At 74.1% G+C, this 224,399-nt stretch carries 227 protein-coding genes, 2 tRNA genes, 3 pseudogenes and 2 riboswitches (1 of these 234 running past the window's edge); of the genes and pseudogenes, 130 read left to right on the top strand and 102 right to left on the bottom strand.

The window, feature by feature from the left end; all coding sequences use genetic code 11:
* From KPF22_RS21210 to KPF22_RS21200, 3 genes are all read left to right on the top strand, one after another.
* Positions 1-216, top strand: partial view of a cytochrome P450 gene (locus KPF22_RS21210; RefSeq protein ID WP_208825180.1) — the 3' portion only. 999 nt of this gene lie to the left of the window's left edge; 216 of the gene's 1,215 nt are visible here — the last part of the coding sequence; its start codon lies off the left edge, out of view; its stop codon occupies positions 214-216.
* A 14-nt stretch (positions 217-230) separates the two neighbouring features.
* On the top strand, positions 231-428 hold the full coding sequence (locus KPF22_RS21205; protein ID WP_062404434.1) for a ferredoxin: 198 nt from the start codon (positions 231-233) through the stop codon (positions 426-428).
* Between the two features lie 76 nt (positions 429-504).
* Positions 505-1,056, top strand: coding sequence for a dihydrofolate reductase family protein (locus KPF22_RS21200; RefSeq protein WP_208825182.1), 552 nt, complete (start codon positions 505-507; stop codon positions 1,054-1,056).
* Here KPF22_RS21200 and KPF22_RS32270 read toward each other — a convergent pair.
* Both KPF22_RS32270 and KPF22_RS21195 read right to left on the bottom strand, forming a co-directional pair.
* Positions 1,041-1,166: a hypothetical protein gene (locus tag KPF22_RS32270; RefSeq protein WP_255625044.1), complete on the bottom strand. Its 126-nt coding sequence runs from the start codon at positions 1,164-1,166 to the stop codon at positions 1,041-1,043. The two genes, KPF22_RS21200 and KPF22_RS32270, sit on opposite strands and share 16 nt — an antisense overlap.
* Positions 1,167-1,245: 79 nt before the next feature.
* Entirely contained in the window at positions 1,246-1,875 is a 630-nt protein-coding gene (locus tag KPF22_RS21195) for a DedA family protein (RefSeq protein WP_208825184.1), read from the bottom strand.
* 63 nt (positions 1,876-1,938) lie between these two features.
* Here KPF22_RS21195 and KPF22_RS21190 point away from each other — a divergent pair, with 63 nt between their 5' ends.
* Entirely contained in the window at positions 1,939-2,676 is a 738-nt protein-coding gene (locus KPF22_RS21190) for a class I SAM-dependent methyltransferase (RefSeq protein ID WP_208825186.1), read from the top strand.
* On the opposite strand, the gene KPF22_RS21185 is transcribed toward KPF22_RS21190, so the two are convergent.
* On the bottom strand, positions 2,655-2,864 hold the full coding sequence (locus tag KPF22_RS21185) for a hypothetical protein (protein WP_208825188.1): 210 nt from the start codon (positions 2,862-2,864) through the stop codon (positions 2,655-2,657). The two genes, KPF22_RS21190 and KPF22_RS21185, sit on opposite strands and share 22 nt — an antisense overlap.
* A 146-nt stretch (positions 2,865-3,010) precedes the next feature.
* On the opposite strand from KPF22_RS21185, the gene KPF22_RS21180 reads away from it, so the two are divergent.
* From KPF22_RS21180 to KPF22_RS21170, 3 genes are all read left to right on the top strand, one after another.
* Positions 3,011-3,280 (top strand): hypothetical protein, encoded by a 270-nt coding sequence (locus tag KPF22_RS21180; protein ID WP_224403095.1) that lies wholly within the window; start codon positions 3,011-3,013, stop codon positions 3,278-3,280.
* A gap of 82 nt (positions 3,281-3,362) precedes the next feature.
* Positions 3,363-3,887, top strand: coding sequence for a GNAT family N-acetyltransferase (locus KPF22_RS21175; protein ID WP_208825192.1), 525 nt, complete (start codon positions 3,363-3,365; stop codon positions 3,885-3,887).
* Between the two features lie 49 nt (positions 3,888-3,936).
* Positions 3,937-4,617 carry a hypothetical protein gene (locus tag KPF22_RS21170; protein ID WP_224403094.1) on the top strand — a complete coding sequence of 227 codons (681 nt, stop codon included), beginning with the start codon at positions 3,937-3,939 and terminating at the stop codon, positions 4,615-4,617.
* Between the two features lie 4 nt (positions 4,618-4,621).
* Here the strand turns inward: KPF22_RS21170 and KPF22_RS21165 are convergent, their stop codons facing one another.
* A complete protein-coding gene (locus KPF22_RS21165; RefSeq protein ID WP_208825196.1) occupies positions 4,622-5,482 on the bottom strand; it encodes a MaoC family dehydratase in 861 nt (286 codons plus the stop codon).
* 126 nt (positions 5,483-5,608) lie between these two features.
* Between KPF22_RS21165 and rsfS the strand changes: the two genes are divergently transcribed.
* The 7 genes and pseudogenes from rsfS to KPF22_RS33705 all read left to right on the top strand — a co-directional run.
* Complete coding sequence (gene rsfS / locus KPF22_RS21160; protein WP_062401418.1) at positions 5,609-5,992, top strand: ribosome silencing factor; 384 nt, start codon at positions 5,609-5,611, stop codon at positions 5,990-5,992.
* Complete coding sequence (locus tag KPF22_RS21155; RefSeq protein WP_208825198.1) at positions 5,989-6,609, top strand: histidine phosphatase family protein; 621 nt, start codon at positions 5,989-5,991, stop codon at positions 6,607-6,609. The genes rsfS and KPF22_RS21155 overlap by 4 nt, the downstream gene beginning before the upstream one ends.
* Positions 6,602-7,333: a diglucosylglycerate octanoyltransferase gene (octT, locus tag KPF22_RS21150; RefSeq protein WP_062401422.1), complete on the top strand. Its 732-nt coding sequence runs from the start codon at positions 6,602-6,604 to the stop codon at positions 7,331-7,333. Before KPF22_RS21155 ends, octT begins: the two co-directional genes overlap by 8 nt.
* Positions 7,330-8,772, top strand: coding sequence for an FGGY-family carbohydrate kinase (locus KPF22_RS21145; RefSeq protein ID WP_208825200.1), 1,443 nt, complete (start codon positions 7,330-7,332; stop codon positions 8,770-8,772). The genes octT and KPF22_RS21145 overlap by 4 nt, the downstream gene beginning before the upstream one ends.
* 9 nt (positions 8,773-8,781) lie before the next feature.
* On the top strand, positions 8,782-9,636 hold the full coding sequence (locus tag KPF22_RS21140) for a DegV family protein (RefSeq protein ID WP_224403093.1): 855 nt from the start codon (positions 8,782-8,784) through the stop codon (positions 9,634-9,636).
* Positions 9,637-9,829: 193 nt separating this feature from the next.
* Positions 9,830-11,044, top strand: a complete 1,215-nt coding sequence (locus KPF22_RS21135) for a helix-hairpin-helix domain-containing protein (RefSeq protein ID WP_224403092.1) — start codon at positions 9,830-9,832, stop codon at positions 11,042-11,044.
* Between the two features lie 458 nt (positions 11,045-11,502).
* Positions 11,503-13,272: pseudogene (locus KPF22_RS33705) on the top strand (ComEC/Rec2 family competence protein); the annotation flags it as partial.
* Positions 13,273-13,512: 240 nt separating this feature from the next.
* Here the strand turns inward: KPF22_RS33705 and thrC are convergent.
* The gene (gene thrC / locus KPF22_RS21125; protein ID WP_208826866.1) at positions 13,513-14,781 is read right to left on the bottom strand and encodes a threonine synthase; all 1,269 of its coding nucleotides are present in this window, start codon (positions 14,779-14,781) and stop codon (positions 13,513-13,515) included.
* 6 nt (positions 14,782-14,787) lie between these two features.
* Positions 14,788-14,941, bottom strand: a riboswitch (SAM riboswitch).
* Positions 14,942-15,081: 140 nt separating this feature from the next.
* Between thrC and holA the strand changes: the two genes are divergently transcribed.
* Positions 15,082-16,050: a DNA polymerase III subunit delta gene (gene holA / locus KPF22_RS21120; protein ID WP_179760589.1), complete on the top strand. Its 969-nt coding sequence runs from the start codon at positions 15,082-15,084 to the stop codon at positions 16,048-16,050.
* 108 nt (positions 16,051-16,158) lie between these two features.
* On the opposite strand, the gene rpsT is transcribed toward holA, so the two are convergent.
* Positions 16,159-16,422, bottom strand: a complete 264-nt coding sequence (rpsT, locus tag KPF22_RS21115; protein WP_062401442.1) for a 30S ribosomal protein S20 — start codon at positions 16,420-16,422, stop codon at positions 16,159-16,161.
* A gap of 171 nt (positions 16,423-16,593) precedes the next feature.
* On the bottom strand, positions 16,594-17,058 hold the full coding sequence (cynS, locus tag KPF22_RS21110) for a cyanase (RefSeq protein ID WP_224400900.1): 465 nt from the start codon (positions 17,056-17,058) through the stop codon (positions 16,594-16,596).
* Positions 17,059-17,287: 229 nt separating this feature from the next.
* Between cynS and lepA the strand changes: the two genes are divergently transcribed.
* Entirely contained in the window at positions 17,288-19,150 is a 1,863-nt protein-coding gene (gene lepA, locus KPF22_RS21105) for a translation elongation factor 4 (protein WP_062401443.1), read from the top strand.
* Between the two features lie 85 nt (positions 19,151-19,235).
* On the opposite strand, the gene KPF22_RS21100 is transcribed toward lepA, so the two are convergent.
* A complete protein-coding gene (locus KPF22_RS21100; RefSeq protein WP_224400901.1) occupies positions 19,236-19,664 on the bottom strand; it encodes a MarR family winged helix-turn-helix transcriptional regulator in 429 nt (142 codons plus the stop codon).
* Between the two features lie 221 nt (positions 19,665-19,885).
* Entirely contained in the window at positions 19,886-20,851 is a 966-nt protein-coding gene (locus KPF22_RS21095; protein WP_208824788.1) for a zinc-binding dehydrogenase, read from the bottom strand.
* 44 nt (positions 20,852-20,895) lie between these two features.
* Here KPF22_RS21095 and KPF22_RS21090 point away from each other — a divergent pair, with 44 nt between their 5' ends.
* Positions 20,896-21,078, top strand: coding sequence for a hypothetical protein (locus KPF22_RS21090; RefSeq protein ID WP_208824786.1), 183 nt, complete (start codon positions 20,896-20,898; stop codon positions 21,076-21,078).
* Positions 21,079-21,082: 4 nt separating this feature from the next.
* On the opposite strand, the gene KPF22_RS21085 is transcribed toward KPF22_RS21090, so the two are convergent.
* The 4 genes from KPF22_RS21085 to KPF22_RS33700 form a co-directional block, all read right to left on the bottom strand.
* Entirely contained in the window at positions 21,083-21,928 is an 846-nt protein-coding gene (locus tag KPF22_RS21085) for an NAD-dependent protein deacetylase (protein ID WP_224403091.1), read from the bottom strand.
* A 159-nt stretch (positions 21,929-22,087) separates the two neighbouring features.
* A complete protein-coding gene (locus KPF22_RS21080; RefSeq protein ID WP_208824781.1) occupies positions 22,088-22,876 on the bottom strand; it encodes an enoyl-CoA hydratase-related protein in 789 nt (262 codons plus the stop codon).
* A 17-nt stretch (positions 22,877-22,893) separates the two neighbouring features.
* Positions 22,894-23,343 carry an OsmC family protein gene (locus KPF22_RS21075; RefSeq protein WP_208824779.1) on the bottom strand — a complete coding sequence of 150 codons (450 nt, stop codon included), beginning with the start codon at positions 23,341-23,343 and terminating at the stop codon, positions 22,894-22,896.
* 37 nt (positions 23,344-23,380) lie between these two features.
* On the bottom strand, positions 23,381-23,452 hold the full coding sequence (locus tag KPF22_RS33700) for a putative leader peptide (protein ID WP_368858478.1): 72 nt from the start codon (positions 23,450-23,452) through the stop codon (positions 23,381-23,383).
* 151 nt (positions 23,453-23,603) lie between these two features.
* Between KPF22_RS33700 and KPF22_RS21070 the strand changes: the two genes are divergently transcribed.
* A complete protein-coding gene (locus KPF22_RS21070; RefSeq protein WP_224403090.1) occupies positions 23,604-24,464 on the top strand; it encodes an LLM class F420-dependent oxidoreductase in 861 nt (286 codons plus the stop codon).
* 10 nt (positions 24,465-24,474) lie between these two features.
* Here KPF22_RS21070 and KPF22_RS21065 read toward each other — a convergent pair whose 3' ends face one another.
* Positions 24,475-24,717, bottom strand: coding sequence for a hypothetical protein (locus tag KPF22_RS21065; RefSeq protein WP_208824775.1), 243 nt, complete (start codon positions 24,715-24,717; stop codon positions 24,475-24,477).
* A 314-nt stretch (positions 24,718-25,031) separates the two neighbouring features.
* On the opposite strand from KPF22_RS21065, the gene KPF22_RS21060 reads away from it, so the two are divergent.
* From KPF22_RS21060 to KPF22_RS21050, 3 genes are all read left to right on the top strand, one after another.
* The gene (locus tag KPF22_RS21060; protein WP_224403089.1) at positions 25,032-25,499 is read left to right on the top strand and encodes a ribonuclease domain-containing protein; all 468 of its coding nucleotides are present in this window, start codon (positions 25,032-25,034) and stop codon (positions 25,497-25,499) included.
* Positions 25,496-25,867, top strand: a complete 372-nt coding sequence (locus tag KPF22_RS21055) for a barstar family protein (protein ID WP_208824770.1) — start codon at positions 25,496-25,498, stop codon at positions 25,865-25,867. The genes KPF22_RS21060 and KPF22_RS21055 overlap by 4 nt, the downstream gene beginning before the upstream one ends.
* 232 nt (positions 25,868-26,099) lie before the next feature.
* Positions 26,100-28,052, top strand: a complete 1,953-nt coding sequence (locus KPF22_RS21050; RefSeq protein WP_208824768.1) for an FAD/NAD(P)-binding protein — start codon at positions 26,100-26,102, stop codon at positions 28,050-28,052.
* A gap of 37 nt (positions 28,053-28,089) precedes the next feature.
* Here the strand turns inward: KPF22_RS21050 and KPF22_RS21045 are convergent, their stop codons facing one another.
* From KPF22_RS21045 to KPF22_RS21005, 10 genes are all read right to left on the bottom strand, one after another.
* The gene (locus KPF22_RS21045) at positions 28,090-29,262 is read right to left on the bottom strand and encodes a YeiH family protein (RefSeq protein WP_224403088.1); all 1,173 of its coding nucleotides are present in this window, start codon (positions 29,260-29,262) and stop codon (positions 28,090-28,092) included.
* Entirely contained in the window at positions 29,259-29,435 is a 177-nt protein-coding gene (locus tag KPF22_RS21040; RefSeq protein ID WP_208824766.1) for a hypothetical protein, read from the bottom strand. Before KPF22_RS21040 ends, KPF22_RS21045 begins: the two co-directional genes overlap by 4 nt.
* A 92-nt stretch (positions 29,436-29,527) precedes the next feature.
* Positions 29,528-29,656, bottom strand: a complete 129-nt coding sequence (locus KPF22_RS32265) for a hypothetical protein (protein ID WP_255625042.1) — start codon at positions 29,654-29,656, stop codon at positions 29,528-29,530.
* 96 nt (positions 29,657-29,752) lie between these two features.
* Entirely contained in the window at positions 29,753-30,667 is a 915-nt protein-coding gene (locus tag KPF22_RS21035; protein WP_208824764.1) for a sulfite exporter TauE/SafE family protein, read from the bottom strand.
* A 136-nt stretch (positions 30,668-30,803) separates the two neighbouring features.
* Entirely contained in the window at positions 30,804-30,956 is a 153-nt protein-coding gene (locus tag KPF22_RS21030) for a hypothetical protein (protein ID WP_208824762.1), read from the bottom strand.
* A gap of 370 nt (positions 30,957-31,326) precedes the next feature.
* Positions 31,327-32,658, bottom strand: coding sequence for a sulfate adenylyltransferase subunit 1 (locus tag KPF22_RS21025; protein ID WP_224403087.1), 1,332 nt, complete (start codon positions 32,656-32,658; stop codon positions 31,327-31,329).
* Positions 32,658-33,596 carry a sulfate adenylyltransferase subunit CysD gene (cysD, locus tag KPF22_RS21020; RefSeq protein WP_208824758.1) on the bottom strand — a complete coding sequence of 313 codons (939 nt, stop codon included), beginning with the start codon at positions 33,594-33,596 and terminating at the stop codon, positions 32,658-32,660. Before cysD ends, KPF22_RS21025 begins: the two co-directional genes overlap by 1 nt.
* Positions 33,593-34,297, bottom strand: a complete 705-nt coding sequence (locus tag KPF22_RS21015; RefSeq protein ID WP_224403086.1) for a phosphoadenylyl-sulfate reductase — start codon at positions 34,295-34,297, stop codon at positions 33,593-33,595. Before KPF22_RS21015 ends, cysD begins: the two co-directional genes overlap by 4 nt.
* Complete coding sequence (locus KPF22_RS21010; RefSeq protein WP_062401491.1) at positions 34,294-34,470, bottom strand: hypothetical protein; 177 nt, start codon at positions 34,468-34,470, stop codon at positions 34,294-34,296. The genes KPF22_RS21015 and KPF22_RS21010 overlap by 4 nt, the downstream gene beginning before the upstream one ends.
* Positions 34,467-36,134, bottom strand: coding sequence for a nitrite/sulfite reductase (locus KPF22_RS21005; RefSeq protein ID WP_224403085.1), 1,668 nt, complete (start codon positions 36,132-36,134; stop codon positions 34,467-34,469). The genes KPF22_RS21010 and KPF22_RS21005 overlap by 4 nt, the downstream gene beginning before the upstream one ends.
* Positions 36,135-36,587: 453 nt before the next feature.
* Here KPF22_RS21005 and hemW point away from each other — a divergent pair, with 453 nt between their 5' ends.
* Together hemW and KPF22_RS20995 are read left to right on the top strand one after the other, a co-directional pair.
* The gene (gene hemW, locus KPF22_RS21000) at positions 36,588-37,778 is read left to right on the top strand and encodes a radical SAM family heme chaperone HemW (RefSeq protein WP_224403084.1); all 1,191 of its coding nucleotides are present in this window, start codon (positions 36,588-36,590) and stop codon (positions 37,776-37,778) included.
* Positions 37,775-38,560: a triacylglycerol lipase gene (locus KPF22_RS20995; protein ID WP_224403083.1), complete on the top strand. Its 786-nt coding sequence runs from the start codon at positions 37,775-37,777 to the stop codon at positions 38,558-38,560. The genes hemW and KPF22_RS20995 overlap by 4 nt, the downstream gene beginning before the upstream one ends.
* A 22-nt stretch (positions 38,561-38,582) precedes the next feature.
* Here the strand turns inward: KPF22_RS20995 and KPF22_RS20990 are convergent, their stop codons facing one another.
* Genes KPF22_RS20990 through KPF22_RS20980 form a run of 3 tightly spaced genes read right to left on the bottom strand, consistent with a single transcriptional unit; the run spans position 38,583 to position 41,523 of the window.
* Complete coding sequence (locus KPF22_RS20990; RefSeq protein ID WP_062401494.1) at positions 38,583-39,440, bottom strand: ABC transporter permease; 858 nt, start codon at positions 39,438-39,440, stop codon at positions 38,583-38,585.
* Positions 39,437-40,387 carry an ABC transporter ATP-binding protein gene (locus KPF22_RS20985; protein WP_224403082.1) on the bottom strand — a complete coding sequence of 317 codons (951 nt, stop codon included), beginning with the start codon at positions 40,385-40,387 and terminating at the stop codon, positions 39,437-39,439. The genes KPF22_RS20990 and KPF22_RS20985 overlap by 4 nt, the downstream gene beginning before the upstream one ends.
* Positions 40,384-41,523 (bottom strand): hypothetical protein, encoded by a 1,140-nt coding sequence (locus KPF22_RS20980; protein ID WP_224403081.1) that lies wholly within the window; start codon positions 41,521-41,523, stop codon positions 40,384-40,386. Before KPF22_RS20980 ends, KPF22_RS20985 begins: the two co-directional genes overlap by 4 nt.
* A 92-nt stretch (positions 41,524-41,615) precedes the next feature.
* Between KPF22_RS20980 and hrcA the strand changes: the two genes are divergently transcribed.
* From hrcA to KPF22_RS20915, 13 genes are all read left to right on the top strand, one after another.
* Entirely contained in the window at positions 41,616-42,635 is a 1,020-nt protein-coding gene (gene hrcA, locus KPF22_RS20975) for a heat-inducible transcriptional repressor HrcA (RefSeq protein ID WP_208824747.1), read from the top strand.
* Between the two features lie 45 nt (positions 42,636-42,680).
* On the top strand, positions 42,681-43,847 hold the full coding sequence (dnaJ, locus tag KPF22_RS20970; protein WP_161151755.1) for a molecular chaperone DnaJ: 1,167 nt from the start codon (positions 42,681-42,683) through the stop codon (positions 43,845-43,847).
* A gap of 4 nt (positions 43,848-43,851) precedes the next feature.
* Positions 43,852-44,607, top strand: a complete 756-nt coding sequence (locus KPF22_RS20965) for a 16S rRNA (uracil(1498)-N(3))-methyltransferase (RefSeq protein ID WP_224403080.1) — start codon at positions 43,852-43,854, stop codon at positions 44,605-44,607.
* Between the two features lie 158 nt (positions 44,608-44,765).
* Positions 44,766-45,662: a S9 family peptidase gene (locus KPF22_RS20960; RefSeq protein WP_224403079.1), complete on the top strand. Its 897-nt coding sequence runs from the start codon at positions 44,766-44,768 to the stop codon at positions 45,660-45,662.
* 92 nt (positions 45,663-45,754) lie between these two features.
* Entirely contained in the window at positions 45,755-46,858 is a 1,104-nt protein-coding gene (locus KPF22_RS20955) for a PhoH family protein (protein WP_224403078.1), read from the top strand.
* 91 nt (positions 46,859-46,949) lie between these two features.
* The gene (gene ybeY, locus KPF22_RS20950; RefSeq protein ID WP_224403077.1) at positions 46,950-47,495 is read left to right on the top strand and encodes an rRNA maturation RNase YbeY; all 546 of its coding nucleotides are present in this window, start codon (positions 46,950-46,952) and stop codon (positions 47,493-47,495) included.
* Between the two features lie 37 nt (positions 47,496-47,532).
* Positions 47,533-48,957 (top strand): hemolysin family protein, encoded by a 1,425-nt coding sequence (locus KPF22_RS20945; protein ID WP_208824739.1) that lies wholly within the window; start codon positions 47,533-47,535, stop codon positions 48,955-48,957.
* A gap of 114 nt (positions 48,958-49,071) precedes the next feature.
* The gene (gene lhgO / locus KPF22_RS20940; RefSeq protein ID WP_208824737.1) at positions 49,072-50,304 is read left to right on the top strand and encodes an L-2-hydroxyglutarate oxidase; all 1,233 of its coding nucleotides are present in this window, start codon (positions 49,072-49,074) and stop codon (positions 50,302-50,304) included.
* Positions 50,301-51,203, top strand: a complete 903-nt coding sequence (gene era, locus KPF22_RS20935) for a GTPase Era (RefSeq protein ID WP_224403076.1) — start codon at positions 50,301-50,303, stop codon at positions 51,201-51,203. The genes lhgO and era overlap by 4 nt, the downstream gene beginning before the upstream one ends.
* A gap of 20 nt (positions 51,204-51,223) precedes the next feature.
* Positions 51,224-52,060: a DNA repair protein RecO gene (gene recO / locus KPF22_RS20930; protein WP_224403075.1), complete on the top strand. Its 837-nt coding sequence runs from the start codon at positions 51,224-51,226 to the stop codon at positions 52,058-52,060.
* A 223-nt stretch (positions 52,061-52,283) separates the two neighbouring features.
* Positions 52,284-52,646, top strand: coding sequence for a hypothetical protein (locus KPF22_RS20925; protein ID WP_062401510.1), 363 nt, complete (start codon positions 52,284-52,286; stop codon positions 52,644-52,646).
* A 34-nt stretch (positions 52,647-52,680) separates the two neighbouring features.
* A complete protein-coding gene (locus KPF22_RS20920) occupies positions 52,681-53,508 on the top strand; it encodes an isoprenyl transferase (RefSeq protein ID WP_208824733.1) in 828 nt (275 codons plus the stop codon).
* A 20-nt stretch (positions 53,509-53,528) separates the two neighbouring features.
* Positions 53,529-53,921 carry a hypothetical protein gene (locus tag KPF22_RS20915; protein WP_208824793.1) on the top strand — a complete coding sequence of 131 codons (393 nt, stop codon included), beginning with the start codon at positions 53,529-53,531 and terminating at the stop codon, positions 53,919-53,921.
* A gap of 39 nt (positions 53,922-53,960) precedes the next feature.
* Here KPF22_RS20915 and KPF22_RS20910 read toward each other — a convergent pair whose 3' ends face one another.
* Both KPF22_RS20910 and KPF22_RS20905 read right to left on the bottom strand, forming a co-directional pair.
* On the bottom strand, positions 53,961-54,170 hold the full coding sequence (locus tag KPF22_RS20910; RefSeq protein ID WP_208824731.1) for a DUF2795 domain-containing protein: 210 nt from the start codon (positions 54,168-54,170) through the stop codon (positions 53,961-53,963).
* Between the two features lie 76 nt (positions 54,171-54,246).
* A complete protein-coding gene (locus KPF22_RS20905) occupies positions 54,247-54,891 on the bottom strand; it encodes a hypothetical protein (RefSeq protein WP_224403074.1) in 645 nt (214 codons plus the stop codon).
* Between the two features lie 74 nt (positions 54,892-54,965).
* Positions 54,966-55,080: riboswitch (SAM riboswitch) on the top strand.
* 43 nt (positions 55,081-55,123) lie between these two features.
* Here KPF22_RS20905 and KPF22_RS20900 point away from each other — a divergent pair.
* Entirely contained in the window at positions 55,124-56,512 is a 1,389-nt protein-coding gene (locus KPF22_RS20900; RefSeq protein ID WP_224403073.1) for an aminotransferase class V-fold PLP-dependent enzyme, read from the top strand.
* Positions 56,513-56,522: 10 nt separating this feature from the next.
* Here the strand turns inward: KPF22_RS20900 and KPF22_RS20895 are convergent, their stop codons facing one another.
* Together KPF22_RS20895 and KPF22_RS20890 are read right to left on the bottom strand one after the other, a co-directional pair.
* Positions 56,523-56,975: a Fur family transcriptional regulator gene (locus KPF22_RS20895; RefSeq protein WP_374107514.1), complete on the bottom strand. Its 453-nt coding sequence runs from the start codon at positions 56,973-56,975 to the stop codon at positions 56,523-56,525.
* Positions 56,972-57,349 carry a helix-turn-helix transcriptional regulator gene (locus tag KPF22_RS20890; RefSeq protein WP_020624590.1) on the bottom strand — a complete coding sequence of 126 codons (378 nt, stop codon included), beginning with the start codon at positions 57,347-57,349 and terminating at the stop codon, positions 56,972-56,974. The genes KPF22_RS20895 and KPF22_RS20890 overlap by 4 nt, the downstream gene beginning before the upstream one ends.
* Positions 57,350-57,454: 105 nt before the next feature.
* Here KPF22_RS20890 and KPF22_RS20885 point away from each other — a divergent pair, with 105 nt between their 5' ends.
* The 3 genes from KPF22_RS20885 to KPF22_RS20875 all read left to right on the top strand — a co-directional run bounded on the left by KPF22_RS20885 (position 57,455) and on the right by KPF22_RS20875 (position 60,528).
* On the top strand, positions 57,455-57,784 hold the full coding sequence (locus tag KPF22_RS20885) for an antibiotic biosynthesis monooxygenase (protein WP_100880121.1): 330 nt from the start codon (positions 57,455-57,457) through the stop codon (positions 57,782-57,784).
* A gap of 193 nt (positions 57,785-57,977) precedes the next feature.
* On the top strand, positions 57,978-58,919 hold the full coding sequence (locus KPF22_RS20880; protein WP_224403072.1) for a hypothetical protein: 942 nt from the start codon (positions 57,978-57,980) through the stop codon (positions 58,917-58,919).
* Positions 58,920-59,121: 202 nt separating this feature from the next.
* Positions 59,122-60,528, top strand: coding sequence for a glycine--tRNA ligase (locus KPF22_RS20875; RefSeq protein WP_062401525.1), 1,407 nt, complete (start codon positions 59,122-59,124; stop codon positions 60,526-60,528).
* A gap of 64 nt (positions 60,529-60,592) precedes the next feature.
* Here KPF22_RS20875 and KPF22_RS20870 read toward each other — a convergent pair whose 3' ends face one another.
* The 4 genes from KPF22_RS20870 to KPF22_RS32260 form a co-directional block, all read right to left on the bottom strand.
* On the bottom strand, positions 60,593-60,793 hold the full coding sequence (locus KPF22_RS20870) for a hypothetical protein (RefSeq protein ID WP_073577983.1): 201 nt from the start codon (positions 60,791-60,793) through the stop codon (positions 60,593-60,595).
* A gap of 87 nt (positions 60,794-60,880) precedes the next feature.
* Positions 60,881-61,870, bottom strand: a complete 990-nt coding sequence (locus KPF22_RS20865) for a CNNM domain-containing protein (protein WP_208824226.1) — start codon at positions 61,868-61,870, stop codon at positions 60,881-60,883.
* Positions 61,867-63,288, bottom strand: a complete 1,422-nt coding sequence (locus tag KPF22_RS20860) for a hemolysin family protein (RefSeq protein WP_208824228.1) — start codon at positions 63,286-63,288, stop codon at positions 61,867-61,869. The genes KPF22_RS20865 and KPF22_RS20860 overlap by 4 nt, the downstream gene beginning before the upstream one ends.
* The gene (locus KPF22_RS32260) at positions 63,285-63,413 is read right to left on the bottom strand and encodes a hypothetical protein (protein ID WP_255625041.1); all 129 of its coding nucleotides are present in this window, start codon (positions 63,411-63,413) and stop codon (positions 63,285-63,287) included. The genes KPF22_RS20860 and KPF22_RS32260 overlap by 4 nt, the downstream gene beginning before the upstream one ends.
* A 154-nt stretch (positions 63,414-63,567) precedes the next feature.
* Here KPF22_RS32260 and KPF22_RS20855 point away from each other — a divergent pair, with 154 nt between their 5' ends.
* The 4 genes from KPF22_RS20855 to KPF22_RS20840 all read left to right on the top strand — a co-directional run bounded on the left by KPF22_RS20855 (position 63,568) and on the right by KPF22_RS20840 (position 67,776).
* Positions 63,568-64,647, top strand: coding sequence for a C4-dicarboxylate ABC transporter (locus KPF22_RS20855; protein WP_224403071.1), 1,080 nt, complete (start codon positions 63,568-63,570; stop codon positions 64,645-64,647).
* A gap of 80 nt (positions 64,648-64,727) precedes the next feature.
* Positions 64,728-65,774 (top strand): XdhC family protein, encoded by a 1,047-nt coding sequence (locus tag KPF22_RS20850; RefSeq protein ID WP_224403070.1) that lies wholly within the window; start codon positions 64,728-64,730, stop codon positions 65,772-65,774.
* Positions 65,775-65,863: 89 nt separating this feature from the next.
* The gene (locus tag KPF22_RS20845; RefSeq protein ID WP_062404469.1) at positions 65,864-66,481 is read left to right on the top strand and encodes a YdcF family protein; all 618 of its coding nucleotides are present in this window, start codon (positions 65,864-65,866) and stop codon (positions 66,479-66,481) included.
* Positions 66,478-67,776: a deoxyguanosinetriphosphate triphosphohydrolase gene (locus KPF22_RS20840; RefSeq protein ID WP_224403069.1), complete on the top strand. Its 1,299-nt coding sequence runs from the start codon at positions 66,478-66,480 to the stop codon at positions 67,774-67,776. The genes KPF22_RS20845 and KPF22_RS20840 overlap by 4 nt, the downstream gene beginning before the upstream one ends.
* 64 nt (positions 67,777-67,840) lie before the next feature.
* Here KPF22_RS20840 and KPF22_RS20835 read toward each other — a convergent pair whose 3' ends face one another.
* The 3 genes from KPF22_RS20835 to KPF22_RS20825 all read right to left on the bottom strand — a co-directional run bounded on the left by KPF22_RS20835 (position 67,841) and on the right by KPF22_RS20825 (position 69,831).
* Positions 67,841-68,623: an HNH endonuclease family protein gene (locus KPF22_RS20835; RefSeq protein ID WP_224403068.1), complete on the bottom strand. Its 783-nt coding sequence runs from the start codon at positions 68,621-68,623 to the stop codon at positions 67,841-67,843.
* Between the two features lie 266 nt (positions 68,624-68,889).
* Entirely contained in the window at positions 68,890-69,336 is a 447-nt protein-coding gene (locus KPF22_RS20830) for an Hsp20/alpha crystallin family protein (RefSeq protein WP_208824234.1), read from the bottom strand.
* A gap of 111 nt (positions 69,337-69,447) precedes the next feature.
* A complete protein-coding gene (locus tag KPF22_RS20825; protein WP_224403067.1) occupies positions 69,448-69,831 on the bottom strand; it encodes a helix-turn-helix domain-containing protein in 384 nt (127 codons plus the stop codon).
* 144 nt (positions 69,832-69,975) lie between these two features.
* On the opposite strand from KPF22_RS20825, the gene KPF22_RS20820 reads away from it, so the two are divergent.
* From KPF22_RS20820 to KPF22_RS20800, 5 genes are all read left to right on the top strand, one after another.
* Entirely contained in the window at positions 69,976-70,359 is a 384-nt protein-coding gene (locus tag KPF22_RS20820) for a hypothetical protein (protein ID WP_208824238.1), read from the top strand.
* Between the two features lie 69 nt (positions 70,360-70,428).
* Entirely contained in the window at positions 70,429-71,412 is a 984-nt protein-coding gene (locus KPF22_RS20815) for a DMT family transporter (RefSeq protein ID WP_224403066.1), read from the top strand.
* 10 nt (positions 71,413-71,422) lie between these two features.
* Positions 71,423-73,291, top strand: coding sequence for a DNA primase (gene dnaG, locus KPF22_RS20810; protein ID WP_208824242.1), 1,869 nt, complete (start codon positions 71,423-71,425; stop codon positions 73,289-73,291).
* On the top strand, positions 73,288-73,800 hold the full coding sequence (locus KPF22_RS20805; RefSeq protein WP_208824244.1) for a hypothetical protein: 513 nt from the start codon (positions 73,288-73,290) through the stop codon (positions 73,798-73,800). The genes dnaG and KPF22_RS20805 overlap by 4 nt, the downstream gene beginning before the upstream one ends.
* Complete coding sequence (locus KPF22_RS20800; RefSeq protein WP_224403065.1) at positions 73,797-74,570, top strand: trans-aconitate 2-methyltransferase; 774 nt, start codon at positions 73,797-73,799, stop codon at positions 74,568-74,570. Before KPF22_RS20805 ends, KPF22_RS20800 begins: the two co-directional genes overlap by 4 nt.
* A 48-nt stretch (positions 74,571-74,618) precedes the next feature.
* On the opposite strand, the gene KPF22_RS20795 is transcribed toward KPF22_RS20800, so the two are convergent.
* Positions 74,619-74,816: a hypothetical protein gene (locus KPF22_RS20795; RefSeq protein ID WP_073577971.1), complete on the bottom strand. Its 198-nt coding sequence runs from the start codon at positions 74,814-74,816 to the stop codon at positions 74,619-74,621.
* 174 nt (positions 74,817-74,990) lie between these two features.
* On the opposite strand from KPF22_RS20795, the gene KPF22_RS20790 reads away from it, so the two are divergent.
* Positions 74,991-75,062: transfer RNA gene (locus KPF22_RS20790), tRNA-Asn, on the top strand.
* Between the two features lie 64 nt (positions 75,063-75,126).
* On the opposite strand, the gene xerC is transcribed toward KPF22_RS20790, so the two are convergent.
* The 11 genes from xerC to KPF22_RS20735 form a co-directional block, all read right to left on the bottom strand.
* Complete coding sequence (xerC, locus tag KPF22_RS20785; RefSeq protein WP_224403064.1) at positions 75,127-76,302, bottom strand: tyrosine recombinase XerC; 1,176 nt, start codon at positions 76,300-76,302, stop codon at positions 75,127-75,129.
* Complete coding sequence (locus KPF22_RS20780; RefSeq protein WP_224403063.1) at positions 76,302-76,490, bottom strand: AlpA family transcriptional regulator; 189 nt, start codon at positions 76,488-76,490, stop codon at positions 76,302-76,304. Before KPF22_RS20780 ends, xerC begins: the two co-directional genes overlap by 1 nt.
* Positions 76,487-77,857, bottom strand: a complete 1,371-nt coding sequence (locus tag KPF22_RS20775) for a replication initiator (protein ID WP_224403124.1) — start codon at positions 77,855-77,857, stop codon at positions 76,487-76,489. The genes KPF22_RS20780 and KPF22_RS20775 overlap by 4 nt, the downstream gene beginning before the upstream one ends.
* A 103-nt stretch (positions 77,858-77,960) precedes the next feature.
* Positions 77,961-78,626: a hypothetical protein gene (locus KPF22_RS20770; RefSeq protein ID WP_224403062.1), complete on the bottom strand. Its 666-nt coding sequence runs from the start codon at positions 78,624-78,626 to the stop codon at positions 77,961-77,963.
* Positions 78,623-78,838 (bottom strand): hypothetical protein, encoded by a 216-nt coding sequence (locus KPF22_RS20765; RefSeq protein WP_224403061.1) that lies wholly within the window; start codon positions 78,836-78,838, stop codon positions 78,623-78,625. The genes KPF22_RS20770 and KPF22_RS20765 overlap by 4 nt, the downstream gene beginning before the upstream one ends.
* A complete protein-coding gene (locus tag KPF22_RS20760; RefSeq protein WP_224403060.1) occupies positions 78,838-80,262 on the bottom strand; it encodes an FtsK/SpoIIIE domain-containing protein in 1,425 nt (474 codons plus the stop codon). Before KPF22_RS20760 ends, KPF22_RS20765 begins: the two co-directional genes overlap by 1 nt.
* A 127-nt stretch (positions 80,263-80,389) precedes the next feature.
* Positions 80,390-80,578 (bottom strand): hypothetical protein, encoded by a 189-nt coding sequence (locus tag KPF22_RS20755; RefSeq protein WP_161152823.1) that lies wholly within the window; start codon positions 80,576-80,578, stop codon positions 80,390-80,392.
* Positions 80,578-80,916, bottom strand: coding sequence for a hypothetical protein (locus KPF22_RS20750; protein WP_224403059.1), 339 nt, complete (start codon positions 80,914-80,916; stop codon positions 80,578-80,580). The genes KPF22_RS20755 and KPF22_RS20750 overlap by 1 nt, the downstream gene beginning before the upstream one ends.
* A 3-nt stretch (positions 80,917-80,919) precedes the next feature.
* Complete coding sequence (locus KPF22_RS20745) at positions 80,920-81,108, bottom strand: hypothetical protein (protein WP_224403058.1); 189 nt, start codon at positions 81,106-81,108, stop codon at positions 80,920-80,922.
* Positions 81,109-81,436: 328 nt separating this feature from the next.
* Positions 81,437-81,838, bottom strand: coding sequence for a hypothetical protein (locus tag KPF22_RS20740; RefSeq protein ID WP_073575871.1), 402 nt, complete (start codon positions 81,836-81,838; stop codon positions 81,437-81,439).
* Positions 81,839-81,952: 114 nt separating this feature from the next.
* On the bottom strand, positions 81,953-82,747 hold the full coding sequence (locus tag KPF22_RS20735; protein WP_224403057.1) for a GntR family transcriptional regulator: 795 nt from the start codon (positions 82,745-82,747) through the stop codon (positions 81,953-81,955).
* A 73-nt stretch (positions 82,748-82,820) separates the two neighbouring features.
* On the opposite strand from KPF22_RS20735, the gene KPF22_RS20730 reads away from it, so the two are divergent.
* Positions 82,821-83,225 carry an NUDIX hydrolase gene (locus KPF22_RS20730; protein WP_238589899.1) on the top strand — a complete coding sequence of 135 codons (405 nt, stop codon included), beginning with the start codon at positions 82,821-82,823 and terminating at the stop codon, positions 83,223-83,225.
* Positions 83,226-83,374: 149 nt separating this feature from the next.
* Here KPF22_RS20730 and KPF22_RS20725 read toward each other — a convergent pair whose 3' ends face one another.
* Positions 83,375-84,817: a hypothetical protein gene (locus KPF22_RS20725; RefSeq protein WP_224403056.1), complete on the bottom strand. Its 1,443-nt coding sequence runs from the start codon at positions 84,815-84,817 to the stop codon at positions 83,375-83,377.
* Between the two features lie 409 nt (positions 84,818-85,226).
* Here KPF22_RS20725 and KPF22_RS20720 point away from each other — a divergent pair, with 409 nt between their 5' ends.
* Entirely contained in the window at positions 85,227-86,159 is a 933-nt protein-coding gene (locus tag KPF22_RS20720; RefSeq protein WP_224403055.1) for a hypothetical protein, read from the top strand.
* Between the two features lie 1,212 nt (positions 86,160-87,371).
* Here the strand turns inward: KPF22_RS20720 and KPF22_RS20715 are convergent.
* Complete coding sequence (locus KPF22_RS20715; protein ID WP_224403054.1) at positions 87,372-88,010, bottom strand: class I SAM-dependent methyltransferase; 639 nt, start codon at positions 88,008-88,010, stop codon at positions 87,372-87,374.
* A 301-nt stretch (positions 88,011-88,311) separates the two neighbouring features.
* Between KPF22_RS20715 and KPF22_RS20710 the strand changes: the two genes are divergently transcribed.
* From KPF22_RS20710 to KPF22_RS20695, 4 genes are all read left to right on the top strand, one after another.
* Positions 88,312-88,881, top strand: a complete 570-nt coding sequence (locus KPF22_RS20710) for a helix-turn-helix domain-containing protein (RefSeq protein ID WP_224403123.1) — start codon at positions 88,312-88,314, stop codon at positions 88,879-88,881.
* On the top strand, positions 88,878-89,519 hold the full coding sequence (locus KPF22_RS20705; protein WP_224403053.1) for an SRPBCC domain-containing protein: 642 nt from the start codon (positions 88,878-88,880) through the stop codon (positions 89,517-89,519). The genes KPF22_RS20710 and KPF22_RS20705 overlap by 4 nt, the downstream gene beginning before the upstream one ends.
* Positions 89,516-90,007 carry an SRPBCC family protein gene (locus KPF22_RS20700; RefSeq protein ID WP_224403052.1) on the top strand — a complete coding sequence of 164 codons (492 nt, stop codon included), beginning with the start codon at positions 89,516-89,518 and terminating at the stop codon, positions 90,005-90,007. Before KPF22_RS20705 ends, KPF22_RS20700 begins: the two co-directional genes overlap by 4 nt.
* 93 nt (positions 90,008-90,100) lie before the next feature.
* Positions 90,101-90,478 (top strand): hypothetical protein, encoded by a 378-nt coding sequence (locus KPF22_RS20695; RefSeq protein WP_224403051.1) that lies wholly within the window; start codon positions 90,101-90,103, stop codon positions 90,476-90,478.
* Here the strand turns inward: KPF22_RS20695 and KPF22_RS20690 are convergent.
* Positions 90,361-90,909, bottom strand: a complete 549-nt coding sequence (locus tag KPF22_RS20690) for a PPOX class F420-dependent oxidoreductase (RefSeq protein WP_224403050.1) — start codon at positions 90,907-90,909, stop codon at positions 90,361-90,363. The two genes, KPF22_RS20695 and KPF22_RS20690, sit on opposite strands and share 118 nt — an antisense overlap.
* 34 nt (positions 90,910-90,943) lie before the next feature.
* Positions 90,944-91,555: a TetR/AcrR family transcriptional regulator gene (locus tag KPF22_RS20685; RefSeq protein ID WP_208824256.1), complete on the bottom strand. Its 612-nt coding sequence runs from the start codon at positions 91,553-91,555 to the stop codon at positions 90,944-90,946.
* Positions 91,556-91,623: 68 nt separating this feature from the next.
* On the opposite strand from KPF22_RS20685, the gene KPF22_RS20680 reads away from it, so the two are divergent.
* Positions 91,624-92,835, top strand: coding sequence for a cytochrome P450 (locus KPF22_RS20680; RefSeq protein ID WP_073574056.1), 1,212 nt, complete (start codon positions 91,624-91,626; stop codon positions 92,833-92,835).
* 12 nt (positions 92,836-92,847) lie between these two features.
* Here KPF22_RS20680 and KPF22_RS20675 read toward each other — a convergent pair whose 3' ends face one another.
* The gene (locus KPF22_RS20675) at positions 92,848-93,690 is read right to left on the bottom strand and encodes a helix-turn-helix transcriptional regulator (RefSeq protein ID WP_224403049.1); all 843 of its coding nucleotides are present in this window, start codon (positions 93,688-93,690) and stop codon (positions 92,848-92,850) included.
* 101 nt (positions 93,691-93,791) lie between these two features.
* On the opposite strand from KPF22_RS20675, the gene KPF22_RS20670 reads away from it, so the two are divergent.
* The 6 genes from KPF22_RS20670 to KPF22_RS20645 all read left to right on the top strand — a co-directional run bounded on the left by KPF22_RS20670 (position 93,792) and on the right by KPF22_RS20645 (position 97,389).
* Positions 93,792-94,550, top strand: a complete 759-nt coding sequence (locus KPF22_RS20670; protein WP_073574054.1) for an SDR family oxidoreductase — start codon at positions 93,792-93,794, stop codon at positions 94,548-94,550.
* 44 nt (positions 94,551-94,594) lie between these two features.
* Positions 94,595-94,801, top strand: coding sequence for a 4-oxalocrotonate tautomerase family protein (locus KPF22_RS20665; RefSeq protein WP_062401599.1), 207 nt, complete (start codon positions 94,595-94,597; stop codon positions 94,799-94,801).
* Positions 94,802-94,902: 101 nt separating this feature from the next.
* On the top strand, positions 94,903-96,159 hold the full coding sequence (locus tag KPF22_RS20660) for an alpha-hydroxy-acid oxidizing protein (protein WP_208824262.1): 1,257 nt from the start codon (positions 94,903-94,905) through the stop codon (positions 96,157-96,159).
* A 57-nt stretch (positions 96,160-96,216) separates the two neighbouring features.
* Positions 96,217-96,624, top strand: a complete 408-nt coding sequence (locus KPF22_RS20655; protein WP_208824265.1) for a hypothetical protein — start codon at positions 96,217-96,219, stop codon at positions 96,622-96,624.
* A 42-nt stretch (positions 96,625-96,666) separates the two neighbouring features.
* Positions 96,667-97,038, top strand: coding sequence for a hypothetical protein (locus KPF22_RS20650; RefSeq protein ID WP_208824267.1), 372 nt, complete (start codon positions 96,667-96,669; stop codon positions 97,036-97,038).
* Positions 97,039-97,185: 147 nt separating this feature from the next.
* Positions 97,186-97,389 carry a cold-shock protein gene (locus KPF22_RS20645; RefSeq protein ID WP_020624259.1) on the top strand — a complete coding sequence of 68 codons (204 nt, stop codon included), beginning with the start codon at positions 97,186-97,188 and terminating at the stop codon, positions 97,387-97,389.
* A 67-nt stretch (positions 97,390-97,456) separates the two neighbouring features.
* On the opposite strand, the gene KPF22_RS20640 is transcribed toward KPF22_RS20645, so the two are convergent.
* From KPF22_RS20640 to KPF22_RS20630, 3 genes are all read right to left on the bottom strand, one after another.
* Positions 97,457-98,104: a TetR/AcrR family transcriptional regulator gene (locus KPF22_RS20640; protein ID WP_208824269.1), complete on the bottom strand. Its 648-nt coding sequence runs from the start codon at positions 98,102-98,104 to the stop codon at positions 97,457-97,459.
* 160 nt (positions 98,105-98,264) lie between these two features.
* Positions 98,265-99,881, bottom strand: a complete 1,617-nt coding sequence (locus KPF22_RS20635; RefSeq protein ID WP_224403048.1) for an alpha/beta hydrolase — start codon at positions 99,879-99,881, stop codon at positions 98,265-98,267.
* Positions 99,878-100,237 carry a hypothetical protein gene (locus KPF22_RS20630; RefSeq protein WP_224403047.1) on the bottom strand — a complete coding sequence of 120 codons (360 nt, stop codon included), beginning with the start codon at positions 100,235-100,237 and terminating at the stop codon, positions 99,878-99,880. Before KPF22_RS20630 ends, KPF22_RS20635 begins: the two co-directional genes overlap by 4 nt.
* Before the next feature lie 200 nt (positions 100,238-100,437).
* Between KPF22_RS20630 and KPF22_RS20625 the strand changes: the two genes are divergently transcribed.
* Positions 100,438-100,902 carry an SRPBCC family protein gene (locus tag KPF22_RS20625; RefSeq protein ID WP_073574048.1) on the top strand — a complete coding sequence of 155 codons (465 nt, stop codon included), beginning with the start codon at positions 100,438-100,440 and terminating at the stop codon, positions 100,900-100,902.
* Positions 100,903-100,911: 9 nt separating this feature from the next.
* Here the strand turns inward: KPF22_RS20625 and KPF22_RS20620 are convergent, their stop codons facing one another.
* Entirely contained in the window at positions 100,912-101,673 is a 762-nt protein-coding gene (locus KPF22_RS20620) for an IclR family transcriptional regulator (RefSeq protein ID WP_174525552.1), read from the bottom strand.
* Between the two features lie 127 nt (positions 101,674-101,800).
* Between KPF22_RS20620 and KPF22_RS20615 the strand changes: the two genes are divergently transcribed.
* From KPF22_RS20615 to KPF22_RS20605, 3 genes are read left to right on the top strand one after another with little or no spacing between them, the layout of a single operon-like run.
* Complete coding sequence (locus tag KPF22_RS20615; RefSeq protein WP_208824275.1) at positions 101,801-103,270, top strand: aldehyde dehydrogenase family protein; 1,470 nt, start codon at positions 101,801-101,803, stop codon at positions 103,268-103,270.
* 42 nt (positions 103,271-103,312) lie between these two features.
* Positions 103,313-104,869 (top strand): APC family permease, encoded by a 1,557-nt coding sequence (locus tag KPF22_RS20610; RefSeq protein ID WP_224403046.1) that lies wholly within the window; start codon positions 103,313-103,315, stop codon positions 104,867-104,869.
* Complete coding sequence (locus tag KPF22_RS20605) at positions 104,866-106,425, top strand: GMC family oxidoreductase (RefSeq protein WP_224403045.1); 1,560 nt, start codon at positions 104,866-104,868, stop codon at positions 106,423-106,425. Before KPF22_RS20610 ends, KPF22_RS20605 begins: the two co-directional genes overlap by 4 nt.
* 16 nt (positions 106,426-106,441) lie before the next feature.
* On the opposite strand, the gene KPF22_RS20600 is transcribed toward KPF22_RS20605, so the two are convergent.
* Genes KPF22_RS20600 through KPF22_RS20590 form a run of 3 tightly spaced genes read right to left on the bottom strand, consistent with a single transcriptional unit; the run spans position 106,442 to position 109,001 of the window.
* On the bottom strand, positions 106,442-107,023 hold the full coding sequence (locus KPF22_RS20600) for an AAA family ATPase (RefSeq protein WP_208824281.1): 582 nt from the start codon (positions 107,021-107,023) through the stop codon (positions 106,442-106,444).
* Complete coding sequence (locus KPF22_RS20595; protein WP_224403044.1) at positions 107,020-108,306, bottom strand: MFS transporter; 1,287 nt, start codon at positions 108,304-108,306, stop codon at positions 107,020-107,022. The genes KPF22_RS20600 and KPF22_RS20595 overlap by 4 nt, the downstream gene beginning before the upstream one ends.
* A 47-nt stretch (positions 108,307-108,353) precedes the next feature.
* The gene (locus tag KPF22_RS20590) at positions 108,354-109,001 is read right to left on the bottom strand and encodes a bifunctional 4-hydroxy-2-oxoglutarate aldolase/2-dehydro-3-deoxy-phosphogluconate aldolase (RefSeq protein WP_208824285.1); all 648 of its coding nucleotides are present in this window, start codon (positions 108,999-109,001) and stop codon (positions 108,354-108,356) included.
* Between the two features lie 96 nt (positions 109,002-109,097).
* Between KPF22_RS20590 and KPF22_RS20585 the strand changes: the two genes are divergently transcribed.
* Positions 109,098-109,892, top strand: a complete 795-nt coding sequence (locus tag KPF22_RS20585; RefSeq protein ID WP_224403043.1) for a DeoR/GlpR family DNA-binding transcription regulator — start codon at positions 109,098-109,100, stop codon at positions 109,890-109,892.
* Positions 109,893-109,896: 4 nt separating this feature from the next.
* Here KPF22_RS20585 and KPF22_RS20580 read toward each other — a convergent pair whose 3' ends face one another.
* The gene (locus KPF22_RS20580; RefSeq protein ID WP_224403042.1) at positions 109,897-112,335 is read right to left on the bottom strand and encodes a glycoside hydrolase family 3 C-terminal domain-containing protein; all 2,439 of its coding nucleotides are present in this window, start codon (positions 112,333-112,335) and stop codon (positions 109,897-109,899) included.
* Positions 112,336-112,395: 60 nt separating this feature from the next.
* Here KPF22_RS20580 and KPF22_RS20575 point away from each other — a divergent pair, with 60 nt between their 5' ends.
* On the top strand, positions 112,396-113,055 hold the full coding sequence (locus KPF22_RS20575) for a TetR/AcrR family transcriptional regulator (protein WP_224403041.1): 660 nt from the start codon (positions 112,396-112,398) through the stop codon (positions 113,053-113,055).
* Positions 113,056-113,072: 17 nt separating this feature from the next.
* On the opposite strand, the gene KPF22_RS20570 is transcribed toward KPF22_RS20575, so the two are convergent.
* Positions 113,073-113,840, bottom strand: coding sequence for a helical backbone metal receptor (locus KPF22_RS20570; protein WP_208824293.1), 768 nt, complete (start codon positions 113,838-113,840; stop codon positions 113,073-113,075).
* A gap of 81 nt (positions 113,841-113,921) precedes the next feature.
* On the bottom strand, positions 113,922-114,821 hold the full coding sequence (locus KPF22_RS20565) for a LysR family transcriptional regulator (RefSeq protein WP_224403040.1): 900 nt from the start codon (positions 114,819-114,821) through the stop codon (positions 113,922-113,924).
* A 67-nt stretch (positions 114,822-114,888) separates the two neighbouring features.
* On the opposite strand from KPF22_RS20565, the gene KPF22_RS20560 reads away from it, so the two are divergent.
* Positions 114,889-116,136, top strand: coding sequence for an MFS transporter (locus KPF22_RS20560; protein ID WP_224403039.1), 1,248 nt, complete (start codon positions 114,889-114,891; stop codon positions 116,134-116,136).
* 446 nt (positions 116,137-116,582) lie between these two features.
* Positions 116,583-117,998 carry an MFS transporter gene (locus KPF22_RS20555; RefSeq protein WP_208825966.1) on the top strand — a complete coding sequence of 472 codons (1,416 nt, stop codon included), beginning with the start codon at positions 116,583-116,585 and terminating at the stop codon, positions 117,996-117,998.
* A 36-nt stretch (positions 117,999-118,034) separates the two neighbouring features.
* Here KPF22_RS20555 and icmF read toward each other — a convergent pair whose 3' ends face one another.
* Together icmF and KPF22_RS20545 are read right to left on the bottom strand one after the other, a co-directional pair.
* Positions 118,035-121,274, bottom strand: coding sequence for a fused isobutyryl-CoA mutase/GTPase IcmF (icmF, locus tag KPF22_RS20550; RefSeq protein WP_208825967.1), 3,240 nt, complete (start codon positions 121,272-121,274; stop codon positions 118,035-118,037).
* Positions 121,275-121,388: 114 nt separating this feature from the next.
* The gene (locus KPF22_RS20545) at positions 121,389-121,772 is read right to left on the bottom strand and encodes a hypothetical protein (protein WP_208825968.1); all 384 of its coding nucleotides are present in this window, start codon (positions 121,770-121,772) and stop codon (positions 121,389-121,391) included.
* On the opposite strand from KPF22_RS20545, the gene KPF22_RS20540 reads away from it, so the two are divergent.
* Positions 121,771-122,640, top strand: a complete 870-nt coding sequence (locus KPF22_RS20540) for a maleylpyruvate isomerase family mycothiol-dependent enzyme (protein WP_224403038.1) — start codon at positions 121,771-121,773, stop codon at positions 122,638-122,640. The genes KPF22_RS20545 and KPF22_RS20540 overlap by 2 nt on opposite strands.
* Before the next feature lie 22 nt (positions 122,641-122,662).
* On the opposite strand, the gene KPF22_RS20535 is transcribed toward KPF22_RS20540, so the two are convergent.
* Both KPF22_RS20535 and KPF22_RS20530 read right to left on the bottom strand, forming a co-directional pair.
* Positions 122,663-124,384 (bottom strand): alkaline phosphatase D family protein, encoded by a 1,722-nt coding sequence (locus KPF22_RS20535; RefSeq protein WP_224403037.1) that lies wholly within the window; start codon positions 124,382-124,384, stop codon positions 122,663-122,665.
* Between the two features lie 43 nt (positions 124,385-124,427).
* Positions 124,428-125,390: an ROK family protein gene (locus tag KPF22_RS20530; protein WP_224403036.1), complete on the bottom strand. Its 963-nt coding sequence runs from the start codon at positions 125,388-125,390 to the stop codon at positions 124,428-124,430.
* Positions 125,391-125,480: 90 nt separating this feature from the next.
* On the opposite strand from KPF22_RS20530, the gene KPF22_RS20525 reads away from it, so the two are divergent.
* Complete coding sequence (locus tag KPF22_RS20525; protein ID WP_224403035.1) at positions 125,481-126,602, top strand: DoxX family protein; 1,122 nt, start codon at positions 125,481-125,483, stop codon at positions 126,600-126,602.
* Between the two features lie 73 nt (positions 126,603-126,675).
* Here KPF22_RS20525 and KPF22_RS20520 read toward each other — a convergent pair whose 3' ends face one another.
* Positions 126,676-127,872, bottom strand: a complete 1,197-nt coding sequence (locus KPF22_RS20520) for a hypothetical protein (RefSeq protein WP_208825974.1) — start codon at positions 127,870-127,872, stop codon at positions 126,676-126,678.
* Positions 127,873-127,999: 127 nt separating this feature from the next.
* Here KPF22_RS20520 and KPF22_RS20515 point away from each other — a divergent pair, with 127 nt between their 5' ends.
* From KPF22_RS20515 to KPF22_RS20500, 4 genes are read left to right on the top strand one after another with little or no spacing between them, the layout of a single operon-like run.
* Complete coding sequence (locus KPF22_RS20515) at positions 128,000-129,190, top strand: Tm-1-like ATP-binding domain-containing protein (RefSeq protein ID WP_208825975.1); 1,191 nt, start codon at positions 128,000-128,002, stop codon at positions 129,188-129,190.
* Positions 129,187-130,020 (top strand): phosphoenolpyruvate hydrolase family protein, encoded by an 834-nt coding sequence (locus KPF22_RS20510; protein ID WP_062401664.1) that lies wholly within the window; start codon positions 129,187-129,189, stop codon positions 130,018-130,020. The genes KPF22_RS20515 and KPF22_RS20510 overlap by 4 nt, the downstream gene beginning before the upstream one ends.
* Positions 130,020-130,775: a hypothetical protein gene (locus tag KPF22_RS20505; protein ID WP_208825976.1), complete on the top strand. Its 756-nt coding sequence runs from the start codon at positions 130,020-130,022 to the stop codon at positions 130,773-130,775. The genes KPF22_RS20510 and KPF22_RS20505 overlap by 1 nt, the downstream gene beginning before the upstream one ends.
* A 22-nt stretch (positions 130,776-130,797) precedes the next feature.
* A complete protein-coding gene (locus KPF22_RS20500) occupies positions 130,798-131,238 on the top strand; it encodes an SRPBCC family protein (RefSeq protein WP_208825978.1) in 441 nt (146 codons plus the stop codon).
* A gap of 3 nt (positions 131,239-131,241) precedes the next feature.
* Here the strand turns inward: KPF22_RS20500 and KPF22_RS20495 are convergent, their stop codons facing one another.
* Positions 131,242-132,252, bottom strand: a complete 1,011-nt coding sequence (locus tag KPF22_RS20495; RefSeq protein ID WP_208825980.1) for an alanine racemase — start codon at positions 132,250-132,252, stop codon at positions 131,242-131,244.
* Complete coding sequence (locus KPF22_RS20490; RefSeq protein WP_224403034.1) at positions 132,234-133,544, bottom strand: D-arabinono-1,4-lactone oxidase; 1,311 nt, start codon at positions 133,542-133,544, stop codon at positions 132,234-132,236. Before KPF22_RS20490 ends, KPF22_RS20495 begins: the two co-directional genes overlap by 19 nt.
* Before the next feature lie 117 nt (positions 133,545-133,661).
* On the opposite strand from KPF22_RS20490, the gene KPF22_RS20485 reads away from it, so the two are divergent.
* From KPF22_RS20485 to KPF22_RS20475, 3 genes are all read left to right on the top strand, one after another.
* Positions 133,662-134,201 carry a metal-dependent hydrolase gene (locus tag KPF22_RS20485; protein WP_224403033.1) on the top strand — a complete coding sequence of 180 codons (540 nt, stop codon included), beginning with the start codon at positions 133,662-133,664 and terminating at the stop codon, positions 134,199-134,201.
* Between the two features lie 69 nt (positions 134,202-134,270).
* Complete coding sequence (locus KPF22_RS20480; protein ID WP_224403032.1) at positions 134,271-135,026, top strand: SDR family oxidoreductase; 756 nt, start codon at positions 134,271-134,273, stop codon at positions 135,024-135,026.
* A gap of 85 nt (positions 135,027-135,111) precedes the next feature.
* Positions 135,112-135,813, top strand: a complete 702-nt coding sequence (locus KPF22_RS20475; protein ID WP_208825989.1) for a TetR/AcrR family transcriptional regulator — start codon at positions 135,112-135,114, stop codon at positions 135,811-135,813.
* A 191-nt stretch (positions 135,814-136,004) separates the two neighbouring features.
* On the opposite strand, the gene KPF22_RS20470 is transcribed toward KPF22_RS20475, so the two are convergent.
* Both KPF22_RS20470 and KPF22_RS33695 read right to left on the bottom strand, forming a co-directional pair.
* Entirely contained in the window at positions 136,005-136,472 is a 468-nt protein-coding gene (locus KPF22_RS20470; protein WP_224403128.1) for a hypothetical protein, read from the bottom strand.
* A gap of 89 nt (positions 136,473-136,561) precedes the next feature.
* Positions 136,562-136,879, bottom strand: a pseudogene (locus tag KPF22_RS33695) (LLM class flavin-dependent oxidoreductase); the annotation flags it as partial.
* A 96-nt stretch (positions 136,880-136,975) separates the two neighbouring features.
* Between KPF22_RS33695 and KPF22_RS20460 the strand changes: the two are divergent.
* A tRNA-Ile gene (locus KPF22_RS20460) sits at positions 136,976-137,050 on the top strand.
* 280 nt (positions 137,051-137,330) lie between these two features.
* Here the strand turns inward: KPF22_RS20460 and KPF22_RS20455 are convergent.
* The 5 genes and pseudogenes from KPF22_RS20455 to KPF22_RS33690 all read right to left on the bottom strand — a co-directional run.
* Entirely contained in the window at positions 137,331-137,897 is a 567-nt protein-coding gene (locus KPF22_RS20455; protein WP_224403031.1) for an ABC transporter transmembrane domain-containing protein, read from the bottom strand.
* Between the two features lie 31 nt (positions 137,898-137,928).
* On the bottom strand, positions 137,929-138,417 hold the full coding sequence (locus KPF22_RS20450) for a DUF2076 family protein (protein ID WP_255625033.1): 489 nt from the start codon (positions 138,415-138,417) through the stop codon (positions 137,929-137,931).
* Between the two features lie 124 nt (positions 138,418-138,541).
* Positions 138,542-139,027 (bottom strand): VOC family protein, encoded by a 486-nt coding sequence (locus KPF22_RS20445; protein WP_224403029.1) that lies wholly within the window; start codon positions 139,025-139,027, stop codon positions 138,542-138,544.
* Between the two features lie 173 nt (positions 139,028-139,200).
* Entirely contained in the window at positions 139,201-139,773 is a 573-nt protein-coding gene (locus KPF22_RS20440; protein ID WP_224403028.1) for a hypothetical protein, read from the bottom strand.
* A gap of 276 nt (positions 139,774-140,049) precedes the next feature.
* Positions 140,050-140,232, bottom strand: a pseudogene (locus tag KPF22_RS33690) (hypothetical protein); the annotation flags it as partial.
* 1,013 nt (positions 140,233-141,245) lie between these two features.
* On the opposite strand from KPF22_RS33690, the gene KPF22_RS33255 reads away from it, so the two are divergent.
* The 4 genes from KPF22_RS33255 (at position 141,246) to KPF22_RS20415 (ending at position 144,205) form a co-directional block, all read left to right on the top strand.
* Positions 141,246-141,563 carry a type II toxin-antitoxin system Phd/YefM family antitoxin gene (locus tag KPF22_RS33255; protein ID WP_224403027.1) on the top strand — a complete coding sequence of 106 codons (318 nt, stop codon included), beginning with the start codon at positions 141,246-141,248 and terminating at the stop codon, positions 141,561-141,563.
* Positions 141,560-142,177 carry a Fic family protein gene (locus KPF22_RS20425; protein ID WP_224403026.1) on the top strand — a complete coding sequence of 206 codons (618 nt, stop codon included), beginning with the start codon at positions 141,560-141,562 and terminating at the stop codon, positions 142,175-142,177. Before KPF22_RS33255 ends, KPF22_RS20425 begins: the two co-directional genes overlap by 4 nt.
* Positions 142,178-142,448: 271 nt before the next feature.
* Positions 142,449-143,813, top strand: a complete 1,365-nt coding sequence (locus KPF22_RS20420) for a hypothetical protein (RefSeq protein WP_224403025.1) — start codon at positions 142,449-142,451, stop codon at positions 143,811-143,813.
* Positions 143,814-144,034: 221 nt separating this feature from the next.
* Positions 144,035-144,205 (top strand): hypothetical protein, encoded by a 171-nt coding sequence (locus tag KPF22_RS20415; protein WP_208825858.1) that lies wholly within the window; start codon positions 144,035-144,037, stop codon positions 144,203-144,205.
* Between the two features lie 335 nt (positions 144,206-144,540).
* Here KPF22_RS20415 and KPF22_RS20410 read toward each other — a convergent pair whose 3' ends face one another.
* Genes KPF22_RS20410 through KPF22_RS33680 form a run of 3 tightly spaced genes read right to left on the bottom strand, consistent with a single transcriptional unit; the run spans position 144,541 to position 146,308 of the window.
* Positions 144,541-145,548 carry a CPBP family intramembrane glutamic endopeptidase gene (locus KPF22_RS20410; protein WP_224403121.1) on the bottom strand — a complete coding sequence of 336 codons (1,008 nt, stop codon included), beginning with the start codon at positions 145,546-145,548 and terminating at the stop codon, positions 144,541-144,543.
* 50 nt (positions 145,549-145,598) lie between these two features.
* Positions 145,599-145,838, bottom strand: coding sequence for a DUF418 domain-containing protein (locus KPF22_RS33685; protein ID WP_208825856.1), 240 nt, complete (start codon positions 145,836-145,838; stop codon positions 145,599-145,601).
* On the bottom strand, positions 145,835-146,308 hold the full coding sequence (locus KPF22_RS33680) for a DUF418 domain-containing protein (protein WP_208825854.1): 474 nt from the start codon (positions 146,306-146,308) through the stop codon (positions 145,835-145,837). Before KPF22_RS33680 ends, KPF22_RS33685 begins: the two co-directional genes overlap by 4 nt.
* A gap of 689 nt (positions 146,309-146,997) precedes the next feature.
* On the opposite strand from KPF22_RS33680, the gene KPF22_RS33675 reads away from it, so the two are divergent.
* Entirely contained in the window at positions 146,998-147,369 is a 372-nt protein-coding gene (locus tag KPF22_RS33675) for an MFS transporter (protein WP_224403024.1), read from the top strand.
* A 21-nt stretch (positions 147,370-147,390) separates the two neighbouring features.
* On the opposite strand, the gene KPF22_RS20395 is transcribed toward KPF22_RS33675, so the two are convergent.
* The 4 genes from KPF22_RS20395 to KPF22_RS20380 form a co-directional block, all read right to left on the bottom strand.
* A complete protein-coding gene (locus KPF22_RS20395) occupies positions 147,391-147,678 on the bottom strand; it encodes an AbrB/MazE/SpoVT family DNA-binding domain-containing protein (protein ID WP_208825852.1) in 288 nt (95 codons plus the stop codon).
* A 371-nt stretch (positions 147,679-148,049) separates the two neighbouring features.
* Positions 148,050-148,736, bottom strand: a complete 687-nt coding sequence (locus KPF22_RS20390; RefSeq protein WP_100877300.1) for a DUF4352 domain-containing protein — start codon at positions 148,734-148,736, stop codon at positions 148,050-148,052.
* Positions 148,737-149,935: 1,199 nt separating this feature from the next.
* Entirely contained in the window at positions 149,936-151,228 is a 1,293-nt protein-coding gene (locus tag KPF22_RS20385) for an SLC13 family permease (protein WP_208825846.1), read from the bottom strand.
* 73 nt (positions 151,229-151,301) lie between these two features.
* On the bottom strand, positions 151,302-152,402 hold the full coding sequence (locus tag KPF22_RS20380) for a PrpF domain-containing protein (RefSeq protein WP_208825844.1): 1,101 nt from the start codon (positions 152,400-152,402) through the stop codon (positions 151,302-151,304).
* A 274-nt stretch (positions 152,403-152,676) separates the two neighbouring features.
* Between KPF22_RS20380 and KPF22_RS20375 the strand changes: the two genes are divergently transcribed.
* The 6 genes from KPF22_RS20375 (at position 152,677) to KPF22_RS20350 (ending at position 160,138) form a co-directional block, all read left to right on the top strand.
* Entirely contained in the window at positions 152,677-153,588 is a 912-nt protein-coding gene (locus tag KPF22_RS20375) for a LysR family transcriptional regulator (RefSeq protein WP_179760449.1), read from the top strand.
* Between the two features lie 85 nt (positions 153,589-153,673).
* Positions 153,674-154,501, top strand: a complete 828-nt coding sequence (locus KPF22_RS33250) for a phosphatase PAP2 family protein (protein WP_208825842.1) — start codon at positions 153,674-153,676, stop codon at positions 154,499-154,501.
* Positions 154,502-154,979: 478 nt separating this feature from the next.
* Positions 154,980-155,399, top strand: a complete 420-nt coding sequence (locus tag KPF22_RS20365) for a PEP-utilizing enzyme (RefSeq protein WP_178375381.1) — start codon at positions 154,980-154,982, stop codon at positions 155,397-155,399.
* Between the two features lie 61 nt (positions 155,400-155,460).
* Entirely contained in the window at positions 155,461-156,891 is a 1,431-nt protein-coding gene (locus tag KPF22_RS20360; protein ID WP_208825840.1) for a hypothetical protein, read from the top strand.
* Between the two features lie 104 nt (positions 156,892-156,995).
* Positions 156,996-157,616, top strand: coding sequence for a hypothetical protein (locus KPF22_RS20355; protein ID WP_224403023.1), 621 nt, complete (start codon positions 156,996-156,998; stop codon positions 157,614-157,616).
* Between the two features lie 2 nt (positions 157,617-157,618).
* Positions 157,619-160,138 (top strand): pyruvate, phosphate dikinase, encoded by a 2,520-nt coding sequence (locus KPF22_RS20350; RefSeq protein WP_224403022.1) that lies wholly within the window; start codon positions 157,619-157,621, stop codon positions 160,136-160,138.
* An 85-nt stretch (positions 160,139-160,223) separates the two neighbouring features.
* On the opposite strand, the gene KPF22_RS20345 is transcribed toward KPF22_RS20350, so the two are convergent.
* From KPF22_RS20345 to KPF22_RS20335, 3 genes are read right to left on the bottom strand one after another with little or no spacing between them, the layout of a single operon-like run.
* Positions 160,224-160,961 carry a tyrosine-protein phosphatase gene (locus KPF22_RS20345; RefSeq protein ID WP_224403021.1) on the bottom strand — a complete coding sequence of 246 codons (738 nt, stop codon included), beginning with the start codon at positions 160,959-160,961 and terminating at the stop codon, positions 160,224-160,226.
* Positions 160,958-162,055, bottom strand: a complete 1,098-nt coding sequence (locus tag KPF22_RS20340) for an HAD family hydrolase (RefSeq protein ID WP_224403020.1) — start codon at positions 162,053-162,055, stop codon at positions 160,958-160,960. The genes KPF22_RS20345 and KPF22_RS20340 overlap by 4 nt, the downstream gene beginning before the upstream one ends.
* Before the next feature lie 10 nt (positions 162,056-162,065).
* Complete coding sequence (locus tag KPF22_RS20335; RefSeq protein ID WP_224403019.1) at positions 162,066-163,064, bottom strand: hypothetical protein; 999 nt, start codon at positions 163,062-163,064, stop codon at positions 162,066-162,068.
* Between the two features lie 229 nt (positions 163,065-163,293).
* Here KPF22_RS20335 and KPF22_RS20330 point away from each other — a divergent pair, with 229 nt between their 5' ends.
* The 8 genes from KPF22_RS20330 (at position 163,294) to KPF22_RS20295 (ending at position 171,650) form a co-directional block, all read left to right on the top strand.
* Positions 163,294-163,587, top strand: coding sequence for a EutN/CcmL family microcompartment protein (locus tag KPF22_RS20330; protein WP_208825829.1), 294 nt, complete (start codon positions 163,294-163,296; stop codon positions 163,585-163,587).
* Between the two features lie 53 nt (positions 163,588-163,640).
* Positions 163,641-163,964 carry a BMC domain-containing protein gene (locus tag KPF22_RS20325; protein ID WP_208825827.1) on the top strand — a complete coding sequence of 108 codons (324 nt, stop codon included), beginning with the start codon at positions 163,641-163,643 and terminating at the stop codon, positions 163,962-163,964.
* Between the two features lie 99 nt (positions 163,965-164,063).
* Positions 164,064-165,473: an aldehyde dehydrogenase family protein gene (locus KPF22_RS20320; protein WP_224403018.1), complete on the top strand. Its 1,410-nt coding sequence runs from the start codon at positions 164,064-164,066 to the stop codon at positions 165,471-165,473.
* Between the two features lie 2 nt (positions 165,474-165,475).
* Positions 165,476-166,405 carry an ethanolamine utilization protein EutJ gene (eutJ, locus tag KPF22_RS20315; RefSeq protein WP_224403017.1) on the top strand — a complete coding sequence of 310 codons (930 nt, stop codon included), beginning with the start codon at positions 165,476-165,478 and terminating at the stop codon, positions 166,403-166,405.
* Positions 166,402-167,037 (top strand): BMC domain-containing protein, encoded by a 636-nt coding sequence (locus KPF22_RS20310; RefSeq protein WP_208825822.1) that lies wholly within the window; start codon positions 166,402-166,404, stop codon positions 167,035-167,037. The genes eutJ and KPF22_RS20310 overlap by 4 nt, the downstream gene beginning before the upstream one ends.
* Positions 167,034-168,431, top strand: coding sequence for a malate dehydrogenase (locus KPF22_RS20305; protein ID WP_224403016.1), 1,398 nt, complete (start codon positions 167,034-167,036; stop codon positions 168,429-168,431). Before KPF22_RS20310 ends, KPF22_RS20305 begins: the two co-directional genes overlap by 4 nt.
* Positions 168,432-168,435: 4 nt before the next feature.
* A complete protein-coding gene (locus KPF22_RS33245) occupies positions 168,436-169,467 on the top strand; it encodes an alcohol dehydrogenase catalytic domain-containing protein (protein ID WP_224403015.1) in 1,032 nt (343 codons plus the stop codon).
* A gap of 14 nt (positions 169,468-169,481) precedes the next feature.
* On the top strand, positions 169,482-171,650 hold the full coding sequence (locus KPF22_RS20295) for a helix-turn-helix domain-containing protein (protein ID WP_224403014.1): 2,169 nt from the start codon (positions 169,482-169,484) through the stop codon (positions 171,648-171,650).
* Between the two features lie 27 nt (positions 171,651-171,677).
* Here the strand turns inward: KPF22_RS20295 and KPF22_RS20290 are convergent, their stop codons facing one another.
* From KPF22_RS20290 to KPF22_RS20280, 3 genes are all read right to left on the bottom strand, one after another.
* Entirely contained in the window at positions 171,678-171,989 is a 312-nt protein-coding gene (locus tag KPF22_RS20290) for a BMC domain-containing protein (RefSeq protein ID WP_224403013.1), read from the bottom strand.
* 284 nt (positions 171,990-172,273) lie between these two features.
* The gene (locus KPF22_RS20285; protein WP_208824875.1) at positions 172,274-173,626 is read right to left on the bottom strand and encodes an MFS transporter; all 1,353 of its coding nucleotides are present in this window, start codon (positions 173,624-173,626) and stop codon (positions 172,274-172,276) included.
* 154 nt (positions 173,627-173,780) lie between these two features.
* Entirely contained in the window at positions 173,781-174,398 is a 618-nt protein-coding gene (locus KPF22_RS20280) for a TetR/AcrR family transcriptional regulator (protein WP_224403012.1), read from the bottom strand.
* A gap of 150 nt (positions 174,399-174,548) precedes the next feature.
* On the opposite strand from KPF22_RS20280, the gene KPF22_RS20275 reads away from it, so the two are divergent.
* The 6 genes from KPF22_RS20275 to KPF22_RS20250 are packed head-to-tail and all read left to right on the top strand — an operon-like array spanning position 174,549 to position 181,065.
* Positions 174,549-175,445 (top strand): MaoC/PaaZ C-terminal domain-containing protein, encoded by an 897-nt coding sequence (locus KPF22_RS20275; protein WP_224403011.1) that lies wholly within the window; start codon positions 174,549-174,551, stop codon positions 175,443-175,445.
* The gene (locus KPF22_RS20270; protein WP_208824881.1) at positions 175,442-176,263 is read left to right on the top strand and encodes an alpha/beta fold hydrolase; all 822 of its coding nucleotides are present in this window, start codon (positions 175,442-175,444) and stop codon (positions 176,261-176,263) included. Before KPF22_RS20275 ends, KPF22_RS20270 begins: the two co-directional genes overlap by 4 nt.
* 8 nt (positions 176,264-176,271) lie before the next feature.
* Positions 176,272-177,903, top strand: coding sequence for an AMP-binding protein (locus KPF22_RS20265; RefSeq protein ID WP_224403010.1), 1,632 nt, complete (start codon positions 176,272-176,274; stop codon positions 177,901-177,903).
* The gene (locus tag KPF22_RS20260) at positions 177,900-179,120 is read left to right on the top strand and encodes an acetyl-CoA C-acetyltransferase (protein WP_224403009.1); all 1,221 of its coding nucleotides are present in this window, start codon (positions 177,900-177,902) and stop codon (positions 179,118-179,120) included. Before KPF22_RS20265 ends, KPF22_RS20260 begins: the two co-directional genes overlap by 4 nt.
* Entirely contained in the window at positions 179,117-179,911 is a 795-nt protein-coding gene (locus KPF22_RS20255; RefSeq protein ID WP_224403008.1) for an NAD(P)H-dependent oxidoreductase, read from the top strand. The genes KPF22_RS20260 and KPF22_RS20255 overlap by 4 nt, the downstream gene beginning before the upstream one ends.
* Positions 179,908-181,065, top strand: coding sequence for an acyl-CoA dehydrogenase family protein (locus KPF22_RS20250; RefSeq protein WP_224403007.1), 1,158 nt, complete (start codon positions 179,908-179,910; stop codon positions 181,063-181,065). Before KPF22_RS20255 ends, KPF22_RS20250 begins: the two co-directional genes overlap by 4 nt.
* A gap of 74 nt (positions 181,066-181,139) precedes the next feature.
* Here the strand turns inward: KPF22_RS20250 and KPF22_RS20245 are convergent, their stop codons facing one another.
* Complete coding sequence (locus KPF22_RS20245; RefSeq protein WP_224403006.1) at positions 181,140-182,429, bottom strand: ROK family transcriptional regulator; 1,290 nt, start codon at positions 182,427-182,429, stop codon at positions 181,140-181,142.
* A 130-nt stretch (positions 182,430-182,559) separates the two neighbouring features.
* Here KPF22_RS20245 and KPF22_RS20240 point away from each other — a divergent pair, with 130 nt between their 5' ends.
* The 14 genes from KPF22_RS20240 (at position 182,560) to KPF22_RS20175 (ending at position 196,221) form a co-directional block, all read left to right on the top strand.
* Positions 182,560-183,417, top strand: a complete 858-nt coding sequence (locus KPF22_RS20240; protein WP_224403005.1) for a sugar phosphate isomerase/epimerase — start codon at positions 182,560-182,562, stop codon at positions 183,415-183,417.
* 14 nt (positions 183,418-183,431) lie between these two features.
* Complete coding sequence (locus KPF22_RS20235) at positions 183,432-184,475, top strand: Gfo/Idh/MocA family protein (RefSeq protein WP_224403004.1); 1,044 nt, start codon at positions 183,432-183,434, stop codon at positions 184,473-184,475.
* The gene (locus KPF22_RS20230) at positions 184,472-185,392 is read left to right on the top strand and encodes a sugar phosphate isomerase/epimerase (RefSeq protein WP_208824899.1); all 921 of its coding nucleotides are present in this window, start codon (positions 184,472-184,474) and stop codon (positions 185,390-185,392) included. The genes KPF22_RS20235 and KPF22_RS20230 overlap by 4 nt, the downstream gene beginning before the upstream one ends.
* Before the next feature lie 129 nt (positions 185,393-185,521).
* Positions 185,522-187,099: a GMC family oxidoreductase gene (locus KPF22_RS20225; RefSeq protein ID WP_224403003.1), complete on the top strand. Its 1,578-nt coding sequence runs from the start codon at positions 185,522-185,524 to the stop codon at positions 187,097-187,099.
* Positions 187,096-187,515, top strand: coding sequence for an ATP-binding cassette domain-containing protein (locus tag KPF22_RS20220; protein WP_224403002.1), 420 nt, complete (start codon positions 187,096-187,098; stop codon positions 187,513-187,515). The genes KPF22_RS20225 and KPF22_RS20220 overlap by 4 nt, the downstream gene beginning before the upstream one ends.
* 75 nt (positions 187,516-187,590) lie before the next feature.
* Positions 187,591-188,604, top strand: coding sequence for a sugar ABC transporter ATP-binding protein (locus KPF22_RS20215; RefSeq protein ID WP_224403001.1), 1,014 nt, complete (start codon positions 187,591-187,593; stop codon positions 188,602-188,604).
* Positions 188,591-189,604, top strand: coding sequence for an ABC transporter permease (locus KPF22_RS20210; protein ID WP_208824903.1), 1,014 nt, complete (start codon positions 188,591-188,593; stop codon positions 189,602-189,604). The genes KPF22_RS20215 and KPF22_RS20210 overlap by 14 nt, the downstream gene beginning before the upstream one ends.
* Positions 189,601-190,632, top strand: a complete 1,032-nt coding sequence (locus KPF22_RS20205) for an ABC transporter permease (protein ID WP_224403000.1) — start codon at positions 189,601-189,603, stop codon at positions 190,630-190,632. The genes KPF22_RS20210 and KPF22_RS20205 overlap by 4 nt, the downstream gene beginning before the upstream one ends.
* A gap of 11 nt (positions 190,633-190,643) precedes the next feature.
* Positions 190,644-191,669: a rhamnose ABC transporter substrate-binding protein gene (locus tag KPF22_RS20200; RefSeq protein ID WP_224402999.1), complete on the top strand. Its 1,026-nt coding sequence runs from the start codon at positions 190,644-190,646 to the stop codon at positions 191,667-191,669.
* Between the two features lie 10 nt (positions 191,670-191,679).
* Complete coding sequence (locus KPF22_RS20195; RefSeq protein WP_224402998.1) at positions 191,680-192,522, top strand: sugar phosphate isomerase/epimerase family protein; 843 nt, start codon at positions 191,680-191,682, stop codon at positions 192,520-192,522.
* Positions 192,519-193,388: a sugar phosphate isomerase/epimerase family protein gene (locus tag KPF22_RS20190; protein WP_224402997.1), complete on the top strand. Its 870-nt coding sequence runs from the start codon at positions 192,519-192,521 to the stop codon at positions 193,386-193,388. Before KPF22_RS20195 ends, KPF22_RS20190 begins: the two co-directional genes overlap by 4 nt.
* Positions 193,389-193,431: 43 nt before the next feature.
* Positions 193,432-194,319: an alpha/beta fold hydrolase gene (locus tag KPF22_RS20185; RefSeq protein WP_073574096.1), complete on the top strand. Its 888-nt coding sequence runs from the start codon at positions 193,432-193,434 to the stop codon at positions 194,317-194,319.
* Positions 194,316-195,407 carry an agarase gene (locus KPF22_RS20180; RefSeq protein WP_224402996.1) on the top strand — a complete coding sequence of 364 codons (1,092 nt, stop codon included), beginning with the start codon at positions 194,316-194,318 and terminating at the stop codon, positions 195,405-195,407. The genes KPF22_RS20185 and KPF22_RS20180 overlap by 4 nt, the downstream gene beginning before the upstream one ends.
* Before the next feature lies 1 nt (position 195,408).
* Positions 195,409-196,221, top strand: coding sequence for a mycofactocin-coupled SDR family oxidoreductase (locus KPF22_RS20175; RefSeq protein WP_208824916.1), 813 nt, complete (start codon positions 195,409-195,411; stop codon positions 196,219-196,221).
* A 341-nt stretch (positions 196,222-196,562) separates the two neighbouring features.
* On the opposite strand, the gene KPF22_RS20170 is transcribed toward KPF22_RS20175, so the two are convergent.
* The 3 genes from KPF22_RS20170 to KPF22_RS20160 all read right to left on the bottom strand — a co-directional run bounded on the left by KPF22_RS20170 (position 196,563) and on the right by KPF22_RS20160 (position 198,210).
* Complete coding sequence (locus KPF22_RS20170; protein ID WP_224402995.1) at positions 196,563-196,799, bottom strand: hypothetical protein; 237 nt, start codon at positions 196,797-196,799, stop codon at positions 196,563-196,565.
* A 188-nt stretch (positions 196,800-196,987) separates the two neighbouring features.
* Positions 196,988-197,659, bottom strand: coding sequence for a DedA family protein (locus KPF22_RS20165; protein WP_224402994.1), 672 nt, complete (start codon positions 197,657-197,659; stop codon positions 196,988-196,990).
* A 149-nt stretch (positions 197,660-197,808) separates the two neighbouring features.
* Complete coding sequence (locus tag KPF22_RS20160) at positions 197,809-198,210, bottom strand: CBS domain-containing protein (RefSeq protein WP_224402993.1); 402 nt, start codon at positions 198,208-198,210, stop codon at positions 197,809-197,811.
* Between the two features lie 153 nt (positions 198,211-198,363).
* Here KPF22_RS20160 and KPF22_RS20155 point away from each other — a divergent pair, with 153 nt between their 5' ends.
* Positions 198,364-199,380 carry an LLM class flavin-dependent oxidoreductase gene (locus KPF22_RS20155; RefSeq protein WP_208824924.1) on the top strand — a complete coding sequence of 339 codons (1,017 nt, stop codon included), beginning with the start codon at positions 198,364-198,366 and terminating at the stop codon, positions 199,378-199,380.
* On the top strand, positions 199,377-200,315 hold the full coding sequence (locus KPF22_RS20150) for an NAD(P)/FAD-dependent oxidoreductase (protein WP_224400888.1): 939 nt from the start codon (positions 199,377-199,379) through the stop codon (positions 200,313-200,315). The genes KPF22_RS20155 and KPF22_RS20150 overlap by 4 nt, the downstream gene beginning before the upstream one ends.
* Before the next feature lie 39 nt (positions 200,316-200,354).
* On the opposite strand, the gene KPF22_RS20145 is transcribed toward KPF22_RS20150, so the two are convergent.
* Both KPF22_RS20145 and KPF22_RS20140 read right to left on the bottom strand, forming a co-directional pair.
* Positions 200,355-201,383: a saccharopine dehydrogenase NADP-binding domain-containing protein gene (locus KPF22_RS20145; RefSeq protein WP_224400889.1), complete on the bottom strand. Its 1,029-nt coding sequence runs from the start codon at positions 201,381-201,383 to the stop codon at positions 200,355-200,357.
* Positions 201,383-203,335 carry a phosphopantetheine-binding protein gene (locus KPF22_RS20140; RefSeq protein ID WP_224400890.1) on the bottom strand — a complete coding sequence of 651 codons (1,953 nt, stop codon included), beginning with the start codon at positions 203,333-203,335 and terminating at the stop codon, positions 201,383-201,385. Before KPF22_RS20140 ends, KPF22_RS20145 begins: the two co-directional genes overlap by 1 nt.
* A 131-nt stretch (positions 203,336-203,466) precedes the next feature.
* Here KPF22_RS20140 and KPF22_RS20135 point away from each other — a divergent pair, with 131 nt between their 5' ends.
* Genes KPF22_RS20135 through KPF22_RS20110 form a run of 6 tightly spaced genes read left to right on the top strand, consistent with a single transcriptional unit; the run spans position 203,467 to position 220,675 of the window.
* The gene (locus KPF22_RS20135; RefSeq protein WP_305080306.1) at positions 203,467-207,477 is read left to right on the top strand and encodes an amino acid adenylation domain-containing protein; all 4,011 of its coding nucleotides are present in this window, start codon (positions 203,467-203,469) and stop codon (positions 207,475-207,477) included.
* Positions 207,474-213,836 carry a type I polyketide synthase gene (locus tag KPF22_RS20130; RefSeq protein WP_224402992.1) on the top strand — a complete coding sequence of 2,121 codons (6,363 nt, stop codon included), beginning with the start codon at positions 207,474-207,476 and terminating at the stop codon, positions 213,834-213,836. Before KPF22_RS20135 ends, KPF22_RS20130 begins: the two co-directional genes overlap by 4 nt.
* Positions 213,833-215,335, top strand: a complete 1,503-nt coding sequence (locus KPF22_RS20125; RefSeq protein ID WP_224402991.1) for an ABC transporter substrate-binding protein — start codon at positions 213,833-213,835, stop codon at positions 215,333-215,335. The genes KPF22_RS20130 and KPF22_RS20125 overlap by 4 nt, the downstream gene beginning before the upstream one ends.
* Entirely contained in the window at positions 215,332-216,276 is a 945-nt protein-coding gene (locus tag KPF22_RS20120) for an ABC transporter permease subunit (RefSeq protein WP_224402990.1), read from the top strand. Before KPF22_RS20125 ends, KPF22_RS20120 begins: the two co-directional genes overlap by 4 nt.
* Complete coding sequence (locus KPF22_RS20115) at positions 216,273-218,498, top strand: ATP-binding cassette domain-containing protein (protein ID WP_208825640.1); 2,226 nt, start codon at positions 216,273-216,275, stop codon at positions 218,496-218,498. The genes KPF22_RS20120 and KPF22_RS20115 overlap by 4 nt, the downstream gene beginning before the upstream one ends.
* The gene (locus KPF22_RS20110; RefSeq protein WP_224400893.1) at positions 218,429-220,675 is read left to right on the top strand and encodes a methyltransferase; all 2,247 of its coding nucleotides are present in this window, start codon (positions 218,429-218,431) and stop codon (positions 220,673-220,675) included. The genes KPF22_RS20115 and KPF22_RS20110 overlap by 70 nt, the downstream gene beginning before the upstream one ends.
* 35 nt (positions 220,676-220,710) lie before the next feature.
* Here the strand turns inward: KPF22_RS20110 and KPF22_RS20105 are convergent, their stop codons facing one another.
* The 3 genes from KPF22_RS20105 to KPF22_RS33240 all read right to left on the bottom strand — a co-directional run bounded on the left by KPF22_RS20105 (position 220,711) and on the right by KPF22_RS33240 (position 222,501).
* Entirely contained in the window at positions 220,711-220,872 is a 162-nt protein-coding gene (locus tag KPF22_RS20105) for an RGCVC family protein (RefSeq protein ID WP_224400894.1), read from the bottom strand.
* Between the two features lie 50 nt (positions 220,873-220,922).
* Positions 220,923-221,981, bottom strand: coding sequence for an acyl-CoA desaturase (locus KPF22_RS20100; RefSeq protein WP_224400895.1), 1,059 nt, complete (start codon positions 221,979-221,981; stop codon positions 220,923-220,925).
* A gap of 244 nt (positions 221,982-222,225) precedes the next feature.
* Complete coding sequence (locus KPF22_RS33240; RefSeq protein ID WP_224400896.1) at positions 222,226-222,501, bottom strand: hypothetical protein; 276 nt, start codon at positions 222,499-222,501, stop codon at positions 222,226-222,228.
* On the opposite strand from KPF22_RS33240, the gene KPF22_RS20090 reads away from it, so the two are divergent.
* Positions 222,481-223,425: an alpha/beta hydrolase gene (locus KPF22_RS20090; RefSeq protein WP_224400897.1), complete on the top strand. Its 945-nt coding sequence runs from the start codon at positions 222,481-222,483 to the stop codon at positions 223,423-223,425. The genes KPF22_RS33240 and KPF22_RS20090 overlap by 21 nt on opposite strands.
* Before the next feature lie 49 nt (positions 223,426-223,474).
* Here the strand turns inward: KPF22_RS20090 and KPF22_RS20085 are convergent, their stop codons facing one another.
* On the bottom strand, positions 223,475-224,176 hold the full coding sequence (locus tag KPF22_RS20085; protein WP_224403120.1) for an ATP-binding protein: 702 nt from the start codon (positions 224,174-224,176) through the stop codon (positions 223,475-223,477).
* Between the two features lie 29 nt (positions 224,177-224,205).
* Here KPF22_RS20085 and KPF22_RS20080 point away from each other — a divergent pair.
* Positions 224,206-224,399, top strand: a 194-nt coding sequence (locus tag KPF22_RS20080; protein WP_224403127.1) for a hypothetical protein, incomplete at its 3' end; no start/stop codon positions are given.

Here is a 224,399-nt window from a genome sequence, read left to right as displayed (position 1 = left end):
TTCGACCCCGACCGCACCGAGCGCGGGCACGTCGGCTTCGGCCACGGGCCGCACTTCTGCATCGGCGCGAGCCTGGCCCGCACCGAGCTGCGCGCGGTGTTCGCGACGCTCGCCCGCCGGCTTCCCGGGCTGGACCTCGCCGTCGGCATGGACGAGCTCGACGTGCGCACCGACCACATCACCGGCGGCGTCCGCAGCCTGCCGGTCCGCTGGTGAGGGAGGGGACCGCGATGAAGGTCGAGGTCGACCAGCACGCGTGCGTCGGTTCCGGGCAGTGCCTGCTCACCGCCCCGGACGTGTTCGACCAGCGCGACTCCGACGCCGTCGTCGAGCTGCTCACCGACACCCCGCCGGACGGCCAGGAGCAGGCCGTGCGCAACGCGGCGCGCGGCTGCCCGGCGTCGGCGATCACCGTCGTCGACGGCTGAGCGGAGCGATGAGTCCGGGACGCCTCCGCGGTCGACCCCGGTGTACGCCGCACCGACGACCGTGGAGGCACCTCCCGTGCGCACCCTCGCGATCACCCAGAACATCACCCTCGACGGCGCCGTCGAGTTCCTCGGCGACTGGTTCGACCCGAGCGCCGAGGGCCAGGACGACATGCTGGCCGAGCTGCACCGCCAGGACTCCGCGTCCGACGCGACCCTGCTCGGCCGTCGCACGTTCTGCGACTTCCGCGGTTTCTGGCCCGCGCAGACCGACGACGCCACCGGCATCACCGACTACCTGAACCAGGTCGACAAGTACGTGGTGTCCTCCACGCTGACCGACCCGGAGTGGCAGAACTCGACGATCCTGTCCGGGGACCCGGTGGCCGAGGTGGCGGCGCTCAAGGAGCAGCCGGGCACCGACATCGTCCTGACCGGCAGCATCACGCTCTGCCACACGCTCATCGCCGCCGGGCTCGTCGACGAGTTCCGGCTCTTCCACCACCCCGTGGTCCAGGGTGCCGGGCGGCGGCTGTTCCCCGACGGCTGGAACGCCCAGGGGCTACGGCTCCTCGACGCCCGCTCGTTCGGCGGCGGGATCGTCTACACCGCTCACGCGCCGCGCTGAGCCGTCCGCGCTGCCAGCAGTTCCCGGCCCGGGCCGGACAGCTCCGCGACCGCGTCCGCCCGCCCCGCGGCGGCCATCAGCAGCGCCTCGGCGTGCCCGGCGACACCCACTGGCCGGGCGTGAGGGTGTCGAGCAGGCCGGCCAGGCCGGCGCGCTCCGCGGCGGCGAGGTCGTGCACCGGGCCGCGCCTCACTGCGCCGTCTCCTCCCGGGAGGCGGCCCGCTCGACGCGGTGCCGCACGTACCGCGACACCACCAGCCCGCCCACGACGGCGACGAGCAGCCCGATCCAGGAGAACCGCTTCAGCCAGGTCTCGGCGACGATGCCGAGCAGGTAGATGAGGGCGACCGTGCCGCCCGCCCACAGCACCGCCCCGGTGGCGTTCGCGGCGAGGAACGCGGGATAGCGCATCCGCATCGTCCCGGCCAGCGGCCCGGCCAGGATCCGCAGGATCGCCACGAACCGGCCGAACAGCACCGCCCACACCCCGTGCCGGTCGAAGATGCGGCGGGCGACGGTGAGGTGGGCCGGGCCGAGGTGCTTCGGGAAGCGACGGCCGAGCCGGTCGAGCAGGCCGGTGCCGTAGCGGCGCCCGACCGAGTAGCCGATCGAGTCACCGACGATCGCGCCCGCCGTCGCCGACGCCGCGACGGCGACCGGGTCGATCGGCGACCCCGGGCGCGCGGCCAGCAGCGCCGCGCCGACCAGCACGATCTCGCCGGGGAGCGGGACGCCGATGCTCTCCACCCCGACCACGCCCGCGCACAGGAAGTAGATCGCGAGCGGGGGGATCGCCATCAGGAGCATGTCGACGTGCACCACTCCATCATGCACACGTCTCGGTGGTGCGGTGACGGCCCGGTGCGGGCATCATGCGCGGGCGTGAGCACACCGCTGGAGCAGGTCTTCCTGGCCGCCCACGACGACCTGCCCCGTGAGGCGCCGGGGTCGGAGGAGACGACGGCGCTGCTGCTGCGGCTGGCCGGTGACCTGCCCGAGCGGCCGCGGATCGTCGACATCGGCTGCGGGACGGGCCCCTCGACGCTCCCGCTGGCCGCGGCGACCGGTGGTGAGGTCGTCGCCGTCGACCTGCACGAGCCCTTCCTCCACCGGCTGCGGACCCGCGCCGCGACGTCCGGGCTGGGGGAGCGGGTGCGTCCGCTCGTCGCGGCGATGGACGACCTCCCGCTGCCCGACGGCGAGGCCGACCTCGTCTGGTCCGAGGGAGCGGCCTACATCATGGGGTTCGACGCCGCGCTGGCCGGCTGGCGGCGGCTGCTCGCCCCGGGCGGTGTGCTGGTCCTCACCGAGGCCGAGTGGACGACCACCGAGCCGTCGCCCGGCGCGCGGGAGTTCTGGGACACGGGCTACCCGGGGATGCGGACGACCGCGGAGAACGTCGCCGCCGCGCAGCGCGCCGGGTACACGGTGCAGGCGGTCTACCTGCTCCCCGACTCCGACTGGGACGCCTACTACCGGCCGCTGGCCTGCCGGATCGCCACCCTGCGGGAGGACGGCGTCGACCCGGCGGCGCTGGACGAGGTGGGCGACGAGATCGCCGTGCGGGAACGGTTCGGCGCCGAGTACGGCTACACCGGCTACGTCCTGCGCCCGCGCTGACCCGACTCCCGCGCGCCCGTGAGCCGGCCGATCCGGTCGACCCCCGCGCACAGCAGCGCCGCGGCGACCGCGACCAGCACGTAGGTGAGGATGACCAGGGCGCGCACCAGGCGCCGCACCCCGTCGGTCCCGGACGGGGCCCGGTCGGCCAGCAGCTCGCGGTCGGCGGGATGGACCGGATCCACCACCCCGCAGTCCTACGTCGACGCGGGGCAGTTCCCCGGCGGCACGCTCCCCACGGGTGGCTCGCTCACCGAGGCCCAGGGCATGAACGCGCTCGCCCGGATCACGGAGAACCTGGGCCCGGGGCCTGCGCCCGGACGACGTCACCTCGATGCGGGTGTTCCTCGACAACGCCCCCGGCACGACCCGGGCGGACTACGCCGGCTGGAACCGGGCCTACCTCCAGTACTTCGCCGACACCGACCTGACCACGGGGGAGACGCTGGTCCCGACCGGGACCGCCGCGCCCGCCGCACCGCTGGTGCGCAACCCCGCCCGGCCCAGCCGCTTCGCGCTGGAGGTCGCGATCCTGCCGGTGCCCGGCTGGCTGGTCGAGGTGGAGGTCGACGCCGTCTACCCGGCCGGGGTGACCCTGCGCTGACCTGCCCCCCCGCCTGCCCGGCCGGCACCGGCGGTGGCGCCGATCCGTCCGCGGCACCGGGGTGCGGCGGTACGGTCGGGTCGTGAGCCCCGTCGTGCCGCCGGGCCTGCGCCCCCGCACCGATGAGGACCTGCCCGCCTGCGTCACGGTGCTGCGTGCCGTGCACGCCGCCGACCGTTACCCGTCGACCTGGCCGGCCGACCCGGCGGCGTTCCTGTCCCCGCCGGGACTGGCCACCGCGCTGGTCGTCACGGTGGGGGAGCGGGTCACCGGGCACGCCGCGCTCGTCGCCGACGACGTCGACGACGCGGGCGACCCCGGTGCGCTGCGGCTGACCCGGGTGTTCGTCGACCCGGCGGCCCGTCGTGCCGGACATGCCCGCGCCCTGCTGGCGGGCGTCGCCGCCGCGCTGGCGGCCCGCGGCCGCGACGGGGTTCTCGACGTCGTCGAGTCCGTCCCGGCCGAACGCCTCTACCGGGCGGCCGGCTGGGTCCGCACCGGGACCGCGCCCGCCGGGTGGCGGTTCCCGGACGGCCGCGAGCCGGTCGCCGCGCTCTACCGACTATCGGTCACGCAGCGCCGAAAGGGTGACGACACAGCGCGATAGTCGACCATCGGTCACGCTACGCTGCGCCGATCGGGCTACGGTGATCCTCGTGATCGAGGTCCCCACCCCGACGGTGGCCGGTCTGCTGCTCCGCGCGGTGCCGCAGCCCGTCCGCCGGGACGCCCACGCCGCGATGCACACCCTCGCCCCGTGGGGCGCGGTGTCGGCGCAGCTCGTGCAGGACTCCGGCGGCGGCGTCGCCGACCACGACGTGCACGTCGACGGCGACCCGGTCCACATCCCGTTCCGGACGTCGTTCCCCTGGCCGTCGTCGGCCGTGCTCGCCCGGATGGGCACGCGCCGCCGCGCCGTCGTCGCCGCCTGGATGTCGCGCAGCGAGAACGCCGGCCACCGCCAGCGCGCCGTGCGCGACCTGCTCGGCGTACACGAGGCGTGGGTGGTGCCGTTCGTGGTCGCCCCCTGCGGGGAGTACGTCCACGAGATCGGCGCCGACGTCGACCGGTTCGTCCGCACCGAGCTGGGCCGCCACCCCGCGCTCCGGTACGCCTACGCCCGCTTCGTGCGGGACAACCCGCGCTTCCTGGCCACCACGCGGCACCGCGCGGTGACCTTCCGCGACCTGGACCACCGGTGGCCGCACCGGGGCGACCCGGACCGGACCTACCCGCAGCTCGCGGCGCTCGACGCGCTGTCCGCCCTCGCCTATCGGGGAGGTCAGGACCACCCGGGGGACCCGGCACCGCCGCGGGTCGCCGCGGCGGCGTCCTGAGCGCTCAGGCGGACGGGGCCGCCGCCGTGACCTCCGCGGTGCCGCGGTCCAGCACCACCTCGCCGTCGACGGCGGTCCGGAACGCGACCGTGCCGTCGCCGGTGTCCCACACCGAGACGGTCAGGGACTGCCCGGGCACGACCGGGCGGGTGAACCGGGCGTCCATCGCGACGAGGCGACGGGCGTCGCCGTCACAGACGGTCGCGACCAGCGCACGCGTGGTGAACCCGTAGGTGCACATGCCGTGCAGGATCGGCCGGTCGAACCCGCCCTTCGCGGCGAACCGCGGGTCGCTGTGCAGCGGGTTGCGGTCCCCGGTCAGCCGGTACAACAGGGCCTGGCCGGGCGTGGTCCGGTAGGTCACCTCGTGGTCGGGCGCCCGGTCGGGGACGGGGCTCGGCGTGGTGTCACCGCGGGGGCCGCCGAAGCCGCCCTCGCCGCCGAGGAACAACGTCTTCGTGCTGGTCAGCACCGGCTCCCCGGTGCCGGCGTCGACGGCCTCGGCCTCGGTGCGCACCAGCGCCCCGGACCCCTTGTCGAGCACCTCGGTGACCGTCGCGGTCACCCGGACCCGCCCCTCCACCGGCAGCGGGCCGACCACCCGGAACGCCTGCTCGGCGTGCACGACGCGCGAGGCGTCCACGTCACCGAGGTCGACCTTCGCGCCCGCCGTGACGATCTCCGCGAACGACGGCAGCACCGCCGTCCGCACGCCCCCGGTGTTCTCCGTGGTCAGCGACAGCTCGGCGGTGGGGTCCTCACCCCCCGCGCCGACGGCGACCGCGTAGAGGAGCACGTCGTCCCGTGCCCACGCGAAGCTGACCGGTTCGCACTGCGTGCCCTCGAGATCGGGCGCCAGGGGCATGGGGAGTCTCCTTCGACGATCCACCGTGAGGCGGAAACCTATCCCGCCCGGTGCCCGCCGCCCAAGTCCCCGGTGCCCGGCTGACACACTGTCGAGGTCAATCGTGGTCGTGAAGGGAAGAGTGTGGTGACGGCATCACCGGAGGCGGTCGAGCTGGCGAAGGTGGCCGCGGCCGCCGCGGCCGACAAGAAGGCCGTCGACATCGTCGCGCTCGACGTGTCCGACCAGCTCGCGCTGACCGACTGCTTCGTGCTGGCGTCGGCGGCCAACGAGCGTCAGGTCCAGGCCATCGTCGACGAGGTCGAGGAGAAGCTGCGCGAGCGCGGCAGCAAGCCGACCCGGCGCGAGGGCGACAACGACAACGGCTGGGTCCTGCTGGACTTCAACGACATCGTCGTGCACGTCATGCACACCGAGCAGCGCGGCTTCTACGGCCTGGACCGGCTCTGGAAGGACTGCCCGGCGATCGAGGTGCCCGACCCCCAGGGCGCCCCGGACGGCACTGCATGACGCTGCGCCGGGTCACCCTGCTGCGGCACGGGCAGACCGAGTACAACTCCGTCGGCCGGATGCAGGGGCACCTGGACACCCGGCTGACCGACGCCGGGCGCGCGCAGGCCGCGGCCGTCGCGCCGCGGCTCGCGCAGGAACGGTTCGACCGGATCATCACCTCGGACCTGACCCGCGCCCACGACACCGCGACCGCCGTGGCCGAGGCCGTCGGGCTGCCGCTGTCGGTGGACAAGCGGCTGCGGGAGACCCACCTCGGGGACTGGCAGGGACGCACCATCGCCGAGATCGGTGCCGACGACCCGGGCGCGATCGCCGAGTGGCGGTCCGACCCGCGGTTCACCCCGCCCGGCGGGGAGTCCCGGGTCGACGTGGTCGTCCGGTCGCTGCCGGTCGTCGAGGAGCTGGACCTCGAGTACGCCTCCGACCCGGAGGAGCGCTCCGTGCTGCTCGTCGCGCACGGCGGCATGATCGCCGGGATGGTGTGCGGGCTGCTCGACCTGCCGCAGTCGTCCTGGCCGGTGATCGGCGGGCTGGGCAACACCCGCTGGGCCGTCGTCGCCCGTCGTGACGACCACCCCCGCTGGCGCCTGTCGGGGTACAACATCGGTGCCTGACCTGCTGGTCGTAGGGGACTCGCTGGCCTTCCACGGGCCCGAGCGGCCCTGCCCGGCCGACGAGCCGAGGCTGTGGCCCAACATCGCCGCCGCCCGGCTCGGGGGCCGCGCCGAGATCGTCGCGCGTGCCGGGTGGACCGCCCGGCACGCCTGGTCGGCGATCACCGGGGACCCGCGGGTGTGGGCGGCGCTGCCGCGGGTCGGAGCGGTCGTGCTCGGGGTGTCCGGGATGGACTCGCTGCCGTCCCCGCTGCCGACCGCGCTGCGCGAGCTGATCCCGGTGCTCCGGCCCGCCCCGCTGCGCCACGCGGCCCGCAGCGCCTACCGGCGCGCCCAGCCGCGGCTGGCCCCGGCACTGGCGCGGCTGCCCGGCGGGGGACCGGCGACCCTGCCGCCCCGCCTCACCGCCGCCTACCTGGAACGCTGCCGCGCCGGGGTGCACGCGCTGCGCCCCGGGCTGCCGGTGGTGGCGCTGGCACCGTCGGTGCACCGCGCCGCCGACTACGGCCTGGCCCACCCGCACCGCGCCGCCACCGACGCCGCGATCCACCGCTGGGCGGCCGGCGCCCCGGCGGTGACGGTGCTCGACGTGCCCGCCCTGGTCGGCGAACACGTCCTCGGTGGACACGGCAACCCCGACGGGTTGCACTGGGGCTGGGCGGGACACGCCGCCGTCGGGGAGGCACTGGCCGGGCTCCTCGCGGCCGCGGGGGACCGGCCGTGACCCTGCTCGGCATCGACCTCGGCACCACCTCGGTCAAGGCGGCGGTGTTCACCGGCGACGGCGTCCGGGTCGCCACGGCCCGGGCCGCCCACCCCACCGCGCGGCCCGCACCCGGGCACGCCGAGCAGGACCCGCACGACTGGTGGTCCGGGCTCACCGAGGTGGTCGGCGCGCTCGGCCCGGCACTGGCCGGGGTGACGGCGGTCGGGGTGTGCGCCCAGGTCAACACCCATCTGTTCGTCGACGACGACGGTGCCCCCGTGCAGCCGGCGATCACCTGGCAGGACGGCCGGTGCGGCCCGGTCGCGGCGACACTGACCGGGCGGCTCGCCCCCGCCGACCGGGCCCGGGTCCGGGGCGGGCTGGGCACCGTCGACGCCTCGCACGCGGCCGCCCGCGCCGCCTGGCTCGCCGCGCACCGGCCCGACGCGTGGGCCCGCGCACGGAGGCTGCTCGCCCCCAAGGACTGGCTGCTCGAGCGGCTCACCGGCACCGCCGTGGCCGATCCGTTGTCCTCGACCGGGCTCCTCGGCCCCGACGGCCGGTACCCGGACTGGCTCGACCTGCTCGTCCCCGGGCTGCGCGCGATGCCGGCGCCCCTGGCCGACCCGGCGTCGGTCGCGGGGGAGACCACCGGCGCGGGCGGGCTCCCGGCCGGGCTGCCCGTCGCGGTCGGGACGATGGACGCCTGGGCGGCGCTGCTCGGCGGCGGGATCGCCGCCCCCGGCGACGCGATCGACATCGCGGGGACCTCGGAGGTCCTGGCCCTCGCCGCGACGCCCGGCGGCGGCGCCCCGGGCATCGTCACGTTCCCGTCGTGGCGCGGGCTGCACGTGCACGCCGGGCCCACCCAGGCCGGCGGCGACGCCCTGACCTGGGCGTCCGCGGTGCTCGGCGTCGCACCGGGCGAGCTGCTGGACCGCGCCGCCTGCGCCGACCCGGGCCAGGTCCTGTTCCTGCCCCAGCTCGCCGGGGAACGGGCCCCGCTCTGGGACCCGGACCTGCGCGGGCACTGGCTCGGCGCGGGCTTCGCCACCGGGTCCGCCGAGCTGGGCCGCGCCGTGCTGGAGGGCGTCGCGCACGCCGCCCGGCACGTCCTGGGGCCGCTGGAGGCCGCCGCCGGACGTCGCGCCGACACGATCGCCGCCTGCGGCGGTGGTGCGGCGAGCGACCTCTGGTGCCAGATCAAGGCCGACGTGCTGGACCGGCCGCTGCGCCGCACCGCCGAGCGCGACGCCGGGGTGCTCGGTGCCGCGATGCTCGCCGCGCTCGCGACCGGCGACGCCGCCTCGGTCGGCGAGCTCGCCGGGCGCATGGTGCGGGTCGACCGGGAGTTCACCCCCGACCCGCGCACCCGCGGTCGCCTCGACGACGCGCACGGCCGCTACCTCGCCGCGCAGCGGGCACTGGCACCGCTGTTCCGCCCGACGGGTGGATAGGGTCCGGCCGTGCCCCCCTCGCCGGTCGCCGTGGTCACCGACTCCACCGCCCACCTGCCGCCCGGCGTCGCGGAACGGCGGGGCATCCACGTCGTCCCGCTGGAGGTGCGGCTCGGCGAGCGCACCGCCCGTGACGGTGTCGACGTGTCCGCCGCCGAGCTGATCACCGCCCTCGCCGACCGCAACCTGCTGGTGCAGACCTCGCGCCCGACGCCTGCCGCGTTCGCCGAGCGCTTCACCGCCCTGCTCGACGCCGGCGCCCCCGCCGTCGTGGCCGTGCACCTGTCCCGGGAGCTGTCCGGCACCTGGGACGCGGCCCGGCTCGCCGCACAGGAGGTCGCCCCGGACCGGATCCGGGTCGTCGACTCGGGCGCCATCGCGATGGGTCTGGGCTTCGCCGTGCTGGCCGCCGCCGACGTCGCCGGGGCAGGTGAGGCCCCCGAGGACGTCGAGGCCGTGGCCGGTGCCGTCGCCGCACGGGCACGGGTCCTGTTCGCCGTGCAGGACCTGGAACGGCTGCGCCGTGGCGGCCGGATCGGTGCCGCGTCCGCGCTGGTGGGCACGGCCCTGTCGGTCAAGCCGATCCTGCACCTGCGCGACGGCCGGATCGCGCCGCTGGAGAAGGTGCGGACGACCTCGCGCGCGACCGAACGGCTCGTCGCGCTCGCGGTCTCCGAGGCGGGTCCGGGGGCGCACGTCGCCGTGCACCACCTCGGTGCCGAGGACCGGGCCGAGGACGTCGCCGACCGGCTGCGCGAACGGCTGCCCGACGCCGCCGGGATGCACGTCTCCGAGGTCGGCGCGGTGATCGGGGCGCACGCGGGACCGGGGCTGGTGGGGGTCGTGGTGGTGCCGGCGGGCTGACCGCCTCCTCGAGGGTGCCCGGCTCCGGACGCCTGCCACGGGCCGGCGGGGCCCCGCCGGTGTGTAGCACGGACCGCCGACGGTCCGGCCCCGTGACGGCCCACGGGATGCCGTCGGTCCCCAATCGACGGATCCGTCCACAGGCCGGACATCGGCCGGTCGGAACGGGTGTGACGGACCTAGCGTCGGATGCGTGACCAGGACCGACGCCTCCCTCGACCCGGCCCGGCGGCTCGCCGGGATCGGGAGGCGCGGGCGCCCGGACACGGTCGCGGACCGGCTCGGACCCCCGACGGTCCCGTTGCCCGCGCTGCCGGTGCCTCCCGGCCCGGCCGGGTCGCGCCCCGGACGACCGCCCGCACCCGGGCCACTCCCGCCGCACGATGTCAGCGGTGCCGTTCCGCCGGGTCCGATCCCGCCCGCCTCCCGACGCGACACCCCGCACCGTGCGACACCCGTCCGGCCCGCCGACCCCGGCGCCTCGCACGGTGCGGCACCGGTGCGGCCCGCCGACCCCGCCGACCCGCAGGGCGCGCCGCCGGTGTGGACCGCCGACCCCGACGCCGGCCACCCCCTGGCCCTGCTGGCCCGGGACGACCCCGCCCCGCCCGAGGAGACCCTCGCCGACGACGGCCCGCACGGCGGGCGCCCCTCGTGGCTGCGCCGCCGGGCCCAGCGGTGGCTGCCGTCGTCGCTGGCCGGGGCGCGGGTCGACCCGGGCCGCCCCGGTGCGCTCGCTCTGGTGGCGGTGGTGCTCGTCGGTGCGCTCGTCGCCGGGGTGGGTGTGTGGCTCGACCGCCCCACCGTGCAGCCCGTCGGCGGTCTCCCCGAGGTGACGGCGGTGCCCGGCGAGGCGGCGGCCGGGGAGACGGACCGGTCGGCGGACGCGGGCGCACCGGCACCCGTCGCGGCGGCCCCGGTCACCGCGGGGCCGCTCGTCGTCAGCGTCGTCGGGCGGGTCGCCCGGCCGGGCCTCGTCCGGGTGCCCGACGGGTCGCGCGTCGCCGACGCCCTCGACGCCGCGGGGGGCCCGCTGCCCGAGGTCGACCTCAGCGTGCTCAACCTGGCGCGGCGGCTCGGGGACGGCGAGCAGATCGCGGTCGGCGTCCCACCGGCCGCCGACGCCGCCCCGGTGCTGCCCGCTCCGGGCTCCGAGCCCGCGTCGGGCACCGAACCGGGCGCGGCCGCCGCCCCCGCCCCGCCCGGCGCGTCCGGCGGGAAGATCGACCTGAACACCGCGACCGCGTCCGACCTCGACGCCCTGCCCGGCGTCGGCCCGGTCACCGCGAAGAAGATCATCGACTGGCGCAGCGCCAACGGGCGCTTCAGCCGGGTCGAGCAGCTGCGGGAGATCGACGGCATCGGCGAGCGCCGCTTCGCCCAGCTCCAGGAACTGGTGCGGGTGTGAGCCGCGCCGGAGCCCGCCGGGCGGACCCGGTCCACGGGGAGCACGACGACGAGCACGACGAGCACGACGACCAGGCCGAGCGTCCCGCCCCACCCGACCTGCGCCTGGTCCCCGCCGCGCTCGCCACGTGGGCCGCCGTCCTCGCCGGGCTGCTCGGCGGCACCACGGGTGGGATCACCGCCGCCGTCCTCGCGGCACTCGCCCTGCCGGTCGCCCTGTTCCGCGCCCGGACCAGCGCCCGTGCCGCGGCGCCGTCGTCGATCGTGCTCGCCGCGGCCGGGTGCGCCCTCGTCGCGGCCGTCCTGGTCACCGTCCACGCGGCCGCGCTGGCCTCGCACCCGCTGCGGGCACCCGCCGACCGCGGTGCCGCCGCCGAGGTCCGCGTCCGGCTCACCGACGACCCCCGGCTCCTGCGCAGCACCACCGGCGGCGGCGACGAGTCCGGCGCCGCCCGGGCGATGGCGCTGGTACCCACCGAGCTCGTCACGGCCACCGTCGGCGGGGACCGGGCGACCACCGGCGGGAAGCTCCTGCTCCTGGCCCCGGCGGCGAGCTGGACCGGGCTGTTCCCCGGCCAGGAGGTCTCCGCCGCCGGGCTGCTCATGCCCGCGCAGCGCCCCGACCTCACGGTCGCCGTGCTGAAGGTCCGGGGTGCGCCGCAGGACGTGACCGTGCCGCCCTGGTGGCAGACCGGTGCCGGGGCGCTGCGCGACGGCCTGCGCGACGCGGCGCTCTCCGCGCTGCCCGAGGCACCCGCGGGGCTGCTGCCCGGGCTCGCGATCGGGGACACCCGCGCCCAGCTCGCCGAGACCGAGCAGGACTTCCGCACCGCCGGGCTCGCGCATCTCACCGCCGTCTCCGGGGCCAACGTCGCGATCATCACCGGGGCGGTGCTGCTCCTCCTGCGCCTGTTCCGAACCGACCCGCGGATCGCGGCCGCGGCAGCGATGCTGGCCCTGGTCGGGTTCGTCGTGCTGGCCCGGCCGTCACCGTCGGTACTGCGGGCGGCGGTGATGGGCGGGGTGGTGCTGATCGCGTTCGCGGCCGGCCGCGCCCGGTCGGCGGTGCCCGCGCTGGCGGTGGCCGTGCTCGGCCTGCTGCTGGCCGCCCCCGCCCTGGCCGTCGACGCCGGGTTCGTGCTCTCCGTCGTCGCCACCGGTGCGCTGGTCCTGCTGGGCCCGGGCTGGACGGCGGCGTTGCGGCGGCGTGGGCTGCCGTCCGGACCGGCCGAGGCACTGGTCGTCCCGGTCGCCGCGGCCCTGGCCACCGCGCCGGTGATCGCCGGGCTCAACGGGGGAGTCGGGCTGGTCACCGTGGTGGCGAACCTGCTCGCGGCGCCCGCCGTCGCCCCCGCGACGGTGCTGGGCGTGCTCGGTGCGGTGCTGTCCGCGGTGAGCCCGGCCGCCGCGTGGTGCTGCGCCTGGCTGGCGGGACCGTTCGTGTGGTGGCTGGTGGTGGTCGGGGACCGGGCCGCCGCGGTGCCCGGTGCCACCGTGCCGTGGCCCGCGGGGGCGGGTGGCGCGCTGCTGCTCACCGGGGTGCTGGTCGTGCTGCTGGCGATGGGCCGGGTACCCCGGCTGCGGGCGCTGTTGCTGGCCCTGCTGGTGGGGCTGCTCGTCGTCCTCGTCCCGACCCGGTTCGCGCCGCCCGGATGGCCGCCCGCCGGGTGGCGGATGGTGGCCTGCGACGTCGGTCAGGGCGACGCGCTCGTCCTCGCCACCGGTACCCCCGGGCACGCCGTCCTGGTCGACACCGGGCCGACCGACGACGCCGTCGACACCTGCCTGGACCGGCTCGGCGTCCGGGTCCTGGAACTCGTGGTGATCACCCACTTCCACGCCGACCACGACGGGGGCCTCGCCGGCGCGCTGCGTGGCCGCGCCGCGGGCGGTATCGCCGTCGGTCCGGTACGGGAACCGGCGTCCGGGCTGCGCGACATCACCCGGCGTGCCGAGGAGGCCGGTGCCCCGGTGGTGGGGCTCGCGCGCGGTATGGAGCTGGGCTGGCCGGAGCTGCGCCTGCAGGTACTCGGTCCGGTCCACCCGCCCCTGACGGTCGACGGCAGCGACGGGACGGCGGTCAACGACATCTCGCTGCTGCTGCGCGCGACCACCCCGGCCGCGACGATCCTGCTGACCGGCGACGCCGAGCTGGTCGCCCAGGACGACCTGCTCGACTCCGGGGCCGACCTGCGGGCGGACGTGCTGAAGATGCCCCACCACGGGTCCCGCAAGGTGGTCCCGCGGCTGATCACGGCCGTCGCGCCGCGGGCGGCGGTGATCAGCGTCGGCAACGGCAACAGCTACCGGCACCCCAACGCGGAGCTGGTGGACCGGCTCGCCGGGGCGGGGATCGTCGTCGCACGCACCGACCGGTCCGGCGACCTGGCCCTGACCGGCGACGACCCGGCCGGGCTGACGGTGGTCGCGCGGGGCGACCCCCGTCCGGCGCCCGGCCGGCGGGGCCGGTCAGCCCCGGTTCGCCAGCGCCTCGCGGACCGCGGCGGACGTCGACGGCACGGTCGCCGTCGGGCCGACCTCGCCGGAGACGGCGTCGAGGGTCTTGAGGCCGTCTCCGGTGATCATGAGGACGGTCTCGGCGTCGGGGTCGAGCGCCCCGGCCTCGAGCAGCTTCTTGGTGGTCGCGATGGTGACCCCGCCCGCGGTCTCGGCGAACACGCCCTCGGTGCGGGCCAGGAGCCGGATGCCGGCGACGACCTCGGAGTCGGAGACGTGGCCGACCGAGCCGCCGGTGCGGCGCACCGAGTCGAGGACGTACGGGCCGTCGGCCGGGTTCCCGATCGCCAGCGAGCGCGCGATGGTGTCCGGCTTCTGCGGCTGGATCACGTCGTGGCCGGCCTCGAAGGCCCGCGCGACCGGCGAGCAGCCGGTGGCCTGGGCGCCGAACACGGTGTACGGGGTGGGCTCGACCAGACCCAGGGTGCCGAGCTCGGTGAACCCCTTGTCGATCTTGGTGAGCTGGGAGCCGGAGGCGACCGGGACGACGACCTGCTGCGGGAGCCGCCAGCCGAGCTGCTCGGCGACCTCGTAGCCCAGGGTCTTCGAGCCCTCGGCGTAGTACGGCCGGACGTTGACGTTCACGAACGCCCAGTCCTCGTGCTCGGCGGCCAGCTCGGTGGCGAGCCGGTTGACGTCGTCGTAGTTGCCGTCGACGGCGAGCAGGGTGCCGCCGTAGACGGCGGTGGTGACGATCTTCGCCTGCTCCAGCGAGGACGGGATCAGCACGACCGAGTCCCAGCCCGCGCGGGCGGCCGCGGCGGCGACGGCGTTGGCCAGGTTGCCCGTCGAGGGGCAGCACAGCACCGAGAAGCCGAGCTCACGGGCGGCGGCGAGCGCGACGGCGACGACGCGGTCCTTGAACGAGTGCGTCGGGTTGCCCGTGTCGTCCTTGATCCAGATCTTGCGGACGCCGAGCGCTCGGGCCAGGTTGTCGGCCTCGATCAGCCGGGTCAGGCCGGGCTCGGTGTTCGCGTGCTGCTCGACGGTCGACGGGACCGGCAGCAGGTCCTTGTAGCGCCAGATCGACTTCGGCCCGGCCTCGATGGAGGCGCGGGTGACCGTCGGGAACTCGTAGGCGACCTCGAGGGGGCCGAAACAGCGCGGACACGCGAACTCCGCGGCGAGCGGGATCTCGTGGCGGCACTCGCGGCACGCGAGAGCGCGCGCGGAACCGAGGTCGTAGGCGGAGGTGGTTTCGGGCGCAGCAGTGAGAGTCACGAGATCTCCTCATCTGTCCCGCCGGAGGTGGCGGGCCGGAATTGGCACCGTGTTCGTCGACGTCCTCGCCACGCGGAATGCGCAGGTCTGGGCGGATCGTCGTGCGACGCCGGTTGCCGGGGCTTCAACGGGCCGTTCCCTCTGCCCCTCTGGATGAGCCATATGCGGTTGTGGTGCTCCGGACGCCAGGCGCCGGAATCGACGACGACCGTACGCGAGCGGGCCGCCCCACCGCCAGACGACGTCCTCCGGTCGGGACGCGGCTCACCCGTTGTCGGAGGTGTGGGCCACCATGGGGGTGTGAGCAGCACGAGCGAACCGGGCCCGCTGCAGCTGGTCGTCGGGGACGAGGAGTTCCTGGCCGAGCGGGCGGTGTCCGACCTGGTCCGGCGCGCACGGCAGCGCGATCCGGAGACCGAGCTGCGCCGCTTCCGCACCTCCGAGGTGGCACCCGGCGAGCTCGCCGGGCACCTCAGCCCCTCGCTCTTCGCGGAGGGCAGGGTGATCGTGCTCACCCACGGTCAGGACGCGAACAAGGACATGACCGCCGCCATCGCCGACTACGTGAAGGACCCGGCCGACGGGATCGTGCTCGTGGTCCAGCACGCCGGGGGGGCGAAGGGCAAGGCGGTCCTGGACCTGATGCGCAAGGCCGGGGCGCACACCGTCACCTGCAACCGCATCACCCGCGCCGACGAGCGGTCGGACTTCGTGCGCGACGAGGTCCGCCGCCACGGCGGCACGATCACGCCCGGGGCGCTCGCGGTGCTGGTCGAGGCGGTCGGGTCGGACCTGCGGGAGCTGGCGGCCGCGGCCGGGCAGCTCGTCGCGGACACCGGCGGCGCCGTGGACGAGGCCGGGGTGCGGCGCTACCACCGCGGCCGAGCCGAGTCCTCGGGCTTCGCGGTGGCCGACGCGGCGGTCGCGGGGGATCGGCGGGCGGCGATGGAGGCGCTGCGGTGGGCGCTGGTGCTCGGTGTCCCGCACGTGCTGATCGCCGACGCGCTCGCGGACTCGGTGCGCACCCTGGCCAAGGTCGGCTCGGCCGGGCGGGGCGACCCGAACCGGCTGGCCGGGGAGCTGGGCATGCCGCCCTGGAAGATCCGCAAGGCCCAGCAGACGGTCCGGCAGTGGCGGCCGGAGCAGCTCGCCGTCGCCATCGCGGCGACGGCGCGGGTGAACGCCGACGTCAAGGGCGTCGCCGCGGACGCGGGATACGCGTTGGAGCGGGCCGTGCTGGCCGTCGTGTCCGCGCGCACCCCGCGCTGACCCGCTCAGCCTGGGGGACACCGGCCGCGCCGGGCCGCCCGGGGCCGGGAACACGACGACGGCGCCGCCCGGGTGGGGCGGCGCCGTCGTCGGAAGAACCGGGGTGGCTCAGGCCTGGACGTCGTTGAGACGCTTGGCCAGGGCCGACTTGCGGTTCGCCGCCTGGTTCCGGTGGATGACGCCCTTGCCGGCCGCCTTGTCGAGGGCCTTGGCCGCCTTGCGCTGCAGCTCCACGACGTTGTCGGCGCCGGAGTCGGCGGCCTCGCGGAAGTGGCGGATCGCGGTCTTGACCGACGACTTCACCGACTTGTTGCGCTGCCGGCGCTTCTCGTTGGTCTTCACTCGCTTGATCTGCGACTTGATGTTGGCCACGTCTGCCTCTGGTCTTCCTGCCTGCTGGTCGGCTGGTGAGTGTTCTCGTCCGGGTCCGCTCCGGCGGCACCGAACAGCATCACTGGAGAGAGGGTCCAGGCCGTTTCGGGCGAGCACGCCGAGCGCTCGACGCACAAGGTTACCAGCGGCGTCGTCGCGCCCTGTGCCGGGTCACCAGACGCGGTAGGGCAGGAACTTCCCGTTGAGGGTGATCACGGCCCGGTCGCCCTTGGGGTCGGGCACCCGCTGCAGGTCCAGCTCGAAGTCGATGGCCGAGACGATGCCGTCGCCGAACTCCTCGCGGACCAGCTCCGAGATCGTCGTTCCGTACACCTGGACCATCTCCGAGAGCCGGTAGACCAGTGGATCGGTGAGGTCCACCGCGGACGCGCCGCGGACCGGCGGGAGGGTGAGCGCGTCGACGACGTCGGGCTCCAGGTCGAGCAGCGAACCCGCGGTCTCGGCCTGCTCGCGGGTCAGCGTCTGCTGCCCGAGCAGGGCCGAGGTGGACCACTCGACCGGGTGCCCCAACGCCTGGGCGATCTTGTCCCAGGTGAGGCCCAGCTTCTTCTTGCGGGCCAGCACGACGCGGGCGGCGCCCAGTCGGTCCAGCGGGGGGACGGGGGTGACCGACACGGTGACTCCTCCGGGTGGGGGTGGCTGACCCGTTCGATCGTGCGCGATCGGTGGGCGGGCGGCAACGCCGGGACGCGCCGCGTGAACGGCGTGTGACGATCTGCGGTGCCACCACGGCGGTCGCCCGGCCCGACATGGGACGATGGGACCCAGTGCCCCGAGCCGCGAGTGCCCTGAGCACCCGAAGTGCCCGAAGCCCCACGCATGAGCGAAAGCCGAGTACAGCCGAGTGACGACGTACGCCGACCGCACGTTCACCCCGCCGGAGCGCATCCGGAACTTCTGCATCATCGCCCACATCGACCACGGGAAGTCCACCCTGGCCGACCGGATGCTGCAGGTCACCGGGGTGCTCAGCGCGCGTGACGCCCGGGCCCAGTACCTGGACCGGATGGACATCGAGCGCGAGCGCGGCATCACGATCAAGGCGCAGAACGTGCGGCTGCCGTGGACGGCGAAGAACGCCGACGGCGTCGAGACCGAGCACGTGCTGCACCTGATCGACACCCCGGGTCACGTCGACTTCACCTACGAGGTGTCCCGGGCGCTCGAGGCGTGCGAGGGCGCGATCCTGCTGGTCGACGCCGCGCAGGGGATCGAGGCGCAGACCCTGGCCAACCTGTACCTGGCCATGGAGAAGGACCTGCACATCATCCCGGTCCTCAACAAGATCGACCTGCCGGCGGCGGACCCGGAGCGCTACGCCGCGGAGATCGCGCACATCACCGGCTGCGAGCCGGAGGACGTGCTGCGGTGCAGCGCCAAGACCGGTGAGGGTGTGGAGGCGGTGCTGGACGCCGTCATCGCGCAGGTCCCCGCCCCGGTCGGCGACGCCGACGCCCCCGCCCGTGCGATGATCTTCGACTCGGTCTACGACACCTACCGCGGCGTCGTCACCTACATCCGGGTCGTCGACGGGAAGCTCTCGCCGCGCGAGAAGATCAAGATGATGTCCACCGGTGCCGAGCACGAGCTGCTCGAGATCGGGATCGTCTCCCCGGAGCCCAAGCCGTCCGACGGCCTCGGCGTCGGCGAGGTCGGCTACCTCATCACCGGGGTGAAGGACGTCCGCCAGTCCAAGGTCGGCGACACCGTCACGTCCAAGCGCAACGGGGCCACCGCGCCACTGACCGGCTACCGCGAGCCGCAGCCGATGGTCTACTCCGGGCTCTACCCGATCGACGGCTCGCAGTACCCCGACCTGCGTGAGGCGCTGGACAAGCTGCAGCTCAACGACGCCGCGCTCACCTACGAGCCGGAGACCTCGGCCGCGCTGGGCTTCGGCTTCCGCTGCGGCTTCCTCGGCCTGCTGCACCTGGAGATCACCCGCGAGCGGCTCGAGCGCGAGTTCGACCTCGACCTGATCTCCACCGCACCCAACGTCGTCTACCAGGTCACCACCGACGACGGCGAGGAGATCGAGGTGACCAACCCCAGCGACTGGCCGGTGGGCAAGGTCGCCGAGGTCCGCGAGCCGATCACCAAGATCACCATCCTGGCGCCGTCGGAGTTCGTCGGCACCATCATGGAGCTCTGCCAGAGCCGGCGCGGCCAGCTCGGCGGGATGGACTACCTGTCCGAGACCCGCGTCGAGCTGCGCTACACGATGCCGCTCGGCGAGATCATCTTCGACTTCTTCGACAACCTGAAGTCCCGCACGCGCGGCTACGCCAGCCTCGACTACGAGGAGGCCGGCGAGCAGGTGGCCGACCTGGTCAAGGTCGACATCCTGCTGCAGGGCGAGGCCGTCGACGCGTTCTCCGCGATCGTGCACAAGGAGTCGGCGTACTCCTACGGCACCTCGATGGCGACCAAGCTGCGCGAGCTCATCCCGCGCCAGCAGTTCGAGGTGCCGATCCAGGCCGCCGTCGGCGCCCGGATCATCGCCCGCGAGACGATCCGCGCGATCCGCAAGGACGTCCTCGCCAAGTGCTACGGCGGCGACATCTCCCGCAAGCGCAAGCTGCTGGAGAAGCAGAAGGAGGGCAAGAAGCGGATGAAGACGATCGGCCGCGTCGACGTCCCGCAGGAGGCCTTCGTCGCCGCGCTGTCCACCGGCGGCGGGACGGCCACCGAGAAGCCCAAGAAGTAGCTCCCGGACGCGAAGCGGGCCCGACTCCCGGCAGGGGGTCGGGCCCGACGTGTACGTGGTGGGGGCGGGGGAGCGCGCGGGCGGTCTACATGACCGAGCCCGCCCGGGGGCCGGGGATCGGCCCGTCGCACGGCGCGGGCCGGGCGGCGGGGGCACGGCGCGGCGACAGGATGCGCTGCACCCGCTGGCAGACGGACTCGACGACCGTCCGTCCCTCGGCCGACAGGTGCACCAGCACGCGGCGCCGGTCGAGCGGGTCGGCCGACCGGTAGGCCAGCTTCTTCTCGACGAGGCGGTCCACGATCCGGGTGGCCGTGGGGGCGGGCAGCGACGTGTATCCCGCGACCTCGCCCATGCTGCGGCCGGTGCCGCGGGCGAGCATCAACAGGACCCGCCAGCCGTCACGGCTGACGTCCGTCGAGGACGGGTTGGTGGACAGGGCTGTGGCCACGGCGTGGTCGACCCGGTCCAGGAACTCGACGACACCCGCGGCTCCAGGCGTCGGGGCAGCCATGGTGGCAGTCCCCGACGCCCGTCGACTGAAAGGCTCGGTCACGATGACGCACTGTACTTGCCGATCGGGCGAAATCCGACCCTGTCCTGGGCAAACGTCCCCCGAGCGCCGGGCGGTCGTCACGCAGCGATGACCGACAGGCCGACGACCAGCGATTACGTAGACCGCTTGACGTTCACCAACGACATCACGACTGCATCACACCCGGATCACGTAACGCCTCAGCGGGTCAGGACGATCTTCCCCGCCGTGCGCCCCGCGGACATCGCCTCGAACGCCTCCTTCGCGGAGTCCATCGGCAGTTCTGTCCCGATCTCCGGCGCGATCCCGGCTGTCGCCACGAAGTTCATGAGATCCGCGAGCTCCTGGCGCGTCCCCATGGTCGAGCCGACCACCTCGAGCTGGAGGAAGAACAGCCGCTGCAGGTCCGCGGGCGGGTTCGGGCCCGAGGTGGAGCCGCAGATGACGATGCGGCCACCGGGTCGCAGCGCCCGCATGGAGTGCTTCCAGGTGGCCTCGCCGACCGACTCCATGACGGCGTCGACCTTGCCCGGCAGCTTCGCCCCGGACTCGAACGTGGCGTGCGCGCCGAGCCGCTCGGCCAGTGCGCGCTTCTCCTCGTCGCGGCCGGTGACCCACACCTGGAAGCCCGCGGCGCGGCCCAGCTGGACCAGCGCCGTCGAGACGCCGCCGGAGGCGCCCTGGACGAGCACCGTCTGGCCCGGCTGCAGGCCCGACTTGGTGAACAGCATCCGGTAGGCGGTCAGCCAGGCGGTGCCCAGGACGGCGCCCTGGCCGGGGGTGAGGCCCTTCGGGGCGGGGACCGCGTTGCGCGCCGGGACGATCACCTTGTCGGCCATCGTGCCCTGGTGGCGCTCGGTGAGCAGGGTGCGCTTCGGGTCGAGCGTCTCGTCGCCGCGCCAGTCGGGGTCGCCGATGATCGGGTAGAGGACGACCTCGGTGCCGTCGTCGAGGGTCCCGGCGCCGTCGCAGCCGAGGATCATGGGGAACTGGTCGGGCTTGATGCCGACCCCGCGCAGCGTCCACAGGTCGTGCATGTTGAGGCTGGCGGCGGAGACGTTGACGGAGACCCAGCCGTCGGGGACCTCCGGGTCGGGCCGCTCGCCCACGACGAGGGAGTCGAGGGGAGCGTCGGCGTTGGGCTCCTGCGCGTAGACAGCGAACATGGCCCCGAACCTAATGCCTGGGCCCGGGGACTACCGTGTGGAGTGTGCGCACGATCATCGACGGCTGGGACGCGTTCGAGCTGTGGCTCACCGGCCTGCCGTTCGTGGCGCAGGTCGTGTTCGTGACGGTGGTGGTCCTGCCCGCGTGCGCGCTGGTCGCGATCGGTGCCGACCGCGCCACCCGGCGCTTCGACACTCCCCGCGGGCGTCGCGACGGCGGGGTCTGAGCGCTCAGACCGGCTGGGCCGCGAGTGCGGCCAGTGCCTCCGAGCAGCCCGCGTCGACGCGCAGGTCGGCGAGCTCGTCGCCCCGGGTCGCCCCGCGGTTGACGATCACGACCGGCACCTCAGCCCGGTGCGCGGCCCGGACGAACCGCAGCCCCGACATGACGGTGAGCGAGGACCCGGCGACGAGCAGCGCGCCGTCCTCGGGGGTCAGCGCGGCCACCATCGCGTAGCAGCGCGCCACCCGGTCCTTCGGCACGTTCTCCCCGAAGAAGACGACGTGCGGTTTGAGGACCCCGCGGCAGGACGCGCACGGCGCGATCCGGAAGCCGTCGGTGATCTCCACCGCGGCGTCGCCGTCGGGGGCCGTCTCGACCTGCGCGCTGTGCGCCTCGGTGAAGCCGGGGTTGAGCGCGGTGAGCCGGGCCTGCAGCGTGTCGCGCGGGGTGATGCGGCGGCAGCCCAGGCAGACGACCTCGTCGATGCGCCCGTGCAGGTCGACCACGCCGCGGCTGCCGGCCACGGAGTGCAGGCCGTCGACGTTCTGCGTGATCAGCCCGTCGACGACGCCCGCCGCCCCCAGTGCGGCCAGCGCGCGGTGTCCGGGGTTCGGGTCGGCGCGACGCATCCGGGCCCAGCCGACGTGGCTGCGCGCCCAGTACCGCCGCTGCGCGGGCTCCCCGGACACGAACTCGGAGTAGGTCATCGGGTTGCGCGGTCGTGAGCCCGGGCCGCGGTAGTCCGGGATGCCGGAGTCGGTGGACAGTCCGGCCCCGGTGAGGACGACGAGGCGCCGCCCGGCGAGCAGGTCCAGTGCCGCGCCCGGGTCGGTGCTGACGACGGGGACGCTCATGCCCTCCAGGGTAGGCGCGCCCGGTGGTTCCCCGCCCCTCGGCGGCCCCACCTCCGCACCTCGCCCCGCCGCCGCGGAGCCCCCTCCGCCGAGCCGCAGCAGGACCCTCGCCCGCAGTGGTCGCGGCACTCCCCAGCTCTCCGGGCCGGGGCGCGGGGCTCAGCCCTCCGGCACCCAGGACGGCGTCCGCTTCTCCCCGAAGGCCAGGATGCCCTCCTGCCCCTCCTCGGAGGCGAAGTACGAGGCGGACAGCGTGTTCATCGCGGCGAAGTCGTCGCTCATCGTCGCCGGGCGCTCGCGGCGCAGCATCGCCTTCGCCCCGGCCAGGGCGCCGGGCGCACCGAGGCGCAGCATGCCGGTGTAGCGGGCCACCTCGTCGTCGAGGGCCTCCGCCGGGACCGCGCTGTTGATCAGCCCGACGGCCGCCGCGCGCCGCGCGTCGAAGGTCTCCCCGGTGAGGAAGAGCTCGTGCGCGGCGCGGGCGGACAGCCGGGGAAGCACGGTCACCGAGATGACCGCGGGCACCACCCCGATCCGGACCTCGGAGAACGCGAAGGTGGCCGACTCGGCGGCGACGGCGATGTCGCACGCCGCCACGATCCCGACCCCACCGGCGCGGGCCGGGCCCGACAGCCGGGCGACGACCGGCTTGGGGGAGTCCCACAGCGTCGTCAGGATCCGCGGCACCTCGGTGACGCCCTGCTGCTCGGCGCCCGCGCCACGGGACTCCTTGAGGTCCATGCCCGCGCAGAACACCGTGCCGGTGTGGGTCAGCACGATGACCCGCACCGCGTCGTCGGCGATCGCCGCGTCGAGGTGCGCGATCAGCTCCCGGCGCAGCTGCGCCGAGAGTGCGTTGCGGTTGCGCGGGGAGTCCAGGGTGATCGTCGCGATCCCGGCCTCGACGGCCAGGTGGACGAGCTCGGGGGAGTCGACGGTGTCTGCCACCCCCGCAGACTAGGACCTCAGGCCTTCGTCCAGGTGCTGGTGATCGACACCCCGGCCAGGGCGAACAGCTGCGACACCGGGCAGCGGCGCTCGGTCTCCCGGGCCAGCTGCGCGACCTGCTCGTCGGTGCCGTCGGTGGTGATCACGGCGTCGATCCGCAGGTTCTGGAAGGTGGTCTCGCCGTCGCGGTGGGTGCCGGTGGTCATCGTCGTCGGGTTGAAGTCGGCGGCGACGTCGAAGCGCACGTGCTCGATCGTGATGCCGAGCTCCTTCGCGACGATCGAGCTGGTGACCTGGTTGCACGACGACAGGGACGCGAGCGTGTAGGCGAGCGGGCTGGGGTGCTCGTCCTTGCCGCCGAAGGCGGGGTAGGCGTCGGTCTCGATGACGTAGCCGGCGCCGTCGACCGCGACGGTCTGCGCGACGCCGGTGCCCTGACCGCTGACGGCGAAGGTGACGAGAGGCATGGGTGATCTCCTGTACGAGGGGCTGCGGGGGACGGGGTCAGGAGCGGGGACAGAGGGCCCCGGCCGTCCGGCCCAGGTCGATGTGCAGCCTCCGCACGAGCGCGATCATGGGATCAGTGAACCGCACCGAACGGTTGTGCGCGACGTGACGGAGCCGACCGAACCGGCGACGCCCGCGGTCCGATGGGCGCGGTGGCGCCGGTCGCGGGGAGCGGGCTAGGCTCGAAACGGAGTTGGCTCCGTTTACGAGAGGACATGCCGTGAGGATCGGACTGCACATCGCGGACTTCACCTACCCGGCCGGACCGGCGGGCCTGGCCGACGACCTGTCCCGGATCGCCGTCGCGGCCGAGGAGCAGGGCTTCTCCCGGGTGAGCGTCATGGACCACCTCTGGCAGATCCGGCCGGTCGGGCCGGTCGAGACGGACATGCTCGAGGCCTACACCGTGCTCGGCTACCTGGCCGCCCGCACCGAGAAGGTCGACCTGCTGGCGTGGGTGACGGCGGTGACCTACCGCGACCCCGCCCTGCTGGTGAAGGCCGTGACCACCCTGGACGTGCTGTCGAAGGGCCGCGCGATGCTGGGTGTCGGCGCCGCCTGGAACGACGAGGAGGCCACCGGGCTGGGGCTGTTCTTCCCGCCGACCGCGGAGCGGTTCGAACGGCTGGAGGAGACGCTGCGCATCGCCCGTCAGATGTGGAGCGACGACGACGGCCCCTTCGAGGGGGCCCACTACCGGCTCGGCGCCACGCTGAACACGCCGCAGCCGCTGCGCAGGCCGTATCCGCCGATCCTGATCGGCGGCGGTGGGGAGCGGAAGACCCTGCGCCTGGTCGCGCAGTACGCCGACGCGTGCAACCTGTTCGGCGGTCCCGAGCTGGAGCGCAAGCTGGACGTGCTGCGCACCCGCTGCGAGGAGGTCGGGCGCGACTACGACGAGATCGAGAAGACGGTCATGGCGCGGCTGGACCCGGCCGACCCGAAGGCCGCGGTCGAGGAGCTGCGCGGCTATGCGGCACTCGGTGTGCAGCACGTGCACACGGTGGTGCCGGACGTGGCGACGATCGAGCCGCTGCGGGTGTTCGGATCGGAGATCATCCCGGCGGCGGCCGAGCTCTGACCCGCGTGGGTCAGCTGCCGGGTTGGCGGGGCATCGTCCGCAGGATCGCCACCTGTTGGTCCAGCTCGGCCGCGATCAGCTCGGCGTGCAGGGCGGCGGAGGCGCCGTCGTGCGCGGCGAGCGCGCGGTGCCGGCGCACCAGGTCGTCGATCGAGTCCAGCAGCCGGTCCACGGTCGAGCGGCCGGTCTGGGGTGCCGGGAGCTCCACGGGTGCGGGAGCCTCGGGCAGGGGGTGAATCAGCTCTGCGGTCATGCGACGTTCTCCGTTGAACGTGTCGGGATCGGGGCGTGTCATGCGCAGTCGTTCCTGGTCTCTCGAGCTCCGTTGTACCCGCTTCAACGCGCTTTTACTGCGCGTAGAACACGGGTGCGACGCAGGACACGGTGACCGGATGCACCTACGCGGTGACCGGTCGTGATCATGGCCCGTCACCGGCCCGCCGATGCGGTCGGCGGGCGAGCGGAGGGTGGTCGTCGCGGCAGCCGTGGAAACAGCGGGTGACGGGACGGTGGCGGTTCGTCGCGACGTCTGTACTCGAACGGGTGACCCGGCCTAGCGTCCGGACCATGATCATTCGACCGGATGCGCGGCCCGGGACGCGCGCCCTGATCGTCGGGGCACTCGTCGCCGTTCTGGCCGCCCTCGGCCTCGCCCTGCCCGCCGCGGCCGCCGCCGCACCCGTTCCGGCCGTGCCGGCCGCCGTCGCCGCTCCCGTCGCCCCGGCCGCCGTGCCGGGGGAGCAGGAGTCCGGGCTGCCGGTGCGGGCGCTGTCGTCGCTGCCGTCCCAGGCCACCGACACCTACCGGCTGATCCGCTCCGGCGGGCCGTACCCGTACAGCCAGGACGGGACGACCTTCCAGAACCGGGAGGGGATCCTGCCCGCGAAGTCCTCGGGCTACTACAAGGAGTTCACCGTGCCGACCCCCGGCGCGAGCACCCGCGGCGCCCGGCGGATCGTCACCGGATCGGGCGGGGAGTACTACTACACGGCCGACCACTACGCCTCGTTCGTCGTGGTAGACGTCTCGAGGTGAGCACCCTTCCCCGTGAGAGCGCCGGAACCGCCCCCGCCGTCGACGCGGCCCGGGGGCGTGCCGGTGGCTCCGGTCTCGTCGCCGTCGTCGAGGGGGTCGCGGACCGCGCCGCGGTCCTGTCCGCCCTCGGCCGGGCGCTGAGCTTCCCCGAGTACTACGGCCACAACCTCGACGCGCTGGCGGACTGCCTGGGCGATCTGTCCTGGCTGCCCGCCGGACCCGTCGAGCTCGTCGTCGCCGACGGTCCGCTCGCCGCGGCCGACCCCGGCACCCACGCGACGGTCCTGGAGATCCTCGCCGAGGCGGTCGCCGCGACGGCGGGGACCGACCGGCCGCTGCACGTCACCCTGGCCGGCCCGGCCGCCTGACGACCGTGCCGCCACCGGCCCGCGCTGACGGACGGGGTGCGGAATCCCGGAGGCCCGGTGCGGTGTTGAGGCCGGTGGACCGACCGTGGCGGGTGGCCACGGCGAGGGAGGCGACCTACCGTGGCATCCATGGGTCTCCGGCTGGTGAGGCGCAGGCACGTCGACCTGTGCCGCCTGCGGTGGGCGCCGTGAGGGGTCGTCCCCCTCCGCCCGCCGACCCAGGAGCGCCCCGATGTCCCGTAGCCCGCACGCCCCGTCCGTCGTGATCGTCGGCGCCGGCCCCCGAGGGGCCGGCGTGCTGGAGCGCATGGTCGCGAGTGCGCCCGAGCTGCTGTCCGACGCCCTCGCCGGACCCGGCGTCGACGTCCACCTCGTCGACCCGTTCCCGGCCGGGGCGGGCCGCATCTGGCGGCACGCGCAGTCCCCGCTGCTCGCGATGAACTCGATGGCCGCCGACGTCACGATGTGGACCGACTCCTCGGTCGTCTGCGACGGCCCGGTGGCACCCGGCCCGTCGTTCTGGGACTGGGCGCAGGACCTGCGGGAGCACGGCGACCCGGGGGCCGAGCTCGGGCCGGAGCTCGCCGACGAGCTGGCGCAGGTCACGGCGTCGACGTTCCCGTCACGGCGGCTGCAGAGCCACTACCTCGCCGCGGTGCTGCGCGAGGTCGTGGGCCGGGCGCCGGCCGGGATGCGGGTGCACGTGCACCGCACCACCGCCGAGGCCCTCGACGAGACCGACGGCAGGCAGGTCGTGACCCTCGCCGACGGCACCGTCCTGCGCGGCGACGCCGTCGTGCTCGCCTCCGGGCACCTCGACGCCACCCCCACCGACGACGAGATCGCGCTCGCCGCCCGCGCCGACGAGCTCGGCCTGCGCTACCTGCCCCCGGAGCAGACCTCCGACTCCGACCTGTCGGTGATCGCGCCGGGCGAGACCGTGCTGGCCCGCGGGCTGGGGCTGGCGTTCGTCGACCTCGTGGTGTTGTTGTTCGAGGGGCGCGGCGGGCGCTTCGTCCCCGACCCGGACGACGCCGACCCGGGCCGGCTGCGGTACGAGCCGTGCGGGCGGGAGCCGGTGCTCGTCGGCGGGTCCCCGCGCGGCGCGACCTACCACTCCAAGACCCACTACCAGCTACGGGCCGGGCGTCCGCCGCTGCCGCGGTTCCTCGGCCCCGACGTCACCGACGACCTCATCGCCTCCGGCGGCCCGGTCGACGTCGCCACCCGGGTGTGGCCGTTGATGGCCAAGGAGATCGGCTGGGGCTGGTACCACGAGCTGTTCGTCGGCCACCCCGACCGCGTCCGCGCCGGGTGGGACGAGTTCGCCGGGCGGTTCTCCGCCGTCGCGCACGGCTCGCCCGAGGAGGCGGCGCTGATCGCCGAGCTGGTGCCCGACCCGCTCGACCGGCTCGACCTGACCGCGCTGGACCGTCCGCTCGACGGCGTGCACGCCCCGGACCTCGAGGCGCTGCAACCCCTGGTGCGCGAACGCATCGCCGAGGACCTGCGCCAGCACGTCGACGAGCGGCACACCCCGCACCTCGGCGCGTTCGTCGCGATGCTGTCGGTCTACACCGAGACCACCCGCCTGGCCGGGTCCGGGGTGCTCTCGCCGCGCTCGCGGGCGAGGGACATGCCGTGGTGGCAGTCGTTCTTCAACTCGGTCGCCTCCGGCCCACCCGGTTTCCGGGTCCGCCAGATGCTCGCCCTGTCCCGTGCCGGGTACCTGCGGTTCCTGGGCGCCGGGATGAGCGTCGACATCGACGCCGACGGCTTCCACGCCACCAGCACCACCCTGGCCGGGGCGGCGCCGGTGACGACCCGGGTCCTGGTCGACGCCCGGCTGCCCGACCCGAGCGTCTCGCGCACGGTGGACGGGCTGCTGGGCGGCCTGCTCGCCCGCGGCGAGGCCGTCGAGGAGGTCCTCCACGACGACGACGGCGCCCCGCTGCGCAACACCGGCCTGCTGTCGGTCCGTCCGGCCGACGGCGCGCTGCACACCGCGGACGGCGGGGTGCACGAGCGACGGTTCGCGGTCGGGCCGCACACGACGGTCAAGGTCGCCGGGGCGTTCACCCGGCCCGGGATGAACGCGCAGAGCCTGCGCTACAACGACGCCGTCGCCCGCGCCGTGCTGGGCGCCCTGCCCGGCGCTGCGTCCCGCGCCGTCCCGGCGGCCTGAGCCGTCCCGCCCGGCGTGCCCGGGCGGGACGGGGACCTCAGACGGTGAGCCCGGAGAACAGCAGGACCGCCAGTCCGAGGCCGACGGCCAGGTTGACGCCGGTCGCCGCGGCGAACACCCCGATCGGGCGCCATCCGGCCTCCCGCAGCGGTGCCACCCGGAACTCCAGGCCGATCGAGACGAAGGCCAGGATCAGGAACATCGTCCGGAAGGCGTTCACGTCGCCGATCAGCGGCTTCGCGACGTCGGACCCGGCGGTCGCGACGAACACCGTCGCGATCACCGAGGCGGCGAGGAACCCGAGCACGAACTTCGGGAAGCGCTCCCAGAACTCACGCAGCCCCGGCCTGCCCGCCGACCCGCTGCGTTCCACCTTCAGCGTGAACCAGGCCGTCAGTGCCACTGCGACGACGCCCAGCAGTGCGTTCTGGGTGGTCTTGACGATGGTCGCGATCTGCAGCGCCTCCTCGCCCACGATGGCCCCGGCCGCGCTGACCGCGGCGGTGGTGTCGATGTTGCCGCCGATCCACGCCCCGGCGACGGCCGGGGACAGGCCCAGCGCCCCGACCGCCGCGGGCAGCAGGAAGATCGACGGGAGGGCGAAGATGATCACGAGGCTGGCCGTGTAGGCGAGCTGCTCCTTCCTGGCCTGCACCGCGCCGGCGGCGGCGATCGCCGCGCTGACCCCGCAGATGGACACCGCGGACGCCAGCAGGGCGCGGAGCTTGTCGTCGACCCCGGCCCGCCCGGCGAGCCACCAGGTGAAGCCGAAGACCACGGTGATCAGGACGACCGCCTGCACCACGGCCGGTCCGGCGGCGCGGACGATGACCGAGAAGTCGATCGAGGCGCCGAGCAGGACCAGGCCGGTCTTGATGAAGAACTCGGTGCGGAACCCGCCCGAGAGCCGTTCGCGCAGCCCGGTCACGGTGAGCAGGACGTTGCCGAGCAGCCCGAGCGCGATCGCGTAGACCGGGTACTCGATCGCGTCGGCGATCCCGGACAGCGCGGTGCCCTCGGCGGCGTCCGGGACGGTCTGTTCGAGGAAGCGGACGAGTCCGCCGAGGACGAGGACGACCGCGACGCCCCCGAGCCCCCACAGGACGGGGGAGCGGGTCGGCGCCGGTGGCCCGGTGTCGGGCCCGGCCTGCGGTGCGGTCGGCGGCGTGGTGTGCGGCTCGGCCGGTCGGCCGGCGTGCTGGTCGGTCACGGGACCAGCCACCCCGGCCAGAGCCCGGACAGGATCAGGACGAGCAGCAGGAGGCCGACGACGGTCGCGGCCCAGTCCTCGTTCAGGGCGAGACGCCGCTGGGCGGGCACGTCCCCTGGCTCGCGGTCGGTCCCGGCGCGGGAGCCGGGTGGGGTGTCGGACGGGGTGCTCACGGGTGACCCCCGGAGGTGGTGCGGGACATGGGGTTCCTCACGACGGGTGGGTGCGGGCGCAGGACGGCGCGCGACCCGGCCCGGGGCGCGCGTCAGCGCCGCGGACAGAACTCGTCGTAGGCGTGCGGCCGCCGGGACGGCCAGAACTCCTCCCGGTGCCGCGCGAGGTGCGCGAGGACCGCGGGGTGCGTCGCGCAGCGACGGGACACCGGGGCGGTCATGGCCCGATCGTGCGCGGTCGGACCGAAGGGGACAAGGTGTCGCCCACGGGACGGACGGGATGTCCGTACATCCCGTCCGTCCGGCCCGTGGGGAGGTCAGCCGGTGGAGACCGGCTGCTCCGCCTCGGCCGGGGACGCCGCGCCCTCGGTCCGGCTGCGGCGCAGCCGGGTGACCGCTACACCGATCGCCAGCGCCCACAGCGCGAGGATGACGAGGTAGACGCCCGCGGTCACCGGACCGCTCGCGTCGGCGGCCCGCAGCAGCGTCCGGGCGTTGGTGAGGATGATGACGCCGCCGACCGCCGAGCCCAGTACCGGCGCCGGGATGCGGGTGACGAGCCAGGCCGCCAGCGGTGCGGCCAGCACCCCGCCGATCAGCAGCCCGCCGATGGTGGAGGGGTCGAGCACCTCGTGGCCGAGCCCGACGAGGAACCCGACGCTCGCGGCGAGCGCCACCAGGAACTCCGAGGCGCTGACCGAACCGACGACGGTGCGCGGTGCGGTCCGCCCGGCGCCGAGCAGCGCCGGGGTGGAGACCGGGCCCCACCCGCCGCCGCCGGACGCGTCGACGAAGCCGGCGACCAGCCCGAGCGGGGACAGGAACCGGGCGCCGTGCGGGGAGGTGCGGGCGGTGGCGACCCTCGGCGGCCGCACGCTGAAGCGCAGCAGGACGTAGACGCCGAGGGCGAGCAGGATCCCCGACATGTACGGGGCGGCGTTCTCGGTGGACAGGGCCGACAGCAGCGTCGCTCCCAGGAACGCGCCGACCGCACCGGGCACGCCCAGCTTGAGCACGAGCTTCCAGTCGACGTTGCCGAAGCGCCAGTGCGAGGCGCCGGAGGCGAGCGTGGTGCCGACCTCGGCCAGGTGCACCGAGGCACTCGCGGTGGCCGGGTTGATCCCGGCGAAGATCAGCAGCGAGGTCGAGGTGACGCCGTAGGCCATGCCGAGTGCGCCGTCGACCAGCTGGGCGGCGAGGCCGACGAGGGCGAAGACGATGAGTGTGGGCACGGACGATCCTTCCCGGGCTGCCGGTGGACGCGGTCCCGGGCCCCGGCACGTCCCGATGGGGACGCGGGGTGAGGGGCGGCCGCGGTCACGGTGACCGGTGGTGTGGTGGGGGTGGCGCTCGGCGCCGTGGGCCGGGTCAGCGAGCGCGACAGAACTCGTCGAACGCGTCGAGCCGGCGCGACGGCCAGAACCGCTCGAGGTGCGCGACGAGGTGCCAGGACACCGCCGGATCCGCCTGCGAGCGGCCGGGTGACAGGACCCGGTCGGTGGGCGTGGCGGTGGTGGTCACCGATCCATGGTGGAACGCGAGCGGGGTGTCGACAAGCCGACGTCCGCAGGTCGGGACCGCGGCGAAGATGTCCGGACAACGGCTGTGACCAGCTGGTGTCGGGATGGTTTCGGGGTCGGCCCGCTGTCGTGGGCTGCGGCTGTGACCCGATACACCGGGGCCGGTCCGGACACCGTGCGCCGTCGCGCCACCCGGTGATCGCCGGCAGTGAGGGGATCGGTGCCGGTTCGGGCACCGATCCCCTCACTCGTCGCGATCATCGCCGGATCGCGACGCCACGGGCCCGTCGGTCGCGGTCGTCGTCGCGGGGCCGGGGACGACCGCGGCCCCGCACCCGGAGCGGGTGCGGGGCCGTCGGGCGCGGTCACCGTCAGCCGGCGGCCGGCACCGCCGCGAGCGGGTCGCCCACCAGACCGGCGGCGAGCGTGTTGCCCGTCGGCGGGTCGATCAGCAGGAACCCGCCGGTGGTGCGGACCCGGGCGTAGGAGTCGACCGGCAGCGGGTCGGCGACGCGCAGCGACACCCGGCCGATGTCGTTGATCTCCAGCTTCTCCGGCGCGGCGGCGTAGGACACCGTCTCGGTGTCCAGCCGCGACCCCAGCGCCCCGACGATCACCTGGGTGGTGCGGGTGCCGTGCTTGAGCAGCAGCCGGGCGCCCGGGAGCAGCGGCTTCTCGGCCAGCCAGCACAGCGTCGCGTCGATCTCGGAGGTGACCTCCGGGACGTCGGACGCGGCCGCGATCAGGGCGCCGCGGGGCGCGTCGATGTCGTCGGCGAGCAGCACCGTCACGCTCAGGCCCGCCCCGGCGGCGGCCAGCGGGCCGTCGGCGGTCCGGACCTCGGAGACGGTGGTGCGGTGCCCCTCGGGCAGGACGACGACCTCGTCGCCCGGGCGGACGGTGCCCGAGGCGACCTGGCCGGCGTAGCCGCGGTAGTCGTGCAGGTCACCGAGCGAAGCGTCAGCGGAGCGAGACTCGGCACCGTTCCTGGGGCGGATCACGTACTGGACCGGCATCCGGAACGGGGCGTCGGCGTCGGGGCCGTCGACCGGGACCGACTCCAGGTGCTCCAGCAGCGTCGGCCCGGTGTACCAGGACGTGTTCCCGCTGCGGAACGCCACGTTGTCCCCGACCAGCGCGGACACCGGGATGACCTGGACGGCGTCGTCGGTGAAGCCCAGCGAGCGGGTCAGCTCGGTGAACTCGCGCTCGATGTCGGCGATCTTCGCCTGGTCGTACTCGATCAGGTCGATCTTGTTGATCGCCAGGACCAGGCGCGGGACGCGCAGCAGCGACAGCACCGCGGCGTGCCGGCGGGTCTGGGAGACCACGCCGTTGCGGGCGTCGACCAGCAGCACCGCCAGCTCGGCGGTGGACGCGCCGGTGACGGTGTTGCGGGTGTACTGGACGTGGCCCGGGGTGTCGGCGAGGACGAACTCCCGGGTCGGCGTGCCGAAGTAGCGGTAGGCGACGTCGATGGTGATGCCCTGCTCGCGCTCGGCGCGCAGGCCGTCGACGAGCAGCGACAGGTCCGGCGTCGACATCCCCTTGTCGACCGAGGCGCGCTCGACGGCCTCGATCTGGTCGGCCAGCACCGACTTGGTGTCGTAGAGCAGGCGCCCGACCAGGGTGGACTTGCCGTCGTCGACGGAGCCCGCCGTGGCGAAGCGCAGCAGGTCGCGCGGGGCAGTGGTGTCGACCATCAGAAGTAGCCCTCCTTCTTCCGGTCCTCCATCGCGGCCTCGGACAGCCGGTCGTCGGCCCGGGTCGCGCCACGCTCGGTGAGCCGCGACGCGGTGACCTCGGCGATGACCTCGTCGAGGGTGGTGGCGGTGGACTCGACCGCGCCGGTGCACGAGCCGTCGCCCACCGTGCGGTAGCGGATGGACCTGCGCTCCAGTCGCTCGCCGTCGCGCGCTCCGCCCCAGGGGCCCTCGGCGAGCCACATGCCGTCGCGCTGGAAGACCTCGCGCTCGTGCGCGTAGTAGATCGACGGCAGCTCGATGCCCTCGCGCCGGATGTAGCGCCAGACGTCGAGCTCGGTCCAGTTGGAGATGGGGAAGACGCGGACGTGCTCACCGGCGGCGTGCCGTCCGTTGTAGAGGTTCCACAGCTCCGGGCGCTGCTTGCGCGGGTCCCAGCGGCCGAACGCGTCGCGCAGGCTCATGATCCGCTCCTTGGCCCGCGCGCGTTCCTCGTCGCGCCGGCCGCCGCCGAACACGGCGTCGAAGCGGTGCTCGGCGATCGCGTCGAGCAGCGGCTGGGTCTGCAGCGGGTTGCGGGTGCCGTCGGCGCGCTCGACGAGCCGCCCGTCGGCGAGGTAGTCCTCGACGCGGGCGACCTCCAGGCGCAGCCCGTGCTGCGCGGCGACCCGGTCCCGGAACTCGATGACCTCCGGGTAGTTGTGCCCGGTGTCGACGTGCAGCAGGCCGAAGGGCACCTTCGCCGGCGCGAACGCCTTGATGGCCAGGTGCACCAGCAGCGTCGAGTCCTTGCCGCCGGAGAACAGGATCACCGGGCGGTCGAACTCACCGGCGACCTCGCGGAACACGTGGATCGCCTCGGACTCCAGCGCGTCGAGCGCGTCCAGGGCCGGGGTCGTGACGGCGGCGGTCACGGCGGTCTCCTCCAGGGTCGTCATGCGTGCAGCCCGCACTCGGTCTTGGCACGCCCGGCCCAGCGGCCGGAGCGGGGGTCCTCGCCGGGCTTCGGCTTCGCGGTGCAGGGCGCGCAGCCGATGCTCGGGTAGCCGGCGTCGACGAGCGGGTTCACCAGGATCCCGTGCTCGGCGATGTAGGCGTCCATGTCCTCGTCGGACCACGCGGCGATCGGGTTGATCTTCACCAGGCCGAACTTCTCGTCGTAGGTGACCAGCGGCGTGTTCGCCCGGGTCGGGGCCTCGACGCGGCGGACGCCGGTGACCCAGGCGTCGTAGCCGGACAGCGTCCGCTCCAGCGGGACGACCTTGCGCAGCGCGCAGCAGCGGTCCGGCTCGCGGGCGAACAGGTCCTTGCCGTACTCGGCGTCCTGCTCGGCGACCGTCTGGTCCGCCTGCGCGTCCACGATGCGCAGCCGCGGGTAGACGGCGTCGACCGCGTCGCGGGTGCCGATGGTCTCCGCGAAGTGGTAGCCGGTCTCCAGGAACAGCACGTCGACGTCCGGCCGGGCCCGCTGGGCCAGGTCGACGAGCACGGCGTCCTGCATGTTGGAGGCGACGATCAGCCGGTCGCCGAAGGTCTCCGCGGCCCAGGCGAGCAGCTGCTCGGCGGTCGCGTCCGGGCCCAGCTCGGCGGCACCGCGCTCGGCGGTGGCGCGCAGGTCGGTCTCCAGGGCAACACTCATGATTCCGCTCCCGAGGTCTCGGGGACGCCGATCCCCACGAAGGTCACGACGAAGGTGCGCAGGCAGCCCGCGCACCACCAGGCGGCGCCGGGGACCTTCTCGGACCGCTCGGCCGGGCGCAGGTCCTCCTCGCCGCAGTACGGACAGTGGAACGGCGTGACCCGCCCGCTCACTTCAGGTCCTCCTCGTCGGCCCGCAGGACCCACTGGGCGAACCGCTCGTCGCCGTCGCGCTGCTCGGCGAAGCGGCGCACGACGCGCTCGACGTAGTCGCCCAGCTCGGCGCTGGTGACCTTGAGCCCGCGCAGCTTGCGGCCGAAACCGGAGTCCAGCCCCAGCCCGCCTCCCAGGTGGACCTGGAAGCCCTCGACCTGGTTGCCTCCCGCGTCGGTGACGATCTGGCCCTTGAGGCCGATGTCGGCGACCTGGGTGCGGGCACAGGCGTTCGGGCAACCGTTGAGGTGCAGCGAGATCGGGACGTCCGGGACGACGTCGGCGAGGCGCTTCTCCAGGTCCTCGACCAGCCGGATCGCGCGTTCCTTTGTCTCGACGATCGCGAGCTTGCAGAACTCGATGCCGGTGCAGGCCATCGTGGAGCGGCGCCAGGTCGACGGCCGCGCGGGCAGGCCCAGCCTGTTGAGGTCCTCGATCAGTCCGTCGAGCTTGTCGTCGGCGACGTCCAGCACGACGATCTTCTGGTACGGGGTGAACCGGATCCGGTCCGACCCGGCGCGCTCGGCGGCGTCGGCGACGGCGAGCAGCGTCGTGCCCGACACGCGGCCCGACGGCGGGGCGACGCCGACGTAGTTGCGGCCGTCCTTCTGCTTGTGGACGCCGACGTGGTCGATGGGCCGCTCGGGGACCGCCGGGGCGGGGCCGTCGACGAGCTTCCGGCCCAGGTACTCGTCCTCCAGGATCTGGCGGAACTTCTCCGGGCCCCAGTCGGCGATGAGGAACTTGATGCGGGCGCGGTGGCGCAGGCGGCGGTAGCCGTAGTCGCGGAACACCTGGATGACGCCGTGCCACACGTCGGGGACCTCGTCGAGCGGGACCCAGGCGCCGAGCCGCTCGGCGATCCGCGGGTTGGTCGACAGCCCGCCGCCGACCCACAGGTCGAAGCCGGGGCCGTGCTCGGGGTGCTCGACGCCGACGAAGGAGATGTCGTTGATCTCGTGCGCGACGTCCTGCTGCCAGGAGATCGCGGACTTGAACTTGCGCGGCAGGTTCGACAGCTCGCGGTCGCCGATGAAGCGGCGCACGATCTCGTCGATGGCCGGGGTCGGGTCGACCACCTCGTCGGCCGAGACGCCGGCGACCGGGGACCCCATGACCACACGGGGGCAGTCGCCGCAGGCCTCGGTGGTCTGCATGCCCAGCGGCTCGATCAGCTTCCAGATCGCCGGGACGTCCTCGACGCGGATCCAGTGGTACTGGATGTTCTCCCGGTCGGTGACGTCGGCGGTGTCGCGGCCGTAGCGCTGCGAGACCTCACCGAGCGCACGCAGCTGGGCGACGTCCACCGACCCGCCGTCGAGGCGTACGCGCATCATGAAGTACTCGTCGTCGAGCTCCTCGGGCTCCAGCGCCGCGGTGCGGCCGCCGTCGATCCCGGGCCTGCGCTGGGTGTAGAGCCCCATCCAGCGGAACCGTCCGCGCAGGTCGGCGGGGTCGATCGAGTCGAAGCCGCGCCGGGCGTAGACGTTCTCGATCCGCGCGCGCACGTTCAGCGGATTGTCGTCGCGCTTGCTGCGCTCGTTGGGGTTCAGCGGTTCGCGGTGGCCGAGCTTCCACTGCCCCTGGCCCTTCGGGCGGCGGGGTGCGGTCTTCGAGGGCGCCATGTGGTGGGTGCTCCGATGTCGGGCGGACCGGGCACACCCCGGCCCGGGACAGGGCACGGAGCGGCCCGGGGCGGTTCGGGAGGGGCCGTCGGGTCAGCGACGACGACAGAGCGCGCTACGGGTCCGGTTCAGGTCCACGTGGCGACGCGCCACGAGGCGGAGACGGAGTGCGGGCACGGATACAGGGTGCCACGGTGTCCGGACCTGCCACAAAGTGATGTTCGCATCCTGGGAGGGGTGGGCGGATAGGTCCGGACGTTCACCGCGCGGTGTCCGGTCCGCCCGGAATCACCGGGGTCACGGGCCCGGTGGAACCCATGGTCCACCGCGGGGACTCCGGATGCCACCCCGTCGCGAACGGCCCGTCCCGTGCGCCCCGGACCTGCCGGGGAGCGGTCCGGGCCCGAGGTGCGCCCGGCACCGACCGGCCCGGCGGTGGCACACTCGCCGGACGTGACCCCCGTGCCGCCGGCCTTCGGGCTCTACGTCCACGTGCCGTTCTGCGCGACCCGCTGCGGCTACTGCGACTTCAACACCTACACCGCCTCCGAGCTCGCGGGCGACGCTGCGTCCCCGGACGGCTGGCTCGCCGCCGCCCGCGCCGAGATCGCGCTCGCCGCCCGCACCGTGGGGGACCGCACCGTGGAGACGGTGTTCGTCGGCGGCGGCACCCCGTCGCTGATCGGCGCCGACCGGCTCGTCGCGATGCTCGACGCGGTCCGCGAGCACCTCCCGCTCGCCGCCGACGCCGAGGTCACCACCGAGTCCAACCCCGAGTCGGTCTCGCCGCAGTTCTTCGACCGGCTCCGGGCCGGCGGGTTCACCCGCATCTCGCTGGGCATGCAGTCCGCCGCCCCGCACGTGCTCGCCGTACTGGACCGCACGCACACCCCGGGGCGCGCCGTCGCCGCCGCCCGGGAGGCCCGGGCCGCCGGGTTCGGCCACGTCAACCTGGACCTGATCTACGCCACCCCCGGCGAGACCGACGACGACCTGCGCGCCTCCGCCGACGCCGTCCTCGACGCGGGGGTGGACCACGTCTCGGCCTACGCGCTGATCGTCGAGGACGGCACCGCGCTGGCCCGCCGGGTCCGCCGCGGGGAGCTGCCCGCCCCCGACGACGACGTCGCCGCCACTCGCTACGAGCTGCTCGACGCGCGGCTGCGCGACGCCGGGCTGTCCTGGTACGAGGTGTCGAACTGGTCGCTGCCCGGCGCCGAGTGCCGGCACAACCTGGGCTACTGGCGCGACGGCGACTGGTGGGGGATCGGTCCCGGCGCCCACTCCCATCTGGCCGGGACGCGCTGGTGGAACGTCAAGCACCCGGCGCGCTGGGCGGGCGCGCTCGCCGCGGGGGAGACCCCCGAGGGCGGTCGCGAGGAGCTCACCGCGGACGAGCGGCACACCGAGCGGGTCATGCTGCGGCTGCGCCTCGCCGAGGGCATGGCCCTGACCCTGCTGCACGACGGCGGTCGCGCGGCCGCCGCCCGCGCCGTCACCGAGGGGCTGCTGGACCCGGCGGCGCACGCCGCGGGCCGCGCGGTGCTGACCGACCGCGGACGGCTGCTGGCCGACCGGGTCGTCACCGACCTGCTGATCGCCGACGACACCCCGGCCGCCGGCACCCCGGCGGGGGCCCGGTGAGCCCGCGCCGCCGGGCGCTGCTGGTCGTCGCCGCACTGCTGGTGGTGGTGGGTGTGGTGGCCGCCGTCGTCGCGGTCCTGCCCGAGGGGTCCCGCGGAGCCGGCGGGCCCGTCGCCCAGGACCGGCCGGGCCCGGTCCTGCTCGTCCCCGGCTACGGCGGCGACCGCACCGGCCTGGAGGTCCTCGCCGGGGCCCTGCGCACCCAGGGCCGCGATGCGCGCGTACTGGCCCTCGACGGCGACGGCACCGGCGACCTCGACCGGCAGGTGGAGGTGCTGGACCGGGCGGTCACCGTCGCGACCGACGCCGGGGCGCCGTCGGTCGACGTCGTCGGCTACTCCGCGGGCGGCGTCGTCGCGGGGCTGTGGGCGATCCGCGACGACGGCCCGGCCCGGGCCCGGCGGATCGTGTCGATCGGCTCCCCGCTGGCCGGGACGACGGTGGCCGGCTCCGCCGCGGCCGTGGCCCCGGAGGCGTGCCCGCGGGCGTGCCGTCAGCTCGCCCCGGGGTCGGCGCTGCTGGGGGAGCTCGCCGGGGCCGGGACGGTGGTGCCCTGGCTGTCGGTGTGGACCGACCGTGACCAGGTCGTCACCCCGCCGACCTCGGCCCGCCTCGACGGTGCGGTCAACGTGGAGCTGCAGCAGCTGTGCCCGGGCTCGACCGTGGACCACGGCGCCCTGCCCGCCGACGACGCCGTGATCGGCCTGGTCGTCCGTGCCCTGTCCACCGCACCGATCGACGAGGCCCCGGCCGCCTGCGGCACCCTGCGCGCCGCGGGCTGAGACGGGCCGGCGCGGCGGGCACTCAGCTCGCGATGTCCTTGGTCGCCAGGTTCGCCCACGCCGCCCCGACGGCGACGGCGACCCAGCCCGCCTGCACCCACGCCCCGGTGCGGGCGGCGTCGTAGAGGACCGGGTCGCGGTAGAGGTCGATCCAGGCCAGCCAGTGCGCCGTCGGCAGGAAGTCGACGAAGGCGGCCGAGGCGTCGAGGGCCTGCAGCGACGCGCTGGTCACCACGACCGCGAGCACCGCGAGCGCCGCCGCGAGCGGGGAGTCGGTCAGGGTGGAGAAGAAGATCCCCAGCGCGCCCAGGGTGAGCATGCACAGCGCCAGGTAGGCCACGGTCAGCCCGGTCCGGGTCGCCAGGTCCACCGGTTCGATCACCGTCCCGGACAGCGACGCGACCGAGCCGGGCCCGGCGTCGACCGGGGGCAGGGTGAGACCACCGGTGGCGGTGGTGGTGCCGGTGCCGAACACCGCGATCCCCACCGCGTAGGACGTCAGCACCACCAGCGTCACCGCGGTGACCACGAAGAACGCCACCGACACCAGCTTCGCCACCAGCAGCCGCAGCCGTCCGACCGGCCGGATCAGCAGGTAGCGCAGGGTCCCCGCGGCGGCCTCCCCGGCGACGGTGTCCCCGGCGACCACCGCCACGGTGATCGGCAGCAGGATCGGCAGCACCAGCGCCAGCGCGAACGCCGGGAAGATCTGCCCGTTCGTCGCGACCGCGGACAGGAACGCGGGCCCCTGCCCGGGCGGCGGGAGGATCCCGGTGGCCGACACGACCACCGCGACGAGCGCCGGCAGCGCGCACAGCAGCAGCCAGCACAGCCACACCCGGGTGCGGCGCAGCAGCAGCGCGAGCTCGACGAGGATCACCGCGCCACCCCCCGCCCGGCCGTGGCCACCCGGTCCGAGCCGTCACCGGTCCGTTCCAGCACCACCTGTTCCAGGGTGCGGCACTCCGGTTCCAGCGACGTCACCGGCACCCCGGCCCGCACCAGGTGCGCGTTGAGGTCGGCGGGGTCGACGGCGCGGACCACGAGCCGGTCGCCGTCGGCGGACTCCAGCGCCCGGCCGAGCACCCGCGCCGCGGCCGCCGGGGCCGGGGTGCGGACGACGACCCGGCCGGTCGGTGCCCGCAGCTCGTCGAGGTCCTGGGTGAGCACGAGGTGCCCGGCGTCCATCACCCCGACCCGGGTGCACAGCGTCTCCACCTCGGCGAGCAGGTGGCTGGACAGCACCACGGTCGTGCCCCGCTCGTTCAGCGCGGTCAGCAGGGCGCGCATCTCGCCGATGCCCCGCGGGTCCAGGCCGTTGGTCGGTTCGTCGAGCAGCAACAGCTCCGGGGCGCGCAGCAGCGCCGAGGCGATGCCCAGGCGCTGGCGCATCCCCAGCGAGTAGGCCCGCACCGGGCGGCGGTCGACGCCGCCCAGGCCGACCTGCTCCAGGGCCTCCTGCACGCGTCGTCGCCGGTCGGCGGGCCGGTGCAGCGGGCCGCCCACCGAGCCCGCCGCGTCGAGCAGGGTCAGGTTCGCCCGGCCCGACAGCGCCGGCCATGCGGCGGGGGACTCGACCAGCGCCCCGACCCGCGGCAGCACCGTGCGGGCGGCCCGCGGCATCGGCGAACCCAGCACCTCGATCGACCCCGAGGTGGCGTGCACCAGCCCGAGCAGCATCCGCACCAGCGTCGTCTTGCCGGAGCCGTTCGGGCCCAGCAGCCCGAACCGGGAGCCGGCGGGCACCGCCAGGTCGACGCCGTCGACGGCGGTGACCCGGCCGAACCGCTTGGTCACCGCGTGCGTCGCGACCACCGGGCCGTTCACCGGCGGGTCCCCATCAGCTCGACGGCGGCGGACTCCAGCACACCGGGCCGCACCGTCCCGGCCAGCAGCACCCCGCGCCGTCGCCGACGGGCGACGACCAGGCTGAGCAGGGGCGTCGCCACCCGGGCGGCCGAGCCGCCGGGCAGGCCCGCCACGTCCACCCCGCCCGCGGCGGCCGAGCCGCGCACGATCGCGTCGACGACCTCCGGCGCGGCCGGGACCAGCACGAACCGGCCGACCCCGGTGCCGTAGACACCGACCCCGGGCAGAAGCTCGGCGGCCGGGACGTCCCCGGACACCGGCAGCTCCACCCGGTCCCGGCCGGCGAGCCGGTCCGGCGGGGGCACCGCGCCGACCCCGCGCAGCGAGCCGGTCAGGTCGTCGGGACGGGCCCGCACCCGCTCCGCCGACGACGGCGGCGCCGGGACCAGCGCCGCGGCCGGCGGCGCGGCGGTGTCCACCGCCTCGAACGCCGTCTCCAGGAGCGGGCCCGCGCCGTCCCGGGCGGTGATCTCGACCGCGACCGGGAGGGCGCCGTCGCCGACGGGGACCGACCACACGTCGATCCGCCCGGCCAGGCTGTCCGGGTCGGCCGGGGTCACCCGCAGCCCGGCCGCGGCCCGCCCGGCGACCCGCCGTGCCGGCAGCGCCGTCACCGGGTCGTCGGGGGTCGCGCCGAGCAGCCGGCGGGCCAGGTCGGCCGGGGCGAGGTCCGAGGCCCGCGGGAAACGCACCGGGGCGAGCGGGGAGACAGTGGTCAACCGGTTCGCGCCGTAGTCCCAGATCCGCTCGACCTGTCCGTCGCGGTAGGTGTCGACCTCGCCGACCGGGGTCAGCTCGTCGACCCGCCAGCGGCCCGCGTCGGCGACCTGGACGCGGATCCGGGTGGTCGTGGACAGCAGCCGGGCCGCGGACCCGATCGGCGCGACGGTGGGCAGCCCGAGCCGGCCGGTCGCCGTCGCCAGGCCGGAGTGGGGGACGACACCCGCCAGGATCCGGGCCCGCAGCGCGGCCGGGTCCGGGGTCCCGGCGACGTCGCCGACGGGGAGCCATCGGTCGGTCGTGCCCACCGCGACCAGGGCGACGGCACCGGCACCGACGAGCAGGGAGCGCCGGCCGAAGCGGCGTGCGGACATCACCCCGCCCACCGTGCCACGCCGCGTGCCCCGGCCGCGCGGCCACGGCGGCGCCTAGAATGGACGGGGCACACCGGGGGAGGTGCGAGGAGATGAACGCCGACGAGCGGCGGTTCGCCGTGCTGCGGGCCATCGTGGCCGACTACGTGTCGACGCAGGAGCCCGTGGGGTCCAAGGCCATCGTCGACCGGCACAATCTCGGGGTGTCGAGCGCGACGGTGCGCAACGACATGGCCGTCCTCGAGGAGGACGGCCTGATCGCGCAGCCGCACACCAGCGCGGGCCGGATACCCACTGACAAGGGCTACCGGCAGTTCGTCGACCGGATCTCGCAGGTCAAGCCGCTGTCGTCGGCCGAGAAACGGGCCGTGCAGACGTTCCTGGACGGCGCCGTCGACCTCGACGACGTACTGCGCCGCTCGGTGCGGCTGCTCGCGCAGCTGACCCGCCAGGTCGCCGTCGTGCAGTACCCGACGCTCACCCGTTCCACGGTCCGCCACCTCGAGGTCGTGCAGCTGACCCCGGCCCGGCTGATGCTGGTGCTGATCACCGACTCCGGGCGCGTCGACCAGCGCGTCGTCGACCTGGGGGACGTGCTCGCCGACGCCGACGTCGCCCGGCTGCGCGAGATCCTCGGCAACGCCCTGGGCGGTCGCAAGCTCGCCGAGGCCTCCGCGGCCGTGGCCGAGCTGCCGGAGACGGCCCCGGAGGACCTGCGCACCCCGCTGCTGCACCTCGCGACGGTGCTCATCGAGACCCTCGTCGAGCACCCCGAGGAGCGGATGGTGCTGGGCGGCACGGCCAACCTGACCCGCAGCCACGCCGACTTCCCCGGCTCGCTGCGCCAGGTCCTGGAGGCCCTGGAGGAGCAGGTCGTGGTCATGCGGCTGCTCGCGGCCTCGCAGGACTCCGGGCTGGTGACGGTCCGGATCGGCGAGGAGAACGAGGCCGAGGACCTGCGCACCGCGTCCGTGGTCACGGTGGGGTACGGATCGGGTACCCCGCTGGGCGGGATGGGCGTCGTCGGACCGACCCGGATGGACTACCCGGGCACGATCTCGGCGGTGCATGCGGTCGCCCGGTACGTGGGTGAGATCCTGACCGGTCGGTAGACCTTTCATCGTCGTTGTACGTACTTCACTGAGGAAAAGAGCCAGGTGGCACGCGACTACTACGGGATCCTGGGCGTCGAGCGCGGCGCCGACGCCTCGGAGATCAAGCGGGCGTACCGCAAGCTCGCCCGTGAGCTGCACCCGGACGTCAACCCCGACCCCGCGGCACAGGAGCGGTTCCGGGAGGTCAGCGCCGCCTACGAGGTGCTGACCGACCCCGAGAAGCGCCGGGTCGTCGACCTCGGCGGCGACCCCCTCGACGCCCGCGGCGGGGGTGGTGGCGGCGGTGACCCGTTCGCCGGGTTCGGCGGGTTCAGCGACATCATGGACGCGTTCTTCGGCGGCACCGCCGGCGGCGGACGCGGGCGCGGCCCGCGCAGCCGGGTCCAGCCCGGCGCCGACGCGCTGATCCGGATGGAGCTGACGCTGGAGGACTGCGCCGCCGGTGTGCAGCGCGACCTCGCCGTCGACACCGCGGTCCTGTGCACCCAGTGCCAGGGCTCCGGCTGCGCCGAGGGCACCCACCCCACCGCCTGCGACACCTGCGGCGGCTCCGGGGAGATCCAGAGCGTGCAGCGCTCGTTCCTCGGGCAGGTCGTCACCGCACGGCCCTGCCCGACCTGCCGCGGGTTCGGCGAGGTCATCCCCGACCCCTGCCGCCAGTGCGCGGGCGACGGCCGGGTCCGGTCGCGGCGCACCGTCGCCGTCAAGATCCCGGCGGGCGTCGCGGAGGGCATGCGGGTGCGCCTGTCCGGCCAGGGCGAGGTCGGTTCCGGCGGCGGTCCCGCCGGTGACCTCTACGTCGAGGTGGAGGAGGCGCCGCACGAGCTGTTCACCCGCGACGGCGCCGACCTGCACTGCACGCTCCCGCTACCGATGACCGCGGCCGCGCTCGGCACCACGTTGCCGTTGCCGCTGCTCGACGGCTCGGTCGCCGAGATCGACGTCGAGGCGGGCACCCAGCACGGCACGGTCCGCACGCTGCGCGGCAAGGGCATGCCCCGGCTGCGCTCCACCGGGCGCATCGACGGCCACGGCGACCTCCTCGTGCACGTCGAGGTGGCGGTGCCGACCCGGCTGGACAAGGAGCAGACCGACCTGCTGCGCCGGCTCGCCGAGCTGCGCGGGGAGGAGCAGCCGGACCTGATCGGCGGCTCCCGCAACGGGCACGGCCTGTTCTCCAAGCTGCGCGACAGCTGGACCGGACGCTGACCCGGTGACGACGGCGCCGTTGTTCCTGGTCGACGACGTCGGGTCCCTCCCGGGCCCGGGCTCCGACACGGTGCTCGACGGCCCGGAGGGGCGCCACGCCGCGACCGTGCGACGGCTGCGCCCCGGCGAGGCGCTGGTGCTGTCCGACGGCCGGGGCGGGCTCGCCCGCGCCGAGGTCGTCGACGTCGCCGGGCGGGACGCGCTGACCGTGCGGCTGCACGAGGTGACCCGGGTGCCCGCACCCGCGGTCCGCGTCGTCGTCGCGCAGGCGCTGGTCAAGGGCGACCGCGGCGAGCTCGCCGTGGAGACCGCCACCGAGGCCGGCGCCGACGGGTTCGTCCCCTGGAGGGCGGCCCGCTGCGTCACCCGCTGGGACGACGGCCCGCGCGGCGCGAAGGCCCTCGAACGCTGGCGGTCCACCGTCCGCGAGGCCGCCAAGCAGGCCCGCCGCCCGTGGCAGCCCGAGGTCGCGGGCCCGGTGACCACCGCGCAGCTCGCCGCCCGGGTCGGTGCCGCCGACACCGCGCTGGTGCTGCACGAGTCCGCGGGCGAGGACCTCGCCTCGGTCGCGCTGCCCGCGGCGGGGGAGGTGCTGCTCGCCGTCGGACCGGAGGGCGGCGTCGACGACGCCGAGCTCGACCGCCTCGCCGAGGCCGGCGCCGTCCCGGTCCGGATGGGGCCGGAGGTGCTGCGGGCCTCCACCGCGGCCTGTGTCGCGCTCGGCGCGCTCGCGGTGCGCACCGGCCGCTGGGCCCGCTGAGCCCCCTCGCCGACCCGCCCCGGATGCCCCCAGGGGAACTTTCGGGGCGTAGAGCGCTACGAGGGTGACCCTGGGAGCAGGGCACGGAGGGACCGACGCGCGTCACGATCCGGCGAACCGGTCGTCGGGGACCGGGCGCGGGTGTCATCATCCGCCGCGTGAGTGACCACGCTCCCCGGATCGGACGCCGCGCGCTGCTGGCCGGCCTCGCCGTCACCCCGCTGCTCGGCGCCTGCGGCAACGACGCCCCCGCGGCCCCGCGGCGGCCCCCGCGCGACGAGACCGCCCCGCGGACCGAGCGGATCGCCTACGGCGGCCAGCCCGACCAGTTCGGCGAGCTGACCTTCCCGGCGAGCCGGGACCTGCCCCGCGGCACCGTGATCGTCGTGCACGGCGGATTCTGGCGGGCCGGCACCGACCTCACGATCATGCGCCCGGTCGTCGACGCGCTGGTGGCGGCGGACTTCGCGGTCTGGAACATCGAGTACCGGAAGGTGGGCGCCGGCGGCGGCTGGCCCTCCACCTTCGACGACGTCGCGATGGCCGCCGACCACCTCGCCACCCTGCGCTCCACCCGGCTCGACCTGCGCCGGCTCGTCGTGCTCGGGCACTCGGCGGGCGGGCACCTCGCGGGCTGGCTGGCGATGCGCGCGACGCTCGCCCCCGGCGACCCGGGCGCGACGCCCGTGGTCCGCCCGGCCGGGGTGGTCTCGCTGGCCGGGGTGCTCGACCTGGCCGGCGGGACGCTGCTCGGCGACGGCGCCGTCGCCGACCTCGTCGCGGCGACCCCGGGCGCCGACCCGGCCCGCTTCCGGGCGACCAGCCCGCTGGAGGCCGTCCCGCTCGGGGTGCCGTCGGTGTGTGTGCACGGCACCGCCGACGAGGTGGTCCCGCTCTCCCAGAGCGAGGACTTCGTCGCCGCCGCGACGGCCGCCGGTGACCGGTCGGAGCTCGTGCGGGTCGAGGGCGCGAACCACCTGCAGCTCATCGACGTCGCCCACCCCGGCTGGGCCGCCGCGCTGCAGGCCGTGGAACGGCTGAGCACCCCCGCCTGATCCGCGGGAGAATCCGCGGGTGCCGTCGGCGGTCCGACCGGTACGATCGGCGCAGTCCGGCGACCCGACGTACGAGGCAGGCGAACACACTCTTGACCGGCACCGAACCCGGCCCCACCCCTCGGACCGACGAGCGGTCCGACGCAGCACCGGGCGGGACCGTCCGGTCGAGGATGGCCGTGCCGGACACCGCCCTCCTGTCCCTGCTCGGCTCGCGTGACGAGAGCCTGCGCGCCGCCGAGGAGGAGCTGACCGCCGACGTCCACGTCCGCGGCAACGAGCTGACCCTGTCCGGGGACCCGGGCGACGTCGCGTTCGCCGAGCGGGTCTTCACCGAGCTGATCACCCTGGCCGAGCGCGGCCAGCTGGTCGGCGCGGACACCGTGCGCCGCACCGTGCAGATGCTCTCGGCGGAGAACACCGCCGACGAGCGCCTGGGCGAGTCCCCGGCCGAGGTGCTGAGCCTGGACATCCTGTCCCGGCGCGGGAAGACCATCCGGCCCAAGACGCTCAACCAGAAGCGCTACGTCGACGCCATCGACGCGTTCACCATCGTCTTCGGCATCGGCCCGGCCGGTACCGGCAAGACCTACCTGGCGATGGCCAAGGCCGTGCAGGCGCTGCAGGCCAAGCAGGTCAACCGGATCATCCTGACCCGGCCCGCGGTCGAGGCGGGGGAGCGGCTGGGCTACCTGCCCGGCACGCTGTTCGAGAAGATCGACCCGTACCTGCGCCCGCTCTACGACGCACTGCACGACATGATCGACCCCGAGTCCATCCCGAAGCTGATGGCGGCCGGGACGATCGAGGTCGCGCCGCTGGCCTACATGCGCGGCCGCACCCTCAACGACGCGTTCATCATCCTCGACGAGGCGCAGAACACCACGCCCGAGCAGATGAAGATGTTCCTCACCCGGCTCGGCTTCGGTTCGCGGATCGTGGTGACCGGCGACATCACCCAGGTCGACCTCCCGGGCAACGCCCGGTCCGGCCTGGCCGTCGTGCAGGACATCCTCGACGGCGTCGACGACGTGCACTTCTCCCGGCTCGAGAGCGCCGACGTGGTCCGGCACCGCCTGGTGTCCGACATCGTCGACGCCTACGCCCGGTTCGACGCGTCCGAGCACCGCGCGGCCGCCGTCGGCAACGGCGCACCCCGCAACGGCCCCGCGCGGCGTCCCGACCGGCGGCGGTGACCGGGGGGCGGGTGGCACCGGGACCGTCGGTACGGCCGTCTAGGCTGCCCCCTACATCCGTATCGGCGAGCAGGGGCAGGGCAGCGGCGGCGTGAGCATCGAGGTCGTCAACGAGTCCGGGATCACGGTCGACGAGGCGCAGATCGTGTCGGTCGCCCGGTACGCGCTGGACGCGATGAAGGTGAGCCCGTCCGCCGAGCTGGCGATCACCGCCGTCGGGCTGGACGCGATGGAGGAGCTGCACGTCCGCTGGATGGACGAGCCGGGCCCCACCGACGTCATGGCGTTCCCCATGGACTCCCTCTCCGAGGACACCCGGCGCCCCGACGCGCCGGACCTGGGCCCCGCCCTGCTCGGCGACGTCGTACTCTGCCCGGCCTTCGCCCGGGACCAGGCGCGCAAGGCCGGGCACACCCTGGCCGACGAGCTGCACCTGCTGACCGTGCACGGCATCCTGCACCTGCTGGGGTACGACCATCTCGAGCCCGAGGACGAGCGCGAGATGTTCGCACTGCAGAACCGGCTGCTGGTCCGCTGGCGGTCCGACCGGGCCCGCGAGCGCGCCCGGGACGCCCAGAAGCGCAGCGACGACCGCCTGCTCGGTGCCGCCGGCTTCGAGGACGAGTCCGGCCGGTGACCGGAAGACCCACGACCACGTTCTCCGAGGAGCAGAAGTGACCACCGTCTGGCTGATCGTCGCGACGGTCCTGCTCGTGCTGCTGGCCGGGGTGTTCGCCGCCGCGGACTCGGCCCTCATGTCGATCTCGCGGGCCCGGGTGGACGCCGTGGTGCGCGCCGGCCGCGCCGGCGCGAAGGCGCTCGCCGCCGTCGTCGCGGACCGGCCGCGGCACGTCAACCTGCTGATGCTGCTGCGGGTCACCTGCGAGACGGTCGCGATCATCCTGCTGGCCGTCGCGCTCGCGCCGCTGTTCTCCGCCACCTGGATCGGGCTGCTGCTCACCGGCGTTCTCATGGTGCTCGCCAGCTACGTGCTGGTCGGGGTCGGCCCGCGGACGCTGGGCCGCCAGCACCCGTACCGGATCGGGCTGCTGCTCGCGGGCCCGATCCGCGCGATCGGCGTCGTGCTGTCCCCGCTGGCGAAGCTGCTGATCCTGCTGGGCAACGCGATCACCCCGGGCCCCGGTTTCCGCGACGGCCCGTTCTCCACCGAGGTGGAGCTGCGCGAGCTCGTCGACATGGCCAGCAACCGCGGCGTGGTCGACGAGGGCGAGCGCAAGATGATCCACTCGGTGTTCGAGCTGGGGGAGACCCCGGTCCGCGACATCATGGTGCCGCGGCCCGACCTGATCTGGACCGAGCGCGACACCCCGGTGGAGAAGGTACTGCGCCTGGCGCTCAAGAGCGGCTACTCACGCATCCCGGTGCTCGGCGAGGGCGTGGACGACGTCATCGGCATCGCCTACCTCAAGGACCTGGTCCGGGCCCGCGAGGAGGCCCGGCGCGGAGAGCGCGAGGTCCCGCTGCTCGACATCCTGCGCCCCGCGGCCTTCGTGCCGGACTCCAAGCGCAGCGACGACCTCATGCGCGAGATGCAGCGCACCCGCAACCACATGGCCGTCGTCGTCGACGAGTACGGCGGCACCGCGGGCGTGGTGACGATCGAGGACATCCTGGAGGAGATCGTCGGCGAGATCACCGACGAGTACGACACCGAGGAGGTGCCCGAGGTCGCCGAGGCCTCCGACGGCGCCTTCCGGGTCTCCGCCCGGCTGCCCGCCGAGGACCTCGAGGAGCTGTTCGCCGGCCGGTTCCGCGGCACCCCGCGCGAGGACGAGCTGCACGAGGCGCTGGAGAACGCCGACGTCGACACCGTCGGCGGGCTGCTCGCCCAGCGGCTGGGCAAGGTGCCGCTGCCCGGCGCCACCGCGGAGCTGGACGGCCTGCTGCGGCTGCAGGGCGAGGGCGGCAAGGACGCCCGGGGCCGTGTCCGCATCACCTCGGTGCTGGTCAGCCCGCTGGACCCGGCCGAGACCGAGGACACCGACCACGACGAGCCGCGCGGGGACACCCGGGAGTCCGACGTGCCCGACCACGTCGCGGGCGACCCCACCGAGCACGCCGGCGCCGACCGGCACTGACCTGGCCGCCCCCGGCCACGGGGAGCGACCGACGGACGTGACCGTCCCGCCACGGGTGGGACGCGAGGAGGACCTGATGGCTGCCCGCACGACCATCCCCGCGGAGCGTGCCCGGTGACCGGGCTGCCCGCGACACCGCGCTACGACCTGGTCGTCGTCGGCGGTGGGATCGTCGGCCTGGCCACCGCGTACGCCGCCACCCGCAACGGGCTCAGCGTCGCCGTCGTCGAGCGTGAGCAGCGCCTGGCGAACCACCAGACCGGCAACAACTCCAACGTCGTGCACTCCGGGCTGTACTACGCGCCGGGTGGCTACAAGGCCCGCCTGGCCGTCGCCGGGTGTGCCGAGACCATCGCGTTCTGCCGCGAGCACGACCTGCCGCACCAGGTGTGCGGCAAGCTCGTCGTCGCGACCGAGCCCGAGGAGCTGCCCCGGCTCGACGAGCTGGCCCGCCGCGGCGACGCCAACGGCGTGGAGAACCACCGCCTCGACGAGCACGGCATCGGCACCTACGAGCCCGACGTCCGCGGTCTCGCCGCGCTGTGGGTGCCCTCGACCGGCATCACCGACTACCGGCTGGTCGCGGAGAAGCTGGGCGAGCTGGTGGAGAAGAACGGCGGCGAGGTCCACCTGGGCCGCACCGTCACCGGGTTCGCCCGCCGCCCGTCCGACGTCGTCGTGCGCACCACCCGCGGTGACCTGCTCGGCACCCGCGCGGTCGTCTGCGGCGGCCTGCGCTGCGACGAGCTCGCCCGCCTGGCCGGCGCCGACCCCGGTGTGCGGATCGTGCCGTTCCGCGGCGAGTACTCCGGCTTCTCCGAGCGGGCCGCCTCGCTGGTCCGCGGCCTGATCTACCCGGTGCCCGACCCGGCGTTCCCGTTCCTCGGGGTGCACGCCACCCGCGGCATCGACGGCACCGTCCACGCCGGCCCGAACGCCGTGCTCGCGATGGCCCGTGAGGGCTACGACTGGCGCACGGTCAGGCCGAAGGAACTGCTGGGCACGCTGACCTACCCCGGCATGGTCAAGGTGGCGCGCACGCACTGGCGCTACGGCATCGGCGAGGTCCGCCGCTCGCTGTCGACGCGGGCGATGGTCCGCCAGATCCAGCGGATGCTGCCCGACGTCACCGCCGCCGACCTGCACCCGGCCGGCGCCGGGGTGCGGGCCCAGGCGGTGAAGGCCGACGGCACCCTGGTCGACGACTTCCTGTTCCTCGACCAGGCCGGTCCGGACGGCGCGGGCCGCCCCGGCTCGATCCTGCACGTGCTGAACGCACCGTCCCCGGCGGCGACGGCGGCCCTGCCGATCGGCCGCGAGATCCTCGACCGGCTGGGTGCGGCGTGACCGGCGCACAGCCCGAGGGCTTCCGGTCCGGGTTCGCCTGCTTCGTCGGCAGGCCCAACGCCGGCAAGTCGACGCTGACCAACGCGCTGGTCGGGGAGAAGATCGCGATCACCTCCTCGCGCCCGCAGACCACCCGGCACGCGATCCGCGGGATCGTGCACCGCCCGGACGCCCAGATCGTCCTGGTCGACACCCCGGGGCTGCACCGCCCGCGGACCCTGCTCGGGTCGCGGCTCAACGACCTGGTGCGCGAGACCTGGTCCGAGGTCGACGTCGTCGGGTTCTGCGTGCCCGCGAACGAGAAGGTCGGCAAGGGCGACCGGTTCATCGCCGAGGAGCTGCGGCGGATCGCCGCGCACACCCCGGTGGTCGCCGTCGTCACCAAGACCGACACCGCCCGCCCCGAGCAGGTCGCCGAGCGGCTCACCGAGGTGTCGGCCCTGATGGAGTTCACCGAGGTCGTGCCGACCTCGGCGCGGTCGGGCTTCCAGGTGTCGCTGCTCTCGGACCTGCTGGTCGGCCTGCTGCCGGAGGGCCCGCAGCTCTACCCGGACGGCGACCTCACCGACGAGCCGACCGACGTGCTCGTCGCCGAGCTCGTGCGGGAGGCGGCGCTGGAGGGCGTGCGCGACGAGCTGCCGCACTCGATCGCCGTCGTCGTCGAGGAGACGATCGAGAAGAAGGACCTCCTGGAGATCTACGCGATCATCTACGTCGAGCGGTCCAGCCAGAAGGGCATCGTGATCGGCAAGGGCGGTGCCCGGCTCAAGCAGGTCGGCAGCGACGCCCGTCGCCAGATCGAGAAGCTGCTGGGCACCCGGGTGCACCTCGACCTCCACGTGAAGATAGCCGAGGACTGGCAGCGGGACCCGAAGCAGCTGCGCAAGCTGGGGTTCTGAGCAGGACCTAGACTGGGTGCGTGGCCCAGCTCTACCGCGACACCGGGATCGTGCTCCGGGTGCAGAAGCTGGGCGAGGCGGACCGGATCATCACGATGCTGACCCGCCGGCACGGCAAGATCCGGGTGGTCGCCAAGGGCGTGCGCCGCACCCGGTCGCGGTGGGGCGCACGGCTGGAGCCGTTCAACCACGTCGACGTCCAGTGCTACACCGGGCGCACGCTGGACGTGGTCACCCAGGCCCAGACCGTCGACGCGTTCGCCCCGGCGATCGTCGCCGACTGGTCGGCGTACTCCTGCGGCTGCGCGATCCTGGAGACCGCGGACCGGCTGGTGTCCGAGGAGGGCGAGCCGAGCCTGCGGGTGTACCTGCTGCTGCTCGGCGCCACCCGGGCACTGGCCGACGGCGCCCGTGAACCGGCCCTGGTGCTCGACGCGTTCCTGCTGCGGGCGATGAGCCACGCGGGGTGGGCGCCGTCGCTGTCGGAGTGCGCGCGCTGCGCCACCCCCGGCCCGCACCGGTCGTTCACCGTCGCCGGGGGCGGCATGGTGTGCCCGCGCTGCCGCCCGCCGGGCTCGGTGACCCCGGCGACCGAGACGGTGGCCCTGCTGTCCGCGCTGCTGCACGGCGACTGGGACACCGCGGACGCCTCGGGCACCCCGACCCGGCGTGAGGCCAGCGGCCTGGTCGCGGCGCACCTGCAGTGGCACCTGGAACGGCAGCTGCGCTCGCTGCCCCTGGTCGACCGCCGCGCCCGGGTCCGGCCCGCCGCCGTCGTCGCACCCGGGGTGCCGGGGCCCGTCCCGGAACCGCCGGACGGCGGAACCGCGACACCCCCGGACGCTCTCCCCGGCTAGTCCGGTCGGACTTGTGTCTCGGCGTGGGGTGCCGTGAGCGGCCCGTCCGCTCCGTCGAGCGGTTGACGTACGGGCGTGCCGCGCGTCGTGGTGCCGCCGGTCGCGTCGCACGCGACTTCCGCCGACTCCACCGGGTGATCATCGCTTTCGACGGGCAACCGGTTCCGCTGTCTCGTTACGCTCCTGTGATCGAGGGGACCCCAGCCCCGTCGGAGAGGCAGTCGTGAACCGACCCCACACCCCGCCGCCGGACGACGACCACACCGGTCGCACCCACCGTCTCCCGGCCGCCACGCAGCGCATCCCGGTGCCGCCGACCCAGCAGTTCCCGGTCCGCACCGAGGCGATGCCGGAGTCCCCGCAGGACGGCCCCACCCGGGCGATGCGTCAGGTCCGGGCCCGCACCGAGGACGGCGCGTGGCCGGCCATCCCGATGCTGCCGGTGATCCGGCCCGACGAGTCCGAGCCGATGTCGGAGGCCGACCGTATCCGCGGGCACCGCGGGATGCGCCGGCTGCGCGAGACCATCGAGCGGCTGGAGGACCCGGCCGTGCCGGCCTGGCCGCAGCCCGACCACCGCGACTGAAGCCGTCCGCCGTCCCCGACGTAAGGTCGGTGACGTGCCGTTCCAGCCTCCCGCACCGCACCCGTCCGGTGCCCGGCCCCCGGCGATCCCGCCGGAGCTGGTGCCACGCCACGTCGCCCTGGTGATGGACGGCAACGGCCGCTGGGCCAACGCCCGCGGCCTGCCCCGCACGGAGGGCCACAAGCGGGGCGAGGCCTCGCTGATGGACGTCGCCCGCGGCTGCATCGACCTGGGCGTGCGCTGGCTGTCGGCGTACGCGTTCTCCACCGAGAACTGGCGGCGCAGCCCCGACGAGGTCCGGTTCCTGATGGGCTTCAACCGCGACGTGATCCGCCGCCGCGTCGACGAGATGGACGCGATGGGGGTCCGGGTCCGCTGGGCGGGCCGGCGCCCGCGGCTGTGGCGCTCGGTGATCAAGGAGCTGGAGGTCGCCGAGGAGCGCACCCGCGGCAACGACGTGCTGAACCTGACCATGTGCGTCAACTACGGCGGCCGCGCCGAGATCGTCGACTCCGTGCGGCAGCTCGCCCGCCTCGCCGCGGAGGGCCGGATCAACCCCGACAAGATCGACGAGCGGATGCTGGCCCGGTACCTCGACGAGCCGGACATGCCCGACGTCGACCTGTTCGTGCGCTCCTCGGGGGAGCAGCGGACGTCGAACTTCCTGCTCTGGCAGAGCGCCTACGCCGAGATGGTCTTCCTGGACACGCTGTTCCCGGACTTCGACCGCCGCCACATCTGGCAGGCGATCGAGATCTACGCGCGCCGGGACCGGCGTTTCGGGGGAGCTTCCGAGCGTCGCGGAGCGGGCGCGAGCATCGACCCGGCCGCCGCCGTCCCGAACGATGGAGTGACACCGTGACCACCGATGTGATCTCCGGGATGCTCGTCACCGCCAAGGGGGCGCTGGAGCGGTTCCACGACGTCACCACCGACGACGACGGCGCGCTGACCTTCGCCCACGGCGGCGTGCTGTGCGTGGTGCAGGGCACCGAGCTGGAGGAGGGTCTGCCCGTCCTCAACCTGACCTGCGTCGTCGCGTGGGACCTGCCGGAGTCCGCCGACCCGGAGCACGACGTGCCGCGGCGGGTCGGCCTCGGGGTGGGGGAGGGCCTGTTCGGCACGCCCCGGGTGGTGCGCGGCGAGCGCGGCTGGGACGTGACCCTGCGCTACGCCTTCCCCGCGGCCGGGCTGGGCGAGGGGCCGATGGGCACCCTGCTGATGCTGGTCGTGTCCTCGGCGTCGAGCATGCGCGCGGAGCTGGTCGAGAGCTGAGACCGTCCGGCCGGGGGCGTGCCCCCGGCCGCGGCCCGGTCACTCCTGGTCGGCGCCGGTGTCGACGGCCGCGACGACGGCGTCGACCGAGGTGTAGTCCTCGGCCGGCGCCGAACGCAGGGCCTCGACCGTCGCGGCGTCGGCGCCGTTGCGCTCGGCGGTCCACGCCAGGTCGTCCTTGGAAGCGGGGAACTCGAGACCGTGCAGGGCGCTGCGGACGGCGTCGGCGGTCGTCGTACGGGCTGTCATGGGTCACCTCTCGTCGTGGACGTTCGGTGACCGGGTAGCCGGTGTGCGGCCGTCCATGCACGGACGGCCGCACCCGTCAGCCGTCGGTGTCCGTGGTCTCCCCGGCGGCCTCCCCGGAGTCGCCGAGGTGCACGATCGGCAGCGCCGCCAGCTGGCCCGCGGTCATCGCGTGCGCCACCCCCAGCACGTCGTTCTGGGCCTTGGTCATCCGCGCGTCCACCAGCCCGGACAGGCGGTAGGCGACCCGGCCGAGCAGCCGCACCGTGGTCTCGTCGACCTGGGGGCGCGGGGTGGAGACGACCGCGACACCGCGCGGGGCGCCGTCGTTGGACTGGGCGACGCCGATCTCGTAGGACTCACGCGGGTTGACGTGCCGCGACGCGTAGTGGTCGCGCAGCGTCGACATCATGTCGTGGAACCCGGTGACGTCACCCTCGAGCTCCAGGGTGGACAGGTCGTCCTTCGTGAGGGTCTTCGTGCGGCCGGAGAAGCAGCGCACGTAGCCGATCACCGCACCGGTCCACAGTGCCTCGACCAGGGCCGGGTCGGCGGCCACCCGGACCGGACCGGACTCCGGACCGCCGAGCGCGGTCACCAGGTGCTCGCAGCACTGCAGCACGTACTGCAGGTCGTCGAACACCGCCGCCAGCTGGGCAAGCTCGCCGGACTCCGGGACGTCGATCCGCCGTACCGTGCCCGGGGCGGGTTGCGTGTCGGTCATCGTTCAGACGCTATCCGGGGTGGCGACGGTCACGGTGTCTCCTTCTGAGACGGTCTGCTAGCTTCGGCGGCGAAGGTCACGAGTGCCAGCGCGAAGCCCCGGCTCGCTGGACGGCAACCCTCCTCCGCGGTGGGGTGCCCCGGGTGATGACCGGGCCGACGCGACACCCGCAGTCGGCAAGCGCGGATCCGTGCGCCACGCCGGGTCCCCGAGATCGGCCGGAGGCCCGATCATGACCCTCGCCCTGTCGCGTCCCGTCCAGCACGCGCTGCCCCGTGTCGTCGGCGCGGACCTCACCGTCCCGCTCGTCGACGGCAGGTGGGCCCGCTACTGCGACCTCGACTCCGCCGCGTCGGCGCCGGCGCTGGAGAGCGTCGCCGCGCACGTCGCGCAGGTGCTGCCCTACCACGGCAGCGTGCACCGCGGCGCCGGCTGGACCTCGAAGGTCTGCACCGCCCTGGTGGAGAACGCCCGCGCCGACGTCGCACGGTTCGTCCGGGCCCGGGCCGACGACGTCGTGGTGTTCACCCGCAACACCACCGACGCGCTCGGCCTGCTCGCCCGCGCCGTGCCCGGCCCGGTGGTGACCCTCGACCTGGAGCACCACGCGACGCTGCTGGCCTGGCGGGGCGGTACCGGCGGCGCCGAGCACCGGGTCGTGCGGGCCGGCCGCGGCATCGCCGCGACCCTCGACGCACTGCGGGCCGAGCTCGCCGCCCGTCCCGACGCCGCGCTCGTCGCGGTCACCGGTGCGTCCAACGTGACCGGCGAGCTCCTCCCGGTCGCCGAGATCGCCCGGATCGCGCACGCCGAGGGTGCCCGGCTGTGCGTCGACGCCGCGCAGCTCGCCCCGCACCGGCGCGTCGACCTGGCCGGGTGGGGCGCGGACTACGTCGCGCTGTCCGGGCACAAGCTCTACGCGCCCTACGGCGCCGGGGTCCTCGTCGGCCGCCGGGACTGGCTCGACGCCGCCGAGCCGCACGTCGCGGGCGGGGGAGCGGTCCGGTCGGTCGGCGTCACGGCCGACGACGCCGTCGACGGCCCGGGCGGCACCGTGACCGAGTGGCTGCCCGCGCCGCAACGCCACGAGGGCGGCACCCCGAACGTGCTCGGTGCCACCGCGCTGGGCGCGGCCTGCCGCACCCTCGAGGACCTGATCGACGACGCCGTGCCCGCCCACGAGCGCGAGCTCGCCGCCCGGCTGCACGCGGGCCTGGCGACCGTTCCCGGCCTGCGGATCCTGTCCTGCTTCGACGACGGGCCCGACGCCGACCGCACCGCGACCGTCTCGTTCACCCTCGGCGAGCTGCCCGCCGGCCTCGTCGCGGCGGCGCTGTCCGCCGAGTACGGCATCGGCGTCCGCGACGGGCGGTTCTGCGCGCACCCGCTGCTGGAGCGGCTCACCGGCGGCCGCGACGCGGTGCGCGCCTCGCTGGGCCTGCGCACCGGCTCCTCCGACGTCGACCGGCTGGTCGACGCGCTGAGCGACCTGGCGCGGCGCGGTCCGGCCTGGACCTACGCCCTCGTCGACGGCCGGTGGGCGCCCACCCCGGACCCGCGCCCGGCCGACCCGTTCGCCCGGGACCGGGAGGTGCCGGCCGTCCCCGGCTGCGGGGACTGAGCCCCGGGCGTCACCCCACCGAGCAGCGGCCGCAGAGGCCGAAGATCTCCAGGGTGTGCGACACCTCGGTGAAGCCGTGCTTCTGCGCGACCGACTCGGTCCAGGACTCCACCGCGGGGCCCTCGATCTCGACGGCGGCGCCACACCGGCGGCACACCAGATGATGGTGGTGGTGCTCGGTCTCGCAGCGCCGGTAGACCGCCTCGCCGGACGCGACCCGCAGCACGTCGACCTCGCCGCCGTCGGCGAGGGTCTGCAGCGTCCGGTAGACCGTGGTCAGCCCGATGCCCTCACCGGCACGCCGCAGCTCCTCGTGGATCTCCTGGGCGGACCGGAAGTCCTCCAGACGGTCGAGCAGCGCGGTGACGGCGGCCCGCTGCCGGGTGGCGCGGATGCCGCGCGGCCCGGCGGTGGACCGCTGCGTGATCGTCGCCGCGGTCGTCCGGTCGGTCGTCTCCGTCACGTGTCCTCCTCGACGTGGGCGACGGCGTCCACCACGATGTGCGCCAGGTGGTCGTCCACCAGCGAGTACAGCACCTCACGGCCCTTCCGCTCGCCCTCGACCACCCCGGCGGCCTTGAGGACCCGCAGGTGCTGGCTGATCAGGGGCTGGGTGACCCCGAGCGCGTCCACCAGGTCGTGGACGCACCGGGAGTGTTCCAGCAGCTGCAGGACGATGGCGATCCGGACCGGTGCGGCGAGTGCCCGCAGCAGGTCGCCCGCGGCGGCCAGGGTGCGCGGGTCGCGGGTCGGACCGGGCTCGGGCGCGGGGTGGTGGTCGTCGTCCGCACCCGGGCCGGCTCCCGGTGCGTGCGTGGTCTGGGCTGCGGCAGACATGTGGTGGACCCGTCCGTTCCCCGGAGGCGGCGGCCACACCCCCCGGCGCTGCTGTGCCGTGCCGGCCGCACCCGACATGGTAGGCGTGTTCGTTATCGTCGCGCCGTGCTGCTGGTCTGCCGCTTCCGCGTGTCCCCCTCCGAGGAGGCCGCGTTCACCGCGCGCGCGGCCCGCGCACTGGAGCTCCTGGCCGCCCGGCCGGGCTGCCGCGGGGGTGAGGCGGGCCGGGCGATCGAGGATGCCGGGCAGTGGGTCCTGACCGTCCGCTTCGACTCCGTCGACGCCTACCGGCGCGCCCTGGGGCCGTTCGAGGTCCGTGAGCACGTGCACCCGCTGCTGGCCGAGGCCGACACGACCACGGAGGCGACCTACGAGTCCCTGATCACGGTGACCGCCGGCGCCGCCCCCGTCCACCACCCCAGCCTGCTGAGCTGACCCCCGACCTCGCACATCGTCCTGCGGCCTCGCAGCCGCTGCAGACGGTGCGAGGTTGCAGGAACGTGTGCGAGGTGCGGCGGGGGCCGGGTTGTCCACAGCACGCGCTCGACGCCCGGCGCGAGCCGGGACCGTCCACGGCCGGACGGGTGACGGGCTTCCCCCGCTCCCGGTGCACGGCGACGGTGGGGACATGGACCCCGACCCGCGACCGGCGCACGGTTCGCCCGCCCCCGTGCTGGGCCGGGACCTGGTCGCGGCGGGCGTGGGCGCCGACGAGCTCCGCAGGCTCCGGGCCTCGGGCCGACTCGTCCGACTGCGCCGCGGCGCCCACGTCGGAGCCGGTGACCTCGGACCGGTGGAACGACACCGGCAGTCGGTGCGTGCGGCGGTCCGCACCCTGTCCCCGGACGCGGTGTTCAGCCACGTCTCGGCGGCCGTGATGCACGGGATCGGGCTGTGGCGGGTCCCGCTCGACCGGGTGGAGGTGACCAGGAACCGGCGCAGCGGTGCGCGGACGGCGCCGTCGGCGCGGGTCCACGCGGCGACGCTCGCCGCGGACGAGATCACCGTCGTCGACGGCGTTCCGGTGACGACGGTCCCGCGCACGGTCGTCGACCTGGCCCGCGCTCTGCCCTTCGTCGTGGCGGTCGCGGCCACCGACGCGGCGCTGCACGCCGGAGCCGTCACCGCCGACGAACTCGCTGCCGCCGTGGCCCGGTCCGCGCGACGTCCCGGTACCCCGGCCGCCCGCCGGGTGCTCGCCGCGGCCGACGGCGGCGCGGACGGCCCGGGGGAGACCCGCAGCAGGCTCCTCCTCCACTCCTGCGGCCTGCCCGCACCGGCCACCCAGCAGGAGCTGCGGGATCCGGCGGGACGGTTCCTCGGCCGGGTCGACTTCTGGTGGGAGCAGGCCCGGGTGGCGGGGGAGTTCGACGGGCGCATCAAGTACGGCCGGCGGCTCGACCCCGGCGGCGACCTCGAGGAGGTCCTGTGGCGGGAGAAGCTGCGGGAGGATGCGATCCGGGCCGAGGGAGTCGCTGTGGTGCGCTGGGTATGGGGCGACCTGCGCAGCGCGGCGTCGTTCGCCCCGACCGTCGCCCGCCTGCACCGTGCCCTGGACCGTGCCGCGTGAGCGCTCGACCTCGCAGACCGTTCTGCGCCCTCGCAGCCTCTGCAGGGTGTGCGAGGTCGCAGGAACCTGTGCGAGGTCGGCCGGTCGGAGCCACCGCGGCGGGGGTGGGGCGGGGCAGGGGGTGGGGATGCGCGGCGGGTCGGTAACCTGGGACGCCCCGTATCCGGGGGACCTCCGAACCACCTTCTCTGGAGTGCCGCCAGTGGCCAGCAAGCCCACCTCCGCCAAGATCGAGACCATCGTCGCGCTGACCAAGCGGCGCGGATTCGTCTTCGCCTCCGGTGAGATCTACGGCGGTACCCGGTCGGCGTGGGACTACGGGCCCCTCGGCGTCGAGCTGAAGGACAACATCAAGCGCCAGTGGTGGAAGACCATGGTGACCGGCCGCGACGACGTCGTCGGCCTGGACTCCTCGGTCATCCTGCCGCGCCAGACCTGGGTCGCGTCGGGCCACGTCGGCACCTTCTCCGACCCGCTGGTCGAGTGCGAGTCCTGCCACAAGCGCTACCGCGCCGACCAGCTCGCCGAGGAGTTCGCCGAGCGCAAGGGCCGCGACCCGGAGCAGGCCGACCAGAACGACCTCTCCGAGGTCCCCTGCCCGAACTGCGGCACCCGCGGCCGGTTCACCGCGCCCCGCGAGTTCAACATGATGCTCAAGACCTTCCTCGGCCCGGTGGAGTCCGAGGAGGGGCTGCACTACCTGCGCCCGGAGACCGCGCAGGGCATCTTCGTGAACTTCCTGAACGTGCAGACGACCTCGCGCAAGAAGCCGCCGTTCGGCATCGGTCAGATCGGCAAGAGCTTCCGCAACGAGATCACCCCGGGCAACTTCATCTTCCGCACGCGCGAGTTCGAGCAGATGGAGATGGAGTACTTCGTCGAGCCCGGCAGCGACGAGGAGCTGCACCAGTACTGGATCGACGAGCGCACCCGCTGGTACACCGACCTGGGCATCTCCTCGGAGAACCTGCGGCACTACGAGCACGCCAAGGAGAAGCTCTCCCACTACTCGAAGCGCACCGTCGACATCGAGTACCGGTTCAACTTCACCGGCCAGGAGTGGGGCGAGCTCGAGGGCATCGCGAACCGCACCGACTTCGACCTCACGGCGCACTCGAACCACTCGGGCGTCGACCTGTCGTTCTACGACCAGGCCTCCGACACCCGGTACAAGCCGTACGTGATCGAGCCCGCCGCCGGCGTCGGCCGGTCGATGATGGCTTTCCTCATCGAGGCCTACACCGAGGACGAGGCGCCGAACGCGAAGGGCGGCGTCGACAAGCGCGTCGTGCTGAAGCTCGACCGCAGGCTCGCCCCGGTCAAGGCCGCGGTGCTGCCGCTGTCGCGCAACGCCGACCTCTCGCCCAAGGCGAAGGACCTGGCCGCGCAGCTCCGGAAGAACTGGAACGTCGACTTCGACGACGCCGGCGCCATCGGCCGCCGGTACCGCCGCCAGGACGAGATCGGCACCCCGTTCTGCATCACGGTCGACTTCGACACCCTCACCGACCAGGCGGTGACGATCCGCGAGCGCGACTCGATGGCACAGGAGCGGGTCGCCCTCGACCAGGTCGAGACCTACCTGGCGACGCGCCTGCTCGGCTGCTGAGCAGACTCCGGACCCACGAACGCCCCCGCCCGGGACCCGGGCGGGGGCGTTCGTCGTGAGTGGGTCAGCGCCGGTAGGCCAGCAGCTGCACGCCCAGCTCGGACTCGGCGCGGCGCACCTCCTCCAGCTGCTCGGCGGTCAGCGCGGCGTAGGGCGACTCGGGCCGGTAGGCCACGAGCGGTCCGCCGATGCGGTCCTCGAGCTGCTTGAGCCTGGCCAGCGCCGTGTCGTCGAGATCGGCGGGACGCAGCGTCGGAGCGGTCATCACAACCTCCGTGGGTGATCGGGAGGCGACCCAGAGTAGGACCGCCCCGGACCGGGCGCAGCTCGGGTACCCGGTCCGGGGTCGCTCCTACACCGGCTCGGGGAGGAGCCGTTCCACCAGGTCGGAGAGGGTGACGATGCCGACCGGGCGGTCGTCGGACTCCACCAGCGCGAGGTGCGCACGCTGCTCACGCATCGTGTTCACCGCAGTGTGGTACTGCGTGTCCGCCGACAGGGTGAGCACCGGGCGCATCAGGTCCCGGGCCCGGGTCCCCGGGGCCCGCGTCAGGGTGTCGCGGACGTGCACGTACCCGATCGGTGTGTCGCCGTCGCGGACGACCAGCCGGAGGTGACCGGTCCGGCGACAGGTCGCCTGGATGGCGGCGACGTCGTCGTCCGCGGCGACCCCGGAGGGCTCGCGCGCGAGCTCGCCCAGCGGGGTCCGCTCCAGCTCCAGCGCCGTGACCAGCTGGTCACGGCGCCCCTGGTCCAGGGTGCCGGTCTTCGCCGAGTGGTCGACCAGCTGGCGCAGGTCGTCGGCGTTGCGGCCCGAGGCCATCTCGTCCACCGGCTGGACCCCGCACAGCCGCAGGCAGCGGTTGGCGGCACCGTTGAGCAGGAGCAGCACCGGCCGGGCCACCACCATGAACCCGCGCATCGGGATCGCCAGCATGATCGCCGAGCGCTCCGGGTGCGAGATCGCCCAGGACTTCGGCGCCATCTCCCCGACGACCAGGTGCAGGAACGTCACCACGATCAGCGAGATGACGAACGACGCCACCCCGGCGACCCCGGCGGGGATGCCCCAGCCCTCCAGGACCGGGCGCAGCGCGTAGTCCACGGCCGGCTTGCTGATGGCGCCCAGTCCCAGCACGCACAGCGTGATGCCGAGCTGGGACCCGGCGAGCAGCACGGAGATGTCCTTGGAGCTGCGCAGCGCGGCCCGGGCGGCGGCCGAGGTCTGTGCGGCCTCCTCCAGCCGGTAGTTGCGAGCCGCGATCAGGGCGAACTCGATCGCGACGAAGAAGGCGCTCGCCCCGATCAGGACGATGGTCGCGATGATCTGGAAGGCACTCATGCCCGCACCTCCCGCTCGTCGCTGTCCTGCTCGGAACCGGCGGTCACCGGTCCGGTCCACTCCAGGCGGACCGCCGACGGGACCCGCCGGTCGACCTCCTGCACCACCAGGCGCAGGGCGCGGTCCTCGTCGTCCGGGCTCTCGGCCGGGATCGTCACGACGACCGCGTCCCCGGCGTCCGGCAGCCGCTGCAGCTCGGCCATCACCAGACCGCCGACGGTCTGGTAGTCGCCCTCGGGCAGCTCGGCGTCGATCAGCCTGCCGACCTCGTCGACGTGCCGGTCACCCGGCACGACCCAGCCGTCGTCGGACCGCAGTGCCTGGTCCGTCCCGGCCTGGTCGTGCTCGTCGGTGATCTCACCGACGAGCTCCTCGGCGACGTCCTCGACGGTGATGACACCGGCGAGGCCGCCGTACTCGTCGAGCACGCACGCGAGCTCCTCGTCGTCGGCACGCAGCTGGGCCAGCACCTGCGGCAGCGGCAGCGACGAGGGCACCAGCACCGGGGCCCGCATCAGGTCCGACACCAGCACCTGGTCGAACGGCCGGTCGTCGCGGTCGGCGAGGGCCAGCACGTCCTTCAGGCAGACCACGCCCACCAGCTCCAGCGCGTTCTCGGTGTCCGTCGCCTCGGCGGGCGGCCCGAGCACCGGGTACCGCGAGTGCTGGACGGCCATCTGGCCGACCAGGCTCTCGACGGTCGCGTCGGCGCGGACCCACGACACCCGCGGCCGCGGGATCATCGCGGCCCGCGCGGTGCGGTCGCCGAAGTCGACGGCGCGGTCCAGCAGCACCGCGAGCTCCGGGTTGAGGTCACCCGAGTCCTTCGAGTCGTCGATGATCGCCTCGAGGTCGCGCGGGGTGGCCGAGTGCTCGACGTCGTGCACCGGCTCGATCCGCAGCGCGCGCAGCAGCAGGTTCGAGGCCGCGTCGAAGATCCGGATGATCCACCCGAACAGCGCCAGGTAGGTCTTGGTGGACAGCGCCAGCCAGCGGGCCACCGGCTCCGGCCGGGCGATCGCCAGGTTCTTCGGGAACAGCTCGCCGAACACCATCTGGACGACGGTGGCGAACAGCAGCGCGATCACGGTGCCGATCGCGACACCGACGCCGAGCGGGACGTCGACCAGGCCCAGCAGCTCACCGATGCCGTTACCGATCAGCGGCTCGGCGACGTAACCGACCAGCAGACCGGTGACGGTGATGCCGAGCTGGGCGCCCGACAGCATGAACGAGGTGCGACGGGTGATGTCGAGGGCTCGGGACGCTCCGGTGTCGCCCTCGGCCGCACGGGCCTTGAGCCGGGAGCGGTCGACGGCCATGTAGCCGAACTCCTGGGCCACGAAGTAGCCGGTCAGGGCGGTGATCGCGAGGACCACCAGGATGCCCAGGAGGATGCCGAGGATCGTGCCGATCACCGGGAGGTCACCGCCCGGGTCTCGGGCCCGGCCGGGATGTGCACGGCGTGGGCGGGGACGAGGACGATGCGGGGTCGCCGGCCGTCACGGGGACGGTCGGCGCGCGGACTGCAGGTGGGGTCCATGACTCCTGACTCGCGGTCTGATGGGTGTTCGACGCGTACAACGCGTGCCGGAATCGTACGGTTCCGGAACGCAGCCGTCGCGGTGGTCACCCTGTGATAGCCCGAACGGCGGTACCGGTGTTTGGTGCAACGCCGGAGCGGGTCTTCCCCGTCCGTGATCACGTCTCGCCTGGACCAGGCCGGTCCGCCCTGGTTCGGGGCGGTGATGGGGACCGGGATCGTCGCGGTCGCGACCACCTCGTTCCCGGTGCCGGTGCCGGGTCTGCGTGTCGTGGGGACCGTGCTGTGGCTGCTCGCGGCGGCGTTGCTGGTGGCGCTGGGCGTGCTGGTCGTGCGGGCCGGGGCGGCGCGACGACGGCCTGGTGACCGTCCCGACCCGTCGGACCTGCCGTTCCTCGGTGCGCCCGGCCTGGGGATGCTCACCGTCGGCGCGGGGGCGGTCGAGCTCGGTCCCGGCCTGCTCGGCGAGCCGGCCGCGGCCGCACTGAGCTGGACGTTGTGGTCGTCGGGCACCGTGGTGGTGCTGGTCGTCGCGGTGTGGGTGCCGTTCCGGTGGATCAGCAGGCCCGGATCGGCCACCGATCCGGCGCCCGCCTGGATCATGCCGGTGGTCGGGCCGATGGTCGCGGCCGCCGACGGCGCGCTGCTGATCGGACACACCCCGGGCCCGGCGGCGGCGTCGACGATGCTGCTGGTCTGCGTGGCCCTGTTCGGGCTGGGCGTGGTGTCGGCGCTGGCCCTGCTGCCACGGGTGCTGGCCCGGCTCGGCACAGCCGGGCTCGCCCTGGCCGACACCCCGACCGTCGTCATCGTGCTGGGGCCCTTCGGGCAGTCGGTGACGGCGGCGAACCTGCTCGCGGGACAGGCGCAGGGGCTGCTGCCCGAGCCGTTCGCCGGCGTCGCGATCGGTGCGGGACTGCTCTACGGCGCGCCCGCCTGGGGCTTCGCGGTCGGCTGGACGGTGCTGTCGGCGGTGCTGATCGGCCACGCCCTGCGCCGGGGGATGCCCTTCAGCGCCTCCTGGTGGGCGGTGACCTTCCCGTTCGGCACCCTGGTGACCGGCACGAACGCGCTCGCCGCGCGGACGGCGCTGCCCCCGGTCGTCGGGGCGGCGGTGGTGCTGTTCGCGGTACTGGTCCTGGTCTGGATGGTGGTCGCGGCCGCCACCGTGCGGTCGGCACTGTCCGACGTCGCCGACGAGATCGGGCCGGCGCGACGGTCGGTACGGGCCTGACCCCGGACACGGTCCTCGTGGGCGGCGCGCTGTGGCCCGTTCTCAGCTCACCGTCAGGCCCCGTCGCTACCCTGGCGACCGTGAGCACCTCGGCGACCTCCTCCGCGGCACGGCCACCGGCCGACCCCCGTCGTGACCTGGGCGCGGCCCTGCGCCGCTGGGCGGTGACCGGCGGCCCGGGGATCGGCGTCGTCCGGGTGCTCGACCGGCACGGGTTCGGCTCCGTCGAGTCCGGCCAGCTGGTCGCGGGCACCACCGACGGCGAGGTCGGCGGCCTGCTCTACCTCGGCGCCCTCGACGACTCCGCGCATCCGCTCGCCGCCGAGGCGGCGTCCGGGACGGCCACGGTGCGCGAGGCGCACGTCGGGGAGTCCTCCGCGGTCGCGGCCGGGCTCGCCTGCGCCGGTGGGGCGACGCTGCTCGCCCACCCGCTGCCCGCTGCTCCCGCCGCCGCGCTGGGGGAGGCGCTGGAGGCCGGTCGGCCCGCCGCGCTGCTGTCGGTCGTGGACACCGGCGCGGCCCTCGTGCTGACCGGGCCCGGTCTGGAGGAGTCCACCGGTGACCTCGGCCGGGTCACCGCCGCGGCGGCCGAGCAGGCCCGCGCCCTGCTGCGCCGCGGCGCCACGGCCACCGAGCGGCTCGACGTCGACGGCACCGCGGTCCTGGTCGACCTGCTGGTGCCGGTCCCGTCGGTGCTGGTCGTCGGGGAGGGTGCGCTCGGGGCCGCCCTGCACGCCCAGGCGGGCCTGCTCGGCTGGAGCGCCCGCACCGTCACCACCGTCGACGACGCGCGCGCCGCCGTCGCCGCCTTCACCGAGGCCGACGTGCTGGTGCTGCTCGACCACGACCCGGCCTTCGACGCGGCCCTGCTGGACGGCCTCGCCCACGGCCGCGGGTTCCTCGGGGCGCTCGGGTCGCGGCGCACCCAGGCCGCGCGCCGCGAGCGGCTGCTCGCCGCCGGGGTCACCGAGGACGCCCTGGCCGCGGTCCACGGGCCGGTCGGTCTCGACCTCGGTGCCCGCACCCCGGCCGAGACCGCGGTGTCGATCGTCGCCCAGGTCGTGGCGCTGCGCGCCGGGCGCTCGGCGTCGGCGCTCGCCTCCTCCGCCGGTCGGATCGGCGGATGACCGGCACGTCGTCGCGGCGCGGGCTCGGCGGCGCACCGCCGGAGCCCGGTCCGGACCGGCGCACCGTGCGCCGCCCGGTGCGGACCGGCATGACCTGGGGGGCGCGGCTGCTCGTCGGCGGGCTGGTCATGCTCGTCGCGGTGGTCGGGGTGACCGCGCTGCGGGTCTGGCAGGTCGCCCGGGTGGACGACCAGCGCCCCAGTGACGCGGTCGTCGTGCTCGGCGCCGCCCAGTACAACGGCGAGCCCAGCGCGGTGCTGGCCAACCGCCTCAAGCACGCCGAACAGCTGTGGCGCGACGGCGTGGCCCCGCGGATCGTCACCGTCGGCGGCGGGCGGACGGGGGACCGCTACACCGAGGCCGAGGCCAGCCGGGACTGGCTGATCGAGCAGGGCGTGCCGTCCTCGGCGGTCGAGGCCGTGCCCGAGGGCGCGGACACGCTCGGCAGCCTGCAGGCGGTCGCGGCGACCGCGCGGCAGCAGGGCTGGTCCTCGGCGCTGCTGGTGTCCGACCCGTGGCACAGCCTGCGGGCCCGCACCATGGCCCGCGACGCCGGTCTGAAGGCCTACACCTCCCCGACCCGCAGCGGCCCGATCGTGCAGACCCGCGAGACGCAGCTGCGCTACATCTACCGCGAGACCGGTGCCCTGTTGTTCTACGAGCTGACCCACGCCTCGGTCGACACCGCGAGCAGCGGTCTGGGATGAGCGTCCAGCACGCCCCGGCCGATCCGGGTTACACCGCCGCCGACGCCGAGCGCCGCCACCCCGAGGCCCCGAAGGGGTCCGGGCTGGGGGAGCGCGGCCGCGTCGAGCGGCGCAGCCCCTACTCCCGGGACCGGGCCCGGGTGCTGCACTGCGCGGCGCTGCGCCGGCTCGCGGGCAAGACCCAGGTGGTCGGGCCGGGGGAGGGCGCCGAGGTCAGCGGCATCCCGCGGACCCGGCTGACGCACTCGCTGGAGGTCGCCCAGATCGGCCGCGGCGTCGCCGAGGAGCTGGGGCTCGACCCGGACGTCGTCGACGCCGCCGGGCTCGCCCACGACATCGGCCACCCGCCGTTCGGGCACAACGGCGAGCGGGCGCTCGACATCGCGGGTGCGGAGTGCGGCGGGTTCGAGGGCAACGCCCAGACCCTGCGCATCCTGACCCGCCTGGAGCCGAAGGCCCGTTCCGGTGACGGCCTCGTCCCCGGTGGGCTCAACCTGACCAGGGCGACGCTGGACGCCGCCACCAAGTACCCGTGGGCGCGCCGCGGCGCGGAGCGCAAGTTCGGCGCCTACGCCGACGACCTGCCCGCCCTGGAGTGGCTGCGCGCCGGGGCCCGGCCGGGGGTGCGGAGCATGGAGGCCCAGGTCATGGACTGGGCCGACGACGTGGCCTACTCGGTGCACGACGTCGAGGACGCGGTGCACGCCGGCCGCATGGACCTGGCCGTGCTGTCCTCGCCCGCCGAGCGCGCGGCGCTCGCGGTGGAGGCGTCGCTGCGCTTCGGCGAGGACGAGGGCGCCTGCGCCGAGGCCGCCGCCCGGCTCGACTCGCTGCCGGTGGTCCGCGCGGTCCGCGGGTTCGACGCCGCCACCGCCGCGGGCGACGACCTGGTCGCGATGAAGCGGATGACCTCCGAGCTGGTGGGCCGGTTCGCGCTGGCCGCCACCGACGCGACCCTGGACACCTACGGCGACGCACCGCTGGCCCGGCACCGCGCCGACCTGGTGGTCCCGGTCGTCGCGGCGGCGGAGGTCGTGGTGCTCAAGGCGCTGGCCACCCGCTACGTGATGAGCGACCCGCGGCGGCTGGAGATGCAGTCCCGCCAGCGCGACCTGCTGTACGACCTCGTCGCGGCGTTGTGCGCCCGGGGGCCCGACGCCCTGGACCCGGCCCGCGCGGAGGACTGGACGGCCGCCCCCGACGACCGGGCGCGGCTGCGCGTCGTGATCGACCAGGTCGCGACGCTGACCGACCCGCAGGCGCACGCCTGGCACCGCACGCTCTGCCGACCCTGAGACCACACCGGCCCCGGGACGCCGACGGCCCCGCCGTCCGGTCGGACGGCAGGGCCGGCAGAGGTCAGCGCAGGGTGATCGCGGGCTTCGCCGCGTCGGCCTCGCTGGTGACGGCTCGGGTCGGGCAGGTCCCGAGGACCCTGTCGATCGCGTCGCGCTCGGCGCCGGTCACCCACAGCTTGTACTTCTTCTTCACCGCGACCTGCCGCGCGACGTAGGCGCAGCGGTAGCGGCTGTCCGGCGGGAGCCAGGTCGCGGCGTCGCCGTCGCTCTTGCGGCCGTTGGTCGGGCCGTCGACCGCGATCAGGTTCAGCGGGTCGTTCCCGATCTTCTCCCGGGTGGCCGCGTCGAGCTGCTGGGCGCCCTTCTGCCAGGCGTCGGACAGCGCGACGACGTGGTCGATCTGCACCTTCTCGCTGGTGCCCTGGCCGCGGGTGAACGCGATGGTGGTTCCGGTGTAGGGGTCACGCAGCGACCCGGTGAGCACGACGCAGTTGTGCGTGCCGGCCTTGAACGTCTCGCGGTCCATGTCCCGGGCGAGGACCTGGTTGCGCTGGTCGCAGCCGTCGCGGTCGATGTCGGTCCAGGTGCGCCCGAACTGCTCGCGGTTGTAGCCGGTCTTCGGCGCCCGGCCCTTCACCGCCAGCGTCCTCAGCGTCGTCGACGCGCTGCCCGCGGCCGCGCCCTCCACGGTGCCGGGTGTCGCCGGCGCCGCGACACCGACGTCGACGACGCCGGTGTCGAGTGCCGCGTCCAGCACGTCCACGAACGACCCGGGGGATCCGCACCCGGCCATCACCAGCATCGTCGCGAGCAACCCGGCGACCCGCACACCTCGAACACGCACACCGGAGATGTTCGCGAATGCGAACGCCGGAACCACGTCAACACGCCGCGTGTTCGTCACTCAGGGTGAAGAGACTTGCCAGGAAGAGGCCGGTCCGTGCGCAGGGTCGGGCCGTCGGTGGATCCGTGATCACGCTCATCGACCTGCGGTCCACCACTGCCGGGGTGGGAGGGGGCACGCCCGGGCTACGCGTGCTCGTCGCGACGGCGTCGCCGGCCGGCCGGCCCGCCGCCGGGCCCGGCACACGGCCGGGCCCGGCGGCGGGGTCAGGCGTTGATCGCCGGCCGGTCGGAGTCGTGCCCGGACTCCACGGCGATCGTCCGCGGCTTGGCCGCCTCGGCGACGGGGATGCGGATGCGCAGCACCCCGGCGTCGTACGACGCGTGGATGGCGGACGTGTCGAGGTTGTCGCCGAGGAGCAGCTGACGGGCGAACACGCCGTAGGCCCGCTCGGAGGCGACCCACTCGACCTGGTCGGTGGTCCCGGTGTGGGTGGGCCGGCGTTCCGCCTTGACCGTCAGGGTGCTGCGCTCGACGGAGAGTTCGACGGCGTCCGGGTCGATGCCGGGCAGGTCGAACTCCACGACGAACTCGTCACCGTGACGCCAGGCGTCCATCGGCATCGCCGCCGGGCGCGACCAGGTGCCGCCGGACTCGAACGCCTGCGCGGCGAGCCGGTCCAGGGCCCGGAACGGGTCGGTACGCAGCAGCATCGTGAACCACTCCCTTCCAGCCGTGCCGGTTCGCGACCGGTCGGCTGACTCCTCGTCGTCCTTCGTCGGGTCGGTACTCCGGAGAGGAGCTCCGGATATCTCCAGTTATAGCTAGAGATTTTCTGTTGTCAAGGAGTTCGGGCGGGCGTCGGCGCCGAGCTCGGTCTGCAGCTGCGCGAGCTCCGTGCGCAGGCGCTCGATCTCGCGGTGCGCGGCGCCGAGGCGGTCCTCGCTGTCGGCGAGCTCCCCGCGCAGCCGGTCGATCCACGACGCCGACCCCAGCGGGTGCCCCTCGTCCAGCAGGGTGCGCAGGCGGGCGGCCTGCTCCAGCTGGTTGCGCGAGTAGCGGCGGTGCCCGCCCGCGGAGCGGTGCGGATTCACCACGCCCGCGCTGTCCAGGCTGCGCAGGAAGGCGGGCTCGACCTCCAGCAGGTGCGCGGCCTGGCCCATCGCGACGGTCGGGTAGTCGGGGTCGTCGAGTCGGTCCAGTGCCATGGTCGGTCCTCCCTCGCGGTCCGCGGCGCACTCCTGGGCGCCCGGGCCGATCCTCCGTCGATCCCGAGTGTAGCCACCCGATGGCGAAAATCTGACCTGTGCGCTAGAGATATGAGTGAGACGACGATTCGGGAGGAGAGCGTGATGAACGAGAGCAGGGTCCGCACCGACCGTCCCCGGGAGGACGTCCTCCGCGTCCGCGTGGAGGGCGAGCTGGATGCGGCGGCGGGCGCGTCGCTGTTGCGCCAGGTCGACGCGCACCTCGCCGTCGCCGGCGCCGGCTGGGTGCCGGCGCGGCACGTCCTCGTCGACCTGGGCACCGGGGTCACCGCGCGCGGGGCGCGGGCGCTGCACCACCTGCGGCACATGGCGCGGAACCGTGGCCTGGACGTCCGGCTGATCGGCGCCGCACGCGTCGCGCCGCGCATGGTGCCGGGCGCCCGGGCGGTCCTGCACGGGATGCGCAACCACCCGGACCTGGCCTCGGCGCTCGCCGAGCTGGAGCCGCCGGCCGTCGTCGCGGCCTGACCGGACCTCGGGTGAGGCTCCCGCCACCCCGGCTTGCCCCGATCGTTAGCACTGCGATGGAGTGAGGGCGTGACCTCCTCGCGTTGGCTCGTCCCGGTGCTGGCCGTGCTCTTCGTCCCGCTGTGGGCGTCCGGCTTCATCGCGGGCAAGATCGCGACCGGGTCGACCGACGTGCCCGCGGTCCTGTTCTGGCGGTTCGTGATCGCGCTCGTCGTGATGCTCGCCGCGGTCGCGGTGCTGCGACCGGGCCTGCCGCACGGCCGGGCCTGGCTGCACCTGGCGGTCACCGCGTTGCTGCTGCAGGTCGGGCAGTTCACCTTCGTCTACAGCGGGCTCGCCTCGGGCGTCCCCGCCGGGCTCTCGAGCCTCATCCTCGGGATGGCGCCGCTGCTGGTCGGGCTCCTGACCCCGTTGCTGCTGGCCACCCGTCTGGGCGTCGGACCGGTGCTGGGCCTGCTGATCGGCGCCACCGGCGTCTACGTCGTGCTGGCCGACGACCTCGGCGCCGGTCTCGGCGGCAACCTCGTCTTCCCGGTGCTGGGCATGCTGTCGCTGGCGGCCGGCACGCTCTACCAGAAGCGGTTCAACGACAGCACGCCCGTCGTGACCAGCGTCGTGGTCCAGATGGCGACCTCGCTGGTCGCGACCCTGGCCGCCTGGCCGTTCCTCGGTGCGGACTGGCTGCCCCGCGCGCCGTCGGGCTGGGCGGCCGTGGCCTTCCTGGGAGTCGTGAACTCGGCGGGCGCCTTCGTGCTGATGTTCGTGCTGCTGCGACGCCGCTCGACGGTGTTCGTGTCGTCGCTGCTCAACCTGGTCCCGGCGACGACGGCGCTGGTCGCCGTGCCCGTGCTCGGCGAGCCGCTCACCGTGCAGGCGGTGCTGGGCCTGGGCATCGCCCTGGTCGGCATGTTCGTCGGGCTGGGCCGGGTGCCCGGTCTGCGCGGCCGCCGGGTGGTCGCCGACGCGGCCGTCGCCGCCCCGTCCGGTCAGCCGGACGGACACACCGTCGCACCGGCGGCGGGCGGACCGGGGCGCCGGGCCGGAGGCGCCTAGACTGGCCGGCGTGGCAGGACGGATCCGGGACGCCGACATCACCGAGGTCCGCAACCGCACGCGGGTCGAGGAGATCGTCGAGGAGTACGTGGCCCTCCGCCGCGCCGGGGCGGGCTCGCTGAAGGGCCTCTGCCCGTTCCACGACGAGAAGTCGCCGTCGTTCACCGTCCGCCCCTCGCACGGCACGTTCCACTGCTTCGGCTGCGGCGAGCACGGCAGCGTCATCGACTTCGTCATGAAGATGGAGGTCATCGGGTTCCCCGAGGCCGTCGAGCGGCTCGCCGAACGGTGCGGGGTCCGGCTGACCTACGAGGGCGGCGGTTCCTCGGTACAGCGCGACCGCGGCACCCGCAGCCGCCTGCTGGAGATCAACAAGAAGGCCCAGGCGTTCTACGCGGAGCAGCTGGCCACCCCCGCCGGACGCGCGGGGATGCAGTTCCTCGCCGACCGCGGCTTCGACGCCGCCGCGGCCGAGAAGTTCGGTTGCGGCTACGCCCCGGCCGGCTGGGACACCGTCACCAAGCACCTGCTGGCGCTGGGCTACCAGCTCGACGAGCTGATCAAGGCCGGTATCTCCAAGGAGGGCCGCCGGGGCGCGATCGACCGGTTCCACCGGCGTCTGCTCTGGCCGATCCGGGACCTGGGCGGCGACGTCGTCGGGTTCGGCGCGCGCCGGCTGTTCGACGACGACGGCATCGAGGCCAAGTACCTCAACACCTCCGAGACGCCGGTCTACCGCAAGACCCACGTGCTGTTCGGCCTCGACCAGGCCAAGCGGGAGATCGCGAAGACCCGGCAGGTGGTGGTCGTCGAGGGCTACACCGACGTCATGGCGATGCACCTGGCCGGGGTGACCACGGCGGTCGCGTCCTGTGGCACGGCGTTCGGCACCGAGCACGTGTCGGTCATCCGCCGGCTGATCGGCGACGACTCCTTCGACCGCGGTGAGGTCATCTACACCTTCGACGGCGACGCGGCCGGACAGAGCGCCGCGATGAAGGCGTTCGAGGGCGACCAGAACTTCGCCGCGCAGACCTTCGTCGCCGTCGCCCCGGACGGCCAGGACCCCTGCGACCTGCGCAACAACCACGGCGACGCCGCCGTGAAGGACCTCGTCGCCCGGCGCGAGCCGCTGTTCGAGTTCGCCATCCGCACCGAGCTGCGCAGCCACGACCTCGCCAGCGCCGAGGGCCGGGTCGCGGCGCTGCAACGGACCGTCCCCCTGGTGGCCCGGATCAAGCGGGAGGACCTGCGCGACGAGTACGCGCGCCGGCTGGCCGGCTGGGTCGGCTGGGACGACATCGCCGTCGTCGTGCGACGGGTGCGCGAGAGCGCCGGGGTGCCGCCCGAGGGGGGCCGCTCCCGGCGTCGCGCCCCGCTGCCCGCCCCGAGACGTGACGACACCCAGCTGCACCTGCAGCGCGAGGCGCTCAAGGCGGCCCTGCAGATCCCCGGCGTCGTCGGGCCCGGGTTCGACGAGCTGCCCGAGGCCGGGTTCACCCACCCGCAGCTGGCCGCGGTGCACCGGGCGATCATGGCCGCGGGCGGGGTGTGCGCGGGGCTGGACGGCTCGGACTGGCTCGACGCCGTCGTCGCCGAGGGTGCGGGGGACGACGTGAAACGCCTGGTCAGCGAACTGGCCGTGGAGGACCTGGAGCTCCCCAAGCGCAACACCGACGAGGTCCGCTACGTCAACGGCGTCCTCGCCGGGGTCCGGCTCGGCCTGGTCGAGCGCGAGATCGCCGACCTCAAGTCGCAGCTGCAGCGCACCAACGCCGAGACCGACCATGACGAGTACATGGACCTGTTCGGCGTGCTCGTCCCGCTGGAGCAGTACAAGATCCAGCTGCGTGAGCAGGCGTCCGGGGTCGCGTCGTGACGGGCCTCTGGGCGCGGCTGCTCGGCCGCGAGCCGGTGCCCGACGCGGTCGCCGCCGCCCTCGCCGACTCCGAGGCCGTCGTCGCCACCGCGCAGGCCCCGGACGGGATGCTCGTGGTCACCTCGTGGGGGATCTGGCCGCCCGGTGGGGAGCGGCTGGGCTGGCACGAGATCGCGAAGGCCACCTGGGACAAGGTCAGCCTGGTCGTGACGCCGACCTCGGCCGAGCAGATCGCCCCCGGCACCGAGCTGCTCGCCGACGGGCGCCCGCTGCGGTTCCGCCTCGTCGAACCGGGGAAGGTGCCGCAGGCCGTGCAGGAGCGGGTCACCCAGTCCATCCGCACCCGCAACCGGCGTGAGCTGCCCGGGGGAGGGGTCTGGGTGCTGCAGCGCCGGGTCCCCGGCCGCGACGGGCTGGTGCTGCAGGTCCGGCCCGACCCGGGGACCGACCCGGTCGCCGCCCGGAGGCTGGCGGAGGGCATCGCCGCACGACTCCCGGAGGAACCGTGACCACGACCAGCTGGGACCCGGAGCTCTACCGCGCCTTCGACGACCACCGCTCGCGCCCGTTCCTGGACCTGCTGGCCCGGGTGGGGGAGACCGATCCCGCGCTGAACCGGGTCGTCGACGCCGGCTGCGGCCCCGGCCACCTGACCGGGCTGCTCGCCCGGCGGTGGCCGACGGCGACGGTCGAGGCGTTCGACTCCTCCCCGGACATGGTCGCCGCGGCCCGCGCCGCCGGCGTCGACGCCACGCAGGTCGACGTGCGCGACTGGACCCCGCCCCGCGACACCGGGGTGCTCGTGACCAACGCGGTGCTGCAGTGGGTGCCGGAGCACCCCGACGTGCTGCGCCGCTGGGTGGCCTCGCTCGCGCCCGGCGCGTGGATCGCGGTGCAGGTCCCCGGCAACTTCGACGCCCCCTCCCACGTGCTGACCCGCGAGGTCGCGACGCTCCCGCAGTGGCGGGACCGGATTCTGCTGCGCGGCACCGAGACCGTGCTCGACCCGCTCGGCTACGCCGACATCCTGGCCGCCGCGGGCGCCGATGTCGACGCCTGGGAGACGACCTACCTGCAGCGGCTCGACGGCGACGACGCGGTCCTGCGCTGGATCTCCGGCACCGCCCTGCGCCCGGTCCGCGACGCCCTCGACGACGACGCCTACGACGCGTTCGTCCGCGAGCTCGCGCCCCGGCTGCGGGCGGCCTACCCGCCGAGCGCCGACGGCGGCACCTGGTTCCCGTTCCGCCGCGTCTTCGCGGTGGCCCGCACACGCTGACCCGCCCGTCCCGTGGCCCGGCGACGGGCCACGGGACGGGACGAGCCCTCAGTGCCCGGTGTTCTGGCCGCCGCGCACCTTGTCGAGCGCACCCTCGACACCCGCCCGCGCGACGCCCGCGGCGCCCTGCACCGCGGGGTGGTCCGCCGCCCGGTGATAGGCACGGACGAGCTGTTCGTAGCGCTCGTGACCGGCTCTGGTGCCGAGGACGTACCCGACGGCGACACCCACGAGGAATTTGACCATTCCCCTCACCTCCGACCGCGACCGTACCCGGCCCGCAGCCGTTGTCCGACCGCCACCCGGATGGGGCTCCGACCTGCGGGAACAGCGGCCGAACGGGGGGTTGCGAGAGGGCTGTCGGGGGTGTTGTAGAGTTCTTCTCGTCGCCGGGAACACCACCTGGAACGGCATGAACGGTCCTCCGTAGCTCAATGGCAGAGCACCCGACTGTTAATCGGGCGGTTATTGGTTCGAGTCCAATCGGAGGAGCATTTCCCGAGGTCAGTACCTTGACCCGGGTAGCGACTCAAGATCGACCCCCAGGAAACCCCCACTAATGGGTTCCGGGGGTCGATGTCGTTCCGAAGACCTCCAGGACCTCCCTGGCTCCGGTCGCGGCCACCTTGCGGCCGAAGTAGAAGTCCTGCGTCATCGAGATCTTCGAGTGGCCGAGCTGGTCCGCGGCCTGGCGGGCCGAAAGTCCGGCGTCGTCCATCAGCGTCGCGACCGTCTTGCGGTACACGTGCGAGGTCACCCAGCCGAAGCCCGCCCGAGCGAAGATGTCCCGCAGGTCCGCCTGAGTGTTCGACGGATCGCGCAGCCCACCCATGACGGCCGAGAACACCGGGTCCTGCCCGTCAGCGTCTGGGACGGCGGACCGGCGCTCACGAAGCATCGTCAGCGCCCAGCTCGACAGCTCCAGCGTCCGGTACCCACTCTTGCTCTTCGGCTTCCACTTGATCGACAAGCCCTGACCCTTGATGCGGATGACGGTGCCCCGCACCTCCACGGTTCCGGCGTCCAGATCAAGCGCATCCCAGGTGACCGCGGTGGCCTCGCCGATCCGCAGGCCCGTCGCCAACATGAAGTCGGTCAGCTCGACCAGGTCGAGACCGCGGCACTTCTCGTCCTCGTGCAGCTTGGCCCGCAGCTCAATCGCCTCCGGGAGCGTCAGCGCCCGCGTGGACGACCGGTCACTCTCGATCCGTCCGACGTCGCGCACCGGGTTGCGATCCATCGCGTCGTGGCGCACCGCGAGCCCGACCATGCCGCTCAGCACCGTGCGCACGGTCTTGGCCGCCGCGGTCCCGTGACGGTCGTGCACCTCGATCACGAACCGGTCGAGACGGCCGGTGCTCAGTTCCCGCACCCGTAGCCGTCCGAGCCCATCACGCACATGTCGCTCGAACTGGAGACGGTAGAGCCCGAGCGTGTTCGGCGACCGCTTACCCAGCGAGACCGCCCGCTCGATCTCCGACAGCCACAGCTCGCCCAGCTCACGAACCGTCGAGTTCGCGGAGATCTCCCCGCCGCGCGTCGCACGACCCCGGTCACGAAGCGCTGCGAGCAACGTCTGCTCCGCGCCGGCCGAACTGGAACCCACCCGCTCCACGTGCCGAATGACGCCGTCGTGGTCGCGGAACTGCGTCCGGGCCCGGTACCGCTTCGGGCTCAGCTTGTAGATCCGGATGCGGCCGTGCGTGCCGATCGGCAGGGGAGGGCGTGCCATCACGCCACCTCGTCCCGCAGCGACGCGACCCACTCGCGGACGTCGTCGGGGATGTAGCGGACGTGCTTGCCCATCCGGCGGCCCCGGGGTCCGTAGCCCTGGCAGCGCCAGCGGTAGAGGGTCTGGACGGGGATGCCGAGGTACTCGGCGACATCCTTGACGCCCCACAGCTTTTCGATCCCCTTCATGACGTCCTCCCGAGGTGTGTGCCGTCGGTGCTGCGGGTCTGGCGTTGCTCGCGTCGGCGTTCGGCGATGCCGAGTGCGATCTCTCGTTCCGCGTCGTTCCGGTGCCCGATGTGCACGACCGACCAGTCGTTGACCACCAGCACCGATCCGGGCTCAGCCAGGGTGTCGAGAGCGGCCAGGGTCTCCCCGAGCCGGTAGGTGCGCCGGTCCCCGCGGATCGCACCAAACGTCGTCGAGTACGCCCGGGACTTCGTCAGGAAATGCCCGCGGAAGCCGAGCATGTGCGCCCACCGGCGCAGGTTCAGCCCCTCGTACTGCTCCTGGCCGCCGAGCTCCCACGCGGTCTCGATGAGCCGTCGGTGGTGTGGGGTGAGGTCGAGGTGGGCGAGGTGGGCGATGTCGCGGATCGGGCGGTCGGTGGCTTCGGACTTGCCGGTGCCCTTGGTGGCGTACTTGGCGACGTAGGCGGCCAGGGCGTTGTCGGTGATCTCGCCGTCGTCGTTCTCGAGCGCGGCCGCGGTGGTGGAGGTGATGGGCCGGATGTCGACCTGCGTGCCCCACGCCAGCGTCTGCGGGGTGCCGTCGGGCCGGTCCACGGTCAGCGACACGTCGTGTGCTGCGTCCCGGATTGCGGCGTGGAGCGCGTCGGTGGTGATCCCGGCGGGTGGGGCGGTCCAGGGCCCGTCGGGGCCGTCCAGGCGTACGACGGCGTGGAAGTGGACCAGTCCACGGCGCTGGTACTCCGCCACTTTGGCGTAGGACAGCCGGGCGTGGTCGCGGAAGTCGCGGACCCGGACGCCGAGGATCTGGGCGAGGAGGCGGCGGAGTCGGATGGCGAAGCGGTTCCACAGGACGCCGGAGTGGGCCTGCCAGAGGACCGCGCCGATGTAGTCGTGGGTGTCGGGGTTGAGGGCGGTACCCACTCTTGGGTCGTCGCGGTGGTGCTTGTCCCCGCAGCGACAAGACACGACGAGGCCACGGGCGGTGACCCGGCGGGTGTGCACCGGCCCGAACGACGGCGCGGTCAGCGTCACGAACAGCCGCGGGTGTGCTGCGGCGGTGTCCGGGACGCCCTTACCGCCTGCCATCCCTGAACGCAGCAGGTGATAGGCGTCCGAGGCGTAGCGATCCGAGCAGGCCGGGCACACGCTCGCGCGCCTGTTCCCGCACGGGGCCAGGATCTCGCCTTCCCGCTCGGCCAGGACGGTGCCGGTGGCACGGTCGTAGATCCGCGAGGAGCCGGTCAGGTGGATCGGTGCGGCGCAGCCGCCGATGGCGGTGACCTCCCGTCGCCAGGTCTGGAAGCCGTCGGAGCGCAGCAGGTAAGACAGGTCGTGGTCGTGCTGGGTGGTCGTGACAGCCGTTATCACGGCATCCCTCCCGGGGATGGTTCGTGGCGGTGGGTTGGGGTGGCGCCGGCCTCGCCGGGATCTGGTCTCACGCGGCGGGGCCGGGCCGGATCGGCCGGGGTCAGCGGCGGTAGAGGCGGTGCTCGTGCTCGATCTCGACCGGCCCCGGTGTGAAGCCGTGGTAGCGGGCGAGGAGCCGCGCAGCGGCCCGGTAGGACGATGCGTGGCCGACGAGCGCGCCGTGGTCGTTCTCGACCCGGTAGCGGCCGCCGTCGCGCAGCACTGTCCCGCCCTGCCCGGTCGTGCCGAGGCAGACCAGCGCCTTACCGGGCTCGACCACGTCGACGCCGATCACCCCGGTGGACCGCTGCGGGGCCTTCGTGGGCTCCGGTGCCCGGGTCGGCTCCGGGATGGGCCGCAGGTGGTCCCAACGGGACACCATGTCCCGGGTCGCCTTGGGCACGAGCACCGAACGGGCCGGGCCCTCAGCGCCGTTGTGGTGGACGTGGTGGATACCGCCGAGGCGCAGGTGTCCGGTGTCGAGCAGCTGAGCCACGGTGTCCCCGTCATGCCGGGCCAGCACGTCAGCGCAGCCAGGTCGAGCCGGGTCCGCGCGCAGCACCAGGCCGGTGCGCTCGATGAGGAACAGCCCCGGGTCCTGGGCCAGGCCGACGACGCGCGCGACCTCGCGCGGGTCCTGCGTCGCGGCCGGGCCGTGGTCGGTGGTCTCGACGGTGACCGGGTCCCCGAACAGCGCCCCCTGCACTTTGCTCGTCTCGGTGGTCATGCCGACCACCACCAGGTGGCGCGGGCCTCCCAGGACCACTCCCGGGCGAGCTGGCGGACCACGTACCACTCCGCCACGACTGCACCAGCGGTCACGACCCAGAACCACCCCGAGGCCGATCCGAGGTAGAGCCACGTGCCGCCGACGATCAGCGCGAACAGCAACGTGAACCTGGCCCAGGTGCGCAGCACCCATGCAGTGGTGGTGCCCATCAGGCGGCCCCCCGCTCGGCGTCGTCGCTGTCGTCGCTGTCGTCGTGGAGGTCGATCACGTCCGCGTCCGGCGGAGGCGTACAGCGCTGCACCAGTTCGGTGATCTCGTCGTCGGAGACGAACGCGGCCCGGAACCGGACCGGCAGGCGTGAGCCCTTGTCGATCACGAAGCCGATCCCCGCGTGCCGGGCGTCGCCGGGGATCTCATCGGCCAGCGCACCCCGCTCCCGGGCTCCTTCGCCGAGGACCATGTCGACGTGGGAGGCCGCGGTGACCCCGAGGCAGATCCGCTGGGTGAACAGCTCCCGCACATCCACGACGTCCTTGGACGGCTCCTGCAGGTAACCGTGGACCGCGAACAGCGACGCCCGCCCCTGCGTCATCACCTCCGCCAGCAGCCGCAGGGCATCCCGGACCGACGTGCGGTCGCCGTAGGCGGTCAGCATCGCCATCTCGTCGATGACCAGCAGCTCCACCGGCGTCCCGGTCGAGGGCGTGCAGGCGCGGATGTTCTGGTCGCGCATGTCGTCCTGCCGATCGCGCATCGCATCCCGGAACTCGGTCAGCAGCTCCAGCGCGGCGGGCATCGAGGTGGCGTAGCGGTGGAACAGGGGCGCCCCCTGCTCGGTCTCCACCCCACCCTTGAGGTCCACCATCCACACCCGGACGATGCCGTCGCGGATGCACGGCCCGACCCCGCGCAGGGTCGACCAGAGGACGGAGCCCTTCCCGGAGCCGGAGGCGCCGGCGACGAGGCGGTGTCCGCCGATGACGGGCGCGGTGAACGGCTCGCCGCGCTCGTTGTCCCCGATCTCCACCGCCCCCAGGTCGACATCCTCAGTGGTCTCGGGGATGTCCGGGGCGGGGATGGTGCGGGTGAAGGGCAACTCCCACTCGATGACGATCGCGACCACGCCGGGTTGGTGGCGGGTGATCGCGACCCGGTGCGCGATCAACGCTTCCCAGAGGACCGAGGAGTGTTCCTGCCAGTAGGCGACGTCCTGCCCTCGAACCATCCGCACGTAGACGGTGTCGATCGACGCCGAGGACGACCGGACCCGCAGCACGCGGGGCACGAGCAGGTCGCCGGTGTGGCGGTGCTCCTTGGTCAGGCCGCAGTCGGACATCAACTGCGCCCACCGACGGCCGCGGTAGACCGTCCAGCGCCGCCACGTGGCCCGCAGGGCAGGTGCGGCGAACCGGTCGAAGGTGACCGGGTGGGCACGGCCCCAGACCGCCACGGAGCCCGCCAGAACACCGAGCACGACCGCGGTGACTATCGGGCCGAGCATCAGCGCCAGGCCCAGAACGATCAGGGGGACGGCGACGAACCCGGGATGCTGTGCGGTCCAGGCCAGCGCCTGGAACTCGCGCCCCGGTGGCCGAGACGCACGACCCGCATGAGTGCGTGCCGGGCCGTTCATGCGTGTTGCAGAGCTACTACGCTTGTTCACTGCTACCAGTCCTCACGAGAGTTGTCGGGTAGCAGGGGCGCCCGCTGTGTGTTTCCGCCAAGAATCAGTGCAGCGGGCGACCCCACCACCCAGGTGGTCATTTCTGTTCGCGCAGGGCGCCCCGGGCTGAGTCCAGGTGGACGGTCAGGTGGGCGACGTCGCGGGCGAGGTTGTCGTGGGTGTTCTTGAACCCACCCGTCCGATACGGAATCCCATGCAGGCTCCGGCGCAGTTCGCGCATCGCGGCATCGAGTTCCTCGACGGTGCGATCCACAGCCTTCGACATCACTTCCTCCACTCGCGGGAGACCAACTCGGCCTCCCACTTCTTCGCCGCCGAGGCCATCACCCGCAGGGAAGCGTGTGCGGTCTTGGCCGAGGCCCGGATCTCCTCCGGCGAGGCGGTCGACCAGTGCTCCCCGTGCGCGCCGGTCTTGGCCGACATCCCCTTGCTGCTCCGCTTGGTCTTGGAGTCGGTGGCCTTAGCGGCGACCTTGTCGGCTTCGGCGAGGGCGTCTCCGACCAGCTGTAATGCCCGCCAGAACTCGCCGTACTTGCGCAGCGCGCGCCGGTTGACCTTCGGTAGGGTCTTGACCCGGTCTCTGGCTCCGAGGTTGATCGCCACCTCTCAGACCCCCTTGCGGATGGCGAGCTGCGCTAGCCGCAGGCCCTCGGCGACCCCGGCCCGCCACGCCTGCTCCGTCGCCACGACGGGGTGCTCGGTGCGGGCCCAGCGGCGCCGCTCGATCTCCAGCCGTCGGACGAGGCGGCCGACTCCGGTCGTCACCCGCGGGCGGGCGTTCGTCGTTGTGCTCATCGCGTCATCTCCATCTCCACCAGAGCCGCCGTGGGGCTGCTGGTCTCGCCGTCTCCGAAGCAGCCCGGGCAGACCCCGGAACCACCACACGCCACACACTCGACACCGCAGGTCGAGTCGCCGTAGCCGTCGCACACATCGCACGCCCGGCTACCGCTGCATTCGCCACACACCACCGCAGATCACCCCTTGGCAGAGGACACAGGTGTCCCCGTCTCGGAATTACTGGGAATTGCCGGAACACCATTCCGGTGACAGAAAGTGGGCCGCTACATCAGGCGGCCGGCCCGCACATCACCGCGGGCGGCACCGACGACTCAGAGGTCGGTCAGGAGTGGTTCTCGTCGTCCTTGCCCCGGCGCATCGGCGCGGGAGCGGGGTGGGCGTGCTTGAGGCCCATCGCCTTGAACGCGATCCCCGAGACCGTGCGACCGTCCGCGGACTCGATCGAGTAGGGGTTGATCTTCGGGTCGATGAGCTGGACCCGGGCGTCCTCCCCGAACCCCTCACCGGGGTCCGTCGTCAGGGTCACCTTGATCTCCTCGCCCTTCGGGGCCCGCTGCCCCGCCTGGACCTGGAGCTTCGCGAACAGTGACACCACGAACTGCGTCACCCCGTCCCGGTCGGTCACCGGCACCTCGGCGCCGTTGGCGTCCTGTCGGGTCTTGGGTGCGGGCGGCTCCACCACCGTGAGCTTGTAGCCGTCGAGCACCACCGGAAGATCCCTCATCGCTCTCTCCTCTCGCGGCTCCTCATGACTGGACGTCTAGGGGAGTCTTGTCGAGAGTAGAGCACGTCTAGACGAGTTGCAACAAGCAGTCTGTCCAACCTGTGTTGCACCAGGTCAGCGGGCAGGGATGTCGTACTCCAGCACGTACGCGGGGGCTGCCTTGACGGTGTCACACACCTCGACGGGCACACCGGCGGTGTCGTAGGCGGTCCGGACGACGACCAGGACCGGGACGCCGTCGGGGAGCTCCAGGCGACGGCGCTCGTCGGCGGTGGGCATCCGGGCGGTGACCTCCTCGACGAAGTGGTCGAGGACGTGCCCGGTCTCCTCCAGGCGTGCATAGATCCCGCCGGGCCCGGTGTTGGCCTCCAGGATCGCGGTGCCTTCGGCGATGGTCAGCGGCAGGTACGAGGTGGCGACCTCGATGGGACGGTCGTCGGCGAGGTAGCGCCGGGACCGGACCGCGACCCGCTCATCGTCGGAGAGCCGGAGCCGTTCGCGGACCTCAGTCGGGGGAGTAGCCCGGTCAATCTCGATCTGGTCGACCGACGGGCGCACACCGGCCTTGTCGGCTTCGGCGAGGAACGCGGCCTGCCCAGCGTCGCGGTGCTTGCGCGCGAATCGGTCCGACGCGAGCCGCCGCACGGGGGCGGGCATTCGCACGAAGACCCCACGCCCGTGCTCGGCGACCACGCGCCCCTCGGTTCGCAGCTCCTGGATCGCCTGGCGAGCGGTCATCCGCGCGACCGAGTAGTGCCGGGTCAGCTCTGCCTCGGACGGGAGCTTGTCACCGGCCGTCAGCTCGCCACGGTCCATCGCCGACCGCAGGTGGTCCGCGATCTGCCGGTACGGCGGCCGGCCGTCCTGACGATTGATCTCGCCGAGCTGCACGCAGTTCTCCACTCCCATAGACAAGCGGGTAGCCTAGCGTTCGCTGTCAACCAGGGAGGCGGTAGTCATGACCGGCACGCCGAAGCATTCCGTGAGTGTCGCCGGAATCGTCGTGCGCGACGACGGCCGCATCCTCGTGATCCAGCGTCGGGACAACTCCCATTGGGAGCCTCCCGGTGGGGTCCTGGAGCTGGGGGAGACCTTCGAGCAGGGCGTGCGCCGCGAGGTCGTCGAAGAGACCGGCATCGCCGTCGAGGTCGAGCGGCTGACCGGCGCCTACAAGAACCTGCCCCGCGGCATTGTCGCTCTCGTCTTCCGCTGCCGACCCACCGGCGGCGAGCCCACCACCACTGACGAGTCCCGCCGCGTCGACTGGCTCACCCCAGACCAGGTCCGTGAGCACATGGACCCCGCCTACGCCGTCCGCGTCCTCGACGCCCTCACCGACGAGCCCGCCTCTCGCGCCCACGACGGCGTGCAGCTCGTAGCACCTTGACCGGGGCCTAGGACGGCGACAGCGTTCGCCGTGTCTAGATCTTCCATTCGGTATCAAGGCGGCGCCTCCGGCGCCGCGTCGCTCGGAGCGCACTGGGCGTGCGGCCTCCGGCCGGTCCCCGCGCGCGCCGCGCGACCCGCCGGATCGCCTTAAGAATCGACCCTGGAGAACGATGCCCTGATGGGCGATCCGCCGGTGAGGCTGGTACGTCGAGACCCGGGCACGACCAATACATCGTTGTCGTCGCGGGATCGGCGTCCCACGAAGACGACTCGCTCAAGCAGCTGACTTGCATCGGCGATGCCGAAGCGATCTAAGGCTTGCATCTCAATTTCGAGCGCCCTACGGCCATCAATTCGTCCTGCTGCTTCGAGATGCACTATTCCGTGTGAAACCCGCACTTCCTCGACGATCATTGGTAGCCAATCGAAGTCCAGCGGGAGCTGCATCTCAGAAGCATGCTGGGGATTCACGCAGTTCTCTTCGCTGCAACTGTAGGTTAGCTCGGCGCCTGCCGCGGACGTCCCAACGAAGCTTGAGTAAGTAATGCGGCGAACATCATGAACTGAACCCGCTTCACCGAGGCTGACGGCGAACAGGTTCGACCACGCAGGCTGATCGTTAGCCTCTTCCGCTCGAAGAGCTGAATGCTGTAGTGCCTTACGTGCCTGAGCGGGAGTGAGGTAAATGCCGAAGTCTTCCAGTGTGACGCATTCTGATTCCTCCACACTGTCCTCTATCTGCCTGTATTCCTCGTCGAGAGGACGCGGCGGCTCCGCAGGACCCGACCAGTTGCAGGTACTGCAAACCTGAATCCAAGTGCCTCTGGCCTCATGCTGCCTAGCCACCCGGTAGGACGAGCACTCCGGGCAGCGTGCGAGCGGTTCGCCTTCCGTGCGGGCTACAGCAAGCATGAATGTCTCGACCACCGCATCGGTAATTATGTACGCCAGACGTCCGTCAAGAATCGATGCGTTACGAGCATGAGTTAGCCATCCGAGGTATTCCCAAGCGTGGTCGCTCTGCGATCTGAGAAGTTTTCGCAATCGAGCAGACGATGCGCCGGGCGCAAGGGCAGACGCGTACACCTCGGCCCAACCTTTGAAGTTGCCATCCTGGTCCGGAGTGGAAACCGTCGCCGGAATTTCGATTCGGAGAGTTCTAAGCTTCGCCGTTAAGGTCAGCAGGACCTCTCTCAGTCGCATTCCAACCGCCTGTACGTCCTCGATCTCCCGAGCCTGCTCTAGGCTATCGCGGGCCGTCTCTAAGCGCCGCAGAACTTCAAGAACCCATGCTTTAGATCCATCAGGCTGAAAGTCTATAGAATCACGAGCCATCATTCGTGTCATCAGGCCAATGTGAAACGAAAGTGCGATGTCCATGCTGCGAACATGATCTTGACTGTAGAGGTTCGTTGGGGGAGTTATTACCCACCAACGACCTTCGTTTGTGTGCGCGTCCCATACATCATACTGCGTGCCCAAGATGCTCTCAGTCGCGATCTTCTCGACGTGGTCTACAGAGAAGTCCTCGCCAGACTGGGACTCTAGATACTCAATTACTCCGCGTCGTTCGTACTCCGGCGTCTCCATAGCGGGCATGTTGCCAGACTGACGGTCCCGGTCAGGCGACAGTGTGTTGCCTAGCAAGCTACAACTGCCCTCGCCGGGCGGCAGGTCTCCGGGATGGAGGGGCCGTGCCATCCCGTCGACCTCCCTCCGGGCTACCACACGGCCGACCGTGGGCGGAGCTAGACGAAGTCGGCCGGCGGTCGCGTCGGGGGCCGCCCACAGCCGTCCGCGCGGCTGGCTTGCAGCAGGTCGACGGGATGGCACTCAGCAGGCACGGGGGACCGGGCCGCGCGGGGCGCATCCGGCGCCATGACGGCCCCGTCTCTGCTGACAACGGCGTGGCGGCGGGTCGCAAGGTATCGGCTGCGTCGTCTGTAACGGTGAGGTTGTCCGTATCGACTTATCAAGGACGAGCAAGGGAGTCTTACCCGTGAACTCAAACCAGATTCTGGCTCAGTCAGCTGATTTTACGGATAGTCTCGGAGGCAAAATATTCCTTGCCGTCGTCGGGGCGCTATTAACTCTAGGGGCAACCCTCTATATAAACCGCCGCTCTGCCCGACGCGCGATGCGGCGGCTGACCTGGAGTTCGATCGTTGACGCCGAAGCAGTAGGGGCGCCGCCCGAACTTCGGGCGCGAATATCGGTGCAGTATGCCGGCCGTGAGGTTTCCTCTTTGGCGACGATATACTGCTCGGTCACTAATGACAGTCAATCCGGCGTGCGTAAGCACAGATTGCGGTTCCCGGCCGCGACAGACGCTAAAATACTTGAGTTCTATCCAGTACCCGAGCCGGAACCGGAACTTGACTTCCGAGATCTCTCGGAGTCTGGCGACGAGAGCACCGAGCGTGTTGCGGAGGTCGGGTACCTCGGACCAGGAGAATCAATTACGTTCTTGATTGTCGCGGATGGTGGCGACTGGTTGTCATGGAGCGGTCCCCGGTCTAGCAATCCTACTGAGGATGTGGAGTTCGAGCGTCGAGACGTGGCTCAAAGAGAGGACGATCGCGCTCATGTCCGCCCATTCTTCTTGTGGGGGGTCGTGCTATTCTTCGCCCCTACAATTTTCGACGTGATCCCCGTTACTGGTGTGTTTGGGGAGTTTCTTCAATTTTCGCCAAGAGCAATCATTGCCTCCATTATATTCGTAGTGTTCCTACTGCCTCATCTCGCACCCGTGGCACGTGTTGTTGCTCAACTGACCGAAAAGTTCCTTGGAGCTGGAAGCGGCAGTTTCGACATCGGCACTATGCGAGTGGGAGAAGGCGGCTCGGTCTTCCTTGGAAACACAGTTAGTGGTGGTACCGGCATCACGGTCGGCCGCCATCAATCTCGTAATGGCGCTAGCGAGGATGAATAACGAATCCACGTGGCGAGCGGAGCCAGTCGAACCCGGCTGCCCGGTTAGGTCGAGGACAACGCGTCTATGTCGCAGCGCTGCTGCGGAATACGGGTCGTCGCCCAGGGGGCCTTGCGACGGTTCAGATCACAACCGCCGGTTGCTTCTGACCGCACGTTGACCTATTGAGTGGATTTGCAGATATGGATACTTCAGTACAATGGGTTACGCCGGCAATCGCCGGATTGGCGCTCTTGGTTGCGCTCGCTTCGCTGGTGGTATCCCTCGCTACGTACCGTCGTCAAGGCGTACGAGTATCGGGTAGCGCAAAACTCCCGCGGCGACTTGTCGGCGACGATACGCCAATGACGGTTTCTCTGACTAACAGCGGGTTTCAAGCAACTGACGTCGTGAGTATCTCGCTCGGCTTCACCTTCATGTTTGTCTATTCGCCGATTGTGTACTTCGAGAACTCCGATATCTACGAAGGGGCAAATCTTCCTTTCTCGCTAGCGCCGAACGCAACAGCAAGGTGGGTGCTAAGCACTCGTACTGCTGTCAATCGGATAAGACCGGTTCCCGACGCCTATGCCGCAGAGGGACCGTACGCTCTGAAGGCCAATCTAAAGTATTGGCGTAGGTCGCGCCCATCACTCTTACGAGGTTGGGTGGTCGTCGCCCTTGGCAATGGATCTGTCGTGTTCCCGCGCATTCCGATACGGTCGTTGATAACTTTATACGGAATCGCTCGTGGGTCGACCCGATCGGTCAACGAACAATAAGGTGACACCAAAGCCAGAAGCTGTCTGTGCCAGTGGCGTCGACCAATAGGGCTTCGACGATGTCGGAGACCGGGAAGCAAGCGCCATTAGGGAAGTCTGCCCAGCCGTGTGCAGAACACCGGTGTCGCCCCCAGTGAACCCCCAGAAATCAACGGCGAACGATGCACTCCGTCGGCGATCGACGCAGACCAACTCTCGCAGTCGCCGCAGCGCAGGATGGTCAACGGCAGACGTCGACCGACAACTGCCCTTGTGGATCTTGGTTCGGGCGGTTATTGGTTCGAGTCCAATCGGAGGAGCTTCTCCCGAGGTCAGTGATGTGACCCGGGTGGCGAATCACGATCGTCGGGTGGCTGGTCCGGTCCGCGGCCTGACGGGCGGAGTGACTGGTGTCGCCCATCGGCGTCGCTACCGTCGTGCGGAAGCGAGAGCGGTCGGAGCCGAGCTGCGATCAGGGTCGGGTGTGCGCGAAGATCATGGCCCCCGGGACGTCCTCATCCGGTCGGACGAGGTGGGCATCGATGGTGAACCCCGCGTCCCGGAGCCGGGCTGCCACCGTGCTCGGCCGGCGGTGGTGGCTCTCGATGGTGACCGGTCGGCCCGTGTAGCCCTCGGACGTGTGTCGGCTCTCGTCACCGACGTGGAAGCCGACGAGCAGCGGTGCTCGGGGGCGCAGCACTCGGTGGAACTGTCCGAACACCCCGGGTAGGGCGTGGTCGGGCACGTGGACGATCGACCAGAACGCCACGAGGCCTGCGACCGAGCCGTCGGCGAGGTCGAGGTCGGTCATCGTCCCCACCTCGAAGCGCAGCCCGGGGTGGTCGCGGCGTGCGATCGCGATCAGCTCGGGTGACAGGTCGATGCCGAATGCGTCCACTCCGGCGTCCTGGAGGTGGCGGGTGACGTAGCCGGGGCCGCAGCCGACGTCGGCGACCGGGCCGCCACCGGCCCTGTGCACCGACTCGGCGAACAATCCGAGGCCCGCGCGCAGGTAGGGACGCTCGTCGAGCAGGCCACGGACCTTCTCGGCGTATCCGGCGGCGTCGGTGTCGTACGACGAGCGGGTATCGGACAGCCAGGTGTCGGACATGGGCGACACGGTAGGCCGCTCACGAGCAGCTGTGGCGTCGTGCCGCCGGCCCCTCGGATCGACGAGGTCGGCTGCCAGGTCCGCCCGCCACCCGTTCTGCCGGCGGGCCGGCGGACACAGCCGCGACCGACTCCCGGGACATCCCGTTCGACGGGCGCCGGGGGTGGCTGTGTGTCCCGGGGTCTCCGGCCCGGGCTCCGGTCCTGCGTCCGGGGACCGCGCCGCCGCGCGTTGCGCCGACAACGAACGCTTCCTTGACAAGATCTGTCGTCGGCGAAACACTCCTCCGGTGTCCGGTGAGATGACGGTGATCGAGGATCCTGCGGTGGCTGCGGTCGCTCTCGACCCTGTGCGTGCGCGCCTGCTCAGGCTGCTCCGCGAGCCCGGTTCAGCCACCTCCCTGGCCTCCGCGATGGCCATGAGCAGGCAGAAGGTGAACTACCACCTCCGGGCGCTGGAGGCGCACGGCCTCGTCGAGCTCGTGGAGGAACGCCGCCGGGGCAACATGACCGAGCGGGTCCTCCGTGCGACGGCCGACGCGTTCGTGATCTCCCCGCAGGCGTGGGTGCTGGTCGCGCCGGACCCGGGCCGGTCCCCGGACGCGCTGTCGGCCCAGTGGCTCCTCGCACTGGCGGCCCGCCTGCTCCGCGAGGTCGGCCGACTCGTCACGGGCGCCCGCGGGCGCCGGGTCGCCACGTTCGCCGTCGACGGGGAGATCACTTTTGCCACCGCGGCGGACCGGGCGGCGTTCGCGCGCGAGCTCGGCGACGCGACACGCGCGCTCGTCGCCAGGTACCACTCCGAGCAGGGCAGGCCCCATCGCCTGGTCGTCGCTCTCCACCCGAGCCTTCCTCCGGAGGACGAAAGATGACATTCGAGATCCGCCGCGAGGTCGCGCTGCCGGCCTCGCCCGACGAGGTGTGGCGGGCGATCGCGACCCCCGAGGGGCAGGCCGGCTGGTTCATGACCGTCGACGCCGCCTCCGGAGACGTCGTCGAGGAGCCGCCGCACCGTCTGGAACAGCGCTTCGGTACCCAGTCCGTCGAGTACGTCGTCGAGGCGGCAGGCGGCGGCAATGCGGTGCTGCGCTTCGTCCACAGTGGTATCCGCGAGGAGGACTGGGGCGACGAGTGGGAGACCATGACCGGCCTCGGCTGGGATCTCTACCTGTTCACGCTGGGCGAGTACCTCCGGCACTTCGCCGGTCGTCCCGCGGTCTACGCCGAGGCGGAGGCCCCGGCGCGCCGGGACGTCTGGCAGGACGTACTCGCTGCGCTGGGCGACCCCCGCGAGGGCGATCGCGTCGACACTCCCGTGGGCTCCGGGATCGTGGACATCAGGACGGGCACCCATCTCGGGATCCGGACCGGCTCCGCGTTGGTCCGCGTCCATGACCGGTCCCTGATCGGGATGGGCACGGCCGTCGGGCACCACGAGACCGGGCCCGCGGACCGGCACGCCCTGGCCGCCACCTGGTCCGCCTGGCTGGAGGCGGTGGCGCGGCCGTGAGGTACACCGTCTCGATCGAGATCGCCCTGCCTCGGGAGCGGGTGGTCGACCTGCTCGCCGATCCCGCCCACCTGCCGAGCTGGCTGCGCGGACTCGTCGCGCACGAACCGTTGAGCGGGGGACACGGGCAGGTCGGTACCGAGTCGCGCGTCGTCCTGCGGAGCGGAGGTCGGACGACGGAGTGCACCGAGACGATCACCCGCCGGGAGCCGACGGACCTGCGGGGTGTCCCGCACGACCGGGTCGTCCACTTCGAGCGTGAGATCGTCGCCGAGGGTATGTGGAACGCCGCGCGCGAACGGCTGACCGAGCCCGGTCCCGGTGTGACGCTCTGGGTGAGTGAGAACGAGTTCCGGTTCGGCGGTGTCGGGATGCGGCTGACGGCGCCCCTGCTGCGCGGCGTGTTCCGTCGGCAGTCGCGTCAGCACATGGAGGACTTCAAGGCGTTCGCCGAGCAGGGGACCGACGTCCGCGACGTGACCGGGTGACGTCCGGGCCGGACACGCCCGTGAGTAACGCGACGACTCGACATCGCGACATCGGGACCGCAAGCACCCACACCGGACGTGGAGGATCCCGAGATGTCGAAGCTCGTGCTCAAGCTCGCCCAGGCGATCGGCATCGTCGTGCTCGCCGTCCTCGTCGTCGGCACGGTGATCGGGGTCCTGCAGTGGGTCGTGGTCGCCGCCGGTCTGGTCGCGCTGCCGGTGGCGGGCATCTGGTTGTACTCCCGCCTGTCCGGCCGCTCGACGGCGAGCCCCGCGCGGCGGTCGGCCCCGCGGCCCACCCGCGCCGACCGCGCTGTCACGGCCCGCCGGGCCGAGTTGGAGGGCCGGGCGGTCTACGACGCGGTGGGCCGCTGCGGGTGGTGCGGTTCGGGGACACGGCACCAGGACCGGTACGGGTTCCCGGCCACGCCCCTCGCGTTCCACCGCGGCGAGATCGACGCGATGCTGTAGCCGGTCCCAGCCCACGTCGCGCGCCCGGAGCCGCGCCTCGTGCGGGTGCATCCGCTGCTCCTCCGGGGACAGTGCCAGGCTGAGGATCCGGGTCGGACGGATCCGGATGATCGCCCTCGACCCCGTCGGCCGCCCGCCGGGTCCATCGGCCCGGTCAGTGCCTCGCCTCGTCCGCGGACCTCGACGAACCGCACCCGCCACGGCGCGGTCGAGAGCACGTCGCCGACGACGAACGCGACCTGACCGTCGGCGGCGACGTTGCCGAACGTGCGGCTGCGCTCCATCCGGAACCCGCCCACGGCGATGGTCCCCAGCGTCGTGGTGACGCCGAACCCGACCGGGTCGACCTGCAACGTCCCGTCCGGTCGTGCGGTCGCGAGCCGGCCGATCCGCCGGCCGCGCAGGTAGCTGACCTCCTCGTCGGTGAACATGCCGGCGACCGTGGGAGCTGGAGTCGGGTCGAGGTCAAGCCGCCCGCGCCCGGGCGACGGCGGCACGCGCGTCGGCCACGGGGACCCCGAGGGTCAGCAGGTGCCCGAGGGCGACGTCGGCCTCGTCGCCGTCCCACCGCCCGTCCTGTGCGGCGTGCTGGTAGGCCATCGACCCCGCCTGCAGCACCTCGGCCAGCACCGGGGCCGCGACGTGCCGGGAGAACACACCGGCCCGCTGCCCGTTCTCCAGCAGCCGGATCATGATCGTGTGGAACGGCGCCATCGCGGCGCGGATCTCGTCGTCGGCGGTCCGGCGGGCCAGTGCGATGACCGGGCCGTAGCGCCGCGACGTGCTCCAGGTGCGCAGGAGGGTGGCCGCGAGCTCGCCGGCCGGGTCGGGTGCGTCGGGGTCGACCTCCCCGACCTGTCCGACGAAGTCCGCCGACGCCGCCCGGACGAGTGCGACCACCAGGTCGTGCCGGCTGGTGAAGTGGCCGTAGACGGTGCGCCGGACGACGCCGGCGCGGGCCGCGACCTCGTCGAGCGAGGCGTCCGGGTCCTCGCGCAGCACGGCCTGCGCGGCGTCCAGGATGGACCGCCGGTTCCGCTCCCGGGCCGACGGCCGACGTTCCGTCCCTTTCCTCACGGGTGCATTTTTGCACGAGGAGTGCAATCCTGGCGAGAGCCGAGGTCACCCAGGACGAGGAGCCGACGATGACGATCGACCACGACACCCGGCCGGTGGTGCTGGACCAGGACTTCTTCGACGATCCCGATGAGCTCTACCGCGAGCTGCGCGACGCGCGTCCGGTCACCCGTGCGACCGGCCCGAACGGGCTGACGTTCTGGATGATCACCCGCTACGACGACGCCCGCGCCGCGCTGAACGACCCGCGGCTGCGGAAGGATTCCCGGCGGCTGCCCGAGGTGTTGCAGCGACACGGCGCGACCTCGTTCCGCCAGTTCGCCGACTCGCTCGTCGGGCACATGCTCAACGCCGACCCACCGGACCACACCCGGCTGCGCAAGCTGGTCGGGCGGGCGTTCACCGTCCGCGCGATCGCCCGGCTGCGGCCGCGGATCGAGCAGATCGCCACCGAGCTCGCCGACGCCGCCGAGCAGGCGGGTCCCGAGCTGGACCTGCTGGACCACTTCGCGTTCCCGCTGCCGATGACGGTCATCTCCGAGATCCTCGGCGTCCCGGGGGAGCGGCGCGAGGACTTCCGGCACTGGTCGAACCTGCTGCTCTCCAGCGGCCCCGACGAGGAGCGCGCCGCGGCCGCCGCGTCGATGGCGCAGTTCCTGTCCGAGCTCGTCGCCGACAAGTCCGCCCACCCCGGCGACGACATGCTGTCCGAGATCGTCCGCGCCTCGGAGGACGGCGACTCGCTCAGCTCCACCGAGGTCACCGCGATGGCGTTCCTGCTGCTGGTCGCCGGGCACGAGACCACGGTCAACCTCATCGGCAACGGCATGCTGGCGCTGCTGCGCGACCCCGACCAGCACGCCCGGCTGCGCGCCGACCCCGACCGGGTGCCGCAGGCGGTCGAGGAGTTCCTGCGCTACGACGGACCGGTCAACCTCGCCACGATCCGCTTCACCGACGAGCCCGTCGAGTACTCCGGGGTGACGATCCCGGCCGGCGAGGTCGTGCTGGTCTCACTGATCGGGGCCAACCGCGACCCCGGGCGCTACCCGGACCCGCAGCGGTTCGACCCCGATCGCGACACCTCCGGGCACCTCGCGTTCGGCTACGGCATCCACCACTGCCTCGGCGCCCCGCTGGCCCGCCTCGAGGCCGACGTCGCGTTCCGGACGCTGCTCGCGCGGTTCCCGGACATGGCGCTCGCCGGCGCCCCCGGGCAGTACCGGGAGAGCACGCTGATCCACGCGCTCACGGCGCTCCCGGTGCGCCTGAACGCATGACCGGTACCCGGGTCAGCCCGCGCTGAACTGCTCGCTGCCGATCACCCGGAGCAGCTCCAGGCGTCGTCCGGTCTCGCTGCGCGGCGCCGCGGTGAGCACGAGCAGCGCCTGGGACCGGTCCTCGGTGAACAGCGCCTGGCAGTCCACCTCCAGCTCGCCGAGCTCGGGGTGCAGCAGCGTCTTGTGGTCGGCGAACCGGCGCCCGACCTCGTGCAGCTCCCACAGGGCGGTGAACTCGGGGCTGCGCTCCGACAGCACCTCCACCAGCTCCCCGGCCCGCGACCGGGGCCCGAGCATCGCCAGTGCCGCCCGCAGCGTCGCCACCTGCGCGCGGCTCTGGCGGGGCCGGTCGTCGGGCGGATACATGCGCCGGGCGTCCGGGTCGGTGAACCAGCGGAAGACCTCGCTGCGGGCGAGCCCGGTGTGGTGGGTGTGGTCGCCGAACAGCGCCCGGGCCATGTCGTTCTGCACGAGCGTCTCGCCGAGCACGGTCAGGATCAGGGCCGGGCTGTCGTGCAGCCGGTCCAGGACCCGCAGCAGTGCCGGGGCCACGTGCTCGGACACCGGGCCCGACGCCGGCGCGTTGCGGCCCGCGCACCGGAACAGGTAGTCGCGCTCCTCGCCGCCCAGCCGCAGCGCCCGGGCCAGCGACGCCAGCATCTGCTCACTCGGCTGCGGGCCGCGCTGCTGCTCCAGCCGCGTGTAGTAGTCGGTCGACATGACCGCGAGCGTCGCGACCTCCTCGCGACGCAGCCCCGCCGTGCGCCGGCGCGGCCCGTCGGGGAGCCCGACATCGCCGGGGCGGAGGCCGGCGCGGTGCCGGCGCAGGAAGTCGGCCAGGGCTGCTCGGTCCACGGCATCGAGTATCCGTGGGCACCCGCCGGGCAACCAGGGACCGGCGATCCCCCGATGACCGGTCTCTGCCGTCGGGTCCGCCGCGCGGCGACGGTGGGGACATGCAGATCACCGGACGCACCGTCTTCATCCCCGGCTCGACGAGCGGTATCGGACTCGCCATGGCCCTGGCGCTGCACGAGCGGGGCAACACCGTGGTCCTCGGCGGCCGGCGGCGCGACCTGCTCGACGAGCTCGTCGCCGCCCACCCCGGCCTCGACGCCGTCGAGATCGACACGGCCGACCCGGCGAGCGTCACGAAGGCCGTCACCGAGGTCCTCGACCGGCACCCCGACCTCGACGTACTCGTCGCGATGGCCGGGATCATGCGGGTCGAGGACTGGCACAGCCCCGAGGGCTTCCTCGCCTCGGCCGAGCAGGTCGTCACCACCAACCTGCTCGGCCCGATCCGGCTGATCGGCGCGCTCGTGGAGCACCTGCGGGGACGGCCGGTCGCGTCGGTGGTCACCGTGTCGTCCGGTCTGGCCTTCGTCCCGCTCGCCGCGACGCCCAGCTACAACGCCACCAAGGCCGCGGTGCACATGCTCACCGAGTCGCTGCGCCTGCAGCTCGCCGACACCAGCGTCGAGCTCGTCGAGATCGTGCCGCCGTCGGTGGCGACGGAACTGATGCCCGGCCAGCAGGACAGCCCGATCGCGATGCCGCTCGACGACTTCGTCGCCGAGGTGCTGACCCTGCTCCAGGCCCCGACACCGGGCGGGGAGGTGCTCGTCGACCGGGTGCTGCCGCTGCGCCACGCGGAGGCCCGCGGCGAGTACGCCGAGGTCGTCGCCCGCCTCAACGCGGCCGACCCGCACTGACCACCACGCCGTACCCGACCGTCCACCCGGAACAGGAGACACCCGTGCCGTTCGCCAACCTCAAGGTCCCGGCGGGCCTGCTCGACGCCGACGCCAAGCGCGAGCTCGTCGAGAAGGTCACCGACCTCTACGCCGCCACCTTCGGCGACGACGTCCGCGCCAACACCATGGTCCTCGTCGACGAGGTCGCCGATGGCGGCTGGGGGATCCGTGGGCAGGTCCTGACCCTCGCCGACCTGCGGGGACGGTGACCGTCCGGCCCGCCGCCCCCTGGACGCGGTCCGGTCCCGCGTCCGTCCTGGGCGGGCGGCGCGGCCCGTAGGCTGACCGCGCGACGACGGGGGAGGGCGCCATGACGGCACCGGGCCGGGCTCGGCAGGAACGGATCTACCGCGAGGGCGTCTCCGGCGCCCGTCCCCGGGTCCCGACCGGTCCCGACGAGCTGGAGCGTCGCGCGCGGCGGGCCATGAGCCGGCGCGCCGACGCCTACGTCACCGGCGGCGCGGGCGCCGAGACCACGATGCGCGCCAACCGTGCGGCGTTCGCCCGCCGGGAGATCGTGCCGCGGGTGCTGCGCGACGTGGGCGAGCGCGACCTCACCGTCGAGCTGTTCGGCCGCACGCTGCCCGCCCCGCTGCTCCTCGCCCCGATCGGCGCACTGGACCTGGTCCGGCGCGGCGCCGACCTCGCCGTCGCCCGCGGAGCCGCGGCCGCCGGGGTCCCGATGGTGATCTCGAACCAGGCGGGGACGCCGATGGAGGACATCGCCGCGGTCGGTGGCCCCACCTGGTTCCAGCTGTACTGGTCCACCTCCGACGAGCTCGTCGACAGCTTCCTGCGCCGCGCCGAGGCCTCCGGCTGCGACGCCGTGGTCGTCACCCTCGACACGACGATGCTCGGCTGGCGCCCCCGCGACCTCGACCTGGGCCACCTGCCCTTCGCCCGCGGCATCGGGATCGCCCAGTACACCTCCGACCCGGTGTTCCGCGGCCTGGTGGAACAGACCCTCGCCGCGCCGTCGGCCGGGGCGCCGCCGAGGGTCACCCCGCAGGCCGTGCGCACCCTGCTCGAGATCACCCGCAACGCCCCGGGACGGTTCCGGGACAACCTGCGCTCGCCCGTCCCGCGGGCGGCCGTGGAGACCTTCCTGCGGGTCTACTCGCGACCGCGGCTGTCCTGGGAGGACCTGGCGACCCTGCGCTCGCGGACCCGGCTGCCGATCCTGCTCAAGGGGGTCCTGCATCCCGACGACGCCCGCCGTGCCGCCGACGCCGGTGTGGACGGTGTCGTCGTGTCCAACCACGGGGGCCGCCAGATCGACCACGCGGTCGCCTCGCTGGACGCGCTGCCCGGTGTCGTCGACGCCGTCGGCGACGCGCTGCCGGTGCTGCTCGACTCCGGGGTGCGCACCGGGGCCGACGTCGCGACCGCGGTCCGGCTCGGCGCCCGCGCCGTGCTGCTGGGGCGCCCGATCGTGCACGGGCTCGCCCTGGACGGGGCCCGCGGCGTCGCGCAGGTGCTGCAGAACGTCGTCGCCGAGCTCGACCTGGTCTGCGGGCTGGCGGGGGCCACCACCCCGGCCGGGATCGAGCTGCGCGAGCGTCCCTGACGGGGCACCCGGCGGTGCGGTCCGGCGCGCCCGCCCAGGTCGTGGCACGGTCGGACCATGACGCGCACGACGGCCACCCGCACCCGGCAGGACGTCGCCCGCCTCGCGCTCGGCGCGATGCTGGTGTTCGCCGGGACCTCGCACCTCACCTTCGCCCGTCGCGAGTTCCGCGCCCAGGTGCCGCCGTGGGTCCCGATGGACACCGACGACGTCGTGCTGCTCTCCGGGGCCGCCGAGATCGCGCTCGGCGCCGCGCTGGCCGGCCTCCCGAGGGAGCGCCGCCGGATCGGCGGCCTGGCCGCGGCGTTCTTCACCGCGATCTTCCCGGGCAACGTCTCCCAGTACCGCAACCGCGTCGACGGGTTCGGTCTCGACACCGACCCGAAGCGCGCCGCTCGGCTGGCCGGGCAGCCGCTGCTGGTGGCGTGGGCGCTCTACGCTGGCGGGCTGATCCCGCGCCGGTGAGCCGGTGCCGGTCCGTCGCCGGCCGACCGTCATGATCACCGGATGGACGCGATGGTGCGGATCGGGCTCGTCGAGCTCGCTCTCGGTGCGATGCTGGGCTGGGCGGTGGTCGTGTCGGTGACCCGCCCCGACGCGTGGCGGCGGATCGGGATCGTGGAGCCGCGCCGGCTGCTGCAGGCGCACCTCGACTTCGTGCTGATGGGGCTGATCCTGGTCGCCGTCGGGCTGGCCGCACCGGACCTGCCGGGCCGGCTCGTGGCCGTGCTGGTGTTCGGGACCTGGGTCAACCCGGCGCTGTTCCTGCCGATGGCCTGGGGACCGGACGTCGTCCGGCACCCGGTGTTCCGGGTCTTCAGCGGACTGTCCTTCGTCGCGACCAGCGGCGGGCTGGTGCTGGCCGCGATCCTCGGCTGAGCGCGCCGGGGACCCCGGGGAAACGGGCGAACGGGACGCCCGGCGCGACGCGCCGATACCCGATCGCACGTCGCCTGTAGCACGGCGGGGTCCGGTACGGCTAATGTCCACCCCGTAGGAACCGGCAAGACGCGAGGAGACATCCGGATGCCACAGGGAACCGTCAAGTGGTTCAACGCGGAGAAGGGGTACGGGTTCATCACGCCGGACGGAGGCGGGCAGGACCTGTTCGTCCACTTCAGCGCGATCCAGTCCTCCGGATACCGCAGCCTCGACGAGGGGCAGACCGTGACCTTCGAGGTCACCCAGGGTCAGAAGGGTCCGCAGGCGGACCAGGTCGTTCCCACCTGACCGCCTGATCCGACGCCGACGCCCGGGGTGCTCACGCGAAGCACCCCGGGCGTCGTCGTGTCGGGGGTCAGGACGCCAGGCGGGTCTCCAGCCCGGCGACGACCAGCTCGACGCGGCTCAGCGTCCAGCTGCGCGGCGGGTCGTCGATCCGGTCCCGGAACACCGACCGGATCTGGGCGTCGAACGGCTCGGCCGACTCCAGCACCTGGTCGCGCCGGCGCACGTCCCCGATGCCGGAGGAGTTGGCCGTCAGCCACGGCTGCATTCCCATCTGGATGGCGGTCGAGGCGCCCAGCGCCGCGTCCTCGGCGGTGAAGCCCGCCTCCAGCAGCCGGTCGGTCAGTCGCCGGAACGCCGACATCATCGCGTCGGGGGACTCCGGCAGCCGCACCATCGCGGGCGCGAGCCCCGGGTGCTCGGCCATCACGTCGAACGTCGCCGCCGCGAACGCCAGCATCTGCTCCTGCCACCGGCCCTCGTCGGTCGCGGGGAAGACGTCGTCGGTCACCACGTCGTCCACCAGTGCGGCGACGAGCGCCTCCAGGCTGGGGAAGTGGCGGTAGAACGTGGAGTACTTCACGCCGACCCGGGCGGTCACCGCGCCGACCGTCAGGTCGGAGAAGCCGAGCTCGCGTGCAGCGGCCAGCAGTGTCGCGCGGTCGGTCAATGGCGGACGGCCGGTGCGCCGTGCCGGTCTGCTCTCGGTCTCGGTCACGCCCGCATGCTACTGCCCGTGCCCACGTCCGGGACAGGCTAGTCGCGGTTCGTCTGACGACTACCTGTGACCTGGCCCATCTCTCGTTCGTTGAGCGGTCGTTCGTTCGGCCGGACGGACGTGCGGCGGTCTCGCAAAGCGGATCGCCCATGACGGAGTGTCACGACCGAACGGGCGCTCCGGCGACGATCCGGCCCAGGGTGCTCAGGCTCGGCGAGCCGGGGTCCCAGTAGCCGCCGTGGGCGGCGGCGAACGCGGACTCGTCGTTCGGGGTGGCCGGGTCGTCCGGGCGCGGGAGTGCCGACCCGGGGGCCGAGCCGAACACCCGTGCACCGAACGCCGGTGCCGCCGGGTCCGGGCCGTGCAGGAGCCCGGTCGGGGCGAGACCGCGCGAGGTCGCGAAGACCTCGACCCCGGGCACCCGGCCGATCGGGTCGTGCCGCGCGGTCGTCGCCCAGACGTGCCCGGGTGCGGTGCCGAGCTCGGAGGCGTGCCCCGCGCCGGTCCCGGGGCTGCCGACGAACACGACGTCGTCGGCGGCGAGGCCGCCGCCCCGGGCGGCGTTCCCGAGCACCGTCGAGCCGTAGGAGTGCCCGACGACGGTCAGGTGGACCGGTCCGGCGTGCCCGGTCCGCAGGCCGTCCTGGAAGGACCGCAGGTCCCCGGCGGCGGCGCGGGCGGCAGCGGGGTCCGCCGCCGCGAGCAGGTCCGGGGGAGCGTCGTAGCCGGTCCACAGGACCGCGGCGACGGCACCGTCCCTCGCGGCCGCCCGGGCGGCCGCGCGGGTCGCCTCGACCCGGGCCAGGTCGCCGGGCACCGTGCCCCAGCCCGCGGTCGTCCCGGGGACGTGGGTGAGCACGTGCGCGGCGCGTTCCGGGTCGCCGACGGCGAGCACGAGCCGCCCGCCGGTGTCCCCGCGCTCCAGGCGGAGCAGGTACGCGTCGCCGGAGTCCAGGCGTCGACGGGTGGTCTCCAGCCCGGCCGAGGCCCGCCGGGCGCGGTCCGCGCCCGCGGTGTCCCCGGTGCGGTCCAGCAGCGTCGCCCGGGCCCGCAGCCGGGACAGCTCGGCGTCGAGCAGGACCCGGTTCGCCCGGTCTCGGTCGGCGACCGGCACGCCGTCCAGCCCGCCGACGAGCCCGGGCCGGGTGTGCAGCAGCTGCTCCCGGTCGGCCCCGGGCAGCCCGGTCCACCAGGACCGCACGGCGTCGGCGTCCGCACCGGCGGGCGGCGCCGCGGCGGGCGCGACCGGGCGGGGCACCGCCGCGGGGGCGGGGCGGAGCGCGTCGAGAGCGGCGGCCGTGGCGTGGTCGGACCGGGTGGCGGCGCCGACGGCGTCGGCCACCGCGGCGGACAGGCGGACCAGGTCCGCCCCGAAGCGGGCGACCATCGCGGGCAGCCGCCACACACCCGGCGGGTGCGCGGCGGGGCCCGCGCACAGCGTGCCGCGCTCGAGGTCGACGACGAACTGCGGGTGCACCGCCAGCGCGGCGACGACGAGCCGGCGCTGGGCGTCGAGCACCTCACCGGCGTGGGTGCCCAGCACCTGCGCGGCCCGGGACGCGGTGCCCGCGTCGGCACGCAGCCTGCGCACCTGCTCGGCGCGGGCGAGCGCGGCCGCGTCGGCGTCGGCCCCGCTCCACGACTCCGGTGCGGAGCGTTCCAGCTCGGCCGCGCGGTCGGACAGGGCCCGGGACACCCCGTCCCAGGTGCCGGCGCGGCGCAGCCACGCGCCGGGGTCGGCGGCCACGAGGTCGCCCAGCGCGGGCCCGGCGCTCACGAGGCGCGCCCGGCGAACGCCACCGCCGCGTCGTCGTCGGCGGCGCGCCAGGCCGCGGCGGCCGCGCGCAGGGCCGACGCCGTCGACGCGGTGTGCCCCGCGTGCTCCCGGACGGCCCGCACCATCGCGTCCTCCCAGGCCGCGGCGGCCGCCCCGGCCGCGAAGCCGGGCACCGGCACGGCGGGGCCGACGAGCGCCGCGTCCCCGGTGAGGCCCTCGGCGACGCGGTCGAGCGCCGTGGCGGCGGCGTCGAGCCCGTCCGGGTCGGAGCGCGCCACCCCGCCCGGCGACGGGTGCGGTCCGGGACGGGCCCGGCCGCTCGTCCACGGCGTCCCCGGTCGGTCTCGGTCGTGCACCGCGGCACCTCCGTCGTCGGTGGCGGGCCCGCCCGGCCCGCCCGCGTCGGGGGAGTGTGCGTGCCGCGCGCCCCCGGCACGGGCGTTCCGGGGAAACCGGCACGGGCTCTCGATCATGACCGGTCGCCGTGAGACCATCTGCGCCGGTCGGGAGCAGCGGGCCGGGTCCCGAGCGGCGCCCGGCCGGGGAGAGGAGCGTCGTGGTCGGCGTCCAGCGGGTGATGACGGTGTCCACCCCTGCCGAGACGGTGCTCGGTTACCTGGCCGACCACGGGCACAGCGAGATCTGGGACCCCACCGTGCGCTCCAGCACCCGCTCCGACGGCGGCGGCCCGGTCGCGGTCGGCGCCGCCTGGCACACGGTGTCGGTGTGGGGCGGACGGGAGAGCGAGCTCGACCACACGCTGCGGGAGCTGACGGCCGGTCGGGTCGTGTTCGTCGGGGAGAACCCGACGGTCACCGCGACCGAGGAGATCGTCGTCGAGCCGGCCGAGGGTGGGGGGAGCGTCGTGAGCTTCCACGCCCGGGTGCGGCTCAAGGGTCTGCTGAAGCTGGCGGCGCCGTTCCTGCGGCGCGAGTTCGAGCGGCACGGCGACGAGCTGGAACGCACCCTGCCGCCGGTGCTGGAACGCCTGCAGGGGCCCGCGCCGGCCCCGCCGCCGTAGGACCGCGGCTCAGCGGTCGCGCCAGAACCCCATGCGGCGGCTGATCTCACGCCCCGCGGCGACGACCTCCGGGGTGATCCGCTCGATCCGCTCGGCGGAGAGCCGGTAGGCGGGCCCGGACACCGACAGGGCGGCCACCACCGCACCACCGTGGTCCAGCACCGGCGCGGCGACGGCGTTGAGGCCGGTCTCCAGCTCCTCCAGCGACCACGCGTACCCGTGCCGGCGGACCCGGCGCAGCTCCTCGACGAGTGTGTCGCGGCCCTGCTCCGGCACCGTGTCCGGCATCGTCCCCGGGTCGTCGAGGACGACCGAGGCGAGGAGCACCTTGCCGCTGGAGGTGTTGTGCATCGGGGTGATCCGGCCGAGCCAGTTGAACGTGGTGACCATCGACGGGCCGCGGGCCTGGTCGACGTTGACCGCCCACCCGCGGTCGGGGATGGCGATGTTGACGGTCTCGCCGAGCCGCTCCGCGAGCGTCTCGCAGACCGGGTGGCCCTGGGTGGTGACCTCCAGGCGCTCGGCGACCCGGCCGGCGAGCGGGATCAGCCCGAACCCGAGGCGGTACTTGCCGCGGTCGGCGATCTGCTCGACCAGTCCGCGCTCCTCCAGTGCCCCGAGCAGCCGGAAGGCGGTCGACTTGTGGACGTCGAGCGAGGCCGCGAGCTCGCTGACCCCCGCCTCGCTGCGGTCGGCCAGCAGGGTCAGCAGGGTGATGGCCCGGTCGACCGACTGCACCCCGGGCTCCCGTCCACGCACCGTGTTGCTCATCGCGCAACCCTAACCCGGCATTCGGCACGTTGCCACGCGGGGCCGACTGGAAAGCGTGACCGTCTCCCCACGCAAGGACGCCGGCCCGGGTTTGCACACCGGCCGGTTCCCGGTGAAAGCTCGCGCCGTGCCGAGCCTCTACATCGACGGAAGCTGGACCACCGGGTCCGCCGGGACCGCCCCGGTGGTCAACCCCTACGACGCCTCGACCGTCACCGAGGTCGACCAGGCCGGACCCGACGACGTCGACCGTGCCGTCGCCGCCGCGCGCCGTGCCTTCGACGACGGGCCGTGGCGGCGGACCACGACCGGCGAGCGCGGTGCGCTCCTCGGGCGGATCGCCGACCTGCTGGTGCGGGACCGGGAGAGGATCGCCCGGCTGGAGACCCTCGACACGGGCAAGACGATCGCGGAGGGCCGCCAGGACGTCGACGACGTCACCGCCGTCTTCCGCTACTACGCCGGGCTGGCCGACAAGGACGCCGGGCGGATCGTCGACACGGGCAACCCGGCCGTGGTGTCGCGGATCGTGCACGAGCCGGTCGGCGTCTGCGCCCTGATCACGCCGTGGAACTACCCGCTGCTGCAGCTGTCCTGGAAGGTCGCCCCGGCGATCGCCGCGGGCAACACCATGGTGATCAAGCCCAGCGAGGTCACCCCGCTCACCTCGATCGTGCTGGTGGAGCTGTGCGAGGAGGTCGGGGTCCCGGCCGGCGTGGTGAACATCGTGCTGGGCGACGGGCCGTCGGTCGGCGCCCCGCTGACCGAGCACCCGGACGTGGACATGGTCAGCTTCACCGGCGGCCTGTCCACCGGCCAGAAGATCATCCGGGCGTCGGCCGAGACGGTGAAGCGCACCGCCGTCGAGCTGGGCGGGAAGAACCCGAACATCGTCTTCGCCGACACCGACTTCGAGCTCGCCGTCGACTACGTGATGCTCGCGGTGTTCCTGCACTCCGGCCAGGTCTGCTCCGCGGGCGCCCGGCTGATCATCGAGGACCCGGTCGCCGACGCCGTCGTCGACGAGGTGGTGCGCCGTGCGCAGCTGATCCGGCTCGGCAACGGTCTCACGGACGGCGTCGAGGTCGGCCCGCTGGTCTCCGCCGCGCACCTGGCCAAGATCGAGGACTTCGTCGCGGCCGCCCGTGCCGAGGGCGCCACGATCCGGTGCGGCGGCGCCCGGCCGGACGACCCGGACCTCGCGAACGGCTACTTCTACCTGCCGACGGTCATCACCGACCTGGCGCCGGGATCGCGGCTGATCCGCGAGGAGACCTTCGGTCCGCTGCTGACCGTCGAGCGGTTCCACACCGAGGAGGAGGCCGTCCGCCTGGGCAACGACACCGAGTACGGGCTGGCCGGTGCGGTGTTCACCGCCGACATGGGCCGCGCCCACCGGGTCGCGTCCGCGCTGCGCCACGGCACCGTCTGGATCAACGACTTCCACCCGTACTTCCCGGGCGCGGAGTGGGGCGGCATGGGCCGGTCCGGCAACGGCCGCGAGCTCGGACCGACCGGCCTGGCCGAGTACCAGGAGATCAAGCACGTGTGGACCAACACCGCTCCGCAGCCCCAAGGATGGTTCTCGGGCCGTTGAGGCCGCCATGATGACGCGACGCAACGGCCCAGGAGGTCCACGATGACCGTTCCCGAACCGACCCGGCGCAACCCGTCCCCGGACACGGACGGCGACGGGGGAGGGCTCGCCGAGTTCGGCTACAGCCAGACCCTCGACCGCAGCATCGGCAAGTTCGCCAGCTTCGCGGCCGGGATCAGCTACATCTCGATCCTGACCGGCACGTTCCAGCTGTTCTACTTCGGCTTCGGCACCGGCGGCGCGGCCTACTGGTGGTCCTGGCCGATGGTGTTCGCCGGCCAGTTCATGGTGGCGCTGTCCTTCGCCGAGCTGGCCGGGCGCTACCCGGTCGCCGGGTCGGTCTACAACTGGTCCAAGCAGCTGGCCGGGCCGACCGTGTCCTGGCTGGCCGGCTGGATGATGTTCACGGCCTCGGTGGTGTCGCTGTCGGCGGTCGCGCTGGCCGCGCAGCTGACCTTCCCCCAGATCTGGTCGGGTTTCCAGCTCGTCGGCGACGCCTCCGACGCCGGCGACGCCGCCGTCAACGGCGTGCTGCTCGGGGCGATCCTCATCGTGCTCACCACGGTCATCAACGCCGTCGGCGTCAAGCTGATGGCGCGGATCAACTCCACCGGGGTGTTCATCGAGCTGATCGCCGCGGTGGTCATCGTCGTGGCGCTGCTGCTGAGCATCCGCAACCCGGTCTCGGTGCTGTTCGAGACCCCGGCACCGGCCGCGGGCGGTGGCGGATACTTCGGCACGTTCCTCGTCGCGGCGCTCGCCTCGGCCTACGTCATGTACGGCTTCGACACCGCCAGCTCGCTCGGCGAGGAGACGGTCGACCCGCGGCGCACCGCCCCGGCGGCGATCCTGCGCGCGGTGATCGCCTCGTTCGTGCTCGGCGGGCTGATCCTGCTCGGCATCATCCTGGCCGCACCGGACCTGGCCGACCCGCGCCTGGGCAGCAAGGACGGCGGTGGGCAGCTCGTGCTGCTGGAGGTCGCCGGCGGCACGATCGGCCGGATCTTCCTGATCACCATCAGCATCGCGGTGATCGTCTGCCTGCTGGCCGTGCACACGGCCGCGATCCGGCTGATGTTCGCGATGGCCCGGGACAACGCGCTCCCGGCCGGCTCGGTGCTGGCGCGCATCGACCCGAAGCACAAGACGCCGGTGGTGCCGGCGATCGTCGTCGGTGTCGTCGCGATCCTGATCCTGGTCGCGAACGTCGGTGTGCCCGAGGTGTTCACCGCGGTCACCAGCGTGGCGATCATCATGATCTACATCGCGTACCTGCTGGTCACGGTGCCGATGCTGGTCCGGCGGCTGCGCGGGCACTGGCCGGACGAGGGGCAGAAGGGGTACTTCTCGCTGGGACGTCTGGGTCTGCCGGTGAACGTGCTGGCGGTGCTGTGGGGCGCGGCGATGGCGATCAACCTGGCCTGGCCGCGCGAGGAGGTCTACGGCACCGGGTGGCTGCGGTTCATCGCGTTCCTGTTCATCGGCGTCGTGGCACTGGCCGGACTGACGTGGTTCCGGCTGCGTGGCCGCCACGGACTGGGCTGCCTGCCCGAGCACCGGGCGAAGGAGATCGAGCAGGGCATGGGGGAGACGGCATGACCGACCGGTTCGACTACGTCGTGGTGGGCGGCGGCTCGGCGGGCTGTGCGCTCGCGGCGCGGCTCTCCGAGGATCCCGCCGTGCGGGTGCTGCTGCTGGAGGCGGGCCCGTCCGACGTCGGCGACCCGAACATCCTGCGGCTCACCGACTGGATGGCGCTGCTCGACTCCGGCTACGACTGGGACTACCCGGTCGAGCCGCAGGAGCGCGGCAACTCCCACATGCGCCACGCCCGCGCGAAGGTGCTCGGCGGCTGCGGCTCGCACAACTCCTGCATCGCCTTCTGGACCCCGCGCGAGGACCTCGACGAGTGGGCCGCGTCCGGCCTGACCGGCTGGTCCGCCGACGAGTGCTGGCCACTGATCCGGCGCCTGGAGACCAACGACGGCGACTGGGACGGCCACGGCCGCTCCGGCCCGGTCAACCTCATGCAGATCCCGGCGAAGGATCCCTGCGGCGACGCCGTGCTGGCGGCCGCCGCGCAGGTCGGCATGCCGACGGTGCGGTTCAACGAGGGTCACACCGTCACCGACGGCGCCGGGTACTTCCAGATCAACTCCTTCCCCGACGGCACCCGCGCGTCGGCCTCGGTGTCCTACCTGCACCCGATCCTGGACTCCCGCCCGAACCTGGAGGTGCGCACTGACTGCTGGGCCTCGCAGGTGCTGTTCGACGGCACCCGCGCCACCGGCGTCGAGTACCAGCGGGGGATCGGCCCGGGCCGCGAGACCGCGCACGCCGAGCGCGAGGTGATCCTCTCCGCGGGGGCGATCGACACCCCCAAGCTGCTGATGCTCTCGGGCATCGGCCCGGGGGAGCACCTGCGCGAGTTCGGCATCGAGGTCCGCTCGGACCTGCCCGGCGTCGGCTCGAACCTCGACGACCACGTCGAGGGCCTGGTCTTCTGGGACGCGGCGAAGCCGATGGTCACCGAGTCGACCCAGTGGTGGGAGATCGGGCTGTTCCACCGCACCGACCCGGCCCTGGACCGGCCGGACCTGATGATGCACTACGGCTCGGTGCCGTTCGACATGAACACGCTGCGCTGGGGCTACCCGACCACCGACAACGGGTTCTGCCTCACCCCGAACGTCACCCGCGGCCGGTCCCGGGGCACCGTGCGGCTGCGCACCCGCGACTTCCGGGACCGGGCCCGGGTCGACCCGCGCTACTTCACCGACCCCGAGGGCCACGACATGCGGGTGATGACCGCGGGCGTCCGGCTGGCCCGCCGCATCGCCGAGCAGCCGCAGCTGAAGGAGTGGATCGCCGCCGAGCTGGCGCCGGGCCCGGACGCCGTGACCGACGACGAGCTCGCCGACTACATCACCAAGACCCACAACACCGTGTACCACCCGGCGTGCACCGCGCGGATGGGCGCCGACGGCGACCCGGGCGCCGTCCTGGACCCGCAGCTGCGGGTCCGCGGGGTGCAGGGCCTGCGGGTCGCCGACGCGTCGGCGATGCCGTTCCTGCCGGCGATCAACCCGAACATCACCACGATGATGATCGGGGAGAAGTGCTCGGACCTGGTGCGGGCCGCGCACGCCGGCTGACCCGGACCGGACCGGCTCAGCCGGGAACGGCCGCCAGGAGCCGGTCGACGAGGTCGTCGACCGGCACGTCGTCGGCGGAGTTGTCCAGCGTCACGTGCGTCGCGCCGGTCCAGTGGCAGGTGCGCCCGCCGGCGGAGGCCCAGAACCGGTCCCAGTCGGCGAGTTTCCCCCGGTCGCGGGCCAGCCCGCGACGCGCGACGCGCTCCCGCACCGTCGCGCCGTCGGCGTGCACCTGCACGACGACGGCCGCGGCGGTGCCGGGGACCGCGTGCTCGCGGCGCCGTGCCCCGAGGTGGCCCTTCTCGTCGAACCAGCGCAGGAACGGCGCGTCGAGCACCACCGGCCGGTCGAGCCGCAGGTTCGCCGCGGCGAGCCGCCACAGCGCCGCGTACTCCAGGTCCATCACGACGTCGCGGTAGTACGGGTTGTCGTCACGGCCGTGCGGGTCGGTGCCCGCGGCGGCGAGCAGTGCCTCGGTGAACCCGGTGGCCACGTCGTCCTTGTCCAGGTAGGCGCCGCCGACCCGCTGGGCGAGTCGGCGGGCGACCCCCGACTTGCCCGAGCCCGCGGGGCCGACGACCAGGTACAGCGCGCTCACGACCGGTCCCGCACGAAGGCGCCGTAGGACAGCGCGCCGAGCAGCAGCAGTGCCCCGCCGACCACGAACACCCACGTGTAGCTGCCGCCGGTCGCGGCGAGGATGGCCCCGGTGACCACCGGTGCGACCGCCGCGCCGACGAAGCCGCCGAAGTTCTGGATCGCGCCGAGCGAGGCCACCTGGTGGGCCGGTGCGATGTCCGCGGCCAGCGTCCACAGGCAGCCGATCGGCACCTGGGCCGCGAAGTACCCCAGGCTGAGCAGGGCGATCACCGACGGGACGTGCGTGACGAACGCGGCCGGCAGCACCGCCGCGGCGGCGAGCACGGCACCGCCGACGATCGGGATCTTGCGCGCCCGCACGGTGGACACCCCGGCGCCGATGAGCCGCCCGGACAGCCAGCCGCCGAACAGCACGCCGACCACGCCGCACAGGAACGGGAGCGCGGCCAGCCAGCCGCTCTCCTTGAGCGAGAAGCCCAGCGAGGTCTGCAGGTAGCTGGGCAGCCAGGTCAGGTAGACCCAGACGGTGTAGAAGATGCCGAACGCGCCCAGGACCATGAACCAGGTGTTCGGGCGCCGCAGCAGGGTTCCCCAGCCGACCTTCGCGGTGTCCGGCACGACCGGGCCGGCGGCGAGGGCCTCCTCGGCGTGGATCGCGGCCTGCTCGCGCAGCGTGGGGTCGCGGTAGATCCGCAGCCAGACCAGCGCCACGACGACGCCGAGCGCACCGACGACCAGGAACATGCCGCGCCAGGACATCGTGAGCATGAGGAAGGTCAGCAGCGGCGGCGCGATCGCGTTCGCGACCTGGGAGCCGGTGTTGACCAGTGCCACCGGCAGGGCCCGCTCCGAGCGGCCGAACCACCGCTGGTTCACCGACAGCGCGGCGGTGAAGAACGGCGCCTCGGTGACGCCGAGCGCGACCCGCAGCGCGTAGAGCGCGCCGAAGGACTGGGCGGCCGCGGTGACCATCCCGACCAGCGACCAGGCGGCCGAGGCCGCGGCGAACATCCACTTCGGGCCGAACCGGTCGACGAGGTAGCCGGCCGGGAGGTTCGCGATCGCGTAGGGCCAGGCGAACGCCGACAGCAGCAGACCCATCTCGACCGGGCCGAGCCCGAACTCCTCGGCGATGGTCGTGTTGGCCACGCTGAGCGTCGAGCGGTCCAGGTAGTTGACGATCCCGCCGATGAGCAGGAACGCCACGAGGACCCAGCGGATGCGGGGCGGCCGTTGCGGGGTGGTGGACGTCGCCGCCGCGCTGCTCGCGGTGTCGGTCATGCAGTCACTCCTTCGTAACCGGGTGGAGAGGGTGGTGCCGGGGAGGGTCAGGCCCGGGCGTCGGCGACCGCCGCCAGGAAGTCCGCGGCGGCCGCGGTGACCCGCGACATGTCGCCGTCGGGGCGGGCGGCCTTGGTGACGGCGCTGCCGACACCGACCGCGTGCACGCCGGCGGCGAACCAGTCCTTCACGTTGCCGGTGGAGACCCCACCAGCGGGGACCAGCGACGCCTGGGGGAGCGGCGCGAGCAGGGCCCGCGCGTAGTCCGGGCCCGCGTTCTCGGTCGGGAACAGCTTGACCAGGTCGGCGCCGGCCTCGAGGGTCGCGACGACCTCGGTCGGGGTGTAGGCCCCGCTGACCGAGACGGCGCCGTACCGTTGGGCGGCGCGGATCATGCCGGGCGACAGGTGCGGGCTGACCAGCAGGCGCGCCCCGGCCCGGACGGCGGCGAACGCCGCCGCCTCGTCCAGCACGGTCCCGACGCCGACCGCGACGCCGTCGCCCGCGAACTCGCGCGACAGCGTCCGGACGACGTCGAGCGCCCCCGGCACCGAGTAGGTGATCTCGAGGACCCGGACACCGCCGGCGACGGCCGCACGGGCGACCGCGAGGGCCTCCTCGGGGTCGTCGAGCCGGACGATGAGGATCGTCCCGGTGCGGTCCACGGCATTGAGAACATCCAGCTTCCGTAACATCGAGGCACACGCTAGCACCAGGATTCACACGAGAGAACAGCATGTGTGAATCTGTGTGACAGCTCGTACGATCGACCCGTGGAGACGGAGGGGCACGTGGCGGCACCGCTCATCCCGGAGGAGCGTCACCAGGAGCTGCTGCGCCTGCTGCGCCGCTCCGGGGTGCTCAGCATCCGGACGCTGACCGGGCTGATGGGCGTCTCGCACATGACGGTGCGGCGCGACATCGCGACCCTGGAGGAGGCCGGCCGGGTCGTCGCCGTCCAGGGCGGGGTGCGGCTGGTCGAGGAGCCCGGCCGCCCGCCGCGGGCGCGCGCCGGACGCGCGGCGCTGGAGCTGCCGCGCAAGCGGGCGATCGCGGAGCACGCCGCGTCCCTGGTGGACGACGGCATGGTCGTCTTCCTCGACGCCGGCACGACCTGCGAGTCGGTCGTCGCCCACCTCGCGGGGCGCAGCGGGGTCACGGTGGTGACCAACGACTTCGGCACCGTCCGGGCGCTGCACGGGCTCTCCGGGATCGACGCCGTGCACACCGGCGGTGCGGTCGACCCGGACAGCGACTCGGCCTCCGGGCCGCTGGCCGCCGCGACCCTCGGGGCGCTCGCGGTGGACCTGTGCTTCCTGAGCACCGGGTCCTGGGACGCCGGGCGGGGCGTGACCATCCACGCCACGGACAAGGTCACGCTCAAGCGCGCGGCGATGGCGGCGGCCGGCCGGCGGGTGCTGCTCGCCGACAGCACCAAGTACGGCACCCACGAGCGCTTCCGGGTCGCCGGGCTCGACGAGCTGGACCTCGTGGTGACCGACGACGAGCTCCCCGCGGCGGAGGCCCGCCGGATCGAGGAGCTCGGCGCCGGCCTGCACCGGGTGCCCGCACCCGCCGCGGGCTGACCGCTCAGCCCTCGCCGACGACCTCCACCGTCGCGTGCAGCGGGGTGTCGGCCACGGAGAACCCGAGGTGCAGGTCGTAGGTCCCCGGCTCGGTCGCCCACGTCCCGCCCGCACGGTGGCGGAACGCGCGCCGCGACACCGCCACGGTGGCCGTCGTCGTGCCGGGGGCGGCGTCGACGACCGCCCAGCCGGCCAGCCAGCGGGCGGGCCGCTCGACGTCGGAGCCGGCCCGGGACAGGTAGGCCTGCACGACCTGGCGGCCCGCCCGGTCGCCGGTGTTGGTCAGGGTGACCGTCACCGCGACGCCGTCGGCCGACCAGGGCCCGGCGACGGCGTCGTCGAGGGTCCAGGTGGTGTAGCCGAGCCCGTGCCCGAACGGGTACGCCGGCGTCTCGCCGTGGCGCAGCCAGTTGCGGTGCCCGACGTGCACGCCCTCGTCGTAGCGCAGCACGCCGCCGGTCGGGCGCCCGGACAGCACCGAGCGCTCCCCGCCGGTGGCGGGCCAGGTGGTCGGCAGCCGCCCGCCCGGCTCGGCGTGCCCGAGCAGCACGTCGGCGACGGCGTCGCCGAAGCGCTCCCCGCCGAACCAGCCGAGCAGCACCGCGGCCACCTCGTCGCGCCAGGGCAGCAGCACCGGGGCGCCGGAGTTGACCACCACCACGGTGCGCGGGTTGGCTGCGGCGACGGCCCGGACCAGGTCGTCCTGGTGGCCGGGCAGTGCCAGCGAGGTGCGGTCGAAGCCCTCGCTCTCGATCCGGTCGCTGGTCCCGACCACGACGACGGCGACGTCGCAGTCCGCCGCCAGCGCGGCCGCCGCGGCCACCTCGGCCTGCGGGTCGGCGACGACGGTCTCGGTCCCGACGGTGAGCGCGAACAGCGCCATGCCGGCCTCGCCGCCGGACGGGCGGAACCGGAAGACCAGGTCGACCGGTCCGTCGGTGCCGACCTCCCCGGTCACCGAGGGGGCCTCGAAGATCGCCGCGCCCGGACCCTCGTCGCCGGTCAGGACGGCCTCGGTGTCGAGCACCGCCGTCCCGTGGGCGTGCACCGTCACGTGCCCGACGGCGGCGGCCCCGACCCGGTGCGTCCCGGGCCCGGGTGCCCACCGCACCGACACCTCGACGGTCTCGGCGCCGTCGGGGATCTCGGCGCCCATCCAGATCAGCGAGGCGCCGAGCCGGTGCTCGCTGCGCAGCGCGGAGCCGTCCGCGGCGCGGAACACCGCGCGCAGTCCGGGTTCCCCGGTGACCGGGTCGGTGATCGTGGCCGGGTCGAAGGGCTGCACGCCCTCGGCGACCTGCGCGCCCAGCCGGTACCGCACCCGGTCCTCGCCGAGCGCGGCGCGCAGCCCGTCCAGCGGCGCGACGACCGCAACGGGCCGGACCGTGGCGCTCCCGCCGCCCTGGGTGCGGGCGAGCGCGGCGTTGTGCCCGAGCACCGCGACCGTGCCGAGCGACGAGGCGTCCCACGGCAGCTCGCCGGTGTTGCGGAGCAGGACGCTGCCCGCGGCGGCGAGCCCGCGGGCCACGGCGGCGCCGTCCTCGGCGGCCGGGGCGGCGGGCGGCGTCGGTGCCCCCTCCAGCGCGCCGACCCGGGCGGCCAGGCGCAGCAGCCTCCGCAGCTTGCCGTCGACGACGGCCTCGTCGACCTCGCCGTCGCGCACCGCGGCGACCAGGCGCTCGCCCCAGGCGCCCACCGGGCCGGGCATCACCAGGTGCTGCTCGGCGCGCGCCGACGCGACCGTGGTGCGCACCGCGCCCCAGTCCGACATCACGAGCCCGTCGAAGCCCCACTCGCCGGTGAGCGGCTCGGCGAGCAGCGGGTTCTCGCTCATCGTCGCCCCGTTGACTCCGTTGTAGGCCGACATCACCGCCCACGCCCCGGCCCGGGTGACGGCCGGTTCGAACGCGGCCAGGTACAGCTCGTGCAGCGCCCGCTCGTCGACCGCGTCGTCCACGGTGAAGCGCTCGGACTCGGCGTCGTTGGCGACGTAGTGCTTCGGTGTCGCGGCGACCCCGTGCGCCTGCAGTCCCTCCACGTAGGCCGCGGCGAGCTCGCCGGTCAGCAGCGGGTCCTCCGACAGCGCCTCGAAGTGGCGGCCGCCGAAGGGGGTGCGGTGCAGGTTGATCGTCGGCCCGAGGACGACGTCGGCGTGCTGCCGGCGGGCCTCGGCGCCGAGGGCCGACCCGTAGCGGCGGGCGAGCTCCGGGTCCCAGGTCGCCCCCAGCGCCGTCGACGACGGCAGCGACAGCGACGGTGACCGCTCGTCGAAGCTCTCCCCGCGCACCCCGGACGGCCCGTCCGACAGCACCATCCGGCGCAGCCCGATCGCGGGCTCGGCCGGGGTGGACCAGAAGTCGGCCCCGGTCAGCAGCCGGACCTTCGCCTCCAGGTCGAGCCGGGCGATGAGTGTGGTGAGCAGGTCCTCGTCGACGGAAGGCATGGGCCCACCGTACCCGTGAAAACCTAGTGACACTCGGGATTCGTGGGCTAGCCTCGACCGGTGACGACGGCACGCGGGCGCTACGCCAAGGGGCGGCAGCGGCGGGAGCAGATCCTGGACACGGCGCTGGAGGTGTTCGCGACCGGCGGGTTCCACGCGTCGTCGACGAAGGAGATCGCGCGCCGGGTCGGGGTCAGCGAGCCGACCCTGTTCCACTACTTCGGGTCCAAGCAGGCGCTGCTGGTCGCGGTGCTGCAGGCCCGCGACGAGCGCTCCGCCGCCGCGCGCGCCGAGCCCGGGACCGGCCCCGAGGCGCTGCTGGAGACCGTGCGCGACAACGGGTCCGAGCCCGGTCTGGTCCGGCTGTACGCGGTCACCTCGGCCGAGGCGACCGACCCGGGCCACGCCGCCCACGACTGGTTCGCCCGGCGCTACGACCGGCTGCGCACCGCGCTCACCGCGGAGCTGGAGACCGGAGCGGATCCGGGTGCGGACCCCGGTGCCGACCCCGGAGCGGGCGCGGCGCCCGCCGGGGAGCTCACCCCGGACCGGGTGGCCCGGCTGCTGCTGGCCGCGGCCGACGGGCTGCAGGTCCAGTGGCTGCTCGACCGCCCTCCCGGCGGCGACCCGGCCGCCCCGGCCGACCCCGCCGGTCCCGGCGGGTTCGACATGGCGGCCGACCTGCGTGCCCTCGTCGCGGCGCTCGTCCCGCCGCGGTGACGACGCCCGGGGGGCGCTCAGCGGGTCCCGAGCGCGGCGGGCAGCTCCCGCGCCGCCTCCACCAGGCTCGGCCCGTACCAGGTCAGCAGCCGCCCGCTGACCAGCGCCGACGGCGCGTCGAACGCCTCGGGCCCGTCGTCGGCGGTGAACAGGTACGGCTCGTCGGGCAGCACGACGAGGTCGTGCTCCGGCAGCGCCGCGGGGTCGATCCGCGGGTAGCGCCCGGGGGAGCCGGCGAGCGCGTTGTCGATCCCGAGCCGTTCCAGCACCGCGCCGGTGAAGGTGTCCGAGCCGACGGCCATCCACGGCCGCCGCCAGATCGGCACGACGGCGCGCCGCCGCGGCGACGCGGGCTCCACGGCCGCCCACAGCTCGCGGGCCTCGCGCAGCCAGCCGGGCTCGCCGAGCCCGCAGGCGGCGAGCAGCCGGCCCAGCGAGGCGAGGCCGCCGTCGACGTCACGGATGTCGGTGACGTAGACCGGCAGCCCCGCGGCGCGCAGCGCGTCCAGGTCGGGGAGACGGTTCTCCTCCTGGTTGGCGACGACCAGGTCCGGGGCCAGCGCGACGATCCGCTCGACGTCGGGGTTCTTCGTCCCCCGGATCCGTTCCGCGCCGAGGTCGCCGGGGTGGGTGCACCAGTCGGTCGCGCCGACGACGACGCCGGGCGCGGTCGCCTCCAGCGCCTCGGTCAGTGACGGCACGATCGACACGACCCGCCGCACGGTGCCCGGGATCGGGACCTCGCGACCCTCGTCGTCGACCGGCGCCGCAGTCCGCGCAGTCATGGGCCGACGGTATCCCGGGGGCCGGGCCGGACGCGTCCCTGTCCGGCACCGCGGCCGTCCGCCGGGTCCGCCGACCCCGGTTCACCCGTGTTCGGCCAGCCACCGTGGCCCGTGCCGGACGACGAACGCCCGCAGGTCCCGCACCGGCGCCGTCGGCCGCGGGTCGGCCGCGTGCACCATCCCCAGCGTCCGCACGGTGTGCGGGCTGCGCACCGGCACCTGCACCACCCCCGGCACGTCCGGCCCGGCGGGGAGCAGCGCGACGCCCAGCCCGGCCCCGACCAGGCCGCGCAGCGTCGCCGTCTCCCCGCCCTCGAACGCCCGGCGCGGGCGGAACCCGGCCTGCGCGCACCACGACTCCACCACCCCCTGCAGCCCGTAGCCGCGGGCGAACAGCAGGAACGGGTCGTCGGCGACCTCGGCGAGGTCCGCGGCACCCGCGCGCGCCAGCCGGTGCCCGGACGGCACGGCGAGGCGCAGCTCCTCCTCGGCGAGCGGGGTCGCGACCAGGCCGGGCTCGTCGGGCACGGGGGAGGTGAGGGCCAGGTCGACCCGGCCGTCGCGGACCCGTTCCAGCAGTGCCGCGTGCGGCACCTGCACCAGCTCGATCCGCACCCGCGGGTGGTGCTCCCGGAACTCCCGCAGGATCCCCGGCACCGCGGAGGTGCCCATCGTCCCGAGGAAGCCGAGCGCGACCCGGCCGGTGACCGGGTCGGCGTCGCCCGCCAGCTCGGCGACGCCCGCACCGAGCTCGGCCAGTGCGGCCTCGGCCCGAGGCAGCAGCGTCCGTCCGGCCGCGGTCAGCGCCAGCCCGCGCCCGGACCGCCGGAACAGCGCGACGCCCAGCTCGCCCTCCAGTCGGGCGATCGCCCGCGACAGCGTGGGCTGCGGGACCCCGATCCGCTCCGCGGCGCGGGTGAGGTGACCGTCGCGCGCGACCGCGACGAAGCGGTGCAGCGCCGGCGCCAACGACTCATGCATCAACGCATGGTACGTCGACGAAGCATGCATTGGACGCATCCGACGTCGGCACCTACGGTCGTGTGCGATGACAACGACCGAGCGTCCCCCGGCTCCGACCGCCACCCGGCCCGCCCCGCCCCATGAGCGCGGCACCCCCGGCTACCGGCGGCTCGGCATCGCCCTGTGGCTCTCGGGTCTGGCGACGTTCGTGCTGGTCTACAGCGTGCAGGGGCTGCTGCCGACGCTCTCGGCGGAGTTCGGCGTGCCCTCGTCGACGGCCAGCCTGGTCCTGTCGGCGACGACCGGCACCCTCGCCCTCGCCGTACTGCCGCTGTCCGCGCTCACCGAGTCCTGGGGCCGCGCGCGGGTCATGACCTGGGCGCTCGCGGCGTCGGCGATCCTCGCACTGCTCGCCCCGCTGGCGCCCACCTTCGAGACCCTCGTCGTCGTCCGCGGGCTGCAGGGCATCGCCCTCGCGGCGCTGCCCGCCCTGTCGATGGCCCACCTCACCCACGAGGTCGCGCCGCGGCACCTCGGCGGCGCGGTCGGGCTGCTCATCGCCGGCAACACCCTCGGCGGGCTGTCCGGGCGGCTCGTCGCGTCCTGGGTCGCCGAACTCGGAGGCTGGCGGGCCGGGCTCGCCGCCGTCGGTGCGGTCTCGGTGCTCGCAACCGTCGCGTTCCGGCTGCTCCTGCCGCCCGCGACGGCGCCCGCCCCGGCCCGCACCCGGCTGCGCGATCTCGGCGGACCGCTGCGCCGCCACCTCACCGACCGGGGCCTGCTCTGCCTGTTCGGGATGGCGTTCCTGCTGATGGGCGCGTTCGTGACCGTCTACAACTACCTCGGGTTCCGGCTGCTGGCCCCGCCGTTCTCGCTGCCCGGCACCCTGGTGGGGCTGGTGTTCCTCGGCTACCTCGCCGGCAGCTGGGCCTCCACCGGTGCGGGCAGGCTGGGGGACCGGTTCGGGCGCCGCCCGGTGCTGTGGGTGGCGACGCTGGTCGCGTTCGGCGGGATCTGGGTGACCCTGCCCGACCTCCTCCTCACCACCCTGGCCGGGCTGCTGCTGGTGACCGTCGGCTTCTTCGGCGCCCACTCGGTCGCCAGCTCCTGGGTGGGGCGGCGCTCGGCGATGCTGCCCGGTGCGGTGCCGGCCCAGGCGTCGTCGCTCTACCTGGTCGGCTACTACGCCGGGTCGAGCATCGGCGGCGCCGTCGGCGGAGTCGCCTACGACCACGCCGGCTGGGCGGGTGTCGTCGGCTACGTCAGCGCGCTGCTGGTGGGGGCGCTGGCGCTGGCGCTGGTCCTGCGCCGGACCCCGGCACCCGCGGTGTGAGACGCGCTTATCCCCACCTGGAGCAGTGGCCCGGCGCGTCCACCCCGGCGTTGCTCCGTCGGTGCCACCGCCACCCGACACGCCGTGCCGCGGTGCTCCGCCCGGGTGGTCGACGTCCGCGACGGGACCGGACGCTGTCCGGTTCGTCACCCTCATGGACCAGTGCCCCCGTGTCGACGACTCGTCGTCGTCTGTCACGGTGAGGTCTCGCCCCCAGCACCAGACACATCTTCGGAGGAACCCCGATGCGGAAGGCCGGACGCAAGCTCTCCAAGGCTGCCGAGTCGTTCGTCGAGGCGATCGGCATCCTCGGCGGCTGGAACCGCGGCCGTCGACGCAGTCGCCCCCGCCGCTGAGCCGGTCGGGCGGCCGCCCCGCCCGAGGTGTTTAGCTTGTGGTAAGCACATCATGTCCGGTTCCTCCGGGAAGACAGGTGTGCCGACCACGTGACCGACGCCGCCCACGACACCCACCGCCCGGCCGGGGACGGCTCCGCCGGGCCGCCCGGCGACGACCCGCTGCCCCGGCGTGTGCCGGTCTTCGCCGTCGTCGGTCTGGCGCTGCTGATGTTCTCCCTCGACGGGACGTCGGTCGCCACCGCGCTGACGACGATCAGCGGCGACCTCGGCGCCGACCTGGCCTGGACCGGCTGGGTCGTGACCGTCGCTGCTGTCGGGCAGATCCTGGCGCTGCCACTGGGCGGGTGGCTGTCCGACCGCTTCGGCGGCCGGCGGATGTTCCTGGCCGGGGTCGCCGTGTTCACGGTGATGTCCGGGCTGAGCGCGCTCAGCCCGTCGATCGGTGTGCTCATCGCCTGCCGGCTGGTGCAGGGCCTCGCCGGCGGTGTGATGCTGCCGGCCGCCAACGGGGTCGTCGCGCACCAGTTCGGCCGTGACCGGGACCGGGCGCTCGCGCTGTTCACCAGCGTCTTCCCGATCGGCGCGATCCTCGGGCCGCTGGTCGGCGGGCTGGTGCTCACCACCTGGACCTGGCACGGCATCTTCCTGGTGAACGTGCCGATCGGGATCCTGCTCGTCGCCGTCGGGCTGGCCCTGGTCGACGACCCTCCGCACCGGCGGACCGCGCGGATCGACGCCGCCGGTATCGCGCTGCTCGTCGTGACCCTGCTGGCCACGATGCTCACCATCACCCGGCTCGGCTCGCCGGGGTCGGGGCCCGGCTGGACCGCCCTGGCCGGTGTGGTCGCGCTGACGGCGGGTGCGGTGTTCGTCCGGCACGCCCGGCGACGGCCCGACGCGGTCGTCCCGATGCACCTGCTCGCCGGGCGCGGTCTGGGCATCATGAACGTCACCAACGTCGTCTTCGGCGCCGTGGTGATCGGGTTCTCGGCGACCCTGCCGCTCTACGCCCAGGTCCGCTACGACCTGCCCGCGTTCGTCGCCGGGGCGCTGCTGACCGGCCGCGCGGTCGGCACCATCGTCACCTCGGCGGCCGCGGTCGCGCTGCTGCGCCGGCTGGGCTTCCGGCCGCTGCTGCTCGGTGGCCTGGTCGCCGTCGTCGCCGGGCTGGTGGTCACCGCGGTGGCGCCCCCGTTCGGCGGGCCCACGGTGTGGCTGCTCGCCGGCTCCACCCTGCTCGGGCTGGGCACGGGCCTGTCCGGTCCGGCCGCCAACAACGCCGGCATGCACCTGGTGCCCGACGAGGTCGCCGCGGTGTCCGGGCTGCGCATCATGTTCCGGCAGATGGGTGGAATCGCCGCGGTGTCGGTGCTGACCGCCGCGGTGACCGCCGCCGAGGACCCGGGCGTCGCCGCCGGGGCGGCCTACGGGGTGCTGGCGGTGGCGCTCGCGGCGGTCGGCCTGGCGGCCGCGCGGATCCCGAACCGGCGCGGGCGCTGGTGAGGGAGGCGGGGCCGGGTGGACCGGCCCCGCCCGCCGTCACATGTTGCGCCGGTACTGTCCGCCGACCTCGAAGAACGCCGTGGTCAGCTGACCCAGCGAGCACACCCGCGCGGCACGCATCAGCTCGTCGAACACGTTGCCGTCACCGGTCGCGACGTCCTGCAGCCGCCGCAGCGCCTGCTCGGCCTCGGTGCGGTGCCGGGACTGGAAGTCCGCGAGCCGGTCGAGCTGGGACTGCTTCTCGGCCTCGGTGGCGCGCGCCAGCTCGATCTCCTGGTGCGCCTCGTCCGGGTCGGCGGGCTTGAGGAAGGTGTTGACGCCGACGATCGGCAGCTCACCGGTGTGCTTGCGGTGCTCGTAGAGCATCGACTCGTCCTGGATCCGGCCGCGCTGGTAGCCGGTCTCCATCGCCCCGAGCACACCGCCACGCTCCGCGATCGACTCGAACTCGCGCAGCACCGCCTCCTCCACGAGGTCGGTGAGCTCGTCCACGACGAACGAGCCCTGCAGCGGGTTCTCGTTCAGCGACAGGCCCCACTCCTTGTTGATGATCATCTGGATGGCCATCGCGCGGCGCACCGACTCCTGCGTGGGCGTGGTGACCGCCTCGTCGTAGGCGTTGGTGTGCAGGGAGTTCGCGTTGTCGTAGAGCGCGCAGAGCGCCTGCAGCGTGGTGCGGATGTCGTTGAAGTTCATCTCCTGCGCGTGCAGGGACCGTCCCGAGGTCTGGACGTGGTACTTCAGCTTCTGGGAGCGCTCGTTGGCGCCGTAGCGCTCCTTCATCGCGATCGCCCAGATGCGGCGGGCGACCCGGCCGATCACCGTGTACTCGGCGTCCATGCCGTTGGAGAAGAAGAACGACAGGTTCGGCGCGAAGTCGTCGACGTCCATGCCGCGCGCCAGGTAGCTCTCGACGAAGGTGAACCCGTTGGCCAGGGTGAAGGCGAGCTGGCTGATCGGGTTCGCCCCGGCCTCGGCGATGTGGTAGCCGGAGATGGAGACGGAGTAGAAGTTGCGCACCTTGTGCGCGATGAACCACTCCTGGATGTCGGCCATCATCCGCAGCGAGAACTCGGTGGAGAAGATGCAGGTGTTCTGGCCCTGGTCCTCCTTGAGGATGTCGGCCTGCACCGTGCCGCGGACGTTCGCGAGCGCGTAGGCGACGAGCTCCTCGCGCTCACCCCCGTCGGGCTCGCGGCCCTGCTCGTCGCGGAACCGGTCGACCTGCTGGTCGATGGCGGTGTTGAGGAAGTAGGCGAGGATCGTCGGCGCGGGGCCGTTGATCGTCATCGACACCGAGGTGGTCGGCGAGCACAGGTCGAAGCCGTCGTAGAGGGCCTTGAGGTCGTCCAGGGTCGCGATCGAGACGCCCGAGGTGCCGACCTTGCCGTAGATGTCGGGGCGGGTGTCCGGGTCGTGGCCGTAGAGGGTGACCGAGTCGAACGCCGTCGACAGGCGCTTGGCGTCCGAGCTCTCCGACAGGTACTTGAACCGCCGGTTGGTGCGGAACGGGTCGCCCTCGCCGGCGAACATGCGGGCCGGGTCCTCACCCTCCCGCTTGAACGGGAACACCCCGGCGGTGAAGGGGTAGAAGCCGGGCAGGTTCTCCCGGCGCAGGAAGCGCAGCAGCGCGGCGTCGTCGTCGAACTTCGGCAGCGCGACCCGGCGCACCGGGTTGCCGGACAGCGTCTCGCGCGTCAGCTTCGTGCGGAACTCCTTGTCGCGCACGGTGTAGACGTACTCGTCGCCGGAGTAGTCCGCGACCCGCGACGGCCACGCCTCCAGCAGCTCGGCGGACTCGGCGGGGACCTTCTTCTCGGCGGTGCGCAGCGCCTCGTCGAGGTCGTCGCCGCCGACCAGCTCGGCGGCGGTGCGCAGGTGCTGCGCGGTGCGGGCCGCCCGGGCGTGGGTCTCGGTGTCGGCGTGGTAGTCCCGCACCGCACCGGCGATGTCGGCGAGGTAGCGGACCCGCTCCGGCGGGATGACGGCCGCGTAGTCGCTGGAGGTCTTGGTGTCGACGCGGGGGAGACGCCCCTCGCCCACGGTCAGTCCGCCCTCGGCGAGCAGGTCGCGCAGGTGCTGGTAGAGCGCGGTGACGCCGTCGTCGTTGAAGGTGGCGGCCGAGGTGCCGTAGACCGGCATGTCCTCCCAGGTCGCGCCGAACTCCTCACGGTTGCGCACCAGCTGGCGGCCGACGTCGCGGCGGGCGTCCTCGGCTCCGCGGCGCTCGAACTTGTTGATCGCGACGACGTCGGCGAAGTCCAGCATGTCGATCTTCTCGAGCTGGGACGCGGCGCCGAACTCCGGCGTCATCACGTACAGCGAGTGGTCGACGAACGGGACGATGCCCGCGTCGCCCTGGCCGATGCCGGGCGTCTCGACGACCACCAGGTCGAACCCGGCGGAGCGGAGCACCGCGATGGTGTCGCCGAGCCGCTCGGGCAGCGAGCCGCCGTCGTTGCCGCGGGTGGCGAGGCTGCGGAAGAACACCCGGTCACCGGACAGCGCGTTCATCCGGATGCGGTCGCCGAGCAGCGCGCCACCGCCCTTGCGTCGGGTCGGGTCCACCGCGAGCACCGCGATGCGGAGCTTGTCCTCCTGGTCGAGCCGGAGGCGGCGGACCAGCTCGTCGGTCAGCGAGGACTTGCCGGAGCCGCCGGTGCCGGTGATGCCGAGGACCGGCACCGGGCGCTCGGAGGCGGCGACGCGCTCGCGGACCTCCTCGGGCAGCGTCCCGGACTCCGCGAGGGTCAGTGCCCGCGCCAGCGTCGCGGTCTCCCCGGAGAACAGCCCGTCGAACGACGACGGCGGCTGCGCCGCGAGGTCGGTGTCGCACTCGCGGATCATGATGTTGATCATCCCGGGGAGGCCCAGGTGCTGGCCGTCCTCGGGGGAGAAGATGCGCGCGACGCCGCGGGAGTGCAGCAGCTCGATCTCCTCGGGGACGATCACGCCGCCGCCCCCGCCGTAGACCCTGATGTGGCCGGCGCCGCGCTCGCGCAGCAGCTCGACCAGGTAGGAGAAGTACTCGACGTGCCCGCCCTGGTAGGAGGAGATGGCGACGCCCTGCACGTCCTCCTGGATCGCGGCGGTCACGACCTCGTCGACCGAGCGGTTGTGGCCGAGATGGATCACCTCGGCGCCCTGTCGCTGCAGGATCCGGCGCATGATGTTGATGGCGGCGTCGTGCCCGTCGAACAGGCTGGCCGCGGTCACGAAACGGACCGGGTGCGTGGGGACGTGCAGCTCGGCCTGTGCGTTCGTGTCCGTGCTCATCGGGGACGTTCCTCCCGCCGGGCGGACGGCGGTGTCCCGGCCGGATTAGTTTGACATCCTAGTATCGGACGTACAAGGAACCCGGCGAGCATCACAGGGGTCGTACGGTGCGGGTCAGGCCGCGTCGCGTGCCGCGGGCTCCCCGGTGACCGGAGCGGCCTGCTCGCGGACCCGCCGGGAGTGCCGACCGGTCGGCCAGGAGGTCTCCGGGCCGGTCGCGTCGGGCTCGTCCTCGTGGGCGACCAGGTCGTCGTCGGCGGGTGCGGCGGGGTCCACGACGTCGGACAGCACGCGGCGCGCCCGGGCGAGCTTGCGCGCCCGCCAGCGCTTTCCGGCCAGCCCGGCGACGAGGCCGAGGGTGGGCAGCAGGATCCCGGAGGCGATGACCAGCACCACGGAGTACGCGGGGAATGCGGCCACCAGCAGGAAGGCCGTCAACGGCCAGTACAGCAGGGCCCGCCCCGCGCCCCGTCGCGTCCAGTCGCGATGAGGCGGCATGATCCCTGCCTACCCGAACTCCGCGATCGTCATGCACGACTCGCCGCAACCCACCCACATGTTCCGCGACCGGGGGTACGAATTCATGACCACGACACCGGACCGCACCGCGGTCGACCCGTACGCCGCCGTCCTCCTCGCGGAGAACGACCGGCTGGCCACCCTCCTGACGGCGGCCGATCCGGCCACCCCGGTCCCGACCTGCCCGGGCTGGTCGCTGCTGCAGCTGCTCCGCCACGTCGGGCGCGGGCACCGGTGGGCGGCCCGGATGGTCGCCACCGGCGCCACCGAGGCCCTCGACCCGCGCCAGGTGCCCGGCGGGAAGCCGCCCGAGGGTGGCCCGGAGGTCGCGGCGCAGTGGCTGCGCGACGGCGCGACCGAGCTGCTCGACGCCGTCGTCGCGGCCGGGCCGACCGCGCCGGTGTGGACCTTCACCGGTCCGCAGCCCTCGGCGTGGTGGGTGCGGCGGCGGCTGCACGAGGCGACGGTGCACCGCGCCGACGCCGCCGTCGCGCTCGGGGCGCCGTTCCCGATCGACCCGCAGGTCGCCGCCGACGGCGTCTCGGAGTGGCTGGGCCTGCTCGCCGCCCGCCCCGCCGCCGCCGAGCCGCCGCTCGCCGACGGCGCCACGCTGCACCTGCACTCCACCGACGACGTGCCGGACGCGGCGGGGGAGTGGATGGTGCGCGGCGCGGGAGGGCGCGTGGTCTGGGAGCACGGGCACGGCAAGGGCGACGCCGCCGTCCGCGGCACCGCCGCGGACCTGCTCCGGGGCGTCACCCGCCGCATCCCCGCCGACGACGACCGTCTCCAGGTCCTCGGCGACGCCGAGGTCTGGACGGGCTGGCTGGCCCGTACCGGGTTCTGACGGGCCGTCACCGCGCACCCGGTCAGACCGCCGGGGTGGTCCCCCTCCGCTGCCGGGCGGCCATGGGTGGGGCCTGCGGGGTCAGCACGACCTCGGCCGCGGTGTCGAGCACCGCGGCCGAGCGCGGCCGCTCGAACCGGCACGACGCCCGTCGCCCGTCGGTCTCCAGGGTCGCGACGAGGTTGCCGAACAGCGGACCGGTCGTCCGCTCCCAGGCCACGCCCGCGCTGCCGGTCCCGGTCCGGCGGGTCCAGCGGGTCGTCATCCTGCCCAGCAGCCGCGACCAGGTGATCCGGAACATCACCCGCATCACCGCGGGGACCACGTTGTGCACCGGTGAGCAGGTCAGCTGGTGGACCCGGGTGCCCTCCGGGCCGCGACCCGGCCGGTCCCCGGGGGTGTGGGTGTGCACGTCGGCGACCGCGGCGTAGGAGTGGTGGACGTCGCCGGACAGCACCGACACCGTGGCGGGCGGGGCGTCCCCGGCGCGCGGGCGGCACGCCTCGCGGATCAGGTCGGCGAGCCGGGCGAAGGAGTGCCCGAACGCGGGCCAGTGCTCCAGGTCGGCCTCCTGGCGGGCCCACTCGGCGACGGCGGCGACCCGGCCGGAGCCGTTCGCGCCCTTCTCGGTCGCGGCCTCCAGGTCGGAGATGACCTGGGGCATCAGCCAGGGCACCGAGGTGCCCAGGACGAGGTGGTCCATGTCGCCGGGGGCGAGCGCCTTGGCGGAGATCCAGTCGAACTCGGCGTCGGACACCATCCGGCGCGGCGTGGACTCGACGATCCGTCCGTTGCGGGAGTCGATGACGATCAGCCGGGTGCGGCCGAGCTCCCAGCAGAAGGAGAACCGCTCGTCCTTGTGGGTGTCGTCGCCGTCGCCGGTCTCGCGGTCCCACAGGGCGGCCCGCTCGGACAGCAGCGGCCAGACGTCGCCCTCGGCGGCCTGCACCTCCTGCCAGGTCCGGTCGGCGGCGAGCTCGGCGGGGGAGAGGTTGCCCAGGTGCTGGTGGACCCAGTAGGAGGCCAGGCCGGAGCGGATGCGCTCGGACCACCAGGGCGTGCGGGCGATCTGCTCGCGCCAGGCGCCGGAGGTGTTCCAGTCGTCGCGGACGTCGTGGTCGTCGAAGATCATCGCGGTGGGGACGGTGGAGAGCATCCACCGCACCTCGGGGTCCGACCAGGTGTCGCGGTAGAGGCCCGAGTACTCGTCGAAGCCGACGATCTCGTCGTCGGGCCAGTCCGGGTGCCGCTCCCGCCGCCCGGCGATCCGCCGCCGGGTCTGCGGGGTGAGCTCGTCGGCGTAGACCTGGTCGCCGAGCAGCAGCAGGGTGGTCGGCCAGGTCTCCGGGGGCAGCCCGGCCATCCGGCCGGCGTAGACGTCGAGCGCGTCGAGGCCGTACTGCCGGGCCAGCTTCGGGTCGGCCAGCTTCACGTAGCGGCAGGAGCCGAAGACGATCCGCTGGTGGGCCTCGGTGCCCGCGCCGCGTGTCGCGATCAGGCTCGGCGGGAAAGGCGAGTGCGGCAGCGGCCAGACCTGCTCGCCGTCGAGGTGGACCTCGTAGGCGGTGCGGGTGCCCGGCGCCAGCCCGGTCACCCGCACCAGGGCGAAGTGGTGGCCCGACACCTCGAAGGTCGCGGCGTCGCAGCCGAGCACCGAGACGCGGCACGGGCCGGAGGTCTGCACCCAGACCAGCGCGCTGGTCTCGTCGACGTGCCGCAGCACCGGTCCGAGCAGGAGTGTCACCCGTCCGAGCGTAGTCGTGCCCCGGCCCCGTTGCGGGACGAGATCAGGTCTCCTCCAGCGCCAGCAGCCCCGCACCGATCTTCCCGGCGTCGCCCTTGTAGGTGGCGGGCAGCACCGGCGGGATCGGGCGGACCTCGGGCGGGCCGTAGTGGAACTCCCGGGCCGCCCGGCGCGCCGGCTCGAGCAGCAGCTCGCCCGCGTCGACCAGGCCGCCGCCGATCAGCACGACCTCGAACTCGAAGATCGCGTTGATGCTGGCGATACCGATCCCCAGCGAGCGCCCGAGCCGCTGGAACAGCGAGGCCGCCGTGCTGTCGCCCGCCATCGCGGCCATCGTCACGTGCTGGCCGGTGACCTCGCCCCCGGCCTCCGCGGCCAGGGTCGCGATCATGCCCCGCGGGTCGTGCAGGGCGGCGCTGCGCCCCATCCGGGTCAGCGCGGTCCCCGACGCGACCGCCTCCAGGCAGCCGTAGTTGCCGCAGCCGCACTGCGGGCCGTCCGGGTTGACGTTCATGTGCCCGACCTCGGCACCGAGCCCGTGCGCGCCGCGGTAGATCTTCCCGTCGAGCACGATCCCCGCCCCGACGCCCGTGCCGACGGTCAGCAGCACCATGTCGTCGTTGCGGGTCCCGCCGAGCCGGGCCTCGGCCAGACCGGCGACGTTGCCGTCGTTGTCGACGACCACCGGCAGCCCGCACGCGGACTCCAGGAGGCCGCGGACGTCCCAGTTCTCGTAGTTGTTGTTGGGTGCCCAGCGGATCCGGCCGACCGGCCACTCCACGGTCCCCGCGGCACCGACACCGATCGCGGACACGTCCGCCCCCTCGGCGTCGCCGCGCAGCTCCTCGACCATCTCCCGCAACAGGGTGGTCATCGTGTCCGCATCGGACGTGTCCGGGGTGTTGCGCCGCAGCTCGGCGTGGACCGTGCCATCCTCGCCCACGATCGCTCCGGCGACCTTCGTTCCTCCGATGTCGAGCCCGATGGCCCGCCGTCCGTTCGTCACCCGGGCATGATTGCCATCCCACGGCGGTGACGCCACACCCACCCCGGGTTTGCGGACGGACGGGCCGGGGAAAGGTGCCCCATGCCAGTCTTGCGACGTGTAGCCCGACCCGCCCTCGCGGCCGTGTTCATCTACGGCGGAATCAACGAGCTGCGGAACGCCGACGCGTTGACTTCCGCCGCACAGCCCGTTCTCGACCAGGCCGCCCCGGCCATCGACAAGGTCGTGGAGAACGCCCCGCTGGACCGGCGCCCGGACAACGAGACCCTGGTCAAGGTCGACGCCGGAGTGAAGATCGTGGCGGGCTCGCTGCTCGCCCTGGGCAAGTTCCCCCGTCTGTCGGCCACCGCGCTGGCCGCCTCGCTGGTCCCGACCACCCTGGCCGGGCACCGCTTCTGGGAGGAGACCGACCAGCAGAAGCGCGCCAACGAGCAGATCCACTTCCTGAAGAACGTCGGCCTGCTCGGCGGGCTGCTCATCGCGGCCGCCGACACCCACGGCAAGCCGTCGCACGCCTACCGGACGCGTCAGGCCGCCGAGCGGGCCCAGGCCCGGCTGTCCGGCTCCGGTTCCGACACCGGTGCCCAGCTCGCCGCGGGACTGGCCGGCGCGGGCACCTCGATCGCCGCGGCCGCCGCGGGCAGCCGGGAGAAGCTGGCCGAGGCCGTCGAGGAGTACGGCCCGGTCGTGCGTGAGCGCGCCACCGAGTGGAGCGGCAAGGCCTCCGAGCAGGCCGCGCACCTGTCCGAGGTCGCCTCGGACAAGGCGTCCACCTGGTCCGAGCAGCTCTCGGCCGCCGCCGAGCGCACCTCCCAGGCCGCCCAGAAGCAGGCCAAGGTCGCCGAGAAGCGCGGCGCCAAGCTGGCGAAGGCGGCCGAGAAGCGCGGCGCCCAGCTCGAGAAGGTCGTGGACAAGAAGGGCGCCCGGTACCGCAAGGCCGCCGGGCGCACCGGCGACCGGTGGGTGCGCGAGGCCGAGAAGCGCCGCGTCCGCTGGGAGAAGCAGGCCCGCAAGGCCGCCGCCCGCGCGGAGAAGCGCGCCCCCGAGTACGCCGACCGCTTCTCCACCCTGGTCACCCAGGCCCAGTCGCAGGCCGCGAAGCTCGGCTCGGACCTGGCCGACCGCGCGTCGGTGGCCGGTGCCGAGGCCGCCAAGCAGGCCAAGGCGTCGGCGAAGGACGCGCGCAAGCGCGCCAAGGCCGTCGCCCGCTGACCCACCGCGACCCCCGTCCACGGCCCTCCCGACCGGCCCCGCGCCGGACGGGAGGGCCGTGACGTGTCCGGGGTCAGACCGGGCGCAGCACCTGCAGCTCGCCCGAGTCGAGCGACCGCACCTCGACGACGACCCGGCCGTCCCACACCGGGGAGCGCAGCGCGTTCGCCATCCGCGTGAACAGCGCCTGGCTGCGTGCGTTGGCCGCCGCCTGGTCGGCGATCAGGTTCGGCATCATGCCGCCGGAGCGCTTGCGCACGGTCTGCGGGAGCGTCGACAGCGTGGTCAGCAGCCGGTGCAGCCGCGCGACGTCGGCGGCCCGGCCCGCGAGGTCGCTCTCGACCAGGGGCCGCAGCGCGGTCAGCGGCCGGTTCGGGGCGCGCAGCAGGTGGTCGGCCGCGGTGAGCAGGATGCGCCGGGCGTCCAGGACGAGTGCCTGGTAGGCGCCGTGCACCGCGGCCGGGAACCCGGTCCAGCCGAGCTTGCCGACCTCACCGAGCGCGTCCCGCAACGCCAGGCCGGGCGTCCCCGACGGGTCCGCCCCGGCGACGACCCGCTCCCAGCCCGCGATCCAGGCGTGCGTCTGGTGGCGCAGGACCGACAGGTTCGCGACCGCCGTCTCGAGCCCGCGCGACGGGGAGCCGCTGTCGGTCGCGTCGCCGTCGACGACGAGCGAGCCGCGTTCGAGAAGCTCGGTCTGGGCCTCGCGCAGCGACTCCTCGGCCGCGCGGAGCCGCGAGTCCAGCCGCATCACGCACGACGGGGCCAGCTGGTCGACCGCGGCGGTCAGCTCGTCGAGCACCCGGGTCTGGGTGCCCGTCGCGGCGATCTCGGCCGCCGTGGTCAGGGTGAGCAGGCCCAGCCCGGCGCCGTGCCGGTCACCGGGTGCGGTGGGTGCGACCGGCACCAGCGCCGACGACCCGGGGGCCGCCGCGGCCGTCTCGCCGCCGGCCAGGCGCAGCAGCGGCTCGGCGCCGAACGCCTCGGGCAGCGCGAGCCGGAAGGTGAGCCCGGCGGCGGGTGCGCGGCCGGCGTCGGGTGCGAGCCGCCGCGCCAGCTCGCTCGACGCCGACAGCGTCGCCCAGGCGCGGTCGTCGTCGACGGCCGGGGTGGGGGTCCAGCTCAGCAGCAGTGCCGGGCCGGGGGGAGGGGTCCCGTTGCGGAGGGGATGCGGGCCACCGTTGCGTTCGGGGGCGCCGGTCTCCGTTCCGCCGGGCCGCCCGTCGAGCGGGAGCACGATGCCTCGCGGGTCGTCCGGTTGACCGAGCATGTCTCTCCAACGACGTCACGGGCCCCGAGGTCACGAGCCCGGCGGAAGGGGGGCGTGTCCATGGTGCCCTGCGCCGTCCGGGCTCCGGCTCTCGCCCCGGGTGCCCGGGTCCGGGTAGAACTCCTGTGTGGGGACCGCATACGTGATCGGCACGTTCGACACCAAGGGCGCCGAGCTGGCGTGGGTGGCCGAGCTGATGGCCGCCGACGGCGCCGACGTGCGCCGGGTGGACGTGTCCACCTCCGGTGCGGCGGGCCCCGGTCCGGACGTGACCGCGGCCGAGGTCGCCGCCTGCCACCCCGGTGGCGCCGACGCGGTGTTCACCGGTGAGCGCGGCAGCGCGGTGGGGGCGATGGCGCAGGCGCTGCGGGCCTTCCTCGCCGGCCGCGACGACGTCGGCGGCGTCCTCGGGCTCGGCGGCTCGGGCGGGACCGCACTGGTCACCCCGGCGATGCGCGACCTCCCGGTCGGGGTGCCCAAACTGATGGTCTCCACGGTCGCCTCCGGCGACACCGCGCCCTACGTGGGGGCGAGCGACGTCGCGATGCTGTACGCCGTCACCGACGTTGCGGGCCTCAACCGCATCTCGCGACGGGTACTGGGCAACGCCGCGCACATGCTGGCCGCCGCCGTCACCGCCCCGCCGCCGGAGACCGGTGCCGACCTGCCCGCCGTCGGGCTGACCATGTTCGGGGTGACCACGCCGCTGGTCACCGCGGTCCGCGAACGGCTCGGCGACCGCGTCGACGCCCTGGTCTTCCACGCCACCGGCTCGGGCGGGCCGTCGATGGAGAAGCTCGTGGACTCCGGCCTGGTCGACTCGGTGCTGGACCTGACCACCACCGAGGTCGCGGACCTGCTCGTCGGCGGGGTGATGGCCTGCGGGCCCGACCGGCTCGACGCGATCGCCCGCTCCGCGGTGCCGTGGGTCGGGTCCTGCGGCGCCCTGGACATGGTCAACTTCGGCGCACGCGCGACCGTCCCGGAACGCTTCGCCGGCCGCCAGTTCCACGAGCACAACGCGAACGTCACCCTGATGCGCACCACCGTCGACGAGAACCGGGAGATCGGGGCCTGGCTGGCGGCGAAGCTGAACGCCCTGACCGGGCCGTGGCGGTTCCTGCTCCCGCTGGGCGGGGTGTCCGCACTGGACGCGCCGGGCGCGGCGTTCCACGATCCCGAGGCCGACGCGGCGCTGTTCGCCGCGATCGAGGCCGGTGTGGACTCCCCGGACGGTGTCCGGCGGGTCGCGCACCACGTCAACGACCCGGAGTTCGCCGACGCGGTGCTCTCGGCCTGGCAGGAGGTACGACGATGAGGCGGTTCGGCCGTGCGGAGCTGATGGAGCGGTTCGGCGAGATGGCCGCCCGCGGCGAGCCGATCGTCGGTGGCGGCGCGGGCACCGGGCTGTCGGCCAAGTGCGAGGAGGCCGGCGGGATCGATCTCATCGTCATCTACAACTCCGGGCGCTACCGGATGGCGGGCCGCGGCTCGCTCGCCGGGCTGCTGGCCTACGGCAACGCCAACGACATCGTCGTCGAGATGGCGGCCGAGGTGCTGCCGGTGGTCCGCCGCACCCCGGTGCTGGCCGGGGTCAACGGCACCGACCCGTTCCTGTTCACCGACCGCTTCCTCGACGAGCTGTCCTCCCTCGGGTTCGCCGGCATCCAGAACTTCCCGACCGTCGGGCTGATCGACGGCACCTTCCGGGCCAACCTGGAGGAGACCGGGATGGGCTACGCGCTGGAGGTCGACCTCGTCGCCGCGGCGCGGGCCAAGGACATGCTCACCACGCCGTACGTCTTCTCCGCCGACGACGCCCGCGCCATGGCCCGGGCCGGCGCCGACATCGTGGTGTGCCACATGGGGCTCACCACCGGCGGCGCGATCGGGGCGGGCACCGCGAAGACCCTCGACGACTGCGTCGCACTCGTCGACGAGTGGGCGCAGGCGGCGCTGGAGGTCCGCGACGACGTGCTCGTCCTCGTCCACGGCGGGCCGGTCGCGATGCCCGAGGACGCCGCGCACGTGCTCCGCACGGCGAAGGTCTGCCACGGCTTCTACGGGGCCTCGTCGATGGAGCGGCTGCCGACCGAGACCGCACTGACCGAGCAGACGCGGGCCTTCAAGAACGTGCTGGAGCGGTGATGGCGCGCGGGATGCCCGCCCCGCCGCCCGGCGGGGACTGGCGGCGACGGATGGCGGTGCGCGGGGGCAGGGTCTCGCACGCCCTCGCCGCGCACGGGTGGCTGGTGCTCCTGCTGGCCGGTGCGGCCCTCGGTGTGCTGATCGGGGTGATCGTCGGCATCACGCAGGTGGGGCAGTACCCGGCCGACGAGCTGCTCGGGCGGACGCTGGGTTACGCGATCGCCTCGGCGGTGTTCTGCGCGGTCCCGGCGGTGCTGTTCGTCGGGCTGCCCGCCCAGGCCCTGGCCCGTTCCTACCTGCGCTCCGCGAGCCCCGCCGAGCGCGAGGCCATGCGACGGGCCGCCGAGAACGCCCCCGCCTCCCTGCCCGACGGCCTCGTCGCGGGGTCGCGCTGGGCCCGCGCCTACTCCGGCTGCGTCGGCTCGGTGACCGCCTTCCACGGCGTCGTGCGCACGGTGCCCGACGGCCCGGCCAGGGACTGGCTGCACGACATCGGCCGCAACCTCGACGCCGAGCTCGCCGAGGCCCTGCGTACCGCGCGGATGGGCGAGAGCCTGGAGAGCGCGGGCCAGGGCAGCGAGGTGGCCCGCACCGTGGGCGCCCGCCTCGAGGTCGCCCGCACCGCCTTCCACGACACCGCGGAGCTGGCTGCGTCGATCGCGCTGGACCTGCGGGTCGACAGCGGCTTCGACGACGTCCGCGCCCAGCTCGACCAGCTCGCGGCGCAGGCCCCCCACCTGCGCCGGCAGTCCTGACACTCCCGAGGAGGAGTCCCCGATGCCCCGTCCCTACTCCAGCGCCGTGATCACGGCACCGCTGGCCGAGGTGTGGCCGCACGTCCGCGACTTCGGTGGCCTGCACCGCTGGCACCCGGCGATCGCGACCTGCGAGCTGATCCGCGGCGCCTCCGGCAGCGAGATCGGCGCGCAGCGACGCCTGACCCTCGCCGAGGGCGGCGGCACCGTCGTCGAGGAGCTGACCGCACTCGACGAGCGCGGCCACGCCCTCACCTACGAGATCCTCGAGTCGCCGTTCCCGGTGCGCCGCTACGTCTCCACCGTGCGGCTGGCCCCGGTCACCGCGGTCGGGCACACCTTCGGCGAGTGGTGGACCGAGTTCGACGCCGACGGCGCCGACGAGGGCGACCTCGCGGGCCTGTTCGCGAACGGCGTGTTCGGTACGGGCCTGGCGGCGCTGGGGGAGAGGTTCGGCCGGTAGGCCTCACCAGCCGCGCAGGTCGACCGCCCAGGTCTCCAGCACCTCGTCGCCGTCGACGAGGTGCATCCGCTCGTGCAGCGCGACGGTCGGGTCGACGTGCGCCGGCACGATCCGCACCCGGTCACCGGTGCGCGGCGGGGCGTCGGCGGCGAACACCAGGTGCTCGTCGGAGCAGAACCACACGTTCCCACCGGGCACCGTGGGGTTGCCGTGGTCCATGCCGAACGCCTTGAGGCCCGCGTCGGCGACCGCCCAGCCGGGCATGCCGCCGTCGGGTGCGGTCGTCGAGACCACGGTGGACAGCACCGTCAGCGCCTGCCGGAACGGCAGCCCGGCGGCGGTGTAGGCAGTGTCCATCAGCGCGTAGGACCCGGCCTGGATCTCGGTGCAGGCGGTGTTCATCGCGTGCGTGCCGGTGCCGCCGCCGGAGACCACCTCGCCGCCGACGTCGGCGTGCGCGGCCAGCAGCCGGTCGGTGCACTCGGTGGTGAGCCGGGCGCGTTCGGCTGCGTCGTCGAGCATCTGCAGGTGGCCCTCGTAGCCCATCACGCCGCGCACGACGAGCCCGGCGGCGCGGGCGGCGTCGGCGAGCGCCCCGGCCCGCGCGGGCGCGATGCCGCAGCGGGGCAGGCCGATGTTGACGTCGATGAGCACCTCGCGGACGCCGCCGTCGACGGCGGCCCACAGCGTCTGCTCCGAGTCGATCGCGACGGTGACCCGCGCGCCCGACCCGACGACGGCGCCGAGCCGGCGGGCGTCGAGCACCTCGTTGGCCAGCAGCAGGTCCGCGCCCAGCCCGGCCGCCGCCATGCCCTCCACCTCCCGCACGGTGGCGCAGGTGAACCCGGTGTGGCCGTGGGCGGCCTGCCGCCGGGCCAGCTCGGTGGTCTTGTGCGCCTTCACGTGCGGGCGCAGCCGCGGGCCGGGCAGCAGCGCGGCCATGTCGGCGAGGTTCGCCTCCAGCGCGGCGGCGTCGACGAGCAGCGCGGGTGTGGTCAGGTCGTCGACGTGCACGGCACTCCCAGGACCCGGTCGAGGTAGGGGTTGCGGAACCGGCCCGCCGGGTCGAGCCGGTCACGTGCGGCGACGAACGCGTCGAACCGCGGGTAGCGGGGGCGCAGCTGCTCCGCGGTGCGGGTGTGCAGCTTGCCCCAGTGCGGCCGTCCGTCCAGTGCGGACAACACCGACTCGACGGCCCCGAAGTACGCCTCGTGCGGGCGTCCCGAGTGGACGTGCACGGCGAGGTAGGCGGTGTCCCGTCCGTACGCGGTGGACAGCGCGACGTCGTCGCCGCGCAGGATCCGCACCTCGACCGGGAACGCGACGTCGTGGGCGTGCCGCGCGGCGGCGGCCCGCAGCCCGGCGAACGCCTCGGGCAGCGCGGCCCGCGGCACGGCGTACTCCATCTCCAGGAACCGGACGCGGCGCGGGCTGCAGAACACCGCGTACGACGGGGCCACGTACTCCCCGGCGGCCATCTGCCCGGCCATGAGCCGGTTGAGCCGCGGGACCAGCGGTGGGGCGAGCGCGGCGACGCGCTGGACGAGCGCGAAAGCGCCGTTGCCGAGCACCTCGTCGCCGACCAGCGCGGCGCCCCGGCCGCGCCCGGGCGAGCGCCGTTCCGTCCGGTCGTTCGTCTTGAGCACCGCGGTCGTGGTGTGCGGGAACCAGTAGAACTCGACGTGGTCGTGGCCGGCGGCGAGATCGTCGAGGCCGTCGAGGACCTCGGCGAGCGGGCGCGCGGACTCGCGGGCGTGCAGGTGGAACGCGGGCACGGTCGCCAGCGTCACGTCGACCAGGACACCGAGCGCCCCGAGCCCCACCCGCGCCAGGTCGAACAGGTCGGGGTGGGCGACCGGGCCCAGCTCGTGGAGCTCCCCGAGCCCGTCGACCAGGCGCAGCCGGCGCACCCCGTCGGCGATGCCGCGGTATCCGGCGCCGGTGCCGTGGGTCCCGGTGGAGATCGCGCCGGCGACGGTCTGGGCCTCGATGTCGCCGAGGTTGGGCAGGGCGTGGCCGTGGGCCCACAGCCACCGGTTCAGCGTGTGCAGGGTGACCCCGGCCGGGACGGTGACGAGCCCGCCGTCGAGCCGGATCGCGGCGGGGTCGGCGGGGACGGTGAGGGCGACGCCGTCGGGCACGCCGATGCCGGTGAAGGAGTGGCCGCTGCCGAGCGGGCGGACCCGCAGGTCGCCCTCGGCGGCGTCGCGCACGGCCCGGACGACGTCGTCGGCGTCGCGGGCGTGGACCGTCCTGATCGGACGGGTGCGCTGGTTGCCCGCCCAGTTGCGCCACCGGTCCGTCACGCTGCGAGCCTGCGCGGCCCGGCGGGCACGGTCAAGACCGGCACGCGTGTCGGCGACCCGGCGTCACGGTGTCGCGCGGTTACCCTCCGTGTCCGTTCGGAAGGGGTTGGGGTCACGATGATGGGGCGTACGCACGCGTTGTCGGGCGCGGTGCTGGGGCTCGCGGTCTGCTCGGCGGTCCCGCCGCCACCGGTGCTGGTGCCGGTGGTCGTGGTGGTGTGCGCGCTGGCGGCCTTCGCGCCCGACCTCGACCACCCGTCGAGCGTCGCCGCGCGGTCGCTGCCGCCGGTCACCTGGCTCCTGTGCCGGGCGATCCGGTGGCTGTCCCGGGTGACGACCGGGGTCTCGCACCGTGGCCTGTCGCACTCGCCGGTCTTCGCGGCCGCGGTCGGGCTGCTGGCGTGGTGGGGGACCGGTTTCCTGCTGCCCGGGGAGACAGCGGTCTGGACCGGTGTCGCGGCCGGCGCGGGCTGCTGGGTCGGGGCGATCGGCGACGAGCTGACCTCGAACGGCAACCGGTTCGCCTTCTGGCCGCTGGAGGGGATCCGCTGGCCGCGGGCCCTGCGGTTCCGCACGGGCGGGACGGGGGAGCACGTCGTCGTCGGGTTGCTGGCCGTCACCGGCGTGGCGCTGCTGACCGGGACCTGGGCCTTCTGACGACACCGCGTTCGACATCGCTCTGTATAGCTGATACACGTAGCTATACAGTCGATACAGGAGGAACGCATGAGCGTGCAGTCGTTGCAGGGCCGGACCGTTCTCGTCGCCGCGGGCGGCAAGAACCTCGGCGGGCTGATCAGCCGCCAGGTCGCCGAGGCGGGGGCGAACGTCGCGATCCACTACAACTCCGCGTCCTCGCGCGCCGAGGCCGAGGAGACGTTGAAGGCGGTCGAGGCAGCGGGTCGCGAAGGGGTGCTCCTGCAGGGCGACCTGACCGTCCCGGCGCAGGTCGAGCGGCTCTTCGCCGACGCGACGGGGTCGCTCGGGCCGATCGACGTCGCCGTCAACGCCGTCGGCAAGGTGCTCCGCAAGCCGATCGTGGACACCACGGAGGCCGAGTACGACGCGATGTTCGGCATCAACTCCAAGGCCGCGTACTTCTTCATCAAGGAGGCGGGCCGCAGCCTCGCCGACAACGGCGCGATCATCACCGTCGTCACGTCGCTGCTGGCGGCCTTCACCGACGGCTACTCCACCTACGCCGGCGGCAAGGCCCCGGTCGAGCACTTCACCCGTGCGGCGGCCAAGGAGTTCGCCGACCGCGGGATCTCGGTGAACAACGTCGCCCCCGGCCCGATGGACACGCCGTTCTTCTACCCGCAGGAGACCCCGGAGCGGGTCGAGTTCCACAAGTCGATGGCCATGGGCGGGCGGCTCACCGAGATCGAGGACATCGCGCCGATCGTGCGCTTCCTCGCGACCGAGGGGCGCTGGATCACCGGCCAGACGATCTTCGCCAACGGCGGCTACACCACGCGCTGAGGGTGGTCCGGTGGGTGCCGGGGGCGGGCGGCGGCCGGCCCGCGGTCCGCGCCCCGGCCCCGGCCGGGCGTCCTACAGTGGGGTCGTGGCAGATCAACCGGCCGAGGTCGGGACCCGGGACCGGCTCCTGCGTGCGGCTGCCGACCTCATCGCGGCGTCGCCGGGGGAGACCGTCCCGCTGCGGGCCATCTGCGACGCCGCCGGCGTCCGCCTCCCCACGCTGTACCACTTCTTCGGCAGCAAGGACGGTCTGCTCGACGCCGTGGTCGAGCACGGGTTCGAGCAGTACCTGTCCGCGAAGCGGGCCCAGGAGTCCAGCGGTGACCCGATCCAGGACATCCGCGACGGGTGGGACGCCCACGTCGAGTTCGGCATCGCCAACCCGGGCTTCTACGCCCTGATGTACGGGCAGGTCACCCCCGGGCGACGGCCGTCCGCACAGGACGGACCGGCCGCCGCCCTGCTCGGCCTGACCCGGGAGGCCGACCGCCGGGGCCGGCTCACCGTGAGCCCGGAACGCGCCGCGGCCCACGTCCTCGCCGCCAACGTCGGCGTCACCCTGCGGCAGATCATCACCGCGCGCCCGGACCCCGGGCTGTCGGCCGACATGCGCGAGGCCACCCTCGCCGCGATCACCGGTGGGCACGCGGAGCACGCACCCGGCGGGCCGGGGGTCGGCGACGCCGCGGCGGCCCTGCTCGCGCTGCCCGACGACAACGACGTCCTCGGGGCGCCGGAGACGGTGCTGCTCAAGAAGTGGCTGGCCGAGCTCGCGCGGCGGGGGTGAGCGTTCCGCAGAACGCGTCCGCACCGCGGGGGTTCAACGACACATGTCCTCCAGGAACTGCTGCGTCTCCGCATCGGTCGAGAACATCGCAGGGAATGCGTCCTCCGGCGTGCGGGTGCGGAAGCAGCGTCGGGAGGCCCCGGTGCCTGGCGGTCCGCGGTGGCGACCCTCCACCGACCGGTCGCAACGACCTACCGGTGCGGCCGCACCACGGGCCGCGGCCGCATCGCGGGCGTGAGGTCGTCGTCGGTGTCGACCTCCTCGACGACCGTGGGCCCGTGCGCCGGCCCCGCCACCCCGAGGAACGGCCGCACGAAGCGCGCGGTCCGCTCCATCACCTCGTCGTGCACGTCGGCGCGCACGGTCGACGGCTGGGCCTGCACGACGATCTCGCCCGCCCACGGGAGGGCGGGGTCGGCCAGCAGCTCGTCGATGATCCGGCCGGTCGAGTGGCCCGCCGGCAGCGGCCGGGACAGCGCGACGCGCGGGACCCCGCGTGCGTAGGTCCAGTACCGGGCCAGCTCGGACACGACGGCGCCGTCCGACGACGGCGGCCTACCCGACAGCACCCCCACTCCGCGGGCCGCGGCGGCGTCCACGGACGACGGCGTCGCCGTCGCCCACCACACCCGCTGTGCGGCGAGCGTGGGCGGCAGCATCTCCAGCAGGACGTCCAGCGCGCGGCGACGGTGTCACGGTGCCGGTCGTCGTGGTGACGCCCGAAGCGTCGCGCCGCGTCGGGGTCGGCCCCCGCGCCGATGCCGAGCTCCAGGCGTCCGCCGGAGAGGGCGTCCAGCACGCCGGCGTCCTCGGCGAGGCGTCGCGGGTCCTCCAGCGGCAGTGCGACGACGGCCGTCCCCAGCCGGATCAGCCGGGTGCGTTCGGCGACCGCGGCCAGCAGGACCAGCGGCGACGGCAGCCGCCCACCGAGGTGCCCGTCGTGGTGCTGGGCCACCCAGAACGAGTCGTACCCGAGTTCCTCGGCACGTTCGGCCAACCGGATCGTCTCGCGGTAGGCCCGTGACGGATCGTCACCGGTGACGTGCGTGAGGTAACCGAGCCGCATGGCGTCGCAGCCTAGGCCGGGTCCCCTCCGGCCCTGGCGGAGGACCGGGGTGACGCGGGTGCGGGGTGTCCCGGCTCCGGTACTCTCCGGCTCGCCGCGGCGGTAGCTCAATTGGTCAGAGCAGCGGACTCATAACCCGTCAGGTTGCCGGTTCGAGCCCGGCCCGCCGCACAGAGGTGCAGCTCAGAGCGTTGCTCCCGCGCGGTCGAAGGAGCGGTGGTCGGGCCACGCCGATCACCTGTTACTCGGTGAAGTCGAGGTGGAAGAACCCTCCGACCGCTGAGGATGAAGATCGCGACGCTGGCGCACCGCGACGTGACCTTCTGACCCGACGGTGCAGCCGTGCCCGACATCCTGACAAAGGCGCCGGCGCCACCGCACTACCTGTCCGACCCGTTCCGCCCCTGACCGAGCCGGCGCGGTTCCTGCCCACGCCGTGGCGCACTCGCTGCTACTCCAGCTGACCGGAGCGCGACTGGGGACCGGGGCTCGTCGCGCGGGGTGGTACCGGCGAGCGCGGCCGGTGCCCGACGACGACCAGGACGACCACGGTGACCAGGAACAGCCGCACGTCGAGCACGGCCATCAGCACCAGCGCTCCGACGATGCCGACGGCACCGTTGACCAGGTGCACCGGCGCGGTCGTGGCGGCGTGGCGGACCAGCCCGGTGTCCGAGGTGGCCCGGGTGGCCAGGTCGCCGGGGGACCGGGCGTCGAGCACGGGCATCCGCAGCCGCACCAGGTGTGCGGCGAGCTCCCGGCGGATCCGGAGCACCATGTGCTCGCCGGTCCGGTCCAGCAGGTAGGCGTCGACCCCCTGGGCGATCGCACTGCCGATGACGAGCAGGCTCAGCAACAGGACCGGGGTGAGCAGCGCCCCACCCCGGCCGAGGGCGTCGATGACCGCCTGCGCGGCGAGGGGCTGGGCGAGGCCGGCGGCGCTGCCGAGCAACGCCAGCAGCAGGCAGGTGGCCAGCAGCGGGCGGTGCTCGGAGGCGTGGCGGAGCAGGTAGCGCATGGTGCGGTCTTCCTCGTGGCGGGGCGGTGGCTCACCAGCCCCAGTCGTCGTCCTCGCCGGCTCCCGGCTCGGAGAGCATCGAGCTCACCCCGGTCGCCAGCAGGGCACCGCCGGCGACGCCGGCGGCGACCCCGGTGGCGGTCTTCATGGAGCTCCCGCCCCCACCGGCGTGAGCCGCCGGCTGCGGTGCGGCCGCGGCACCCCGGTGGTTCGCCCAGGCCTGCTGGGCAGGCTGCTGGGCGCCCCACGGCTGCGGCTGGGGTGGCTGTTCGGTGCGGCGGCCGAACAGGCTCGACATGAAGCCGCCGCGCTCACCGGCGGGCGGTGCCTGCTGCGCCTCGAGCTCGGCGACGCGTGCCTGCGCGGCGGCCAGCGCCTGTTCCTGGACCAGGACGGCCTGGGTGAGGACGTAGACGGCGGAGCGCGGGTCGCCGAAGGAACGATCGATGAGTGCGGCGGCCTCGGGGTCGCGCTCGCCCGTGGAAGCGGCGCGGACCCGGTCGGCGAGATCGGTGATCAACTGGCGGTGGTGGCGTCCATGGGGACCATTCCACCGTCGGCGGGCTGTCCCCGGCACCGGTCGGTACGGCGGGCGCGGGCCCCGGTCGGATGCGGCCACCCCGCCGATCGGCGGGACGGCGTGGTCAGGTGCTGATCTGGCCGGGTGGCAGGTCGCAGGTAGCGATGTAGTCCTGAACTGTGCGCTCGACGGCATCCAGATGCTCGACCTGGGTGACACCGATCTCGGCTCCGTCAGCGTCGGCGATATGGAGTTCCCAGCCTCGCGCCCACCGGCGGGTGGTGACGAAGTAGCGGATCGGCTCGATCGCGGTCACGGCAACAGTGCGGCCGTCGGGATCGGAGAGCGTCGTCCTCGCTCCGACTTGCTGGGCGACGGCCGCGGGGATGGCCAGGCCCAGGCGCATGCGACCGGTGGCCTGCTCGGCCGAGATTGCGGGGTAGAGCTCGAGTACCAGGCCGTGGCCGAGCTCGGCGGCATAGTGAACGGGCCCTCGGCCGTGCTGCTCGCGTACCAGGTGCAGACCGAGCTGGGCGTAGAACGCGCGGCAGGCCTCCAGCTGCTCGGTGTAGATCACGAACAGCGTCGGAGTGGTCGAGGTCCCGGACACGGGCGCGAGGCTAGTCCACGGGTCAGCGGGGGACGGGTCACCGCAGGCCACATATCGCATCCTTGCCGAAGTCGACATCGTGACCCCGGAAGTCGGATCGATAGCGCAGCGTCGAAGACGGTCCGGGCGCGAGATCACGCCCGTTCGGCGATGGGACGAGGCGGTGCGGCGGCTCAGCAGTTGGGGTCGTTGTTGTCGCGGCCCTGCATGCAGGGTTCGCCGTTGCTGTTGGTCGGGCCGTCGGTGCGGCCTTCGTAGTAGCCGTACTCCGGTGACCACGCCCGGCCCTCGGTCGGTCCCGTGTAGGGCGCTGCACCGGGCCCGTGGGATTCGACCGGGGTGCTGCAGTCCTGCTCGCCGGGCTGGCAGGTGGCGTCGCCGGGTTCGATCCACGAGGGCCAGGTCCCGCAGGCGGCGACGTAGTCACTCGGGTCGCCGGTGGCGCGGGAGTTCCACCAGGCCGGATCGTCGCAGCGGTCTGCTGCGGTGAGTTCGGGCTCCGGGGTCGGGAGGGGGAAGTCGGGGATGACCTGCGCGGGAAGTGAGGGAGCCGGGAAGAGATTGGCGAGCGTCGGCACCGCGTCGGAAGCCGATGCAGCCAGCTGATCCGGCACGGCGGTCACCGTGGGCGTGGCCTGGGCGAACGAGAGCATGCCGGCGCCGGTCAGCGCGGCTACAAGCGCGATCGCCACGACGCCGCCGACGACGAGGTGGGAGCGCGGGCGCCCGCGGCGGTTGCTAATCATCGTGTGGTCCCGAATTCATCCGGGCCGCCCGACGCGGCCACCCGTCATGAACATCGTGCCGAACGGCCCAGCGTTATGCCGCCGACCGGCGGCTCATCTGAACTGATGACACCTGCCCGCTTTCGGCGATCGTCGGCCGTTGCGAACTCAGGTCGTGGAGACGATTCGGCCCACGAGTGTGCGTGCGGTTGTGGTACCCGCGGAGGGTCTGAATGGACTCAGCGAAAGTCCTGCAGGGTCTCGTGGACGATCGCGTGCAGCCGGTTCTCGCGGACGTCATCCTGGGTCTTGCTCATCTAGGCTCGGCCGTCGGCCCGGGGCGCTGGCCATCTTCTGACCGTCGGTCTTCATCAGGTGGGCGCATTGCGGGTGAAACGGCTCGTAGAGGTCGCTGTCGATCCCGACCGCACCACCGTCCGCGCCTAGGGCGTCGCGGATCTCGCCGGCGAACTTCGACCTCCCGGCACCTGGTTACGCCATGAGCAGGACCTCGACAGGTTGGTCTTGATGCTGGTAGCCCGACAGGCGGGACGGGACGATCAGGTCGCGGAAGATGCGTTCGTTGTCCGCCTCGCTGAGCCGATAGCGAGCGACGTCATCGCTACCGGAGCTCACCCCAGTTCGTCTCGCAGTTCGGCGAGGCGCCGGCTGTAGCTGCCGCGGACCGCTGCGAGCTCCCCGGGATACCTCGGCGACAGAACGCGTTGCTGGTGCGCGCAGTCAGCGATCCTTGCCCGCAGGTCCTCGATCCGCTCGCGGTCTGGCGCCGGCTTCTGGCGTTCCCGCTCGAGCAGGGCGACGTAGCAGGCGAGGACCTCGTTGATCGCTTCCTGCGCGGCCTCGTAGCTGACCGCGGTGTCGCTGCTTTACTGTTGCGGCGGGAGGTCGGCAACCACGTCTGCCGGGGTGATCGCCGTTCTCGAACTCACCATGAGCAGTCCTCCCTCGCGGACCTCCAGCATATCTGCCGCACCTGTCTCCGAAGGGCCGCGAATGGTCACCTGGGCATCCGAGGAGAGGACCGGGTCGAGAGGCGGTTCTGAGCCAGCCGGTCGGCGATCATCAGGACGGTGGCGAAGCCGGCCTGAACGACGACGTAGCCGAGAACGAAAGGGCAGCATGACCGGCGCGCCACCGTCGACCGTGCCGCCGCCGGCATCGTCGACGTCGTCCCCGCCGCCAACCTCACCGACGGCTCCGAGGCCGCCCGAGGAGGGCAGCCCCGAGCCGACCACCCCGCCCTCGGCCATAGAACCTCTCCCTACGACGCCCACGCCGGCTACTCCCGTCCCGACGACGCCGGATACGGGCAGCGTCGAGCCGACCACGACGAAGTCCGTCGGCTGACAGCAGAGCGAGCCCGCCTGCGGCTCAGCCCCCGTGACCAGTAACCGACGACCAGGCATCGTGCGGTCGAGCCCCGCCTCGCGTACTCGAGTGTGTACACGTTCGGGTACGCTAGCGGTGTGTGGGTGCCCGAGGTGTTGTCGTTTCGTGAGTTCCGTACGGCGTTGGCGGCGACGTTGAAGCGGGTGCAGGAGCCCGAGGCCGAGCCGGTGTTCGTCGGTGCTCATCGCAAGCCCGAGGCGGTGCTGATGTCGGTGGCCCGCTACGAACAGCTCATCGGGGCCGCGCAGCGACGCGCCGATGTCGACGAGGCCCTCGCCTCGGTCCGCGCCGAGGGCCTGGAGCCGAGCGCGGAGGGCCTGGCTCTGCTCGACGGTGTCGCCGCCGGCTCGATCAGCACCGGCGAGGCTCGTGAGCGTGTCCTGGCCCGCTACCGCCGTTGACCGGCCCGGACCCCTACCTCGACCTCGCCACCGGCGTCCTTCGGAACAGGCTGGGGATCACCGATCCGGCCGAACTCGCCCAGGCCGAGGCCGAGCTCACCGCGCTACGCCTGATCGAGCTGCGCCAGCAGCCGCTGCCCGGGCGCTACGACCTGGACCACCTGCAGGACTTCCACCACCACATCTTCAGCGACCTCTACGACTGGGCCGGGCAGCTGCGCACCGTGTCCATCGGCAAGGGACAGCTGTTCTGCCTCCCTCAACACCTCGAGACCTTCGCCGCCGACATCTTCGACCGCCTCCACTCCGAGCAGGTCCTGCGCGGGCGTGACCTCGACGGCTTCGTCACCGGCCTGGCCGAGCTACTGGGCGACATCAACGCCCTGCACCCGTTCCGGGAGGGCAACGGGCGCACCCAGCGGTCGTTCCTGGCCCAGCTCGCCCACGACGCCGGCTACGAGCTGCGCTGGACCACGATGGACCCCGCCGAGAACAACCAAGCGTCCGCGCTCTCGCTGGCCGGTGACACCACCGCCCTGCACACCATGCTCGCCCGCCTCATCAGGCCACTCCGTCAGCTACCCCAGTCGCGGCCGGCCTCCACCGACAGCTGAGCAGCGCCTCCGCCTCGACCTTGGCCCGATTCTCGAGGGGCCGTGCCACTTATGCCGGGTCGGCAACGCGTTCCTGTCGGTTGTCCGCCGAGCCTGGCTTGGCCCGCGCCGTGGTGCCGGCGAGCTGATCGAGCGTCGTCACGGCGCTACGACCTTGTCGTACTCGGGTGCCGGCTCGGCCGTCTGGCGGTAGCGTTGCGGACAGAATCGGGAACGGCACGCGTCTGGTGGCTGGGTAGGCGCGTCTCTTTGCTGTGGCCAGGAGACGCCGATGTCCTACCGTCGATTCTTCCGTTCAGCGCGCCCGGCCTTCCTAGCTCTTGCTCTCGTCGGGCGCCTTCCGTATGCGATCGTGCCTCTCGGCACGATCGTGCTGCTGCAGGCGAGTTCCGGCAGCTTCGCCTTCGCTGGGCTCGCCGCGGGCGCGCAGAGCATCGCTATCGCCTTAGGCGGTCTGTGCGTAGGCGCGGTGGCCCGATGGGTCCCGCCGCGCCGAATCGGGTTCTGGGCGGCGCTGCTCAACGCAGCCAGCATCCTGCTGTTGCTGCTCGCCAGCCGTGGAGCCGGGTCAGTCGTCATCGTCTGTGCTGCGGTCCTCGTCGGGCTGACTCAACCGCAGGTTGGCCCCTTGGTGCGGGTGCACTGGTCCGGGCAGCTACGTAGCGGCGACGCTCACCTCATTCGGACCGCGATGTCATACGAGGGGGCCGTTGACGAGTCCAGCTTCGTCCTTGGGCCGGCCCTGGTGGGTGTCCTTCTCCTGGCGCCTACCGCCGCGTGGGGGTTCCCGCAGGCAGGCCCGCTACTTGGCGCCGCGGGTCTGCTCGTGGTTGCCGCCGCCCCGCTCGCTCGCCAGTACGCAGATTTGCCAAGCGAGGACGCCACTCCCGTGGCCGGTTTTAGCGAGCCCACGACAGGTAGATCGTCCACGGCCGCCGAGCCGGTTCCGAGCTCGGATGCGGACAGGGCCGGGGTCAGCTTGCACTGGCCGTCGCTGATGACGCTGACCGTGGCGATGGTCAGCGCCGGGGCGATCTTCGGGGCGGTACAGACCGGGGTCGCTGCTTACGCGGCGGCAGAGGGCACCCCTCAGCTGGCGGGTCTGTACTTCGCCGAGCTTGGGATCGGAAGTGCGGTCGCGGGCGCGGCATGTGCCTGGCTGCCTCCAGGGTTCAGCCTCGGCCTACGCCGCTGGCTGTTCCCTCTCGCCCTGGTTCTGGGGATGCTGGTGCTCCTCTGGGGCGCGACGGCCGGCTTGCTGCCGGTCGCGCTCGCGGTCGCCGGCTTGGCTGTCGGCCCCTACATGGTCACCCTGTACGCGCTGACCGAAGCCCAGACACCGTTGCCGGCCATGGCCACCGCCATGGCCGTGTTGTGTGCTGGCGGACCGATCGGCACCGCTGCGGGCCAGCTTGGCGCTGGTCTGCTCGCCGACCGCCTCGGCGCCACACCGGCGTTCGTCATCGCCCCGATCGCCGCTGCTCTCGGCCTGGCCGCGTCGATCGCGAACACCCGCACCTTCAGCGGCGGTTCTCTCGACGAGGTCGCGACCTCGACCCAAACCGTCGACAGCGACGTCGACGCCGGCACGTGTGCGGGCGCCGATATCCGCTCCGGGGATGCGGAGGCCCGCTGATGTACAAGTCACCGATCGTGGCCCCCGCCCACGAAACGCGGCCGTGCCGCGCGATCTCGTCTCAGCCTGCACCGCGCGTGATCATCGGGAGTGTTCAGCCGATACCGGCCGACCTACGCCGCCAGATTGCCGGGAAGGTCCAGGTGGTCAGATCAGCTACGAGTCTCGCCGACATGCTGCGGCAAGCGGAAGCACTCCGGCCCGAATCGTGATGTACCTCTGTGACGGTCACGAGTATCAGTCGACAACGCGCCGCGCTGGGCGGCGCGGACGTCGTGATCGACACAGTGGGCGGCGATATGCTCGCGCAACGTCTTGGGGAACTCGCCGACCGGGGCCGCCTGGTCTTCATCGTGGACACCCCGAAGCCGCAGGACCTGCTCGCCGCCTGAGGGCTGAACGCGATCTACCACTTCCTGTTCGTCAGTCCAGGCCGGGCGAAGCTCGACGACCTCGCCCGGATGGTCGGCCGCAGCGCCGGCTCCGGCCGGTGATCGGCGCCGTACCCCCCCTATCGCCTGCATCTCGGCGGCGACGACCTGCCACTTGGGGAGGGCCTCGTCGGATCCACCGTAGCGAAAACGCACGAGCCCACACCCTGCTGCAGGACGGCGCCCGGTCCCGGGCCGGAGTCGCCCGCGCAGCAAGCTCATCATGCCCCACGAGATCTGACGTGATCCGGGTTCGGAACCTCCGGGCTCGGGACTCGGTGGACCCGGAGAGTGGGTCAGGACTGCAGTGTGGAGCCCTCTGCACGCTGCGAGTCGATCACTGGTGTCGTGACTGGACCGGTGTGACGCGTCCGGAACCACACGGCCACGACCGTCGCGATGACCACGAGACTGGGCGTGATCATGGAGATACCGGTCGCAGCGTTGTTGACAGAACGGTCAAGACCGCCCGCGAGGTCCGAACTCATCGCGATGGCGAAGACGAAGCTCAGGGTGTTGAAGGCGGCGTGGATGACGACCGCGATCTCGATACCTCCGGTACGCCAAGTGATGAGAGCGGCGGAGACAGCGAGAATGAAGTACCAGAGATACAACCAGGGATTGCTGGCGAGGTGGATCGAGGCGAAGACGACAGTGGACACCGCGATTCCAAGTACGAGCGAGGATCGGGGGCCACGCCCCCAGCTTCCCGCTACCCGGAAGATCAGCCCACGGATCCCGTACTCCTCGCCTGCGGCCTGTAGCGGCATGAGGAGCAGCGTCACTGCCAACATCCAGAGAAGGTCGCTCTGCACCCACGCGGTCGACTCGGCAGGGAGGATGTAGTTGCTGACGACGTTGAGGCAAACGAACGCTGGCGCGATGACGAACAACGCGCGGGCGAAGAGGTCAAGCCGGAATCGTGAGAAGACCGAGTGCAGCGAGGCACCGGGCACACCGTAGAGCCAGCGTTGAATGACCATGCTCCAGGGGATGACCAAGCCGGTGGCCAGCAACCCAAAGGCGTGCATATTCGGGGTGAGGAGGCCCCGCCCGTCAGCGGACTGGGGGATGCCGAACGTCTGGTCCAGCCACCGTGCCAGAACTGCGAAGCTGAGAAACATCGCCCACATGCCCCCGACGAGGAGCACGATGGCGAGAAGGCCACGCCCGATCTGCCGTTTCTCCCCCGCCAGGACACGGTGGTACTCCACCCCGGCCGGCACGGTGTTCGTGCGCGCAGTGATGCCGCTGGGAGGAGACGTTCCAGCATTGTGTGCACGCGGTGGACCGTCGATCTGCATGAGCACTTTCCGTTCTCTAGCGCGGACGAGTTCCAGGAGCCGATCGCAGATCACGCTGCCGCTGGACGTGTGGTGCTCCGCCCGGCTCCGTGGGTGAGGCGACTCAGGAGCGCTTCGGCCGGTCCGCGCCGTCCCCGACGTTCCAGAACAGCGGCGATGATCACGGTGACCACCCAGGTGGCGAGAGCGACCGCGGCGGCCGTCGCCGCGCCGAGTCGACCGCCGAGATCGAGCAACGACGGTTCGGTGGCGACGAACCAGACTGGCGACTGCGCGATGTACAACGTCATCGACCGGCGACCAACGCGTTCGTCACCGGTCCGCGTCGCTGACCGAGGCGGTCGGCCACGAGTGCGATGGTGGCCATGTATGCCAGGCCCCCCGCGATACCGGTCACCGCGAACACCGCGTCGGCCAGGGCACCGGCGCCGACCGAGTCCGGGGCCCACAGACCGACCGCCTGCAACGCGACCGGCTGGGCGCCCAGGGGCGCCACCCGGAAGCCGATCAAGACGACCCGGATCAGGACGCTCCGATAGTGGGCGGGCTGCTCAAGCAGTCGCAGCCGACCGGCCCAGATCCCGATCAGGACCGCGGGCGCGACGCTGAGTCCGGCGATGGGCAGCACGATCAGAGCGGACGCGCGCAGCGCCGCGCTGTCGAGCAGGGTCGGACCCACAGCCAACGACGCCTCGGCGGCGGCGAGCAGTTGCAGAGCCGTGGCGGCCGCGACCCCAAACGCGAGGGTGACCCCAAGCACCCACCAGAGCCGGCGGTTCGGAACTCGGTGTCGGGGAGGCCCACCCGATCGTCGGCTGACCGCTGCGTGACATGACCCAAGGCTAGGAACCCAGCTCATCTCCACACATCGGTCAGCTGTAGAAATCCACTCCGACGAAGGACGGAGAGGGCCCCGACGTTTGACCGAGTCTGTCGCTTCCGGGTGAACCACCGGTCGCAGCACCTCGTGATACGTATCACATGAGAAGTTTCGGCGGAGCGCGACCAGCGGGAAAGTGCCGGGAACGCCGTTTCGCGCACGGGACGCACTCTCTGACGTCATGGCGTCACGGTGCCGTCGACAGGACAGGGCCCCTGTTCACGAGAAGCCCATTCAAGGCGTCACGGAACTGGTTCGACGACGACGGCCCTCGGTGTTCGACTGCCGATGACAACCGCAACCGAGCCACATCGTCGAGCAATATCGTGAGGTGATGAGGCCCATGCAGGGTCCGGCCAGAGCGCCCCACCTGTTGGGGGTCGGTGCCTTCGCAGTAGGGACCTGCGAACTAGTGCTCGCAGGACTGTTGCCGGAGCTAAGGAGCTCGCTCGGGGTATCCGTGGCGACCGCGGGTCAGGTCGTGACGGTACTCGGAGTGACTGCAGCCATCGCCGGACCGGTCCTCGCGGCCTCCAGCGTTCGCTGGGCTCGCCGCCGGGTCCTGCTTCTTGCGGCTCGCTCTTTACCTCGTCGGGACCGCGCTGAGCGCGGCCGCCGGCACGTTCGGTGTCCTGCTCGGCGGGCAGGTGCTAGCTGCATGCGGAGCCGGCCTGTTTCTGCCGACCGCTACCGTGACCGCTGCGGCTCTTGAAGGACCTGAGCGACGCGGTGGAGCCGTCGCCATCGTCACAACGGGTATGACCGTGGCGATCGCCGTCGGCGCCCCACTGGGAACGGCGCCCGCGGCCATCGCTGGTGGGCGGGCCACCATGCTCGTGCTGACCGGACTCGCGCTGCTCGTCGGCGCCGTGGTCCTCGCATGGATCCCACCGCTCAGGCGTCCAGCACCGCCGGGCCGGGGGAAGCGGGGGAGTCGCTGACCGCAGCCCGGCCCGGCCCGGTCACGCGGAGGTGTCCTCGGTCGCGGCCTCGGCCCGGCGCTCGGCGATCAGCTCGTCGGCGGCCGAGTCCTGCGGGTCACCCTGCCACTCCGCGGCGATCTCCCGACGCATCCGCGCGACCAGCTGCGCCCGGGACTCCATCACTACCCGCCCGTCCTCGACCGACAGCAACAGCGTCGACCCGGCAGTCGACCCCAGATCCCGACGAACCTGCGCGGGAATCAGGATTCGACCGTCTTGATTGACGACGACCTCGGCACGTCCCGCGCCATCCACCTGATCCGACATTCCACCGAACCTATCCCAGACAGATCCGATACCTGTCAGTGTGCTCCGTGGGATGACATAGGAGTCACCGAACCCGCATCGGATTGCTACGCGACACGACTGTGCTTCCGTCGCCTGGCACGAAGCTCCGCTCGGCCACATCTCCTGCCGGATGATCCCGCCACGCGAGGAACCCGCCTGCGCCTGGAGATCTGATCTCTCGGCGGTGTCGATGGCGGCGGTGTGGATGGGGGGGTGTCGATGGCTGTGGGGGCTGCCGCGGAGATGACGAGGCCCCCGCCGCAGGGCTGCTGCAGCGGGGGCCTCGGTTGCGCGCCGTGTCGTTGTGCGTGACTACCCCGGCTTTCGGCGCGCAGCTCGGGGGAGGGAGGTCAGTTCGTCCAGGTGATCGGGTCGGAGAAGCTGAACGAGGGTGCGTACTTCACCGCGTTGACGTCGGTGGTCTGCTGGTCGCCGCAGATCATCCCCGAGGTGGTGCCGCCCGGGGCGAGCTGACCGGAGTTCAGCGCCTTGGCCCCGGCGTTGAACGGGATCGACGCGGATGCCTCGACCCCGGCCGGGGTGGTGAACTTCCAGTCGAACGGGTTGAACGACGCCGGGCTGGACCCGTTGTTCTTGTAGGTGACTGTCGAGCACGCCTGCGTCATGCCGAACTCGGTGACCTGCTCGGGTGCGGACGCCGAGATGGCCAGGTCTCCGGAGGTGGCCTCCTGCCCGAACTTCACCGACTGGTCCCCGCTCGCGGGGGCACCGGCGGCGGCAGGGGCGGCGTTCGCGTCGCCCGAGGCGGTGGCCGGGGCCTGCTCGTCGCCGCCACCGCCGGTGGCGATCGCGATGACGACGATCGCGACCAGGATCCCGAGGGTCACCTTGAGCCCGGTGCGCTTCTTCTTCGGCGCGGGCGGCGGGATCTGCGGGGCCTGGTTGTACTGCGGGTACTGGCCCTGCGGGGGCGGGTAGCCCTGCGGCGGGTACTGGCCGCCCTGCTGGGGCGGGTACTGGCCGTAGTAGGGCTGCTGCTGGGGGTGGCCCTGGTAGGGGCTCTGCGGCGTAGTCACGTACCGCTTATCGGCCGCGTCACCCCGTCATTAGCGCTCGGAACTGCGGATCATCAACGTTGTTGAACTGCTCTTTACCCAGGCAACCAGCGAGGTTCACCCCACTCGCCGGGAGGGTTGTGGAGACGGACGCCAAGCTCCTCGCGCAACATCTCGCGTAGCCGCTGCGCGTAGCGACGACAGCTCGGCGGGTTGGACGTGGAACGCCTCTGCCGCGACCCCGCTGCCGTAGTCGACGTAGGGAGGCCCCGGCGTCACCGCGGGAAGATCTCCCTCGACCACGAGCGCGGCCACAGCACGGTCGATCGGCTTGCGGAACCCCGTTGAGTCGGCCGTGGGCGGAACGCCCGAGGAAGGCGAAGACCTGGCCTCGAGTCACCCGACCGTCCTCCGCCTCCGCCGCCGCGCGCAGGGCCTGTGCCTGGGCGCAGTCACCGAGTGCGCCAGCAGGCGCTCGAACTGCTCGGGGTCGCAGCGAACTCTCGCCGAGCTCGTCACGTCCCTGCCGCTCGACGGTCAGGGCGTCCCGGAGCTTGTGCAGTTCGGGAGTAGCGAGCCGGCGCAGGTCGAGCATCGCAGTGATGGGCAGGGACATGACGACTCCGAGATGCAGCGACGCTCCGGGACGAGCTCGCCCCGTTCGTGTCCGCCGCGCGAACTGCAGGAGGTGGCCGGCGCGCACGCCGTCGCGAGGCTGTCGCGGGGGAGGGGGGCTCGACCGAGGCCCGGTGCCACAACGAGGCGATACGTTGTGTGGGCGCGTGAGAACGGATACCCCGTCTCTGAGCAGGGTCGCATTCCTGCCGAGGTCGACGAGGCCTGCCGTGACCGCGACTCGAGCACCGCGACGTCCTTGTGGGACCGCCGACCGCGGCGGGTCGACCCGGGCCGTCCCGTTCTGACCCACCCGACCGTGCTGTTCGTCGGTGTCCGCGACGGCGGGAGAGCGCAGACGGCCATCGGATCGATGCGCACCACAGCCCTTCCGCGGGGTGCGCGGGTGTCCGGTGCCGCGGGGCCTGCAGCAACCGGGCGCGGACGGCGTGGTCGTCGTCGGCGGGCAGGCAGCCCGGCCCCCGGACGGCCGTGTGCCGGTACCCGCGGGGAGCGGGTACCGGCACACGGAGGTCGGTCGGGGACGCCCCGGTCGCGTGGGTGGGGTCCCGTCCCGACGTCGTCGGGGGTGCTGGCCGGCGGGGTCAGAACGCCCCGGGCAGGACCAGGACCGCCCACGCGGCGAGCGGGCCGAGGGCCACGATCCCGCAGGTGTAGGTGATGACCTGGCGGTAGAAGCGGGTGCGGTCGACACCCCGTGCGTTGGCCAGCACCAGGGCGCCGTTGGTGGAGAACGGCGACACGTCGACGATCGTGGTGGAGATGGCCATCGCCGCGATCACGCCCGCCGCGGGCAGCGAACCGGTCAGCAGCAGCGGGATCGCCATCGGGATCACCGCGGTCAGGATCGCCGTCGAGGACGCGAAAGCCGAGGTGATGCCGACGACCAGGCACAGGACCAGGGCCACGAGCAGCGGGGCGCCCAGGTGCACGGCGCCCTCGGACACCCACTCGATGGTGCCCGCGTGCTCCAGTACACCGACGTAGGTGACCATGCCCGCGACCAGCAGGATCGTCGGCCAGCTGATGCCGTCGATCGCCTTGCCGAGGTTGTCGCGGTCCATCAGGGCCAGGACGGCACCGGCGGCCAGGGCGAGGAAGCCGATCTGCAGGTGGAAGGCCAGGGCGCCGACGACGAGGCCGACCAGCGCGACGAGCGTGGCGCGCTGCTGCCAGGTCACGACGCGGGGCTGCGTGCGGACCATCGTCGCCACACCGCCGCCCCCGGTGGGCAGCTCGTCGTCGTCGGCGGGTTCGGGCCGCTCGACGAAGCTCTCCTCGCCACGACGGCGGAGCAGCAGGTAGGTGATGCCGCCGAGCAGGGCGTTGAACGCGAGGCTGGCGAAGAACAGCACGGCCTGGGACACGGCGAGGCCGGAGTCGGCGACGATCCCGAAGACCAGCGCCCCGGAGACGGCCATCGGGGAGAAGGCCCCGGCGTGCGCGCCGCAGATGACCATCATGCCGATCATCAGCGGGCTGATGCGGTACTTGAACGCGAAGTTCATGCCGACCGGGACGAGCAGTGCGACGGCGGCCGGGGTGAAGGTGCCGAGTGCGGTGAGCACCGCGGCGACGGCGAACAGCACCCAGGGCACCAGGATCGCGCGGCCCCGCACCAGGCGGATCCCGGCGTCGACGAGCAGGTCGATGGTGCCGTTCAGCTTCGCCACGGAGAACAGGTACGTGACGCCGACGACGGTGATGAACAGCGAGACCGGGAAGCCCTCGAAGATCTCCTTCTCGTCGAGGCCGAGGGCGAACGTCCCGACCACGAACGAGGCGACGAAGGCGAGGATCCCGATGTTGATCGGCAGCATCGTCGCGACGACGAACATGCCGGCCAGAACCAGGACGGAGAGGAGTTGGGGTGACATCGTTGTCCTTCGTGACTCGGAGCGGTCCGGGTGTGGGCGGGAGCCGGCCGGTGGTGCCGGTCCCGGGGCGGTGTCAGGCGGCGTGCACCGCGGCGGTCGGGACGGTGGCGGCGGTCGCGGGCTCCGGCAGGGCCAGGAGCGCGTCCGCGATCCGGCGCGCGGTGCGGCGGACCGCGACCGCGGGCAGGCCGTCACGGCTGCCGTGCACGGTGGCGATCACGCCGGCCGGGGTGTCGATCAGCAGGTCCTCCCGCTCCGTCGCGACGAGGTCGTGCAGGACGGTACCGGCGGTGCGGGTCGCAAGGGTGAGCGCGATGCTGCCGGTCACGGCGAGTGCCGGGTGGGTGCGCCCCATCGACAGCATGCGGACGGCCACGTCGGACCGGCCCGGCGCGCCCTCGGCGACCAGCGCCAGCTTGGGGACGGCGCGGGCGGCGTCGCGCGGGGTGTCGGCCAGGCCCATGCGGACGGCCGCGGCCCGGCGGAGCACGTCCAGCCGGTCCAGCAGACCCGGCAGCGCGTCGATCTCGGCGGGCGACTCGTGCCCGGTGATCCCGACGGCCGCCGCCGGGACGACGACGACCGGGGCGCCGGCGTCGACGAGGGTGACCGGCACGCCGTGCACGACGTCGGCCGGGTTCCCGCTGGGCAGCAGCGACCCGGTCGTGCGACCGGCCGGGTCGACGAACCACATGCGGATGCCGACGCCGGGGGTCGGGACCCCGGGGATGTGCTCGTGGCCCTCCTCGACGACGCGTCCACCGGGGGTCGGCACCTCCAGCACGATCAGCTGGCCGGTGTTGGTGTTGTGCACGCGGACCTCGGTGACGTCCCCGGTGGGGACGACCCACCCGCGGCGCAGCGCCCACGGCCCGACGACCGCGGAGCAGTTCCCGCAGTTGCTGGTCCGGTCCACCCGGCCGTCGGCGATGCCGACCTGGGCGAAGGTGTAGTCGACGTCCGCGCCGGGGCGGGTGCTGCGGGAGAGGATGACGGCCTTGCTGGTGGTGGACGTCGCGCCGCCGACGCCGTCGATCTGGCGCGGGTCCGGACTGCCGTAGAGCCGGAGCAGCACCTCGTCCGCGGTGCGGCCGTCGACCCGGAGGTCGTCGGCGTCGAAGACCCAGCACTTGCTGGTCCCACCGCGCATCCACGTGGCGGAGATGTCTCGCATGGCTGCTCCCGGGGTTGCGGCGCGGCCGCCGGGGGTCGGCGACGTCGTCGACGGTGACGCCGACCGACGTGCAGCACAATCACGAGTTGTGGCACCCTCGTGAAGTACTGCTTCAGGGTGGTGAGGGCCGGAACGGGGCGAGAGACCGGCATCCTCGCGCGACTACGCTGCTCGGCAGTGTGAAGCAGAACTGCACGACCCCCAGTAGAACGCTGATTCACCGACCCCTCGTCATCGGTCGCTTCGCGCGGCCTACCGGCCCCCGGAGGCCCCCGTGCTCGACGTCCGACGGCTCGCACTGCTCGCCGCGGTGCTCGACTCCGGCTCCATGACCGCGGCCGCCGAACAGCTCGGCTACTCACCGTCGGCGGTGTCCCAGCAGCTGCGCCGGCTGGAGAAGGAGGCCGGCCAGCCGCTGCTGCAGCGCCAGGCCCGCGGGGTGCTCCCCACCGAGGCCGGCGCGGTGCTCGCCGGGCACGCCCGGCACGTGCTGCGCCGCCTCGAGGCCGCCGAGGCGGACCTCGCCGAGCTGGCCGGGCTGCGCCGCGGGACGCTCGCGATCGGTACGTTCCCGACGATCGCGAGCGCGCTGATGCCACGGGTCGTCAGCCGCTTCCGCCGTCAGTACCCCGACATCCGGCTCGACGTCCGCAGCGCCCGCCACGACGAGCTCATCGCGATGCTGGAGAGCGGCCGGGTCGGGATCTCGCTGCTCTGGGACTACGCCTGGGACCGGGTCGACCCAGGGCAGTTCTCGCTCACCCCGCTGCTCGACGACCCGACCGTCCTCGTCGTCGCCGACGACCACCGCCTCGCCCGCCGCCGCAGCGTCACCATGGCCGAGCTGGCCGACGAGGACTGGATCGTCCGCGCCCACGACCACCCGGTGGCCGAGGTGCTGGAACGCAGCTGCCGGGCCGCCGGGTTCTCCCCGCGCATCGCCTTCGAGGCGAACGACTACCAGGAGGCGCAGGCGATGGTCAGCGTCGGCGTCGGGGTGGCGCTGGCCCCGCGGACGGCGGTCAGCGCACCCCGTCCCGACGTGCGGGTGCTCGGTCTCGGACGGGAGGCGCCGTCGCGGCGGGTGCTGCTGGCGCACCGGCCGGACCGGCTGCGGGCGCCGGCGGAGCTGGCGATGCACCAGATGCTGGTCGACGTCGCGCGGGAGTACCAGACACAGCCCTGAGCCCGGACGATCGCGTCGGTGTCCCCGTACGTCCCGCGCCGGCGCTCTCAGCGCCGCCACAGCACCGGCGCGGGACAGTTGCGCGGTGAACACCGCCGATGCACAGCAGGCCGCGGGACTCGTCCTGACACTCGGATGGCTGCTCGTCGCGGTCGTCCTGTCCGCCCACCGGGCGGGCCTGGTGACGTCGGGCCCGCTGATCGGTCGCGACGTCCGGCTCCCCGGCCCGTTGCTGTGGGGGTCGGGTGCGGCGGTGGCGTTCTACACCGGGCAGGCCGTCGTCGTCGACGCGGTGGAGGACGCCCCGAACCGCATCGTCGCCGGGGCCGACCGGCCGGTGCTGGACTGGATGATCGCCCACCGCACCCCGGACCTGACGTCGCTGATGGAGGCGGTCAGCCGCTACGGCGGTACGAACGGGACGCTGCTGCTCGCGACGGTGGCCGTCGCCGTCCTGCTGGTGACGCGTCGCTGGTGGGACGCACTGGCCGTCGCCGTCGCGACCGGCGGTGTGGCGGTGCTGGTGCCGACCTTCAAGGACCTCTACGGCCGCACCCGCCCGCCGGTGGCGACCCAGCTGGTCGTCGAGCCCGACCTGTCGCTGCCCTCCGGCCACGCCCTCGGCGCGATCGTGGTCATCGGGATCATCGCCGTGGTCCTGGGGCGCGCGGTGCGGTCCACCGGGTGGCGGGTCGTGCTCGGTGCCGTCGCCGCCGCCGCGGTGCTCACGATCAGCCTGAGCCGGCTCTACCTGGGGGTGCACTGGGTCACCGACGTCGCGACCAGCTGGACGCTCGGCGGGGCCTGGCTCGCGGTCGTCGTCACGGGTCTGATGTGGGTGACCGGACGGGGCCCGGGGTCCGGCGTACGCGGTCGTCCGGCCCGGCGCCCCGGACCGCCCGTCGCGGGCTGATCAGCTCGGCGCGCAGCACCCGGCCCCGGCGCCGGCGACGACCTCGTCCCGCATCGCCGGTCACGGACTCGGAGTGGTCGGGGCGGTGCGCGAGGTCGAGCGGTCCGGTCCCCGGCCCGCCCCGAGGCTGCCCGCGCGTGCCGCCGTCCCGTCGACGATCACGGGGTCCCGCGGCTCCGTCGTCGCCGGTTCCCTCCGCGCCGGGCCGTCCGGCCGGACACCGGCAGAGCCCGGCGCGGCGGCGGACCGGTGCGCGGGCGGCACCGGCACGCCACTCGGGCGGAGGTACCGCACGACGTCCCGTCACTGCTGATCTGGATCTGTCTCCGCAGGACAAGCTCCCCGTCCAGTTTTGTCCGTCGGTTCCATCGGAGCACGTGGTGATTGGCGGCACTGTGACCCACACGACGCCGAGGTGCCGTGACCGGCCGGCCCCGCGGGACGACGCCGGTCCACCCGAGTTCAAGGAGGAACTTCCATGGCCGAGGTACTGGCCGAGGGCTACAACGTCTTCGACACCGGCAAGTCCCCCAGCGGAACCATCAAGTACCTGTCGTCCCCGGCCGACGTCATCTCGCTGATCCAGTCAGGGAAGCTGCAGGAACACATCCTCCTGGTGCAGGGCGGCACGACCACCTTCCTGGCTCCCGCGCTCAGCATGGGCGCCATCGGCGTGATCACGATGTCCGGTGCTCCGGAGTCCCACCTGGGGATCCTGTCCCGCGAGTTCCAGACGCCCTGCGTGATGACCGCCCACCTCACCAGCAGCGACTCGCGCTACGTCGTCGGCAGCACCGACCCGTCGCACTTCGACGAGATCGCGACGGCCCTCGACGGCCGCAAGGTCCGACTGGACTGCACCGACGGGGAGGTCGGCCGCGTCGTCGCCGACGACTGACCCGGTCCCGACAACGACCCCCTTCCACGACGCCGACGAACCGGGACAGGAGCACAGCGCAGTGACCGCAACCGAGGGCAAGAAGGCGACCTACAAGCAGCGATACGAGGAGGGCGACGACGGTCTCCGGTTCCAGGATCTGACCTACACCGGCAACTTCGTCGGCCTCGAGCCCGTCACCGACGGCATCAAGGGCGACAAGATGCTGAAGGAGCGCGCGAAGTCCGGTGTGCTGGAGAAGGTGTCCAAGGAGGACGTCCTGAAGGACCGGTTCAGCATCGACGAGCTGAACGACCTCAACAACTACCTGGCCTGGAACATCTGGGACGTGCTGGTCATGCGCGCCACCGAGGGCGTCAGCGGCATGATCCCCCGCCAGGAGTACGAGATCCTGGCCTTCATGCACGAGTTCTACCGCTGGCCGGAGATCCTGCGCATGACCACCAACGAGGTGGGTGCGCAGGGGGTCATGGACATCGGGGCCAGTGCGCGGCGCGAGATCGGCACCAAGGTCAACTCCGTGCACGACTGGTGCATCGGCGCCGTCGGGTTCGGCATGGGCCGGTGCGGCCTGCTCGCCCTGGAGGCCATCGGCCCGGACGACTACGTCGCCGAGTCCAACGAGATCCTCAAGTTCATGCAGCGCGTGCTGTGGGGCAAGCGCCAGGACGGCTACATCCTCAACTCCCAGGACCGCTACCGCTGCCGGATCCACGAGGAGGACTTCCTGCAGCAGCTCACCTCGCAGATCGAGCCCCTCGACCACGGCAGCCCGAAGCACGCGGCGTTCACCCAGTTCAACGCCGCCACCGAGCTGCTGGCCTTCCTGCACCACTACGACAACCGGCTCGGCCTGGGCGACACCGGGCCCTACGAGCTCCCCGACGGCACCCTGCTGATCCTGCGCGACCTGTTCGTGAACGAGGAGATCTACCACTGGTCGGACGTGAGCGAGGACGCGAAGCTCCCGCACGCGTACACCCTGGCCATGATCATCGACCCGGAGAAGATGGGCCTGGAGGAGATCCGGGTCAACGACATCTCCACGACCTTCACCCGCCCGAAGAACTACATCGAGGCCATCATCGGCGGCGCGGTCTTCGCCCGCGAGAAGTGGGACACCCCGATGGGCGAGGTCTACCCGATCGCCGTCGACGACCTGTCCGACCACCTGGGCCGGGTCCAGCAGGCGACCCTGAAGCTGTACACCAAGACGTCGAAGATGTGCCGCCGCGACCTCATCTGGAACGGGCAGTACGTCTACTACATCGACATGATCCTCCCGCACCTGCGCAAGGCGGGGACCTACGAGAAGGCCTGCCGCGACTACGACCTGTGGGAGATCGACCAGCGGGTCTCGAACTACTACTACGAGATCACCAAGCGCGGCTTCGCCCAGGAGACGGTGCCCAGCAAGATCTTCTCCGGCGCCGGTTACCTGCCGTTCTCCGACAAGGCCGACCTGCGCAGCTCGAAGGGACGCTGGCTCTAGACCCGCCGCACCGGCCCGCCCGCGGGCCGGCCCACCGACGAGCCGACCGGACCGGGCGGCGTGGCGCTCCCCGCCACGCCGCCCTGCCACGTGAAGGGACACCCATGTCCGCAGCCGTGCTGGACAAGACGGACTACGACGTCCTCGACGTCGTCGCCCTGAAGAAGATGGCGACCGCCCAGGTCGTCGCGGCGGCCTCCGGCGTCGCCGCCGACCGTGTCGACGCGGTGCTGGAGGACCTGGCCGGGCGGGGCCTCGTCGTGGTCGCCGGGGGTGCGGCGCTGCCGACCGACCAGGCGGAGCCGGCGCTGCGGGCCGCCGCCGCGGAGCACTACGCGCCGGTGCGCACCGACGACGACGTCCTCGCGCTCGTCGACCGGTTCGAGACCACGAACGCCCAGTTCCTCACCACGATGTCGTCCTGGCAGCAGATCGACGTCGGGGGGCGGAAGGTCACCAACGACCACACCGACCCCGACTACGACGACAAGGTCATCGCCCGGCTCGAGAAGCTGGTCGCCCGCCTCACCCCGCTCCTGGAGGCGCTGGCCGCCTTCGACGCCCGCTTCGCGCTGTACGGCCGGCGGTTCGAGGCCGCGATCGGGTCCGTCGACGAGGGACGGCACGAGTTCGTCTCCTCGCCCACGATCGACTCGGTGCACAACATCTGGTTCGAGTTCCACGAGGACCTGCTGCGCACCCTCGGCCGGGAGCGGACGGAGTGACCGTGGCCGAACCGCAGAGCACCGGGCGCCCGGGCGTGCCGGCCACACCGGGCTTCACCTGCACGTTCGCCGAGGCCGATCCCGCCGATGTCGACCGGCTCGGTGGCAAGGGCAGCGGTCTGGCCCGGATGAGCCAGCAGGGGCTCCGCGTCCCGCCGGGATACGTCATCGGCACCGACGCGTGCCGTCGGTACCTCACCGAGGGGACGCTCCCGGCCGGGCTGGCCGACGAGGTCGCGGCCCGGCTCGCCGAGCTCGAGCGGGACTCGGGGAAGACCTTCGGCGCCGGTCCGACCCCTCTGCTGCTGTCCGTGCGGTCCGGGGCGCCGGTCTCGATGCCCGGGATGATGGACACCGTCCTGAACCTCGGCATCGGGCGGGAGGCCGCCGTCGCGCTGGGCGCCGTCACCGGGGACGCCCGCTTCGTCGCCGACCTGACCGCCCGGTTCCACGCGATGTACGCCGAGACCGTGCTCGGCGCGCTCGACCCGGGCGAGGGGAGCGACGCGCTCGTCGCCGCCGTCGACCCGGCCGAGGACGCGGGCGCGGTGTACGACCGCATCTGGTCGGCCTGCGAGGCCGCGCTGGAGGAGTCCGACGGCGAGTCCGTCCCGGCCGACCCCACGGCCCAGCTGTTCGGCGCCGTCGAGGCGGTCTTCCGGTCCTGGAACACCCGCCGGGCCCGGACCTACCGGGAGTTCCACGCGATCCCGCACGACCTGGGCACCGCCGTCGTCGTGCAGTCGATGGTGTTCGGCAACCTCTCCGACGACTCCGGCTCCGGCGTCGTCTTCACCCGCAACCCCGCCTCCGGCGAGCCCGGCCTGTTCGGGGAGTACCTCGCGCACGCCCAGGGCGAGGACGTCGTCGCCGGGACGAGGACCCCGGACCCGGTCGACCGGGCACTCGCCCCCGCCCTGCTCGACGAGCTGCGGCGCACCTGCGCCGACCTGGAGCGAGACCGGGGCGACGTGCTCGACATCGAGTTCACCGTCGAGCGGTCCACTCTCTACTTCCTGCAGGTCCGCAGCGCCAAGCGCACCCCGGAGGCGGCGGTGCGGATCGCCGCGGACTTCCTCGCCGAGGCGCACGTCGCCCCCGCCGTGGCCCTGCGCAACCTCAGCCCCGAACAGGTCCGCCAGGTCCAGCGCCCCGGCTTCGACGACGACGAGGTCGCCCGTGCCCGCGCCGGGGACCGGCTGCTGACCACCGGTATCGGGGCCTGCCCCGGCCAGGTCAGCGGGGTCCTCGTGCTGGACCCGGACCGGGCGAAGGAGCGCGCCGACGCCGGCGAGGACGTCATCCTGGCCCGCGCCGTGACCAGCCCGGCCGACCTGCACGGGATGATCGCGGCGAACGGCATCGTGACCGCCACCGGCGGCTCCACCAGCCACGCGGCGGTCGTCGCGCGGGCGCTCGGCACGTCCTGCGTGGTGGGCGCGTCGGCGATCACCGTCGACGAGGCGGCCCGCACCCTGGTCGTCGGCGGCCGGACCGTCGCCGAGGGCGACGAGGTCTCCCTCGACGGCGCCGGGGGAGAGCTGTTCCTCGGCCGGATCAGCACCGCGACGCCCGCGGCCGCGACCGGGGCGCTGGGCTCGGTGCTCGCCGTCGCGGCCGAGGCCTCGGGCTGCGAGGTGCTGGTGCGGGTGACGTTGCCCGCCGACGTCGCCCGCGCCCGCGAGGCCGGCGCGAGCGGGTTGGTCACCGCCGTCGACGATGTCCTGGCCGCCACCGGCCACCTGGACGGTCTCGTCGAGGAGCTGCTGTCCGACGCCGGGGTGCAGGAGCGCTTCGACCGCGTCGCGGATCTGGTGGAGCAGGAGCTCACGCCGCTGCTGGACGCGGCGGGGGACCTGCCCGTGGGGGTCCGCGCCGTGGACCTCGTCGCCGACGAGGCGCGGGAGCTGCTCCAGCAGACGGCGGTCACCACCCGGCACCCGGAGCTCGCCCTGCCCCTCGGCCGCCCCGCGCTGGTCGAGGCCCAGCTGCGCGGCCTGACCCGGGCGGCCGCCGCGGCGGGCCGCACGAGTGGGGTCCACCTCGCGGTGCGGCACCTGTCCGACCCGGCCGAGGCGGCGGCGCTGCGCGCGTCGGCGACGGAGGTGCCGGGCGCGGTCGCCGTCGGCGCGTACCTGACCAGCCCGCGGGCGGCTGCCGGTGCGCCGGACATCGCGGCGTGCGTCGACGTCCTCTGGGTCGAGGTCCGGGCGCTGCAGTCCGCGGTGTTCGGGATCCCGGCGCGCCAGCTGCTGACCTCCGACCCGTTGGACGACTACCTGCGGCGGGGGCTGCTGTCGGTGGACCCGCGCACCGCGCTCGACCCGGTCGTGCGGTCGCTGCTCGGCACCGTCGCGACGGCGCAGCGGGCGGACCTGCCGGTCGGCATGCGGCTGTCGGGCGAGGTCCCGGAGGAGGCGGCCGCCCAGCTGTACGGGCTCGGGTTCCGCCGCTTCGCCGTCGACGTCGACGGGGCCCGGCCGCTGGTGCTGGCGCTGGGGAAGGCGGCCCTGGGCGACTGAGGACCGGCGGCCCCTCGCCCGGGGCCGGAGCAACGCGGCGGCCCTCCCCGGACCGGGGAGGGCCGCCGCGGTGTCCGTGGCCCGGTCAGCGGCCGGCGGGCACCAGGAGTCCGTCGCGGAGCTGCCGCGGCACGGACGCGGCGATCCCGCGTCGTCGCGCCCAGCCGTGGGCGCCGCCGTGGTCGCGGTCGAGCGCGGCCAGGAACCCGCGGATCGTGTACTCGCGTGCCTCGTAGACCGCGGGCGGGACGACGTCGATGTGGTCGCGGTAGCGCGGCCAGGTGCGGAAGCGCTCCACGATCCGGACCATGTTGGGCCCCGAGCGCAGGTAGTCGGCGACGATCTCGTCGTCGTCGACGCCGAGCAGCCGCAGCAGGAGCGCGGTGACCAGCCCCGTCCGGTCCTTGCCCGCCGCGCAGTGCAGCAGCGTCGGGCGCCCGGCCAGCGCCGCGACCACCCGCACCACCGTCGCCAGCGGCGACGCCGGTGACGACAGGTGCTCCAGGGAGAACGACAGCGACTGCTCGTGGGCGGGCAGGTCCGAGACCGGGAGGTCGAGCAGGGGCGCGTTGAGGTAGCCGACCGGCCGCAGGGCGAGGGGCCCGCGACCCTCCTCGACGGCCTCGGTCCCGCTCCGCAGATCGACGACCAGCTCCAGCCCGAGGCCGGACACCAGGTGGTCGACGTCGGCGGGGGAGAGCGCCTGCAGGGTGTCGCTGCGGAACAGGGCGCCGGGCCGGACCCGCAGGTCCGGCCCGGCGCGCAGCCCACCGAGGTCGCGGAAGTTGTGGACGCCGTCCATCCCGCGGGGCGGGGTCGTCATCCGCGCACCACCCGCCGCACGGCGTCGAGCAGCTCCCGCCCGGCGACCGGGCCCGGTGGACCGGGAGGCGATGCGGCCGGGGGACCGGAGCCGGGCCCGGGGCCGGGAGGGGTCTCGGTGGCCGGTGCGGCCCCGGCCGGCGGAGCGAGCCCGGCCGCGGCGGTCCGGCGCCGGTCCCGGCGCACCCGGGCCGCGCTGCGCAGCGGCACCCGGAGCGGGTCGCCGCCGCAACCGCACCCGCAGTCCCCGTCCCCGGCCGCCGCGTCCCGCACCGGTGGGCCGGCGTCGTCGGACGGCTCCGGAGCGGAGCCGGAGCGCGGAGGGGTCGCGCAGGCGGGGGCCGTGCCGCCGGCCGGGACCGCGCAGGCGCCCCCCGGGGGGAGCGCGGCGGCGTCGCCGAGCAGGTGCGCCGTGATCTCCTGCGGCCACAGCGCGACGAACTCCGCCCCGGCGGCGAGCAGCTCGTCGGGGGAGTGCATCCCCCACGCCACACCCACCGCGCGGATGCCGACCTCGACGGCGTCGCGGACGTCGCCCGCGGTGTCGGTGACCAGCACCGTGCTGGTGAGGTCGGGGGTCTGCAGGCGGCCGCCCTCGTCGTAGTCGGCGGAGCAGCGGCGACCGTAGGAGTTCGCGGCGTCGGCGAGGAAGGTGCGCATGGCGGTGCGCTTGTCGGGGGTGACGTCGCCCCCGAACACGTGGGCGAAGCAGTACGCCAGGTCGTTGCCGGTGAGCACCCGTCGCATGACCTGCATCGCGTTGGACGACATCACCGCGAGCGTGCAGTGCCCGGCGAGCCGCCGGACGACGTCGGCGACCCCCGGGACCAGCGGCGGGTCGTACTCCTCGCGCAGCAGGGTGAGGAAGGCGTTCTTCACCTCCGCCGCGTGGGCCTCGTCGCGGCAGAGCTTCGCGATCGAGTCGTAGACGTTGCCGCGGAAGAGGTCGAAGTACTGCTCGGGTCCGTCCACCCCCAGCCCGAACCGGTCGTTGATCGTCGAGAACACCGTCCAGGAGGCGATGCGGGTCTGGACCAGCGTCCCGTCGAGGTCGAACAGCACGGCCTCGACCGGACGCGGGGGCGTGGGGCTCACGGTCGCGGCCTCACTTCGGGTCGTGGACCCTGTCGTACACGGCGCCGAGCTCGCCCATGCCGACGAAGTCCATGCACTCGCCGTAGGCGGTGCGGCCGTCGAGGTCCCAGCGCAACAGGGCGTTGTGCCCGACGACGCCGGGCTGGGACTGCCACGGGAAGGTGGTCAGGGCCCGGCCCTCGGCGTTCCACACCGTGTCGGCGGTGTCGGTGACGCTGATCGAGATCTGTTCCGGGTAGAGGTGCGAGCGCTTCGTGACGCCGCCGCCGGCCTTGAGCCCGCGCAGCTCGCCGTTCTCGACGACGTAGCCGTGGGTCAGGCGCAGCGGCGACTCGCCGTCCGGGCCGTTGTCGGTGGAGAAGTCGAACAGGCCGTGCAGCACCAGGTCGGTCCCGGCGTGGGCGTGCATCCAGCTCAGCCGCGAGGTCTGACGCTCGGCACGCACCCCCCAGCTGTGGTCCATCGTGGACACGCAGTCGATCGGGGTCGTGACGCCGCGGAGCCGGATCTCGCCCTCGTAGTGCCCGGACTGGTCGAAGTGGCCGGCGTAGGCGTGGCCCCAGGTCTTGGCCATGTCCTTGCCCGCGGCCAGCGGGTCCACGTCCGGGTCGTTGATGTCGTAGGGCTCGTGCAGGGCGGTGTAGCGGAACCGGATCTCCAGGTCGGCGGCCGGGTCGGAGTAGGAGACGTCCCAGATCCGGTTCGGGTCGGTCGCGACGACCTTCAGGCCGTTGGCCAGCTCGTAGTCGAGCAGGTTCGACGGCTGCGGCACGACCAGGTGCTCCCAGGCGTCCCAGTAGTCGGCCTCCCAGGGGGCCCGCACGCGGCGGCTGTTCACCGAGACGGTGGAGCCCACCACACCCAGCGGCTCGCGGAACAGCCCGTAGAGGCCGATGTTCATCGGCCGGTCGGTGTCCTGGCCCGCGTAGAGGCCGAAGTAGTTGGTCTCGGCCCAGAGCGGGTCGTCGCTGGTCGGCGGGTGGAACTGTGCGTCCTCGGGGCGGATCACCGATGAACCTCCTGGCGCGCGGGGGCCCGGGGCGGCCGGGCCGTGGTCTACGTCCTGCACGCTCCCGCGGTGCTCCCGGTCCGGCCACGGCGCCGAAGGACAACGGCCGCCGGTCACGTTGTCCGGAACGGATAAGGCTGCGGGGATCGTGCCGGTCCTACTGTCCCGGCAACGGTGGTCCGGCTCGCGCCGAGGCCACCCGGCTTCTACCGACGGAGGTGGTCCGGGCATGCAGCTGGCCAAGGTGCTCGGCCAGGTCGTCTCGACGATCAAGGGCCCCGGACTCGAGCGGTTCACCCTCCTGCTGGTGCAGGAGGCCGGCTCCGACGACCCGGAGCGCGACGGCGGAGCCGTGTTCGTCGCGGTGGACACCGTCGGTGCCGGGGTCGGCGAGATCGTGCTGGTCTGCGCGGGCGGAGCCGCCCGGGTGGCGGCCGGCCCCGACGTCCCCACCGACCGGGCGGTCGTCGGCATCGCCGACACCGTCGTGCGGGTCGGCAGCGTGACCTACCAGAAGACATGACGACGGTCGCCGATCCGGCACCGTCGGCACCACACCGGCATCAGGAGGAAGACATGGCTCCGACGACTGGAACCCCGGCCGTCCCGGCCCTGCGCGGCGCGCTGGGACTCATCGAGACCAAGGGGCTGGTCGGTGCGATCGAGGCGGCCGACGCGATGGTGAAGGCCGCCAACGTGCAGGTGCTCGGCCACCGCGAGATCGGCGGCGGTCTCGTGACGATCATGGTCCGTGGCGACGTCGGCGCGGTGAAGGCCGCCACCGACGCGGGCGCCGTGGCCGCGGGCAAGGCGGGCGAGGTCGTCTCGGTGCACGTGATCCCGCGGCCGCACGACGAGACCGAGAGCATCCTCGCCGTCCTCACCCGGCCCAAGGGCTGACCGACCACACCCCGGGCCGGGCCCGCCCCGCACCGGTGCACGCCTGACGTGCAGCGGCGACCGGGCGTGCCCACCCACGACAGAGACGGAGGTGTGGGGATGACCGCGACAGCGCCCGCCGACCCGCGCGGGCTCGACGCCGACCTGGCGGGACTCGCCGACGTCCGCGCCAAGGCCCGCGCGGCGAGGGCGGCCTTCGACGCGATGGAGGGGACCGACCAGGAGACCCTCGACCGCTACGTCCGGGCGATGGCACGGGCGGGCACGAAGGCCGCCGAGGAGCTGGCCCGGCTCGCCGTCGACGAGACCGGCTACGGCGTCTACGAGCACAAGATCTACAAGAACCGCTACAACACCGGCTTCGTCGCCCGGTGGATGCTGGAACGCCGCGCCGTCGGCGTGCTCTGGGTCGACGACGAGGCCCGGGTGACCGCGGTCGGTTCCCCGATGGGCGTCATCGCCGGGATCATCCCGGTCACCAACCCCACCTCGACCGCACTCTTCAAGTGCCTGGCCGCGGTGAAGTCGGGCAACGCGATCGTGCACGCCCCGCACCCGCGCGCCGCCCGCTGCACCCTGCGCGCGGTCGAGATCATGGCCGAGGCCGCCGTCGAGGCGGGCGCCCCGGAGGGGCTGGTCTCCTGCCTGGAGCACCCCACCCTGCCCGCCACGGCGGAGCTCATGCGGCGCCCGGAGATCGCGCTCGTCATGGCCACCGGCGGGCCGGGCATGGTGCGCGCGGCCTACTCCAGCGGCAAGCCGACGATCGCCGTCGGGGCGGGCAACGTCCCCGCCTACGTCGGGGCGAGCGTCGCCGACCCGGCCGAGGCCGCCGAGATGATCATCACCTCGAAGTCGTTCGACAACGGCACGGCGTGCGTGGCCGAGCAGTCCGTCGTCGTCGTCGAGGCGGTGGCGCCGGCCTTCCTGGCCGCGTTCGAGCAGCGAGGCGCCTACTGGATGAACGCACCCCAGCAGGCCGCGCTGGCCCGGGTGCTGTTCGACGAGCGCGGCGCGATGCGTCCGGCCTCGGTCGGGCAGACCGCGATCTGCCTCGCCGAGACGGCGGGGTTCGCCGTGCCGTCGTCGACCCGGGTGCTGGCCTGCGAGCTCGACACGGTCGGGGTGGACACCCCGCTGTCGCGGGAGATCCTCGGCCCGGTCCTGTCGGTCTACCGCGCCGCCGACCGCGACGCCGGGTGGCGCCGCTGCCGGGAGATCCTGGCGCTCGACGGCGAGGGGCACACGGCCGCCGTGCACGCCTCGGACCCGGAGGAGATCGCCCCGTTCGGTGCGTTGCCCGCGGGCCGGATCGTGATCAACACACCGGCGCTGTTCGGCGGGATGGGCTATTCCACCGACGTCGACCCCTCCTTCCAGCTCGGCACCGGCAGCTGGAGCGGGTCGATCTGCTCGGACAACGTGACCCCGCTGCACCTGATCAACATCAAGCGGATCGCGCACGAGGTGCGTCCGTGGCGCACCGTCTACGACCCGGTGGAGCTGTAGCCGTGGCGACCGCGACCGCGGGTCGCCGCCCGGGACGCCGGCGTCCGGCGCGCGCCGCCGAGACGCGCCGGACGCCGGACCAGCTGCTCACCGCGGCGGCCGCCACCGCCGGGTCGGTGGCCCGCGACGGCGCCCCCGACGGGCCCGCGGCCGCCGCGCTGGCCGCCGCGGCCTCCCTGCGGGCCGGGGTCGACCTCGGGACGGCGAGCTGTGTGCTCGTCGTCCTCGCGGTCGCCCCGGACGGCACCGAGCACCCCGTGTGGATCGACGCGTCCCCGTCGGGTGCGCTGGCCGACGGCGTCGTCGTCGACTTCGCCCGCGCCACCGCGACCGTCCGCCGCCTGCGGGAACGGGCCGAGGCCGGACTCGGCGTCGGGCTGGGTGCCGGCGTACCGGTCGCGACGGCCCACCCGCCGTGCATCCCGGCCGCCGACGCGAAGGCCTGCAGCTACGTCTGCGAGACCGCCGGGTTCGACCGGGTCGCGCTCGTCGACGAGGTCGCGGCGGCGCAGCGCACGCTCGGGATCCGCGACGGCGTCGTCGTCGACGTCGGCGGCGGCTCGACCGGGGTCGGGGTCTACCGCGACGGCGCCCTGGTCGCGCTCGACGACCGCGCCGGCGGTGGCCACCACCTCGACCTGGTGCTGGCCGGGGGCCTGGGCATCGCCGTCGAGGAGGCCGAGCCCTACAAGCGGGCCCATCCGGACGAGGCGTTCCCTCTCCTGGTCCCGGGGCTGCAACGCATCGCGGAGAACGTCCGCGCGCTGACCGTGGGCGCCGAGGACCTGCCGCTGCACCTGGCGGGCGGCGCCCTGATGATCGCCGGTGCGCAGCGCGTACTGGCCACGTACCTGGAGCGAACCGTCGTGACCCATCCGCACGCCCTGCTCATCACCCCGATCGGCATCGCCCGCGCGGAGGTGCCCGCATGAGCAACGCGAGCCCGACCCTGCGCACCTACGCCTTCGTCGACCGGATGCAGCCCCAGTGCGCGGCGCACATCGCCGCGACCAGCCCCGGCGACGTCCCGCTCGCGGGGATGGCCGAGCTCTACATCGAGATGGCCCCCGGGAACGAGGTGTTCCGGGCCGCCGACATCGCGCTCAAGGCGGCCGGTGTCCGCCCGGCCCTGCAGATCATCGAGCGCGAGTTCGGGCTGCTGGAGATCCACTCCGAGCAGCAGGCCGAGGTGCTCGCCTCCGGGCAGGCGATCCTGGACGAGCTCGGGATGACCGAGGCCGACCGGATCCGGCCGACGATCGCCTCCACCCAGTTCATCACCAACGTGCACCCCTACCAGGCGCAGCTGCTCAACAAGTGGCGCAAGGGCTCCATGCTGATGCCGGGCCAGAGCCTGTTCGTCATGGAGGTCGCACCCGCCGCCTACATCGCGGTGGCCGCCAACGAGGCGGAGAAGGCCGCGAACATCACCGTCATCGAGCTGCGCGCGGTGGGCCGGTTCGGCCGGATGTTCCTGTCCGGGACCGAGAGCGAGGTGCAGTCGGCCCGCGACGCGGCGGTCGCCGCGCTGGAGGGCGTCCACGGCCGGGAGGTCACGCGATGAGCGTCATCGGAGCGGCGCAGGTCGACGACGCCGTGGGAGGGGTGCTGCGGGTCGCGGCCCGCGACGTCGTCACCCCGCTCGCCCGGGAACGTGCGCGCGAGCTCGGCGTGGACATCGTGTCCGGCCCCGCCACGGCCGCGCCCACCCCCACGGCCGCGCCCGTACCCGCCGCGGACCCCGCCCGGTCCTCGGCCACCACGACGCCCCCGTCCGCCGTGCGCGGCGCGGGTCCGCCCCCGCCGCCCCGCCCGATCGCCTCGGTGCCGCCCCCTGCTCCACGCCCGGTCACCCCGGCGCCGTCCCCGGTCGGCCCGGTCCCGTCGGCCGCCGCCGTCGCCCAGCTCCGGGGCGCCGCGCCGCCGCCGGTGCGTCCGCCCTCGGGCGCGCTCCACCGGCGCGGTGCCCCGCTCCCCGCCGCGGTGCGGCCCGGCGGCCCCGGCGGGGGACGCGGGGCGACGCGCACCGGCCGGGTGGTCGTCGTCGGGGCGGGCAACGTCGGCATGATCGCCGCGATGCGGCTCGCCGACGCCGACGTCTTCGCCGAGGTCGTGCTCGTCGACATCGACGCCGGCCGGGCCGCGGGCGTCGCGCTGGACCTCACCCACACCGCCGCGCTGTCCGGGTTCGACACCCGGGTCCGCGGCGTCGGCACGGTCGAGGAGGCAGGCCCGGCCGACTACGTGGTCGTCACCGCGGGCCGGCCGCGCACCCCCGGGATGAGCAGGTCGGATCTGATCAGCACGAACGCCGCCATCGTCGGCGAGGTCGCCGCGCGGGTGGCGGCGACCTCGCCGGGTGCGGTGATCGTCGTCGTCACCAACCCGCTCGACGAGATGACCCAGCACGCCTGGAAGGCCTCCGGGTTCCCGTCGGAGCGGGTCCTCGGCATGGCCGGGGTGCTCGACACCGCCCGGTTCCAGGCGCTCACCGCGCTGACCGGCGTCGCCCGGGCCGACCGGATCGAGGCCTGGGCCCTGGGCAGCCACGGCGAGGAGATGGTCATCCCGCTGTCGCGGGCCACCGCGGACGGGCGGCCGCTCGCCGCGGCGGTCCCGGCAGCCGAGCTCGACGCGATCGTCACGCGCGCCCGGGGATCGGGCGGCGAGGTGGTCGGGCTGCTGCAGAAGGGCAGCGCCTTCCTGGCGCCCGGTCTGTCGGCGGCCCGCATGGTGCTGGCGATGGTCGCCGACTCCGGGGAGGTCATGCCCGCCGCGGTGCTCGCCGACGGCAGCTACGGCATCCGCGGGGTCTACGTCGGGCTCCCGGCCCGGCTGGGCCGCGGCGGCCTGACCGAGATCGTGACGATCGACCTGCAGCCGGCCGAGCTGGAGGCGCTGGCCGAGGCCGCGGCCCGGATCCGCGAGCGGCTCGCCGACCTGGCCGAGGCGGCCTGACGTCGTGCGCGCGGTGACCTACGCCGGCGACGGCGCGGTGCGTGTCGCGCAGGTTCCCGACCCCCGGATCGAGCAGCCGACCGACGCGGTCGTCGAGGTCCGCAGATCGGCGGTCTGCGGGACGGACCTGCACCTCCTCGCGCACGACGAGGGGCTGCCCGCCGGCTCGGTGCTCGGCCACGAGTTCGTCGGGCAGGTCGTGGAGACCGGCACCGCGGTGCGCGGGCACCGCGTCGGCGACCTCGTCGTCGGAGCCGACTTCGTCGCCTGCGGCACCTGCTGGTGGTGCCGGCGGGGTGACCACTGGGAGTGCGCGGAGCGGCGGTTCTTCGGCACCGGGACCGCGTTCGGCCCGCCGCTGGCCGGCACACAGGCGGAGCTGGTCCGGGTGCCGCACGCCGACACCGTGCTCCGGACCGTCCCCGACGGGGTGTCCCTCGACGCGGCCGTCTTCCTCGGCGACACCCTCGCGACCGGCTACGCGGCGGTGCGCCGCGCCGGCCTGCAGCCCGGCGACACCGTCGCGGTGGTCGGCGGTGGCCCGGTCGGCCAGCTGACGGCGCTGGCCGCGCAGGCCTGCGGCGCCGGAGCGGTGCTGCTCGTCGAGCCGGTCGCGTCCCGCCGCGCGGTCGCGGGCCGGGAGGGCTCGGTCGCCGTCGCCCCGGAGGAGGCGGTCACGGCGGCACACGGGCTGACCGACGGGCGGGGCGCCGATGTCGTAGTCGACGCGATCGGTGGCCCGCGTGGGCTCGGCACGGCGTTCGGGCTGGTGCGCCGCCGCGGCACCGTCGTGTCGGTCGGCGTGCACGACGGTCCCTGGGACCTGCCCGCCGGACGGGCCTTCGGCGACGAGCTCACGCTCCGGTTCGCGATCGGCGACCTGATGCGCGACGGCGACCGGCTCCTCGCCCTCGTCCGTTGCGGCGCAGTCGATCCGACGGTCCTCGTGGAGGACCGGGTGTCCCTGACCGACGCACCGGACGCCTATCAGCGGATGTCACAGCGACGTACGCTGAAGTCGCTGATCGTGTTCTGACGGCTGGGGGTGGGATGACGACACTCGACCGGGTCGGAGCGACGACGGGCGTCGACGCCCTCGGCAGGCTCCTGGGCACCGTCCCGCCGTCCCCGGACGCGGCCGCCGAGCTGCTGGTCGGCGCGGCGACCCTGCTGGCAGGCACCTCGATGACCGTCGCGGCCTGGCGGGACGGGCGGTGGCAGGTGCTCGCCGGCTCCGGGGTCGGAATGGCGGGTCTCCCGCCGGGCGGCCCGTCGGCGGCCGAGGTCCGGTCCGGCCGGATCGTCGGGCCGGACGGCGCCGCCGCGCTGTGCTGGGACCCCGAGGTCCGGCTCGCCCCCGGGCCCGTCGGGCTCCTCGAGCAGGCCCGGGTGTGGATGTCGTTGCAGCTGGCCGGGGCGCGCGCCGAGGACGAGGAGTACGCGGCGACGGTCGAGGCCGACGCGGTCCGCGAGGTGTCGCGGCGGCTGCTGTCGGTCCGCGACCTCGACCAGGTCCTGCTCACGGTCTCCGAGCAGACACTGCGCCTGCTCGAGTCCGACATCTGCGGGGTGATGCTCCGCGAGGGCGACGTCGTGCGGATGCGCGCCTGCGTCGGCAACCGGGCGACACAGACCGCGCGGCTGACGATGCGCCGCGGTCAGGGCGTCGCCGGGCTGGTGTTCCTCACCGGTGAGCCCGCCAGGATCGACTCCTACCTCGACGACGAGACGATCAGCGACGACTTCAACTCCCTCGCCGAACGGGAGGAGACCCGGTCGGCACTCGCCGTCCCGCTGCAGCTGCAGGGGGAGTTCCTCGGCGTCCTGGAGGTGTGGCGGCGCCGGCACTCGGTGTTCACCGACCGCGACATGCGCCGGATGGTCACCCTCGCCGACTTCGCGACGATCGCCATCGACAACGCCCGTCTGCACGACGAGCAGGTGGCCGCCGCGGCCGAGCTGAGCCGGGCCCACGAGGCGCTGCAGAACCAGCACACGCTGCTCGACCGGGCGTCGCGGCTGCAGCAGGAGCTGCTGCGCATCGTCGTCGGCGGTGGCGGTCTGCCCGCGGTCACCCGGACCGTCGCGACCGAGCTGGGCTGCGAGGTCGCGGTCTACGGCCCCGACGGTGCGCGGGTGGCGGGTCACCGGGCCCGGGACCTGGTCTCCCGGCTGCCCGCGTCGGTGCCGACCCGCGGCGGGGAGATCGTGCCGACGCCGGAGGACCGGACCTCGCTGGCGCACCCCGTCTACGCCGACGGCGACCAGGTCGGCCAGGTGCTGTTCGCCCGGTGCGGACCGTCGCAGGACCTCCTGGCGGCCGTCGCCGGGCAGGTGGCGATGGCCTGCTCGCTGGCGTTGATGCGGGAACGGGCGGTGGGCCGGGCCCGGGCCGAGGCCGCCGAGCAGGTGCTCTGGGACCTGCTGCAGGGCTCGGTCGAGCACCGGCTCGCCGCGCGCACCCGCGCCCAGCACCTCGGCATCACCCTGACCGGGGGGTTGCGGGTGGTGCACGGCCGGATCGAGAACGTCGAGGTCCTCACCGCCCAGCACGGTTGGGACACCTCGCAGGTCGACCGGGTCCGGCGCCGGGTGCTGCGGATCGTCCGCACCCTGCACGGCCGCGGCCTGTCCCTGGCCAGCCTGCGGGGCGACCTGCTCGTGGCGGTCGCCGCCGACCTGGACCGCATCGGCGCGAAGAACCTGGTGAACGCGTTCTCCGGGGCCGTGCACTCCGAGCTCCCGGAGCTGCGCCTGCGGTGGGGGATCAGCCGCGAGTACCACGAGGCCGTCGACCTGCCGAGCGCGTTGAACGAGGCCCGCACCGCGCTGTCGGCCGCCAAGCGCTTCGGCGGGCAGGACGTGTTCCTGTACGAGGAGCTGGGCATCGTGCGGCTGCTGCTCGGCTCGGGCGACGACCCCGACCTGCAGACCTTCGTCGACGAGGTGACGGGCCCGCTGCTGGACTACGACCGCGACAACGACGGCTCGCTGATCCGCACGCTGCGCGCCTTCTTCGACGCCGACTGCTCCCAGAAGCTGGCCGCGGACCGGCTGTTCGTCCACCACAAGACCCTGCGCTACCGGCTGGAGCGGATCCGGAAGCTGACCGGCCTGGACCTGGGGCGCCACGAGGACCGGATGCGCGCGGACTTCGCGTTGCGGCTGCTGCAGGTCACCCGGCACGACGACCCGGAGGACACGGACCCGGGCCGCTGACCCGGGCCGCCGCCGGGGCCCGCCCGCTCAGGTGGTGCGGGTGGGCTGCACGGCCTCGCCGATGACGCCCTCGGTGTCCTCGTGCGGGCGGGGGATGACGTGGCTGCTGTACAGCTCGCCGACCCGGGCCGCCGCGGCCGTCCCGGCCGCCACCGCGGCGTTCACGGCGCCGACGTCGCCCCGGACCAGCACCGAGACCTGGCCGTTGCGCAGGGTTCGGTACCCCTCGACCTCCACGTTGGCGGCCTTCACCATCGCGTCCGCCGCCTCGATCGCCCCGACCAGGCCCCTGGTCTCGACCATCCCGAGGGCGCCACCGGCCCGTCGTGCGTCCGACATGGAGCCGTCTCCTCTCGAGCGGGACACCGACGCCTGCGTCGGCCCGACCCACGGTAGGTCCGTCCGGCGGGGGGCACGCTGTCCCGCCCGGACAACGGGACGGGCGGGGGTTGTCCCCGGCGGAGGGGCCGCTCCGGTGAGGGACGCGGGCGGAGCAGCCGGGCGGCAAACGTGGCCGCCGACCGGGGCGCGTGTGGCGGGGGGCGTCGGCGGACAGCTCCCGGCAGGGGCCGTCCTCCGGGGACCGGATCGAGCGCGGTGGATCCGGGAGCCGGCCGGAGCGCTCAGCCCGGGGTGGCGACGGTCCCGGCCGCCTCGGCGTCGGAGGTCTCGTAGAGGTCGCGGCGGTAGCGCTCCTTCAGCGTCGCCACCGCGACGAAGGTGACCACGGACGTGGCGATGATGTAGAGCGCGACCGACCAGGAGGCACCCGTGCCCGCCAGCAACGCGGTCATGATGAACGGGGCGAGGCCGCCGGCGAACACCGAGGCGAACTGGTAGCCCAGCGAGGCACCCGAGTAGCGGACGTCCGCCGGGAACATCTCGGCGTACAGGGTGGCCTGGGGCCCGTACATCGTCGCGTGGATGGTGAACCCGACCAGCAGGGCGAGGAACACCAGCGGCAGCGAGCCGGTGTCGATCAGCAGGAACATCGGGAAGGCCCAGACCGCCATCAGCACCGTGCCGGTCAGGTAGAGCTTCTTCCGCGAGCCCATCCGGTCGGTCAGACCGCCGAAGAACGGCATCGAGACGACCTGTGTCAGGCCCGCGCCCATGACGCACCACAGGATCGCCGACCGGGACATGCCGACCTGTGTGGTGGCGTAGCTCAGCATCCCGCTGATCAGGATGTAGAAGGTGGCGTTGACGACGAAGAACGCGCCCGCGGCCTGCAGGATCTCGCGCCAGTAGTGCCGCACGGCCTGGACGAGCGGTGCCTTGCGCAGTCCGGCGTCGCGCCGGGACTCCGCCGACCGTTGCTGCAGGTCGTGGAACACCGGGGTGTCCTCGATCTTGAGCTGCACGTAGGCGCCGATCAGGACGAGGGCGAGGCCGGAGAGGAACGGGACGCGCCACCCCCAGGTGACGAACTGCTCCTCGGACAGGACGGTGGTCAGCAGGAGGAAGAAGAGGTTGCCCGCGACCGCTCCTGCGATGGCGCCGGTCTGCACGAGCGACCCGTAGAACCCGCGCCGCTCGACCGGGGCGTGCTCGGTGAGCAGCAGTGCGGCGCCGCCCCACTGGGCGCCGACGCCCAGGCCCTGGACCAGGCGGGCGACCACCAGCAGGACCGGTGCCCAGATCCCGATGGTCGCGTACCCGGGCAGGACGCCGATCGCGAACGTCGCCACGCCCATCAGCAGCATGGCGGCGACCAGCGGAGGCTTGCGGCCGAAGCGGTCGCCGACGTGCCCGGCGATGATGCCGCCGAGCGGTCGCGCGACGAAGCCGACGGCGAACGTCGCGAAGGAGGCCAGGGTGCCGGCCACCGGGCTGACCGAGGGGAAGAACAGGTGCCCGAACACGAGGGCGGCGGCCGTGGCGTAGATGAGGAAGTCGAACCATTCGAGCGCGGTGGCGAAGACCGCCGCGGCAGCGAGCCGGCCCATCTTCTTCGGGGGTGCGTGCTGGTCCATCCGGGTCCACCTCCAGGCCGCAACGGTGCGGCGGTGAGGGTGCCGGAGAACGACGAGCTCCGGCACGAGTACGAACGATCGTTCTTAGGACGCTAGCGACTCGGGTCACCACGGACAAGAGGCATCTCGCCGGGTCGCCCCCCGGTGGCGGGCGTCAGTGCGTGAGGGGGGCCTCGAGCAGGGCGAGGGCGTAGCGCGCGTACTGCTCGGCGAGCTGGCCGCGGCCCAGTGCGCCGTCCGGGCGGTACCAGCTCGCGATCGCCGCGACGGCACCGAGGATCGTGCGTGCCGCGTCGGTGGCGTAGGGCGTGCGGAAGGCTCCGTCGGCGACGCCCTGGGCGACGATGCGCTCGAAGGCGTCCTGGGTGACGTCGCGGTCCTCCACCAGTGCGGCGCGGTCCCCGGGTTCGAGGTAGCGGAGCTCGTTGGTCGCCACCAGGGTCGCCGTCTGGTGTTCGACGACGAACCCGACGTGCGCGCGGACCGCCTCGCGCATGCGGGACGGGGCGTCGTCGCCGGCCAGCTCCACGGCCGACAGGACGCGGCTGCGCAGCTCGGCGTTGGCGTGTCGCAGCGCCGCGGCCAGCAGCTTGGACTTCGACGGGAAGTAGTTGTAGAGGTTGGACAGGCTGGTCTCGGCGCCGCGGGCCACGTCGCGCATCGAGGCGCCGTTGAACCCCTGGGTGCCGAAGGCGTGGATCGCGGCGTTCAGGATCGCGGCCTCGTTCCGCCGCCCCGTCTCGGCGACCAGGGTCGGGGAACGGTCGTTCATGTCGCTCACGGTAGCGCACCCGCCACGGCGCTCCTGCTCTTGACGGGCCGGGGAGCTGCTGATTGCATGAGATACGTAAGAACGTTCGTTCATGTCGCCGCGAGCTGGTCGGGAACGACGATCGCGACGGCCCGTCGGAGAGGACGGTCGATGAGCACCAGTGCCACCACCGGGTCCCCGGTGCACGCCGGTGGGCCCGGGGCAGGGACGGCCGCGCCCCATTTCGAGGACTTCGAGGTCGGGCAGGTCTACACCGGCCCGGCACGGAACTTCTCCGCGGCGGTGGTCGCGGCCTTCGCCGAGGTCAGCGGGGACCGGGCCGCGCTGCACACCGAGCACGGCCGGTCCGCCGACGGCCGCCCGCTGGTCCACGGTCCGCTGGGCCTGGCCGGCTTCTTCGGCTGGCACCACGAGCGCGGCCTGTCGGCGCACGTCGAGGCGGCGTTCGACACCCACTGGGACTTCGTGGCGCCGATCCACGTCGGCGACTCGGTCACCTACGAGATGACGGTGACCCGCACCCGTCGCACGTCGGCACTGCGCAACGGTGTCGTCGGCAGGCACGTGGTGGTCCGCAACCAGCACGACGAGGTCGTGCAGGTGGGCCGGACCACCGCGCTGGTCACGGCGCGCGAGGCGGTCGACGACCGCCGCGCCCGGCTCGGCCGGTCCTTCCCGTCCGTGGAGTGGGCGCGGGCGCTGGCCACCGCGCTCGGCGACTCGGCCGCGTTCACCCAGGCCACCGGGACCTGGGACGGCACCCTCGGCCTGCGCCTCGGCGGCGACCTGGTGCTGTTCCGCGTCTACAAGGGACGGGTGCTCGAGGCCGGGACCCGGACACCGGACGGGCCGACGTTCGTCGTCTCCGCGCCCGACGTCGTGTGGGCCCGGCTGCTGACCGGTCCGCGCAACGACTTCACCGAGCGGACCCTGCGCGACGAGTTCGAGGTCGAGGGCAGTGCCTACGAGTACCTGCGGCTGACCGCGGCGGTCGTCGCGCTGGTCGACGAGGCGCGGGCGTTCGCCCGGACGGAGGGGACACGATGAGGGCCGACTACGTCGAGGTGGGCGGGACCCGCGCTTTCGTGCTCGAGGAGGGCGAGGGACAGCCGGTGCTGTGCCTGCACACCGCGGGCCAGAACGGTGTGCAGTGGCGGGAGGTCCAGCCGCGGCTCGCCGAGCTGGGCTACCGCGTGGTGGTCCCGGACCTGCCCGGGCACGGTCGCTCGGAGCCCGCCGCCGGCGGCCCGGTGCGGGACCTGGGCGTCTACGCGCAGTGGTGCGAGGAGCTGATGGACCGGCTCGGGATGGACCGGCCCTTCGTGGTCGGCTGCTCCATCGGCGGGGCGATCACCCTGCAGCTGGCGGTGCGCCGCGGTGCGCGCCTGGCCGGCGCCGTCGCGATGGCGGCGCACGGCGGCACCGACTCCGCCATGCTGAGCGTGCGCGGGCTGGAACGCGAGCTGGTCGACTCGGCCGCGCCCAGCCGCTCGGACCGGACCTACCTCGGCACGCTCGCCGTCGTCGGGCGGCGGGTGGCGGCCGAGCGGGCGGAGCTGATCGCGCGCATGCACCGCCGCGAGGACCCCGAGATCTCGACCAGCGACCTCATCGGCTGGGCCACCCACGACGTGCGGGCGACGCTCGACGGCGTGGCCTGCCCGACCCACCTCGTCGTCGGGGACGACGACCTGTGGCTCGACCCCGCGGACGTCCGCCGGGCCGCCGAGCTCATCCCGGACTCCCGCTACACCCTGCTGGAGGGCATCGGGCACTACCCGATGGAGGAGGTCGAGGGCTTCGCCGACGTCCTGCACGGCTGGCTCGGTGAGCTGGGCGCCCGCGAGAGCCGGGGTGCCGCATGACCGGCCGCGTGACCACTCTGTCCGACCTGCTGGCCGACACCGCCGCGGCCGCGCCGGAGAGCACCGTGGTCATCGACGGCGGGCCCGCGCCGCGCCGGGTCACCCGGGCGGAGCTGGTCGCGCGCGTCCTCACGCTGCGCGAGGACCTGCGGGCCCACGGCGTCGGCGAGGGCGACTGCGTGGGCGTGTGGCTGCCGAACTGGTCCGAGTCGCTGGTGGCGCAGTTCGCCGCGGCCGCGCTCGGCGCCCACGTCATCGGCATCAACACCCGCTACGGCGTGGCGGACGTCGCGCACGTCCTGGACCGGGCCCGGCCGCGGGTGGTGCTGATCGCCCACGACTTCCTCGGCCTGGACCTGCGGGCGAGGCTGCGCGAGGCGGTCGCCGAGGCGGACGTGCCCGCCCCCGGCATCGCCGTCGTGACCGGACCCGGCCGTCCACCCGCGGACGAGGCCGTCGCCGCGACCTACGACGTCGGCGCGGGGGCCTGGGTGCCCGGCCCGCCGTCGGACGCGGCCGACCCGCAGGCGCTGCGCGGCACCCGGGACGCCCTGGCCGTGGCGTTCACGACCTCCGGCTCGACCGGCATGCCGAAGCTCGCCGCCCACCTCGGCAGCGCCGTGGCCACCCACGCCCGGAACGTCGCCGCCGCGGGCGGCTGGGACGCGGAGTCGGTCAGCCTGGTCGTGCTGCCGCTGTCCGGGGTCTTCGGCTACGTCCCGGCGCTCGCCGCGATCGCCGCCGGCGGGGCGGCGCTGCTGGAGCCCACGTTCGACGACGACCTGGTCGTGGCCCACATGGGCGAGTTCGGGGTGACCCACCTGGCCGGCGCGGACGACGTGGCCGGGAGGCTGATGGAGAGCCACCGCGCCCACGGCGGCGACCTGTCCGCGTGGCGCCGCCTGCTCATCGGGGACTTCTACGGCAAGTCGATCCAGGTCGCGGAGTGGGCCGAGAAGGAGACCGGCACCCCGACCACGGGGATCTTCGGCTCCAGCGAGCTGTTCTCGCTGCTGTCGTTCTGGCTCGAGCACGACCCGGCGCCCGCGCGCTGGCGGGCGGGCGGTCGACCCGTGTCCCCGGACATCGAGGTGCGCGCCGTCGACCCGGTCACCGGCGGGCCGCCGCCCGAGGGTGAGCCCGGCGAGCTGCAGTTCCGCGGCTACGCCGTGGTCGACGGCTACCTCGGCGACACCGACGGTGCGATCCGCGCGCGCTCGTTCACCGCCGACGGCTGGTTCCGCTCCGGCGACCTGGGCACGGTCCGCCCGGACGGCGCGTTCGACTACGCGGGCCGGATGGGCGACTCGTTCCGGCTGCGCGGCTTCCTCGTGGAGCCCGCCGAGATCGAGATCCGCCTGGCCGAGCACCCGGACGTGGCCCGGAGCAAGGTCGTCGGCGTGACGGTGGACGGGGGCACCAGGGCCGTCGCGTTCGTCGAGGCCGTGCCCGGCACCACCCCGGACCCGGCCGCGCTGCGGGCCTGGTGTGCCCAGGCGCTCGCGACGTTCAAGGTGCCCGACTCCGTGCACCTCGTCGAGCAGATGCCGACCACCGTCGGCACCAACGGTTCCAAGATCAAGGCCGCCGCGCTGCGCGAGCTCGCGGCGCGGCTGTACAGCACGGAGGTCCCGACGTGAGCCCGTCCGACGTGGTCGTCTGCGACCCGGTGCGCACGCCGGTCGGCGTCGACGGCGGGGTGTTCGCCACCCTGACCGCCGCGGACCTGGCCACCCAGGCCCTGCAGGGGCTGATCGCCCGGACCGGGCTGGGGGAGGGCGACGTCGACGACGTCGTGCTCGGCTACTGCTACCCGACGAGCGAGGCGCCCGCCATCGGCCGGGTCGCCGCGCTGAACGCGGGGCTCGGCGTCGGCGTGGCCGGCATGCAGCTCGACCGCCGCTGCGGCTCCGGGCTGCAGGCCGTCCTGCAGGCGGCGCTCACCGTCGGGCAGGGCTGGGCGGACCTGGTCGTCGCCGGTGGCGTCGAGGCGATGAGCCAGGCCGAGTACTACGCGCTGGGCCTGCAGAAGGGAGTCCGCGGCGACGAGCTGCGGATGGTCAACCGGATCACCCGGGGCCGCACCACCGCGGGCGGGGTGCACTTCCCGGTCCCCGGCGGCATGCTCGAGACCGCCGAGAACCTGCGCGCCCAGTACGCGATCAGCCGCACCGAGCAGGACGAGTTCGCGCTCGCCTCGCAGGAGAAGGCCGTCGCGGCGACGAAGGAGGGCCGGTTCGCCGAGGAGATCGTGCCGGTCACGGTGCCCGGGACCCGCCGCACGCCGGAGACCGTGGTGACCCTCGACGAGCACCCGCGCGCCGGTCTCACCCTGGACGACCTGGCGCGGCTGCGGCCGGTCCGCCGCCACGAGGACCCGGACGCCACGGTGACCGCGGGCAACGCCTGCGGACAGAGCGACGGCGCGTCGGTCTGTGTGGTGACCACCGCCGCGCGGGCGGCCGAGCTGGGCCTCACCCCGTTCCTCCGCATCGTGACCTCCGCGCTGGCCGGGGTGCCACCGCGGACGATGGGGATCGGCCCGGTCCCCGCGGTCGCCACGGCGCTCCGGCGCGCCGAGCTGGGGTGGGCGGACATCGACCTGATCGAGGTCAACGAGGCGTTCGCGGCCCAGGTCATCGCCTGCCTGCGGGAGTGGGGCCTCCCCTCGGACGAGCCGCGGCTCAACGTGAACGGCTCGGGGATCTCGCTCGGCCACCCGGCCGGAGCGACCGGCTGCCGGATCCTCACCACGCTGGCGTACGAGATGCGCCGCAGGGGGAGTCGCTACGGCCTGGAGACGATGTGCATGGGCGGCGGCCAGGGGCTCGCCGCGATCGTCGAGCTCGTCGCGTGAGGGTCCTCTGGGTCCTCGCCCACCCCGAGCCCCGCTCGCTGAACGGTGCGCTGAAGGACGCGGGCGTCGCCGCGCTCGAGCGGGCCGGGCACGAGGTCGTCGTCTCCGACCTGCACGCCATGGCCTGGAACCCGGTGGTCACGGCGGCGGACTACGGTTACGACCCGGACGAGCGGTTCCGGGTCGGGCCGGTGTCGGCCCAGGCCTACGCCGCCGGGGCGCTGAGCGCGGACGTGCGCGCCGAGCAGGACAAGGTCGCGGCCGCCGACACGCTCGTCGTCCAGTTCCCGCTGTGGTGGTACGGCATGCCCGCGATCCTCAAGGGCTGGTTCGACCGCGTGTTCCTCAAGGGCTTCGCCTACGGCGTCACCGATCCCGACCACCCCGGCCGCACCCTGCGCTACGGCGAGGGTCCGCTCGCCGGCAAGCGGGCGCTGGTGGTGACCACGGTCGGCGGGCGCGGCCCGGACCTCGGACCCCGCGGCGTCCACGGGCACCTCGACGAGCTGCTCTTCCCCCTGCAGCACGGCACCCTGTTCTACGTCGGCTACGAGGTCCTGCCGCCGGTCGTCGTCACGGGCGCGAACCGGGTGTCCGACGAGGAGTTCGCCACGGCCTCGAAGGAGGTCTGCGAGCGGGTGCTCGCCATCCCGCGCACGGCGCCGCTCCCGTTCCGCAGGCAGAACGGCGGGGACTACGACGACGACCTCGTCCTGCGCGACCACCTCGCCCCCGGCCGGGCCGGGCTCGGCATCCACCTGCGCGATCGACCCACGGAGACGGAGAGATGACCGAACCGTTCCTCACCGAGGACCGCCTGGCGATCCAGGCGATGGCCCGCGAGTTCGCGATGAAGGAGGTCCTGCCCGTCGCCAACGAGCTCGACCCCCAGCACGGCGAGATCCCGATGGCCCTGCGGGAGAAGATGGCCGGGCTGGGCTTCTTCGGCATCCTCATCCCGGAGGAGTACGGCGGGCTCGGCCTGGGCCTGTCCGAGTACGCGATCATCGTCGAGGAGCTGGCCCGCGCCTGGATGAGCGTGGCCAGCCTGATCGCCCGCGGGCAGCAGTTCACCGCCGGGTTCGACGCCGACCAGCGCGCCCGCTACCTGCCCGCGATGGCGCGCGGCGAGTTCCTCAGCGCGTTCGCGCTGTCCGAGGCCGAGGCGGGGTCCGACGTCGCGAACCTGAGCTGCCGCGCCGTCCCGGACGGCGACGGCTGGCGGATCACCGGCCAGAAGATGTGGTGCACCTTCGCCGACGGCTCGGACTACCTGCAGGTCTTCGCGCGGACCGAGCCCGTCGACCCCGCGCACCGCTCGCGCGGGGTGACCTGCTTCCTGATGCCGAAGCAGCGGGGCACCCTGCCCGAGGGCGTCACCGGCACCCCGGTCCGCAAGATCGGCTACCACGGCTGGAAGACCTGGGAGCTCGCCTTCGACGGCGCCTGGGCGAGCGAGATCGTCGGCGAACCGGGCAAGGGCTTCCGGATCGCCATGGGCGACCTGGACACCGCCCGCATCCACACCGCGGCGCGGGCGATCGGGCTGGCCCGCGGGGCGCTGGAGGACTCGATCGCCTACGCCGGCGAGCGCGTCCAGTTCGGCCGCCCGATCGGCGTCAACCAGGGGCTGCGGTTCACGATCGCGGACATGGCGGCGCAGGTCGAGGCCGCGCGGGCCCTGATGTACCAGGTGTGCACCGCGGTCGACGCCGGGCAGCCCAGCCCGACGCAGGCCTCGATGGTCAAGCTCGTGGCCTCCGAGATGGCCGAGCGGGTGACCAGCGAGGGCCTGCAGATCCACGGCGGCGCCGGCTACACCACGGACTTCCCGGCCGAACGCTACTGGCGGGACGCGCGGCTCACCAAGATCTTCGAGGGGACGTCGGAGATCCAGCTGCGGATCATCTCCGACGCCCTGCTGGGGAGAACCGACCGCGCGTGAGGTGCGGCTTCGCCGTCGTCGCTGCCCGGCACACGCCGGTGTCGCCCGGTCGGGGCCATGTCCACCGGGTCCGGTCAGGCAGGTGTGCTCGAGCGCGAATGCAGATCCGGCATCCCGGCCGGACTGCCGTGCGGGATCCACCGGGCCAGCAGGTCCCGCCCGAACAGCTCGTCGACGGCCATGCAGGCCGCTCCGGTCGGGCCGGCCCGTTCGCCCAGCGACGCCCGTGCGATCTGCAGGTCGCGGGTGGCCAGCGACAGGGACCGTCGATAGACCGACTGGCGGACGCCGGCCAGCAGCAGATCGCCCGATGCTCCGACCCGCCCGCCGAGCAGGATCGTCGACGGGTTGAAGAAGTTCACCATGGCGGCCACGGTGTCCCCGACCAGTCGACCGGCCCGCGACAGCAGCTCGACCGCAACCGGATCGCCGAACTCGGCGGCGAGCAGGACGTCGTCGGAGGTGATCCGGCCCGCCTGGGCGATCCGCTCGGCCAGGTGCCCTCCCCGGCTGTCCCGGGCGGCCGTCGTCGCATCACGGGCCAGGGCTGCGCCGCCGGCCAGTGCCTCGAGGCAGCCGACGTTCCCGCAGCGGCACACCACCTGCTCCGCGCCGGGGACCGATCCGGTCAACCCGACGTGTCCGATGTCGCCTGCCGAGCCCTGTGCGCCGCGGTGCAGCCGTCCGCCGGAGATCAGTCCCGCCCCGATCCCGGTACCGATCTTGACCAGGACCAGGTCCGGGGACCCGACTCCCCGGCCCGCCCGGTACTCGCCCAGCGCCATCAGGTTGACCTCGTTGTCCACGAACGCGGGCGCGTCGTACCGGGTGGCCAGCCGGTCGCGGACCGGGTAGCCGTCCCAGCCCGGCATGATCGGTGGCGCCACCGGACGGCCGGAGGCGAACTCGACCGGCCCGGGCACTCCGAGACCGACGCCCCAGACGCCGGCGTCCCGGTCGGCGAGCATCTCGTCGAACAGGCTCTCCACCCGGCTCAGGCCGGCCGCCGGGCCGGCGGCGATGTCCCAGGCGCGACTCCTGTGGTCGATCAGGCGCCCGCTGAGGTCGGCGACACCGGCGTCGAACCCGGTCGCTCCGAGCGAGGCCACCAGCAGCACCCCCGCATCGGCCTGGAAGCGCAGCTCGCGCGGTGCCCGGCCGCCGGTGGACATCCCGAGCTCCCCCTCGGTCACCAGGCCCGCGGCCTCCAGCTGTCCCAGCCGCTGCGAGACGACCGTGCGCCCGAGCCCGGAGCGGCGGGCCAGCTCCGGGCGGGTGCGCGCACGACCGGAACGAACCAGGTCGAGCACGGTGACCAGCGTGTCCAGCTGGTCCGGCGCGACCCCCTGCACGGACGGTCCCACTCGGTGGCCTCCTCGTTCCGCCTGGGCCGATCTTCGGAGACTAGCCGATTGACTTTTGCACAGATCAAACTTTAGTGTCCACGCATCGATCGAAAGTGCGGCGGGGTCGCCGCACCGGAGGAGGTGGGCCGTGCGTCTCGGCTATCACTCGATCACCTGGGGCGGGGTCACCGGCGCCGCCGCCGGGGTGACCAGCGTCAAGGACCTCGTCTACCGGGTCCCCGGAGACATGGACCGGGCGCTGCGCGAGATCTCCGCCGCCGGCTACCGGGGCGTCGAGATGTTCGACGGGAACGTGCGCGAGTTCGCCGAGGTCCGCGACGACCACCCCGGCTCGCTGCACCGGCTGCTCGACGAGACCGGGCTGTCGCTGGTCGGTGTCTACACGGGCGGGAACTTCGTCTACCCCGAGATCCTGCCCGACGAGCTGCACCGGGTGCGCCGGGCCGCTGAGGACGCCGCCCGGTTCGGTGCGGCACAGCTGGTGGTCGGTGGCGGTGCGCCCCGGGCGCAGGGGATCGCCGACGGCGACCACGACCGGCTCGCCCGGGCCCTCGACACGGTCGCCGGGATCGCGGCGGAACACGGCCTGTCCGCCTGCTACCACCCGCACCTGGGCACGATCGGGCAGTCCCCGGAACAGATCGAGGCCGTGTTCTCCCGGTCCTCGATCGGCTTCTGCCCGGACACCGCCCACCTGGCCGCCGGTGGTGGCGACCCGGCCGCGCTCATCCGCCGCCACGCGGACCGGATCCGGCACGTGCACCTCAAGGATCTCGGGTCCGACGGTGCCACGTTCCTCCCGCTCGGCCGCGGCGTGCTCGACCTGGACGGCGTGCTCGCCGCCGTCGCCGAGGTCGGCTACGACGACTGGCTGGTCGTCGAGCTGGACACCTACGACGGCGACCCGGCCGAGGCGGCCCGGATCAGCCGCGCCTGGCTCGACGGCGCGCTGGACCGGGCCGGGCTGACCGTGACGACGAGTTGAGACAGGAGCAAGCGATGGCGGACAGGCTCCGCGCCGGGATCATCGGCGCCGGGTTCATCGGCGGCGTGCACGCCCACGCGGTCCGGGCGGCCGGGGGCGAGGTGACCCGCGTCGCGGCCTCGCGCCCCGACCGGTCGGAGGAGGCCGCCGTCCGTCTCGGTGCCCGCACCGCGGCCGTGAGCGGCGAGGCACTGGTCGACGCCGACGACGTCGACGTGGTGCACGTGTGCACCCCGAACTCGACCCACGTCGCCCTGGCCCGCCGGGCGCTGGCCGCGGGCAAGACCGTGATCTGCGAGAAGCCGCTCGCGACGACGCTGGACGACGCGCGGGCGCTGGTCGCCGCGGCCCGGGACCGGGTCGCGACGGTGCCGTTCGTCTACCGTTTCCACCCCGCGGCCCGGGAGATCCGGGCCCGGGTCCAGGCGGGCGGGGCCGGGCCGCTGCACCTGCTGCACGGTGCCTACCTCCAGGACTGGCAGGCGGCCGGAGCGCCGGCCGGATGGCGCGGCGACGCCGCCGAGGGCGGCGCGCACCGTGCGTTCGCCGACGTCGGCGTGCACTGGTGCGACCTCGTCGAGTTCACCAGCGGGCACCAGATCACCCGCCTGCTCGCCGCGACCGCGGGCGGGGGCACGGCCAGCACCGTCCAGTTCGAGACCGACAGCGGCGCCACCGGCTCGGTCGTGGTCAGCCAGACCGCGCTCGGCCGGCGCAACGCGCTGCGCATCTCCCTCGACGGCGAGCGGGCGGCCTACCGATTCGACCAGGAGTCGCCCGAACAGCTCTGGATCGGTGACCGCGACGGCGACCGGGTGCTGCACCGCGGCGCGCCCGCGTACTCGCCGGCCGCGGCGCGGTACTCACTGCTCCCGCCCGGGCACCCGCAGGGCTACCAGGACTGCTTCAACGCGTTCGTGGCCGACACCTACTCCGCAGTCCACGGCGATGCACCGGACGGGTTGCCCACGTTCGCCGACGGCCTGCGTGCCGCCGAACTGACCGACGCGGTGATCCGCTCGTCGGAGTCCTCGACCTGGGTGGAGGTGCCCTCGTGAAACTCGGAATGCTCACCGCCTGTCTGCCCGACCGGCCGCTGGACGAGATCGCCCGGTGGGCCGCGGGAGCGGGCTACGAGGCCCTCGAGGTGGCGGCCTGGCCGGCCATCGGCGACCGGCCGTTCACCGCCAGCCACCTCGACGTCGTCGCGTTCGGCGAGCACGAGGCCGACGCCACGCGCGCGCTGTTCGACGAGCACGGCCTGACGCTGAGCTCGCTGGCGTTCTACGACAACAACCTGCATCCCGACCCGGGCGAGCGGAGGGCGGTCAACGACCACCTCGCCGCCTGCATCGACGCCGCCGCGCTGCTCGGCTGCCCGACCGTCGGGACGTTCGTCGGACGGCACCCGGGCAGGACGGTCGCGGAGAACCTGCGCGACGCCGAGGAGGTGTTCGCACCGCTGGTGGAGCGGGCCGGCGAGCGCGGGATCAAGCTGATCGTCGAGAACTGCGTGATGGAGGGCTGGCACCCGGACGGCTACCCGGGCAACCTCGCCTACTCCCCGGAGCTGTGGGAGTGGATGTTCTCGCTCGGGCTCTACCTCAACTACGACCCCAGCCACCTGGTGTGGATGGGCATCGACCCGGTCGAGGCCCTGCGCCCCTACGTCGACCGTGTCCCGCACGCCCAGGCCAAGGACATCCAGCTCTTCCCGGAGCGGCGCCACCGCTACGGCTGGCCGGGCAAGGCCGTCGTGCGCGAGGACCCGTTCGACGTCGGCTGGTGGCGTTACCGGGTGCCGGGTCTCGGCGACGTCGACTGGCGCCGGGTCGTCGACACCCTCTACGAGGGCGGCTTCGACGGCGTGCTGTCGGTCGAGCACGAGGACCCCGTCTGGGGCGGCACCGAGGACCGGATCCACACCGGCCTGGAGGTCGCCCACCGCACCCTGCGGCCGCTGATCGTGGCCTGAGCCGCTCGGCGGGGCCCGGCCGGGCCCCGCCTGCACCCCCGCACCTCGGTGAGAAGGGCGGGACGACGGCCGGCCCCGTCCGGGGCCGGCCCCCACCCGTGCACTGCCCGCAGCAAAGGAGCTAGGGAGATGAGCGAGACCTTCGACGTCGTCGTGGTCGGCGGTGGGACGGCCGGCTGCATCGTGGCGGCCCGGCTCAGCGAGGACCCCGGCCGGCGGGTGCTGCTGATCGAGGCCGGGCCCGACTACGCCACCGCGGTACCGGCCGCCGTGCTCGAGGGCCGGGTGGTCCCGATGCGCGGACACGCGGCGGACGTCGACCCCCGCCACGACTGGGGGCTGGCCGCGGAGGGCGCCGGCGGCGCACCGATCTCGGTGCCGCAGGGCCGGCTGATCGGGGGCGGCTCGGCGATCAACGGCATGATCTCGCTCCGCGGTGCGACGGCCGACTTCCGGGAGTGGGCCGAGCGGGGCAACCCGCGCTGGGACTGGGCGCACGTGCTGGCCGCCTACCGTGCGCTGGAGGACGACCCGGCCCCCGGCCCGGACATCCACGGCCGCGGCGGCGCGTTCCCGATCGCACGCGCCGAGGAACACGAGTACGCCCCGCTGCAGGCCGCGTTCGTGCGGAGCTGCCGGGCGCTCGGGGCCGGCTACCAGCCGGACTTCAACGCCCCGGACGCCGAGGGCGTCGGTCCCGCCCCGATGAACCGGGTCGGCACCACCCGGATGTCCACCGCGGCGACCCACCTGGCGCCGGCCCGCGGCCGGCCCGGCCTGACGGTGCGCGGTGACCTCCACGTCCGGCGCGTCGTCCTCCGGGGCACCACCGCGACCGGCGTCGAGCTGACCGACGGCACGGTGATCGACGCGGGCGAGGTGGTGCTCACCGCCGGCGCGATCCAGACCCCGGCCCTGCTGCAGCGCTCCGGGGTGGGCCCGGCGGCGCTGCTGTGCGGGCTGGACGTCCCGGTCGTCGCGGACCTTCCGGTGGGGGAGAACCTGGGCGACCACTTCTCGGTGCCCCTGCTGGCCGCGCCGCGCGAAGGCACCTGGGCTCCGAAGGACTTCAGCCTGCAGACGGTGCTGCGCACCTCGACCGCGGCGCAGCCGGGCGCCCTCGACGCGCAGCTGACCATGTTCACCTACCTCGACGTGTCCACCACCGAGGCCGGCGCGCGGGGGCTGGCCGGCACCGGCGGGACGGGCCACGGCCAGCTCGCCGGGATGGGGTGCGTGCTGAACAAGCCCCGTTCGGTCGGCACGGTCCGGATCACCTCCACCGACGCGACGGTGCTGCCCCGGGTCGCGCCGGGCTATCTGACCGAGCAGGTCGACCGGGACGCGATCCGCGAGATCGTCCGGCTCGGCTGGGCCGTCATCACTGGCGAGCCGCTGGCCGGGATGCTGCACGAGCCGATCGGGCTCGACGCCGCCACCGTCGCCGACGACTCCGCCCTGGACGCCGCGATCGAGACCATGACCGCGTCGGGCTACCACTTCACCGGCACCTGCGCCATGGCCCCGGCCGGGCGCGGCGGTGTGGTGGACCAGGACGGGAGGGTGCACGGACTGGCCGGTCTGCGGGTCGCGGACGCCTCGGTGATCCCCGTGGAGCCCGCCGCCAACACGATGCTGCCCACCGTGATGACCGCGGAGCGGCTCGCCGCCGCGGCCCGCGGGCGCTCCTTCCCGGAGGCGTCGTGAGCACCCCGGTGGTCGAGATGTCCGGCGTCGCGAAGCGCTTCGGCGGCGTCGTCGCGGTCCGCCACGTCGACCTGGAGCTGTTCCCCGGCGAGGTGCACGCGCTGCTCGGGGAGAACGGTGCCGGCAAGAGCACGCTGGTCAACATGCTGGCGGGCGTGCACCGGCCGGACGCCGGCACGATCGCCGTGGACGGCACCGAGGTGACGATCCCGAACCCGCGCGTCTCGCGGTCCCTGGGCATCTCCGTGGTGCACCAGCACCCGGTGACGTTCCCGGACCTGACGGTGGCCGAGAACATCATGCTGGCCGGTCCCGCGCCCCGCAGGCGCACCCGGCTGCTGGACCGGGGCGCGGTCCGCCGGCACGCCCGCGAGGCACTGGCCCGCCTGGACGTCCGGCTCGACATCTCGGCCTAGGTCAAGCTCCTGTCCGCGGCGGACCAGCAGCTGCTCGAGATCGCCAAGGCACTCGACGCGGACACCCGGCTGCTGGTGCTCGACGAGCCCACCGCGGCGCTGTCCACCCGGGAGGTGGACCGCCTGATGGAGATCATCGCCCGGCTCAAGGCCGACGGCGTCGCGGTGCTGTTCGTCGGCCACCGGCTGAACGAGGTGTTCGCGCTCGCCGACCGGGTGAGCGTCTCGCGCGACGGGGCCACGGTCGTCACCGGTCCGGCGCACGGGTTCACCCCGGAGTCGGCGGTCGGGCACATGGTCGGCCGCTCGGTGGAGACGGTGTTCCCGAAGGCCGACGTCGAGCTCGGGCCGGTACGCCTGGAGGTGCGCGGCCTGGGCAGGCGGGGCGCCTACACCGACGTGTCGTTCACCGCGCGCCGCGGCGAGATCCTCGGCCTGGCCGGGCTGGTCGGCGCCGGTCGGACGGAGATCGCCCGCGGGCTGTTCGGGCTCGAACCGGCCGACGCCGGCGAGATCCTGCTCGACGGCACCCCGGTGGACATCGCGACACCGCAGCAGGCGATGCGCCACGGGATCGCCTACGTACCCGAGGACCGGCAGTCCGAGGGGGTGGTGCTGGAGCACTCGATCGCCTTCAACCTGCCGCTGGCACTGCTGGAGCGACGGCCCCGGTTCGGTCTGCTCTCCCCGCGCGCCGACCGGGCGCTCGCGGACGACTACATCGAGCGGCTCGGCATCCGCACCAGCGGTCCGGACCAGCTGCTCGGTGAGCTGTCCGGGGGCAACCAGCAGAAGGTCGTCATCGCGAAGTGGCTGGCGACCGACCCGTCGGTGCTGATCCTCGACGACCCGACCAAGGGCATCGACGTCGGCGCCAAGGCCGAGGTGCACCGGCTCGTCTCCGAGCTGGCCGGACGCGGCCTGACCATTCTCCTGATCAGCAACGAGCTCGAGGAGCTGCTGTCGGTGTCCGATCGCGTGGTGACGTTCTACCGCGGTGCCCAGGGACCCGGGTTCGACCGGCGTCCGTTCGACGCGGGACAGGTCCTCGCCGCGATGACCGGGCAGGTGGCCGATGTCCACATCTGACACGCGCACCGCGCCGGAGGCGGGACCCACGCCCGGGATCCGGCGTCGGATCCCCCGGGAGGCGGGCCTCGGTGTGGTCCTGGTCGTGCTCGTGGTGTCGTTCGCGACGTCCACACCCCGGTTCGCCACCGGTGACACGTTCGCCCAGATCGGCACCGACCTGGCCATCGTGCTCATCGTCGCGGTCGGTCAGGCCCTCGTGCTGTTCACCCGCAACATCGACGTCTCGGTCGGGTCCACGGTCGGACTCACCGCCTACCTCGCGGCCGGCCTCACCGCAGCCGTCCCCGGGCTGCCGGTGGTGCTGTCCGTGCTGGCCGCCTGCCTGCTCGGGGCGGCCCTCGGAGCGGTCAACGGCGCCCTGGTCGCGACGCTCAAGGTGCCCTCGATCATGGTCACACTGGGCACGCTCTACATCTTCCGCGGGCTCAACTCCGCGTGGGCGGGCAGCTCGCAGATCACCGCGCAGAACCTGCCGGCCTCCTACTCGGCGATCGCCACCGGGACGGTGCTCGGGATCCCGCTGATGGTCCTCTACGCGCTGGCCGTCGCCGCGCTGGCGCACCTGGTCGTCCGGCACACCGTCACCGGTCGCGCGATGCTCGCCGTGGGCAGCGCACCCGCATCGGCCGAACGGACCGGCATCGCCTCGAAGCGGCTGGTGTTCGGGGCCTACACCGCCACCGGGCTGCTCTGCGGCCTCGCCGGGGTCCTCTGGGGCGCCCGCTACGGCACGGTCGACTCCTCCGTGGCGACCGGCTTCGAGCTCGTCGTCCTGGCCGCCGTCGTCGTCGGCGGCGTCAGCATCACCGGCGGGGTCGGCACCGTCGGCGGGGTCGTGCTGGGCGCCGCGATCCTGTCCGTGATCGGCACCGGACTGGCGCTCGCCGACGTCTCCGCGTTCTGGCTGCAGGCCGTCCAGGGACTGGTGATCATCCTGGCCATCACCCTCGACCTGGTCCTGCGGCGCCGCCTGGAATCCCGAGGAGTGTCCACATGACCGCGCGGACGACCGAGCTGCGACCCGTCGCCACCCCCGCGCGACGACGGCTCCCGACCTGGTTCGGCACCTGGGAGATCACGCTCTCCGCACTGGTGGTCCTGGCCCTGCTGGCCGCCTCGGTCACCAGCCCGTACTTCTTGACCGGCCAGAACTTCTCCATCTCGGCGACCGGCGCGCTCGGGCTGAGCCTGATGGTCGTCCCGATGGCGTGGCTGATGGTCGCCGGGGAGATCGACCTCTCGGTGGCGTCGACGTTCGCGCTCTCCGCGACGGTGTTCGGCCTGGCCGTGTCCGGGGGCCTGGGCACCTGGCCCGCGATCGGGCTGGGTGTGCTGACCGGGGCGCTGGCCGGGCTCGTCAACGGACTGCTCGTGGTGGACGTCGGGCTGCCGTCGCTGATCGTCACGATCGGGACGCTGGGCCTGTACCGCGGACTGTCCTACGTGCTGCTGGAGAACCGGGGCATCAGCGACCTGCCGCCCGGGCTGACCACGTTCGCCCAGGAGAACCTGCCCGGCACCCTGGTGCCCTACGGCTTCGTGGCCTTCGTCGTGCCGGCCGTCGTGGCGGCGGTGCTGATGCACCGCGGAGCGGTGGGCCGGGCCGTGTTCGCGATCGGCAGTAACGCCCGGGTGGCCCGCTTCTCCGGGCTGCGGGTGGGCGCGGTCAAACGTGGCCTGTTCGTGGTCTCCGGCGTCGTGGCCGCGGTGGCGGGCATCGCCTACGCCGGATACGTCAGCACCGTCCGTGCCAGCAACGGCACCGGACTGGAGCTGATCGTGGTGGGCATCGTGCTGATCGGCGGGATCAGCATGTACGGCGGGAAGGGCTCGTTCGTGGGGGTGCTACTGGCCCTGCTGCTGGTCACGGTCCTCACGAGCTGGATGACGCTGGCCGACGCCGAGACCGCCGTGCAGTACATGGTGACCGGGTTGCTCATGGTCGGCGCGGTCGTCGTGCCCGCGGTGTCCCGGCGGGTGACCGCGTGGCGGGAACGCCGCCGCTCGGCCGGGAGCGTCCGGTGAGGCGCCCCGGCATGGGAGCCGCCGTCGCGCTGGCGACTCTGCTGGCGCTCACCGCGTGCGCGGCCGCCGAGCCGTCCGGACCACCGCCGCCGCGGCCGGTCGCGGACTGCAACCTGACGATGATCCCCAAGAGCACCGACAACCCGTACTTCGCCGCGGTGCGCACCGGGATGGTCGACGCCCAGCGCGAGCTCGGCGGTGACCTGTCGTTCGTCGGCCCCGCGGCCGGCGACGTCACCGGGCAGATCCAGCGCATCCAGAGTGGACGCCAACGCGGGTCCTGCGTGATCGGCATCTCCGCGGTGGACTCGTCGGCGGTCGCCCCGGCGCTGGACGCCGCCCGCGCCCACGGATCGCGGGTCATCAGCTATGACGCCGACGTCAGTGACGGCTCGCGGGGCCTGTTCGTCAACATGGCCACCGCCGACGAGCTCGGCCGCGCCCAGTTCGACATCCTCGCCCGGGCGATGGGCGGCACCGGCGAGTTCGGCATCGTGTCGTCCCAGAGCACGGCCGAGGTGACCAACGGCTGGATCGACGTCATGAAGGCCCAGCTCGCCACACCGCAGTACCGCGGCATGCGCCTGGTCAAGACCTCCTACGGCGACGACGACGCGAAGAAGAGCTACGACGCCGCCGTCGCGCTGCTGCGGGCCCACCCGGACCTGCGGGGGATCATGGCGCCGACCCCGATCGCGATGGAGGCCGCGGTCAAGGCCGCCACCGACCTGGGTGTGGCCGACCGCGTGGTGGTCACCGGCCTGGGCAACCCGGGCACCCAGGCCCAGCTGCTCACCAGCGGCCGGGTCCCGGCCTACGTGCTGTGGAGCCCCCGCGACCTGGGCTACCTGACCTACTACGCGGCCGCCGCCTACACCGCGGGCGAGATCACCGGCCGGCCGGGCGAGACCTTCGACGCCGGGCGCCTGGGGCGCCGGACCGTCGGGCCCGGCGGGGAGATCGTGATGGGCCACCCGATCACGTTCACCCGGGACAACGTCGGTCGCCACCTGCACGACTTCGAGACCACCGGCTGAGCGAGGAGACATGTTCCGCTACACGTACAACACCCTGGCCTACGGCCGGGAGCCGCTGTCGGAGGGGATCGCCCGGCTGGCCCGGTACGGCTACGACGGCGTCGAGCTCGTCGGGGAACCCGCCGAGCAGGACACCGGACGGATCCGCGCCGACCTGGAGCGGCACGGCCTGGTCGCGTCCTCGATCATCAGCATCTTCACGCCCGAGCGCGACATCGTGAGCACCGATCCTGCCGTGCGACGACATGCCGTGGACTACGTGCGCGGCAACGTCGACCACGCCGCCGCGCTGGGTGCCGAGGTCGTCACGTTCACCCCGACGGCCTGCATGAAGATCGTCCCCGGCGCCGAGCGCGCCCGGGAGTGGCAGTGGGCGGTCGAGGCCGCCCGCGCGGTCGGCGACCACGCGGCGGAGCGCGGGGTGCGGATCGCGGTCGAGCCGTGGAACCGCTACGAGACCTACCTGATCAACCGGATGGACCAGGCCGTCGCCTTCGTCGACGAGGTCGCCCGCCCGGCCGTCGGCGTCATGGCCGACACCTTCCACATGGCCATCGAGGAGACCGACATCGCGGCCGCGATCCGCCGTGCCGGAGCCCGCCTGACCCACGTGCACCTGGCCGACTCCAACCGCGCCGCCCCGGGGTACGGGCACCTCGACTTCGCCCCGGTCCTCGCCGCGATCGCCGACGTCGGCTACGAGGGCTGGATCTCCTACGAGCTGCTGCCCGCGGCCGGCGACGTGTGGGGGGTGCTCTCCGGTGCGGGCGCCCCCGAGTTCGGCGACCTCTACACCGGGTCCGCGATCGCCCACACCAGGGCCGTCGTGGCCGGGCTGGGGGAGCGCACGTGAGCCGTCCACTCGGCCTGAGCACGTTCCTGCTGGCGTCCCCGTTCTCCGACGACGCCGTGCGGCCGGCGTTCGAGCAGGTCGCGGCGCTCGGCTACGACCTCGTCGAGGTGTGCGTGGAGGACCCGGCGGTCCTGTCGGCACCGGTGCTGAACGCGGCCGCCCGGGAGACCGGTCTGGCCGTGGGCGTGTGCGGCGCGTTCGGGCCCGAGCGCGACCTGTCCCACGACGACCCGGCCCGGCGCCGGCAGGGGGTGGACTACCTGCGCGGCTGCATCGACCTCGCCGCCCAGGTCGGCTCGCCGCACGTCGCCGGGCCGATGTACGCGACGACCGGCAGGGCCCGGATGCTCCCGCCGGACGAGCGTGCCCGGCAGTTCCGGTGGGCCGCGGACAGCATCCGGCAGGCCGCCGACCACGCCGCGGAGCGGGGCGTCGCGCTGGCGGTCGAGCCGCTGAACCGGTTCGAGACCGACCTGGTCAATACCGTCGAGCAGGGCCTGGAGCTGTGCGCCGCCACCGGCCGGGACAACGTCGGCCTGCTGCTGGACACGTTCCACATGAACATCGAGGAGAAGCACCTGGGCGACGCCGTACGGCTCGCCGGTGACCGGGTGTTCCACGTCCAGGTCGCCGAGAACGACCGGGGGACGCCGGGTAGCGGGCACCTGCCGTGGGCGGAGTTCTTCGACGCGCTCGACGACATCGGCTACCGCGGCCAGGTCGTCGTCGAGTCGTTCCTGCCCACCGTGGCCGAGATCGCCCGCGCCGTGTCGCTGTGGCGCCCGGTCGCGGACTCGCCACAGGCACTGGCCCGCGACGCGATCGCGTTCCTGCGCTCGGCGGACGTCCGCCGGGCCCGGTCGTGACGGCCCCCGAGCAATGACCACCACCTACGAGGGAGCGAACCCCATGGAGATCGTCGACCACCACGGTGAACGGGTCCGGCACGGCCGGGCCACGGTCAACGGCGTCCGCCTGCACTACCTGACCGCGGGCGAGGGCGAGCCCGTCCTGCTGCTGCACGGGGTGCCCAAGACCTCCTACCACTGGCGGCACGTCATCCCGTTGCTGACCCCGCACCACCGGGTCGTGGTGCCGGACATGCGCGGCCTCGGCGACTCCGAGCACGCCGTCGGCGGCTACGACATGGCGAACGTCGCCGAGGACTTCGCGGAGCTGATGACCGAGCTCGGCCACGACCGCTTCCGGGTGGTCGGCGAGGACTGGGGTGCCGCCGCGGCCTACCAGCTCGCGGCCAACCACCCCGACCGCGTCCAGCAGCTCGTCTACCAGGAGATGATCCTCCCCGGGTTCGGGCTGGAGGACTACTCGTTCCTGACCCCGGACAACGTGCGCAGCTACGTCTGGCTGTGGCACATCAACTTCTACTCCGTGCCCGAGTTCCCCGAGATGCTGATCAGCGGCCACGAGCGGGAGTACTTCTCCTACTTCATGAAGCACGAGACCCACGACCCGTCGGCGATCACCCCCGACGCGCTCGACGAGTACGTGCGCTGCTACTCCTCGCCCGGCGGGGTCCGGTGCATGTGCGAGATCTACCGGGCCACGCTCACCGACGGTGACCAGAACCGGGAGTCCGCGCGGACCCGGCTCCCGATGCCGGTGCTGGCCGTGGGCAGCGAGCACTTCATCGGTGCCGACAACGAGCGGCAGATGCGCGAGGTCGCCGACGACGTCCGCGCGGTGATCCTGCCGTGGGGCCATCAGCTCGCCGAGGAGTCGCCCGCGGAGCTGGCCGGGCACTACCTGCGCTTCTTCGCCGGGGAGACGGCATGAGCTACGCGGTCCGCGACGGCCGGCTCGTCGACCCGGACGGGAACCCGTTCCTGTCCCTCGGCCTCAACCACACCGACGAGGCGGCACTGAAGTTCCCCCGCGCCGTCGACGTGTGGCGCGAACGCTACGGGTCGCGGCAGCGCTGGATCCGTGACGGCGTCGTCGCGGATCTGCGCGGGTGGGGGTTCAACACACTGGGGTGGACGAGCGAGTACGTCGCGGGCGGCTGGGGCGAGGCGCTGGACTGGTTCGGCGACCCGATCGACCTCAAGCACTCCGAGCAGTGGACCGCTGCCGAGCTGCGCGGCGCGGGGATGCCCTACGTCGCCCAGGTGCGGGTGGCCGAGATCGAGGACTGGAACGGTCACCCGGCGTTCCGGCCGCTCGACGACGACTTCGTCGACTGGTGCGACCACCTGGGCCGCGCGATCGCCGCCGAGCACGCCGACTCGCCGGACCTGCTCGGCTACTTCCTGGTCGACATCCCTGCCTGGTTGCCGCACGCGTCCGGCCGGGACTTCGTCGAGCTCTCCGGCCTGGAGCCGGGCGCACGGGAACGCGCGCTCTACGATGTCGCCAGCCGCTACTACGAGACGATCGCGACGGCCCTCCGCCGCTACGACCCGCACCACCTGATCCTCGGCGACCGGTTCAACGGCAACAAGGGGATCCCGGAGCCGGTGCTGCGGGCGATGGCCCCGCACGTCGACGTCCTGTCCGTGCAGTACTTCACCGAGCCGACCGACGAGTCGCGCCGGGCGATGCACGACGACCTGGCCCGCTGGCGTGCCCAGTGCGGGGACAAGCCGGTGATCGTCGCCGACATCGGGAACTGGACCCCGACCGAGCTCGACCCGCACCGCGAGGGCCTGCCCGACCACGCCGCCCGCGGCGCGGACTACGGCGCCGCGATGGAGGTCCTGCTCGACGAGCCCTGGTTCGCCGGGTGGCACTGGTGCGGCTACGTCGAGAACACCGGTGGGCGCGGCTGGGGGCTCAAGGACCCGTGGGACGAGCCCTACCGGCCCCTGACCGACGCGATCACCGAACACAACCGCCGCGCCGCGGCGTACCGGAAGGGGAACTGAGATGGGACAGCTGGACGGCAAGGTCGCGGTGATCACCGGCGGCGGGCGCGGGCAGGGACGGGCGCACGCGCTCCGCCTCGCCCGCGAGGGCGCCGACATCGTCACCTGCGACATCACCGAGCAGGTGGCCACGGTCCCGTTCGCCACCGGGCGCCCCGGCGACCTCGAGGAGACCGTCGCGCAGGTGGAGGAGCTGGGTCGTCGCTGCATCGCGCTCGAGGGCGACGTGCGCCGCACCGCGGACATGGCCCGGCTGGCCGACACGGCGATGAGCGAGTTCGGCCGCATCGACATCCTGCTGGCCAACGCCGGGATCCTGAGCCTGTCGGACAACACCTGGGAGCTCACCGACGAGGCCTGGGACGACATGATCGACATCAACCTCACCGGCGTGTTCAAGGCCTGCCGGGCGGTGGTCCCGCACATCCGGGCGGGCGGCGACGGCGGCTCGATCGTGATCACGTCGTCGATCGCGGGACTGCGCGGCGTGGCCGGCTGCACGCACTACACGGCGGCCAAGCACGGCATCGTCGGCCTGATGCGCACGCTGGCCACGGAGCTCGCGCCGGAGTCGATCCGGGTGAACACCATCCACCCCACCGGCGTCGCGTCGCCGATGTCGAACAACGACTTCTTCCCGCAGTGGCTGACCGAGCACGAGGAGCTGGGCAACGCCATGCGGTTCAACCTGATGCCGGTGGACGCCCTGGCCGAGACCGACGTGTCCGAGGTGATCGCGTTCCTCTGCTCCGACGCGGGGAGGTGGATCACCGGGACGACCGTCCCCGTGGACGCGGGCTTCCTGCTCAAGTAGGCCGCACCGGTGGTGCTCGGCCGCCGCACCGCGCGTCCTGCCGTGGCGTCCCGAGGCCGATCGGGTAGTCGGAGACGCCCCGGCCGACGCAGGCGTCGCCGCCGTGGAGGGCGATGCCGTGCTGGGCCGCCTCGACCGTCAGCGTGGATGGCGCCCCGGCCGGGGCGGTGATCCACGGGGTGGGCGGGCCCGGCGGCTCGGGCCACCCCCCCCCGGGAGCCACCCGACTCCGCGCCGGGCGGTTCCCGGGGGCACCACCGGCAGCGCTCCGGGTCGAGAGCCCCCGGGAGCAACCGGCGGGGGCGCGTCGTCTCCCCGGTACCCGGGGCCGCGGGGAGGGGTCAGTAGCCCCGCAGCTCCCAGCGGGTGGAGTCGGTGGTGGGGTTGCCGTTGCCGATGCAGGTGAAGGTGGTCGGGGCCCCCGGGGCCGCGTTGACGATCTTCGCGCCCTGCTGCTGGCAGACCGTCTTGTTGTTGTAGTAGCCGACCGTCTCCGCGAACGCGGGTGCGGCCACGGCGAGCGATGCACCCATGGCGATCGCCGCTCCACCGATGAGGATGCCCAGTCGCTTCGTCATCTGCTCTCCTGCCTCGTCGTGGCGTCACCTCCGGGGTGCGCCGCCGGTCGTCGTCGCGGACGGACCGAAGCTGGATCGGGGGTCCCGGGACCCCTCCCGAGACGGGACCGGTCCGGCCTCGGACGGCTCCGAGGCCGTCGTCGTCGACGTCGGTCTGCGCGCCCGGACGGGTGACCGGCCCGCCCTCCTCACGCGTGCCGGTCACCCGTCGACGTCGACGCCCGTCCCGCCCGGCGGCGTCCGGCTTCCGCCGGTGTGCGGGGGCGGGGCGAATACGGCCGCCGCAACCCGCGGACGAGCATCCCGACGACCACCAGCAGCAGGGCGAGGAGGAGCAGGTGCGCGGTCGCCTGCTGCGCCGCGACCAGCCGGGCGGCGGTCGCCGAGCCACGGGTGAGCAGACCCCCCAGCGCGAACGTGGCGAGCCCCCACACGGAGGCCACCGGGATGCTGACCGCCGCGAACCGGTGGTACGGGAGGACACCGCTCGTGACGCGCGGGACCAGTGTGCGGACCACCGCGAACCACTGTCCGAGCGCGACCGCGAGCACCGGGCGACGCTCGGCCAACTGGAGCACCCGGGCGGCCGCGGCCGGCAGGCCGCGCCTGCTGTGCAGCGCCGCCGGGCCGCCCCGGCGACCCCGCCAGTAGCCCAGGCTCGGTCCGGCGGCGCCGGCGACGGCGGCGGTGAGACCCGCGGCGACACCGGGCACCGTGCCGCTGCCGGCGAGCACGCCGAGTCCGACCGTCACGCTGATGCCGGGCAGCACCACACCGATCAGCAGACCCGACTCCGCGACCAGCGCGACCGACGCGACGACGAGCAGACCCGTCCCGAGCTCGCCCGCGAGCACCGCCATGCCGTCCGCGATCACGCTGCCCCGCGGTTCCCCGGCCGCCGGCCCGCGTCGCGCTCGGACATCGGGCGGGACGCTAGCAGGGCGCTCCGGCGTCGAGCGGGACCCTCTCCACGTGGTCGGCCGCCGCCGGCGGGTGCCGGCCCGGTGCGTCAGGACGGGGGCCGCAGCGGTGTCGTGCGTGGACGGCCGCCGGCCCCGCGCGCGACGACGCCGACGACGTCGGAGGCGGTGACGATGCCGTCGATCCGGTCGCCGTCCGCGACGAGGACGGCGTCCCGCCCGTCGGCCGCCATCGCCGCGGCGGCCGCCGACAGGGGCGCCGAGGACGGCAGTACCGCGACCGGGCCGTGGACCTCGGCGACGGTGAGGACGGCCTGGCCCAGGCGACCCCACTGGGCGGCGACGCCCCGGAGCAGGTCGGATTCGGTCACGAGGCCGATGCAGTGCGGACCTGCGAACACGGGGAGGTGGTGGACGTCGTGGGCCGGCATCAGGTCCAGCGCGGTCCGGACCGGGGTCTGCGGGGTGACCGCGACCAGGCGCGAGGCCACGACCGCGTGCAGCGGCGGGTCGTCGTCGACGCCTGCCCCGCCACCGCCCCGGGGGGGACGGACCGGAGGTCCCGCTGCGCCCCTTCGGCCCGGACCCCTGCACCGGCCCACCGACCACCTTCAGTCGATAACGACATCCGCTACTGTTAAGGCGTGTCCCCTCCGTCGTTCGGCGTCATGCTGTTCACCCACCGCTTCCCCGGGCAGAGCGCGACCGAGGTGTTCGCGCTGGCCGCGGACGTCGCGCAGGCGGCCGAGGCGCACGGGTTCGCGTCGGTGTGGACCACCGAGCACCACTTCCTGACCGGTTACGGCGTCAACCCCTCCGCGACGACGCTGGCCGCGTTCCTGCTCGGCCGCACCCGGCGGGTGCGGGTCGGCACGGCGGTGACGATCCTGCCGACGCACCCGCCGGTGCACGTCGCGGAGCAGGCGGCGCTGCTCGACCAGCTCTCCGGCGGCCGGTTCGACCTCGGCGTCGGCCGGGCCGGGCCGGTGGTGGACCACGAGGTCCTCGGCACCGGCATCGAGCGGTGGCGCACCGGGCTGCCCGAGGCGCTCGGCCTGGTCCTCGACTCCTTCACCGGGCGGGTGTCCGCCGACTCCGAGCACTACCGGTTCCGCGAGGTCGCACCCGGCCCGGAGCCGTACACGCGTCCGCACCCGCCGGTGCACGTGGCCGCGACCTCGGCCACCGGGGTGGAGCTGGCCGCCCGGCACGGCCTGCCGATGCTGTTCTTCTTCTCCCAGACCGCCGACGAGCAGGCACGGCTGGTCGCCGACTACGAGCAGCTCACCGCGGCGCGGCCGGTGCACGGCACCGCGGCCCTGGCCCATGTCACCGACTCGGTCGCCGAGGCCGAACGGGTCGTCCACGAGCGGCTGGCGCCGGTGTTCGCCTCCGGCTACGCCGAGTACGTGATGGTCGAGGAGTACCGCGGCCAGCGGCCCACCCCCGACGAGCTGGCCGCGGGCATCCTCGCCCGGCAGCCGATCGGGCCGCCCGAGCTCTGTGTCCGCCGGCTCGTCGACCTGGTCCGGGGGAGCGGGGCCGGCCGGGTGCTGCTGCACGTCGAGTCCTCCGGCGAGCGCGACGCGGTGCTCGCCAACGTCGAACGCCTCGCGACCGAGGTCCTGCCCGCCGTCCGCACGGAACTGGAGAACGCGTGAACGACACCTACGACGTGGTGGTCGTCGGCGGTGGGCCCGCGGGCCTGTCGGCGACCCTCGTGCTCGGCCGCCAGCGGCGTCGCGTCCTGCTCGTCGACGCCGGCGAGCCGCGCAACGCCCCGGCCGCCGAGATGCACATGTACCTCGGCCGCGACGGCGGGGACCCGGCGCAGCTGCTCGCCGACGGCCGCGCGGAGGTCGACGCCTACCCGACGGTGACCCGCCGGGCGGGCCGGGTCACCGGCGTGCGCGGCGCCCTCGACGACTTCGCCCTCGACCTCGACGACGGCACCGTCGTGCGGGCGCGCCGGCTGCTGCTGGCCGGCGGCCAGGTCGACGAGCCGCTCGACGTGCCCGGGCTGGCGCAGCGGTGGGGCGGCTCGGTGTTCCACTGCCCGTTCTGCCACGGCTACGAGACCAGCGGCATGGCGCTCGTGGTGATCGGCAACGGCCTGGCCGGGATGCTCGCCGCCTACGTGCGGGACCGGTTCAGCGACGACGTCGTCCTCGCCACCCACGGCCCCGCCGAGCTGCCCGGCTGGGTCGCGGCGAACCTGGAGGCGGGCGGCGTGCGGGTCGTGGAGTCCCCGATCACGGCGATCGACGGCGACCTGGGCGCACTCGAGCTGCGCTTCGCCGACGGCACCACCCTCGCCCGCGACGGCATCTACCACCGTGCCCCGACCCGCCCCGGCACCGCGCTGGCCGGGAGCCTCGGCGCGACCGTGCTCGACGACGGCACGATCGCCGTCGACGAGTGCGGCCGGACCTCGGTCCCGGGGGTCTCCGCCGCCGGCGACGCGGCCCGTCAGCCCGGGCTGCCCGACGGCGTGACACTGGTGAGCGTGGGCGCCGGGAGCGGCGTCGCCGCGGCGGTGTGGCTGGAGCAGGAGCTGTTCCGGACCGGTCTGCCGGTCGCCCCCGGCCAGGGGTGAGCCCGGCGGGCGCCCCGGACGCGGTCCGGGGCGCCCGGGTCAGTACCGCAGCTCGTCCACCGAGGGGTCGGCGGCCAGCCGGGCGGCCGTCGTCACCGGGTCGAGCACCTCGGCGGCCCGGCCGACCCCGTGCGGGACCCGGCCCGCCAGTACGTCGGTGACGGCGAGCGCGGTGAACGCGCCGGTCAGGGCGAGCGAGTCGGTGGACCGCAGCAGCGTGCGGCGGGCCCCGTCGGCGTAGCGCGCCGACGCGAGCAGGGTGATGGCGACGCCGTGCGCGGCCACGTCGGCGTCGGCCGCGGCGATGACGGCGTCGACGTGCGCCAGCGGGTCGCCCGACGCCCAGGCGGACGCGAGGGTGTCCGGCAGCCCCGGCCCCGGGAACACCGAGTAGGCCCGCAGCTGCGCCGCACCGGTGTCCGCGGCCAGGCGCTGCGCCTCGGCGGTGAGCAGCGGCACGGCGTGCACCGGACCGTCGAAGCCCGGCAGCGACACCGCGGGCTGCACCGCCAGCGCGGCCTCGACGGGGCCGCCGTCGCGCCACAGCGCCCGGGGCAGCCCGTAGCGGGGCGGGACCGACAGCAGCACGTCCGCCGCCGCGGCCGGGGTCAGCCGGTCGGCGCCACCGGCGTAGAGGTCCAGCCGCCGGGCCCCCGGCGGGAGCAGGCGCGGCAGGAGCCCCGACAGCCCGGGTACCACCCCCGTGCCCAGGACGACGCAGCGGTCGCCGGTCGGGAACGGGTCCAGGTCGCCGGCCGGATCGACGAGGTGGGCCCCCGCGGCGAGCGCCGCGGCCAGCACGGCCGGGGTGAGCCGCAGCGACGGTCCCGCGCACTGCACGACGACGGCGGCGCCGGCGCAGAACCCGGCCAGGGCGTCGGCGTCGCCCGCGTCGACCCCCACGGCCTCGGCCCCGAGCGCGGCCGCCGGTGCGGCGAGCGCGCCCGCGTCGCGGGCCCCGAGCCGCAGCCGCACCCGGCCCGTCGCGGCCAGCCGCCCGGCCGCGGCCCGCCCGGTCGCCCCCGACGCGCCCAGCACGGCGACCAGCGGACGGGCGGCTCCGGCCATCAGGACGCCCGTCCGGCCGCCGCGACCCCGGCGACCGTCGGGTCGGCGAGGAAGGCCCGTACCGGCACCGGGTGGTCCAGCTCGGCGGCGAGGCGGGCCAGCACCCGGATCGCGAGCAGCGAGTCGCCGCCCGCGGTGAAGAAGTGCACGGTGCGGTCCAGCACGGGGACCTCCAGGAAGTCCTCGAACACCTCGGCCACCGTCTGCTCCGCGCCGTCCGCGGGCGGTCCGGGGGCGTGCGTGCGACCGGTCCCGGGCAGCGCGCCGATGCGCAGCCCCTCCCCGGGGGCCGGGTCGAGGGCCTCGGGCAGCTCCGGCACGGCGTCCCAGCCGGGTCCGTCGGCCAGCGCCGTCGCGAGCTCGACCAGCTCGGCGAACGCGGCCGTCACCTCGTCGTCGACGAACAGCTCCGCGACCAGGGAGAACACCAGGACGAGCTGCTCGTCGATCTCGAAGCAGCGGGTCTCCAGCGCCACCTGCGGTGTGCGCAGGTGGTGGGTGTAGTCCCCGGCGCGCACCCGGCCCAGGGGGCCGGCCTCGCTCGGTAGCGGGCTGCCCATCGCGGCGTCCATCCCGATCGTGGACTGGAACACCACCGGTGCCACCGGGCGGTGGGTGCCGCGCCGGCGCCCGACCTCCCGGGCCACCTCGACGCCCGGGACGAGCATGTGCGCGGCGTGCTCGGCGAAGGTCCCCTGCACGGACCGGGCCAGCTCGGCGAACGGCACCCCGGCCTCCGGGACCACCGGCAGCAGCATGGTGGTGGCGAAGCCGCCGATCATGCGGTGCACGTCGGGGTGCAGCGGCAGGCGTCCGGTCTGCAGCGAGTTGAGCAGCATCCGCCGGTGCCCCGACCAGCGGGCCAGCACGACGGAGAACGCCGTGAGCAGCGCCGTCGCCGGGGTGACCCGCTGGTCGCGGCAGGCCGTGCGCAGCGCCGCCCAGCGGGCCGGGTCGAGCCGGAACTCGCGGTGCTGCATGACCGTGGGCCTCACCTCCTGCGGGTCGACGACCAGTGGCAGGGCGGGCGGGGCGGGCAGCGCGTCGATCCGCTCCCACCACCAGTCGCGGTCGGCGGTCCGGCCGCGCGTGCCGCGCAGCGCCCCGACCGCCTCGACGTAGTCGCCGGGGTCGATCTCCAGGGGGTCGAGCACCGCGTTCCAGTCCTGGGCGAGTGCCAGCAGCTCCCGGGTGAGCACGCCGGCCGACCAGCCGTCGAAGAGCAGCAGGCTGAACGCGCCGTGCAGCAGGCCGGCGTCGCCGGGCAGCAGCGTCAGCCGGATGTCCAGGCCGGGGCCGGACATCGGGTCGGGCCCGGTGACGTTCATCAGGTCCCGCAGCGCGGCGAGCCGGGCGTCGATCTCCTCCGGTGCGGCGTCGCGCAGGTCCAGCACGGTCGGGGCCGGCAGCGCCCCCGGCGCCCCGGTGGGCAGCACGTACTGGCGGCCGTCGGCGTCGACCCGGGCGCGCAGGCCGGGCTGACGCCGGGCCAGCCGCTCCAGGGCGTCGGTGAGGGCCTCCGCCGCCTCGTCGCCGTCGATGCCGTCGAGCGGGTAGTCGACGTAGTAGTGCGCCGAGGCGTAGGACAGCTCCCAGCCGTCCTGCTGCCCGACGAAGTAGCCCTGCTGCAGCGGCAGCAGGGCGAACGGGGCGTGCGGGTCGGCGCGACGGCGGGTGATCGCGGGGAGTGACCCGGTCGACGGATCGCTCACCCGATCGGCGACCAGTGCGGCGATCTCGCCGACGGTGGTGTCGACCCGGACCTCGGCCAGGCCGAGCGCGACGCCGAGGCGCTGCCGGATCAGCGCCGACATGCGCACCGCCAGCACCGAGTCACCGCCCAGGACGAGGAAGCCCACGTCGTCGGGGATCTCGGCGGGGGGCAGGTCGAGCAGTTCGGACCAGACGGTCGTGATCTCGGCGGTGTGGTCGGCGGTCGGTGGGGCGGTCATGCGCGAGACGTTAGACGATATTGACAATCAGACTCAATAAGGTCAGAGTCGCTCCGGCGCCGAGTTCGTCACCCACCCGTGTGACGCGTGCGCCACCGCCCCGAACTCCCGCACCCCGAAGGGACAACCGCATGACGGTCCGGCTCGACGACGTCCTCGCCTGCCTCGCGGAGGTGCTCGACCGGCCGGACCAGCTCCCACCGGACGTGCCGCTGACCGAGCTCGGCCTCGACTCCTTCACCGCCGTGCGGCTGCGCCGGCGGCTGCGCGAGGAGACCGGGCTCAGCCTGCCGCTGCCGGACTTCCTCGGCGGCGCGACCGCACGCACGGTGGCCGGGACGGCCGCCGGGGAGCCCGCTCCCGCGGCGGACCCGCCGACCGCAGGCACCGCCGCACCGGCGTCGCCGCCGGACGGCACCCCGTTCCCGCTGACCGCCGTGCAGAGCGCCTACCTGGTCGGCCGGGACCCGGCGTTCCCGCTCGGCGGGGTCGCGACGTTCTGGTACCAGGAGTTCGACCGGGTTCCCGACGGCGACCCGCTCGCCGACCTCGACCGCCTCGCGACCGCCTGGGACGTCCTCGTGCGCCGGCACCCGATGCTGCGGATGGTCGTCGGCGACGACGGCCGCCAGCGCGTGCTCCCCGAGGTCCCCGCGACGCGGATCGCCACGGCCGACCTGCGCACCGACCCCGACCCCGACGTGCGGCTGGGCGCGCTGCGCGAGGAGTGCTCGCACCAGGTGCGCGAGCCGGGGACGTGGCCGCTGCACGACCTGCGGGCCGCGCTGCTCCCGGACGGGCGCACCCGCCTGCACATCGGTATCGACGTGCTCGCGCTCGACCTCACGAGCTGGATGGTGCTGATGCGGGAGTGGGGCGAGGTCGTCGCCGACCCGGACGTCGCGCTGCCGCCGCTGCCGACGACCTTCGCGGCCCTCACCGCGCGGACGACCACCGACCCCGCCGAGCGGGCGCGCCGCGACCGCGACCGCGCCTACTGGGCGGACCGCGCACCGCTGCCGGCCGGACCCGCCCTGCCGTGGACGGGGCTGCCGTGGACCGACCCGCCCGGCGACCCGGCACCCCGCATGACCCGGCACACCGCCGTCCTCGACGCCGACGCGTGGAGCCGGCTGCGCGCCGCCGCGGCCCGGCACGGGCTCAGCCCGACCGGCGCGCTGCTCGCCGCGTTCGCGTTCGTGCTCCACCGCTTCGGCGCCGAGGAGCCCTTCGCCCTCAACACCACCCTGTTCGACCGCGACGACGTCGCCGCCGGTGACGACACACCGGGACTGGACCGGGTGGTCGGCGACTTCACCAGCACCGTGCTGGTCGCCGTCGAGCCGCCGGACCTGCGCACCTGGGACGGCTTCGCCGGGTTCGCCGAGCGCGTCAACCGGCGGTTCTGGGCCGACCTGGAGCACCGCTCGGTGCCCGGGGTCGAGGTCACCGCGGGCACCGCCGGGCCGCGCGACCCGCGCACCGGGCTGCCCGCCCCCGCACACCCGGTGGTGTTCACCAGCGGACTGGGGCTCACCGGGGACGGCCCGGCGGCCACGGACTGGCTGGGGGAGGAGGTCTTCGGGATCTCCCAGACCCCGCAGGTGCTGCTCGACCACATCGTCCACGACGCGGGCGGCGTGCTCCGGGTGCACTGGGACCTGCGGGCGGACACCCTGCCCGCCGGGTTCGTGCCCGGACTGCGCGACGCCCACCACACGCTGCTGCGCCGGCTCGCCGACGAGCCCGCCGCCTGGACCGACCCCACCCTGGGACACGACCCGTCGACGGCCGCGGCCGGGCCGGTCGGCCCGAACCCGTTCACCGCGTACGGCCCGCTCCTCGACGACCCCTGGCGCGCCGCCGTCCGGCCGGGCCGACCCGCGCTGCTCGACGCCCGCGGCTGCGTCGCCGCCGACGTGCTCGCCGCCCGCGCGGACCGCACCGGCGCCGCGCTCGCCGGTGTCGGAGCCGGGCCGGGCGAGCTGGTCGCGGTCTGCGTGGAGAAGGGGATCGCGCAGGTCACCGCCCTGCTCGGGGTCCTCGCGAGCGGCGCGGGCTACGTCCCGGTCGAACCGTCGTGGCCCGCCGCACGGATCGCCTCGGTCTGCGCCCGCTCCGGCCTGCGGCACGCGCTCGTCGCGCCGGGGGACACCACCGCCTGGCCCGACGGGGTGCGCACCCACGTCCTCGACGCCGACGGGGTCCTCGACGGCGACGCCGCGACCCCGCGCCGCCCCGACCCGGGAGACCTCGCCTACGCGATCTTCACCTCCGGGTCGACCGGCACCCCGAAGGGCGTCGGGATCGCCCACCGCGCCGCCCGCACCACCCTCGACGACCTCGAGGCCCGCTATCCGCTGCGTGCGGACGACCGGGTGCTCGCGCTGTCGGCGTACAGCTTCGACCTGTCGGTCTACGACGTGTTCTCGGTGCTCGGCGCCGGCGGCGGGGTCGTGCTGCCCGACGCCGACCGGCAGCGCGACCCCGGCCACTGGCTGGACCTCATGGCGGCCCACCGCGTGACCGTGTGGAACACCGCGCCCGCGCTGCTGGAGATGCTCGTCGAGTACGCCGAGATCGAGCCCGACGCGACGCGGCGTGCGCTGGCCTCGCTGCGCCAGGTCTTCCTGTCCGCCGACTGGATCCCGGTGACCCTGCCCGACCGGTTGCGCGCGCTCGCCCCGCAGGCACGGGTGATCGGTCTCGGCGGCGCCACCGAGGCGTCGATCTGGTCGATCTCCTACCCGGTCGACGCGGTCGACCCGGCCTGGCCGAGCATCCCCTACGGCCGCGCACTGGGCGGCCAGAGCTTCCACGTCCTCGACCCCGACGACGGCAGGCCCTGCCCGGTGGGCCGGCCCGGGGAGCTGTTCATCGGCGGCGACGGGCTCGCCGAGGGCTATGTCGGCGACCCCGACCAGTCTGCGGCCCGCTTCGCCGTGCACCCGACCACCGGCACCCGCGTCTACCGGACCGGTGACCTCGGACGGTGGCGCCCGGACGGCACCATCGAGTTCCTCGGCCGTACCGACCGGCAGGTCAAGATCCGCGGCCACCGGATCGAGCTGGGGGAGCTGGAGGCGACCCTGGACCGGCTGCCCGCTGTCCGCCACGCCGTCGCCCAGGCGGTCCGCGGCCCGGACGACCGGCCCCGGCTGGTCGCGTTCGTGGTGCCCGCGGACCCGGCGACCCCGCCCGGCGACGGCGAGCTGGCCGCCGCGCTGCGCGCGGCGCTGCCGCCGTACATGGTGCCCAACCGCTTCGTCGTGCTGACGGAGCTGCCGATCACCGCCAACGGGAAGGTCGATCACGGGGCCCTGCCGAACCCGTTCGCCGCCCGGTCCACACCGTCCTCCGCAGTGCCCCCGACCGCGGCTCCGGTCGTGTCCCCGGCAGCGGCCTCCGAGACCGCCACCCCCGCCGACCCGGCACCGGTCCCCGCCCCCACGGTCCCGTCGACCGGCGCGGCCCCGGCCGCCACGGCGGGGCAGGAGCACGTGGCCCCCGGATGGCCCGCGGTCCCGCCGCAGGGCATCGAGCTGCGGCTCACCGTCGGCTGCGGCGGCATCGGACCCGTCGACGCGCTCGCCGTCGCCGCGCCGTGGGTGCAGCGGCTGCGCGCCGAGCTCCGCACCCACGGCGCGACGGTCGCCGAACGGACACCCGCCGACGGGCTCGTCGAGCTCGTGGTGACGGCCCCGTCCACCGCGCCGCCCCCGTCCACCGCCCCGGTTCCGACCCCGGCGGCCGCGGCCGCGCCCCCCGCGCCGGTTTCCTCGCCCGCGGCCACGAGAGCCCCGGACCCGCTCGTCGAACGGACCGTCGCGCGGGTGTTCAGCGACCTGCTCAACGGACCGGTCGAGGTGGGCACCCCGTTCTTCCAGCTCGGGGCGTCCTCGCTGACCCTGGTCCTGGCCCACCGGAGGCTGGTCGAGCTGGACCCGCAGCTCACGGTGGTCGACCTGTTCGCCCATCCCACCGTCCGCGACCTGGCCCGGCACCTCACCGCGACCGCGACGGAGCCGACCGGGGCGGGCGCACCCCCACCGGTGCCGGACCCGCCGGCCCCGCAGCCCGGCGACGGCCGCGCCGCCGGCCGCCGCGCCGCCCGCGCCCGCGCCGCGGCGGTGGCCGGATGAGCGACACGCACGAGCCCGTCGCCGTCGTCGGCATGGCGTGCCGGTTCCCCGGGGCCGACGACCTCGACGCCTTCTGGCAGCTGCTCGTCGACGGCCGCGAGGGCCTCACCCGGGTCGACCCGGGCGGCGTCCCGCGCGCCCTGCGCGAGCGCCCCGGCTACGTCCCCGTCGCCGGGATCCTCACCGACCAGGACCGCTTCGACCCGGCCCCGTTCGGGCTGACCGGGGCCGAGGCCGACCTGCTCGACCCCCAGCAGCGCCTGTTCCTCCAGACCGCCTGGCACGCCCTGGACCACGCCGGGCACGGCGGCGTCCGGGACGCCGGAGCGGTCGGGGTGTTCGCCGGGTCCATGCAGTCGAGCTACCTGGCCTCCAACCTCGCCGACCGGTGGGACCCCACCGGCGCGGGCCCGGACCCGCTCGGGAGCCTCGCCACCGCCATGGCGACCCAGCCGGACTACCTGCCGTTGCAGACGGCCTTCCGGCTGGGACTGTCCGGGCCGGCCGTGGCGGTGTCGACGAGCTGCTCGACCTCGCTGGTCGCGGTGCACCTGGCCGTGCAGTCGCTGCTGAGCGGGGAGTCCGACACCGCGCTCGCCGGCGGGGTGTCGCTGATCGTGCCGCAGGGCCGCGGCTACGTGCACGTGCCCGGCGGGATCTTCTCCGCCGACGGGCACGTGCGGCCCTTCGCCGCCGCGGGCAGCGGGATCGTCTACACCCAGGGCGTCGGCGTCGTGGCGCTGCGCAGGCTGTCCGACGCGCTCGCCTCCGGCGACGTGGTCCACGCCGTCGTGCACGGCACCGCGGTCAACAACGACGGCGCCGACAAGGCCGGGTTCACCGCGCCGTCGGTACGCGGCCAGGCCCGCGTCGTCGCCGAGGCGCTCGCCGTCGCCGGGCTCGGTCCCGCCGACATCGGCCTGGTCGAGGCGCACGGCACCGCGACACCGCTCGGCGACCCGGTCGAGGTCACCGCGCTGCGCCGGGTACTCGGCGACACCGGTGAGCCGTGCGCGCTCGGCTCGGTGAAGGGCAACATCGGTCACACCAACTCCGCGGCGGGCGTCGCGTCGCTGATCAAGGCCGTGCTGGCGGTGGCGCACCGGAGGGTCCCCGCCACGCTGCACGCGGAACCGGCGAACCCGGCGCTGCACCTGGACGGGAGCCGGTTCCGGCTCCCCGCGGTCTGCGCGCCGTGGACCGGACCCGTGCACGCCGGTGTCAGCTCGTTCGGCATCGGCGGCACCAACGCCCACGTCGTCCTCGGCCCGGCCCCGCAGCGGGCCCCGGCCGCCGACGACCCCCGGCCGCAGCTGCTGTGCGTGTCCGCCGCGACCGCCGAGGCCGCGCGGGCGACCGCCGCGCGGGTGGCCGCCGCCCTGACCCCGGGCCCGTCCGGGGTGCGTCCCGCCGACGCCGCGCACACCCTCGCCCGCGGGCGGGTCGCGCTGCCCCACCGGGTCGTCGGCGTCGGGCTCGCCGCGCTGGCCGCGGCCGCACCGGTCCACGCCGGCACCCCCCGCCTGGTGTTCGCCTTCCCCGGCGCCGGCAGCCCCCGGCCGGGGATGGCGGCCGGGCTGCACCGCGACGAACCGGTCTTCGCCGCCGCGTTCGACGAGGCCGCCGCCCTGCTCGCCCCGCACCTGGGTGCCGACGTCACCGACGCGCTGGACCCCGGCGGGCCCGCCGACCGGATCGCCGACCCCGCGTTCGGGCTGCCCGCGCTGTTCGCGGTCTCGGTCGGCGCGGCCGCGCTGCTGCGGAGCTGGGGCGCCCACCCGGACGCGCTGGTCGGGCACAGCCTCGGCGAGTGCGTCGCCGCCACCGTGGGCGGCGCGCTCGCGCTGGCCGACGCCGCCCGGCTCGTCGCGGCCCGCTGCCTCGCCGCGTCCCGCGCCGCGGGCGGCGGAGCGATGCTCGCCGTCGGCCTGTCCGAGGACGCGCTCGTGGCCCGGCTGCCCCGCGCGCTGGACCTCGCCGTGGTCAACGGCCCGTCGGCGTGCGTGGTGTCCGGCCCCGCCGCGGACGTGGCCGCGTTCGCCGCCGCCCTCGCCGCCGACGGCGTCGCCCACGCCCCGCTCGCCGTGTCCGCCGCCATGCACTCCCGGGCGATGGACGCCGAGCAGGCCGGGCTGGAGGCCGCGCTCGCCGGACTGGCCGGCACCGCGCCGCGCATCCCGGTCGCGAGCACCGTCACCGGCCGGATCGCGGGCGCCGAGCTGGGCACCGCACGGCACTGGGCCGAGCAGCTGCGCCGCCCGGTGCGGTTCGCCGACGCCCTGGCGGCCGCCGTCGGGGAGGGGCCCGCCGTCGTCGTCGAGGTGGGGCCGGGCACCGCACTGTCCCGGCTCGCCACCGGCGCGGAGGGGGTCGTCGCGACCGTGCCGCTCCTCGACGCCGGGCCGGACGCCATCGGGCCGGACGAGACCGCCGCGGCCCGCGCCGCGCTGGGACGGCTGTGGGCACACGGCGTCCCGGTCGACCCGGGCGCCCCGGCCGGGTCCGGACGCCGCCGCGTCGTGCTGCCCGGCTACGCCTTCACCCGGTCCCGGCACTGGATCGACCCGCCCGAGCAGGCCACCGGCACCGCGCCCGACGAACCGCTGCAGCTCCTCACCTGGGAGCCGGTCGCCCCGGTGACCGGCCGGCCGGACGGGGGATGGACCGTGCTCGGCGACGGCCCGCTCGCCGACACCCTGCGGCAGCGGCTCACCCCCGGACCGGACGTCATCGTCGTCGGCCCGGACCCGGGCGCCGACCCCGCGACGGTCGTGGCCGGGTTCGGGGCCCACGCCGCCGACCTCCCCGACGACGACGCGCCGCGGCTGCTGCTGGTGACCCGCCGCGGCGCCCGGATCGCCGCCGACGGCCCGGCCGACCCCGCCGCGGCCGCACTGCGTGCGCTGCCGCGGGTGCTCGGACAGGAACGGCCCGGCCTGGCCTGGGCCACCACCGACCTCGGCGCCGACACCGGCTCCGGTGCCGGGCCGGGTCCCGCAACCGACCGGGAGGCCGGGCTCGTCCTGGCCGAGGCCGCCGCCCTGGCCGCCGGTGGCGCCGGTGCGGTGACCGCCTGGCGCGGCGGCACCCGCTGGCGGCTCGCCCTGCGCGGCTGGGACGCCGAGCCGGACCCCGCGGCCGCCCCCGCACAGGGGACGGCGGTCGTCATCGGCGGCGCGGGCGCGGTCGGTCAGGTCGTCGCCCGCCGCCTCGCCGCGGCCGGGCACCGCGTGGTCGTCACCTCCCGCACCGGGCGGGACGGCACCCGCGCCGTCGACGCCACCGACCCCGCCGCGACGACGGCCCTGCTCACCGAGCTGGCCGGCGACGGGCCGCTGTCGGTCGTCGTCCACGCCGCCGGGGTGCTCGCCGGTGCCGAGCTGGACCCGCTCCGCGAGCTCGACGCCGGACGGGTCCGTGCCCACCTCGACGCCAAGCTCGGCGGGGCACTGGCCCTGCACCGGGCGGTCACGGCGCTGCCCGCCGACCGGCGCCCGTCCCGCGTGCTGCTGATGTCCTCGGTCGCGACGCTGCTCGGCGGCGTCGGCACCGGGGCATACGCCGCCGCCAACGCCGCGCTGGCCGCCGTCGCCGGGCCGGGATGGCAGGCCGTGCACTGGGACGGCTGGAGTGTCGGGACGGGCGCGACCGCATCGGCCGCGCTCGACGCCACCACCGGCGGCGACGCGCTCGACCGGGTGCTCGCCCTGCCCGCCGTCGACGAGCTGGCGGTCACCGCCTCGCCCCTGGCGCGCCGGATCGCCGCGTCCGGTCGGCCCCGGGCCGCGGCCGCACCCACGGGGCCCGCCCTCGACGGGGTCGAGGGGGAGGTCGCGGCGCTGTGGAGCGAGCTGTTCGGCACCCCGGTCACCGACCCGCAGGACGACTTCTTCGCCCTCGGCGGGCACTCGCTGCTCGCGACGCGGATGCTCGCGGCCCTGCACGACCGCCACGGCGTCGCGCTCGCCCTGCGCGACCTGCTCGCCGCCCCCACCGTCGCCGGGCTGGCCGCTCTGCTGACCGGGGGAGCGGCCGCCCCCACGGCCCCGGAGCCGGTCGCGGCGGGGCAGGACGGCGTCGCCGCCGACGGGACGTTCCCGATGACCCGGGTCCAGCACGCCTACCTGGTCGGCCGCGACGGCGGCTACGACGACGGCGGCGTGCCCTGCTACTTCTACCTGGAGTACGACGCGGACGGGCTCGACGTGCCCCGGCTGGAGGCCGCCTGGAACGTCGTCGTCGCCCGGCACCCCATGCTGCGCGTGGTCGCCACCGCCGACGGCCGCTTCCGCGTCCTCGACGACGTCCCGCACTACCGGATCCGGGTGCACGACCTCACCGGCGCCGACCCGGAGCGGCGGGGGTCGCGGCTCGCGTCGCTGCGCGAGCGGATCTCGACCCGGCCCGGCCCGCCGGACCGCTGGCCCCTGGTGACGATCCAGGCGGCCCTGCTCCCCGCGGGCCGGGTACGGGTCCTGATCGGCGTCGACGTACTGGTGTGCGACGCCGCGTCCTGGTGGATCGTCTCCGACGAGTGGCGGGCCGCCTACGCCGACGCCGCAGCCCCGCAGGCGCCGCGGTCGCTGCCCCCGCCGCCGCGTGTCCACCCGGCGGCCTGCACCGCCGCGCTGGCCGCGCGCGCCGCCGGACCGGAGGGCCGTGCCGCCGCGGACTGGTGGCGCGGACGGCCGGTCCCCGGCCCGCCCGCGCTCCCGGTCCGGACGCCGGTGTCGACGGACGGACGGCCGCCGCGGTTCCGCCGCCGGGTCCACCGGATCGCCCCGGCCGACCATGCGGCGCTGCGCGCGCAGGCCGCCCGCCACCGCGTCACACCGACCGCGGTGCTGCTCACCGCGTTCACCGACGTGCTCGCCGAGTGGGCGGGTGCGGGCGGGTTCGGCGTGCTCCTCACGCTCTTCGACCGCCCGCCGGGCACCGCGGGCGTCGTCGGGGACTTCACCTCACTGGTCCTGCACGGCACGCCGGAGACCCCGCACCCGGTGTTCGCCGAGCGCGCCGCCGCCACCCAGGCCCGGCTGTTCGACGAGCTCGACCACCGCGCGGCCTCCGCGCTCGACGTGCTGGCCGAACGCTCCGCCCGCACCGGCGCGGTGCACCGGGTGCCCGTGGTCTTCACCAGCGCGCTCGGCCTCGACGACGGCCGGTCCCTGGAGTGGATCGGCGAGCAGGTGGCCGCGCTGTCCTCCACCCCGCAGGTGTGGCTGGACCACCAGGTCGTCGAGGTCGCGGGCGAGCTGCGGCTGCAGTGGGACGGCCCCGAGGGCGTCCTGCCCGACGACGAGCTGGACGCCGTCACCGCCCGGCACGCCGAGCGGGTACGCCTGCTGGCCACCGACCCGGCGGCCTGGGGACCCGCCCCCGACCCGGCGGCCCCGGCTCCTTCCCCGATTCCGGCCCCACCTCCGGCACCCGCCCCGGGGGCGACGGTGCGTGCGGACGCGGCCGACGCGGTCATCCCGCTGCGCGGCGGGGACTACCCGGACCGGCCCGCGCTCGTGCTCGTCCACCCCTCCGGCGGGGACGTGCTCTGCTACGTCGAGCTGTCCCGGATGATCGACCGCCGGTTCGACGTGCTCGCCGTCGCCGACCCCCACCTGTCGCTCCCGGCGCCGCACACCGACGCGCCGGAGACGGTGCCCGCCCTCGCGGCCGCCCACCTGGCCGCGCTGCGCGCCGCCGGACGGCGCGGGCCGTGGCTGCTGGGCGGCTGGTCGATGGGCGGCACGCTCGCCCAGGAGATGGCCGTCCAGCTGACGGCGGCGGGGGAGTCCGTCCCGCTCCTGGTCATGGTCGACTCCAACGACCCGGCGCACATCCGGCCGGTCCCCGGCACCGGGGCCGAGCTCGACCGCGCCGTCGCCGTCCGGCACCTGCGGGCGCTGGAGGCCTACCTCGGGGCGGACCTCGACGCCGACGGTCTCACCGGACCCGGGGCCCCGCCCGACCTCGTCGCGGCCGTCGCGGACCGGCTGCGCGACCACGGCCTGCTGGGCCGGGCCGAACCGGACGCGGCCGTCGTCGGGCGGCTCGCGGTGATGGCCCGGCACCTGCGGGCGCTGGCCGCCCACCGGGCGCGGCGACTCGACGCCACCGGTACCGCGACCGTCCTGGTCCGGGCCGACCGGCGGGCGCCCCGCAACTCCGGCATCGGCATGGGCGTCGACGACACCCCGCCCGGTGCCGGGCCCGACCTCGGCTGGTCGGCGCACCTCGCCGGCCCGCTGCACACCGTCGGAGTCGACGCCCACCACTACGGCGTGCTGCACCGGCCCGCCCTCCCCGACGTCGGCGCCGCGATCGACGCGGCGCTGCTCGCACTCCTGGAACGGATCGCATGAGACGACTGCTCACCGCGGGCCTGCTGGCCTGCGCCGTCCTCGCCGGCTGCGCGGCCCCGGCACCCACCGCCGCCGGTCCGGCGGACACGGTCCGCTACGTCGCACCCGGCTCCGGCGGCGCGGCCGTCGACGACCCGCACGGGATGCTTCCCGCCGAGAGCGACATCGTGCGGATGGCGCTCACCTACGACGTGCTGACCGTCCCGGGCGACGACGGCTCCCCGCAGCCCCGGCTGGCGACGTCGTGGACCCCGGACCCCACGCTGACCCGCTGGACCGTCCGGCTGCGCGACGACGCCGTGTTCACGACCGGTGCGAAGGTCCGGGCCGCCGACGCGCTGTTCTCACTGCGCCGGATGGCGTCGAAGTCCGCGGAGAACTTCGGCCGGACGGCCATGTTCGACCTCGCCGCCTCCCGCGCCACCGACGACACCACGCTGACGCTGGTCACCCGGGCGCCCTACGCCGAGGTCGGGACCGCGCTGATGGGCGCCACGTTCGTGGTACCCGAGGGCAGTACCGACTTCGCCTCCGGCCTCGTCCCGGGGTCCGGCCCGTTCCGGCCGGTGCGCTCCGACGCCCAGACCACCGTGTTCGAACGCAACGACTCCTGGTGGGGGCCGCGGCCGCCGAGCCGGGTGATCGAGGTGCGTGCGCTGGCCGACCCGCAGGCCCGCGCCCAGGCCGTGCTGTCCGGTGAGGCCGACCTCGCCGGCAGCGTCCCGCCCACCGCCGCCGACCAGGGCGCGGCCGCCGGCCTGACCGTCGTCCGCAAACCGGGCGCGACGATGTACCCGCTGGTCATGCGCACCGACACCGCGCCCTTCTCCGACCCCCGGGTCCGCGAGGCGATCCGGCTCGGCGTCGACCGGCGCCAGCTGCTCGACGCCGTGTTCGGCGGCAAGGGCACGCTCGGCAACGACCTGATCACCCCCACCGACCCGAGCAGCCCGCGCGACCTCCCGCAGATCGAACGCGACGTGCCCCGCGCCCGCGCACTGATGGCGCAGGCCGGCCTGGCCGGTGGCGTCGACGTCACGCTGCACACCACCACCGCCTACCCGGGCATGGACACCGCGGCGACCCTGCTGTCCCAGCAGCTCGCCGAGATCGGGGTGCGGGCGCGCATCGAGGTCGGCCCGCCGGACACCTACTTCAGCACCGTCTACGGCGCCGAGCCGTTCTACGTCAGCTTCCTCGGCGGCATCCCCTTCCTCGACGTCGTGCGGGTGGCACTGACCCCCGGCTCGCCGACCAACGAGACCGCCTGGGCGGACCCGTCGTGGAACGCCCGGCTGGCCACCGCGCTGGCCGAGCCGGACACCGCGAAGCGCCGCGCCGGGCTCGGTGCCCTGCAGACCCGCCTGCGCGACGAGGGCGGCTACCTCGTGTGGGGCGTCGGCGACCGGCTCGACCTCGCCGCACCCGGGGTGACCGGGGTGTCCCCGGCGATCGGGTTCGGCGCCGGCTTCCTCGACCGGGTGCACCACGACCGATGACCGACGTCCGACCCGGCCGGGCGCCGGGCCGCAGGCGGGCGGTGGCCCGTGCGGTGGCCCGCGCCGTCCTGCGGGCCGCCGGGCTGCTGGCCGGGTCCGCGGTGGTGGTCTCCGCCGCCACCGCGGTCCTGCCCGCCGACGCCGTGACGGTCCGGGCGGGCGGCCGGGTCGACCCGGCCGCGCTCGCGGAGCTGCGCGCCGCGGCGGGCCTGGACCGGCCGTGGCCCGCCCGGTTCCTGACCTGGGTCGCCGGCCTGCTCACCGGGGACCCCGGACGGTCGCTGGTCAGCGGCCGTCCGGTCGCCGACCTCGTCGCCGGACGGGCCGGGACCACCGCCGTGCTGGTGGTCGCGGCCCTGGTGGTGGCCGTGCCGCTCGCCGCGCTGCTCGCCCGCCGGCGCGGCGCCGCCGTCGCCGCGGTCGGCTCCGCGGTGCCCCCGGTCGTGGTCGCGGTCGGGCTCGCGACACTGCTGTCCGGCGTCCTGGGCTGGGTCCCGCCGGTGTCGCTGCTGCCGCCCGGTGAGCCGGCGTGGGCCCGGCCCGACCTGCTCGTCCTGCCCGTCCTCGCGCTCGCGCTGCCGTCGGGTGCCTTCGCCGCGGGCCAGCTGCGCGGGGTCGTCGAGGACGTCGCGGCCCGGCCGTTCGTGCGCGACGCCGTGCTGCGCGGGGTCCCCGCACCGGTCGTGGCCCTGCGCTACGCCGGTCCGTTCGTCGCGGCCCCCGCGCTGCGCGTGCTCGCGGTGACCGCGGGCTCGCTGGTCGCGGGCAGCACCGTCGTCGAGACGCTGTTCGGGGTCGCCGGGCTCGGGGAGCTGCTCGTGGGCGCCGTCGCCACCCGTGACCTGCCGGTGGTCTCGGCGGTGGCGCTGCTCGCCGCGTCCGTGGTGGTCGCGGGGACGCTGGCCGCCGACCTCGTCGCCGCCGCGGCGGGCCGGCCGTGAGGCGCTCCGTGCTCCTGCCCGGCGGGCTGCTGCTCGGCCTGCTGGTCGCGCTGCCCGTCGCGGGTCCGCTCGCCGGTGGCGACCCGCTGCGGGTCGTCGCCGCGCCGTGGTCCCCGCCGCGGCCCGGCCTGCCGTGGGGCGCCGACGTCCTGGGCCGCGACGTGCTCGCCCGGGTGCTCGACGGCGGAACCGGACCGGTCACGACGGCGGTGGCCGCCGCCCTGCTCGCCACGGCGATCGGCACCGCGGGCGGGTTGTGGGTGGGGTGGACCGGCGGGCGCCGCGCGCGTGCCGTCACCGCGCTGAGCGACCTGCTGGTCGCGGTGCCGTTGCTGCTGCTCGTCCTGGTCGCCGCGGTGACGCTGCCCGGGCCGGCCGCGGTCGTCGTCGGCACCGTCGTCGGCGGCGCGCCGCTCACCGTCCGGGTCGTCGCCGACGCCACCGCCCGGGCGCGCACCGCGGGCCACGTCGAGGCCGCACTCGTCCACGGCGAACGCCCGGTCGCGGTGCTGCTCCGCGAGGTGCTGCCCGCGCACGCACCCCTGGTGGCCGCCGACCTCGCCGGCCGCGCGGTGCTCGCGCTGCAGCTGGCCGCTGCCACCTCGGTGCTCGGGTTCGGCCCGCCGCCGCCGGCCCCGGACTGGGCGGTGATGCTGCGGGAGAACCTGCCGGGGCTGACCGTGAACCCGGCTGCGGTGCTCGCCCCGGCCGTCGCGCTCGGTGCGGTCGCGACGGTGCTGGCCGTGGTGTCGCTGCGGCTCGTGCCCGCACGCACCGGTACGACGCGGGTCCCCGGCGGCCCGGTGCAGACCGGCCCCGGGCTCACCGTGCGCGGGCTGCGCGTCCTCGATCCCGACGGGCGCGTCGTCCTCGACGGCCCCGACCTCGACGCGCACCCCGGGGAGGTCGTCGCCGTCGTCGGCTCGTCGGGGAGCGGCAAGACCACGCTGCTGCACGCGGTCCTGGGCACCCTGCCGGGGGGCCTGCGCGCCGTCTCGGGAGGTGTCGGCTGGGAAGGCGCTCCGCTGCCCCGGGGACGCCGCTGGCGACGGCGCACGCTCGGGCTGCTGGGGCAGGACCCGGCGCTGCACCCGCTGCGCGACGCCCGGGCCCAGCTGCCCGTCCCCGACCCGGACGCGGCGCTGCGTGCGGTCGGCCTCGACCCGGGGGCCGTCGGGGGGCTGCGGCCCGACCGGCTCTCCGGGGGCCAGGCCCGCCGGGTCGCGCTCGCCAGGGCGCTGGCCGGCGACCCCGCCCTGCTCGTGCTCGACGAGCCCACCGCGGGCCTCGACCCCGCCGCGACCGCCGTCGTCGTCGAGCTGCTGCGCGCCCGCGGCGGCGTCACCCTCGTCGTCACCCACGACCCGGCCGTCGCCGCGGTCGCCGACCGGGTCGTGCGGGTGGGCGCCCCCGCGCCGCCGCCGGCCCCGGCCGGTCCGCCGCCGTCCCGGGCCGGAACGCCGCCGTCGCCCACCGCGGTGCCGGTCCTCGACGCGCGGCACGTCACCACGGCCGTCCCCGGGGCCGCCGCGGACGTGGACGTTCCCGTGCGGCCCGGCGGGCTGACCGTGGTCACCGGGCCGTCCGGCTGCGGCAAGACCACCCTGCTCCGGGCACTGGCCGGGGTGCGGCCGGTCACCGGGGGCACCCTCGCACTGGCCGGTTCCGCCACGCCGTGGCCGGTGGGTGACCGCACCCCGGGCGTCGTCGCGCTGGTCGGGCAGCACCCCGTCCACGAGCTCAATCCGGCCCGCACCGCGGGGGCCGCCGTCGCCCGCCCGCTGCGCCGGCTCCACGGCATGCCCGCCGCCGTCGCCCGCGCCGAGGCGGTCCGGCTGCTGGGCGCGGTCGGCCTGCCGCCCGACGTGGCGGGACGGCGCCCGGCGGCGCTGTCGGGCGGGCAGCGGCAACGGGTCGCGCTGGCCCGTGCGCTGGCCGTGCGGCCCGCGGTCCTGCTCGCCGACGAGCCGACCTCCGCGCTGGACGCGGCGACCACGGCCGCCGTCCTCGACCTGCTCGACGCCGCCCGGGCCGACGGCCTCGCCGTGCTCGCCACCACCCACGACCGCGCGCTGGTCGAACGCGCCGACCACGTCGTCGACCTCGTCGACCCCGCCCCGACCCCGTCACCCAGACCGAGAGGAACCGCCCGGTGCGCACCGAACCCACCGCCGACCCGACCCACCCCTGGATCGCGCGCATCACCCGGGACGAGGACCTGACCCGGGTCGTCGTCGACCCGGCCGCGCTCGTCCCGCCGGACGGCGCGCTCGTCGTCGAGCACCGCGAGCACTGGACCGAGGTCTACGACTGGACCTACTCCGACCCGTCGCCGCTGGCCGGCTGGCGGGCCTCGGGGACCGGTGCGCCGCTGCCCGCCGCGCACATGGGGGAGTGGGCCGACCGCACGGCCGAGCTCGTGCTCGCCGCGCGCCCGCGCCGGGTGCTGGAGCTGGGCTGCGGCACGGGGATGCTGCTGGAGCGGATCGCCCCGCACGTCGAGGCCTACGTCGGCACCGACATCGCGGGCGACGTCGTCGACCGGCACCGCGCCGCCGCCGCGCCCGGGGTGCGGGTCGTGCGGGGCGCCGCGCACGAGGCCGGCTCGGCCGCCGTCCGGGAGGCGCTCGGCGGGCGGGCACCGGACTGCGTGGTGATCAACTCGGTGACGCAGTGCTTCCCCGACCTCGCCTACCTGACCGAGGTGCTCCGTACCGCGACCGCGGTCGTCGCGGCCGGGGGGACGGTCGTCGTCGGCGACGTGCGGCACGCGGGCCTGCACCTGCGGCACTGGCGGGAGACCGTCACCGCCACCGGGCCCGCCCCCGACGACGACGCCCTGGCGCGCACCGTCGCCGAGCGCGCCGCGACGGACCGTGAGCTGCTGGTCGACCCGGCCGCCCTCGCCACGGCGGCCCTCGCGGGCGGGCGCCGGATCGCCGTCGCCGTGCACGCCAAGACCCTCACCGACGACACCGAGCTGTCGCGCCACCGGTTCGACGCCGTCCTGCACGTCGACGCCGGACCCTCGCCGGTCCCGCAGGTCCTGGACTGGACCGGCGACCCGTTGGCCGGGGCGGAGCCGGTCCTGCTGCGCGGCATCCCCAACGCGTTGCTGCGTCCCGGCCCGCACGCGGTCACCGCGGCCCGGCTGCGCACCGACCTCGCCGGTCACGACGCCGCCGTCCTCCTCGACCCGGACGACCCCGAGCTGCTGGCGGTCGCCCGGCCCGCCGCCGCGGCCGCCCGGCCCGCCGCCGGGCTGGCCGGCCCGGGCCGGGCCCACGAGCCGTTCCCCGCGTTCGTGCGGAGCCGGGTCGGGCCGCTCGCGCGGCGTCTCACCGGCACCGACGCGACGGTCCTGCTGCCCGTCGCCGGGCCGGACGACGTCGCCGCGGCCGACGCGGCGGGCCTGGCCGCGCTGCCCGGCGGCGCACCGGCCGGCGACGCGGGCCCTGCCGACGCGGTCGCCCGGCTCGACGCCGTCGCGCTGCGTGCCATGGCCTCGGTGCTCGACGCCGGGGACCCCGACGTCGCCCCGCGGCACGCGTGGCTGGTGCGGCGGTGGCGGGCCGAGCTCGCCGCGCACGGCGACCCCGGGCCGCAGCCGGACGGCGCGCTGCACGCGGCGTGCACCGACCTGGGCTACCCGCCCGCGATGGTCGAGTTCTTCGCCGCCGCCATGGCCCACCTGCCCGCGCTGCTGCGCGACGAGGTGCCGCTGCAGGCGCTGCTGTTCCCCGACGGCGAGATCGCCACCGCCCTGGCGAGCTACCAGGACAACACGATCAACACCTACCTCAACGGGGCGCTGGCCCACCTCGCCGCGACCACCGCACGGACCCGGGCGGAGCCGCTGCGCGTCCTGGAGCTGGGGGGTGGCGTCGGCGGCAGCACCCGCGCCGTCCTCGACGGCCTGGGGGAGGCGCCGGTCGACTACCTGTTCACCGACGTCTCACGGTTCTTCCTCGACCTGGCCGCGACCCGGTTCCCCGGGGTGCGGACCGCGCTGCTCGACGTCACCACCGACCTGGCCGCCCACGACGGCCGCCACGACCTCGTCGTCGCGGCGAACGTCCTGCACAACGCCGTCGACGTCCGCGCGACGCTCGCCGCCGTCCGCGGGGTACTGGCCCCCGGCGGGGTGCTCGCCCTGGTCGAGTCGACCCGCGAGCACCTCCCGGCGCTGGTGTCGATGCAGTTCCTCATGTCCGCGCGTCCGGGCGCGGCCGCCGCGGGCAGCGGGGACCTGCGCGCCGGCACCGACCGGATCTTCCTGACCGAACGGCAGTGGTGGGCCGAGCTCGCCGCCGCCGGTCTGCGGCCGGTCGCGGCGCTGCCCGGTGACACGGACCCGCTGCGGGCGCTGGGGCAGCAGCTGCTGGTGGCGACGACGTAGTCACCCCGCCCCGGCGGCGGTACGGCGCGGTGCGGTCACCCCTTCGCGCAGACGCACCCCTGCGAGGACCCACCCGCGATCTTCGCCGAGCAGAACCTCCGGTCGATCGCGTCGTGGTCCTCCCAGGGGTGCGGGCAGACCGGGCACAGCTCGTCCGGGGTGTGGTCGGAGGCGGTCGAGGGGGTCGGGTCGTCCATGCTGGTGGTTCTCCTTCGGGGTTGTCGCCCCGAGCGGACCCGGGGACGGGTCAGCCGGCCGGTGGCCCGGTGGGGCGCCGCAGCGGGGCGCCGACCTCGTGCAGGTGACGGAGGACCTCGGCGTAGGAACGCAGGGGACCGGTCCGGGTGTAGGGCAGGCCGTGGGTGGTGCAGAACTCCTGCACGATCGGCTGAGCGCGGCGCAGGTGCGGGCGCGGCATGCGGGGGAACAGGTGGTGCTCGATCTGGTAGTTCAGGCCGCCCAGCGCGACGTCGAGCACCCGGCCGCCGAGCACGTTGCGCGAGGTCAGCACCTGCTTGTGCAGGTGGTCCAGTCGACGGCCCGCCGGGATGACCGGCATCCCCTTGTGGTTCGGAGCGAACGCCAGGCCCATGTACACGCCCCAGAGCCCCTGGTGCACGACGACGAACGCGACGGCCTGCACCGGCGCGAGGACCCAGAACACCGCCCCCAGGTACCCGACGGCGTGCGCGACGAGCAACGCCGCCTCCAGCCGCGGGCGGGGGACCTCTCGGCGCAGGATCGCCCGGACGGCGGTGAGGTGCAGGCTCCACCCCTCCAGGAACAGCAGCGGGAGGAACAGGTACGCCTGGTGGCCGACCATCCAACGGACGGGGCCCCGCGTGGCGGCGGCCTGCTCGGGGCTGAAGGCGAGCACCGGGATGTCGATGTCCGGGTCGTCGTCGGCGTGGTTGGGATGGGCGTGGTGCGCGGTGTGCTGGGTGACCCAGGCACCGTAGCTCAGCCCGACCAGCCCGCCGTGCAGGTAGCCGACGACGTCGTTGGCACGCCGGCCGGCGAAGATCTGACGGTGGCCCGCGTCGTGGCCGATGAAGGCCAGCTGCGTGGTCACGACCGCGAAGAACACCGCCAGCAGCAGCTGCCACCAGGACGGGCCGAGCCACACGAACACCGTGAGGCCGCCCGCGAGCAGGACCGCGTTCGCCGCGAACAGGAGCAGGTAGGTGCGGCGGGCCTCCTGCAGCAGACCCGCCCCGGACACCAGGGCGGCCAGCTCGCCGAACCCGCCCGCCGTCGTCGGACGGGTACGACGGGGGGACGTGCCGGTGGGCGGGGACGTCGTCATGCGTGCTCTCCGGTCGACCCTCGGGACACGGGACGAGCGGTCCTCACGACCGCACGGCTCACGCGTCGGAACGAGCCGCCAGGACAGCGACCACGCGACCTGGCCGGTGCGGGAACGGCCGGGACCGCACCACGGGACGGCACGGTCACGCCCCCGTAATGTGGCACACCGGTCGCCGCCCCGCACACCCACGCCCGGTCGCAGCCCGGCCGGGAGCCTCCTCAGGAGGCGGCCCGGCCGGCGCTCAGCGCTGCCGGACCGGCCGGACGAGGATCTCGTCGACGTCGATCTCGGGGGAGGTGTCGACCGCGTAGGCGACGGTGCTGGAGGCGCTCGCGGCCGTCCTGCGGCTCGACGACGACGCCCGGATGCGCCTGTTCCGGCCGGCGGGGGCGGCGCCGACCTGGACTACATCGGCAACATCCCGCCGTACGCCGCCGACGACGCGGCGGTCCTGCGGACGGCCGAGGTCGCGCGGGAGGTGGCGCAGCGGTGCGCGGTGAACGACCGCAACGGGCACCTGCGGCACGTCACGACCGCCAACGTCGCCCGGGACATGGACCGGATCCGGGCCGCGCTCGGCGAGGAGAAGGCGAGCTTCCTCGGCTTCTCCTACGGGTCGGCGCTCGGGGCGGCCTACGCCTCCCTGTTCCCCGACCGCTCCGACCGCGTCGTGCTCGACAGCAACGTCGGTGACACCCACCTCGACCCCGACGGCATCCGCCGCTACGCACTCGGCGCCGAGGAGACCTTCGGGGACTTCGCCCGCTGGGCCGCCGACCGGCACGACACCTACGGGCTGGGCGCCACCCCGGAGGAGGTGCGGGAGACCTATCTCCGGCTCGCCGCGCGGCTCGACGACCGGCCGTCGGCCGGGGTCGACGGGCGGGTGTTCCGGGCCGCCACCTTCGTCGGTCTGTACGGCCCGACCCTCTACGGCAGCACCGCCGCGGCCTGGCAGTCGCTGCTGTCCGGCGACGCGCCGCCCGCCCCGGCACCGCCCGCGGGCCCGTCGCCGCAGGACAACGCGTACACGGCGTTCCTCGCCACCACCTGCAACGACGTCGCCTGGCCGCGGGACGTCGCGGCCTACCAGCGGGCGGTGGCGCAGGACCGCGAGCGGTTCCCCGTGTACGGCGCGGCGAGCGCGAACGTGCTGCCCTGCGCCTTCTGGCCGTACGAGCCGGCCGAGCCGCCGGTCCGTGTGCTCGACGAGGGCCCGGCGAACGTGCTGATCGTGCAGAACCGCCACGACCCGGTCACCCCGCTGCGCGGCGGTGAGCTCCTCCGGGAGAAGTTCGGCGACCGGGCCCGGCTCGTCGTCGAGAACGGGAGCGGCCACGGCGTCTACGCCGGCGTCGGGAACACCCCGTGCGCGCTGGGGGTCACGACGTCGTACCTGGTCGACGGGACACTCCCGCCCGACGACGTGGTCTGCCGCTGACCGGCTCGCGGCGGCTCGGCAGGCAGCTGTGTGCCGGGCCGCCGGGCCCTCACCCCAGGAGCGTGAGCAGCCCGGAGAGCTCCAGCGCGTGCCGCGCCGGACCCGGCGGCACCTCGACCCGCAGCCGGTGCCCGCGGGCGCCCGCCCGGTCGGCGGCCTCGGCGAGCAGGGCGGCGCCGTTGCTCGCGACGTAGGTCGGTCCGTCGAGGACGAGGAGCACCGGCCCGGCGGTGACCAGCTCCAGGAGCCGGTCGCGGATCTCGGCTGCCCCGGCGAGGTCGAGGTCGCCGGCCAGGGTGAGGCGGCGGGCGTCGCCGCTGCGGCCGTCGTCGTGCAGCTCGGTGCGCCGGCGTCCGGGGGAGGGCCGTACGGGCGGCGCGGGGTGCTGCGCCACGGCGGGCGTGCGCGGGTCCGGGGTGATCTGCATGCGCACCACGGTGCCCCCGCCCGCCGTGTCGATCTCGGCGGTGGTGGCGATGGCGCGGATCATCTGCAGGCCGCGTCCGCGGTAGCCGGGGTCGGGCGGCGGCGGCCGCCAGCGGCCGGTGTCGGCGACCCGGGCCCGGACGCCGTCGTGCGGGGTGTAGCCGAGACGCAGGTGCACCTCGCCGGGCGGGTCGAACTCGGCGTAGCCGTGCTCGACGCTGTTGGCGGCGGCCTCGTCGATCGCTCGGACCAGGTCGTCGCCGAGGTCCTCGGCCAGGCCCACATGGCCGGCCCAGCGCCGGACCCGGCGGCGCATCGCCGGCAGCTCCCGGGCGGACCGGGGACGGGAGGTCGATGTCGGGCGGGAGGACGCGGACGCAGACCAGCGCGGCGTCGTCGGTGTGGGGCGGCCCCGCCAGGGGCCCGGCCGACGATTGGTCGGCGAACTGCTCGGGCGGCAGCCCCGCGACCTCGGCGGCGATCCGGGCCAGCCGGTCCAGCCCCTCGTCGAACGACCTCGCCGCGGCGCTCGACGAGCCCGTCGGTGT

The sequence above is a fragment of the Pseudonocardia sp. ICBG1034 genome (assembly GCF_020131375.1).
In the GTDB taxonomy this organism is placed as follows: domain Bacteria; phylum Actinomycetota; class Actinomycetes; order Mycobacteriales; family Pseudonocardiaceae; genus Pseudonocardia; species Pseudonocardia alni.
This window is presented reverse-complemented; position numbering and strand designations above follow the sequence as displayed.

Excerpts from the sequence above, each read along its gene's own strand:
- KPF22_RS20120 (WP_224402990.1), top strand. The coding sequence starts at position 215,332 with ATGACCGACGTCCGACCCGGCCGGGCGCCGGGCCGCAGGCGGGCGGTG.
- KPF22_RS20690 (WP_224403050.1), bottom strand. The coding sequence starts at position 90,909 with ATGTTCACCGACGAGGAGGTCAGCTACCTGCGCGGCCGGCGGATCGGC.
- KPF22_RS20270 (WP_208824881.1), top strand. The coding sequence starts at position 175,442 with ATGAGGGCCGACTACGTCGAGGTGGGCGGGACCCGCGCTTTCGTGCTC.
- KPF22_RS20195 (WP_224402998.1), top strand. The coding sequence starts at position 191,680 with ATGTTCCGCTACACGTACAACACCCTGGCCTACGGCCGGGAGCCGCTG.
- KPF22_RS20200 (WP_224402999.1), top strand. The coding sequence starts at position 190,644 with ATGGGAGCCGCCGTCGCGCTGGCGACTCTGCTGGCGCTCACCGCGTGC.
- KPF22_RS20545 (WP_208825968.1), bottom strand. The coding sequence starts at position 121,772 with ATGCCGCCTCATCGCGACTGGACGCGACGGGGCGCGGGGCGGGCCCTG.
- KPF22_RS20820 (WP_208824238.1), top strand. The coding sequence starts at position 69,976 with ATGAACGAGAGCAGGGTCCGCACCGACCGTCCCCGGGAGGACGTCCTC.
- KPF22_RS20345 (WP_224403021.1), bottom strand. The coding sequence starts at position 160,961 with ATGACGACCCCGCCCCGCGGGATGGACGGCGTCCACAACTTCCGCGAC.
- KPF22_RS21095 (WP_208824788.1), bottom strand. The coding sequence starts at position 20,851 with ATGTTCGCTGTCTACGCGCAGGAGCCCAACGCCGACGCTCCCCTCGAC.
- KPF22_RS20325 (WP_208825827.1), top strand. The coding sequence starts at position 163,641 with ATGGCTCCGACGACTGGAACCCCGGCCGTCCCGGCCCTGCGCGGCGCG.
- KPF22_RS20565 (WP_224403040.1), bottom strand. The coding sequence starts at position 114,821 with ATGCATGAGTCGTTGGCGCCGGCGCTGCACCGCTTCGTCGCGGTCGCG.
- KPF22_RS20645 (WP_020624259.1), top strand. The coding sequence starts at position 97,186 with ATGCCACAGGGAACCGTCAAGTGGTTCAACGCGGAGAAGGGGTACGGG.
- KPF22_RS20910 (WP_208824731.1), bottom strand. The coding sequence starts at position 54,170 with ATGACAGCCCGTACGACGACCGCCGACGCCGTCCGCAGCGCCCTGCAC.
- hrcA (WP_208824747.1), top strand. The coding sequence starts at position 41,616 with ATGAACGCCGACGAGCGGCGGTTCGCCGTGCTGCGGGCCATCGTGGCC.
- KPF22_RS21155 (WP_208825198.1), top strand. The coding sequence starts at position 5,989 with ATGACGCTGCGCCGGGTCACCCTGCTGCGGCACGGGCAGACCGAGTAC.
- KPF22_RS33685 (WP_208825856.1), bottom strand. The coding sequence starts at position 145,838 with ATGACGTTGTACATCGCGCAGTCGCCAGTCTGGTTCGTCGCCACCGAA.
- KPF22_RS20175 (WP_208824916.1), top strand. The coding sequence starts at position 195,409 with ATGGGACAGCTGGACGGCAAGGTCGCGGTGATCACCGGCGGCGGGCGC.
- KPF22_RS20250 (WP_224403007.1), top strand. The coding sequence starts at position 179,908 with ATGACCGAACCGTTCCTCACCGAGGACCGCCTGGCGATCCAGGCGATG.
- KPF22_RS20355 (WP_224403023.1), top strand. The coding sequence starts at position 156,996 with ATGTCCGCAGCCGTGCTGGACAAGACGGACTACGACGTCCTCGACGTC.
- KPF22_RS20660 (WP_208824262.1), top strand. The coding sequence starts at position 94,903 with ATGACGGCACCGGGCCGGGCTCGGCAGGAACGGATCTACCGCGAGGGC.
- KPF22_RS20740 (WP_073575871.1), bottom strand. The coding sequence starts at position 81,838 with ATGAGGGATCTTCCGGTGGTGCTCGACGGCTACAAGCTCACGGTGGTG.
- KPF22_RS20570 (WP_208824293.1), bottom strand. The coding sequence starts at position 113,840 with ATGACTGCGCGGACTGCGGCGCCGGTCGACGACGAGGGTCGCGAGGTC.
- KPF22_RS20170 (WP_224402995.1), bottom strand. The coding sequence starts at position 196,799 with ATGACGAAGCGACTGGGCATCCTCATCGGTGGAGCGGCGATCGCCATG.
- KPF22_RS20500 (WP_208825978.1), top strand. The coding sequence starts at position 130,798 with ATGCCCCGTCCCTACTCCAGCGCCGTGATCACGGCACCGCTGGCCGAG.
- KPF22_RS20735 (WP_224403057.1), bottom strand. The coding sequence starts at position 82,747 with ATGGGAGTGGAGAACTGCGTGCAGCTCGGCGAGATCAATCGTCAGGAC.
- KPF22_RS20165 (WP_224402994.1), bottom strand. The coding sequence starts at position 197,659 with ATGGCGGTGCTCGCGGGCGAGCTCGGGACGGGTCTGCTCGTCGTCGCG.
- KPF22_RS20380 (WP_208825844.1), bottom strand. The coding sequence starts at position 152,402 with ATGCGAGACATCTCCGCCACGTGGATGCGCGGTGGGACCAGCAAGTGC.
- KPF22_RS20765 (WP_224403061.1), bottom strand. The coding sequence starts at position 78,838 with ATGGGCACCACCACTGCATGGGTGCTGCGCACCTGGGCCAGGTTCACG.
- KPF22_RS20285 (WP_208824875.1), bottom strand. The coding sequence starts at position 173,626 with ATGGACCAGCACGCACCCCCGAAGAAGATGGGCCGGCTCGCTGCCGCG.
- KPF22_RS20295 (WP_224403014.1), top strand. The coding sequence starts at position 169,482 with ATGACGACACTCGACCGGGTCGGAGCGACGACGGGCGTCGACGCCCTC.
- KPF22_RS20795 (WP_073577971.1), bottom strand. The coding sequence starts at position 74,816 with ATGGTCAAATTCCTCGTGGGTGTCGCCGTCGGGTACGTCCTCGGCACC.
- KPF22_RS20780 (WP_224403063.1), bottom strand. The coding sequence starts at position 76,490 with ATGAAGGGGATCGAAAAGCTGTGGGGCGTCAAGGATGTCGCCGAGTAC.
- KPF22_RS20980 (WP_224403081.1), bottom strand. The coding sequence starts at position 41,523 with ATGTCCGCACGCCGCTTCGGCCGGCGCTCCCTGCTCGTCGGTGCCGGT.
- KPF22_RS20605 (WP_224403045.1), top strand. The coding sequence starts at position 104,866 with ATGACCGACCGGTTCGACTACGTCGTGGTGGGCGGCGGCTCGGCGGGC.
- KPF22_RS20705 (WP_224403053.1), top strand. The coding sequence starts at position 88,878 with ATGACATTCGAGATCCGCCGCGAGGTCGCGCTGCCGGCCTCGCCCGAC.
- KPF22_RS20480 (WP_224403032.1), top strand. The coding sequence starts at position 134,271 with ATGAGCGTGCAGTCGTTGCAGGGCCGGACCGTTCTCGTCGCCGCGGGC.
- KPF22_RS20290 (WP_224403013.1), bottom strand. The coding sequence starts at position 171,989 with ATGTCGGACGCACGACGGGCCGGTGGCGCCCTCGGGATGGTCGAGACC.
- KPF22_RS20520 (WP_208825974.1), bottom strand. The coding sequence starts at position 127,872 with ATGCTCGGTCAACCGGACGACCCGCGAGGCATCGTGCTCCCGCTCGAC.
- KPF22_RS20205 (WP_224403000.1), top strand. The coding sequence starts at position 189,601 with ATGACCGCGCGGACGACCGAGCTGCGACCCGTCGCCACCCCCGCGCGA.
- KPF22_RS20580 (WP_224403042.1), bottom strand. The coding sequence starts at position 112,335 with ATGCCTTCCGTCGACGAGGACCTGCTCACCACACTCATCGCCCGGCTC.
- KPF22_RS20505 (WP_208825976.1), top strand. The coding sequence starts at position 130,020 with ATGGCGCGCGGGATGCCCGCCCCGCCGCCCGGCGGGGACTGGCGGCGA.
- KPF22_RS20590 (WP_208824285.1), bottom strand. The coding sequence starts at position 109,001 with ATGTTACGGAAGCTGGATGTTCTCAATGCCGTGGACCGCACCGGGACG.
- KPF22_RS20130 (WP_224402992.1), top strand. The coding sequence starts at position 207,474 with ATGAGCGACACGCACGAGCCCGTCGCCGTCGTCGGCATGGCGTGCCGG.
- KPF22_RS21085 (WP_224403091.1), bottom strand. The coding sequence starts at position 21,928 with ATGAGCGTCCCCGTCGTCAGCACCGACCCGGGCGCGGCACTGGACCTG.
- KPF22_RS20225 (WP_224403003.1), top strand. The coding sequence starts at position 185,522 with ATGAGCGAGACCTTCGACGTCGTCGTGGTCGGCGGTGGGACGGCCGGC.
- KPF22_RS21100 (WP_224400901.1), bottom strand. The coding sequence starts at position 19,664 with ATGGCTGCCCCGACGCCTGGAGCCGCGGGTGTCGTCGAGTTCCTGGAC.
- KPF22_RS20870 (WP_073577983.1), bottom strand. The coding sequence starts at position 60,793 with ATGACCGCTCCGACGCTGCGTCCCGCCGATCTCGACGACACGGCGCTG.
- KPF22_RS21065 (WP_208824775.1), bottom strand. The coding sequence starts at position 24,717 with ATGACCGCAGAGCTGATTCACCCCCTGCCCGAGGCTCCCGCACCCGTG.
- KPF22_RS32260 (WP_255625041.1), bottom strand. The coding sequence starts at position 63,413 with ATGGACCCCACCTGCAGTCCGCGCGCCGACCGTCCCCGTGACGGCCGG.
- KPF22_RS20310 (WP_208825822.1), top strand. The coding sequence starts at position 166,402 with ATGAGCAACGCGAGCCCGACCCTGCGCACCTACGCCTTCGTCGACCGG.
- xerC (WP_224403064.1), bottom strand. The coding sequence starts at position 76,302 with ATGGCACGCCCTCCCCTGCCGATCGGCACGCACGGCCGCATCCGGATC.
- KPF22_RS20680 (WP_073574056.1), top strand. The coding sequence starts at position 91,624 with ATGACGATCGACCACGACACCCGGCCGGTGGTGCTGGACCAGGACTTC.
- KPF22_RS20180 (WP_224402996.1), top strand. The coding sequence starts at position 194,316 with ATGAGCTACGCGGTCCGCGACGGCCGGCTCGTCGACCCGGACGGGAAC.
- KPF22_RS21180 (WP_224403095.1), top strand. The coding sequence starts at position 3,011 with ATGCGGGTGTTCCTCGACAACGCCCCCGGCACGACCCGGGCGGACTAC.
- KPF22_RS20145 (WP_224400889.1), bottom strand. The coding sequence starts at position 201,383 with ATGGCCGGAGCCGCCCGTCCGCTGGTCGCCGTGCTGGGCGCGTCGGGG.
- KPF22_RS20595 (WP_224403044.1), bottom strand. The coding sequence starts at position 108,306 with ATGACCGACACCGCGAGCAGCGCGGCGGCGACGTCCACCACCCCGCAA.
- KPF22_RS20275 (WP_224403011.1), top strand. The coding sequence starts at position 174,549 with ATGAGCACCAGTGCCACCACCGGGTCCCCGGTGCACGCCGGTGGGCCC.
- KPF22_RS20210 (WP_208824903.1), top strand. The coding sequence starts at position 188,591 with ATGTCCACATCTGACACGCGCACCGCGCCGGAGGCGGGACCCACGCCC.
- icmF (WP_208825967.1), bottom strand. The coding sequence starts at position 121,274 with ATGAGCACGGACACGAACGCACAGGCCGAGCTGCACGTCCCCACGCAC.
- KPF22_RS20830 (WP_208824234.1), bottom strand. The coding sequence starts at position 69,336 with ATGCTGCTGCGTACCGACCCGTTCCGGGCCCTGGACCGGCTCGCCGCG.
- KPF22_RS20770 (WP_224403062.1), bottom strand. The coding sequence starts at position 78,626 with ATGACCACCGAGACGAGCAAAGTGCAGGGGGCGCTGTTCGGGGACCCG.
- KPF22_RS20760 (WP_224403060.1), bottom strand. The coding sequence starts at position 80,262 with ATGAACGGCCCGGCACGCACTCATGCGGGTCGTGCGTCTCGGCCACCG.
- KPF22_RS20825 (WP_224403067.1), bottom strand. The coding sequence starts at position 69,831 with ATGGCACTGGACCGACTCGACGACCCCGACTACCCGACCGTCGCGATG.
- KPF22_RS20365 (WP_178375381.1), top strand. The coding sequence starts at position 154,980 with ATGGCCGAGGTACTGGCCGAGGGCTACAACGTCTTCGACACCGGCAAG.
- KPF22_RS20670 (WP_073574054.1), top strand. The coding sequence starts at position 93,792 with ATGCAGATCACCGGACGCACCGTCTTCATCCCCGGCTCGACGAGCGGT.
- KPF22_RS20395 (WP_208825852.1), bottom strand. The coding sequence starts at position 147,678 with ATGTCGGATCAGGTGGATGGCGCGGGACGTGCCGAGGTCGTCGTCAAT.
- KPF22_RS20915 (WP_208824793.1), top strand. The coding sequence starts at position 53,529 with ATGCTCGTCACCGCCAAGGGGGCGCTGGAGCGGTTCCACGACGTCACC.
- KPF22_RS20185 (WP_073574096.1), top strand. The coding sequence starts at position 193,432 with ATGGAGATCGTCGACCACCACGGTGAACGGGTCCGGCACGGCCGGGCC.
- KPF22_RS20880 (WP_224403072.1), top strand. The coding sequence starts at position 57,978 with ATGGACCCCGACCCGCGACCGGCGCACGGTTCGCCCGCCCCCGTGCTG.
- KPF22_RS21025 (WP_224403087.1), bottom strand. The coding sequence starts at position 32,658 with ATGGTCGACACCACTGCCCCGCGCGACCTGCTGCGCTTCGCCACGGCG.
- KPF22_RS20440 (WP_224403028.1), bottom strand. The coding sequence starts at position 139,773 with ATGATTAGCAACCGCCGCGGGCGCCCGCGCTCCCACCTCGTCGTCGGC.
- KPF22_RS20280 (WP_224403012.1), bottom strand. The coding sequence starts at position 174,398 with ATGAACGACCGTTCCCCGACCCTGGTCGCCGAGACGGGGCGGCGGAAC.
- KPF22_RS20385 (WP_208825846.1), bottom strand. The coding sequence starts at position 151,228 with ATGTCACCCCAACTCCTCTCCGTCCTGGTTCTGGCCGGCATGTTCGTC.
- KPF22_RS20865 (WP_208824226.1), bottom strand. The coding sequence starts at position 61,870 with ATGAGTGCCTTCCAGATCATCGCGACCATCGTCCTGATCGGGGCGAGC.
- KPF22_RS20715 (WP_224403054.1), bottom strand. The coding sequence starts at position 88,010 with ATGTCCGACACCTGGCTGTCCGATACCCGCTCGTCGTACGACACCGAC.
- KPF22_RS21060 (WP_224403089.1), top strand. The coding sequence starts at position 25,032 with ATGATCATTCGACCGGATGCGCGGCCCGGGACGCGCGCCCTGATCGTC.
- KPF22_RS20745 (WP_224403058.1), bottom strand. The coding sequence starts at position 81,108 with ATGAGCACAACGACGAACGCCCGCCCGCGGGTGACGACCGGAGTCGGC.
- KPF22_RS20410 (WP_224403121.1), bottom strand. The coding sequence starts at position 145,548 with ATGCAGATCGACGGTCCACCGCGTGCACACAATGCTGGAACGTCTCCT.
- cysD (WP_208824758.1), bottom strand. The coding sequence starts at position 33,596 with ATGACGACCCTGGAGGAGACCGCCGTGACCGCCGCCGTCACGACCCCG.
- KPF22_RS20840 (WP_224403069.1), top strand. The coding sequence starts at position 66,478 with ATGAGCGTCCAGCACGCCCCGGCCGATCCGGGTTACACCGCCGCCGAC.
- KPF22_RS20235 (WP_224403004.1), top strand. The coding sequence starts at position 183,432 with ATGGCGGACAGGCTCCGCGCCGGGATCATCGGCGCCGGGTTCATCGGC.
- KPF22_RS21075 (WP_208824779.1), bottom strand. The coding sequence starts at position 23,343 with ATGCCTCTCGTCACCTTCGCCGTCAGCGGTCAGGGCACCGGCGTCGCG.
- KPF22_RS20905 (WP_224403074.1), bottom strand. The coding sequence starts at position 54,891 with ATGACCGACACGCAACCCGCCCCGGGCACGGTACGGCGGATCGACGTC.
- KPF22_RS20725 (WP_224403056.1), bottom strand. The coding sequence starts at position 84,817 with ATGGAGACGCCGGAGTACGAACGACGCGGAGTAATTGAGTATCTAGAG.
- KPF22_RS20540 (WP_224403038.1), top strand. The coding sequence starts at position 121,771 with ATGATCCCTGCCTACCCGAACTCCGCGATCGTCATGCACGACTCGCCG.
- KPF22_RS21005 (WP_224403085.1), bottom strand. The coding sequence starts at position 36,134 with ATGGCGCCCTCGAAGACCGCACCCCGCCGCCCGAAGGGCCAGGGGCAG.
- KPF22_RS20105 (WP_224400894.1), bottom strand. The coding sequence starts at position 220,872 with ATGGACGACCCGACCCCCTCGACCGCCTCCGACCACACCCCGGACGAG.
- KPF22_RS20655 (WP_208824265.1), top strand. The coding sequence starts at position 96,217 with ATGACGCGCACGACGGCCACCCGCACCCGGCAGGACGTCGCCCGCCTC.
- KPF22_RS20455 (WP_224403031.1), bottom strand. The coding sequence starts at position 137,897 with ATGCGCTACCTGCTCCGCCACGCCTCCGAGCACCGCCCGCTGCTGGCC.
- KPF22_RS20320 (WP_224403018.1), top strand. The coding sequence starts at position 164,064 with ATGACCGCGACAGCGCCCGCCGACCCGCGCGGGCTCGACGCCGACCTG.
- KPF22_RS20510 (WP_062401664.1), top strand. The coding sequence starts at position 129,187 with ATGAGGCGGTTCGGCCGTGCGGAGCTGATGGAGCGGTTCGGCGAGATG.
- KPF22_RS20420 (WP_224403025.1), top strand. The coding sequence starts at position 142,449 with ATGTCCTACCGTCGATTCTTCCGTTCAGCGCGCCCGGCCTTCCTAGCT.
- KPF22_RS32265 (WP_255625042.1), bottom strand. The coding sequence starts at position 29,656 with ATGACCGCCCCGGTGTCCCGTCGCTGCGCGACGCACCCCGCGGTCCTC.
- KPF22_RS20900 (WP_224403073.1), top strand. The coding sequence starts at position 55,124 with ATGACCCTCGCCCTGTCGCGTCCCGTCCAGCACGCGCTGCCCCGTGTC.
- KPF22_RS20755 (WP_161152823.1), bottom strand. The coding sequence starts at position 80,578 with ATGTCGAAGGCTGTGGATCGCACCGTCGAGGAACTCGATGCCGCGATG.
- KPF22_RS20135 (WP_305080306.1), top strand. The coding sequence starts at position 203,467 with ATGACGGTCCGGCTCGACGACGTCCTCGCCTGCCTCGCGGAGGTGCTC.
- KPF22_RS20100 (WP_224400895.1), bottom strand. The coding sequence starts at position 221,981 with ATGACGACGTCCCCGCCCACCGGCACGTCCCCCCGTCGTACCCGTCCG.
- KPF22_RS20610 (WP_224403046.1), top strand. The coding sequence starts at position 103,313 with ATGACCGTTCCCGAACCGACCCGGCGCAACCCGTCCCCGGACACGGAC.
- KPF22_RS21015 (WP_224403086.1), bottom strand. The coding sequence starts at position 34,297 with ATGAGTGTTGCCCTGGAGACCGACCTGCGCGCCACCGCCGAGCGCGGT.
- KPF22_RS20485 (WP_224403033.1), top strand. The coding sequence starts at position 133,662 with ATGATGGGGCGTACGCACGCGTTGTCGGGCGCGGTGCTGGGGCTCGCG.
- KPF22_RS20650 (WP_208824267.1), top strand. The coding sequence starts at position 96,667 with ATGGACGCGATGGTGCGGATCGGGCTCGTCGAGCTCGCTCTCGGTGCG.
- KPF22_RS20560 (WP_224403039.1), top strand. The coding sequence starts at position 114,889 with ATGACAACGACCGAGCGTCCCCCGGCTCCGACCGCCACCCGGCCCGCC.
- KPF22_RS20330 (WP_208825829.1), top strand. The coding sequence starts at position 163,294 with ATGCAGCTGGCCAAGGTGCTCGGCCAGGTCGTCTCGACGATCAAGGGC.
- KPF22_RS20695 (WP_224403051.1), top strand. The coding sequence starts at position 90,101 with ATGTCGAAGCTCGTGCTCAAGCTCGCCCAGGCGATCGGCATCGTCGTG.
- KPF22_RS20305 (WP_224403016.1), top strand. The coding sequence starts at position 167,034 with ATGAGCGTCATCGGAGCGGCGCAGGTCGACGACGCCGTGGGAGGGGTG.
- KPF22_RS20845 (WP_062404469.1), top strand. The coding sequence starts at position 65,864 with ATGACCTGGGGGGCGCGGCTGCTCGTCGGCGGGCTGGTCATGCTCGTC.
- KPF22_RS21205 (WP_062404434.1), top strand. The coding sequence starts at position 231 with ATGAAGGTCGAGGTCGACCAGCACGCGTGCGTCGGTTCCGGGCAGTGC.
- KPF22_RS20890 (WP_020624590.1), bottom strand. The coding sequence starts at position 57,349 with ATGTCTGCCGCAGCCCAGACCACGCACGCACCGGGAGCCGGCCCGGGT.
- KPF22_RS20710 (WP_224403123.1), top strand. The coding sequence starts at position 88,312 with ATGACGGTGATCGAGGATCCTGCGGTGGCTGCGGTCGCTCTCGACCCT.
- KPF22_RS21165 (WP_208825196.1), bottom strand. The coding sequence starts at position 5,482 with ATGCCCCTGGCGCCCGATCTCGAGGGCACGCAGTGCGAACCGGTCAGC.
- KPF22_RS20140 (WP_224400890.1), bottom strand. The coding sequence starts at position 203,335 with ATGACCGCCCCACCGACCGCCGACCACACCGCCGAGATCACGACCGTC.
- KPF22_RS20620 (WP_174525552.1), bottom strand. The coding sequence starts at position 101,673 with ATGAGCAACACGGTGCGTGGACGGGAGCCCGGGGTGCAGTCGGTCGAC.
- KPF22_RS20470 (WP_224403128.1), bottom strand. The coding sequence starts at position 136,472 with ATGCTGCCGCCCACGCTCGCCGCACAGCGGGTGTGGTGGGCGACGGCG.
- KPF22_RS20125 (WP_224402991.1), top strand. The coding sequence starts at position 213,833 with ATGAGACGACTGCTCACCGCGGGCCTGCTGGCCTGCGCCGTCCTCGCC.
- KPF22_RS21050 (WP_208824768.1), top strand. The coding sequence starts at position 26,100 with ATGTCCCGTAGCCCGCACGCCCCGTCCGTCGTGATCGTCGGCGCCGGC.